The sequence below is a fragment of the Streptomyces sp. NBC_01257 genome (genome assembly GCF_035917255.1).
In the GTDB taxonomy this organism is placed as follows: domain Bacteria; phylum Actinomycetota; class Actinomycetes; order Streptomycetales; family Streptomycetaceae; genus Streptomyces.
Genome location: NZ_CP108472.1, coordinates 1080418 through 1311103 on the forward strand (window position 1 = coordinate 1080418; position 230686 = coordinate 1311103).

Here is a 230686-nt window from a genome sequence, read left to right on the forward strand (position 1 = left end):
TTGTTCCACAGACCCGCATCCTCGACGGGAAGGAGACGCACCGGCGTACTCGCCGCCGTCGCCGGTCTCGTCGTCTCGCTGCTGGCCTTCTCGCCGTCCACCCCGGCGAGCGCGGCACCCTCGCTGCTCTCGCAGGGCAAGACGGTGACCGCCTCCAGCCAGGAGAACTACGGCACCCCCGCCACGTCCGCCGTGGACGGCGACAACGGCACCCGCTGGTCCAGCGCGGCGGCCGACCCCCAGTGGATCAAGGTCGACCTGGGCTCCGCCGCCTCGGTCAGCCAGATCGCCCTGAAGTGGGAGACCGCCTACGCCAAGAGCTACAAGATCGAGTTCTCCACGGACAACAGCACCTGGAGCACCGCCTACTCGACCACCACGAGCCCGGGCGGCAACGAGACGCTGAACGTCTCCGGCACCGCCCGCTACGTCCGGCTCACCGGCACCACCCGGGCCACCCAGTACGGTTACTCGCTCTGGGAGTTCCAGGTGTTCGGCACCACCGGCGGCGGAGGCGGCCCGCAGATTCCCGGCGGCGGCGACCTCGGCCCGAACGTCCTGGTCTTCGACCCGTCGACGCCGGGCATCCAGGCCAAGGTCGACCAGATCTTCCAGCAGCAGGAGTCGGCGCAGTTCGGCACCGGCCGCTACGCGCTGATGTTCAAGCCGGGCACGTACAACAACATCAACGCCCAGATCGGCTTCTACACCCAGATCGCCGGCCTCGGGCTCAAGCCCGACGACACCACGTTCAACGGTGACGTGACCGTCGACGCGGGCTGGTTCAACGGAAACGCCACCCAGAACTTCTGGCGGTCCGCGGAGAACCTGGCGCTCAACCCCGTGAGCGGCACCGACCGCTGGGCCGTCTCGCAGGCCGCGCCCTTCCGCCGCATGCACGTCAAGGGCGGGCTCAACCTCGCCCCCAACGGCTACGGCTGGGCGAGCGGCGGGTACATCGCCGACAGCAAGATCGACGGCCAGGTCGGACCGTACTCGCAGCAGCAGTGGTACACCCGCGACAGCTCCATCGGCAGCTGGGGCAACGGCGTCTGGAACATGACGTTCTCCGGCGTCGAGGGCGCCCCCGCCCAGAGCTTCCCGAACCCCCCGTACACCACCCTCGACACCACGCCGGTCTCCCGCGAGAAGCCCTTCCTCTACCTGGACGGCAACGACTACAAGGTGTTCGTCCCCGCCAAGCGCACCAACGCGCGCGGTGTCTCGTGGAACGGCACTCCGCAGGGCGAGTCCATCCCGCTGAGCCGGTTCTACGTGGTCAAGCCGGGAGCCTCCGCCGCCACCATCAACGCGGCGGTGCAGCAGGGCCTGCACCTGCTGTTCACGCCCGGCATCTACCACGTCGACCAGACGATCAACATCGACCGCGCCAACACGGTCGTGCTCGGTCTGGGACTCGCGACGATCATCCCGGACAACGGGGTCACCGCCATCAAGGTCGGTGACGTGGACGGCGTGAAGCTCGCCGGACTGCTCGTCGACGCCGGTCCGCAGAACTCGCAGGTGCTGGTCCAGGTCGGCCCCGACGGGGCATCGGCCGACCACGCGGCGAACCCGACCACCGTCCAGGACGTGTTCGTCCGGGTCGGCGGCGCGGGAGCCGGCAAGGCCACCACCGGCATGGTCATCAACAACGACGACACGATCATCGACCACACCTGGCTGTGGCGCGCCGACCACGGCGACGGAGTGGGCTGGGAGACCAACCGCTCGGACTACGGTCTCCAGGTCAACGGTGACGACGTCCTGGCGACCGGCCTGTTCGTCGAGCACTTCAACAAGTACGACGTGCGGTGGTCCGGCGAGCGGGGCAAGACGATCTTCTTCCAGAACGAGAAGGCGTACGACGCCCCCAACCAGGCGGCCGTGCAGAACGGCAGCACCAAGGGGTTCGCGGCTTACAAGGTCGACGACTCCGTGAACACCCACGAGGGCTGGGGCCTGGGCAGCTACTGCTACTTCAACGTCGACCCGACGATCCGTCAGGACCACGGCTTCGAGGCACCGGTGAAGGCCGGCGTGAAGTTCCACGACCTGCTCGTCGTCTCCCTCGGCGGCCAGGGCCAGTACGAACACGTCATCAACAACACCGGATCTCCCACCTCCGGTACGTCCACCGTCCCCTCGAACGTGGTGTCGTTCCCCTGACCACACGTGTGAGGTGAACGAACCCTTGCGGGGCCCGGCAGTCACACTGCCGGGCCCCGTCCCGTCGGTGCGGCTGCTACCCGGGCGGCTCCGGTCCGTCGAGCGACTGCTCGGACCAGATGACCTTGCCGCGCTCGGTGTAGCGGGTGCCCCAGCGTTCGGCGAACTGGGCGACCAGGAACAGACCCCGCCCGCCCTCGTCCGTGGTCGCGGCGTAGCGCAGGTGCGGGGAGGTGCTGCTGCAGTCCGACACCTCGCAGATCAGGGCCCGGTCATACAGGAGCCGCACGCTGATCGGCTCGGAGCCGTACCGGATCGCGTTGGTGACGAGTTCGCTCAGGATCAGTTCGGTGACGAAGCCCTCCTCGTCGAGGCCCCGGTCGGTGAGCCAGCGGATGGCCTCCTTGCGGACTCCGGCGACGGCCGACGGGTCGGGGGCCACCTCCCACTGGACGCGACGGGCCGGATCGAGGGTGCGGGTGCGGGCGACCAGGAGCGCGACGTCGTCCCCCGGGCGGTTGGACAGCAGGGCCTCCAGCACGTCGTCGCAGGTCTCCTCCGGTGTGCGGTCGCGGCCGGCCAGGGCTCCGCGCAGCTGCTCCATGCCCTCGTCGATGTCCTGGTCGCGGCGCTCCACCAGACCGTCCGTGTACAGCACCAAGCGGCTCCCCTCGGGCACCTCCAGCTCGGTCGCCTCGAAAGGCATGCCGCCGATGCCGAGCGGCAGACCGGCCGGGATCTCGGGGAACTCGACGGTGCCGTCGGGCAGGACGAGGGCAGGCCCGGGGTGACCGGCCCTGGCCACGCACACGCGCCCGGAGACCGCGTCGTAGATCGCGTACAGACAGGTGGCCCCGGTGATCGACCCGCCTCCGGCACCTTCGTCCTGGTCCATTCTGACGACGAGCTCGTCGAGGTGGCCGAGGAGTTCGTCGGGCGGCAGGTCCAGCGTGGAGAAGTTGTGCACCGTGGTGCGCAGCCGGCCCATGGTGGCCGCAGCGTGCAGACCGTGCCCGACGACGTCGCCGACGACGAGTGCCACCCGTGCGCCGGACAGCGGGATCACGTCGAACCAGTCGCCGCCCACCCCGGCCTGGGCCGGCAGGTAGCGGTAGGCGACGTCCAGGGCGTTCTGCTCGGGCAGGGCGCTCGGCAGCAGGCTGCGCTGGAGGGTCACCGCCATCTCGTGCTCACGGGTGTAGCGCCGGGCGTTGTCGACGCTGACGGCCGCCCGGGCCACCAGTTCCTCGGCGAAGGACAGGTCCTCGGCGTCGAAGGGGGCCTCGTTCTGCGCGCGCCAGAAGTTGGCCATGCCGAGGATGACGCCGCGCGCGTGCAGGGGTACGGAGAGCAGCGAGTGGAATCCGTACTCCAGGATCCGCGCGGACTGGGCGGGGTCGGGCAGGCGCCACTGGTGGGACGCGGTGAGGTCCGGCACCATCCAGGTGTGGCCGCTGCTGCTGCCGATGCCCTCGGCGCTGGTGGGCACGAAGCCGATGACGCGGCCCAGCGGATAGAGCGGATGGTCCGGGCCGACGCCGCTCACGGCGGTGCGGCGCACGTCCATCACATTGCCGGATGGTGCCTCCGGTTCCTCGCCGCGCAGGACGGAGTCGGCGAGGTCGACCGTCGCGCAGTCGGCGAATCCGGGGGCGGCGACCTCCGCCAGTTCCCGTGCGGTCGTGGTGATGTCGAGGGTGGTGCCGATGCGGGCCCCCGCCCGGTAGAGGAGCAGCAGCCGTTCCCGCACGGTCTCCGCCCGGCCGGTGACGACCTGCAGTTCCGTGGTGTCCCGCAGGGTGGCGACCGTGCCGGGCGGTCCGCCCCGCTGGCCGGTGGGGCGGAGGTTGACGGCCAGCAGCCGGTTCCCGGCGGGCCGCACCTCGTCCGTGGCGACCTGCCCGGAGGCCAGCAGTTCCGCGGTACGGGGGTTCAGCCCCAGGTCCGCCACGGCCCGGCCCTCGGCATCGGCGGGCAGGTCCAGGAGCCGGCGGGCCTCGTCGTTGGCCAGGGCCAGCCGGCCGTCGGCGCCGATGATCAGGACGCCCTCGCGGACCGAGTGCAGCACCGCGTCGTGGTGTTCGTACATCCGGGTCATCTCGGCCGGGCCGAGTCCGCGCGTCTGGCGGCCCAGCCGGCGGCTCACCAGGGCCGCGCCGCCCGCCGTGAGGGCGAGCGCGACCACCGCGGCGCCTGCGGCGAGCGGGATGCTGGGGTAGGCGAGCTTGTTCACGGTCTCGACCTTGATGCCGACGGACACGAGACCGGCGACCGTGCCGTCGGGCCGCTGCACCGGCACCACCGAGTTGACCGCGAGACCCCGGCTGGCGTTGACGGTCCGGGTGAAGCCGTCACCCTCCAGCGCCTCCTTGTAAGGGCCGAGGATGTGCTTCCCGATCAGTGCGATGTCGGGGTGGGTGTAGCGGATTCCGTTGGTCCCGGCGACGACGACGTACTCCACGCCGGTGCTCCGCCGGATCTCCTCGGCGCGTGGCTGCAGGAGCGCGGTGGGGTCCCTGGAGTCCAGGGCGGCCGCGATGCCGGGCCCGTGCGCGAAGGTCTCCGCGACGCTCAGCGACTTGGCCCGGGCCACGTTCATGCTGTCGCGTCTGCCCTGCACCACCAGGGCGATCACGGCGGTAGCGACGAGCAGCGCCACGATGCCCAGCATGAGGAAGAAGACCTGGCCGGCGACGGTACGGACGCTGAAGAGTGCGCGCAGCCTGCGTCCCGGTGAGGAGCGCCCGGGATTCGGGCCGGAGGGTGCAGGCTCGTCACCGCCCGGGCGTCCGTCATCGTGCCGATGCGGCTGCCGGGCGGAGCGGTGAAGCCACGTCCGGAACCGACCTGTACCACCCACATCTTCAGGTTTAACACGATTCGTCGCAGCCGCCTGTTCGAGGCACCGTGCCCTTCCTGGCCGCCGGATGTGTGAACGCCGCACCGGAGGGCATATGACAGGGACCGACAGGAGGTGGTGCAGTGGGCCGCATCAGGATCGTCCGACGTCCCCAGCTTCCTTCCAGGCCGCCGCCGCTCGATCTGCGCACCCCGTCGGGGCGCCCGCTGCCTTACTGACTTCCGCGCCGCTCTCTTCTTCGCCATCGGGACCGCACTCCGTGCGGTCCCGACCCGCGTTCCGGCGCCGGGCGGGCGGGACTTCCGGAACACGTCGCAGCCGACTGCCCGTGTGTTCCGGGGTGTTGATCACCCTGCCGCGGAGCGGTCCGAACCGGCAGGATGTCGGTGTACAGGGTCGCCGTCCGCGGGCGGCGCCGGCCGCCCCAGGAAAGGGTTCCCATGCGGGAAGCGCACGCAGACCAGTCCGCACCGGACGAAGGCTCCGCCGAGGAGGCCCAGGTGATCGTGGTGGGGGCGGGGCCGGCCGGCTCGTCCGCCGCCTTCCATCTCGCCAGAGCGGGCGTCGACGTGCTGTTGCTGGAGAAGTCCGCGTTCCCGCGGGAGAAGGTGTGCGGGGACGGCCTCACCCCGCGTGCCGTGCACCAGCTGATCCGGATGGGCATCGACATCTCGGCACCCGGCTGGACGCGGTCGCGCGGGATGCGCTGGGTGACCGGGGACCGGCAGGTGCAGATCGACTGGCCGTCACTGGGCGGCTACCCGGATTTCGGCCTCACTCGCAGCCGGCACGACTTCGACGACATCCTGGCCCGGCACGCGGTGGCCGCCGGGGCGCGGCTGCGCACCGGGGTGAAGGTGACGGATCCGGTGACCGACCGGGCGGGCCGGATCACCGGTGTCACCGCCGTGTCGGGGGCCGGGGAACCGGTGGTGCACCGCGCTCCGGTCGTCATCGCCGCGGACGGCGCCTCCGCGCGGCTCGCCCTCGCGATGGGGCTGCAGCGGGACGCGAAGCGGCAGATCGCCACGGCGGCCCGCCGCTACTACCGGAGCCCCGAGCGTTCCCGGGAGGAGTTCCTGGAGCTCTGGGCCGACCTCCGCTACCCCCGGAGCGACCACTTCCTGCCGGGGTACGGCTGGATCTTCCCGATGGGTGACGGCCGGGTCAACGTGGGTCTCGGTGCGATCCCCCACCACCGGCACGGCAAGGCAGACCTGCGGGCCACCCTGGACCGGTGGCTGGCGCGGACCCCGCAGGAGTGGGGACTGCGCGAGGAGAACGCCGAGGGGCCGGTGCGCAGCGCCGCGCTGCCCCTGGGCTTCAACCGGCATCCGCTGTACACGAGGGGGCTCCTCCTGGTCGGCGACTCGGGAGGCATGATCAGCCCGTGGAACGGTGAGGGCATCGGCCAGGCGATGGAGGCCGGCGAGGTCGCGGCCGAGTCGGCGGCGCTCGCCCTGGCCCTGCCGGCGGGTCCGAGGCGGGAGCGGGCGCTCCACCACTACCCCGTCGAGATGAACCGCCGCTGGGGCAGCTACTACCGGCTCGGCAACAAGGCGGCCGATCTGGTCTTCAGCAGGTCGGGTTTCCAGCCGGTGCTCAACCGGTACGTGATGAACTCGCCGTTCCTGCTGAACACCCTGGCCCGGCTGCTCACCAACCTGACGGACAAGCCCTCGCACGACGTGGTCGACCACGTCCTGAACACGGCGGTACGCCTCGTCCCGGCTCCGGGCCCGCGCAGGCGCTGAGCCGCCCGGTCTCCGCCCGCCCCGGCCCGCTCCGGCGCGGGCGGAGACCCGTTCCGGTCCGTGCCGACCCGACTGTCAGGCCGCACCGGAGGGGGCCGGGCCGAAGGCGCGAAGGAAGGTGTCCACTCCCGCCTCCACGACCTTCGAGACGTCCGCCGGGTCGAGCGGACGGGTGCCCAGCGCGGTCATCGCCGGCACCTCCTCGTAGACGAGCGCGATGAACTGGTTGGCCGCCCGGACCGGGTCCTCGATCCGCAGGTGCCCGGCGTTCGCGAACCGGGCCAGCCGGCCCGCCAGGGCCTCGGTGAACTGGTTGGGTCCGCTGGCCCGTACCGCGTCGAAGAGGTCGGGGAAGCGCACGGCCTCCGCGTACAGCAGCCGGCGCACGGCCTCGGACTGCTCGTCGCAGTAGCAGTCGACGAGTTTGTGCGCCACGTCCTCGAGACCGGGCCGCAGCTGTGCCGGGTCGGTGGGGAAGGCCGTCAGCACGTCGAGCGTCTTGGCGTTGGCCCGGGCCGCGGTCTCCGTCATGACGTACCGGAACAGATTCTCCTTCGACCCCAGGTGGTTGTAGATCGTCGGCTTGGAGACCCCGGCCTCGGCCGCGATCACGTCCAGGCTGGCCTGCGCGTAGCCGACCTGCGCGAACACCCGGAGGGCGGCCTCCACGATCGCCCGGCGCTTGTCCAGCCGCCCTCGGTCCGCCTGGCCACCGGCCGTCGTCATGTTCTCGCCGACACTCATGCCGTCATGCTACCGTGCCAGCCACCGAATTTAACTACCCAGTAAAGTTCCTTGGATGACTCGGTTAAAAGGGGTTTCTGTGTCTGTAACGAAACGAGCGGGGAGCGGGGCGGCCGGGCTCGATGCCGCGCTGCTCACCCTGGTCGGCGTCATGGTGCTCGGCGGGATGATGTCCTACCTGGACGCGACGATCGTCAACGTCGGGATCAGCACGCTGGGCGGCGAGTTCCACGCGACCCTGGCCACCGTCGAGTGGGTCACCACGGGCTATCTCCTCGCGGTCGCCCTCGCGATCCCGGTGGCCGGGTGGGCCGTGGTCCGCTTCGGCGCCAAGCGGATGTGGCTGCTGGGACTCTCGGTCTTCCTGACCGGGTCGGCGCTCTGCGCCGTCGCCTGGAACGCGGAGAGCCTGATCGCCTTCCGCGTCGTCCAGGGTCTCGGCGGCGGGATGGTCGACCCGATCATGATGACGGTCGTCGCGGGCGCCGCGGGGCCCGCCCGCATCGGCCGGGTCATGGGTCTGGTCTCCGTACCGATCACCCTCGGTCCCGTGGTCGGCCCGGTCATCGGCGGGCTGCTGCTGGACAACTTCTCCTGGCAGTGGATGTTCCTGGTCAACATCCCGTTCGCCCTCGCCGCGATCGTGCTGGCCGTCCGCGTCCTGCCGGCCGACCCGCCGCGGGCCGCGGACCCCGTACCGCTCGACGCCCCCGGTGTCGCCCTGCTCTGCCCCGGCTTCGCCGCGCTCGTGTTCGCGCTGTCCCGGGCCGGCGGCCAGGGGTTCGGGGACGCCGGGGTGATCATCGCCCTGACCCTGGGCATCGCCCTGTTCACCGCGTACGCCGTGCACGCCCTGCGCACCACCCGCATACCCCTGCTCGATCTGCGCCTGTTCGCCAACAAGGGGTTCGGCGCGAGCGTCGCGACGATGTTCCTGCTCGGCGGCGGGCTGTTCTCCCTGCTGTTCCTGCTGCCGCTCTACTACCAGCAGGTGCACGGCCACGGCGTACTGCGGTCCGGACTCCTGCTCGCCCCGCTGGGCCTCGGCACGCTCATCGGGATGCCGGTGGCGGGCCGGCTCGCGGACCGTCTCGGTGCCCGCCGGCTGGTGCCCACCGGAGCCCTGCTGATCGGGGCCGGCGCCCTGGTCTTCACCGGTGCCGATGCCGGAACTCCCCAGATCTGGCTGACCGCGGCCCAGTTCGCCGCCGGTTTCGGGATGGGCCTGGTCGGTGCGCCGACGATGGGATCGGTCTACCGGACCGTGCCGGGCGACGCGGTGGCGGGCGCCACCGGCGCCGTGTTCATCCTCAACCAGATCGGGGCCTCGCTGGGCATCGCCGTCGTCGCCCTGATCCTGCAGGCCGGCGGTTCCGTGCCGGCCCCCACCGCCGCAACGTTCGCCCACGCCTTCTGGTGGCCGGTGGCGGCGGCGGCCGTGGTCTTCCTCGCGGGTCTGCTGCTCCCGGGCAGGCCGCGGCCCGAACCCTCGGGCACCGGCCGGGAAGCGGCCGTCACCGGGTGAGCTGCCCCGCCGGGCCGGCGGCATCGCCCGGGGGTGCTACGCGGTCCCCTCGGCCCACCGGGCCGCGAGCAGCAGGGCGATGTCGTCGGGCCGGTCCGCGGCCTGCCTGGCCCGGCCGATCACATGATCAGCCATCTCGGCCAGGGAGGCAGCGCCGCGCTCGGCGATGGTGCTGCGCAGCCGCTCGACGCCGACGTCTATGTCCGTTCCGGACTCCTCGACCATGCCGTCGGTGTACAGGGCGAGCATCGCGCCGGGGGCCAGCTCCAGTTCGGTGACGGGGTACGTCGCGTCGGCGTCGACACCGAGCACGATGCCGCCCGGCAGGTCCATGACCTCGACGGTGCCGTCGGGGCGGCGCAGCACGGGCTGCGGATGGCCGGCCCGCACCGCCTGGGTGCTGCCGGTGGCCGGGTCCATGACGATGTAGCAGCAGCTCGCGAACTGGCCGGGGTCGAGATCGATGAGCAGCCGGTTGGTCCCGCTCATCACTTCCAGCGGATCGTGCCCGCTGAGCGCGAAGGCCCGCACCGCGCTGCGCAGTTGGCCCATGGTCGCGGCGGCGGCCACGCCGTGGCCCTGTACGTCCCCGATGACCAGGGCGAGCCTCTGCCCGGTCTCGATGACGTCGTACCAGTCGCCGCCGACGTCCATGCCCTGGGTGCCGGCGAGGTAACGGCCCGCGGTGTCGACGCCGTCCACGACGGGCAGACCGTGCGGGAGCAGGACGTTCTGCAGGCCGCGGGCCAGGGCCGCCTCGGTGTCGTAGCGCTGGGCCCGCTGGAGCGCCTGGGCGATGAGTCCGGCCAGTGCGGTGAGGACCGTACGCTCCTCCGGGCTGAAGCCGCGCGGCTGGTCGAAGCCGAGGATGCACGAGCCGACGTGCCGTCCGGAGGCGATCAGGGGCAGGAAGGCGCGCGCGCCGACGTCGGTCTCCATCGGGATGCCGGGGTACGCGGCGGCCAGCCGCTGCATCGACTCGAAGAAGATGGGGCGTCCGGTGGTCAGGGTCTCGACGCCGGGGATGCGGGCGTCGAGGGCGACGCCGTCGAACCGGTCCAGGAACCCCTGGGGGAAGCCGGTCTCCCACTCCAGGTAGAGATGACGCTCCTTGAGCAGGTAGATCGCGAGCTGGCGGCCGCCGAAGGCGGGAAGCAGTTCCTCGGTCACCACGGCGGACACCTGGCGGGCGGTGACGGCCTCGGTGAGCGCGATGGCGAGGGCGACCGGCCGGTACAGCGCGGCGGAGCGGTCGGCCGGTGAGCCGAGCCCCAGCCCGGGCGATACGACGGAGCCCGGCGTGTAGGCCGGCTGGTCGGTCGGGGTGAGGACGGCCGTCAGACCGTCGTGCCCGGGGTACAGGGAGACGGAGAGCCAGGGCTGCGGCGTGTTGCGGCGGGCGAGGAAGTGGACGGGCGCGTCGGAGATCATCGCGGAGCGGTAGTGGTCCTCGTAGGCGGGGTTCGCGAACCACGGCAGGGCCTCCCAGAGGACCCGCCCGACCAGCTCGGACCGGGGACGGCCGAGGATCTCCTCCGCGAGGCGGTTGATGTAGGTGATCCGGGCGAAACGGTCGAGGGAGAAGATGCCGCGCGGCAGCCGGTCGGCCGCCTCCGCGACGACCGGGCCGATCCCGAGGTCGACCAGGAACCCGGTCAGATGGGTCGTCGCGCCGGGCTCCGCTCCGCTGTCCCGGCGGCCCGAGACCTCCAGCAGGTGCGAGCGCCCGTCGGGGCCGCGCAGCCGCATCCGGCGGACGACCGGTCCGCCCGAGCCCGCCGCCTGACGGGCCAGGGTCCACAGCCCGTGGACGTCCTCGGGGGCGAGCCGCGCCGCCAGTGCGTCGATGGTGCCGGGGAACAGCTCCGGCCCGGTGCCCAGGATGGCGCAGAGCTCGTCGTCCGCGCCGACGGCGCCGCTCTCCAGGTCCCAGTCGAAGCGGCCGATCCGGACCGGCGGCGAACTGCCCGCCGGAAGCTGGACGGGCAGCGGCTCCTCGTCCCACCGGGTCTTCGTCCCCGCGGACTCCAGTGCGGCCAGTGCGGCGCCGAGCGCGTCGGCGACGGTGCGCAGCCTGCGCCGGTCGGCGGTGCCCACCGGTTCCCCGGGGGTCGCCGGGCGCAGCACGACCAGGACGGCGAGCGGCTTGCCGCCGTGGATGACCGGCACGTAGAGGGAGCCGAAGGGGAAGGGCAGGCCCGCCATCAGCTGTGGGAAGCGGCGCATCGCCTCCTCCGCGTCGGCGAGGTGCACGGCGTGGCCCGACCGGAAGGCCTCGGCGACGGGGAACGGGCGGTTCACGTGCATCCGCCACCAGGGACGGAACAGCGGTCCCGGCAGCCCCGCAAGCACGGCCAGCCGCAGGAGTCCGGGGGTGCGGGAGGGCAGGTAGACGCCGCCGGCCTGTCCGCCGGCGGACTCGATCGCGGTCACGACAGCCTGGGCGAGCACCAGCGACAGTTCGTCCGGCGCCCGGCCGTCGTTCGGCCTTCCGGACAGGCTGCCGCCCTCATCGAGCGGAGCATGCCGGGCAGCGCCGTACCAGGTCACACAGTCAGCATGCTCCCCCGGCGCCGTACCGCGCACTTCAGGGCGTCCGGCACCGGCGACCGAAATGCACCCTTCGTACTTGTGTGCAACTCTGAAGTCGGCCCATCGTCCGACATCCGCGAGGAGGCACGATCATGGGCAAGAAGCAGAGCCGGCAGAACCGCGGTGCGCGCACCGGGGGCCACGACCACTCCACGGCCCCGGAGGCCAAGGAACAGACGAGCACGGCGCCCACGCCCGACGCGGTGAAGGCGATCTCCGAACAGGTCTCCCACAAGCGCGAGCGGAAGTTCGGCCACAACTGACCTTCCGGTCGGTCCCGCGGCCACACGAAGACGGCGGAGCGGCAGCCACCCGGGAGGGTGGCTGCCGCTCCGCCGCGTTCCGTCCTCGCCCCGCCATACGCAGGCGCCAGGCCCCCACCCTTGCGGGTGGAGGCCTGGTGGAGGGTGCGACGGATGGAGGGTGCGACGCCCTACCGTTCGTCGGTGGGCGGACGGCGTTCACCGGTCTGGTCATTGAGCTTCTGCTGGGCGGTGTCGACCTGACCGCTGTACTTGTTGCCCGTCTTCTTGTCGATGAAGTCGCCACCCTTCTCGACTCCCTGGCGGGCCTGGTCGGGGTGCCCCTTGATCAGGTCCTTGATCTTGTCGAGCATGCTCATGACTTTCCTCCTCATGGAACGCTGACCCTCCCAGCATCCACGCGATGCCCCGGCGCCGCACCCCGGGACGCGGCGGCCCACTGCCGGCCGCGGACGGCCGGGGCCCGGGAAATTACCGATAGGTATCTAGTGACTTCTTGAGCAAGCGCCAGTAGAACTCGTTCCCATTCGACCGAGAGTGAGGAACGTCACATGACGGATTCAACCTTACCCCACAAGGGATCGAGCGAGGTCTCGCGTCGGGGATTCATCGCTAGAACAGGTTTCATCCTGGGAGCCGCCGCGCTCTCGGGCCACGCCACCGCCGCCCAGGCACGGACCACCGGTGCGGCCGCCGTGATCGGCAACGGGGACCGTGTCCCCGTGCTGGTGATCGGCACCGGGTACGGAGGTTCCGTCGCCGCACTGCGGCTCGCCCGGGCAGGCGTCCACGTCCACATGGTCGAGATGGGCATGGCCTGGGACACCCCGGGTTCGGACGGCAAGGTCTTCGCCAACACGACCTCGCCCGACGGCCGTTCGTACTGGCTCCGGACGAAGACCAAGCAGCCCCTGAGCAACTTCCTCGGTTTCCCCATCGACCGGGCGATCCCGCGCTACACCGGCATCCTGGACGCCGAGGACTTCAGCGGCATCACGGTCTACCAGGGACGGGGCGTCGGCGGCGGATCACTCGTCAACGGCGGCATGGCGGTGACGCCCAGGCGCGAGAACTTCGGCGCCATCCTGCCGACGGTCGGCGCCGACGAGATGTACTCGACCTACTACCCGCGCGCCAACTCCGGGCTCGGGGTCTCCACGATCGACCCGGCCTGGTTCGACACCGTGGACTGCTACAAGTACGCCAGGGTCGGCCGCAAGCACGCCCAGCGCTCCGGCTTCCCGTTCGTGTTCGTGCCGGACGTGTACGACTGGGACTACATGGAGCAGGAGGCGGCCGGGACCGTACCCAAGTCGGCGCTGGCCGGCGAGATCCTGTACGGCAACAACTACGGCAAGAAGTCGCTGCAGAAGACCTACCTCGCCCAGGCCGCGGCGACGGGCAAGGTCACCGTCTCACCCCTGCACCAGGTGACCTCGGTCTCCCCGGCGTCGGGCGGCGGCTACACCGTCGTCATCGACGAACTCCGCACCGACGGAGGCATCGCGGCCACCAAGACGGTCACCGCGGACAAGGTGTTCTTCGCCGCGGGCAGCGTCGGCACCAGCAAGCTGCTGACCAAGCTCAAGGCCACCGGCGCCCTGTCCGGCCTGAACGACGAGATCGGCCGGGGCTGGGGCGACAACGGCAACGTCATGTGCGGCCGGGCCAACCACCTGTGGGACCCGACCGGCGCGGTCCAGTCGAGCATCCCCTGCGGCGGCATCGACAACTGGGACGCCGGAGGGGCGTTCGCCGAGGTGGCACCGCTGCCGACCGGGATCGAGACCTTCGCCTCGTTCTACCTGTCCATCACGAAGAACCCGAACCGTGCCCGCTTCACCTGGAACGCGGCGACGGGCCGGGTCGACCTGGACTGGCAGACGGCGTGGAAGCAGCCCTCCATCAACATGGCGAAGTCCATCTTCGACAAGATCAACTCCAAGGAGGGGACGATCTACCGGACCGACCTGTTCGGCGTCTACAAGATCTGGGGCGACCACCTCACGTACCACCCGCTGGGAGGCGCGGTCCTCGACAAGGCCACCGACAACTACGGCCGCCTGCACGGCTACACGGGGCTGTACGTGATCGACGGCGCGCTGATCCCCGGCAACACCAGCGTCAATCCGTTCGTCACCATCACGGCACTCGCCGAACGGAACATCGAGAAGATCATCGCCACCGACCTGTGACAGCGGGTCCGCGGGGGCGAACCTTCCAGTAGAAGGGTGGGCAGTCCTCCTACTGGACGCACGCCGTGACCGGGCTGTCCGCCGACAGCCCGTTCAGTGCCCCGGCCGGCCGCCGGTCCGTCAGTGCCCGGGCAGCACGCACACGGCGTCGAGGCCCAGCACATGGTTGAGCCGGCCGAAGGCCAGCCACGAACCGATGCTCATGCTCAGCTCGACGATCTCGTGCTGTGTGTAGTGCGCGGTCATCCGCGCCCAGAACGCGTCGTCCAGGCCGTGGTGGTCCAGGGCGTACCGCTCGGCGTACTCCGCCGCCAGCCGCGTCCGTTCGTCGAAGGTGTCGGTGGTGCGCCAGTCGCTCACCGCACCGGCGAACTCCTCCTCGACCTTCTGCCCGTCGCGCTCCGTGCGCCAGTCCAGGCAGAACAGGCAGCCGTTGATCTGCGCGATGCGCAGCCGCGCCGCCTCGAACTCGCGGAGCCCCAGCGTGGTGTGCTCGTACACCGACAGCGAGAAGTTCGCCGCGGCCATGCCGATGCCGGGGACCATGTCGCCCCATACGTATCCGATCGGCTCCTGGCCCTCGGGGATGTCGATGATCATGGCTGCTTCCTTCCGAGTCGGCCGGCTGCGGGGCGCAGGGGGACGTCGAGGGCGTCGTAGAGCCCGGGTTCCGCTTCCACCAGCCAGTCGATGGCGTTCACCAGCCGGCCGACGGCGGTGGCGTTGCCGCCCGCCGAGCGGTTCTCGCCCTCGTCGGTGGCCTCGACGGTGACCTCGATGCGCGGGCGGCCTTCGATGATCACGCGGTGGGCGCCGGCTCCGTCGGGAGGCGAGGGCCAGTCCGGGGCGCAGGACGGGTGGATGCGGGTGATGTGCTCGATGACGATGCGGGGTTCGCCCCCGACGATGCCCTGGACCTCGAAGCGGACCGCGCCCTGGGTGCCGGCCTCGAACACGCCCATCGTCCGGGTGGTGACGGTGGTTTCGAGCGGCCGCCGGGCCATGGTCTCGCGGATGTCGTCGAGTTCCACGTCCAGCGCTCTGGCCATCAGACGTATCTGCCCGCCCCACACCATGGTCGGTATGGAGGCCGCGAGCATCAGCGGCTCGTACTCCATGGGGTGTCCCATGCCGATCAGGTCGCGGACGGAGTCGGGCTGGTCGTAGGTCGAGTAGTCGAAGATCTCCTGGCAGCGGATCGCCTCGACCGTGGTGCCGAGTCCGCTGATCAGCAGGGGCAGTACGTCGTTGCCCCAGCCGGGGTCGACGCCGGAGACGAAGAGGGAGCCGCCACCGCCCGCGACCGCGGACAGGACCGGTTCGCGGAGTTCGGGCGGCGCGCCGCGCTGGTCGTAGAGGGCGTAGAGCGCGGGTGTGACGACGACGGCGCCGCCCGCGACCGCCCTGGTGATGTCGGCCAGGGCCTCGTCGGGGCGGATGTCGCCGGAGGCCGCGTACACGACGGCCCGGGGGGCGGTGGCCAGCACCGCGTCGATGTCATCGGTCGCCGCGACGCCCAGATCGCGGTCCAGGCCGGCGAGGCGGCCCGCGTCGCGGCCCACCTTGCCGGGGTCGTGGACGAGTACGTGCGCGAGTTTCAGGGCCGGATGGGCCTCGACGGCGCGGATGGCCGCGCGGCCGACATTGCCGGTTCCCCAGACCACCGTGGAAATCATGCGGCGGAGGGTAGCGCGCGGGATGAAAGGTTCATAGTGGCATCGCGCACCGGCTTGGCACCGGTCCTCGGGAGCGGTCCGGGGTGGGTCGGGGGGCGGTGTACGGAAGGGGCCCCGGGCCGGTCGGGGGGTGGTGTACGGAAGCGGTCCCGGGCCGGTCGGGGGGTGGTGTACGGAAGCGGTCCCGGGCCGGTCGGGGGGTGGTGTACGGAAGCGGTCCCGGGCCGGTCGGGGGGCGGTGTACGGAAGCGGTCCCGGGCCGGTCGGGGGGCGGTGTACGGAAGGGGCCCCGGGCCGGTCGGGGGGCGGTGTACGGAAGCGGTCCCGGGCCGGTCGGGCGGATCCGGCGGGCCGTGCACCGGAGGCACCCCGGGCAGGTCCGGCGGGACCTGGCCCGGGCCGCGCCGCGGCTGCCGCTACTCGTCGATCGCGGCTCCGTATCCGGCGCCGGTCTCCGGGCCGCCGAAGGTGCCGGCGTCGAACGTCCATGAGCCGGATGCCGTCACACCGCCCGGGCCCGCCGGGAACGCCCAGACGATGCCGTCGCCGGCGTTCTCCCCGGGCGCGGCGGACAGCAGGCCGGACCGCCCGTCCTTGTCCGGATCGGTCAGCCGCACCTGGCCGCCCCAGCGGTCGCCCCGCTCGGGAGTGCCCGGCACGTTCGCCGAGTCCTGGTCCCACGAGGCTGCGCCGGTGGCGGTGAGCCCGCCGGCCGTGCCGCGCAGCACCCACACGGCCCCCGCGTCGGCGACCGTGCCGATGTCCTCGCCGGGGGCGCCGACCGCCACGTCCGGGTACCCGTCGCCGTCGGTGTCCGCCACGGAGAGGTCGGCGCCCCAGCCGTCGCCGGCCTCCGACCCGCCGGGGATGCCGGGAGTGTCCTGCGTCCACCACACGGGCGGGGTGCCCGGGCCGTCGGCGCCGACGGGGCCGTCGCCCGCGCTGCCGTAGTACACGCCCACCACACCGCCGGTCGTCGTCGCGCCGCCGTCGTCGGGGCCGGCCGGCTCGCCGGTGACGAGGTCGTCGTAGCCGTCGGCGTCGATGTCGCCGGTGGCGACGGCCGGGCCGCCGCGCAGATCGTGGTCGTAGCGGAGCCCCTGGACCTCGCCGAGGAGGACGGCGGACCAGCCGTGGCCCGGTTCGTCGCCGACGGTGACTCCGGAGATGACGAGGTCGGCGAGGCCGTTGCCGTCGTAGTCGCCGGTGGTCAGGGCGCGGGGTGCGATCTCTCGCCCCGGGGTGCCGGGGATGTGGCTGCTGCTCGACGTGGCGTTCCGGCGGGTTCCCGGGGCGTACTGGAACAGGGTGAAGTCGGTGCGGTCGGTCACGGCCAGCTGGTCGCCGGGGATGTCGGGGCTGAAGTGCGCCGCGGCGAGCGCGCTGCCGAACCGGCCGCCGGCGACCGGCTCCGCCGTCTGCAGCCAGTCGCTGTCCGTGCCGGAGAGCCCCTGGGCGGAGCCCCACAGGACGACGGCGCCGCCCGCGTCCGTCAGCGGCTCGATGTCCTCGCCGGGCACGCCCACGACCGCGTCGTCGTACCCGTCCCCGTCGAGGTCGCCGGTGGCCAGGGCGCGGCCGAAGCCGTCGCCCGCCTCGGCGGCGCCCGGTACTCCCGCGGTGTTCTGGCTGAGGACGCTTCCCCGGGTGGTGTCGATGCCGCCCGGCCCGCCGTACTGCACGGTCGCGTAGCCGGCGCCCTGCTTGCCGCCGACGGTCCCGCCGGGCGCGCCGATGAGGACGTCGTCGTGTCCGTCACCGTTGAAGTCGGTGTTGCGGTCGTCGGCGTGCGTTCCGCCGGGGGTGCCCGCGTGGGCGGAGGGCGCCGCGACGGCGGCCCCCGCCATCAGGACGAATGAGGCCGCGACCACGGCGGCCGAACGGTAGGTGCGCACGAGCGGCTCCTCGGTTCAAGGATGACCGGGCGAGTCCGGGGGTACGCCGGGAAGAGCCCGTTTCCCTCCTGGCGCCCTGTTGGACCGCCCCTGGCGCACAAGGGTTGTACCGCACGGCAAAAGGGGTGGAAGGGAGCGGTTACGCTCCCTTCCACCCCTGCTCACGGCTCCGCCCGGGGGCGGATCCGCGGTGGATCAGTAGGCGCCGAAGACGTTGTCGATCGAGCCGTACGTGGCGGCGGCGTAGTTGCACGCGGCCGTGATGTTGGCGACCGGGTCCAGGATGTCGAGCGAGGTGCCCGCCACGTGGTACGCGTCGAACGTGGGCTGGATGACCTGGAGGAGGCCCTTGGACGGCGTACCGGCCGCGGCGTTCGAGTCCCAGTTGTTCACGATCTGCGGGTTGCCCGAGGACTCACGGATGACGTTGCGGTAGATGCCGTCGTAGCTGCCGGGGATGCCGTGCTCGGCCATGACGGCGAGGGACTCCTTGATCCAGCCGTCGAGGTCGTCGGTGTACGCCGTCGCGCTCTGCGCGGGGGTGGTCGCGGCGGTCTTCTCGGCGACGGGGGTCGCCGTCGTCCGCTCGGAGCGGTCGGCGCGGTCGGCGGTCGCGGCGCGGCCGGCCGAGGCGTCGGAGGCGCTGTCGGCCTTCTTCTCCGTCTTGAATTCGGTCTCGGTCGCGGCCTTGGGCGCGGTGGCCGCGGACTTGGCGCCGATGGTCAGCTTCAGGCCCGGAAGAATCAGGTCGGGATTGCCGCCGACCGCGCTCCGGTTGTCCTTGTACAGACGCTCCCAGCCGCCGCTGAGGGAATGCCCCTGGGCGATCTTGTAAAGCGAGTCGCCGGAGACCACGGAATAGGTGGTGGTCTCGGTCTTGCGGACCGCAATTTCCTTGGCAGCGACGGAAGTCGGGGCTGCGGCCTTTTCCACGGTGACCGACTGCGACGGTGCGGCGGAAGCCGATCCGGCGACGATCATGGGGAGCGCGAGGACGACTCCGCCCGTGCTCACGGCGATGAAACCGCGGGTCAGGGAGCTGGACTTGGAACGACGGTGCTTGGCCTTGATGGGCATGGCGCTTTTCCTCTCCGCCGCCTGCGAGGTGAGCTGTCGGGTTCGGACTGGAGATGTCCGGCCGCACATGGCGACTTCACCCCTAGCCGCTCCGGATACCGGACCGGCGGCAAACCTGGGTCCCCCGCTCCTGCCGTACGTGAGTGGGTCGGGTTCCCGGACGGCGGCAGGATTCGGCGTTCCATCCGGATTGATTGACGGTGACCGTAAGCGAGAAACGCCGGGCGTAACAAGTCCCGAATTGCTGATCACAATTGATTTGCAAGATCAATCAAAGGAAATGCTCATCTTCAGCCGCATCCGGAGAAGTCAACTTTCTTGGCGCGACAGGGAACCGAAGCTTCCGCTTCCACGTCCACGGCCGGAAACGTGATGCTGACCACTGCGCCCGAAAGGGGCGATTTGCTCGGGATTCAGAATCCATGACCCGTCGAAAAGTGGCTCGGAGTCGCATAGTTGACTATTAGCTCAAATAGCAGCAATTAGGACATCTGGCATCGCGTGGGCTCACCTCCGGCACCTCGGCAGGCACGCCGCGGCGCCTCACCCGAGCGCCCCGAAACGGGCCGGAGTCCGGCGGAGTGGAGTTCGATTCCGGGCCGTCCCCCTTGCCCGATCCACGTATGGTTAGCCTAACCTAAGTAAGCCCGGACGGGTTGGGGTGGCCTCGCGGCTGCCCCTGCCCTGAAACAGCGTCAACTCCCGTGCTCCGCAGCCATCCGGTGCGCGGAGCGCCCGCCCGGACCAGCCCATCAGCCGAACGTGAACGGAGATTCCAGGCCATGCCGCCGAATTCGACCTCCCCCTCCCCCGGTCCCGTCCGGTCCTCGGTGACGTCCTGTCCGGCCGGCGTCCGGAAGGCGACGGCCCGGTGAGCCCCGTACCGGAACTCACCGGCCGGCTCGCCCTCGTGACGGGGGCCGGCCGGGGGATCGGTGAAGCGGTGGTTCATGCCCTCGTCGGGGCCGGTGCCCGCGTCCTGGCCACGGATGCCGCCCCCGAGGGCGTCACCGCACTCGCCCGGACGTACGGCGACCGGGTCACGGCCGACACGCTCGACGTCACGGACGCGGCAGCGGTCGAGGCACTCGTCACCCGGACCGAGGACACACTCGGCCCCCTGGACATCGCGGTCAACGTCGCCGGAGTACTGCGGTGTTCACCGGTCTCCGAACTGACCGACGAGGACTGGGCGGCCACCTTCGCCGTCAACACGAACGGCGTGTTCCACGTCTCGCGGGCCGTCTCGCGCCGCATGGCCGGGCGGGGCCGCGGCAGCATCGTCACCGTCGCGTCCAACGCGGCGGGCATACCCCGCACGGACATGGCCGCCTACGCCGCGTCGAAGGCCGCGGCCGTCATGTTCACCAAGTGCCTCGGCCTCGAACTGGCGCCCCTCGGCATCCGCTGCAACACCGTGTCACCGGGCTCGACCCTCACCGAGATGCAGCGCGGCATGTGGCCGCCCGGCGACGAGCAGGCAGCCGCCCGACGGGTCATCGACGGCGACGGGGCGGCCTACCGCACGGGCATACCGCTGGGCCGGATCGCCGAGCCGGCCGACATCGCCGACGCCGTCGCCTTCCTCGTGTCCGACCGCGCCCGCCACATCACCCTGCACGACCTCTACGTCGACGGCGGCGCCACCCTGCGGGCGTGAACCGCCCGCCCGGCACCTCTTCACAGCGGCTCGCAGCCCTCCCCCACTGGAGACAAGAAGACATGTCTGCCTCACTGCGCGTTCCCACCGCCCCCGACCGGGCCGTCCCGCTCCCCGCACCGCACGTCTCCCCCGGCGCGGCCACCGCGCTGCTGGACGCCTACCGGCCCGGCAGCGACCGATTCCTCGCCTCGGCCCGTCACACCCTGCTCGGCACCGGCACCTCCGCCGAAGTCCCGGATGACTCACGGCCGTTGGGCGTACGTGTCCGGGAAGTGCTCGAAACGCGGCGGCGGGCCGGGGATCCCGCACCGATCGTCATGGGCGCACTGCCCTTCGCCCCGGACGCCCCGCCCTCGCTCGCGGTCCCGAGATCGGTGCGCCGGGCACCGGCCCTGTGCGACGACCCGCTGATCGCGATTCCCGGCCCGTCCGCCGAACCCGGCACCTGGCAGACCCGGGAGGTCCCCGAGCCCGGCGCGTACGCCGCGGCGGTCTCATCGGCGGTCCGGCGGATGCGCGCGGGCGAGTTCGACAAGGTGGTCCTCGCCCGCACCCTGGAACTGACGTCCTCGCGCGACCTCGACCTGGCCGCCATGCTGCGCCGGCTGGCGCAGCACGATCCGAAGGGCTACACCTTCGCCGTTCCCACCGGCCCGGACCGCACGCTGATCGGGGCCAGCCCCGAACTCCTCGTCGCCCGTCGAGCCGGCCGGCTCACGGCGAACCCCCTCGCGGGTTCCGCACCGCGCAGCAATGATCTGGCCGAGGACGTGCGGCGCGCGGCCGCACTGCTCGAGTCCCCCAAGGACCTGCACGAACACGCCGTCGTCGTCGACGCCGTGCGCGAGTCCCTCGCCCCCTTCTGCGTGAGCCTGGACGTCCCCGCACACCCCACACTCGTACGGACCGCGGCGATGTGGCACCTGTCGACGACCGTGACCGGCACGCTCGCGGACCCCGGCGTCTCCTCCCTCGACCTCGCCGCCTCGCTGCATCCGACGCCCGCGGTGTGCGGCACCCCGACCGATGTGGCCCGCGCCGTCATCGCGGAGTCGGAACCCTTCGACCGCGGCGCCTACACCGGCATGGTCGGCTGGCAGGACGCGGACGGCGACGGCGAGTGGGTCGTGACGATCCGCTGCGCGGAGGCGGAGGGGCGCTCGCTGCGGCTGTTCGCCGGCGCCGGTGTGGTGGCCGCTTCGTCGCCGGAGGCGGAGACCGCGGAGACCGGTGCGAAGTTCCGCACCTTCCTCAGCGCCGTGGGGGCCGCACTGTGAGCACCGGCCCGCGGACCGACGCCCCCACCTGGCCCGCCGCCTTCGCCGAGCGCTATCGCGCGGCGGGGCACTGGCGCGGCGAGACCTTCACCGGCGTGCTCCGGGAGCGCGCCGCCGCCCACGGTGACCGCGTCGCGGTCGTCGACCCCGCGAACGGGCGCCGCGCCTGGACGTACGCCGAACTCGACGAGCGCGCGGCCCGGCTGGCCGCCGGGTTCACGGCGCGCGGCATCTCCAGCGGCGACCGGGTCGTCGTCCAGCTGCCCAACGTCGCCGAGTTCGTCGAGGTCGTGTTCGCCCTGTTCCGGATCGGTGCGCTGCCGGTCTTCGCGCTGCCCGCCCACCGCGAGACGGAGATCGGCTACTTCTGCTCGTTCACCGAGGCCGTCGCCTATGTGATCCCGGACCGGCACGCCGGCTTCGACCACCGCGCGCTGGCAACCACCGTGCGGGCGCGGACCCCGAGCCTGAAGCACGTGTTCGTCGTCGGCGAGCCGGGCGAGCACACTGCCCTGTCCGATGTGCCGTGCTCCGGGGACCCGGACCGGGAGACGGACGGGCCGGCCCCGCACGATCTGGCGTTCCTCCAGTTGTCGGGCGGCACGACCGGGGTGCCCAAACTCATCCCGCGCACGCACGACGACTACATCTACTCGCTTCGTGGCTCCAACGAGATCTGCGGCGTCGACGAGGACACCCGGTTCCTCGTGGTGCTGCCGGCCGCGCACAACTTCCCGATGAGTTCGCCGGGCTGGCTCGGTGCCCTGTACGCGGGCGGCACGGTCGTCCTGTGTCCGCGCCCCGATCCGGGGAGCGCGTTCCCGCTCGTCGCGCAGGAGCGCGTCACCATGACCGGGATGGTTCCACCACTCGCCCTGCTGTGGACGGAGGCCGCCGCGGGCACGGCACACGATCTGTCGAGTCTGGAACTGGTCCTGGTCGGCGGCGCCAAGTACAGCGAGGCGGCGGCCCGCCGGCTGGAGCCCGCGCTGGGCTGCCGGCTCATGCAGGTCTTCGGGATGGCGGAGGGGCTCGTCAACTACACGCGGCTGGACGACGACCACGAGACCGTGGTCACCACGCAGGGGCGGCCGATCTCCGAAGACGACGAGATCCGCATCGTGGACGACGCCGGACAGGAGGTCGCCGAGGGGGACTTCGGGCACCTGCTGACCCGGGGCCCGTACACCATCCGCGGCTACTGGCGCGCCCCCGAGCACAACAGGACGGCGTTCACCGAGGACGGCTTCTACCGGACCGGCGACATCGTGCGCCGCACGGCGAACGGCAGCCTCGTGGTCGAGGGCCGGGCGAAGGACCAGATCAACCGGGGCGGCGAGAAGGTCGCGCCGGAGGAGATCGAGAACATCATCCTCGGTCATCCCTCCGTGCACGACGTGTCGGTGGTCGGGATCGCCGACACGTATCTGGGGGAACGCACACTCGCGTACGTGATCCTGCGCGCCGGCGCCGAACCGCTCGCCGCCGTCGCCGTGAAGCGCCTCGTGCGCGAGCGCGGAGTCGCCGCGTACAAGATCCCCGACGTGGTCGAGTTCGTCGACGCCTTCCCGCAGACGGGGATCGGGAAGGTCAGCAAGAAGGGACTCCGCTCCGGCGCCGCTCCCGACCCTGGCTCTGCTACTGGCCCCGCCCCTGCCCCTGTCGTTGCTCCTGCTCCGCACGAAGCCCGCTCCGACCGGCACTGAAAGGCACACCCCCATGGCACTCCCCGCCATCGCCCCCTATCCCCTGCCGGGCGCGGACGAACTCCCCGTGAACCGGGTCGCCTGGACCGCTGACCCGGCGCGCGCCGTCCTGCTCGTCCACGACCTCCAGAACCACTTCCTCGGCGCGTACCGCGCGGGCGAGCAGCCGCTGACCGGGATGCTGGAGAACACGGCACGGATCATCGAGGCGTGCCGCGGTGCCGGCGTGCCGGTGGTCTACTCGGCGCAGCGCGGCGGCCAGTCCGCCGAGGAGCGCGGCCTCCAGCTCGACTTCTGGGGCCTCGGCGCCGCCGACGACGCCGAGGCCCTGGCCATGCCGGAGTGCGTGGCCCCGGCGGCGGGCGACACGGTGCTGACCAAGTGGAAGTACAGCGCGTTCGTCCGTACCGAACTCGACTCCCTGATACGGGAGTCGGGCCGCGACCAGCTGGTGATCACCGGTGTGTACGCACACATCGGGGTGCTCATGAGTGCTGCCGACGCCTGGATGCGGGACATCCGCGCGTTCGTCGTGGCCGATGCCGTCGCCGACTTCTCGCGCGCGGACCATGACATGGCGCTGCGCTGGGCCGCGGGCCGCTGTGCGGTCGTGACCAGCACCGACGCACTCCTGAAGGAGATCTGAGCCGGATGCCCCCGCTTCGGAGAGCTCCGCTCGGTCCGCGGGCGACGGAAGGGGTACGGGAACTGGCCACCCGCCTGCGCGCGACCTCGCCCGAGGTGCTGATCGCCGCGCAGGCCCTCTACACCTCCCGCGCCACGGCCCGTTCCGAGGTGGTGCTCGGGGTGCCGGGGCCGGTCCCAGAGGTGCCGGAGGTGCCGGACCGGGTGGCACACGTCGTTCCGCTGCGGCTGACCGTCAGTCCCGGTGCGAGCTTCGCCGAGCTGGTGCGCCAGGTCGTGCTGGGCGTGCGCGGGATCCACCGCCACGAGGACGTCCGGCGCTCTCCGCGCATCGATCACGACGGCGGTCCGGCCCTGGCCGACGGGGCCGCGCCGACCGCGCACCGGGAGCGCTTCCTGCATCTCGTGGAACAGCTGACGGAGTCGGGCCCGCACACCCCGCTGGCCGCGCTCGGCATCGCCACACCCGACGAACACGCCCTCATGACGGACCAGTTCAACCGCACGGACCGCGCTCTGCCGCCGACGACCCTGATCGGCCCGGTCGAGGCACAGGTCGCCCGCACACCGGACGCCATCGCGCTCCTGTGCGGGGACGTCTCCCTCACCTACGCGGAGCTGAACACCCGCGCCAACCGGCTGGCCCGGCATCTGCGCACCCTGGGTGCCCGGCCGGGGGCCGTGGTGGGGGTGGCGGTGCCGCCCTCGGTGGAGCTGGTCGTCTCGCTGCTCGCCGTGCTGAAGGCGGGGGCCGCGTATCTTCCGCTCGGCCCGGAGCACCCGGCGGAGCGGATCGAGTACCTGTTGCGGGACGCGGCTCCCGTCTGTGTCGTCACCGACCGTGCGGACCGTCTCCCCGCAGGGCCGGGCCCCGAGCGCGTGGTCCTGGAGGGCCTCGACGTGTCCGGGTATCCGTGGTGCGATCCGGCGCGCCCGCTGACGCCCGCACACCCCGCGTACGTCAGCTACCCCTCGGGGCCCACGGGCCGGCCGGACGGCGTCGTCGTGTCACACGGCGCGGTCGACAACCGGCTCCGCTGGATGCAGGACGTCCACGGACTGACGGCGGACGACCGGGTGCTCCAACTGGCTCCCGCGTCGTCCGCCATGTCCGTCCGGGAGCTCTTCTGGCCGCTGCGGGCCGGCGCGACGCTGGTCGTCCCCGGGCCGGACGAAGGCCACGAGAACCCCGGCCGGCTGGCCCGGCTGGTCCATGAACGGTCCGTCACCGTCTGCCACTTGACGCCGTCCGCACTCCAGGACCTCCTGGCCGCGGACGACCTCGGTCTCTGCGCGGGTCTGCGCCACGTCCTGTGCAGCGGGGAGGTCCTGCCCCGGGAGACCGCGAACGCCTTCGGGCGCGGGCTGCCGCACATCGCGCTGCACCGCCTCCACGGACCGGCGGAGGCGGCCGTCGACGTCGGCTTCCACACCTGCGGGAGGGAGGGCCGCGGGCCGGTGCCGATCGGACAGCCGGTGTGGAACACCCGGCTGTACGTGCTCGACGCGGCGCTGCGGCCCTGCCCGCCCGGAGTGCCCGGCGATCTGTACGTGGCGGGACGACAGGTGGCCGACGGCTATCTGAACCGCCCGGGGCCGACCGCGTCCCGGTTCGTCGCCGACCCCTTCGGCCCCGCCGCGGCCCGGATGTACCGCACGGGGGACCAGGCGCGCTGGACGGAGCAGGGCGAGGTCGAGCACCTCGGACATACGGGCCGGCAGGCTGACCTGCGGACCAGCCCCTAGCCCGCCAGCAGCGCCTCCAGCGCCCGCGCGGTGTCCGGGTGACGGCCGACGAGTGCCACGCCCTCCTGGCCGCCGGGCCCGGAGTCTTCCCACGTGCCCTCGCAGCCCAGCAGCCCTGCCACCGCGTCGCAGGTCGCGGGGTGGGCGGCGAGCAGCGTGCAGCCACCGGCGCCGTCCCCGCCCCTCACCGCCGGCACGGTCTGCTGCCGCGCCTCCGCCCGCCACGGCGGCACCCAGGCGTCCAGCTCCGCGAGACGCCCGGGGAAGGTCCGGCCGGCCTCGCGGATGAGCAGCGGCGCCAGATCGGCGCCACCCGCGCGCAGCGTCGTGACGAGCGTCGGCAGCCAGGGCAGCAGCACCGGGTCGGGCAGCCGTCCGAACGCCTGCGACACCGCCTCCACCACGAAGTCCGCGAGGCCCGGGACGGGTTCCAGGGCATGCACGAAGCCGCTGAGGTAGCGCGGGTAGGCGGGCACCACCAGGGAGTTGCCCAGCAGTTCGTCGCACGTCGACCGCAGCTCGGTGCGGGAGAGGTGCCCGAGGTGGACCTGCGCCGCCCACAGCAGCGCCGTCCTCGACGGGTCACGCGGGTGCGACTGGGCCAGGGCCAGCCGGAGCTGGGCGCGGTCGCAGCCCAGGGACAGCGCCAGGCCCTCCATGCTGAACAGGAAGCCGAGCATCGCCGCCACCTGACGCACGGTGGCGTCGTCGTCGGTGAACGACGTCGGCAGCAGGGTGCAGTAGTGCGCGTACCCGGCCTTGACGAAGGACTCGATCCACGGCGGCAGGACCGGCTCGCTGGTGCGGTAGTACGCCAGCAGGCGGCGCACCCGGCGCAGTACCTCCGGTGCCCCGTCGACCGTGCGCTCGGCCGACAGCACCTCAAGCGCGCGGCTGCCGAGCTCGTCGGCGAGGCGGCGGCTGCGCAGATACAGCGTCGCGTCCTCGACGGTCTCCAGGACGGTCGCCGCGGTGGCCTGCGCGGCACCTGCCGCACGGCGCAACCGCTGCTCCAGGACCTGTTCGAGGCTGACGCCCTCGTAGCCGAGCTCGATGAGCGCGCGCTGGTGCGTGCCGAGGGCGAGGTCCCACGACTCCTGGAGGGACCGCTCCCCCAGGCTCCGCTCGCCCATGATCGGCCGGGCGGCTCCCGGTGGCATCAGCCGGCGCAGCATCCACAGGACGTCGGAGCACCGCTCCAGCTCGGGCCGGCCGGCGATGTCGAGGAGGGCCCGCTGCACACCGCGCTGCTCCAGCTTCAGCTCCAGGGCCGCGAGACGGTCGTGGACGTCGCGTGCCAGTGGGGGCAGGGCGTCGTAGCCGACCCGGCCGACCCGGTCGCCGCCCATCATGATCTCCACCAGGCGGCGCACATCGCGCCGGCCGGGCACGGTGTCCTTCTCGATGCAGGTGACGGCCGCGTCCTGGAAGTCGTACGGCGTCGGCCTGGCCCGGTCCCGCATGCCGGCCAGCAGGATCGACGTCTCGAAGACGGCGATGGCGTCGGCGGTGGACGCGAGATAGCCGTTGCGGCGGGCCGCGCGCACGATCTCCACGCACCAGCCGAGCAGTTCGGCCTCGTCGAGCCGGTCCAGGACGGGCGGCCTGCGCAGGAAACCGGACAGCTTGTCGGAGGGTTCGGCCGCCGGTCCGGGAACCCGCGCGGTCACGGACTTCTTCGGCTTCTTCGCTCCCGTCTGCCCGGCCAGCCGGTACGGCTCCACGCGGGTGCGCCGGAGGTTCTTCGCCCAGAGCGTCGCGGCGATCGACACCGATCCGCCGGCGAGGCCGAACTGTGCCTCGATCGCCGCGTGGCTGGACGGGATGAGTCCGTGCTGCCACTTCGTGGCCGTGCGGGGGCCGATCTCGAAGGTGTCGGTGCCGTGCACGCCGAACTCCGCGACCCGGCTGGCCGCGTGGAAGGCGCCGCAGACGTACAGGCAGTCGGCGGGGGCCGTCCCGGTCGCGGCCAGGTGTTCGCGCATCCGCGTCCACATGTGGCGTTCGCGGTCCTCGTCCACCCGGACCCGGTGCGGGTCGCCGGGTGCCAGGTGGCGGAAGAGGCTGCCGATGAGGAGCATGACCTGGCGGTAGGTGTCGTGGTCGCCCTCGCCCAGCGGCAGTTCCACGTACTGGTGCCACCACTCCGACCAGTGCCGCACCTTGCCGTGACGCAGCAGGTGCGCCTCCAGTTCGGCGAAGCGGGGCCGGAGGTCACCGATGCCGACGCCGACCGCGTCGCCGTGCAGGCCCGCCTCCTCCTCGGCCGCGGACGGTGTGCCGGAGCCCGCGGACGTGTCCGCGCTGTCGGTGTCGTCCCTCCCGTCCGGCTCCGTGCCGGGCGTCTCCGCTCGGGCGTCCCACTGGTAGACGTGGTCCGAGGAACGGTCGACGAGGACCAGTTCGACACCCGGTGTGTCCAGTGCGTAGGCGATCGCCTGGTACTCGGCCGAGGCCTCGGTGATGGGGGCGACCACGGACAGCGGTGCCCAGTCCGCCGGGAAGCCGTCGATCTCGCTGGCGAACGCCTGGACGGCCACGGGGAGTCTGCAGTTGCGCAGTTCGGTCAGCAGCGGCGCCATGTCCTCGCACAGCTCCAGGTAGATCACCTTCGGCTGCTTCTCCCGCAGGCGGCGCGCCATCGCGAGCGCCGAGGCGGGTGAGTGGTGACAGACGGGAAAGATCTCCAGGGGCTCACGCACGGCACGGTCGACGTCGTCGACGATGCCGAGGAGGATGCTCTCCAGTGCGTCGGGACCGTCGGCGAACGTCGCGGCGGCCTCCTGCAACTGGGTGCGCAGCTCCTGGAAGCCGCGCTCGTGCGGGCCGGTCACGACAGGGTGGCGATCGCGTCGCGGCCGCCCTCCAGGAACTCGGGCCAGGGCCCGCCCTCCTCCTTGCTGCGCGGTTCGACGACGCCGTGCAGGTACTTGTTGAGGATGGCCAGGTCCTCGGGGTCGCGCCGGGCCAGTGAACCGACGAGCGAGGACGCCAGGGTCCGGGCGGTCAGATCACGTTCCCCGAAGAAGTCGCCGTGCAGGACGGCGTCCTCCAGCACGCCGATCTGCTCGGCGGTGGACAGGGCCGACTCCAGCTTCTCGTCGTCGCTGCCGGCCGCGGCGGCGGAGGCCCGCAGGTCGGCGAAGCTCTGCAGGAGCACGTCCAGGAGCGTCGGCGGCACGTCGAGCTCGATGCTGTGGCGGCGCAGCAGTTCCTCGGTGCGGAAGCGGACGATCTCCGCCTCGCTCTTCTTGTTCGTCACCACCGGGATGCGGACGAAGTTGAAGCGGCGCTTGAGCGCCGAGGAGAGGTCGTTGACGCCCCGGTCGCGGCTGTTGGCCGTGGCGATGACGGAGAACCCGGGCTTGGCGAAGACGATGTTGTCGCTGTCCAGTTCGGGCACGGAGATGTACTTCTCGGACAGGATGGAGATCAGCGCGTCCTGGACGTCGCTGGTGGAGCGGGTCAGCTCCTCGAAACGGCCGATCGCGCCGGATTCCATCGCCGTCATGATCGGCGAGGGGATCATGGAGTCCCGTGACTGCCCCTTGGCGATGACCATGGAGACGTTCCAGGAGTACTTGATGTGGTCCTCGGTGGTGCCGGCGGTGCCCTGCACGACCAGGGTGGAGTTGCGGCAGATGGCGGCGGACAGCAGCTCGGCCAGCCAGCTCTTGCCCGTGCCGGGGTCGCCGATGAGCAGCAGTCCGCGGTCGGATGCCAGGGTGACGATGGAGCGCTCGACGAAACTGCGGTCGCCGTACCACTTCTGGGAGATCTCCCGGTCGAGGTTGTCGGAACGCTCGGAGCCCAGGATGAACAGGCGGACCATCTTCGGGGAGAGCCGCCAGGAGAAGGGCTTGGGGTTGTCGTCGACGGACTCGAGCCAGGCCAGTTCCTCGGCGTACTTGATCTCGGCGGGGGCGCGCAGCAGGTCGGACATGGGAGTCCCTTTCTAGGCGAGAAAAGTCTTGAGCTCGTGGACGAGCTTGCTGATGTGGCCGGAGAGGACCGGCGTGCCGAGGGCCTTGAACCGCTCACGGAACCAGGGGTTGACCTCCTGGCGGCCGGAGCTGGTGACCGACCCGACGGGGATGAACCTCACTCCGGACCGGTGGACGGCCTCGATGCCCTCGAAGAGCGGCTGGGAGCGGCCGAACTCGTAGAAGTCGGAGATCCACACCATCACCGTGTCCTGGGGATCGGTGATCTTCGGCCGGGCCATCGCCATCGCGACGGGTCCGTCGTTGCCCCCGCCGAGCTTGGTGCGCAGCAAGGTCTCGAAGGGGTCGTGCACCCAGGGCGTGAGGTCGAGCGCCTGGGTGTCGTACGCGATGAGGTGGACGTCCACCTTGGGCAGCCCGGCGAAGACCGAGGCGAGGATGGTGCAGTTCACCATCGAGTCGACCATCGAGCCCGACTGGTCCACGACGACGATCAGCCGCTGGGGTGTCGTCCTGCGTGCGGTGTGCCGGTAGTAGAGGCGGTCGACGTACAGCCGCTCCTCCTCCGGGCTCCAGTTGGTGAGGTTCTTCCAGATCGTGCGGTCGAGGTCGAGGTTGCGGAACACCCGCTTGGGCGGGACGGAGCGGTCGACGGCTCCCGCCGTGGACTTCTCCACCTGGGTCCGCAGCACCTCGGCTACCTCGTCGACGAAGCGGCGGATCAGGGCCTTGGCGTTGGCCAGGGCGATGCCCGAGAGGTTGCTCTTGTCCCGCAGCAGTTGCTCGATGAGCGACATGCTGGGGGTCAGCCGGGCCGCGAGCACGGGGTCGGCCAGCACCTCGCGCAGGCGCATCCGCTTGACGAGGTCGGCCTCCAGCGCGCCGAGCTCCGGCCCGATCACCGGGATCAGCCGGTCGAGGCCGGGGGTGCCGTGCCCGGAGCGTCCTCCTCCGCCGCGGCCGCCCCGCAGTTCGCCGGGTGCGCAGCCGAGCGCGCGCTCCAGCCATCCCGCGTCGGACTGCCAGCGCGCCAGCTGTCCGGCGGTGACCGTGCCGGAGCCGGAGGAGAAGACGTTGAGGAGAACCTTCGACACCAGTGCCGCTCGCCGTACCTCCGCGGCCCGGTCCCGTACACCCTCTCCGTCCGCGTCGGCACTGCTGTCGCTGTCTCTGTCGCCGTCGGGCTCCGGGGCCATCAGTCCGTCGAACTCGTCGGCCAGCTCGGGGTGGCGCTGCACGACCGAGTCGACGGAGGTCTGCGGGTCGAGCAGTGCGGACGGCAGCCCGAGGTCCTCCACGACGGCCAGGCTCGCCGACTCCAGTGCGGGCTGCTCCTCGGGGTCGAAGAGCCGGGCGAGGAGCCGCCAGTACAGCACCTGGCGACGGTTCTCGTGCGGGTCGGCCTCGGCGGTGCGCGGCGAGGCGGACGGGTCCGGCAGGCCGGTCGGTCGGTCCGTCATTTCCGCAGCAGCCTTCCCGCCCGCTCCCGGAGCACGGCGACGGCGTCGGTTGCGGCCTTCTCGGCCCTGGCTCCGGCCTTGTCGCTCGTGCCCCCGGCCCAGCCTCCGGCGTGGAGCGCGACGGCCTTCTTCCGTACGGTCGTCTCGACGGCCAGCGGCTGGAGCCGGTAGGCGCCGGCGTCCCAGCGCAGCAGCGCGATGCATGCGCCGGATGCCGCGACGGCTTCGGGCGTCAGCGGCCCGGCGGCCGGTATGCGATCGGTGTCGACCGCGAGCGGATGACCCGCGACGGTGAACGCCATTGCCCCGTCCGCCTGTTGCGCGCTGTATCCCTCAAGGAACACCGGCACGGCGATGCGTGCCGGGTGGCGGTCCAGGGGTGCGGTGACCGCGTCGGCCGCGACGGGCAGGGCGACCCTGGCCGTGACGAAGGGGTCGGCGGGTTCGCCCGTGCGGGCGTGGGCGTCGCTCCAGATCAGGTCGCCCTCGCCGGTGACCGGCATGGCGGTGAGTTCCATCGAGCGGCCCTCTCCGACGGCAGTCAGGAGCGACATGTGCGGTCGGAGCAGTTGCCAGAGCCCCGCGCCGACCACGGTGTCGGGTTTCGGCACCGCGATTCCGGCCCGCACCAGGCGCGGTGTGCTGCCGTCGGCGGGCTCGAACACCGCGTGGACCTGGGCCTGTACGGCGGTGGCGTGCTCGTGGAGGTCGACGCCGAGGGGAAGGAGGCGCCCGGTGGCGGTGCCCGTCGCCGTGGCCGCGGCAGCACCCGGCAGGGTCAGCAGCATCGCGCGCCCCCACAGATCGGCCCAGCGCCGGGCCGGTACGCGCTCCAGCGCCGCACCCGGGCAGGACGCGGCGAGTTCGGCGGCGAAACCGTCGAGCAGGGTCGCGAGGCGGCGCATCGACGGGTCCGGAAGCATGGCGGAGACGACGGGCGCCGCTCCCGCGACCAGGTCATGGTCCATGCCCTGCCATCCGGCACGGGCCAGGTCGGCCAGCCAGGAGCGGGCGGCGGTCAGCAGATTCACGGCCGGCCGGTCCTCGGTCGCCGGTGCGGCGTCCTCGCCGCTCGGCCTGCCCGTCGCTTCCTCGACGCGGTTCATCAGGGCGTCGTGGACGGATCCGAGCAGGGCGGTGCGGGCGGCCGCGAGGGCGACGAAGTCGTCCTCGCCCGCGGATCCGTCCGCGGTCCTGCCCGCGGCCTCGACGACCCGGGCCGCCAGCGGGGTGCCCGCGACGGCGCGGGCGAGGTCGGCCAGGCCGGCGGCCGTGTCCGGCCGGGGACGGAGCAGACCGGCGGCGAGCGCGGCGTCGAAGGCGTCGACGGCCGCCAGTGCCTCGTCGAGTCCGGGAACGGTTTCGAGCAGCGAAGCGGTGCGCATCACGCCACCGCCCGGGTGGGCGGGAACCAGTGCATCTCCGGCAACGGCTCCGCGCTGGGCGCGAGTTCCAGGTACGCCAGGTGGCGCAGGAAGCGGCTGAAGACGGGGGCGGCGTCCTTGGTCTCCGCCTGCACGGGACGGGTGGCGCTCATGCCGGCCTCGACGGACTGCGCGCTCGGCTCCCCGTCGGCGGTCTCCACCTTCAGGTAGCGGGCGACGCGCTCGGCACCGTACTGCAGCACGGCCTCGCCGACCAGCGCCCGGATGTGATTGCAGAACGAACCCCGTGCGCCCCCGCAGGGCCGGTTGTTGTTGGTGCTGCAGGCGAATGCGTAGCTGCCGGCCGCGACCGACGAGACGTAGACCCGTCCGATGTCCGAGCCGCTCGACACCACGCCCTGCAGACGTCCGCCGGCCAGCTCGACGAACGGGACCTTGGCCAGTTTGCGTGGCCGCGCGGGTGCGGTCACCCGTGCCGTACTCGACCTCTCCCAGTCCGACAACGCACCATCTCCTTTGCACCCAGGGGGTGTCCCCGTCACTCCGGCGGGGACACCACTGAACCTACGTGCGACCACTGACAACGGCGGTCGGAGACAGCTGCGGCAGGCCTCAGGAAACGGCGCCCACGGGGAGCAGCAGGGGGCGTTTCGCGGTGCGGCCGTCACCGGAGGAGCGGCCGCGCAGACGGCGTCCGAGCCAGGGGCCGAGGAATCCGGCCGCCCACCGCAGTTCGGCCGCTGCGGACTGCAGGCCGGAGGGAACGGCCGTCGGGGCCAGCGGGTCCGTCCACGTGCCGTCGCTCCCCGGCAGGTCGATGGCCTGGGCGGCGGCCGCGGCGATCCTCGCATGACCGAGGGGACTGGCGTGGAGCCGGTCCGTGCTCCACAGGCGCCGGTCGGTGGCGACGGCGTGCAGGGCGGTCTCGGCGACCGCGACCCCGTGGCGGGCGGCCGCGGCGCGGATGCGGGTGTTGAGCTCCTCCACCCGCGGCCTGACGGGCCGGGCCAGGGGCGCGATCTTCCCGACGTCGGGGAAGGTCAGGGTCACCACCCGCGCCCCGGTGGCCGTGAGCGCGGCGAACATCTCCTCCACCTGCCCGGCCACCTCCGCGGCATCGAATCTCGGCCGGAGCAGGTCGTTGACCCCGGCGACGACGGTGGCCAGGTCGGGCTCCAGGGCCAGCGCGGGCCCCAGCTGTTCTGCGCGGACCTGACCGGCGACACGTCCTCGCACGGCCAGGTTGGCGTACTGGAGACCGGGGTTGACGGCCGCGACGTGCTCGGCGAACCGGTCGGCCCAGCCACGGAGTCCGGTGGCGTCGTCACCGTCACCGAGCCCTTCGGTCTGACTGTCGCCGAGGGCGACATAACGCAGGTACTCACCGATCGGCATGAGCCGCCTTCTTTCCCCTCACCGGCCACGGAACCACGTACTCAATAATATGACTACTCAACTCCATGAGTATGCGGTTTCGCGCACCGGGACCCCCGAAGACCCGTCGACGGACGGGTCGGCGGGTCTTCGGGGGCGAACGGTGGCGGTGGTGGCGCCGGCTACGACGCCGCAGGCGTCGCTTCGTGACTCCCGTACGGCCGCGTGATGATCTCCATGCCATGACCTGCGGGATCCATGAAGTACAGGCCGCGCCCGCCGTGGTGGAGGTTGATCTCACCCGGCTGCTTGAGGTGCGGATCCGCGTAGTACGTGATCCCCGCCTGCTGGATGCGCCGCAGCGCGGCGTCGAACTCATCGTCCCCGATGAGGAAGGCGTAGTGCTGCGGGGCGATGGACTCGGCCGGAATGCTGGCGAAGTCCAGGGTGACGCCATTGCTGAGCGAGACCGGGATGAACGGGCCCCACTCGGTACCCACTTCGAGATCGAGCAGGTTCGCCAGGAACTCGGCGGATTCCCGGTTGGACCGGGCGTGGACAATCGTGTGGTTCAACTCGACAGACACAGTGGAATGCCTCCGAAGGCATCTCACGGACACCTCCATGCCTCACCCGGTCGGTGACCGGCACGCGATGTCGTGCCGCGATGATAGGAGCGGCATCGATTCCCTGTCGAGCGGCCCTTCCTACTCCTCGTCCGGATCGGCTTCCGGCTTCGCGTTCGCGTAGAGGACTTCGCGGGCCTGCTCGGCGGAGCGCGTTATGCCCTCGTTCACGAAGTCCAGGAAGCGCGCGATGTTCTCCAGGCGGACCGCGGCCGGGGAGTCGGCGCCGAGGACACCGACGCCCTGCCGTGCGGTCTCGACGAGTTGGGCGGTGGCCCGGGCACTGGCCATCATCGACTGGTACCAGACGTCGTCGTCGACGATGTAGCGCTCGCGACGGCGTTCGTCGCGCTCCCGGCGGACGAGGCCCTGGCTCTCGAGGAACGTGATCGCCTTGGAGATGGACGCCGGACTGACCTGGAGGCGCTGCACGAGTTCGGCCGCGGTGAGGCTGCCCGAGTCGGTGGTGTAGAGGCAGACCAGGACCCGGGACATCATCTTGTTGGACAGGCCCGACTGCATGAGGACGGCGGCGAACACCTCCTCGTACTCGCGCACGGCCTCGGCGTCGCGCCCGTGGGGCTGCGCAAGCGCCTGCCGCCCACGGGGTTCGGCGCTCTGCCTGCGCTGATGGGTGCGGCGTTCGGTGGCGCGGTGGGCGAGGTCGGCCCGGTAGGCGGTGGGGCCGCCGTTGCGCATCACCTCGCGGGTCACGGTCGAGGTCGGCCGGTCGAGGCGCCGGGCGATCTCCGCGTACGGAAGGCCGTCGGCGAGACCGAGCCCGATCTGCTGACGCTCCTGCTGAGTGAGCCTGCCTCCCGGCATCGCGATCCCCTTCATGGTCCCGTTCACGGTCCGGCGTGGCCCGTGCCGCCCGAGCATAGCGTTCACGTTCATTCCATTGCAACGAACGCTACTGCTCCTGTTGCGTTAGCCGTCAGAGCGTTGCAATGAAATTCGCCATCTGACCTGCGATTACCGGGATCTGACGCAACATCTGCGTTGTGCGAACCATGAACGCAACGTAGCGTTTCTCTCATCGGAAACAGTGATTCCAAGGAGCGCACCATGCAGAAGTTCGCCACCCCCACCCCCGTCTCCACCGTCCTGGACATCCCCGCCGGGCAGGTCCGGTTCATCGCCGCCGACCGGTCCGACACCACGGTCGAGGTTCTTCCCGCCGACTCCTCGAAGAGCCGTGACGCGAAGGCCGCGGAGCAGATCACCGTCGCGTACGCCGACGGCGTCCTGCGCATCGAGGCCGCACCGACGAACAACCGGATCATCGGCACCTCCGGATCCGTCGAGGTGACCGTTCAGCTGCCGGCCGGCTCCCGCGTCGAGGCGAAGGCGGCGGCCGCCGAGTTCCGGGGCGTCGGACGGCTCGGAGACGTCGTCTTCGAAGGCGCACAGGCCACGGTCAAGCTGGACGAGGCCGCGAGCGCCCGCCTCACCGTGCAGGCCGGTGACGTCACGGTCGGCCGACTGGGCGGCCCCGCGCGGATCAGCACCCAGAAGGGCGACATCCACATCACCGAGGCCCTCGGCGGAGCGGTCGAACTGAGCACCATGTCCGGCGGGATCTCCGTCGGCGCCGCCCGCGGAGTCTCCGCGTCACTGGACGCCGGCACCACCTACGGCCGGATCCACAACTCGCTCATGAACACCGCGGGCGCCCCGGACCTCACCATCCGCGCGATCACCGCGCACGGCGACATCACCGCCCGCAGCAACTGACCCCCAGCAAGCCTCCGAAGGAGCAACTCCCATGACCATCCCGGCCATCACCGTGAGCGGGCTGCGCAAGTCCTACGGCGACAAACTCGTACTGGACGGCATCGACCTGACCGTCCCCGAGGGAACTGTGTTCGCGTTGCTGGGTCCGAACGGGGCCGGCAAGACGACGGCGGTGAAGATCCTGTCGTCTCTGGTGTCGGCGGGCGCCGGGTCCGGGGAGATCCGGGTCGGGGGCCACGACCTGGCCACCGAGCCGCAGGCCGTGCGTGCCGCGATCGGGGTCACCGGCCAGTTCTCCGCCGTGGACGGTCTGATCACCGGCGAGGAGAACATGCTCCTGATGGCGGACCTGCACCACCTCACCAGGGCCGATGGCCGGCGCGTCACCGCCGAACTCCTGGAACGCTTCGACCTGGTGGACGCCGCGAAGAAGCCCGCCTCCACCTACTCCGGCGGCATGAAACGCCGCCTGGACATCGCGATGACCCTGGTCGGCAGCCCCCGCATCATCTTCCTCGACGAACCCACCACCGGCCTGGACCCACGCTCCCGCCACACCATGTGGGGCATCATCCGCAGCCTCGTCACCACCGGCGTCACCGTCCTGCTCACCACCCAGTACCTCGACGAAGCCGACGAACTCGCCGACCGCATCGCCGTACTCGACAACGGCAAAATCGCCGCCGAAGGCACCGCCGAACAACTCAAACGCATCGTCCCCGGCGGCCACGTCCGCCTCCGCTTCACCGACCCCACCACCTACCGCACCGCCGCCCACACCCTCACCCAGGCAACCCACGACGACGAAGCACTCACCCTCCACATCCCCAACGACGGCACCCAGCACGCCCTGCGCACCCTCCTGGACCACCTGGACACCCACCACATCCACGCCGACGAACTCACCGTCCACACCCCCGACCTCGACGACGTGTTCTTCGCCCTCACCACCCCCACCGGCGCGCTGCCGCACCAGACCCAGGAGACCACCCGATGAGCACCCTGCCCCTGGCCGTCCGCGACTCCCACACCATGCTGCGCCGCAACCTCCTGCACGCCCGCCGCTACCCCTCCCTCACCCTCAACCTCCTGCTCACCCCGATCATGCTGCTCCTGCTCTTCGTCTACATCTTCGGCGACGTCATGAGCGCCGGCATCGGCGGCGGCGGCGCCGACCGCGCCCAGTACATCGCCTACATCGTCCCCGGCCTGCTCCTCATGACGATCGGCTCCACCACCATCGGCACCGCCGTCTCCGTCTCCAACGACATGACCGAAGGGATCATCGCCCGCTTCCGCACCATGGCCATCCACCGCGGATCCGTCCTCATCGGCCACGTACTGGGCAGCGTCCTGCAATGCATCGCCAGCGTCGTCCTGGTCGGCGCCGTCGGCGTCGCCATCGGCTTCCGCTCCACCGACGCCACCGTCCTGGAATGGTTCGCCGCCTTCGGACTCCTGGTCCTCTTCGCCACCGCGTTCACCTGGATCGCCGTCGGCATGGGCCTCATCAGCCCCAACGCCGAAGCCGCCAGCAACAACGCCCTCCCCATGATCCTGCTCCCCCTCCTCTCCAGCGCCTTCATCCCCGTCGACACCATGCCCGGCTGGTTCCGCCCCATCGCCGAGTACCAGCCCTTCACCCCCGCCATCGAAACCCTCCGCGGCCTCCTCCTCGGCACCGAGATCGGCAACAACGGCTGGCTCACCCTCGCCTGGTGCCTCGCCCTCACCACCCTCGGCTACCGCTGGTCCACCGCACGCTTCAACGACGACCCCAAGTAACCCCCAACCACCCCCCGGGGCGGCGCATCCGACACCCACGTCGGACACGCCGCCCCACCGGCAGTTCCGCTCCCGTTCTCACGACCGGAACGGGCCGGCCGCCTCGGGGGCGGGGTTTGTTCCGGGTGCTGCTAGTCCCATTGGTTCTGGTTGATGAAGTGGCTGTAGGCGCGCCAGGAGTTGGGGCCCATGACGCCGTCGATGGGGCCGGTGTAGCCGTGGGTGGCGGCGAGGCGCTGGACGGCGGCCCAGGTGTTCGTTCCGGGTATTCCGTCGAGGGGTCCTGTGTAGCCCCAGTTCCGCATGTTCAGCTGGAGCGCGGCGTAGGTGTTGGGTCCCGGGACACCGTCGATCGGTCCGGTGTACCCGGACTGGATCCGCAGCCAGTTCTGCGTCCGCTGCCACATCACCGGACCCGGGACACCGTCCTGCTCCGTCGACGTCTTGGGCAGACCCCCGCCACCGGGCGGCGGATCGGTCGGTTCGGTCAGGTCGAAGGCCCATGCGCGGGCCAGGTTGAGGTCGACGGGGGAGGCGCCCCCGGCGGAGCCCACGGAGGTGTACTGGTGGGCCGCCCAGTCCGGATAGCGGCCGCCCAGGTCGGGCGCGCCCGGCCAGGTGCCGTTGTTCGGCCCCCAGGATGCCGCCCACAGGTGGGCGCCGGACGCGATCGTGCGGCTCCAGGTGCCGGCGCGCAGGGCGCCCGTGCTGATGTAGAACCAGGGCACGTAGCTGCCGACCCGCTCCCGGACCCGGTTGAACCAAGCGGACACGTCCGTGTCGTTCCACAGCCGGGTCGAGTCGTCCAGCACCTCGACATCCAGGGCGAGGACGTCACCGACGCGGTAGTCGTGCAGATGGTCCACGAAGTAGTCGGCGGCGGCAGCGGGGGCGAGGAAGTCTCCCGACAGCCAGTAGTGCCCCACCCGCAGGCCGGCGGCACGGGCGCCGTCGACATGTCCGGCGTACGAGGACGTGGTGTAGGGGCCCTCGGCGAGCTGGCAGCCACCGGCCTTGGCGACGGCGAACCGCCGGCCCTCGGCGGCGGCCCGGGCGTAGTCGATGCCGGCCTGGTAGTTCGAGACGTCGACGCCCTCCAGATCCGCCGCCGCGGCGAGCGCCGGGCGGCCGGTGGCCAGGACGATTCCGGCCGGGGCCAGAGCGGTCGCCACGACGCCGCGGATCACGGTTCTCCTGCGCATGTCTCCTCCGGTGGGGTCGGGGATCCAGCCGGCACGGCGTGTACGCCGTGCATGTGTCATGTTCTTATCAACATCTATGCGCGTAGGTTACCGTGGCCCCGCACCCTCTGTCAGCTCAAGTCACCCTCATATCAAGGGAGTTGCTGTGTGCGATCACCATGGGTCCGAAGCCGGCCGGGAGATCCGGCCGAGGGCCGGCATAAGCCGGCGCACCTTGCTGCGGGGATCGGTCACCACGTTCGGCCTGGCGGCCGGCGGTGTGCTGCTCTCGGGGAACACCGCCCAGGCGCTGGACATCTACAACCCGTTCAGCGGCTACCGGATCACCGGCACCTGGCAGGACCACCTCGACGACGGCTCCCTGGGCGGGATCGACTACGGGATGGGCGTCGGGACCGCCCTGCCCGCCGCGGGCGCGGGAGTCGTCACGAACATCCCGGACAACGGCACCGGCGGACACACGGTGACCATCACCCACAGCGACGGCTACCGGACGCAGTACATGCACCTGTCCCAGTTCCTGCTGGCCAACGGCACCTCGGTCGGCAAGGGAGGGATCGTGGGCTACTCCGGGGGCGCCGTCGGTGCCCCCGGCTCCGGGAGTTCCACCGGACCGCACGTGCACTGGCACCTGATCACCCCGGGCGGCACCCGGGTCAATCCGCTGAACTACCTGGGCGGTGGCGGGGGTCTGCCCAAGACGTCGACGGAGCAGGACGGTGTCCCGGGTCCGGTGATGTGGCAGCGGACGCAGAACTGGCTGCGGATCCAGTCCGGGTACACCGGACCGATCGACGGTGTCCCGGGACCCAACACCTACGCCGCGCTCCAGCTGAACATGCGGAACTGGGGCTACACAGGACCCCTCGACGGAATACCCGGAACGAACACCTGGGCCGCCGTCCAGCGCCTCGCCGCCACCCACGGCTACACCGGCCCCATCGACGGCGTCATGGGCCCCAACTCCTGGCGCGCCTACAGCCACTTCATTAACCAGAACCAATGGGACTAGCAGCACCCGGAACAAACCCCACGCCACCACCTGGACCACCCGTGGCACAAGAAATCCCCGGCCCGCAATTGCGGACCGGGGATTTTCCCGAGTATATTGAGTGTTTCTGTGCGCACACAGAAAAGGCCCCACACTGGGGGCCACTAAGAAACACCATATCCGCCAGGGAGCAATGTTGTCAACTCGGGAAAGCGCCGAATTGCAGAAGGAGCAGGAATTCATCGACCGGCTCTACGACCGTGTCGACGCGCTGCGCGGAGTCGCCGCCCAGCACGTCGAGGACGCGCTGACGCCGGTCGGGACCGGGCTGCAGGCCCGGCTCGAACGCGATGTGCTCGTCGCCGAACGCTCGGGGCTGCTCGCCGCCCTGAACGCCGTGGACGGCTCCCTGTGCTTCGGCCGCATCGATCTCTCCGACGGCGTCGCGCACCACATCGGCCGCATCGGAATCCGTGAGGACGACACCGCGCACACGCCGCTGCTGATCGACTGGCGTGCCCCGGTCGCCCGCCCCTTCTACCTCGCCACCGGTCACACGCCCATGGGTCTGCGCCGGCGCCGGCACATCACGACCGATGACCGCACCGTCACCGAGCTGCACGACGAGATCCTCGACGTCGGGGACCGGCAGCGCACCGGTTTCGAGGACCCGAGCGGCGACACCGTGCTGCTCGCCGCCGTGAACTCGGCCCGCACCGGCCGCATGGGCGACATCGTGCGGACCATCCAGGCGGAGCAGGACCGGATCATCCGCGCCCCGCACCGCGGTGTGCTCGTCGTCGAGGGCGGTCCCGGGACCGGAAAGACGGCCGTGGCGCTGCACCGGGCGGCCTTCCTGCTGTTCGAGCACCGTGAGCTGCTCGCCAAGCGTGCCGTGCTGATCGTGGGCCCCAACCCGGCCTTCCTCAGCTACATCGGCGAGGTGCTGCCCGCACTCGGCGAGACCGGTGTCCTGCTCGCGACCCAGGCCGAGCTCTTCCCCGGGGTGCACGCCGACGGAACGGACACGCCCCGCGCCGCCGCGGTCAAGGGCGGTGCGCCCATGGCGGAGGCGCTCGCCCTGGCCGTCCGCGACCGGCAGGTGCTCCCCGAGCCGGGTGCCCCGCTCGTCATCCGGCACGACGACGGTGATCTGATCCTCGACTGGGAGATCGCCTACGAGGCCAGGCAGGCGGCCCGCGACACCCTGCTGCCGCACAACCTCGCCCGCCCGCACTTCGCGTTCCGGATCATCGACGCCCTCACGGCTCAGCTCACGGAGCGCATCGGGGCCGACCCGTACGGCGGTCCCAACTTCCTCGGCCCCGACGACATCGCCCAGCTGGGCAAGGGGGTCGCGGTCAGCGGGGCGGTGCACGGGGCCGTCGACGAGCTGTGGCCGTTCCTCACTCCGCAGGACGTCCTCGCCGACTACCTGGACCACCCCGTCTACGTACCCGAGGAGGACGCCGAGGCGATCCGGCGCGCGCCCGGCGCGGGGCGCTGGACCCCCGCCGACGTACCGCTGCTCGACGAGGTGGCGGAGCTCCTCGGTGTCGACGACAGCGCCGAGCGCGCGGCTGCCGAGGCCGGGCGCCAGGAGCGGATCGCGTACGCGCAGGGCGTGCTGGAGCTGTCGAGGGGCTCGGAGTCGTTCGAGTTCGAGGACGAGGAGTCCGAGGTCCTGGCCGCCCACGACATCATCGACGCGGAACGGATGGCGGAGCGGCAGGAGGAGGCCGATCACCGCAGCGCGGCCGAGCGCGCGGCCGAGGACCGCACCTGGGCGTTCGGGCACATCATCGTCGACGAGGCGCAGGAGCTGTCCCCGATGGCGTGGCGGCTGCTGATGCGCAGGTCACCGACCCGTTCGATGACGCTGGTCGGTGACCCCGCTCAGACCTCCGAGGAGGCCGGGGTCGGCTCGTGGGAGAAGATCCTGGAGCCGTACGTCGGTGACCGCTTCGAGCATGTGGCGCTGAGGGTCAACTACCGTACGCCCGCCGAGATCATGGAGCTGGCGGCCCGGGTGCTGCGCGCCCACGACCCCTCGTTCGAGCCTCCCTCGTCGGTGCGGTCCACCGGTGAGGCGCCGTGGCTGCGGGACGCCGGGGACGACCTGGCGGGCGCGGTGGCGCGGGCGGTGGTGGAGCTGACGCCAGAGGAGGGCAGGCTCGCGGTCATCGCGCCGCGGGCGCTCCACGAGGAGATCGCGGTCCCGTCGACGGGGCTCACGGCCGGCGCCGAACCCGATCTGACGCAACGGGTGGTCCTGCTCGACCCGCGCCAGGCCAAGGGGCTCGAATTCGACCATGTGCTGGTCGTGGAGCCCGCTCTGTTCGGCACGAGTGATCTGTACGTGGCCCTGACCCGGGCCACGCAACGCCTGGGCATCGTCCACCGGGAGGAGCTGCCGCAGGCGCTGCGCTGAGTCCGCCGGCGACGGGGAACCGCCTCTACTCGCCTTCCCTGCGGCGGAGCTGCGCCGAGAGGTGGTGCTGGAGGGGCTGTCCGACGGCGGCGAGGTCGTGGACGAAGTCGAGTGTGCCGTCGTCCGTCAGGGTGTAGCGGCGGCGCGTGGCGTCGACCTGCTTGGCCGTGGGGGCGAGGGCGACCTGATGGGTGGAGAGGTCGGCCGTGCCGTCGGCCGCCACACCGGTCAGGATCTCAGCGATGCCGGTGGGCTGGGTGATCAGCGCCTCCACCCGGCCGTCCGGCTGCATCCGCCACCAGCCGCTCTCCCGGGCCGACGGCCGCAGCGGCCGGCCGTCCGCGTCGAGCAGCCAGGCGCGCGCCTCGTAGTGGAGGAAGGGCCTTCCGTCATGGCTGAAGGTGACCTCCTGCGCGTAGCCGAAGTCCTCGGAGAGCGTCGGGTACTCCCCCCGGCCGCGGCCGGTCCAGTTGCCCAGGAATCCGAGCAGGGGCTCCAGCAGCGGGTGCGGAGCGGGTGATGCGTCCGGCCGGTGGGCATCGGGGTACGGGTGCTTGCGGGCGGGGTCGGACATGAGGTGCGCTCCTGGGTGGGTCGGGCCGGTGCCGGCTGCCGAGGGAAGCCTAGGCTCCGGGCCCGGTGCCGGAGCACAGGCGCCGGGCCGGTCCCGTGCGGGACCGGCCCGGGCGTCGTGCTCAGACGAGGTCGAACCGGTCCAGGTTCATGACCTTGTCCCACGCCGCGACGAAGTCCTTCACGAACTTCTCCTTCGCGTCGTCGCTCGCGTAGACCTCGGCGACCGCGCGCAGTTCGGAGTTCGAGCCGAACACGAGGTCGGCGCGGCTGCCGGTCCACTTCACCTTGCCGGAGCCGTCGCGGCCCTCGAAGGTGGTGGCGTCCTCCGACGTCGACTTCCACGTCGTGCCCAGGTCGAGCAGGTTGACGAAGAAGTCGTTGGTCAGGGATCCGGGGTTCTCGGTGAGGACACCGACCGACGACTGCTGGTGGTTGGCACCCAGGACACGCAGACCGCCGACGAGGACCGTCAGCTCGGGGGCGCTGAGCGTCAGCAGGTTCGCCCGGTCGAGCAGCAGGTACTCGGCGGGGAGGCGGTTGCCCTTGCCGAGGTAGTTGCGGAACCCGTCGGCGGACGGCTCCAGCTCGACGAACGACTCCACGTCGGTCTGCTCCTGCGACGCGTCGACACGGCCCGGGGTGAAGGGGACCTCGATGTCGAAGCCGCCCTCCCCGGCCGCCTTCTCGACGCCCGCGGCACCCGCGATCACGATGAGGTCGGCGAGCGAGACCTGCTTGCCGCCGGACTGCGCGGAGTTGAAGGACTCCTGGATGCCCTGCAGGGTGCGCAGCACCGTCGCGAGCCGGTCCGGGTCGTTGACCTCCCAGGCGTTCTGCGGCTCGAGGCGGATGCGTGCGCCGTTGGCGCCGCCGCGCTTGTCGCTGCCGCGGAAGGAGGAGGCGGACGCCCAGGCGGTGGAGACCAGGTCGGACACCGACAGGCCGGAGTCGAGGACCTTGGCCTTGAGCGCCGCGGTGTCCCCGGCGTCGACGAGCTCGTGCGTCCGCGCGGGCAGCGGGTCCTGCCAGACCAGCGTCTCCGCCGGGACCTCCGGGCCGAGGTAGCGGACGACCGGGCCCATGTCACGGTGGGTCAGCTTGTACCAGGCGCGGGCGAAGGCGTCGGCGAACTGCTCGGGGTGCTCGTGGAAGCGCCGCGAGATCTCCTCGTAGGCCGGGTCGACCCGGAGCGAGAGGTCGGTCGTCAGCATCGTCGGCGCGTGGGTCCTGGCCGGGTCGAACGCGTCCGGGACGGTGCCGGCGCCCGCGCCCTCCTTCGGCCGCCACTGGTGGGCGCCCGCGGGGCTCTTGAACAGCTCCCACTCGTAGCCGAAGAGGATGTCGAAGAAGCTGTTGTCCCACGCGGTGGGGGTGTTCGTCCAGATCCCCTCCAGGCCGCTGGTGATCGCGTCGGCGCCCTTGCCGGTGCCGTACGTGCTCCGCCAGCCGAGGCCCTGCTGCTCCATGGGGGCGGCTTCCGGGTCGTCGCCGACGCTGTCCGCGGGGCCGGCGCCGTGGGTCTTGCCGAAGGTGTGGCCGCCGGCGATCAGCGCGACCGTCTCCTCGTCGTTCATCGCCATGCGGCGGAACGTCTCGCGGATGTCGCGGGCCGCGGCGAGCGGGTCCGGGGTGCCGTTGGGGCCCTCGGGGTTGACGTAGATGAGGCCCATCTGCACGGCGCCGAGGGGGTTTTCGAGCTCCCGGTCACCGGAGTAGCGCTCGTCGCCCAGCCAGGTGGTCTCGGGACCCCAGTAGACGTCCTCGTCGGGCTCCCACACGTCCGCGCGGCCGCCGCCGAAGCCGAAGGTCTTGAAGCCCATCGTCTCCAGGGCGACATTGCCGGTGAGGACGATGAGGTCGGCCCACGAGAGGTTCTGGCCGTACTTCTTCTTGACCGGCCACAGCAGTCGGCGGGCCTTGTCGAGGCTCGCGTTGTCCGGCCAGCTGTTGAGCGGGGCGAAGCGCTGCTGGCCGGCGCCGGCGCCGCCGCGGCCGTCGCTGATCCGGTAGGTGCCGGCGCTGTGCCAGGCCATCCGGATCATGAACGGGCCGTAGTTGCCGAAGTCCGCCGGCCACCAGTCCTGCGAGGTCGTCAGCACCTCGGCGATGTCCCGCTTCACCGCCGGGAGGTCGAGGGTCTTGAACGCCTCGGCGTAGTCGAACTCCTCGCCGAGCGGATTGGCGACGGCGGGGTTCTTGGCGAGGATCTTCAGGTTGAGCCGCTCCGGCCACCACTGGCGGTTTCCGCCGCCCTGGGTCGGGTGCGGCGCACGACCGTGGGCGACCGGGCAGCCGCCGCCCTCCTCCGCCTTCGGGTCGGTGACGATCGCGTCGTGGTTCTCAGTCATGGAAATCCTTCCGGACGGGGCGGATCACGGTGCTGAGGAACTACGGACGGGGGGAAAGGCCGGGTCCGGATGCCGGGGTCTTCCGTCCCCGTCTCCTGAAGTCACGTACTTTTCCGCTGCTGTCCTGTCCCTTGGCTGTTCGCCGGAACCGATCCTACGATGGACATAGTCCAAGTCAATACGACCGACAGGCGTGTGGGCATCCAATCGTCGATCGACGCACAGTGAGGTGGGTGGGTATGAGTGACCTGCTGCAACGGCTTCGCGCACGTGGCTGGCGGATGACCGCTCAGCGACGGGTGGTGGCCGAGGTACTCGCCGGTGAGCACGTCCACTTCACCGCGGACGAGGTGCTCGCACGTGCCACGTCCCGGCTGCCGGAGATTTCCCGCGCCACCGTGTACAACACGCTCGGCGAACTCGTCCAGCTCGGCGAGGTGATCGAGGTGGCCACCGACGGCCGCGCCAAGCGCTACGACCCGAACGCCCACCACCCCCATCAGCATCTGGTGTGCTCGCGGTGCGGGACCATCAGGGACGTCCACCCGGGCGGCGACCTGCTGGCGGAACTGCCCGCCTCCGAACGGTTCGGCTTCACCGTCTCCGAGGTCGAGGTGACCTACCGGGGCCTGTGCCCGGACTGCGGCCTCGCCTGACCCGGCCGCCCGGCCCGGCGTAGGCTGCGCTCAGCATGCACACGGCGGGGGGCGGAGCACATGACGGCTGATCCGGTACAGAGGTGGGGATCGACCCTCGATGCGGTGATGGTGTACGCGCAGGGCGCGGTCTGCCGGCGCCTGACCCGGGGCAGCGTGCCGCCGGACGGCCGGGTCCGGGTGACGGGCCTGCCCCGTTCGCTGGACACCGGCTCGCTGCGGGCCACGGTTCTGGGCGCTTCCGGCGCGCGGGTCACCGAGGCCCGGGTGGAGGTCGAGGCCGGACTCCCGCGACCGGACGCACCCGGCACGCTGCGCAGCGAGGTCGAGCGGCTGAGCGAGGCGTACGAGGTGGCGCGGCGGCGCCGGGACCGGCAGCTGGGTCTGATCGAGGAGGTCGGGGGGCTCCGCCCGGTGCCGCCGCCCCGCAAGCGCGATGACCCGCACCGCCGCACCCCGGCCGATGCCTGGCTGGAGCTCGCCGGCTTCGTCGAGGAGCGGCTGGCGGGCCTGCATCTGCGCCTCGCGGAGCTGGAGGAGGCGCTGCGCGGCGTCGAGCACGAGCTCACGGTCGCCACGGACAGTTTCGAGCGCGCGTCCACCGACGCACCGTCGGCGCACGTGGAGACGATGGTGTCCGCGGTCCTGACCCTGGAAGGCGCCGGGGACGCGGAAGTGGAACTGGAGCTGGAATACGGGGTGCCGGGCGCCGTCTGGGTGCCTGCCTACCGGCTCACTCACCGTCAGGGCGACGACAGCGGCCGTCTGGTGCTGCGCGCCTCGGTCGCCCAGCGGACCGGCGAGGACTGGACGGGTGTGCGCGTCGCCCTGGCCACCGCCGATCTCCGGCGCCGCACCGATCTGCCGAGACTCCGCTCGGTGCGGATCGGACGCAGCCAGCCCGCACCCGTGCCGCCCGCCTGGCGCGAGCCCCCGGCCGGGCTCGCCGGTCTGTTCTCCGGGTACGACGCGGCAGGCCCGGCCCCGGAACGGGCGGACCGGCCCGCGGCTGCCGGGGGCGCCGGTCAGGGGTTCTTCCCGGGCACCGTGGACGAGCCCTTGGCCGGCGGCCCCGTTCCGCCGCCCGCACCCCCGGGCTACGGCGGACCGCCCGCACCCCTGGGCTACGGCGGGCCGCCGGCGCCGGGCGGCGCTCCCCAGGAGGACATCGCCGGTGCGATGCCCGCCCCGGCTCAGCCGGGTGGGCTGCCGCAGGGCAGCAGGACGAGGTCGCGCGGCAGGTCCCTCGCGGGTGCCCCCGCGCCCATGGCTCCCGGCGGGGCGCCGCCCCCTCCGCCGCCGGTGAACGGCCCGCCGCAGCCGTCCGGCGCCGAGCTCGACTACGCGGCGCTGGTCCTGTCCGGACCCGGCGAACAGGCCGCCCACCGGGGCAGGCTGTTTCCGGGCTCCGCCTTCGACCCGGTGGCGGCCGAGTACCGCCGCCGCGCCGAGACGGTGGCCTCGCTGCCGTTGCCCGGACAGGCCGTGCGGCCCCGGGAGTCGGCGGGTTCCTTCGACCACCGTTTCGACGCCACCGCCCGCGCCGACATTCCGTCGGACGGCACCTGGCACACCGTCACCGTCGGTGAGATCCCGGTCGGTCTGCGGACCGAGTACCTCAGCGTGCCGTCCGTCGAGCAGACCGTGTACGCGACGCTGGTGCTCTCCAACGCCACCGACCAGGCCCTGCTCGCCGGCCCGGTGGAGATCACCGTCGACGACGACTTCCTGCTGACCGCCGCGCTGCCCACGCTCGCCCCCGGGGGTGTCCGCCGGGTGGGTCTCGGGCCGGCCGAAGGCATCCGGGTCACCCGCCGGACGAATCTGCTCGAGTCGACCGCGGGCCTGCGCAACAACACCACCGTCCTCGACCACCGCGTCCATGTGGAGCTGGCCAACCGGCTCGCGCGGCCCGTCACCGTGGAGGTCCACGAGCAGGTGCCGGTCACCTCCGACGGGGACGTCCGGATCGAGGAGCGGGCCGACTGGACCGTTCCCGAGGGGAGCGCGGGACCCGAACCGCACGCACCCGGCACCCGCGTCTGGCGGCTGGACCTCCCGGCAGGCGCCACCGCCGCCCTCGACGGCGGCTACGAAATCCGCATCCCGACCGGCAAGGCCCTGGTCGGCGGAAACCGCAGGAGCTGACACCCCTCATGTCCACGGCGCCCCATCCGATCGCCCTCCCCGTCACCGCCGTCACCTGCCTGGAGGACCGTGCCCACATCGAGCGCACCGCCGTGCTCGACCTGACGGCCGGGGTCCAGCGGCTGCGGCTCGGACCGGTCAGCGCGCTGGCCGTCGACCGGACGCTCCACGCCGAGCTCACGTCCGGTCACCCGGCGACCGTGCTCGACCTGCGGATCGTCCGGGCCTGGTCGCCGCGCGGGCCGGTGCCGCCCACCGACGAGGACTCCGCCCTGCGTCACCGTGTCCACGGCCTGGAGGAGGAACGGCCGGCGCTGGAGCAGCACCGCGACCGGCTGCGGGTCCGCCTCGACCTGCTCGGCCGGCTCGCCACCGATCTGCTGCGGGAGATCGGCGAGGGCGCCGGTTACGGCGAGACCGAACTGCCGCGCTGGGCAAGCGAGCTGGACCGGGTCGACAGGGAACGCGACACGTGCGCCGAGCAACTGCGCTCGGTGGAAGCGCAGCTGACCACCCTGCGCGCCGAACTGAGCGCTGCCCAGCAGGCCATGGACCTCGCCGAGGAGGAACCCGCCGAGCTGACCGGCCACATCGAGCTGACCGTCGAGGCCTCGGCCGCCGGCCCGGTCGGGCTGCGCCTGACCCACCTCACCCCGTGTGCGCTGTGGCGGCCCGCCTACCGGGCCGTGCTCGACGGGGACTCCCTGACGCTGGAGACCGACGCCATGGTGTGGCAGCGCACCGGCGAGGACTGGTCGGACGTGCGGCTGACGCTGTCGACGGCCCGCTCGTCCCTGGCCACCGATCCGCCCCGGCTGGGCGAGGACCGGCTGACGCTGAAGGACCGGTCCGCTGCCGAACGCCGCACGGTCGACGTCGAGTTGCGCGAGGAGGAGATCGGGGAGCTCGGCCCGGCGCCGGTCCTCGGTCTGCCGGGCGTGGACGACGGCGGTGAGACACAGGTGCTGAGGTCATCGGCACCTGTCTCGGTGCCCGGCGACGGTCTCGCGCACCGGGTGCCGCTGTCCGCCGGCACCGCGCCCGCTTCCAGTGAGTACGTCAGCGCGCCGGAGCTGTCCCCGCTGGTCACCCAGGTGGTGCGGTTCGACAACGTGACCGGGCACGCGCTGCTCGCCGGTCCGGTGGACCTGGTCCGCGGCAGCGGGTTCAGCGGCCGGGGCACGCTGGACTTCACCGCCCCCGGCGCACCCGTCGAGCTGGCCTTCGGCAGCTGCGACGACTACCGGGTGGTCCGGGAGACCGAGGAGACCCGCGAGACCGCGGGCCTCACCCAGCGGAGCGTGGTCACCCGGACGGTCCGGCTGCACGTGTCCCGGTTCTCCGCCCCCGGTGAGCTGGGTGAACGGTCGGTCGTCCTCCGGGAGCGGATTCCGGTCTCCGAGGTGTCGGCGGTCGAGATCCGTCTGCACAAGAGCGCGTGCTCCCCGGCGCCCGATGTGGTGGACGCCGAGGGCATCGCGCGCTGGGACGTCGCGCTCCCGCCCGGCGGGCGCCGTACGCTCACCCTCGTCTACGAGCTGTCGGCGAGCGCCAAGGTCACCGGCCTCTGAGCCCGGCGGGCCGCCGCACACCTGGTGCACGGCGGCCGCTCCCGGGCCCGCGTCTCAGGCCTCGTCGCGCAGCCGGGCCGCCAGCGAGGCCAGCGGACCGGCCTCGTCGGTGTGTCCGAGGGCGTTCAGCCGGGAGAGCGCGGCGTCCAGACGGATGAGTGCGGGAGCGGTGCGCTCCAGGTAGATGCCCTCCACCGCACTCGCGAGGCGCATGCACTCGGCCCACTCACCGGCACGGTCCTGATCGGTATCGGGTTCGCCGAGCAGGCCCAGAGTCTTCTCCAGGGCGGCCAGCGCGGTCTCGTACTCTCCGGCGTAGGCGTGGACCCGCCCGTGCTCGTAGGCCAGGGCCGTGTCGAGGGAACGGCCTCCCGCCTCGAAGGCGGCGGCCCGGGCCTCGTCGGCGATCCGGCCGGCCTCGGCGAGGTGGGCGAGGGCGGCGGCCAGGCCGTCGGCACCCTCCCGCTCTGCCTGGAGGCGGGCGAGTTCGCGCAGGGCGTTGCTGAGGTGCTCGTAGCGGGGGGCCAGGGCGTGGGCGGCGACCGCCTGGTCCATGACCTCGCGGGCCCGGCCGAATTCGCCGGACTCACCGAGGAGTACGGCCGTCTCCGAGGCGATCATGGCGTGGCTGCCCGGGTCGTCGTCCCAGCCGGCGGACTCGGCGGCCAGCGCGACGAACTCCGCCGTGGCGGCCTTCAGGTCCTCCCCCGCGTGCAGCGCACGGGCTCGGGTCAGGCGCAGCTGCGCCACGAGCCGGTCGTCCAGCTCTCCGGCGGCGACGCCGGGATCGGCCAGCAGGGAGTCGAGGAGGGCGATGCAGTCCTCGATGCGGCCCAGGTCGAGGCTGAGCTGTGCCGCGTTGCTGTAGGTGCAGAACGCGTCGGTCCGGCTGCCGCGGCGAAGATCCAGTTCCGCCGAGCGCGTCAGGTGCCGCAGGGCCTCGTCGGCGCGGCCCAGGTGCATGAGGGCCTGGGCCAGATCACCGTGCAGCCGGCCGTTGTCGGCGGCCAAGGTCGCCCATTCGCCGGCCAGTCGCAGCCCTTCGGACAGGTCCGCGTGCGCCGCCTGGGCGTCCTGGCGGCCGAGGTTGATGCGGCCGCGCAGTCCGAGCGTGCGGGGCAGATGCCAGGCGGGGCCGTGCTCCTTCAGCCGGAGGAGGAGGGCGTCCAGCTCGGTGACGGCCGTCGCCAGGTCGCCGGAGACGGCGTGTGTGCCGGCCCGCAGCAGCGCGGCGCCGGACACCTGCCCGCCGATGCCGTGCCGGTCGGCGAACGCGTGCAGCAGCTCCACCTCGGCGAACGCCGCCGTGACATGTTCCTCGCTCACCGAGGTCTGGAGGCGCAGGCCGAGCGCGGTCGCGCGCAGCCGCAGCAGCCGGGCCTCCAGGTACGGGGCGAGACCGGGTGTCTCCTCGTGCAGCCGGACCATGGCCGCGTGGGCGGCGGTCATGGCGGCGGCCTTGGCCTCGGTCCCGTCATCGCCGCCACCGTCGCCGTCCGCAGGGATTTCGGCGGAGGCGAGTGCGGCGGAGGCGCGGGAGAGCGCCGCCTCACCCGGTGCTCCGGCGTCTTCGTACAGGCCCGCGGCCTCCTCGTACAGGTCTGCGGCTTCGGCGAAGTCGTCCCTGTCGCCGGCCCGGCCCGCCTCGTCGGCCAGCAGCTCGGCGCGCAGCCGCACGAACGGGCCCACGGCCGGGTCGTCGGGGTGGGTGTAGCCGCGGGCGGCGACGAGCTTGCGCAGCCGGGCCCAGCAGAGCTGCGCGTCGGGGTGTGCCTGCTCGTCCAGTTCCCTGGCCCGCAGGATGAGTGCGGGCAGGTCACCGGGGAGGTCGGCGGTCCTGCGCGGGGCGGGCGCCGCGGCCGGGACCGCGGCCGGGTCCACCTCGTCGAGGGTGCGGGTGCGCAGGGTGAGTTCGAGGGCGTCCAGCAGCGGGGCACGGTCGATGCGGGCCCGGCGGCGGCCGGTGAGGGCCGTGGTTCCGTTGCGGGCGTCGAAGCGGGCGGCGAGGTCGTCGGCTCTTCCGCGCACCTCGGCACCCAGGCCGGCGACCGTCCAGCTGCGGCCCGCGTATCCGGCGGCGGGCAGCTCGCCGTGGCCGAGGGACTCGACGCGCCGCAGGAGGACGTCGACTCCGGTGAGGAAGTCGAACAGGTCCAGCGGCGAGTCCACCTCGTCGAACAGGTTCCGGTTCTCGGCCAGCAGTTCCAGGCCGCGTGCCTCGTTGCCGGTGAGCGCGCAGAACTCCAGGTGCCGGCCGACCTCCCCGGCCATGGAGGCGTTGCGGCGGCAGCCCCGGTAGCCGGAGAGGTGCAGTGCGCGGGCCCGGTCGGTGTCGCCGGTGCGCAGCAGGGGCAGCAGGGCGTACGAGAGGGAGCGGGCCGGCTCCTCCTGGCAGGACTCCTGGCCGGCCAGGACGGGTTCCCAGGCGCGCAGTGCGCGCTCGTCGTCGCCTGCCGCGAGGTGGTACAGGGCGCGCTCGCAGATCTCGCAGGCCTCGCAGTCGCTGAACGCGGTACGGGTGCGGCCCGCCCACAGCTCGTAGGCGACGGCGGTGTCCTCACCGAGGTGCGAGGCGAGCTGGTAGAACTGTCCGTAGTACGGCTGGAGGCCGAGACCGGCCTTCTCGTACCGGTCCCTCATCTCCTTGAGCCACTGGCGCAGGCTGGCCAGCGGTATCTCGGGCAGCGCGCGCAGGGCGTTGGCGACCCACTTGAACCGCCAGAACAGCAGGTGGCGCAGACGCTCGTCGAAGACGTCGGGCTGCTCGTCGAAGAGGGTGAGCAGGCGGGCGAAGACGACGGGCGACTTGCGGGGCTCGGAGCCGTAGGCGTACGCCTCCTGGAGTTCGAGGAGGGTGCGGACCAGCGCGAGAGGGTCCTCGAACCGCTCGGCGGCGTCGACGAGTTCCTCGGCGGTGACGGTGCGGGTACGGCCGTAGGGGCGCCGCTGGTTGTCCTGGAGTGCCTGGTACAGCTCGTCGGTGTTCTGGGGTGCGGTCGGCATCGTCAGCTGTCCTTGCGGAGGGCGTGGGCGAGGAGGTCGAGGAAGGAGCGGTTGATCAGGCTCGATTCGGCGGGCCTGAGCGGGCGCCGGGACAGCAGCGCGGCCTGCCCGTAGAGCGCTTCGGCGCTGGTGCGGGCCAGTTCGGGTTCATCGATGGCGAGGGCGGTGCGGACGAGCGGGTTCAGCTGGTTGAGGATCAGCTGGGCGCGCGGGGCCTCCTGGCGCAGCGCGCCGAGGATGTCGCCCCACAGGCCGCCGTCCTGCTCACGGGCGAGCTGCGAGCGGGTGCGTTCGTGACGGGCCTCGCGGCTGTCGATGAGGAGGGCGGGGGCGGAGGCGGGCTGGAAGGTGCGCAGCGCGACGTCGCAGTCGAAGACGGCGAGTGCGTCACGGGCCAGGGCGAGGTAGGCCGCGGCGGCCAGTTCCGTCTCGCGCTCGACGGGGTCGAGGTGTGCGGTGAGGGTCGCCGGGTCGAGGTCGGCGACGCTGACCTCGGGCCTGATCTCGGGGAGCCGGTGGACCAGTTCACGGTCGTACGTGTAGCCGCCGTTGACGACGCCGAGTCCGGCGGCCGAGGCGATCGCGGCGACCTGCCGGAACTCCTCCACGCTCGACGTGACGAGGACGGTGCGGTGGGCGCGCGCGAACTCGTCGAGGCTGGTGGACCCGTCCGTGGTCTCGAACGGCAGCCAGGGCAGCAGCATCCGCAGGATCTCGTCGTCGTGCACCGCCAGCGACTTCACGGCCAGGTGGTGGGCCTGGAGGAAGCGGGCGAGCAGGTCGGGGTCGCTGGCGGCCGCCCGGGCGATCCAGGCGCGGAGCCGGTCGGCCAGGGCGTCGCGGACGGCGGCGAGGGTGTCGTCCTCGTACAGGGCCTCGCGGGACGCGGTCGGGCGCAGGCTCTCGGCGTCGACGACGCAGCGGACGAAGAACGCCCACTCGGGCAGGATCTCCTCGGCCTGCTCCGACAGGAGCATGCCCTTGACGTGCACGCGGTGGCCGTGGCGGCGCCCGGTCGGCACCGTCTCGGGCAGCACGCACGCGATGCCCTTGAGCCCCACGGCCGGCAGGTCCAGATCGATGGTGTCCAGCGGCTTGAAGCCGAAGACCTCCTCGCCGTAGGCGGCCAGCGCGCGGGAACGGGCGCCCGGCGTGGGGTACGTGCCCTGCCAGGGCGCGGGCTCGGGATTGACCCGGGCACCCGCGCCGCCGGAGCCGTCGTCGAAGGTCACCGGGTGGCGCAGCAGGGAGCCGAAGTGCCGGGCGAGGGTGTGCACCTGCCCCGGACGGGTCCACTCGCCGGCGTCGGCGCGCGGTGTCAGTGTGACGGTGGTTCCGGGGCGCGGGCGGGCGGAGACCGGCAGGGTGCGGACGCTGTAACTGCCGTCGCCGCGCCCCCGCCACTCCACCACGGGTGCGTCGGGGGTGCGGGCGGAGCGGCTGACGACCAGGATCTCGTCGGCGACCAGGAAGCAGGAGAGCAGGCCGATCCCGAACTGGCCGATGAAGTCGCCGCGTTGCTCCGCGATGCGGTCGGCGCGCTTGCTGCTCCGGCCGATCGTGGCAAGGAAGGTGTGCACGTCGGCCTCGGCGAGACCGACGCCGTCGTCCTCGACGCGTACGACCGAACCGTCGGCGTACAGACGGATGCCGAGGGCAGCGGCGGGGACGTCCGGTTCCAGCCCGTGCCGGGCGGTCAGCGCGTCCACCGCGTTCTGCAGCAGTTCGCGGAGGTAGACGCGGGGGCTGGAGTAGAGGTGGTGGGAGAGGAGGTCGACGAGGCCGCGCAGGTCCACCTGAAAGGTGCGGTCGGCGTCGGCCGGGTTCGAGGCGGTGTCGGGCAGAGTCATCGGGCAGTCCGGTGTGGGAGAGGCGGCAGGTACGGGAGGGCGGAACGGGCCCGGGCCGGAGAACCGGGACCCGGACCTGGGCCGGCGCTCAGGCGCGGCGGTGCTGGCGGGCGAACTGCTTCTCGGGCTCCGCGAAGTAGGTCCAGGGCCACTCGGTGTAGGCACCGTCGAGGGCCTGGAAGACGCGCCCTGACGTGTGGCGTTCAGCGGCGAGCGACAGCGCCATCGCGAACACGTTGAAGTCGTGCTGCCATCCCGGACGCCGGACGTAGGCGGGGTGGAGGACGCTGTGGTCGGCGGCGTCGCGCAACTCGGCCTGGATCGCGGGAGTGCGCAGACAGGCCGCGTCGTCCGACTCGACCCAGTCCTCGATGTGCGCCATGGCGATCACGCAGCCGATCCGGTCGCCGTGCGGAGCGCGGGCGAACGCGTCGCGGGCGAACGCCATGGCCTCGCCCGCTTCACCGCCCCAGCGGGGCTGCAGCTGCGAAACCCATTCGATGTGGGTCTCCAGGTCCAGCGGGGCGCGGCGCAGAGCCGCTGCGAGCCGGGTCTCGTTGACGACGGTGCCCAGCGACATGCCGCGGCCGGAGGTGAGCAGCCGGCGCCACGGTGTGACCCAGTCCGGCCGCAGCTCGGCCGCCCGGAACAGCTGCTCCTCGGCGATGTCGAGGCGCTCGTGGAAGGTCCGCCACTGCTCCTGGGTGACGTTGACGGCCCGCGCGCTGGTGCGCGCTTCCCAGCCCCAGCTGATGTGCCGCGTCCCCGATATCAGCAGCGCCGTCGCCCGGTGCTCCTCGTCCTGCTCCACGGCCCGGCCGATCCAGTCCTGCACGCCGTCCAAGTCGGCCAGCTCGCCGAGCACTTGGTGGTCGTGGCCGAGATCGAAGGGCACCAGCGCCGCCTTGACCGCGTCCCAGTCCCCCGCACCGGCCGCCTCGACCAGCGCGAGCACCCGCGCGTCCCCGAGCGCGCGCAGCGTGTACATCCCGTTCTTCTGTCTGCGCGGCACGGGAAGGGCGTGCGGATCAACCGCCGGTCTCTCGCCACCCCTGCCGAAAAGCTTGCCGAACATGCCGCGCCCTCCCCTGGTCCCGCGTGATCGTCGGGTGCAGCATAAGGGGCCGCCCCGCCATCACATCCACAGGGTATTCACGGTTGCTCCATGAATCCGGTGCAGGTTGCGCCCGCCCGCGGACGTACGGCGTTCACCAGGGGACGGCGGGCCGAAGGGCCGGCAGCGAGGCCCGGCCCCGGTTCAGAGTCCGATGTCGCGGCCGTTGATGTCGGCGAGGGACTCGCGGCGTATCAACAGCCGGTCGCGGCCTTCGTGGACGGCGACCACGGGCGGGCGCCCGACCGCGTTGTAGCTCGACGCCATGGAGAGGTGGTAGGCGCCCGCCACCGGGATGGCCATCAGATCGCCGGGGTGGATGTCGGCCGGGACGACCGCGTCGGCGGCGAGTACGTCGCCCGCCTCGCAGTGCCGGCCGACGACGGTCGCCGTGCAGGGCTCGGCCGTCGAGCGGCGGCCGATGAGCCGGGGTGCGTAGCGGGCGCCGTACAGCGCGGGCCGCGGGTTGTCGCTCATTCCGCCGTCCACCGCCGCGAAGACGCGGTCGCCGGTCCGTTTGACGGCGAGCACCCGGTAGAGGGCCACGCCCGCGGGCCCCACCAGGGCGCGGCCCGGCTCGATGGTGAGCCGGGGCACGGGGATGCCGGCGGCGGCGCAGCTCGTGGCGAGTTCTCGGTGGATCCGGGCGCCGAGGGACGGGATGTCGAGCGGAGCCTCGCCCGGCCGGTAGGCGACGGCGTGCCCGCCGCCCATGTCCAGTTCCGGCAGCACCGCTCCGTGCTGCCGGTGGACCTGGGCCAGCAGCCCGGTCATGCGCCGGAGCGCGGTCAGGTAGGGCTTGACCGTGGTGATCTGTGAGCCGATGTGGCAGTGCAGGCCGACCAGTTCCAGATGCGGCTGGCCGAGGATCCGGGCGATGGCGTGCTGGGCGCTGCCGTCGGTGAGGGAGAGCCCGAACTTCTGGTCGTCCGTACCGGTGCGGATCGCGGCGTGGCCGCCGGCGCTGACCCCGGGGACCACCCGCACCAGCACCTTCTGGCGGGCGCCGTCGGGGACGAGGGCGGACAGCCGGGCGATCTCCCACGCGCTGTCGATGACGATCCGGCCGACGCCCAGGCGGAGCGCGGCGCTCAGGTCCTCGGGGCTCTTCGCGTTGCCGTGCAGCACGATGCGCTCGGGCGGGAAGCCGTTGGTGACGGCGAACTCCAGCTCGCCGGCCGAGCAGACGTCCAGCCCGAGTCCCTCCTCCCGCACCCAGTGCAGAAGGGCGCGGCAGAGGAACGCCTTCGCCGCGTAGACGACGTCGGTGTCCGGAAAGGCCTGGCGATACGTACGGCAGCGTGCGCGCACCTCGCCCTCGTCGAGGAGGTAGACCGGCGTCCCGTACCGCTCGGCGGTCTCGACGAGAGACACACCTCCCACGGCCACGTCGCCGTGCGAGGTGAGCCGCGCGGAGGCGGGCCAGACGGACAGAGCCGCGGTGTTGGCCGGCGCCACGGCGCCTGCGTACGGCATGGCCGGTACCGACGTCGGAGCGGCGGGCCCCGGCAGTGTGGATTTCATGGTGATCCCCCGGCCCGTCACGAAGTCGATGCGGTTGCGGTTGCGGCGGGCAGCGAGGGCGTGCCGCTCGCTCGCGGTTCCCTGGCCGGCCGGTATGTGCGCTGCGGACCGCGGCCCGCTCGGCCGCCGGGCCGCCCGGCAAGGGGTGCGGCGCCGGGCCCGGGAGCGGCCAGCACCGGGTCGATGGTGAGGCCGTCGATGCCCAGGGGCGCGACGAGTGCGCGTACCGCCGGCTCCGCGAGCCGGATCCAGGGCTGCTGCTTGCCGAGCGTCCGGGTCAGCTGTCGCTCGTCGGTGAAGGCGACTGCGGTACGGACCCCGAGGGGCGTACGGAAGAGGCGGGCGCTGCAGCCCACGGACCCCGGCCGGACCGGAACGAAGAGGGCCCCGGCCCGGTCGGCAGGAAGGGGGTCGGGGTCCTCGGCGGACTGGTTGTCGTTCATGGCACTCCTCGTTCGGGCGGGTCATCGCCCCGGCCTGCGAACACGCCGGGGCACATCAGTGACGCTATGCCCGCCCCCGACCCGAGGGGCGTGTCCGTTGTCGGGCCCTTGATCCCGGATGCCGGAGTCTTGACGCGCGGTTGACAGAAGCTAGGCATCGACTCGGTCAGCTCCGCCGACGGAAACCCTTCCTGCCGGGCCGGGGAGAAGCAGGGCCGGCGGTCGTCGCGGAGCGACGGCAGTGCGCAACGCTGTCAGGTGTCGATATCTGGGGCTGCCCAGTCCTGGGGTGTGCGATTCCGCGCTACAGATTGCGGACACCTTATGGGCACACGCTCTGCATGCTCCGGCTCTTCTCAGCAGCCGAATCTGATGCCTCAGGAGGTACCCGTGGCCGACGACAGCGACGTCCTGCTCACACTCATCAAGGAACAGCGTGATCAAGTGCGGCAGATCGAGGCGCAACGGGCTCTACTGAGCAACCTCGTCATAGTCGTCGTGGCCGCAGGCCTGGGATTCATCGCCCATAGAGGGATAAGCACCACCATCCTGACGATCACTGTGCCCATGGCTCTACTGGGGGCGTATGGAGTTCTCGCGTGTCTGAAGTATCACGAAAGATCAAGGCTGCACGGCTCTCAAGCCCATCAGCTGCGTCTGCAGCTCACGGAGCTTCACCCGCGCATCGACTTGGACGCCGGTTGGACTCAGGTATTCACCGAGCAGCGAGCACAGTTCCCGCTCCTCTATCGACTCCGCCTCTACTTGATCTGGGTATCCCTCCACGCAGGAATATGTATCGGAGGGTTGGCCATGACGATTGCGGCCCTCTCCCGTTAAGCAGGAGCCTGCGCACGTTGGTCTGCCTGAAGGGAGAGCTGTCAGGATCCCTGGGGACAGATGCATGGATCAGCAAAGGGCGGAACGAGCCCGCACCCGCCGCGTGCCGGGCCCGTCGGTCATCACCCCGGCCCGCGTTCACTCCGGAGCCGGCAGATCCATCAGCGCGAGCTTGGCCGGGTCGATCACGACGGTGATTCCGGCGATCCGGCCGCCGACGACGGTGAACGCCAGGATCGACAGCGGGGTCCCGTTCCCGTTCCAGGAGACGACGCCCGGGCAGCCGTCGACCAGGACCGCCCGGCCCTGTGCCGCGGCTGCGGCGGACAGTTGGGCACCGGCCGCGACCTTGGTGGCGCCGAGGGTGACGACCAGGCCGGAAGGGGTGTCGACGGTCAGCTTCACCTCGGGGTCCAGCACCCGCAGCAGCCCCTCGAAGTCGCCGTGGCGAGCCGCTGCGAGGAAGGCTCGCACCACCTCCCGCTGCTCCTGTCCGGTTCCGGTCGGGCGTTCGGTCGTCCGCACCTTCCGGCGGGCGCGGCTGGCGAGCATCTTGGTGGCGGCGGTGGACTTGCCGAGGATCCGGCCGATCTCGTCGAACGGCACCGCGAACAGGTCGTGCAGCACGAACGCCAGCCGTTCGCCCGGCCCGAGCGACCCCAGGACGACGAGGAGCGCGAGCCCGACCGAGTCGGCGAGCATCGCGTCGTCCTCGGGAGCCGGCCGGTCGTCGATCGTCACCACGAGGTCGGACAGACCGTCGTCGTAGGACGCCTCCGGGCGGGCCCGGCGGGAGCGCAGGACATCGAGGCTGATCCGGCCGACCACCGTGGTCAGCCAGCCGGCGACGTTGTTGATGGCCGTCGCGTCCTGGCGGGAGAAACGCAGCCAGGCCTCCTGGACCACGTCCTCGGCGTCCGCGTGCGACCCGAGCAGGCGGCGGGCGACCGCCCGCAGCCGGTCGCCGTGGGCCTCGAACGTCTCGGCCATCGGGTCGGTCGGGAGGGTGTCGGACATGTCGTTACCTTCCTCGGCGCTGCTCCGTCATGGGTGATGACGGGCCCGGAAGGGCGCAGGTAACCGGCCAGCCGGTGATCAAGGAGCAGAACTGATGGAAGCACGCATGACAAGCCCGGCCAATCCCGACGTGATCACGGCGATCCAGCACCTCTACAAGGCGATTCACGCCGGAGGGGTGGACGGACGCCTCCTCTCGCTGGTCCATCTGCGGGCCAGCCAGATCAACGGCTGCAGCCCCTGCATCTTCGCCTCCGTCCGGGCGGCGCAGAAGGCCGGTGAGACGGAGGACCGGCTGCACCACGTCGTCGCGTGGCGCGAAACGCCCTTCTACACCGATGAGGAGCGGGCGGCCCTCGCCCTCGCCGAGGCCGCCACCCGGATCCAGGACGGTGCCCCGGGTGTGACCGACGAGATCTGGAACACCGCCGCCGGCCACTTCACCGAGGAGCAACTGGGTGCGATCACCCTGGAGGTCGCGTTGACCAACTTCTTCAACCGGCTCAACCACACGGTCAAGGAGCAGGCCGGCAAGACCTGGTGAGCCGGAGCGGCCCGTCGCCGTCCCGATCCGCTGCTCTCGACCTGCCGGACTTCACACGCTTGGATGGTCATCGGTCGTACGACCGGTCCCGCACGATGTCCGAGTGGCACGGAGCCTGCGAAACGGAGCCGATGATGGAGTCTGGGATGGCGACGGCCGGGGTGTCGCTTGCCGACCGGTACCTGCTTCGGCGGCTGTTGGGGCGCGGTGGCATGGGCGAGGTCTGGCTGGGCCGGGACGCGGTGCTGGGGCGTGAGGTCGCCGTCAAGGTCATGCCCGTCGCGCCGGACACCGTCTCGGAGCGGCGCTTCCTGCGCGAGGCCGAGGTCCTCGCCGGACTGCGGCACCCGGGGATCACGGTGGTGCACGACGCCGGCCGCCACGACACGTACCGCTTCATCGTCATGGAGCTGCTGACGGGCCACGACCTCGCCCGGCTGCTGGCCGAACAGCAGGCGGGGCAGCTGTCGTTCGCCCGTGCGGTGGACCTGATGAGCCAGACCGTCGACGCCGTCGCTGCGGCCCACCAGCACGGGGTGGTCCACCGCGATCTGAAGCCGGCCAACCTGTTCGTGCAGGCGGGCGACCGGGTGAAGGTCTGCGACTTCGGTATCGCTCGCGTCTCCGACACCTCCGAGACGCTGACCTCGGCCGGTCCGGTCCTCGGCACTCCGGCGTACATGTCGCCCGAACAGCACCAGGGCCGGACGGCGGACGCGCGCACCGACCTGTACTCCCTGGGCGTCGTGCTGTTCGAGATGCTGACGGGTGTCCTCCCGTTCCCCGTCGACCAGCCCCTCTACGCCCTGATGCGCCAGCACGTGGAAGCGACCCCACCGCGGCCGAGCGCGCTCCGCCCGGGCATACCGCGCGAGTTGGAGAAGCTGGTCATGGGGCTGCTGGCCAAGGACCCGGCACGGCGGCCGGACACCCGGGAGGTGGCCGCGGCACTGGCGGAGCTGACCGCCCGGGACACCCTGCCGACCGCGGCACCGGGTTCCGGGCGGACGTCCCGGCACGACCGCGGCCGGCGGCCCCGGACGCCCACCCTCGCGGCGAACCCGGCACCGGACGCCGGAGCGGGTGTCGCGTTCGACCTGCTCCGCACATTGAGGAGCAACTCCGGCGGCTCCGTCGACGCCCTGGCGTTCAGCCCCGACGGGCAGGCCCTCGCCACCGGTCACAGCCGCTCGGGCGTCCGCCTGATCGACCCGCACACCGGCAAGGTGCTCCATCCCCTCACCGGAACCGATGACCGCGTCCACACACTCGCGTTCGCCCCCGACGGCCGCACACTCGCCACGGGAGGCGAAGGCCCGGTGGTACGTCTGTGGGACGGCCGTACGAACACGCTGCGGGCCCAGCTGACCGGGCACACCGGAACCGTCGTGAGCGTGGCGTTCGCACCGGACGGTCACACCCTCGCCGTCGGCAGCTACGCGGGGCTGCGCCTCTGGAGCGCCGACACCGCGAAGCGCCTGGCCGATCTGTCGGGCGGCACGGGCCCGGCGGCGTTCAGCCCCGACGGCCGCCTCCTCGTGTCGGGCGGCACCGACGGCTATGTGCGCCGCTGGAGCCCGCGTTCGGGCAAATCGCACCGCCCGCGGTCCGTCAGACCGAACGGCCAGGTCCGTCTTCTCGCGTTCGGCCCGGACGGGCAGAGCATCGCCGCCGTCTGCGCACCGCTCACCGCCCGGGACAAGGGGCTGGTCAACGTGGTGGACACACGCACCGGGCGGGGGCACCGCCGGCTCACCGGCCACACCGAGGACGTGGGTGCGCTGGCGTACAGCCCGGACGGGCGGCTGCTCGTGTCCGGCGACCACGGGGGCACCGTCATCGTCCGGGACGCCCGCTCCGGCGCGCAGCTCCTCATCCTGCCCGAGCGGTCCGAGAGGGTCCGCGCGCTGGCGTACAGCCCGGACGGCGCGACGCTCGCCGTGGGCTGCTTCGACGGAAGCATCCGCCTCTGGGGCCTCCGTAGCTGACCGGAGGTCCGGACCGACGGGGCTTCGGGTGCGCAATGCGTGGCGGACACGCCAAAGGGCCGAGGGCAACACCTTTGCGTGTGCCTCTTGTTCTCGATACTGACACGCGGCGGCCGGCATCCGGCGCGGCCGCGCGTCAGCCCGACTTCGGCGGCTTCCGCGCGTCGAAGGCGAAGAGCGTGTTCTTGGCCGCGGCGACGAACAGCGCCCGCCCCGCGACGGTCACCCGCGGGCTTGCGCCCTGCTCGCCCGTCAGGCCGTCGGCCTGCGGATCCGTTGTCCACAGCACTCTGCCGTCGGACGGCGAAAGGGCCACCACCCGGCCGGTGGCCGAGCTGAAGTACAGCGCGCCGGGACCCGCCGCTGGACCCGCCGCACCCTCCACCCCTGTCTGCCGCGACCACTTCTTCCGGCCGGTCGCGGGGTCGAGCGCCGTGACGAGACCGGTCTGTCCGCTCACGTAGACGGTGCCGTCCGCCATGCCGGGCGTGCCCGCGTACGTCTTGGCCAGTGGTGCGTAGGTGACCTTCCGCGTGGCCGGATCGACCCGCGCCACCCCGTCGTAGCCGGCCATCGCCGGTCCCTCCATGTGCTGGTGCAGGAGTACGACGCTGCCGTCGTCGACGCCCACCGGCTCGGCGGGACCGTTGACCGCGACGGGCCCGCCCAGCTTCCCCGTGGCCCGGTCGACCACGTGGAGGGTGGGGTGACGCACCTCCAGGGCCTCCACCTCCGCGTTCGTCGCGCACATCGCGAAGAAGCGGGGGCCCGCCGGGACGGGAGCGCACTGGGTGCCCGCGGGGAACGGGGTCGTCCAGGTGACGTCACCGCTGTGCGCGTCCCGCGCCTCGAAGCGGGAGTTGGAGGCGTCGACCGTCACCACGGTGGAGCCGACCACCACGGCGTCCAGCGTCCGGCCCGTGACGGCCGTCGACTGGGCGCCGGACGGCACGGACCACAGCTCGCCGCCGTCGTTCGCGTCGAGGGCCACCACCTCGCTGCGAGGGTCCTGCGGGGCGTCCTGGGCGGCGAAGCGGTACCCGAGCACCGTGTCGTCGGTGGCTCCCACCAGGTGCATGCCCTGGACGGGGACGCCCGGACTCTTCGCGGTCCAGACCCGTGAACCGTCCGAGGCCCTGACCCGGGTCGCGACGACGCCGCCGCCCCCGCAGAACAGCGCGTCGCCGTGCGCGACACAGCGCAGCTCGTCGGGGATGTCCTCGATACCGCCGGGGACGGTCTTGTGCCACGGTGCGAAGCCGGCCGGGAGCGTGGCGCCGGGAGCGGCGACGCTGTTGCCCTTGTCGCCGTCGCTCCTGCCTCCGAAGCCGTCGCCGGTCACCGCGGCGACCCCGCCGCCGATCGCCCCCACGGCGACCGCGGCCGCGAGCACGGGCCGCCAGCGGCCGCGCAGACGGCGGCCGATGGCCGTGCCGGTGCTTCCCGTGCCGGGACCGGGCGGGGTGGCCGGCGACGGGGTGGCCCGCGTCAGGAGGTGGTGCTGGGTGTGCATGTCGCGGGTACGGCCCGTGCCGGAACCGTTCGGGACGGCCCCGCCGAGGTCGGCCGGCAGGTCCCGCAGCAGCACGAGGAGTTCGTCCGCCGACGGGCGGCCCTCGGGCTCCTTGGCCAGGCACGACTCGACGACCGCGCGCAGGGCCGCCGGCACGGCGTCCAGCGACGGCTCCTCGTGGACGACCTGGTACGCCGTCATGTAGGGGCTGTCGGCGTCGAAGGGACCGTGGCCCGTCGCCGCGTACACGAGCAGCGTCGCCAGCGAGAAGACATCGGAGCGGGGCCCCACGCCCCGCGGCGCCTGCAACTGCTCCGGCGACATGAAGGGCGGCGTGCCGATGACCCGGCCCGTCATCGTCAGCGTCTGCTGGTCCACGGCGCGCGAGATGCCGAAGTCGATGACGCGCGGGCCCTCGGGCGAGAGCACGACGTTCGAGGGCTTCAGGTCACGGTGGACGACCCCCACGCGGTGGATGTCGCGCAGCGCCTCCGCCAGCCCGATGGCGAGCCTGCGCAGCTCCGCCCCGTCGAGCGGGCCGTTCGCCGTGATGCGCTGGGCGAGCGTCTGCCCCTCGATGTAGGTCGTCGCCATCCACGGCTGCTCGGCATCGGGGGCGGCGTCGACCACGGCGGCGGTGAACGCGCCGCTCACCCGCCGCGCCGCCGCCACCTCCTGCCGGAAGCGGATGCGGAACTCCTCGTCCCCCGCGAACTGCTGGTGGATCAGCTTGATCGCGACGGGCCGCCCCGAGCTCGTACGGGCCAGGAAGACCGTGCCCATGCCACCCGAGCCGAGCCGGGCCTCGAGCGGATAGCCGCCGATCTCGGCTGGATCGCCTCCGCGCAGCGACACTCTTGCCGTCCTCCTGTCCCCCGTGCACCTCTGCCGGCACGGGCCTGCGTACCTGTCCTGCCTGCACACAAACTAGTCGCAGGGCGGTGCGGCAGAACAAAGCGGGTGCGCACAGGAAGCCCGGATCCGCTCCCGTACGCGCTCACACGCCGGCGTCAGAGCCAGCCGTTGCGACGGAAGCCCCGGTGGATGACGAAGCAGGCGGCGGCGATGACACAGAGGACGAGGGGATAGCCGTAGGTCCAGCGGAGTTCGGGCATGTGGTCGAAGTTCATGCCGTAGACGCCGCACACCATGGTCGGCACGGCGACTATCGCGGCCCAGGCCGTGATCCTGCGCATGTCCTCGTTCTGGGCGACGGCGACCTGGGCCAGGTGGGCCTGGAGGATGGAGTCGAGGAGCGCGTCGTAGGAGGCGATCTGCTCGGCGGCCCTGGCCAGGTGGTCGGCCACGTCACGGAAGTACGCCTGGATCTCCGCGTCGACGACGGGGGCGGACCGTGTGGCGAGCTGCTGCAGCGGCCGGTCCAGCGGCGCCACGGCGCGCTTCAGCTCCAGCAGTTCCCGCTTGATCTGGTAGATGCGGCCCGCGTCGCCCCGGCCGCTGTTCTCACTGAAGACGGCGTTCTCCACGACCTCTATGTCGCTCTCCACGGCGTCGGCCACGGCCGCGTACTCGTCGACCACATGGTCGGCTATGGCGTGCAGCACCGCGGCCGGGCCCTTGGCCAGCTGCCCGGGTGTCTGCTCGAGATCGTTCCGCAGCGGGCCCAGGGAGCCGTGCCCGCCGTGCCGGACCGTGATGACGAAGTCGGTGCCGACGAAGGCCATGAGCTCGCCCGTGTCCACCACCTCGCTGGTCTCGGTGAGCTCCGTGTGCTCGACATAGCAGACGGTCTTGAAGACCGCGAACAGCATGTCGCCGTACCGGTTCACCTTGGGCCGGTGATGACCCTGGACCGCGTCCTCGATGGCCAGCCGGTGCAGGTCGAAGAGTTCGGCGAGGCCGGTAAACTCCTCGCGTTCCGGCTCGTGCAGACCGATCCAGACGAACCCGTCGCCCGTCTTGCGCACGCGCCGCAGACAGTCCTCGACGTCTCCGTGGCCGTGCTGCCGTACGCCGTCGCGGTAGACCACGCAGTTCACCACCGAGCTGCCCAGCGGTGATCGCGCCGGATGGCTCAGGTCCACGGCACGGCCCTGGGTGCGGCGGACCGCGCGGCGGATGTTGCTGAGCATCGACACTGCGGCTCCTTCGGCTGACGGGCGGCCAGTGTGCCACCCGGCGTCGCCGGTCCTCCGCGCAGGATCCGTGAAGGGTGGCAGCCGGCGTGCCGACGGCCGCCGGCGACGGCTGTACGTCCCGGTGCTGCCGGTGGCGCTGGTGCTGTCGCCGCTGCTGCTGCTCGCCGTGCCGGCCGGACTGGTCGCGTGCCGCAGGTTCCGGGTGAGCCCGGCGGGCGCCCTCCGCGGGAGCCGGCGGCTGCTGTGGGCGCTGCCCGGCACCCGGTTCGAGATCGAAGAGGGCCGAACGGCCTTACAGGTACGCATCAGATGAGCCGGAAGAGCAAGGAGTTCCCCATGAACGAGCAGCGCCGTCAGGTCCTGCGGATGCCGGCCGATGGCAAGTCACCGCGGACGAGGCCGAGCGTCTGATCGGCGCTCTCGAACGCGAGCAGCCCGCGTCGCCGCCCGGAGCCGTGTCCCGCCCGGCATCGCGGCCCAAGTACCTGCGCGTGGTCGTGGATTCGGCGGACGGCTCCGGCGGTGACGGGCGCAGCCGGGTCAACATCCGGGTCCCGTTGCAGCTGCTGCGCGCCGGGGTCCGGATCGCCAGCCTCATCCCTCCGCAGGCACTCACCAGGGTCAACGCGGAGCTGGCCAGGTCAGGGGTGCCCATCGACCTCGCCGAACTCAAGCCGCAGCACCTGGAGGAGCTGGTCGACCACCTCGACGACGTCATCGTCGACGTGGAGGACCCCGACGCCACCGTGCGGGTCTTCTGCGAGTGAGACGGCCGGGGCACCGGCGTCCGGGCCGCAGTGAGAGAGCGGGCGGTGTCCGGAGCGCCTCAGCACTGAGGCGCTCCGGAGCCTCTCCCCTACGGGGCGTCCTGCTTGAGGGCCCTCGCGCGGTCGCCCTCCGGCATCGCGGCCCGCACCAGCTCGGCGGAGCGGATGGTGCGGGTGGCCGGCGATACCCTCAGCCGCACCTGGGCGCCGGTCGCGATGCCCTGCGAGGCGGCGGGCAGCGCCCAGGCGGTGGTGAGGTCGGTGTCCCCCTCGTCCAGGACCAGGAACCGGGCCGCCTCCCTGCCCTTGCGCGGCTCCATCCGCAGCACCTCGCCGGTGATCGTGCCGGCTTCCCGCCGCTCCAGGCAGGCGAGTACCAGGAAGTACGCCGCCAGTGCCCCGAAGACGGCGATCGCGGCGAACTCGACGGGCAGGGGGCCCTCGTGGGCCGCCGCGTCGACGAACCAGCCGTGGCTGCCGCTCGCGAAGTTGCCGGGCATCATCGCGAGGAACGCCACGAGCAGGGTCCAGCGGTTGAACGTGCCCGCCACCACGAGCCCGAGCAGTGCGCTGCCCACCCAGCCGATGCTCAGCACCAGACCCGGCCGGCGCAGTGAGTCGCCGTGCTGCGCGTCGACCACGACCGACCAGTCGGGCTGCCGCAGCACCGCGTACACGGCGACGCACGCCGCGAACACGCCCAGCCCCGCCGCCAGATACAGCAGCCGCTTCGTCGAGGCGCCGAAGCCGGGACGCAGTCGCGGGTAGCGGATCCGCACCGGGCGCCAGGTCCCTCCGTACGAGGACCAGACGCGCCGCCGGTCTCCGGAGTCGAATCCGAGGAGCCGGCTGCTCAGGCTGGTGACGCCGAGCGCGGTGCCGTACGCGAGATAGCGGTCCCAGACGGTCACGGACGCGGGCGGCAGCCGGGCGAAGTCCTCGTGCGCCGTCAGCCAGGCGCGCAGTCCGGCCCAGTGCCCGGCGCGTTCGAGGCCCTCGGGTGTCGCCCGCTCGCGCAGTGACTTGCCGAGCAGGAAGGCCAGCGCGGCCCCCGGAGCCACGCCGACGGCGAACGCGGCGCGCAGGTTGTGCCCTCCCATGACCGCGGCCACGGTGAACAGCGCACCGGGTACGAAGGCGCTGAACATCAGCGCGGAGCCGAGCAACCGCGAGTAGCGGAACCGGGACAGGCCGCGCTGCCGGGCCTCGGCGATGATCTCCTGGCGCAACGAGGAGTTCCAGGCGGCGGCGCGCTTGGCGTCACGGAAGGCGATCGCCCCGATGGGCGCGCCGCCGTCCGCCGCGCGGGCGTTGACCCGGTCCAGCACCCGCTGCTCGTACGGCGGCAGGCCCGCCGCCGCCCGGCCGGCCTCGGTGGCGTGCACGGTGCTGCGTGCCGGGTCGTCGCCCGGCTGCCGGAGCTCGACGAGCCCGCGGGCCGCGAGGTCCAGCAGGGTGGCCGCGGCGGCGTGTTCCACACCCCGCCAGCCGTTGCCGAGCAGGCTGACCACGGCCGGCGGTTCGGGGTCGTCCCCGAACTCCTGGGTCGCGGGCCCCGGCGTGACCTCGCCGTTGCGGGTGGCGACGAGCGCGAACCCGAAGGCGACGAGCCAGAGCACGATCAGGGCGGCGCCGCCCCAGTAGAGCTGTTCGGTGAGTGTCACGCGAATCTCACCTGGACAGCCTCCTGCGCCGCGCCGGCGGCCTCGAAGTACTCGCGCCGCTCGTGCGCGCCGCCCAGGCCCGACACGACGTTCCCCGGGAAGCTCTCGAGGGCGGTGTGGTAGCTCTGCACCGCACTGTTGTAGAACTGCCGCGCGTAGGCGATCTTGTCCTCCGCCGTCCTCAGCTCGGCCTGCACCGTGCTGAAGTGCTGGTCCGCCTTGAGGTCGGGATAGCTCTCGCCGAGCGCGAACAGTTTGCCCAGCGTCGCGGTGAGCGCGTCCTCGGCTGCCGCCCGTTCGGTCACACCGAGCGTGCCGCTGACGGCGGCCCCGCGCGCGGCCGTGACCGCTTCGAAGGTGCCGCGCTCATGAGCGGCGTAGCCGCGCGCACTCTCCACCAGATTCGGTATCAGTTCGTGCCGCCGCTTCAGCTGCACATCGATCTGCGCCCACGAGGCCTGCGTCTGATTCCGCAGCCGGACGAGGCGGTTGTAGGTCCGGACGACCCACCACACGACCAGAACGACCAATACCGCAATAATTGCACCAACGATGACACCCACGGTGTCGCCCCCAGAGGCCCTAGAAGATCCGACCCCCCTGGCCGATCGACGTGATCATATTCCGGCCGTCAAGCCCCGTACGGACCGGGGATCGTTCGCCCGCGGGGTCCTGCTCACCCACGTCCGCGGACGGGAGCGCGGCGACCCTCCTGGCCGTGCCGGTGCAGGCCAGGAGGGTGCGGCGGCCCCGCGGCCGGCGTGGTTGCGCCCGCCTTCCGAGACGCGCTGTTTCGTTGCCCGGGTCAGCCGGGCCGGGTCAGCCGAAGGCCCGCTTGTCGCCCCAGCCGGATCCGATGACCGTCTTCACGGGCGCGTTGGTGTTGGTGGTGGACGGGTTGTAGATGGCCATGTGGCCGTCCGCCGCGAACCGGGCCCAGATGTCCGGGATGCCGTCCTTGTTGATGTCCGGGATGCCAATCGCGGTGTCGACGTTCGCCTCGGTCCAGCTGCTGCCGAACGGGACGTCTCCGTTGAGCGAGTTGGCCGCCAGCATCAGGGAGTTGAGGTCGACACTGCCGGCGGTGGAGCCGGGCTTCCCGTGACGCACGTACATGTTGCCGTTGTCGAGGTTGCGCCAGAGCAGGTCGGGCGTGCCGTCCTTGTTCATGTCGGCGAGGTTGACGACGTCGCGGCGCCCCCAGGCGTCGGAGTTCATCTGGGTCGCGGTCCGGATGGTGGCACCGCTGTAGCCGGAGAGCACCCACAGGGCCGCGTCGGTGCGCAGCACCAGGTCGGGCAGCTTGTCGCCGGTGATGTCACCGACGGCCTTGAGCTGGATCCAGGTGGACGGCGCGGGCGCGTTCGACGGGAGGCGGATCTTCATCCGGTCGCCGACGTCGAACGAGCCGTAGCCGTCGCCCGGGTAGAGCCAGAACCCGCCTGACGGGTCTACGGCGAAGAGGTCCGTCGTCCCGTCGCCCGGGTAGGCGTCCTGGTAGTGCGCGATCAGCGCGGCCTTGCCGGTCGTCGCGTTGTACCAGTGACCGGCCGGAGCCGGCGTCGACTTGCCGTCGGCGCCTGTCGTGTACGAGGAGGTGAGCTGGCCGTACAGCTCGCCGCCCGGCTGGCCCGGATACGTGCGCAGCACGCCGGTGCTGTCGATGAGGAGCAGGTCGGGGGTGCCGTCGCCGCCGGTGTCACCCGGGCCGTCGGCGTTGTCCCTCGGCGGGACGTAGGTCGTGTGGTCCGTCCGTGCGCTCATGTTGCCGAGGCTGTCGTAGGCGTAGACCTGGAGCGTGTTGGGGCCGGCGTTCGGCGGCCGCAGGTCGGGGACGGTGGCGAGGCCGGCGGCGTCGGCGTTGACCGTGACGGGGCTGACTCCGCCCCACGCGTAGGTGAACTTCACGGCCCCGGGCGACTCGAAGGTGATCGGTCCGGTCAGGCCGAAGGCCACGGTCGCCCATGTGGCGCCGTCATCGGTGGCCTTGAGGAACACGTCGCTGGTGACGGTGGGCTGGGACGGGCCGCTCGGGTCCACCGTGATGCGGCAGGGCTCGGTGCCCGGCGGGTAGATGGAGGACGTCGCGCCGGCGGAGTCCTTGCCCATCGCGTCCCAGGAGAACGTGGTGTTGGTGGTGAGGTCCTTCAGCAGGGGATCACTGGACGGGATCGTGTACTTGGCGGTGCCTCCGGAGGCACCGATCGCTATCTCGACACCGGCCGGGACCGTGCCGCCGGTCTTCCAGAAGCGGAAGCGGACCTTGCTCATGTTGTTGTCGGGGTCCTTGGCGGTCACCGACAGGGTGATGTTGGTCTTGCCGACCGTCACGCCCGCGCCGGGGCCGGGCTTGCAGGAACCGCCGGGCGTCGAGGAGCCGCTGGTGGGCTCGGACGGGTTGCGGTTGTAGACGGCCTCGATGGTCGCCGAGGTCGCCTTGAACTTGCGCCAGGTCTGGGTGTCCGACTCGGTCGTGGCCCGCATGCCCAGGGTCACGGACGCATCGCCCCTGTCGGTGGCGTACTGGGCGGCGTCCTTGACGTTGAAGTCCTCGTACTCGTCCTTGCAGGAGCTCGACGACCAGCCGTGCGCGAAGGACTTGCGCTCGATCTCGTCGGACCAGCTCGGCTGCGCGTTCCATGTCGTGCCGGACGAGATCGCACCGGTACGCCACAGCTGGAACTCGCGTTTCGTACAGGACCAGGAGTGGTTGTTGAGCACCTTGAAGGTCGCGCTGGTGATCTTCGCGCCCTTGATGCTCTTCGACCAGTCCATCCGCCAGAAGGAGCGGGCGGTGCCGCCGGTGTCGGACTCGTGGCCGACGCGGGCGTCGGAGGTACCGGAGGAGAAGTTGGTGCCGTTGAAGAAGCTGGTGCTCGGGTACGGCTTGTAGGCCACTGTCCACGCGTCCCAGCCGGGGTTCAGCGGCGGGTCGACGAACAGCGGGTACGTGATGTCCTCGCGCGCCGCAAGACCGGTGGCGGCGAAGCCGAGGCCGAGCCGGGCGGTGTGGGTGTTCTCGCCGTCCAGGGTGATCGGCAGCGGCGCCGCCTGCGCGCCGGGCTCGACGCCGGTCAGTCCGGAAAGCTTCAGGACGTCGTCCGGGGTGGCGGCGGAGGTGCGGTTCGGGGCGCCCTCGGGCAGCTCGGGGTCACGGCCGCTGGAGTCCCAGGCGAACGGCGTCGGAATCGATCCGACCTCCTGGCCGGCCTTGTCCAGGACCTGGACCCGGCTGGCCTTGCGGTCCTGACGGAACACGGCCGTGGCGGAGTCGAGGCCGTACGAGACGGTCTTGAGCGCGTCCTGCCGCGCGGCCTCGGGGGTCTTGACGATCAGGACCTGTGCCATGCCGCCCTCCTCCCGGGCGACGAGCAGCAGGTCGACGCCCGGCAGGACCTCGGAGTACAGGGCGCGCGGCCCGTCGAGGACCGGCTCGGGCAGGGCGCCCGGCCAGGTGTACGCGACGGTGTGGCCGTCGAGTTCGACCTCGGCGAGCACCGTCCCGCCCGGTGTCCCGGTGCGGGCGAACGAGCGTCCGGCGCGCGCCTTGTGGGCGCTGCCGCTCGCGAAGCGGACGGGAACGGCCGGGTTCGCGGGCGCGATACCGAGTCCCCTGGGGGCCTCGGCCGTCCGCTTGAGCTTGTTGTCGATCGGGGCCCACTCACCCTTGGCGTTCTTCGCCCGGGTGGGTGCGGCCGTGATCCGGGTCTTGAAGCTGCCGTTGGGCAGCGCCCAGGTCAGCGAGGTGGCGTCGGTGGCCGTGTCGACGAGTACCTGCGCTTGGGTGCGCAGGGCCTGGGCCATCGCGGTGGCCTCGTCGCGCGGGCCGGTGGACACGGGGGCGGCGCCGGTGGCGCCGTTGGCACCGCCGGCGGTGGCCGGCGAAGAGCCGCCGGACTGCCACCACGGCAGCAGGGCAGCGGTGAGGGCGGCCAGTACGAGGCCGAGGGTCAGGGACAGCCGCGTGCGCGTGCGCACAAAGGGGCTGAGAAAACGAGGCGGCGCGGTCACGGCGGTCTACTCCGGTGGGAACCAGGCGGATTGAGGACAGCACAGACAGCCCCAGTGGGCAGGCCGCGGGGGCAGAAGGCGGGCACACGATCACACATGTGAAGCATTTGCGTCCACAGGTGAAGCTTTTATGAACTCGTTACCTCTATGTGGAGCCGACGTGAAACCGGCCGACGGGCTGTCAACCAAGCCCGATTCAAGGCTTTTCTGGGCCCGTATTGACGGTTAACGCTGAAGTGTCCAGCGCCTTACTGATTGATCATCAGCAGAACGGTCTGATCCGTTTCGCCCCGTGTCACAGATCACTTTCGCGACCCCGGGGCACCCCTTATCGATCTTGAATATGTGGCGGACATGCCAGAGAGTGCGCACGCACGCGTCTGAGGCAGAGGTGTGCCATCCGGTGTATCCGCACCTCGTCCATTGTTTGAACTGCCAGGTGGGAGTCGACGCGTATGCGTGCTTCAGGTCCACTGTCATGGGTGGGGCGGGGACGCCTAGCCATGACGGATTCACAACGACGGCGCCGGCGGCGAAGCCGCACGGCGATCGTCCTTCTGCTGTCCTCGACACTGACCGTGACGACCCTGGGCAGCCAGGCGTTCGCCGTTCCCGGTCCCGGCATGAGCCGCGAGGAGTCGATCGCCAAGATCGGACTCCCGGACCTGCCGGAGGCCACCGACGTCGAGGGCGACGCAGCCGCCGACAAGACCCTGACCCTGGCTCCGGAGAATCCGGTCGCCCCCTACACCCCCACCGCCACCGCGGCGTGGACCTCCGGCACCGGCCAGGCCACGCTCGACGCGAGCAGCGCGCCCGGGACCACGGAGCCGGTCAGCAACAACCTGCCGGTCGCCATCGGTGTCCCGGAGGGCGGTGACGCCGCCGCACTCGCCGGCGACTGGACCGTGGGCGTGGCCCCGCAGACGACCTCGCAGGACGCGGGCGTCTCCGGCATCGTCATGAAGCTCACCCCGCCGGCCACCGTCGACCCGGCCGCCGAGGTCGCGATCAGCATCGACACCACGGGCTTCGCCGACCTCTACGGACCGCAGGCCGCCGACCGCTTCGGTCTGATGCTGCTGCCCGAGTGCGTCTACTCCTCCCCCACCGAGGGTGACTGCGCCGACGGCGGCGACGGCGGCACGAGCACGATGTCCCTCTCCGACGGGGACAAGGACGTCAAGAACGGCAAGAAGGACTTCCAGCGCCTGCGCAGCACGGTGAAGACCGTGGCCGCCAAGGACGCGCCGACGAAGACGAAGACGGCCGGGAAGTCCGCCACCCGCAAGGTCCTCAGCGGCAGCATCCCGGTCTCCAGCCTCGTCGGTGAGGGCTTCGTTCCCTCCGGCGCGACCAAGGCCTCCTACCGGGACGGCGTCCAGCCCGCGGTCTCCGCGAACGGCGGCGCCGCCGTCGGCGGCCTCGACACCGGCTCCTCGGTGTCCGGTGACTTCACGGCCTCGCCGCTGCTGTCCTCCGGCTCCTGGTCGTCGGGCTCCTCCTCGGGCGCCTTCACCTACTCGTACGACGTCCAGGTCCCGGAGACCGCCGGCGGCCTGATGCCGAAGGTCAGCCTGGCGTACTCCTCGCAGTCCGTCGACGGCCGTACGTCCTCGACGAACAACCAGGCCTCCTGGATCGGCGACGGCTGGGACTACAACGCGGGCTCCATCACCCGTACGTACGCCAACTGCCGCCAGGACTCGAAGAAGGCCGGCTCCAACAACTCCACCCACCGCACCGCGGACCTGTGCTGGGGTTCGGAGAACGCCACCCTCTCGCTCGGCGGCATGACCACCGAACTGGTCTGGGACGCCACCAAGAGCAAGTGGTTCACGGCCAACGGCGACGGCTCCACCATCCAGATAGTCAAGGGCGAGGCCACCGGCAACGGCGCCAAGGACGGTGAGTACTGGATCGTCACCACCAAGGACGGCACGAAGTACCACTTCGGCAAGAACAAGCTCCCGGGCTGGTCGAACCACGGCGCCGACCCCGACGACCCGACCACCGACTCGGTGCTCACGGTCCCGGTCTACGGCAACCACCCGAACGAGGACTGCTACAAGGGCCCCACGACCACCGACTGGACGAACTCCTGGTGCACGCAGGGCTGGCGCTGGGGCCTCGACTACATCGAGGACATCCACGGCAACGCCATGTCGATGTGGTGGAAGAAGGACGCCCCGAACTACTACGCCCGCAACTTCAACTTCAAGGCCCCGGTCGCCTACGACCGTGACGGCTGGCTGGACCACATCGACTACGGCCAGCGCAAGAACACCATCTTCACCGAGACCGCGCCCGCCCGGGTCGGCTTCTCGGTGAAGGAGCGCTGCTACGACGTCGACGACGTCACCTGCTCCGACGCCAACTTCGCCTCGAAGGACCCGCGCAACTACCGGCCCTGGTTCGACACCCCGGCCGACATGCGCTGCGAGTCCGCCAAGAAGTGCTGGAACGCCGGTCCGTCCTTCTGGTCCCGCAAGCGTCTCGACAAGATCACGACCTCGGCCCAGCGGCGCACCGACACCGCGGCCCGGCAGGTCGTCGACGAGTACCAGCTGAAGCAGAGCTTCGCCAAGCTGCTGACCGGCCCGAACACGGCCCTGTGGCTGGAGTCGATCCAGCGCACCGGCTACGCCCGCAAGGGCTCCACCGACGCGAGCCTCCAGCTCAACACGGTGCGGTTCGAGCCCAACGCCGAGGACATGCCGAACCGCGTCAAGGCGGTCCACACCTCGCGCCCCGGTTTCTCCCGGCTGCGCATCGGCCGCGTCGTCAACGAGTACGGCGGCGAGACCATCGTCACGTACAAGCCGATCGAGGGTGACTGTCTCTCCGGCAACCTTCCCCTGCTCGACCAGCAGCCCGGCGAGGACCGTGCCACGGCCATGGCCCGGCTGCAGGCCAAGCTCAAGGTGAACGACCGGCTCTGCTATCCGTCGTTCTGGAACCCCGACCCCGAGGTCGAGGACATCGACTGGTTCCACAAGTACGCCGTGGACACCGTCGAGGAACTGCCCAACATCGACGGCAACTTCACCACCAGGACGGAGTACCGGTACAAGAGCCCGGCCTGGAAGCTCGCCGAGGCCGAGTTCACCAAGAAGTCCCAGCGCACGTACGCGCAGTTCGCGGGCTTCGAGCAGACCACGGTCCTGACGGGCCCGGTCGTCGAGGGCGAGGCGGACACCGCCGGTCAGCGCTCCAAGTCCGTCACCCGCTTCTTCCGGGGCCTCGGCGACACCGTGCCCGTCAAGGACATCACCGGCGCCGAGATAGCCAAGGACCGGGAGCCGTTCGCCGGCCGGATCGCCGAGGAGCTCACGTACACGGACTCCACCAAGGCCGACTCCGACTGGCTGTCCCGCTCGGTCACCAAGCCCGAGGCGACCGAACTCGCCAAACGGGACCGCGACGACGGCCTGAGCCCACTGCGGGCCTGGCGGGTCACGGAGCCGGAGGAGGTCGCGTACACCAAGTCGTCCGGCACCAACACCGACGACCCGCGCCCCCAGCGCACGGTCAGAACGACCTCGAAGTACGACGCGACCTACGGTCTGCCGACCGAGGTCGAGTCGCTGGGCGACGCCGACCCCGCCAAGACCGGTGACGAGTCCTGCACCAAGCTGGAGTACCTGCACCGGCCCGACAAGAACCTCATCGGTCTGTCCAAGCAGGTCCTGGTCTCGCCGACGACCTGTGCGAACGCCGACTGGGCGGATCTCGGCTCGCTGAGCAACGCGACCCGTACGGCCTACGACGGCACGGCATACGGAACCGCCCTCGGCTCCGCCTCCCGCGGTCTGGCCACCGAGTCGTGGACGCTCAACGGTGCCGGCACCGGCTTCCGGACCACCGGCACCAAGGAGTTCGACGCCGTCGGCCGCGTGGTCAAGGAGACCCCCGCGGACCAGCTGAACCAGGTGGTGCCGAAGTCCTCCACGATCACCTACGGCTCCATCGGGCCGGCCACGGGCCAGGTCTTCAAGGTCACGACGACCAACCTGCTCGGGCAGAGCCAGACCCAGGAACTGGAGCCCGGCCGCTCGGTCACCGTCAAGACGACCGACGTCAACAACCTCGTCAGTGAGGCGGTGTACGACCCGCTCGGGCGGCTCGCCGAAGCCTGGGCAGCGGGCCGTACCCCCGGCACCGGCACCGCCGACTTCCGCGCGGTCTACACGGTCCCGAAGGAGGAGACCGACCCCGACGACGCGAATATCAAGATCCGCAAGCCCCCGTACGTCACCACGTACGCGCGTGGCTACGAGGACAGGATCGAGACCTCCGTCACGCTCTACGACGGCCTCGGCCGTGAGCGGCAGACGCAGGAGGAGGCCGACGGCGGCGCCGGCTGGCTGATCACCGACACGCTGTACAACGGCTCCGGTGAGGTCTACCAGACCAACAACGCCTACCTGACCGACGAGGCGAAGCCGGGCGAGCTGTTCAGCCCGCTCGCCGACACGGCCATTCCCAACATCACGCGCTACACGTACGACGGTCTCGGCCGCGTGCTGAAGGAGACGCCGTACCTCAAGTGGGTCGACCCGGACACCAAGGAGTCCTTCTCCAAGGCGAACGAGGAACGGGCCGTCCGCTACGAATACGGTGAGGACTGGTCGAAGGTCATCCAGCCGGAGGGCGACTCGTCCTACCGCGTCTGGACCGACGCGACCGGCCGCACCGTGCGCACGGACACCTTCAACCCGGCTGCCCCCGGCGGCTTCACGTCGACGCGCTACCAGTTCGATCCGCACGGCCAGCTCCGCACGGCGACCGCCTCGGCGGACGCGACGCACCCGTGGTCGTGGACGTACGACCACAACGGCCAGGTGGAGACGGCGACCGACCCCGACGCGGGCACGTCCCGCACGGCCTACGACGCCTTCGGCCGGGTCGAGACGACCACGAACTCCCGCGGCGTCAAAGTCTGGAACGGCTACGACGAGCTGTCGCGCCCCAAGGAGGCGCGCGCGGACAGTTCCACCGGCAAGCTGCTGTCCTCGTTCACGTACGACACGGCTCCGGGCGGCAAGGGCATGCCCGCCACCGCCACCCGCTACACCGATCTTCAGGCGTACACCCAGAAGGTCAACGGCTACACCAAGGAGTACCAGCCGACCTCGACCACGCTGTCCCTGCCGCAGTCCGTCGTCGACACGTGGGGTCTGAAGAAGGACTACACGTACGACTACACGTACAACGACCGCGGCATGCTGGACGAGACCACCCTTCCGGCGGTGGGCGCGTTCGACGCCGAGAAGCTGGTCGTCCGTTACAACAAGGACGGCAAGCCGCTCTCCATCTCCGGCAAGGACTGGTACGGCTCCGAGACCACCTACGACGCCTACGGCCAGGTGCTCCGCTCCACGCTCGGTGCCCAGCCGTACCGCGTGTGGACACAGAACGCCTTCGACGAGGGCAGCGGCGAGCTCACCGAGCAGTCGGTCTACCGCGAGAAGAGTGACGCCACCGCGGACAAGAGTGTCGTCGGCGGCAACCTCGTCTCGAACCGGGGGTACACCTACGACCCGGCCGGCAACGTCACCTCGATCGAGGAGAAGTCCACCGGGATCGCGGAGCGCCAGTGCTTCGTCTACGACCCGCTGGGCCAGCTGAAGTCGGCCTGGACCTCCAAGGACCGCACGAGCTGCGTCAACCCGAGGAACCCGGACGGCTCACTCAACAAGAACACGGACGGCACGCTCCGCGTCGCCGCGGGCGCGGACAGCTCCGGCTACTGGCAGGAGTACGAGTACGACCTGCTCGGCAACCGCACGAAGCTCACCGAGAACGACCTCTCCGGCGACACCACCAAGAACGCGGTCTCCACGTACGCGTACGGCAAGAACGCCGCCAAGGACCAGCCGCACACGCTGACCAAGGTGTCGAAGACCTACACCACCCCCGCCGGGGCGCAGATCACGGCGGAAGCCACTCGGCTGTATGAACTCACCGGCGAGACCAAAACGGTCGCCTCGGTCGAGAACGGTGACAAGCAGGACCTGAGCTGGACCTATGACGGCCAGGTCGACCGGATCACCGGTGCGGGCACAGGCGGCAAGACCCCGTATGTGGGGCTCGCCCAGAAGTGCCTGGACCTCAAGTCGAGCGCGGCCACGGCCGGCCAGCCGATCCAGCTCTACTCCTGCAACGGATCGCCGGCGCAGAACTACAAGTTCACGCCCACTCCGGGCACGAAGGCGGCCCCGCAGACGGACCCCGACAAGGGCACGCTCTCCGTGTACGGCACCTGGTGCCTCCAGCCCGCCGCCAACACGGCAGGCTCGGCGGTCCAGATCCAGAAGTGTGACGGTTCGGCCGCGCAGGAACTGAAGCGCAACGCCTCCGGCCAGCTGATCCACCCGGCCTCCGGCGGTCTGTGCCTCGCGGTGCAGGGCGCGGCGGACACGAACGCGACACCGATCGTGCTCGCCGCCTGTGCCACGGCCCAGGCGGCCCAGCAGTGGCTGCCGCAGAACGACACCCGTCACATCTACGGCCCCGACGGCGCCCGCCTGCTCACCATCAAGGGCAAGCAGGCGACGCTCCACCTGGGTGAGGCCGAGGTGACCGTCCAGCAGGGCGGCGCTCTGGTCAACACCCAGCGCACCTACGGGGCTCCGGGTGGCGCGGTCATGCGCTACGCCTACGGCAACGGCGCGGAGACCCTGGTCGCCCAGACCACGGACCAGCAGGGCAGCGCGTACACGGAGGTCGCCCTCTACGGCGGCATGTCGGTGCGTATCCGCAAGCAGGACCCCTTCGGCAACGAGCGCGGTACCACGGGTACCAGCCTCCAGAACCACAAGGGATTCCTCGGCAAGACCCGGGACGACTCCTCCGGCTTCCAGCCACTGGGAGCCCGTCTGTACGACCCCGTGGTCGGACGCTTCCTGTCGGTCGACCCGGTGCTCGACCTGAACGACCCGCTGCAGTCCAACGGGTACGCGTACGCGCAGAACAACCCGGTCACGTACTCCGACCCGACCGGCGAGTCGATCATCCTGAGCGCTTCGGAGAAGGCGGCGGCCCTCGCCGGCGCGGGTCTGTCCGCGGCACAGGTCGCTCAGGCCCAGTCGATGCAGGGCAAGTCACTCACCTCCGTCATCCTGGCGGTTGCGTGGGAGACGCTGAAGGACTTCATCGGCATCAACGACGCCATGGCCTGCTTCGGCGGGGACATGTGGTCCTGCGTCAGCATCGCGGTCGACGCCATCCCGTGGTCCAAGCTCGGGAAGATCCCGGCCGTGATCAAGGCGGTCAACCGCACCATCGAAGCCATCAAGGCCTTCAAGGTGGCCAAGCGGGCCGCCGAGGCGGTCCTCAAGGCCGCCAAGGCGGCCGAGGCGGCCGCGCTACGGGCCAAGAAGCTGGCCATCGAGAAGGCGAAGAAGGAGGCTGCGCAGAGAGCCAAGAAGAAGGCCGCCGAAGCCGCCAAACGAAAAGCCGACGAAGCGGCTGCCGCGAAGCGGAAGACGGGCAACCCCGTCCACAAGCAGGCCCAGGCCAAGGCCGCGCCCAAGGCCACTTCCCACCCGAGTTCGGCCAAGAGCGGGGGTGGCAAGAGCTCCGGCGGCAGCAGCAAGGGCTCCGGCGGCGGAGGCGGCAAGTCCGGCGGATCTTCCCGCAGCAACGGCGGCACCAGCGGTGGCGGCAGCTCCGGCAGAGCCGACGGCGGCGGTTCCTGCCCGGTCAACAGCTTCGTGCCGGGCACGAAGGTGCTGATGGCTGATGGTTCCACCAAGCCGATCGAGAAGGTGAAGACCGGCGACAAGGTCGTCGCGACCGACCCCGAGTCCGGCGAGAGCATCGTCGAGACGGTCACCGCCGAGATCAAGGGCCAGGGCCTCAAGCACCTGGTCAAGGTCACGATCGACCTCGACGGTGACAGCGGCTCGAAGACGGCCCGGATCACCGCGACCGCCGGACACCCCTTCTGGGTCCCCGAACTCGGCAAGTGGATCGACGCCGCCGACCTCAGGTCGGGCGAGTGGCTTCGGACCAGCGCCGGCACCTATGTGCAGATCGCCGCGATCCGGCGGTGGACCGCTCAGGACACCACGGTCCACAACCTGACCGTCTCCGACCTGCACACGTATTACGTGCTGGCGGGTGCTACCCCGGTCCTGGTCCACAACGCCAACCTTCCCCAGGTCTGCGGTCCGGTCACGGAGAACACGCACTACGCCGATGTCGAGGTCTTCGACGCCGACGGAACCCAGATCGACGCGTACTCCCTCCGGAGCGGTGCCACCACGGCAGAAGAAGCCAGCATCGGAGTGGGACGCGCGCGTCAGGCGGTCCACACGGAGAACCGGGCAGCACGCGCGGCCGGCGGTGCGCCCATGATCAAGGACACGGTCATCCCGGACGACCCGTTCTTCATGGCCAGTCCTGTTCCTGATGGCGGGCGGGTCCGGATTACCGGAACCAAGCCACCCTGTGGGCCCTGCCAGTCGCAAATGCGGCTTTCCGCGGAAGATACGGCTTCGACGTTTGATTACCTGTGGCCGGACGGAAATGGCGGAATGAACATCTTCTCCACGGACGGGTAGGTTTCCCCGAATCCAGCGGCGTATTTCCGTAAAGCAACTGGACTCGACCCGTTCCCCATGACCACGAGCCATGGGTCATGGGCAAGGCCCCTGCCTGGTGCAGGCCTCTCACAGGCCTGCACCAGGCAGGGGCTTTGTCGTGGGGAGGTACCATTCCCTCCATGGAAACTCCGCGAGAAGACGCGCGCTGTGGGGTCTGCGGTCAGTCGACGACCACCCATGACGCCCATCAGCACGATGACGGCCGGCCTGCCCGAAAAGGAAAGCGTGTCGCTTATGTCGTCGTAGAGTTGCGCGGAGCCACCGCCCACTTTCAGGCAGCCGATGACGCCGGCCGGACGTTCAAGACCGGTGCTTCCGATCTGGCAGGTCAATTGGGCATCAGCCCGGCCGACCTGCTCGGCCGCCAGTACACGTGCTGGGTGGAGCCCACCGAATACGGCGTCATTCGAAGCGACTTCACGCTCGCCTGACACGATTCCCGAACGCCCGGCCGAGCTTTCCCGGCCGGGCTTTCCTCATATCCGGCGCCTGTCCGCCGGCGGTCACCACGGCTCGACGAAGGGCGTATGCGGGTCAGGGTTGACCTCAAGCCCGGTTGAGCTTCTAGGTTCGGGCATGCCGATGTCGACGTACCCGAGAGGAACGGCCATGAGAACACTGGTGCTGGGCAGGACGCCCGCCAGGGTGACGGACGTACTCGCCACACTGCGCGCGGACGGCTTCGACGCGGAGGGAGTGAGCACCGATGAGGAGGCCCGGAAGCGGTTGGCGGCCGGGGAGTTCGGAGTGCTGATCATCGGCGGGGGTGTGGAGCCGGACTCCCGCGCCGCGCTCAAGGAGTTCGCAGCGGAGCACCGGGTGAGGCGGGTGATCGACGGCGCGCTGTCCGCGCCCTTCGATGCCTACGTGCGGCGGGAGTTCGAGCCGCTGATCCGGGAGGAGCTCTCCAGGGAGTGACGGCCGCCGTACCACTGCCGTAGCCGGTGGACGCCGCATCCGTAAGCCGGTTGGGCGTGTCGCCGATGACAAGCGGGCGGGGCCGGTTGGAGCCTGAAGGCATGACCGACCCGACTCAGGACCCCCGCTTCCTCCAGGACCCCTACCCCATCTACGCGGCCATGCGGTCCAGTTGTCCGGTGCAGCCCGTGCCCGCCGGGTCCGGTGGGCGCATCAGCTATCTGGTCACCGGCTACGCGGAGGCGCGGGAAGCGCTCGGCGACGCCCGGCTCTCGAAGGACACGGCGGCCTTCTTCGCGGGCAAGGCGACGGGGCGTCGTCTGCACCCCGCGGTGGCGCACACCATGCTGGCCACCGACCCTCCCCAGCACACCCGTCTCCGCAAGCTGGTGACCAAGGCGTTCACGACCGGGGCGGTCGCCGAGCTGCGTCCGTTCATCGCCGAGGTCACCGGCAGTCTGCTGGATCAGTGGCCCGCGGGCGGGCGGTTCGACTTCGTGGCGGGCCTGGCGGTGCCGTTGCCGGTCATCGTGATCTGTGAGCTGCTCGGCGTCCCGGAGGCGGACCGGCCCGACGTCCAGCGCTGGTCCGGTGAGCTGTTCGCGGCGGGCCGGCCCGAGGTCATCGACGCGGCCTCGCACTCCATGGCCGGCTACATGACGGACCTCATCGCGGCCAAGCGCGTGCACCCCGGTGGCTCTGTCCTTGACCGGCTCATCTCGGCGCGTGACGGAGACGACCTGCTGAGCGAGGACGAGCTGGTCTCCCTGGCGGTGCTGCTGCTCGTGGCCGGGCACGAGACCACCGGCAACTTCCTCGGCAACGCCGCGCTGGCGCTTCTCCGGCACCCTGCCGAGCTGCACCGGCTGCGGGAGGACCCGGACGAGGTCCCCGCCGCGCTGGACGAGCTGCTCCGGTTCGACTCCCCCGTCAGTACGGCCACCTTCCGGTTCACCACGGAGGACGTCACACTCGGCGGTACCGACATCCCGGCCGGTTCTCCGGTGCTGGTCGCTCTGGGGGCCGCGAACCGCGATCCTGCGCGGTTCGCGTCGCCGGACCTGCTCGATCCGGACCGGGACGCAGGCGCTCATCTCGGCTTCGGCCACGGCATCCATCGCTGCGTCGGGGCTCCTCTGGCCAAGGCCGAGGCGGAGATCGCACTCCGCGCGGTGCTGACGCGGTTTCCGGGCATCCGGCTCGCCGTGCCGCCGGACCGGCTGGAGTGGCGGCGCACCCGTCTCGTCCGGGGTCTGGCCTCGCTTCCCCTCCTGGCCTGAAGTGTGTCCTGCTGTCCTGCCCCTCCGGCACGGGCTGATGGCGGAACGGAAACCGGTCAGTCAGAGCGTCCGGTGGACACTGACGGCGTAACCGCCGCCGTCGTAGGGGTCGGCGTCCCAGGTGGCGAACCGGTCGACGAGGGTGAGACCGGCCGAGGTGCAGCAGTCGTCGTAGTCGGACAGCGTGAGACCGGGCGGCACCGGCAGATGGGCTTCGTCCAGGCCGAAGCCGGCGACCAGCAGGCCGCCCGGACGCAGGGCCTCGGACAGGTGCCCGACCACCGTGGCCTCGGTGCCGGGGGCGAGCAACGGGAAGATGTTGCCCGCTGCGACGACGAGGTCGAAGCCCCCTGCGACACCGAGACGGGCCGGCTCGAACTCGGCCAGGTCGGCCCGGAACCAGGGCAGCTCGGGCGCCTGCTTCCGCGCCACCGCCAGCATCGACTCGTCGAGATCCACCCCGACGCAGTCGTACCCGAGTTCCGCGAGCCGGATCATGACGCGTCCGGTACCGCACCCGGCGTCCAGCACCCGCGCTCCGACCGGCACGAGGGCCGCACAGAACCGCGCCTCACCATGCACGTTCTGGCCACTGCGGGCGAGGGTCGCGAACCGTGCGGCGTATTCCTCTCCGGACGCTTTCCCGGCCATATCCGTCCAACGACTCATAAGGCGACTATAGAGCGCCCGTGCCGACTGCCGGAGGCTACGGTCTCACGGGCTCCAGCCGCAGCCGCCGGGCCGGCCAGGGCACCGGCTCGGCCGGTCCGAACCAGACCCGGACCTCCTCCCCGGTGCGTACCGGCAGGAGCGGATAGTCGTTCTCGGCATGCTCGGTGCGGTGCAGTGCGTGGTCCGGGCCCAGGTGCCGGGCGGCGTACGCCTCGAAGCCTGCCGCGTCGGCCGGGTGGCAGATGGTCGCGAGCACCTCGCGTGCGGCGGGCGGAGGTGTGTAACCCGGGCCGCGCAGCAGCAGGACGTCGTCGCTGTCGACCATGGTGGCGTTGGCCGCGTCGCGAAACTCCCGCCAGACGGGACCGGTGTAGAACGCCTCCAGCGCGCGCCGGCGGTGTGCCATGTCGGGGAACGCGCGCAGCCAGACGAATCTGTCCGGATCGTCCAGGTCCCGGAAACGGCCGCCGACGGTGATACCGGCCGACTGCTGGCCGGTGACGAACTCGCGCTCGAAGAGCTCGGTCAGCGTTTCCCTGCCTCCGGGGTGCAGCGTGTACTGACGGAGTTCGACCACGCTCATGCGCCGGCCTGCCCGGTACGGGTGAGGTCCATGGTCCAGTTGAGCTCCCAGGTACGCCCCTCGTCGGCGGAGAACCGCTGCTCCCAGCGAGCGGTGTCCGGGCCGAGGCGGTGCCAGGTGAAGTGCACGCGGATCGGACGGCCCTCGTAGGTGTCCTCGCCGTGGAAGTCGCCGCGGTCGCCGGTGAAGCCGCCGGTCACCGGTGGATCCAGCCGGCCCGTCCGGCTGTCGGACCAGTGGATCGACCAGCGTTCCGCCTCCCGTTCGTAAAGCCGCAGGGTCACGCCCTGACGGCCGAGGGTCGGAAAGGTGATCTCGTCGATGTTGCCGGCGCCCCCGAACAGCGGCCGCACCACCGCGTGCCCGGGGAACTCCGTCCAGGCGCCGGGGCCCGGGCCGAGCGGTGCGGTGAGACGGCGATTGGCCACGTCCCAGGAGCCGTGCAGGAAGTCGAAGTCGTTCATGCGCCGCAGATTAGGGGCACTCCACTGACATCTCCTGTCAGTGGATACGGATACTGGCTCCATGCGTGCGAGCCGACTGGTCACCCTGCTTCTGCTGCTCCAGAACCGGGGCCGGATGACGGCCCGCCAACTGGCCGAGGAGCTGGAGGTCTCCGTCCGGACGGTCTACCGGGACGTCGAGGCGCTCGCCGCCGCAGGCATCCCGCTGTACGGCGATGCGGGCCACGCGGGCGGTTACCGGCTGCTCGACGGCTACCGGACCCGGCTCACCGGACTGACCGCGGACGAGGCACAGGCCGCTTTCCTTGCCGCGCTCCCCGGGGCCGCGGCCGAACTCGGCCTCGGCACGGCACTCGCCGCCGCCCGGCTCAAGCTGCGGGCCGCCCTGCCCGCGGAGCTGCGCGAACACGCCGAACGGATTCAGGAACGGTTCCTGCTCGACGCCCCCGGCTGGTACGGCGACGCCGACCGCACGCCGCACCTGCCCGCCGTCGCCGCCGCGTTGTGGGCGCGGCGGACGGTGGTACTGCGGTACCGGCGCTGGCGGGCGCCGGAGGAGATCGAGCGGCGGGTGGAGCCGTACGGACTCGTCCTCAAGGCCGGCCGCTGGTATCTGGTCGCGGGCGGGCCCTCCGGCATCCGTACGTACCGGGTCGACCAGGTCCTGGAGATACGGCAGCTGGACGAGGAGTGCACCGTCCCGGACGGGTTCGGCCTGGCCGCGTACTGGACCGGCTATCTGGCCGCCTTCCGGGAGCGACTGCACACCGGGGAGGCGCTGGTACGGCTCACCCGGCAGGGCTCCCGTAGCCTCGGCGTGACACCGACGGGTGGCGAGTGGACCGAGGTCCGCGTACCCATCGAGTCGGTCGACCACGCCCACGGGGAATTCCTGCGGCTGGGCACCGACATCGAGGTCCTGGCACCGGCCGAGCTCCGGGACCGCATCGCCACGACCGTACGCACCCTGACCGCGCGCTACGAGGGGTGATTCCCGCACCGGTGTCAGGGGGTGGCGGGGGCCGAGCATGCATGGGCCTTCGCCGAGCGCTCGGCGAACGCCGTGAGGGCGGCACGCTCGTAGGCGAGGTCCGCGTCATCCCGCGGGTACGTGCGGTCATCCGCCTTCTCGTAGGAGGGCCGCAAGGTGAACAAGGCCCGGCCGTCATGGCACTTGGCCGTCGTCCAGCTGATCCGTCCGTCACCGTCGCGGTAGTGCGCGGGTGTCCCGGTGTCCGGTGTGTCCTCATCCCGCTCGTGCCCGAGCAGCCGCTCCTGGGCATAGGGGCCGTAGTCCGCCTCGAGTACGTAGCGTGTGCTGAGGCCGGCGTCGGCGAGCCGGCACGTTTCGTGCGGGGCTCCCCCGCGGGCGGTCTCGGTGGCGATCGCCATGCCGTGCGCGGCGGGGACGCCGGAGCAGGTTCCGTCGGCTGTGCCGAGCGGCTTGTACTCGTCCTCGTTCACCGGCAGGCCGAGGCTGCTGACCGGCTTTCCGAGCTTTGCCCCGCAGTGTCGCTTCCTGGATGCCTGGGCCGCGGTGGAGGTGGCGATCCTGGCGAACGCCGGCCGTACGGCAGGATCGTCCGGTGACGTGTCGAGCGTTGTCTCCACGGTGACGGACAGGCCGTCGGTGCCGCTGTCTCCGGTGCACTTGAGGACCAGGCTCGTGGTCACCTTCTCGTCCTCGTCGGCCCCGAAGACGTCCGATGACCCGAAGGATTTCGGTGCGGCCCCGAAGAGACCCGTCCATCCGTGGCCGACCGGCACGGCGAGTGCGCGCGGCGACCCCGTGTAGAGGGTGTCGTCCAGGCGCTGTCCGACCTGCGCGGTGTCGAGAACCCGGATCGTGGCGGTGCCGCCGTCACTGACGTGCACCTCGCAGGCCACCAGGCCCGCGCCGCGCTGTTCGTGCTCGACCTCCACGTCACCCGGCCCGAGGACGCCGCGCACCGTGTTCCGGTCGAGCAGCCCGTCGCAGGCTCCGTCGAGCGCCGACTCGTCGCTCCAGCGCTGGAAGTCGCCGTGCACCAGGAGATATCCGGCGACGACAGCGGCCACTGCCACCAGGGCGGCGACCGCTCGCAGGACCGTCCGCCTCACCGCCATCCCTCCACCTCTCCAAGGATCCTGGTGTCATGACACCGCTGCTGCGCGGGCCAGTTGTCGGGGGAGGCGAGGTAACTGTCCATCAACTTCCGGACGTCCTTGGAGAACGTGGTCCGCTCCGCCTCGGTGAGCGTGTAGGCGCTGAGGTCGGACGTCTCCCGGTCGACGGTGACACGGTGGTAGGCCGGTCCCGCGGCACACTCGGACCGCGCCCACAGGGCGAGTTCGTGGGGCTCCGATTCGGGGATGGCCCTGGTCCGCTCCCCTTCGCGGAAGGTGTAGCTGTCACCGGTCCGGTTGTACTGGCCGTCGGCGGACCGGCCGAGCGGCCCGGCCCAGCTCGCCGCCGAGACACTGACGACCGCGTTGTCGGACGGTGCCGGATCGGTGCTCGTCGGGTCCTCGCGGTCCAGGACGGTGGCCTCGCAGACGCTCAGCAGCCGTGAGTCCTGGAGATCGCCGGCGGCGGTCCACTTGCCGGGGAAGCCCGCACGCCTGCCGAGTCCTTTGCACTTCTCCACGCCCAGACCCGGCTCGTCGATCCCCACGACCTTCATGTTGCCCCCGTCCGCGTCCGAGGTGACATGGGCCTCATACGTGTCGACGACCCGCGTGGGAACCTTCAGCGGGGAGCCGCCGCACTTCTGAGCCGCCGTGATCCCGTTGGCCACCTGGACGGCGGTGCGGAAGTCCGCGAGATACTCCGCCGGCTTGCCCTTGCCGGAGACGGGCAGATCGACCGCGGCCGTGACATACATGCCGGACACCTCGCGGACCCGCCCCTCGATCCCGCCGGGGCACTCGGCGACGACCCATGACCGCCCGTCCTCGCCGACCCTGCCGGTGACCCCGGGCGCCTCGTACCCGTCGTCGTCACCGCCGGGCAGGATGTCCTCGGCCCGCACGGTCATCGGCAGCCGGGAGATGAGCGCGACGGCCCGCACCCGCACCGACCCGTGCCCCGGCCAGGTGACGGAGCAGTTCAGCAGGGAGCGGCTGTCCTCTTCGGGCTCCAGCATGGTGCCGTACTCACTCACCACGCCCGCGGTGTCGCCGGGCACGGCGCCCCGCAGCTCCTCGTACGGCAGAAGTCCCGCGCAGGCGCGCTTCAACTGCGCCCGGTTCGCCGCCGCATGATCACCGCCGTCCGCGCGGTCGACACCGAGGAAGAACACCACCCCGGTGACCGACAGCACGAACGGCAACCCTATGAACAGCGGCTTGCGCAACCATGGCGGCACCCGGCCCACGGAGCGGTCCCCCTCCCGGTACTACCGGCGGGACATCGTCATCACCGGCGGATCAAGGTCTGGAACCTACCAGAGCCGCGGCGGACCCGGGCAGCGCGTCACCGCGGGGCGGCCGTCCCGTAGTGGGCCCTGGTGCGGGCATGTGCCGCCGGGTCCGCCCCCACGGCGTCGAGCCCCAGCAGTGCCGATCCCAGCACGGGCCGTTCGGTGACCACCCGCACCTCGGCCAGCGGAGCCCGCTGCGCCAGCAGGGCGCGGATGCGGTCGTCCAACTGGGCGTGGCGGGCCGCCAGGACGCTGCCGCCCAGGAGCACGGGCACCTTCTCCTTGAGCAGGCCGAGTCGGGCAAGGGCGACGGTGGACATCGCCACGACCTCGTCCGCCATCCGGTCCACCACGGCACGCGCGACCCGGTCCCCGTCCGCGGCCGTCGCGAAGAGCACCGGCGTCAGCTCGTGCCTGCGGTGCGGAGCGAGGTGTGCGAGGTGCAGGGCTTCGATCAGGGCGTACATGGACGGGAGCCCGAAGTGGGCGGGCAGCGTCCGCATCAACGCGGTGGGCTCGCCGCGGCCGTCCTCGGCGCGTGCGGCGAACCACAGCGCCTCCTCGGCCAGGCCGCCGCCGCCACCCCAGTCCCCGGAGAGACGGCCGATGGCGGGGAAGCGCGCGGTCCTGCCGTCGGGCAGCATGCCCGCGCAGTTGATCCCTGCGCCGCACACCACGGCCACGCCCCGCGGCTCGGCATCCTCCGTCAGGCCGGCCCGCAGCACCGCGAAGGTGTCGTTGCGGACGTCGACGCTCCGGGCCCAGCCCCGGCGTCGGATCGCCTCCTCCAACTGCTTCTCCTCGACCGGGAGATCGGCGTTGGCGAGGCACGCCGACACATAGCCGACGTCGGTGACGCCCGCTGCCGCCAGCGCCTTCCCGGCCGCGTCGGCGAGGACGTCCACCGCGGGCTCGACGCCCACCCGGGGCGGCTGGAAGCCGCCGCCCCGGGCCGCGCCGAGGACTGTGCCGTCAACGGCGACGACGGCGACGTCCGTCTTGCTGTTCCCCGCGTCGACTGCGAGGAGTGCGGCGGTCAGGCCCACGCGAGGTGCTCCCGGTTGTGCGCGATCAGCTTGTCGGTGAGCGCCTCGGCGTACTCGAACTGGCCGATCAGGGGGTGTGCGAGCAGCGCCTTGAACACCCGGTCGCGGCCGCCGCGCAGCGCGGCCTCCAGCGCCAGGTCCTCGTACGCCGTCACGTTCGCGATCAGACCGGCGTACAGCGGGTCCAGCTCCGGCACGGCCAGCGGCGTGGCCCCCTTCGCGTCGATGGCGGCCTGCACCTCGATGACCGCGTCGTCGGGGAGGAACGGCAGGGTGCCGTTGTTCGCCGTGTTGACGACCTGGAGGGGCGAACCGCCCGAGCCGAGCAGGCCCGATGCGAGGTCGACGGCCGCCTCGGAGTAGAAGGCGCCGCCGCGCTTGGCGAGCAGTGCGGGTTTCTCGTCCAGTGCCGGGTCGCCGTACATCGCGAGGAGTTCCTTCTCCATCGCGGCGACCTCGGCGGCCCGGGAGGGCTTGGTCCCGAGCTCCCGCACGACCTCGTCGTGCGCGTAGAAGTAGCGCAGGTAGTACGAAGGGACGACCCCGAGCCGGTCCACGATCGCCCGCGGCATGCGCAGATCGGCGGCGAGGGCGTCGCCGTGTTCGGCGATCAGGCGGGGCAGGACGTTCTCGCCCTCGGGGCCGCCCAGACGCACCCCGAGCTCCCATGTCAGGTGGTTGAGGCCGACGTGGTCGAGGTGGATCTCACCCGGTGTGACGTCCAGCAGCCGGGCGAACTTGCGCTGGAAACCGATCGCCACGTTGCACAGGCCGACGGCCTTGTGACCGGCCTGGAGCAGGGCGCGGGTGACGATGCCGACCGGGTTGGTGAAGTCGATGATCCACGCGTCCGGGTTGGCGCGGCGGACGCGTTCGGCGATGTCCAGGACGACGGGGACGGTGCGCAGGGCCTTGGCGAGGCCGCCGGCGCCGGTGGTCTCCTGGCCGATGCAGCCGCACTCCAGCGGCCACGTCTCGTCCTGGTTGCGGGCGGCCTGGCCGCCCACGCGCAGCTGGAGCAGGACCGCGTCGGCGTCCGCGACGCCCGCGTCGACGTCCGAGGTGGTGACGATCCGGCCGGGATGGCCCTGCTTGGCGAAGATCCGCCGCGCGAGCCCTCCGACCAGGTCCAGCCGGTCGGCCGCCGGATCGACGAGCACCAGCTCCTCGATCGGCAGGGTGTCCCGCAGCCGCGCGAATCCGTCGATCAGTTCAGGTGTGTAGGTGGACCCGCCACCCACTACTGCGAGCTTCATCAATCAGCCCTTTACTCCGGTGAGTGTGACGCCTTCGACGAAGGCCTTCTGTGCGAAGAAGAAAACGATGACGACCGGCACCATGACGAGCAGCGTCGCGGCCATGGTCAGGTTCCAGTTGACGCTGTGGGCGCTCTTGAAGGACTCCAGTCCGTAACTGAGCGTCCAGGCACCCGGGTTCTGGGCCGCGTAGATCTGCGGCCCGAAGTAGTCGTTCCAGCAGTAGAAGAACTGGAACAGTGCGATGGCGGCGATCCCCGGCTTGGCCATCGGGACGATGATCTTCAGCAGCGTGCGGAGTTCCCCGCAGCCGTCGACGCGGGCCGACTCGATGTACTCCTTGGGGATGGTCAGCAGGAACTGCCGCAGCAGGAAGATCGAGTACGCGTCGCCGAACGCCATCGGGATGATCAGCGGCCACAGCGTGCCCGAGAGGTGGAACTGCTGGGCCCACACCAGGTACATGGGGATCACGATGACCTGGGGCGGGAGCATCATCGTGGAGATGACGAGGATCATCAGGCCCCGCCGGCCGCGGAAGCGGAACTTGGCGAGCGCGTAGGCGACCGGGACGGCCGAGCAGACGGTGAAGAGCGTGCCGAGCCCGGCGTACATCAGGGAGTTCTTCCACCAGGTGAGGAAGCCCTCCGTACGGAAGACGGCCGTGTAGTTCTCCCAGTGCCAGGAGCTGGGCCAGAGGTCCCCGCTCATGGCCTGCGCGTCGCTCATCACGGACGTCAGGAACACGAAGACGAACGGCAGGACGAACAGCAGCGCGACGGCCAGGGCCACGCTGTGCACGGCGATCCAGTTCAGCACGCGCTTGCGGCGGGCGCGGGCGGCTTCGGGGCCCTGCGCGCGCGAGGTGGACGGGGGCCTGGTGGCCGCCGGGGCTTCGATGGTCGTAGTGGTCACCGGAATCAGTCCTCCGCCGAGAGCAGGCCCGAGCGCTTACGCATGAGCAGCATGGTCACGGCCATCGCGATGGCGAACAGCACGAGCGACAGAACGCACGCCGCGCCGGTGTTGAAGTTCTGGAAGCCCATCGAGTAGACGAGCTGGGGAACAGTGAGAGTCGAGTGGTCCGGGTAGCCGGGCTGGATGACCGAGCCCGGGCCGATCGAGACCCCGGAGGCGAGCTTCCCGGCCACCAGGGCCTGTGTGTAGTACTGCATCGTCTGGACGACGCCCGTGACGACCGCGAACATCACGATCGGGGTGATGGCCGGCCAGGTGACGTAGCGGAACCTCGCCCATGAGCCCGCGCCGTCCAGCTCCGCGGCCTCGTACTGCTCCTTCGGCACGTCCAGCAGGGCGGCCATGAAGATCACCATCAGGTCGCCGATCCCCCACAGGGAGAGCATGACCAGGGACGGCTTGGCCCAGCTGGGGTCGTTGAACCAGTTGGGGCCGTCGATCCCGACGGCGGAGAGTATGCCGTTGACCGGGCCGGTCGCCGGGTTGAGGAGGAAGACGAAGGCGACGGTCGCGGCGACCGGGGGCGCCAGGTACGGGAGGTAGAAGGCGGTGCGGAAGAGGCCGGGGCCGGTCTTGATCTTCGTGATCAGCAGGCCGAGCGTCAGTCCGAAGACCACCCGCAGCGCCACCATGATCACGACCAGCCAGAGGGTGTTCCACAGGGCGGGTCCGAACAGGGGCATCTGCTCGAAGACGTAGGTCCAGTTCCGGAGGCCGACGAAGGTCGGCGCCTGGATCTGGTTGTAGTGCATGAAGGAGAAGTAGACGGTGGCGATCAGCGGATAGGCGAAGAAGACGCTGAACCCGATCAGCCACGGGGAGAGGAAGCCGAGCGTGCGCAGTCTGCGCCGCGCCGGCGTGGAAAGGGTGAGGGCCATGGTGTGGTGCTCCCGGCGTCGGTCAGCTCTTCGACTGGAGGGTGTCTGCGTCGATCTGTTCGTCGAGCTCGCGCAGCCCCTTGTGCAGGTCGGGGATCCGCCCCGCCTCGGCGGAGTAGGAGAAGTCCTGCAGCGACGTGATGTACATGCCGCCGTTGGTGGACTGCGGCATGGCTTGGCTGTACTTGTTCTGCGCGATGTCGATGAACGTCTTGAACGTCGGATCGGCGTCCAGGTCGGGCGACTTCAGCGCCGCGTACGTCGAGGGCACGTTGTGGATCGCGTTGGCGAAGTCGACCACCTGGCGGGTGTCCGTCGTCAGGAAACTGACCAGCTCCCAGGCCGCGTTCTGGTGCTTGCTGCTGTGGCCGATGCCGGTGACCGTGCCGGTCAGGTAACCGCGCCCGTAGGTGTCCGCCTGGTCGTCGGGCACCGGGAGCGGGGCGACGCCCCAGTCGAAGCCGGCCTTGGCCTCGTTCAGCATCAGGCCGCGCCACTCGCCGTCGAGGTGCATGGCGAGTTTCCCGGTGAGGAAGGCGTTCTGAGCGGACATCTCGTCACCGAACGAGGTACGGAACTTCTCCAGCGCCCCGTACCCGCCCTGTGCGTCGGCGAGTTGGTGTGTCACGCGGTAGAAGTCCGTGGTGGCCTTCTGGTCCGCGAGGACCGAGTTGCCCTGCTTGTCGAAGTACGTGGGGCCCCACTGGCCGAACAGCCGGTCCGGACTGTTCTGGTAGAGGCGGAAGTTGGGCATGAAGCCGACCTGCTTGTACGACCCCTTGCCGGAGCGCACGGTCAGCTTCTTCGCGTCGCGCACGAACTCCGACATCGTCCGCGGCGGACGCGCGATGCCCGCCTCCTTGAACTCGTCCTTGTTGTAGTACATGCCGAAGGCGTCCGCGAGCAGCGGCAGAGCGCACTGCTTGCCCTCGAAACTCGTGTACTGCAGAAGGCTCTTGGGGAAGACCTTCGTCTTGTCGACGCCGGTCTTGCGCAGGAACGGGTCGAGGTCCGCCCACATCCCGGAGTCGCAGTACTGGCCGACGTTGTTGGTGGTGAACGAGGTGATCACGTCGGGCGAGCTGTCGCCACCGGCGCGCAGGGCCTGGTTGATCGTGGCGTCGGTGACGTTGCCGGTCGCCTGGACGTGGATGTTCGGGTGGAGCTTCTCGAAGCGGGCGATCGAGTCGTTGATCGCCTTCACTTCACCGGGCGCCGACCAGCCGTGCCAGAACTTCAGGGTGACGGGGGCGGTCGCGTCGTCCTCGGCGCTGCCGACGCCGGGGTTGGCGCAGCCGGACAGGAGCAGTCCGGCCGTGGCGATCGCCGCGGACGCGCACGTGCGTATGCGCCATCGCTGCATGGCGGCTTCCTTTGCGGTGGTCTCCCCCGCTGGGGAGTACGGAAGGGGGGACGGTGGGGATCAGGCGGAGGTGTCGAAGACGGTGTGGCGGGCCCGGGTGAGGGCGCGGCGCAGGGCTCCGATGAGGATGGGGTCGCCGTCCAGGTCGCTGATGCGGAGCTCGGGCCGGGGAAGTGCGAGGCCGGTCATCTCCTGCTCCACGAGGGCACGGAGTGGTTCGCCGCCGGCCTGGGCGACTCTGCCCGACAGCACGACGAGGTCGGGGTCGACCACGGCGACGACCGAAGCCAGGCCGGAGGCCAGCCGGCGGGCCAGCTCCTCGCGTACGGAGTCGTCGGCGAGCGCGTCCTCCAGCGAGGCGGCGCCGCCGGCGAGCCGTCGTACGGCGGCCGCGGCGACGAGGCTCTGGAAGCCGCCCCCGGCGTCCCGGCCGGTCTGTACCGCCTGCTCACGCGCGAGGGGTGCGCCGGGCAGGGGCATGTAGCCGATCTCGCCCGCTCCCCCGGTCGCGCCGCGCAGCAGTGTTCCTCCGAGCACGATGGCGGCGCCGACGCCCTCGTCGATCCAGGCCAGCACGTAGTTGTCCCGGCCCTGTGCGGCCCCGTCGTACTGCTCGGCGAGCGCGGCGAGGTTGACGTCGTTCTCGATGTCCACCGGGGTGCCCAGCACCTCGGCGAGTTCGCCGCGCAGGGTGCGGGAGTGCCAGCCGGGCAGGTGGGGGGCGTAGCGGAGCTGTCCGGTGCGGGGGTCGATGGCACCCGGCGTGCCGATGACGGCGGCGGAGATGTCGTCGTGCCCGAGCCCGGCCCGGCCGAGCGCCCCGTCGACGGCCTCGCTGACGAGCTGGGCGGTGCGGTGGCGCACGTCCTCGGCGACGGCACTGGCCGCGATGTGACAGCGGCCGGCCTCACGTCCGGCGATGTCGGCGACGATCGCGGTGATGCCGGTGGGGCCCGCGGACAGGGCCGCGACATGCCCGGCGGAGGGGTCGACCTCGTAGAGCAGTGCGTTCGGACCGGGGCCACCGGTCTTCGCCCCGACCGCCCTGGCGAGCCCGGCGCTCTGCAGGCGCTCCAGCATCTGCGAGATCGTCGCCTTGGAGAGCCCGGTGAGCTCACCGATGCGCGCCCGGGTCAGGGTCCCGTGCGCCGCGAGGAGGTCCAGGGTCGCGCGGTCGTTCATCGCACGCATGGTGCGCGGGGTACCCGGGGTTCCCCTCACCGGAGCGGCCATGGAGTGACTCCTCGTTGAATAGTTAGGACACTTTCCGATCTATTCGAGGAATGTAGGTCCGGTCCGGAGGGGCGTCAAGGGGTGTTCTCCCAACAGATTCGCGAAGAACTTCCGGGATCACTCAGGACAAGTCGTCGTATGTCGACGACGTCGAAACGAGCCGTCCGCACCCCGGGCGCGGGCCCCGGCGCAACCGGGGCGGGCGGGGCGGAGCCGTCATCGGCCTCCCCGGCCCGGCGCCCGCTCATCGCCGGCTCAGCGCGTCCTCCTGACCAAACCCGCGCCGTCGAAGGCCGCGCCGCTCCCCGACCCGAGGTCCAGCCACAGGTCGGTGAACCGGTCGAGCAGCCCGGCAGCCACCGTCACATCGTCCGTCAACGGCCGGTCGGCCAGCTCCGCATCGAGCACCGAGTCCGCCAGCCCGAAGGCGCGGCCGACCGGCAGTTCCGGGTCGAGCCGCATGTCGCGCTGACGCAACGTCCGTACGGCCGCGACGAGTTCACAGCCGATGACGAGCCGGAACGCCTCGCACGCCCGCAGCGTCTGGCGCGCCGCCAGCGAGGCGAAGCTGGCCTGCTCCTCGACGCCTCGCGAGAGCACCGCGTGGCCGAGCGACGCGGGCGCACAGAAGGCCCGCAGGTCCCCGAGCGCCGCCCCCGCCGCGTACTCGAGGATCATCACGCCCGAGGAAGCCGGTTCGCCGTCCGCGAGGAACGGCCGCAGACGGGTGAAGCCCGGTTCGTTCAGCGACGAGAGCCGCGAGGTCGACAGGCGTGCCACCTGCGTCACCGCCAGCCTGAAGTGGTCCAGGGCAAGGGCGAGTTGAGCGATGTAGAAGCCGCCGTGGTGGTAGGCCGACATGTCGTCCGGCGAGATCAGCGGGTTCTCGGCCGCCGCGTTGATCTCGACCGCGAGGACGTCCTCCAGCGCGTCCGCCGCGTCGTGCGCGGGGCCATGGATCTGCGGCACGCAGCGGAGCCCGTACGGGTCCTGGATCCGGCCGAGCGGTGGCCTGGGGCGGTCGGGTGCGCCGAGCAGCTGCCGCATCCGTTCCGCGACCGCGTACGAACCGGCGTGCCGCCGCCCCTCGTGCACGGGCAGCGCGTACGCCTCGTACGAACCGTCGATCGCCATCAGGGACAGTGCCGCGACCACCTGCGTGGCCGCGATGAGCCCACGCAGCTCGTGCACGGCCAGGGCGGACTGGCCGAGGGTGAGGGCATTGCTGCTGATCAGGGCGAGGGCGTCGTTGTTGTCGAGGGGCTGCGGATCTGGCGCCGCCCCCGCTCCCCGCCAGGGGTGTTCGCCCGCCAGCGCGAGCCCCATCTGCGCGAGCGCGGCGATGTCGCCGGTGCCGACCGAGCCGAATTCGTTGACCTGCGGGCAGGCGCCGGTCTCCAGCGCCTCGCAGAGCGCCGTGACGACGGTGGGGCGCAGGCCGGCGCCGCCCGCGAGCAGCTGGTTGGCGCGGACCGCGAGCATGGCGCGGACCTGCCGTGCGGGCAGTTCCCGGCCGATCGCTCCGGCATGGCTGCGCAGCAGTCGCAGGCCGTGGTCGGCGGCCGCCTCCGTCGGCACGGACTCGTTCCGGTTGGCACCCACGCCGGTGGAGCGGCCGTAGACGCGACCCCACGAGGCGATCTGCCGAGCGGCGTTCCACGAGGTCTCCACACGCTTCATGCCATCGGCTGCCGGGACGGGCCTTGCGGCGGATTCGGCCAGACGTACGACATCTGCGACCATCAGTCCGCGGCCGTCCAGGACGACGATCGCGCCGCTGTCGCCGGCGACCCCGTCCACGATATGAGACGACATCAGTGGTGATTCCTCCTCAATCAGGCGCTCAGTCTTGCCCTGCGGCCACTTGTTACCGGGGATTTACGTCCGGGCGGCGACGACCTATTGACAATCTATTCAGTCACCGAGAACTCTGCATGATGATATGCAGTCGGGCAAGGGACTCCTCATGATCCAATTCGACCAGGTCCACAAGCGCTTCCCGAACGGCACAACGGCGGTGCACGACCTCACCCTTGAGATGCCGGAGGGTGGCGTGACCGTCCTCGTCGGATCTTCCGGTTGCGGAAAGACGACGACGCTCCGGATGATCAACCGGATGGTCGATCCGAGCTCCGGGACGATCAGGGTCAACGGCAAGGACGTCCTGGAGCAGGACGCCGCCGAGCTGCGCCGCTCCATCGGCTACGTCATCCAGCAGTCCGGGCTCTTCCCGCACCGCACGGTCCTGGACAACATCGCGACCGTGCCGCTCCTGCTCGGCTGGGGACGCAAGAAGGCGCGGGCACGCGCGTCGGAGCTCCTGGAGACGGTCGGCCTCTCCGCCGACGCCGGGAAGCGCTACCCGCATCAGCTCTCCGGCGGCCAGCAGCAGCGCGTCGGCGTGGCCCGCGCGCTCGCCGCGGACCCGCCGGTACTTCTGATGGACGAGCCGTTCGGTGCCGTCGACCCCGTGGTCCGCACCCAGCTCCAGGACGAACTTCGGCGCCTCCAGCGGGAGTTGAACAAGACCATCGTCTTCGTCACGCACGACATAGACGAGGCCGTACGGCTCGGCGACCGCATAGCCGTCTTCCGTACCGGCGGCCACCTCGTCCAGTGCGCCACCCCCGCGGAACTCCTGGCCCGCCCCTCGGACGCCTTCGTCGCGGACTTCCTGGGCGCTGAACGCGGACTGAAGCTGCTGTCCCTGACGACGCTCGCGGAGGTCCCCCAGGGGCCCGCACCCGAGGGCACCCGCTGGCAGCTGGCCCTCGACACCGCCCGCAAGCCACTGGCCTGGCGCGACACCGAGACGGACACGGAGTCCCCGGTCCGCCCGCTGCGGGACACGGACTCGCTCCTCTCGGCCCTCAACGAGTCGGTCTCCGTGCCGAGCGGCCTGGTCGCACGGGTCGACGCGGACGGCGTCCTCACCGGCGTGACGTCCCGCGAGGACATCCACGAACACGCGGGGCACGTGCACAGCGAGGCGAGCAGGGTGGCCGCATGACCGTCGACTGGTCGTGGATATCCGACCACTCCGGCGATCTCACCACCCTGACGCTCTCCCACCTCCAGGCCGCCCTCACCGCCGTACTCCTCGGCCTGGTCATCTCGCTCCCCCTGGCCGTGATCGCACACCGCGTACCCGGACTGCGCGGGCTCTTGCTCGGCCTGTCGAACGTGCTGTTCACCATCCCGTCCATCGCCGTCTTCGTGCTCCTCCTGCCGGTCAGCGGGCTCACCCGCACCACCACCGTCATCGGCCTGACGATCTACACGCTCGTCGTGCTCCTGCGGAACACCGTCGAGGGTCTGGACTCCGTCCCCGCCAAGACCAGGGAAGCGGCGAAGGCCATGGGCACCAGGCCGCTGCGCACCCTGCTCACCGTCGAGCTGCCCCTCGCCCTTCCGGTGATCATGGCGGGCGTGCGGATCGCGACGGTGATGGCCATCTCGCTCGTCTCCGTGGCGACGTACATCGGCGACGGCGGCCTGGGACAGCTCTTCACGGACGGGTTCCAGCGCAACTTCCCCACCCCCGTCATCGTCGGCGTCGTCCTGACCCTGCTTCTCGCGCTCGTCGCGGACGCGCTGCTCGTCGCCCTCCAGTACGTCCTCACTCCCTGGACCCGCCGGCAGAAGCAGAGGGCCTGATCCGATGTACGAACTCCTCAAGGGCCTCGGCGCCTGGCTGGTCAGCAGTGAACAGTGGACGGGCCCCGACGGCATCGGGCACCGCCTCGCCGAACACCTCCAGTACTCCCTGCTCGCCACCCTCGTCGCCGCCGCCATCGCACTGCCCGTCGGGCTGCTCATCGGACACACCGGGCGCGGCGCCTTCCTCGCCATCAACCTGTCCAGTTTCGGACGCGCGCTGCCCACGGTCGGGCTCGTCGTGCTGGTCTTCCTCGCCAGCGGCCTCTCCATGTGGCCGGTCTACATCGCCCTCGTGGCGCTCGCCGTGCCGTCCATCGTCACCAACACGTACGCCGGGATGACCGCGGTCGACCCCGACGTACGGGACGCGGCGCGCGGCCAGGGCATGCGAAGGCACCAGGTCCTCTTCCAGGTCGAGCTCCCCCTCGCGCTCCCCCTGATCATGACCGGGCTCAGGCTCGCGCTCATCCAGGTCGTCGCGACGGCCACCATCGCCGCGTACGTCTCCTTCGGCGGGCTCGGCCGGTACGTCTTCGACGGGCTCGCCCAGCGCGACCTCGTGCAGGTGCTCGGCGGCGCCGTGCTCGTGGCGGTCGTCGCCGTCGTACTCGATCTCGCGCTCTCCGTACTCCAGCGCACCCTCTTCCGCCACCGCCCCGCCAAGTCGGCCTAGGAGCAAGCACCATGAACCGCAGGACTCTGCTCGGCGGGCTCTTCGCCGCCGCCTCCGTCCCCGCACTCGCCTCCTGCAGCGGTGGCATCACCTCCCTCGACGGACAGGGCTCCGGCGGCGGAGGCGGAGGCTCCAGCAAGGACGGCGTCACCATCGGCACCGCCAACTTCACCGAGAACCAGGTCCTCGGGTACCTCTACGCCGCCGCCCTCGAAGCAGCCGGCGTGAAGACCACCGTCCGCCCCAACCTCGGCACCCGCGAGATCCTCATCCCCGCCCTCAAGGGCGGCGACATCGACCTGCTGCCCGAATACCAGGGCGCCCTGCTCCACTACCTCGACACCAAGGCCACGGCCACCGAGGAGGGCGAGATGCAGAACGCCCTCGCCATGGCCCTTCCGCGCGGCCTGCAGATCCTGCCCTACGGCACGGCCGAGGACTCCGACGCCTTCGTCGTCACCCGCGAGACCGCCCGGAAGTACCGCCTCACGTCCCTGGCCGACCTCGCCGAACACAACGGCAAGCTCGTCATCGGCGCGGCGCCCGAGGTCAAGAAGCGCGCGGTGGGCGCGGTGGGCCTCAAGGACGTGTACGGCGTGGAGTTCAAGGAGTTCAAGTCCCTGGACTCCTCGGGGCCGCTCGTCAAGGGCGCCCTGAAGAAGGGCGACGTCGACGTCGCGAACCTCTTCACCACCGACACCGACATCGTCGCGGAGCACTGGGTCGTCCTCACCGACCCCAGGAACCTGATCCCCGGCCAGCACATCGTCCCCCTCGTCGCCGACCGCAAGGCCGACTCGACGGTCCGCAAGGCACTCGCCCGCCTCGGCAACGCACTGACGACCAAGGACCTCACCGAGCTCAACCGCCTGGTGGACAAGGACAAGAAGGACCCGGAGGACGTGGCGAACGACTGGGCGGCACAGCACGGAATCAAGAAGTAGCCGCCCCGGGCGCGAGCGGCACGGCACGCAGGTCAAGGCATCGGTGACGTTGTTCGCCGGACGTCGCGGCTTTGGACGGCCGGTCTCACGGCATTGCCGGGGCCTGATGCGCGGGCCGGCGGCCGGGCAGGCTACTTTGCTCGGATGAGTCTTCTTGATGATGTGGCCGAGCGCGACGGCTGGCGATGCTGGGTCTGCGACGAAGCGGTCGACCCCGACGAGTCGGTGAACGACCCGCGGGGCCCCAGCGTCGACAGCCGGACCGCCGACCGGAAGGCCAAGGTCGCCGAACGGCTCGCACACCGCGGATGCAACACCCGCAAGGGCGCGGTCAAGGTGGTCATCGCCTGGCCGGACAGCCTGTACGTGGTCGAACCCGCGCCGCTGGTCACCGTTGCCCAGAGGCTGGAGCGCAAGGGGGGCCGCGAGATGGTGGGCCGGTGCCCGACCCGCCGCGACGCCCAGGAAGCGGCGGACTGGCTGGTGGACCGGTTCTCCCGGCTGGTACCGGGGCTGCCCGTGACCGCCGACATCGAGCCGGGCGGCGGTCAGTTCCTCGTCATCCTGGCCACCGGCCGCCGGTGACCGGGGCGCACTCGCGTCGAGCTGGTCCGAGTGCGACGGCCGGCTGACTCGATCTGTGCGGCGTCCGGGGTGTCACGCTGAACTACGCCTCGACCGCGTCCCGCAGGCCTGGCCCGCGCGTACGAACTGGTTGTCGGCGAACTCACTTCCTCCGGCAGCGGACGTCTCCTCAGTCACGTTTCTCCCCCTGCACGGTTACGCAGGTGCACTCACTGAGCCGAGTCCGGGATCGACGGACCGTAGGAGACAGGTGACGGACATGCGAACTGAGGCCACCGAGAGGGTCGAGTTGATCTTCTCCCTCTTCGACGCCAACGGCAACGGGGTCCTCGACGCCGACGACTTCGACCTCATGACGGGACGTGTCCTGGAGGTGGCGGTCGCGTCGGACGACGGCGCCAGGGAGGCCATCCGAGCCGCGTTCCGGCGTTACTGGACCACGCTGGAAACGGAGTTGGACGCCAACGGCGATGGCGTGATCTCCCTCGACGAGTTCCGTCCGTTCGTGCTCGACCCCGAGCGGTTCGGTCCCACGATCACCGAGTTCGCCGAGGCGCTCGCCGCACTCGGCGACCCCGACGGGGACGGTCTGATCGAGCGCCCGCTCTTCGTGTCGCTGATGACGGCGATCGGCTTCGCGGAGGCGAACATCCACGCCCTTTTCGACGCCTTCGGCCCGGACGCCGGGGACCGCGTCACCGTGACCACATGGGCCAGGGGCATCGAGGACTACTACGCGCCGGACCTGGGCGGGATCCCGGCCGACCAACTGGTGGCTGTCCGGGCCGTCTGACACGGCCAGGACCTGAGCGTCCCGGGGCGCTGCCCCTCGGTACCGCCCCGGCGCGCCCCACCCGTGCCGACGTCAGGGTCTGCTCTTGTGCGCGAAGACCCACCGGTTCCCCTCCAGCGCGTCGTTCGGTTCGGGGAGGGGACCACGTCCCCGCAGGCGGGTGAACTCGAAGGGCGTGTGCACCGAGGTGGACCAGCCCTTGGCCGCCAGGTCACCCGCGGAGTCGGGGCGCGGCCCGCTGTCGAAGAGGTCGAGCAGATCGATGCCGATCTGTTCCCGCGTCGCCGTGTAGATCGGGCTGTCGCGGTACGCGAGCAGGTCCTTCTCCAGCTTGGCCTCGAAGACCAGGGCGCTGCCCGTGGTGGTGAGCCGGTCCACCGTGTCGATGAGGTACGTCTCGGCGGGGCCCGGCAGGTAGAAGAGCAGCCCTTCGGCCAGCCAGACGCTCGGGGCGGCCGGGTCGAAACCGACGGAGGTCAGCGCGGTGACCCAGTCGCCGCGCAGATCGACCGGCACCGGGACCCGCTTCGCCTTCGGGGCGGCCGACAGATCCGTGAGCACCTGTTGTTTGAAGGCCAGCACGCCCGCCCTGTCGATCTCGAAGACGACGCAGTCGGACGGCAGGTCCAGCCGGAAGGCACGGGTGTCCAGTCCCGCCCCCAGCAGGACCACTTGGCGGACGCCCGTACCGACCGACCGGTGAAGGAAGTCGTCGAGGACTCCGGTCCGCAGACCGAAGTAGCGGGCGAACCTCCCCCACAACGGGTTGCCGTCCCCGTCCGGGACCTGTTCGATACGCACCGGCCAGTCCGCGCAGGCGGGGGCCGCGCGTACGAAGTGTTCCGCGTAGACGTCCCGGGCCAGGCTGTCGTGGCGGTGGGTCTCGATCGCCCGTGCGGCGGCGACCAGGAGGGAAGTCGATCCCACACCTGCGTCCACGCCTCCCTCGCCGGTCCGCCGCGTCGGCGTGGTGGTCGTGGCCCCTTCGGTGGGAGCGAGGAGCACGGAAGTGTCACTGGTGGGGTGGAGGGAGTCCCCGGGGATGGACGTTTCACTCATCGGTCTCTTCTTTCCGGCAGCAGGACGGGCTTGATCACGCGTCCGGCGTCGCAGTCGCGTTCGGCCTCGTTGATGTCGGCCAAGGGATAGGTGCGGATCAGTTGGTCGAAGGGGAAGCGGCCGGCCTGCCACAGGCCGATCAGCCGCGGAATCATCAGTTCGGGTACGGCGTCCCCCTCGCAGATGTGCCGGATGCTGCGGCCCCCGTCCAACGTGCCCGGTTCGAGCGGCAGCGCGGTGTGAAGGCGCGCCACGAGACCGAGGGTGCCGGTGGGGCGCAGCGCGCGGAGCGCGTCATTGATGAGCGGGGCGGAGGCCGTGGTGTCCAGGGCGTACTGCGCGCCGCCGTCGGTGTGCCGACGGATGCGCTCGGCCAGTCCGGACGTCCCCGCGGGCAGCGGGATCGCGCCGAACCGCTCGGCGAGCTCCAGGCGCCCCGGATGCCGGTCGACGGCCACGCTCCGTACGCCGGCGGCGGTGGCCGCCATGACCGCGGTCAGGCCCACCGCTCCCGCGCCGAGTACGACGAGGGTGTCGCCGGGGCCGGCACGGAACGTGTTCAGCACGGCTCCGGCACCGGTGAGGGCTCCGCAGCCGAGCGGACCGAGCAGTTCGAGCGGCAGGGCCGTGTCGACCCGGACGGCGTTGCGCGCCGGGACGAGGGCGTATTCGGCGAAGGACGACTGGCCGAACCAGCGGGAGGCCACCGCTCCCCCGGCGGCGTCGGTGAGCCGTGGTGTGTCCTCCTCGCGTCCCCCGAAGAGGTTGAGTGAGGCGAACGAGTCGCAGTAGGCGGGGGCCGCGCCGCGGCAGCTCAGGCAGTCCCCGCAGGAATCGAAGCTCAGCACGACGTGGTCACCGACGCCGACCGCGGTGTCCGGGCCGCCGCCCGCCGCCACCACTACCCCGGTCCCCTCGTGGCCGAGGACAGCCGGCAGCGGGGTGCGTCCGGCTGACCGCCGGACCGCGAGATCGGTCCGGCACATTCCGCTTCCCACGATCTCCACGAGGATTTCGCCGGGGGCGGGCGCGGTGTTCAGAACGACGTCCTCGACCGCGAACGGGCTCTCGCAGGAGCGCAGCACGGCGGCTCGGAACCTCATCGCTCTTCCTCCGGCGGCCGGTGCACGACGAATGGACGGAGGTTGCCGTAGAGGCCCCACGGTCCTCCCGCGACACCCAAGCCGCTCTCCTTGACGCCTGCGAAGGGCTGGGCGAGGGAGAGTTCGGCGTGGTGGTTGATCCAGACCGTGCCGCATTCGAGCCGGTCGGCTGTCGCCGCCGCGCGGTCGGGATCGGTGCCCCAGACGGAGCCGCCCAGCCCGAAGCCGGTGCCGTTGGCCGCTTCGACGGCTTCGTCGAGGTTTCGGTACGGCAGCACCGGCAGAACCGGTCCGAACTGTTCCTCGGTCACCACCGGGTCCTCGGGCGGGACGTCCGTGAGGATCGTGGGAGCGAAGAAGTAGCCCGGTCCGTCGAGCCGGTGACCGCCGGCCGCTGCCCTGGCACCGGCCGCCAGGGCCCGTTGGACGAACCGCTCGATCCGGGCCAGCTGGGGGGCGTTGTTGACCGGCCCGAGCCGGGTGCCCGGCTCAAGACCGGGTCCGACGACGACGGTCTTCGCGCGGTGGGCGAGGGCTTCGACCACCGCGGCGTGGAGCCGGGCCGGTGCGTAGACGCGTTTGACCGCCATGCAGACCTGCCCGCAGTTACGGAAGGCGGCCCAGAACAGCCGGTCCGCGACCCGCTCCACGTCGACGTCGTCCAGGAGCACCGCCGCGTCGTTGCCACCCAGTTCCAGGGTGACACGGGCGAGGGAGCCCGCCGCGGCCGCGGCGACGGCCCGTCCCGTCGGCACCGAGCCGGTGAAGGTGACATGGCGGATACCCGGGTGGGAGGCGAGGCGGGCACCGAGGGGTTCCCGGCCGGTGATGACGGTCAGGACGTCCTCGGGCAGGGCTTTGGCGAGGACGGCGCCGAGCAGCCGGGTGGCAAGGGGGGTGTACGGGGACGGTTTGAGGACCACGGTGTTGCCGGCCGCGAGCGCGGGCGCGAACTTCGCCGAAGCGAGCTGGAGGGGGAAGTTCCACGGCACGATCGCGGCAACGGGCCCGAGAGACTGCCAGCGGATCTCGCTGTGCACGGGACGGCCGTCGTCGATCCGGCGGGTGCGGGGAGCCAGGGCGGCGAAGTACCGAAGCCGGGCTGCCGTACGGGCGACCTCGGCGTACGACTCGGCGAGGGGCTTGCCCTGTTCCCGGGTGAGCAGCGGAGCGAGGTCGTCTCCGGCGGCCTCCACGGCGTCGGCGGCGGCGTTCAGCCCGGCGGTGCGGGCGGCCGGGTCGGCGCGCCAACCGGTCCAGGCGTGCCTGGCCCGGTCGATCACGTCGTCCAGTTCGTCCGGCTGCTGGTCGGGGGTCTCGTCGAAGATCTCCCCGGAGGCCGGGTCGATGACAGCGAGGCAGGGGGCACGGCGTCCGGAGACGCGGCCGGCATGCGGTGTCGGCATCCCGGTGGTCAGTTCAGGGCCGGGACGTCGGCGGCGAACTCCCGGGCCTGCCGGTCCATCTCCGCCCGGAAGGCCGCGACCAGGTGCGGCTGAATCGTTCCGGCGTTGCGGTCACCGCCCGAGCAGACCGCACCCCGCACCCCGACGATGTCCGTGCCGATGCGGGTCAGCTGACCGAGATCTGCCTGCTTGACGCTGCCCGCGAGTGCGGCGAACTGACCGGCCGCGTGGGCGCGGCGGACGAACTCGGCGCAGAGGTCCGGCGGAACATGGTCGAACAGCCCGGTCCCGTCCTTGATCGCGGTGTCCAGCATGGCGGCGTCGGCACCGGCGCGGGCCGCGATGTCGGGCAGGGCGAGCGGGTTGACGCAGCCGACACGATGGGCGTCGGCGTAGCCCGAGGCGACGACGAGCGCGTCCGGACGGTAGTCCTTCACCGCGCGGACAACCGCCCGCATGACCTCGACACCCTGCTCGGGAGTCGTGCATCCGTACAGGCCCACCTTGATGTACGTGGCGCCGGAGACGGCCGCGCCGAGCGCGGCCTGCGCCACGGTGCCGGGCTTGTACGGCACGTCTCCCACGGTGGCGGACACCGGTTTGTCCGCCGGCACCGCGTCGCGGATCTCCCGGATGACCCAGGGGAAGTTGGCGCCGAGAGAGCCCTCGTCGGGCTTCTTGACGTCGACGATGTCGAGGTGCTCCGCCGCCTTCGCGCAGGCGAGCGCTTCCTCGATGCCGTCCGGGGAGATGAGAAGCAACACCGTGAACTCCTTCCGCCGCGAGTCCGCCCGGCCGGGGCAGGGGGAACTGCGGATCGATGGTTCATGTGCGGTGCGCTCATCATTTCCGTTGCCCGCGCGCACCGGTAGGGCGTGCGGAGTTCCCCGGGCGGCGCGTGTGTGCACACGTATGTCTCCGCGTACACCGGCGCGGACCAGAACCTGTTGAACCGTGCCGAAGCCTGCCGCACTCGTGGGCGCGCCCCTGCGCGCTGACGAGTTCCGGCGACCGGACTGGAGGATCCCCACCGGGTACGACCGCATGGCCGACCGCCGGCCCGGCCGCGGCCCGCCTCCGGAGCGGTCCGGCGCGTACACCGTCCCGCTTGCCTCCGTTTGGTACCTTTCAATGGACACGTAAATCGATCGGATGTTCGTTTCTGGATCTCCGACACGTCCGTTGTCGGCAGCAGACGCCCACGTTCTCCGACGTGCGGCGGGCCACTCAATCGGACCGGGTGAAGCTCATGGCAGGAACCGACCACGAGAAGGCGCTGGACACCGCGCTCGCGCAGATCGAGCGGAAGTTCGGCAAGGGTGCGGTCATGCGCCTGGGCGAGCGGCCGAACGAGCCCATCGAAGTGATCCCCACCGGGTCCACGGCGCTCGACGTAGCGCTCGGCGTCGGCGGACTGCCGCGCGGCCGTGTGGTGGAGGTGTACGGACCGGAGTCCTCCGGCAAGACGACGCTGACGCTGCACGCGGTGGCGAACGCGCAGAAAGCCGGCGGCACGGTGGCCTTCGTCGACGCCGAACACGCCCTGGACCCGGAGTACGCCAAGAAGCTCGGCGTCGACACCGACAACCTCATCCTGTCCCAGCCGGACAACGGCGAACAGGCGCTGGAGATCGTCGACATCCTGATCCGCTCCGGCGCGATCGACCTGATCGTGATCGACTCCGTCGCGGCCCTGGTGCCGCGTGCCGAGATCGAGGGCGCCATGGGTGACTCCCACATGGGCCTGCAGGCCCGTCTGATGAGCCAGGCGCTCCGGAAGATCACCAGCGCGCTCAGCCAGACGAGGACGACGGCGATCTTCATCAATCAGCTCCGCGAGAAGATCGGCGTGATGTTCGGCTCGCCGGAGACCACGACCGGCGGCCGCGCGCTGAAGTTCTACGCCTCGGTGCGCCTGGACATCCGGCGTATCGAGACACTGAAGGACGGGACCGACGCGATCGGCAACCGCACCCGTGTCAAGGTCGTCAAGAACAAGGTCGCGCCGCCCTTCAAGCAGGCCGAGTTCGACATCCTCTACGGCCAGGGCATCAGCCGCGAGGGCGGTCTGATCGACATGGGCGTGGACAACGGCTTCATCCGCAAGGCCGGCGCCTGGTACACGTACGAGGGCGACCAGCTCGGCCAGGGCAAGGAGAAGGCCCGCGCCTTCCTCAAGGACAACCCCGGCCTCACCGACGAGATCGAGAGGAAGATCCTCGAGAAGCTCGGAATCGCAACATCGGCGAAGGCCGCGGCCGCCGACGACACGGACACCGTCCCCGCCCCTGCTGTCGCCGTGATCCCGACGGGCAACGCCACCTGACGAGCGTGGGTGCTGACCGGCCGGAGGTCAGGCCTCCGGCCGGTCAGCACCGCGGCGTGCTCCGGGCCGAGGCGCCCACCGACCTCGCGCACCATGTGCGGTGTCGCGGTGGCGGTAACGGCCGCGAGGCACCGGCGTTCGAGGTAACCTCCCGCCGGCCCTTCCGGCAGTTCGTCGGCCATGAACGGCGGCCGGTCCGTCAGCTCTGATGCGACTACGCTGACGCGCGTATCACACCTGCTGGAAGGACACACGTGGCCCGCCCTTACGCCCCTGGCCCAAAACAGTTCGTCTTCGCCGTCGGTGACGGCAACGACCAGCAGGTCTCCGTGGGCGACCCCCAGGAAGCGTACGTGGCATTCTCCGCGTTCTTCCGGGATCGAGACTCTGCTACTTACACCATCGAGGATGAACCGGCGGAACAGAGCTTGGTGCTCATGCCCGGACAAGGCGTGATCGCCCGGATCGAGGCGGCGGACACACCCCGGTCGGAATACCTCCGGGTGGACAGGGGGAATCGCTACCTTCCGAGCGCGATGCTCTTCTTCGAGAACGGATACACCGGCCTCGACCACTTCGGCCAGTGGTTCCCGGACCTCGCGGACCTCGACGCGTCACCGGAGACTCGTGGCGTTGCTCGCGCCGCCACGATCACGACCGAGGCCGCGGCAATCAAGGAAGTCGCCCGGATCTGGGCAGATTCGGGCATCGTAGACCCGAGCAACCAGTACTACGTCTTCTTCGACTCACATGACGTCGGCGATGACCGGGCCGAACGGGCCGAACTGCTCAAGTTGATCGAATTCCTCGGCATCGAACGAGTCGACGCCCCGGCCGAGGCCGCCGATGGCGAAGTCTGGGTACGCACCGACCCGCGCCTCGACGCCGAATTCGAACGGTGGTCATGAACAGATAGGCCGGATCGAGTTGCCCAGGCCGGCTCACCTGCTGCCGTGCAGCGCGGTCCGTCCTCTGTCTCTGTGTGAAGCCGCCGGAACACGGGGCCCGCTCAACATGACCGCCCGCGAGCGACCCTGGTCAGCCCAGGAAGCTCAGCCGCACCTGACGGTTGGCGTTGTCCTTGTTGGTGTCCGCGAAACTCCGTTAAGACAACTGTCAGCGTACCTGTCGATCCACCCCTCATAGGTGCGCTCGCTGCCCGATGCAGGGATGGGCGACGCCTAACCGGGTGGCCATGGCAGGTCGACGTGGCGTGCCCGGAGCACGTCACGAATCGGCTGGAGTGCCCGGAGTACCAACGCTCCGGGCGTTGCACGCACATCACGTTCTACTTGAGCGAGCTGTCGCTCGAAGTACCTGAGTATGTTGCTGCCGACCTCAAACCCGAGCACCTTGGCCGTGCACTGGATGGCACGTCGAACGTGCTCCACGCGCAAGAGCAGGTTCGACATCGCCACAGAGTCGGAAACCTTCAGACGTTCTGTGAGCAGGTCCGCTTCGCCTAGCACCTGCGCTGCTCCAACCTCGATAACACTGTAGGCAGCCAAAGCTGGTGCAATTTCGGCATTTAGGAGCACATTCATCATCAGAGGCACAGCGTCATCCGGCAAGAGCATCTTCCCCGCTTCGCCGACCTGCCCAAGGACCGCTTCGACCCAGGCACGATCGACCAACAGCGGTAGCGTTCCGCCTTCCTCTCTAATTTCCCAACGGGCCACTTCCGGCGCATGAGGTGCGGCAGCCGCCACTGCGCCGAGAAGGTCGAGGATGTTTCGAGATGTGATGTTGCGGACCGTCAAAGTCAGCTTGCCGGGGGCTCTCCGCAACTTCAGCAGGTGCACTCCCGTGGAGCCGACGGCGTCACAAATGAGCAGGTTGCGGGTGCTCTCTGGAACGGCGCCCCGGGTGAACGGATCGTTGAGCGTAGCGACCGCAAGGGCTACTTCGACCCCATGGTCAAAAGCCCTGCACACAGCCTGCGACCACTCCGCAGCCGCCAGGAGATCTTCCCCATCTACCGGCTCGCCTGCAAGCAACGCCGTACCCCGTTCCGCATCCCACGAGACCTCGCAATGGCCTATCGGGTTCCGCCACGCGGTCTTGATCGACGAAGCGAGGGCGACGCATATCGGCTGCTGTGGATGTCTGCGCAGCAGATCGAGCAACGGCCCGAGAGTCAGGTATCGGTCAGGAGCCACTGCAGCGGGCCGTGACGCGACCGCCGTGGGCGGCAGGAGGTTCATCAATGCCAGCGTTACTCGCGCGGTGCGGCGTACATCGCCTTCCATCGCGTAACGGTACGCATTAGTGACGGAGTCCAATCGGTACTCGTCGTTCTGCGAAGCAGAAATTTCTTCATAAGCTTTCGATACCCCCGTGAATGCCATCCACAATTCGGGTTCTGCATCCCAATAGGACTGCAGGACCTGAAGGCAGCCGGCCTCGTCGGACTTGAGTGCTTCGACGACCAGGTCGCGAGTTTCGATGGCAACTCGATGGGCTTCCAGCGGGAATGCATTCGTGCCCAAGTGGACCAGATGTCGGCGTAGGGACGGGGTCAGTGTCGTCGAGCTATTGATGAGATGCGCCGACTGCCTGCGTAGACGCTGGTCGAGTTCCTCTTGGGCACTGCTCCAGGCTGCAGTGAGCCTGGCAGTGAATGTGAGGCCGTCCCCCTCCGCCAGCTCGGCTGTCGACAGCTCCACCCAACGTTCGTAGACGAGTCCTGTGCTGGTCACCGAGGAGCACGAAGCATTCAGCAACGCCGCGCTCGTCTCGTCCGCCACAATTCTGTGCAGACGAGCCGTCTCCCAAAGTCCTGCGTCCCACTGGTTGATCGCACAGCCCAGCACTGCCGCTCCAAAGCGCCTTGCACTGTCGACCAGTTGCTCAGCAAGGGCAAGCTCCCCGACCTGATCATCCGGAGGCAGGAATCTGCTCATCTCGCCGAGCGTCGCATGCATGCTTGCCCAGAGTTCACACATCTCGTCGGCCCACCCGGGCAGCCTTCTCCCGACAGACTTCGACGTGCGGTCACGGCACGAAACCACCCGCTGCGTTGCATCACGCAGCCAAGTCCATTGTTGCGGAAGCCCTGCTTCGAGAAGTACCGACCTCCACTGCTCCACTGTGAGCGGAACCCAACCACTGTCGCCCTGGCCGCCGCGGTTCGACTGACGCTCAGCCTCAAACCGAGCCAGCCGCGATGGCAGAACACCTTGCAGCACCCTGCCCAACTCAGATTTTGTAATGGTGAGTTGATCGGGGAAGCCTTCGGCCTGTTCCATTCACGGATGGTTACACACTGCTCCCGAGGTCGTCACTGGAATTCGCCTGAGACGGCCTCGTACGATCGGCGCTGGGCTTCGGGGAAGAGCACGGCCGTGCTCATGCAGCACGCGCTTCGGGGACGCGGCCCCGAAGCCAGCTCCCTGCCGGTCTCCTACAGGTTCCAGTATGACCGCCCGCCCACGACGCCAATGCGGAGATCGTGTATGTGGTCAGCCAGGGCTGTCCTCGGGATCAGATCGCGGTCAGCGACGCCTTTCAGCTGAGGTCCCCCGTCTCCACCAGTTCAGCCACCGCGTCCTCCGCACGGCGCAGCACGATTCGGCCGTCCCCCGCGCTGTACGCGACGATCTTACTCCCCGGCCCGAGGCCAGCCTCCGCGAGAACGCCCAGCGGCAGCTCGACCTCGCCTAGCTCGCCGATCTCCATTTCCGTCGGTTCACGCAGCATGGCAGGAAGTCTCGCACGTCTCAGGAGCACCTGGTCAGGGGTTTGCCTGCAGTACGGCCGGGCCGCCCGCCCCTGGAGGGGCGGTCGGCATGGCGAGAGGATGTGCTCACGCGTATTCTTTGTGCCCTATGACCAGCAGCACGCCGAAGCCTGCCGAGGGGCCCGCCGGCTGGACCCCTCCTGAAGGGTCCTGGGCGTCCTCGGCCGGCAACCGCCGCAGCATGCTCGCGAACCGGGGCCGCGACACCGGCCCCGAGCTGGCGCTCCGATCGCTCGTACACGCTGCAGGACTTCGCTACCGGGTCGCGGCGAAGCCGCTGCCTGATATGCGCCGTACCGCCGACCTGCTTTTCCGCCCCACCCGGGTCGCGGTCTTCGTCGACGGCTGCTTCTGGCACGGTTGCCCAGAACACTTCACTCCACCGAAGACCAACCCTGGCTACTGGCGAGAGAAAATCGACCGCAACATCCAGCGCGATCGTGAGACTGACGCACGCCTGGCGGATTCCGGCTGGCTCGTGCTTCGCTTCTGGGAGCACCAGTCGGCGGAGGAGGGGGCGGCTGTCGTGTACGAAACCGTGGTCTCTCGGCGGAAACATTGCAGGCCTCCGACCGCGTAGTGGGCGGCATAAGGCGGTGCGCTGCGGCCGCGCCTTCTCGCAGGTCCCGCGTGGTGCGCTTCTCGACGGTGGACTCCACTCAGGAGGGCGAGGGCATCATCGCAGTCGCCGACTCCTTGCGTCGTGGGCTGACCAGGCATTTCCACGGAGGAGGAGGGGAACAGCGCCCCGACCACTCATGATCGACTCCTCTCGACTGTCGACTCTCAAAGCCACCGATGTACGACGACCATGAATGGTGACCATGGAAGAACCCCTGGCCGGACGGCTCGGCTGCCTGGCGGTGTGCGCTGGCGCCGGCGGCCTCGTGCTCGGCCTCGAACAGGCCGGGTTCGACCCGGTTCTCCTGTTGGACAACCGTCCCGTGGCCTGCGAGACCTTGCGCCTGAACCGGCCGCGGTGGAAGGTCCTCGAAGCCGACTTGCTGGACTTCGACCCCGTCGACCACCAGGAGGTTTACGACGTCGACCTCCTCGCCGCCGGTCTCCCCCGGGTCAAGGCGGCCGCGGCGGTCGGGCGGCAGGACAGCGACGTGGAGATCCGTCTACTCGAAGCGACAATCATGCTCATGCACGGTGTGCAGCCTCGGGCCCTGCTCATCGAGAACGTTCCCGCCCTCGTGTCGGCTCCCGCGTACGAACCGATCCGCTCGTACGTCGCAAGCGAGCTCCAGCACCTCGGTTACCGGCATCGCTGGCTCGTCGTCAACGCGATGGACTACGGCGTCCCGCAAGATCGCAAGCAGGGGATACTGGTGGCGTTCAAAGGGGGCGGTCTGGACGGTTTCACCGCTCCGGCCCCCTCCGTGCCTCCGCCCACGGTGGGCGAGTCGCTCGCCGCCTCCATGGCCGCGCGGGGCTGGACCGGAGCGGCCGCATGGGCGGCAGGGGCGGACCGCGTCGCTCCGACTCTGGTGGGCGGATCATGGAACCGCGGCGGAGCCGACCTGGGCCCGACCGGGTCGAAGCGCTCCTGGGCGCGGATGGGCGTGAACGGTGGAACCGTCGCCGATGAGGCGCCCGGACCGGCCTTCCGTCTGGACGCCAGCGTCTCCAATAACAAGGGGCTGGTACCGCTGACTGTCGAGCAGGCGGCACTGCTGCAGGGCTTCCCCGACGAGTGGGCTTTCGCGGGACGCAAGACAGCCCGTTACCGACAGGTTGGACATGCCTCGCCGCCGCCGGTGGGCCGAGCCCTCGGCCTCGCGATACGGGTAGCCCTCGGCAACTGAGTCGCTCGCATCCAGTACTCGGATCCGGCAGGTGAATCAGCCCCAACGCGCTGGCCGAGCGGGTAACCTGTGGGACCGATGGTGGACAAAACCGCTGGTGACGAGCGTCTTGCGATCCCTCCGCATAAGGCTGCCCCACGCATCGAACGAATCGCGCACCGACAGGAGATCAAGTGAGCCGCTACGAGATCGTGGATCTCTTCGCCGGCCCCGGCGGGCTCGACGTGGCGGCGCACCGTCTCGGTATCCCGGTGACCGGAATCGAGTGGGACGCGGACGCGTGCGCCACGCGTCGCGCGTACGAGGCGAGCCTCAAGAAAGAGGATCCGCACGTGCTCACCCTGCAGGGCGACGTCCGGCTCTTCGGGCCTGAGAAGTTCCCGACGGCCAACGTGCTCACCGGTGGCCCGCCGTGCCAGACCTTCACCGTGGCCGGCGGCGGCGCGGGGCGCCGCGCGCTCGACCAGGTGCTCGCGTTCATCGAGCGCATGGGGGACGGTGAGGACGTCCGCGACGACGTCGCACTGCTCGATGACGAGCGCACCGGGCTCGTCTTGGAGCCTCTGCGCTGGGCACTCACGGCGATCGGGCGGGGGGAACCTTACGAGGCCGTGATCCTCGAGCAGGTCCCGGCGGTTCTCCCGGTCTGGCAGGCGATGGCGACGGTCCTCCGCGCGAAGGGCTATTCGGTCGCCGAACCGGAGATCCTGCACACCGAGGAGTACGGCGTGCCGCAGACACGCCGCCGAGCTGTCCTCGTCGCTCGGCTACAGATCCCCGGCAACCCCGTCGAAGCCCGCCTCCCTCAACCCACCCACCAGCGCTATCGCAAGGACGTCTCCGCGATCCCCCAGCCCCCGGCCGCCTTCGCGCCCTGGGTATCCATGGGAGAGGCGCTAGGCCAGCACGACTTCACCGTGGTCTCCAACTACGGCACAGGCGGCGACCCCAAGGCGCGCGGCCGCCGCACGGATAAAGAACCGGCGTTCACCGTCACCGGCAAGATCTCCCGTAACCGGGTGCTCAGGGTACGGGACGGAGTCGAGCAGGACAGCCGCTTCGGCAACGAGGAGGCGGGCCTTCTCCAGACCTTCCCCCGCTTCTACCCCTGGAGTGGCAGGGCCATCGCCCAACAGATCGGCAACGCGATCCCGCCTCTCCTCGGTGCCCACATCCTGACGGCGGCCCTCGACCTGCCGTTGCGCGCCGACGGCAAGATCTCGCTGGGCTACGACGGCTTCTGAATCAGTGGCCTGAGGCCGCTACCCGGAGACAGACCGAGCTCTAAGGATTGCCCCGCGAAGCCTCGGCGGCGCTACTCAGCCGCCGGGCTCGAGAGGACTCCGCCCTGCGACCCAGGTTCCGATGGGCTCTCCTTGCCGCGTACCGGGGCCTCAGCGAAGAGTTCACGGAACTGGTCGACGAGGGTCTTCACGGATTCCTCCGGCGCACGGTCCTCGTCCGGGCCACCAGGGATGACGCGCCGGCTGGCGGGCCTCGCATACTCTGCACCGTCGACCCAGGCGCGAGCATTCGCGGGATCACGCTCCACGTCGGGTGCCAGTGCGTCGAGGAAGAGTGTCGAGGCGGCCGCGTTGACGGCGGCGAGGAGGGCGTTGGTTTCGCGACCGGTGCTGACCGTACCGTCGGACAGGAGGCGTACGACGGCCTGGGCGGTCGGGCAGTGGTCCATGACCTCCAAGCGGAGGGCCGTGTTCATCATCTCCTGGTTGCCGCAGGCCGTGACGACCGGCCCGTAGTCGGGACCGTCACGGAAGAGTTCGGCAGCCCACCACAGACGGGCGAACGCCTGCTTGTAGTGCGGTCCCTTGAAGCGATCGACAGGGATGGGCGCCGGCTCCGCGCGCCGCGCGCCGGAGCGGGTGTGTCGCCAGTGCACGTAGTCGGGGGCGGCGCCGAGTGCCACGTAGTTCCACAGTCCGGGGTCGGCGGCCTCGACGCGGGTGAGGCGCAGGGTGGCGTGCAGGCGCGGGGCGAGCCAGGCGTCGGCGCCGGTCCTGTTCACGCCGAAGCTGTACATGGCGTCCTCGACGAGGTCACGAATCCGCGCCAACGAGTAGCGCCGTTGCTCAGGGAGGGGTTCGGCGACCTGGTTGAGCTGTATCGACCTGACGTCCTCCTGGCCCGCGAGGAACCCCTCCGTGAGGAAGAGGCCAGCGCTGCGGTCAGGCAGGAGCTTCAGGTACTCGGGCTGATGGGTCGGCTTGCCGGTCACGCGTCCTCGTCCTCTCGGCGCAGTCGTTCGAGACCGCGTACGGCCTGGACGACGGTGGAGCCCGCGCCCCCCTTGCGGGCGGCGGCGTAATGGATGCGGGGCTGGATGTCCGTCCATCCGCTGGCTCCGACGCGCCGTTCATGCAGCGTGCGCAGCGCGGTCTCGAGCGGCTGGTCGGGGAGGATGTCGGGGAGCATCTCGCGCAGTACGGAGCCGCGCCAGCCGCCCGGAAAGATCGGGCGTTCCCGTTCGTCGAGTTCGAGGTCGCCGATGGCGGCGTGGAAGACCGCGAGCCAGATGTCCGAAGCCATCTGTGCTGCCAGGAGTTCACCTACGGCGCCTTCGATGCCTCGTCCGTTCGCGTCCAGCAGCGTCTCCATGCCCTCCACGTCGGTGTTGACGTGGACGGTGGGAAGTTTGCCGGACGGGTCGATGACCCATGGCGCGTCCTTCATCTGCCGCAGCCAGGAGGGGCCTTCGGCGAAGCTGTGCCGCTTGGTCTCGAACGGCCGGTCGCGGACGGGTGCGTCGGCGGTGACGTCAACGAACCAATCGTCCTCCGACTCACCGACGATCCTGCCGGGTACTCCGTCGACGGTGGCGACGACCTGGGCGGAGAGCCGGCCTCGGTCGGCAATTTCCGCGCGGGCGATCCGCAGTTCGCCGGTCCAGCGGCAGGGGTCGTCGGCGGTAGGCGCTAGGCGGGCGGTCAGCCGTGTGTTGGTGGCGCTCTCAGTGAGCAGTGCGTAGACCTCGAGGTCCGCCCAGGGGGCGTCGGCGCGGACGGCGCTTTCCGGGATGGTCGCGGCGACCTTGACAGCGGCGGTGTCCCAACCCTCGGTCTCGGCCGTCCCGAGAGTCAGCACGCGGTCGATGATGGAACGCGCCGAGGAGGCGAGCGGTTCACGTGGGGTGTCGGGGGCGAGGACGCTGGCCGCGTCGATGGTGACGGTCGCAGCGGCGCGCAGTCGCGGATAGGGGTAGATCTTCATCGCGCTTCCCCTTCCACGAGGTCGAGTTCGACGACGAGGCTGGAACGGTGGCCACGTACGGGTTGGCTGGCAGGGTCGGTGATCGCCCGGAAGACGGCGCTGCGGGTACCGGGAGTGAAGTGCAGGGCGCCATCGACGACCTCGCAGTCCCGTACGGATTCCAGCTCGGCCCAGGCCACCTGCGGGTTGGTGCCGGAACGGACGGCGAGCGCCGCGGTCGGTCGGGCGCGCCAGCCGTCGCCGCCTCGCGGGACAGTGATCTCTCCGGTGATCTCCCAGGCGCCGTCGGCACGGATGACCGGCTTCAGATCGGTCAGCGTCGGCCGGGATCCGGGTTTCGCGTGCTGCTTCCCCTTGCGCTCGGCCTTGGGCGTGATGAGCTTGGCGAGGTTGCCGCCGTCGCGCTGCGCCTTGCTCTGCCGCTTGGGCTGAGCGAGGAGCCCTTTCACCTGGGCGTGGGCGGAGTGGAGCATCGTCGTGATGCGGCGGTGGGCGCTGGGCGCGTAGTCGTTGGTCAGATCCTCGGTTTGGGCCCATTTGTTGTGCTCGGGGGGCTCGGCGGCACGCAGGAACGTCTCTGCTTCCACCGCGTATGGAGCCTTCTCGCCCGCCGCCGTACCGGTGAGCAGGACCGCCTGGAAGGGGTTGGCGCCGAGCGGGATGCCGGGGACGGCCCTGGACCGTACGGTCATCCGATTGCCTCGCATCGCGGCCATGACGTTCACGGTCTCCTCGCCGTCGACCGCGTCGGTGACGAGGAGTACGGCCTCGTGTTGGCCGGTGGTGGAGCGCCCATCGCGACCTGGGATCCTGAGCGGAATAGAGGCCTGAGCTACCTGACCTGCCTCGGTGAGGCGGTCCACGGTGGTTCCGTCGAGGAATGCCTTGAGGGCACGGGAGCGGGAGGGCTCGGTCACGGCAGGGTCGATCCGCTCTTCCGGAATCAGCTCCTTGCCGTCGCGCAAGGAGCGGACGGACGCCTCCAGATGCGGGCGGACTCCGTCGGCTGCTGTCATGGCGGCCCAGAAGTTGCGGCCGAGGGCGGCTTTCAGCCGTTGGTGCATGCGGCGGAGCTCATCGCCGCCACCAGACGCGGAGTCATCGGGGTCTTCGTCATCGCCCAGCGGCACGCCCTCGGCGAGCGAGGCGATGTCGTGCGCGCCGACGACGAGGAAGGACGTACCGGGTTCGTCGCCCTCACGGGACAGGTGGAGCCGGCGAACCATCTCCTCGTCAGCCCACCACGAGCGGGCGATCCGAGCGCCTTCGGTGTCCGGGTCGGCGCGGCCGAACCACGCAGGTCCGGCCAGGGCCTCGTCGCCGATACGGCGCCAGGGCAGCTCCAGACGGCCGACGACACGTCGTTCGGTGCGGCCCTCGTAGGGCTCGGAGAGGGTGGAGTTGATCAGGACCATGCCGAGGCGGCTGGTTCCCCAGAGCGTGGCCTTGCCGAGGCCGTACGAACCCCCGGCGGTGGCACCGGACTTGTGACTGTCCAGGGTGCGGCGGACGACGGCGGCGTATCGGCTGTCGTCGTACTCGTCGCCGGTGAGCCCGGAGGCGTTGTAGTCGTCGACGCGGAGGAGGATCAGTCGGTCTCGGTCATGCAGGTCGCGCAGGCCGGCGCGGACGGAGCGGGTGACCTTCTGGTCGCGGCCTTGGGTGACGGCCTCGTAGTGCTTGTACAGATCGTCCCACTGGATGGCGGCGAGGAAGTCGGCGAGATTCTCGCCGGTGAGCTCATGGAGGGTGAAGCGCAGACGCACGGGGCGGCCGTTGTCGGGGAGGCGTTCATCGAGGCTGTTCTGGCCGGTCTCGCGCGCGAGGACCTCGACGTCGGCGTCGAAGGCGAAGGTCGCCGCGTTGCCCATCTCGCGGCCTCGGTCAGCGTGTTCAGGACGGTGGTACCAGCCGATCGGGAGGCCGGCCGTGGTGTCCGTGTTCCTGGTGCTCATGGTGGCCATGTCCGTGCCGAGGGCCTCAGCAATGCGCGCGGCCACCTCGGTACGCGGCGTGGCGCGCTTGGTCACCCAGGCCGAGACCGCCGCACGGGTGACGCCGATCTCGTCGGCCAACTCCGTCTGGCTCTTGCCCGTGAGTTTCAACTGCCGGGCCAGCCAGGGGCCGAACTCGGTTCCCGTCTCCATGCTTCACACCCGCTCGGGTAGACGTCGACGCTGGTTGCGCGGGTCAGCGTACCCCAGGCGCTTGACGAGAGCCGTGGATGTCAAAGAACCTTTGACAGGCCGCCTGGCGTCTCCCTCTATTGGGGTCGTGCCGTACAAGGAGCGACATGACCGACCCCCTTACTCGAGAAACCGGGGGTTATGATTCCGCTTCAAGGGCCCCGCCAGCCCCCGGACTTGGCAATTCCACATCTCGTACCGGATACACCTTGCGGCACACGGAGGCGGCACCCTACGATAATCGCCATCCGGTTGGAGAGGGCTGGCCGAATAACTTTCCCAAGGGACAGCTCTGCCTTTATCGCACACCTTTCCGCTCCCTTTCGCTTTCAAACATGCCGCGTCAACTTCCCCCTCCTCGACTTTCCCCCACTCCGTTTCGTTTTCTTTCACTTGTTTCGATCGGAGTAACATGAACAGCGTCCCCCCGACGGTCGTCGGCACCATCGTTGACCAGTCGGAACGCGTGCTGCGGACATACGCCGTCGACCCGGGTCTCATCCCCGAACACGCGAACTCTGAGCGTCGCATCACGCAAGGCGGATACGGGGACCGACAGCTCTTCGAACTGGTGCAGAACGGCGCCGACGAAGTGGCTGCCGAACCGGGCGGGAAGGTACACGCGGTCCTTACCGAAACGCACCTCTACTGTGCGAACCAGGGAACTCCGGTCACCGCCGAAGGCGCCGAGACCATTCTCCGCATGAGCGTCTCGAAAAAGCGCGGGGGGCAGATCGGAAGATTTGGCGTCGGCGTGAAGTCCGTCCTCGTGGTCACGGACGCCCCGCAGTTCTTCTCGACCACCGGATCCTTCGGTTTCGACCGCGCCTGGGCGCTGGACCGCATCCGTGCGATCCCCGAGGTGGCGACTGCCCTCGGCGACGAGTTCGAGGCGCCGGTCCTCCGCATGGCCCGCTCTCTGGACGAGACCGACGAACGGGCCTCGGACCAGATCCTCGACGAACTCCTCAACGAGTACACGACCGTCGTACGCCTGCCCCTCCTGGAAGGCATGGCCGACCGGTTGAGTGAGGACATGCTCGGCCACACCGGGAAGGGACGCCCGCTGGGGCGCGAGCAGTTCCCTGCCGGGTTCCAGCTGTTCTCCCCGCATGTGGCCACGGTGACGTTGGAGGACCGCAGGCAGCGACCGATCCAGCGCCGGGTCCTCACCGTCACGCACGACGGCGCCCGTCACCGCGTGCACGAGGTCCGCAGTCTCAAGGCAACGCCGGAGGAGTCCGGTTGGCTGGTCTTCCGCACCAGCCACGAGCCGTCCGTCGCCGCCCGCAACGACGCCGGCGAACTGCACGACCGCTTCAGCCTGGAGCTGTCCTGGGCGGTCCCCGAGTTCACCGTCGACAAGCAGAAGGGCCTTCACCAGGCGCAGTCCGGCCGTGGGCGCTTGTGGTCGTTCTTCCCGACCAAGTACCAGATGACGCTGACCGGCATCCTCAACGGCGCGTGGAAGACCAACGAGGACCGGCAGAACCTCCTCGACGCCAGCCCCTTCAACAACGAGATGCTCCGTGTCGCCGCCGAACTCGTGGTCGACTCCCTGCCGCAGCTCGCGCCCGCTGAGGACCCGGCCGCTTACCTGCCGCTGCTGCCCGGCCGCGACAAGCAGGTCGAGACGATCACCTGGGCCGACCAGCACCTGATGCGGAACATCTGGACAGCTGCCGCCCGTCGCCCGTCCTTGCCCGACCAGACCGGCACGCTACGGGTCCCGACGGACCTGAACATCCACCCCGCCCTCGGCAAGGACGAGTCCCTCCCCCGCTGGTTGCGGACGTGGCACGAGTACCCCGGCCGGCCGACTGACTGGCTGCACCCCTCCGTCGAGGCGACGACTGTGCGCTCCGGCAAGGTCGAGCACATCCTGTCCGCCGCGGGCAAGCAGCGTGCGACTCTGCGGGACTGGCTGGAGGCGCTGGTCGCCGACGGCACGCCGAAGGCGTCCGCGGCGGCGCTCACCATCGTGGCCGACATCGTGGAGACGAAGCCGGAGTTCGCCGCCGAGGCACGAACGGCGAAGGTCCTGCTCACGGAGGACATGGGCATGGTGCCGCCCGCCGCCGGTCAGATCTATCTGCGCAGCGACGACAGCTCCCTGCGCGAGACCCTGACCTACGTCCACCCCGAGCTGGCCGCCGACCCGGAGGCCGCTCGCGCCCTGCGGACGCTGGGGGTGCGGGAGGCGGACGCCGAGGGCCGCTTCCTCTCCGTGCTCGAGGCAGGCTTCGCCGGTTACGGGCCTCGCCAGTGGGAGCAGTTCTGGGACCGCCTGCACCGGGCCGGCAGCGACCGGCTCGGCCACCGGATCCTGCAGAAGGTCGGCGACGCGGCTTCGGCGCTGCACGTCCGTACGGCCGCCGGTCGGTTCGTTCCGGTGCGGGACGTGATGCTGCCTGGCGCGGTGGTCACCGCGAAGTCCGACCCGACGATCGCGGTCGATCTGACCTTCCACTCCGACGACCGCTCGTTCTTCCGCGACCTGCGGCTCAGCGATCGGCCCACGCCTGGCCACGACGTGTCCAACGCCTACTGGTTCGACGGTTACCGGGAGGCGCTGCGCCAGATCCTTGCCCGGAAGCCGGAGTACGCCAACCGGAAGCCGAGCCTCACCACCATCAAGGCCGAGGGGTCCCCCGTCGGCGGCCCCTTGCACCTGCTGGAGCGGATGTCGGAGGAGGCCCGTGCCCGGTTCCTCGCGGAACTGCCCGACGAGGCGCTGATCGACTTCTGGACCGTGCAGATCGGCGGCCGCTCCAGCACCCGGCAGCAGGTTCTCTCTCCCCTCCGCTGGATGCTGCGCGAGCACGGCCGCGTGCGGACGTCCCAGGGGGTCAAGCCACTCGCGCAGGCTGTCGGGCCGCAGCTGGCCGAGTTCGGCGCCTTCCTGCCGGTGGCCGACCTCCCGGCGGAGAAGGCCCGCAAACTGCACCTGGCCACCTCTCTGGAGGAGCTTCCGAAGGGTCGCTGGGAGGAGCTCTTCTCCGAACTGGCGAGCAGTGAGGACGACGCGTTCGTCGGCTCGATGTACGTCCTGCTCACCCGTCGGGAGCTGGACTTCCCCGATGGGCTCACCCGCTGCCGTGTCGGCGACGCCTGGGAAGCCCGTGAGGACGCCGAGATCGCCGTCGCTTCCGACGCCGCCCAGTACCGGTCCCTGCGGGTGGAGAAGCAACCCGCGCTCCTCGTCGGCTCCGCCGAGGACGCGGAGCTCATGATCGAACGTTGGAACATGATCCCGTTCAGTGACGTGATCAGCGTCGAGACCCGGCATGTGGCGGGCGACGAGCCCGTACAGCTCGGAGAGGTGTTCCCGTCACTGCGGAAGGTCGCCGCGAGCAGAATCTCCCAGTACTCGCTCGTGCGCTGTACCGAGCTGGAGGAGGTGACACGCACGCCCAACGGCGTCACGCCCAAGCAATTGGTGAGCGCATTGCTCGGGTCGCGAGTGCTCGTCGCCGACATGGTGAAGGACCGCCTCGGCATACTGATGGCCGTCGACAAGGAACTGCGCCTCGGGTTCGGTGCCAACGGCTGCAAGACGCTCCTCGCCGACGAGCGCAGGGACGCCGCGGACAAGGCGCTCCGTGAGGCCCGAAGGCGCGTGCGCGACGCCGAGGGCATCGTCGACAAGCTGCTCCTGCTGCTCGGCGCGGATGTCCTCCGCGAGCGGCTCCCGACGACCTTGCTCTCCGCGGAGCGAGCCGCCCCCGGCGGCAAGCAGTCCGCGCGTCGCATCGCTGAACTCGCCTTCTACGTACACGAGGACGGCATCTTCCAGGTCCACGCCCGCGATCTGCAGCAGCGCTATCCGGACGCCCCCAGTGCCTACCACGGTTCCGCGGCCGCTGTCCGCTTCGTCACCGAACTCGGCTTCCCCGGCTCGTTCGCCGGCTTCCGCGTCCCGACCCTGGAACCGCGGATCGACGTCGACGGTCCGCGCGACTTCCCGCGCCTGCACGCCTACCAGGAGAGACTGGCCGACAACATCTTCGCGATGCTCGACCGGCTCCAGCCGCAACGGGCGATGCTGTCGCTGCCGACCGGCGCGGGCAAGACCCGTGTAGCCTCCGAGGCCGTGATCCGCTGGATCAAACAGGCTGGCGAGCTCTCCGGTCCGATCCTGTGGATCGGCCAGACCGAGGAGCTGTGCGAACAGGCCGTGCAGAGCTGGAAGTTCGTCTGGGAGAAGGCCGGCGGCGCCGGGCCGCTGGCGATCAGCCGGCTGTGGCATACGCGCGAGGCAGGGCCGGTCGACGACCGGCCGCACCTGGTCGTCGCAACGGACGCGAAACTGGACATGGACACCTGCTTGGCCGATCCGTCGTACGCCTGGCTGCGGCAAGCCGCGCTGGTGATCGTGGACGAGGCGCACACCGCCACGTCGCCGCGTTACACCCGCATCCTCGCGCAGCTCGGGCTCACCTCCCGGCAGACTGACCGGCACCTGCTCGGCCTGACCGCGACCCCGTTCCGCGGGCGTAGTGAGGAGGCGACCCGCCATCTGGTGGAGCGTTTCGGCGCCAACCGCCTCGACGACGGCGTGTTCACCGGTGACGACCCGTACGCCGAACTGCGTGGGCTGGGCGTCCTGGCCAGCGCCGAGCACCGAGTGATGGAAGGCGGTTCCATCACGCTGAGCCCCGAGGAGATTCAGCACGCGGACCAGATGAAGGTGCTGTCCCGTACCGCCGAGCTCCGGCTCGCCCAGGACCATGACCGCAGCGCCCGCATCGTCGAAAAGATCGCGGAGATGCCTGAGGACTGGCCGGTCCTGGTCTTCGCGACCTCCGTGGACCACGCCAAGACGCTCGCCGCCCAGCTCAAGGAGCTGGGCATCAGTGCCGCCTCCGTCGATGCGGGCACCTCGAAGAACGACCGGCAGACGCGGGTGGAGAACTTCCGCGCACGTCGTACGAGGGTGCTGACCAACTTCGGCGTCCTCACGCAGGGCTTCGACGCCCCGGCGACGCGCGCCGTCGTCGTCGCCCGCCCCGTGTACAGCCCGAACGTCTACCAGCAGATGATCGGGCGCGGCCTGCGCGGACCGCTGAACGGCGGCAAGGAGACCTGCCTGATCCTCGACGTCCGCGACAACATCGTGAACTACGACCACAACCTCGCCTTCACCGAGTTCGAGCACCTCTGGAGCGGTCAGTGATCCACCCTCGTCCGGCCGCGCCGCCGCTCACCGACGAGCAGCGCGCCGTGGTCGAACAGCCCTGGGACGCCCGTCTGCTGGTCATGGCGGGCGCCGGGGCCGGCAAGACGCACACGGTGGTACGCCGTCTGGACTACCTCGTCGGCGGCGGCGATCCGGACGACGCCCTCGAGGCGGGCGAGATCCTCGTCCTCAGCTTCTCCCGCGCTGCGGTACGCGATCTGACCGACCAGATCGCCCGTCACGGAGAGCGGGCGAACCGGGTGCGGGCGCGCACCTTCGACGCCTGGGCCCTCGACCTGCTGCTCCGTACCTATCCGGACACGGACTGGCATGCCGAGTCCTTCGACGACCGGGTCAGGGCGGCGGCGAGGGCCATCGCCGCCGGGGCCCTGGAAGCGACTGAGGAGGGCCCGCCGGCGCATGTCGTGATCGACGAGGCGCAGGACCTGGTCGGGGACCGCCGCAATCTGGTGGAGACCCTTCTCGACAAGCACCAGGAAGAACTGGGGTTCACGATCGTCGGCGACAGCGCCCAAGGCATCTACGGATTCCAGGTGCCTCCGGAGAACCGGGCCGCGGAGAACGGCTGGTTCTTCGACTGGCTCCGCGATTCCTACCTGGACGACCTGGTGGAGCTCGCACTGACCGCCAACTTCCGTGCCCGTACGACCGACTCGCGCACCGCCCTGCCGCTCACCCGCCGTATACAGCGGCTCGGCCCCGACGCCGCCGAGGCCGAACGGCTGTATCGGGACCTGTCCGAGCGGACCGCCGACCTGCTCGGCTTCGACTCCCTCGACGACGAACTGCTCCTCCTCGCCCTCCGGGAGAACCCGACGCCGACGGCGATCCTCACCCGCGACAACCGCCAGGCACTCGTGGTCTCCGAGCGCCTGCGCGGCCACGGTGTCCCCCACATCCTCAAGCACAAGCTGGAGGACAGATTCGCGCCCGGCTGGATTGCCGGCCTACTGGCTCGGACGGACGCGGGCGTGCTAGCGAAGGGCCGTTTCGACACGCTGTTCGGCGAGCTTCACCCGCCTGCCGGTGTCGACCTTGACGAAGCGTGGCGGGTCCTGCTGCGGTACGCCCGCGCGGGCTCCGGCCGGGCCGAGCAGATCGACCTCTCCCGAGTCCGCGACCTGATCGCAGCCGGCAGGTTCCCCGAGGAGCTGGCCCCCGCCGACTCACCCCCGCTGACCGTCTCGACCGTCCACCGGGCCAAGGGCCTGGAGTACGACCGCGTCGTACTCCTCGACCCGCCGGACTGGTCGGCGCTGCCGAACATGGTCAAGGACCCCGCCGAGTTCGATCCGGTGGCCGAGGTGCGAGGCCTATACGTGGCGATGACACGGGCCCGTGACGAGCTGCTGCACGTGCCGGGGCCGGAAGTGCGGCAACTTCGCACCGAGCGCTCGTGCGGCCGCTCCTACCTGGGCGGGTTCAAGTCCTGGCAACGCAAAGGGCTGCGGCTGCGCGGCCGGGATGTCCGGCGGGACGCCCCGCCGGGCCATGGCGCCGACGCGGACGCGGACCCGGCGGGGCTCCAGGACTACCTGCGCCGCGCGGTCCGTCCCGGCGACCCGGTGACCCTCATGGCGCCGCTGGTGTTGCCGGAGGGGGACGGCCAGAGCCCGCGCTACCTGATCCGCCACGGGTCGGATGACCGGATCGTGGGCGAGGTGTCGGAGGCCTTCCGGCGTGAGCTGTACAAGGTGCTGAAGGTGAGCGGAACGTGGGACGTCCGCTGGCCCCCGAGTATCACGGGCGGTCACGTGGACTGCCTGGAGGCGATCGCCGGCGCCGCGTCCGTCGCCGCGGACGCGGGCGTGGCGGGCAACGGGGTGTGGACGGCGGTGCGGCTGGCCGGTCTCGGCACGTTCGTGTGGCCCGAGGGTGACGACAACAAGGACGAGGAGCAGGCGTGAGCACGCAGAACGGGCGGTACGCCGCCCACTACCGGGTACGCGACGGTCTGGTGGACCGGTTGCGCCGTGAGCTTCTCGGACCCGACGGGCCGGACCATCCGGACCGCGAGGAGGTACTCACAGACGACGCCCCCGTCGCCAGGTACCCCATGGGCGTCCTCTTCCCGCGTCGGGCAGAGGCCAAGGTCGGCCCTCCCATCACTCCGGGAGACGACCCGAGCGCCGACGACCACGCCGCCGAGCTGCGTGGCAAGGCGGCCGATGACGACCGGGCAGACGCCGCACCCTCCGCGGCCGGGCAGCGCAGGCCCTCCACGCTGGGGGTCACCTTCGCCGTCCACCCGGATCTGGCCCCTCGCATCGTGATCACCGTGCGCGGTGCCCGCTACGAGCCCGTCGACGCGGATGGCCGTCCGGTCGCCGCCCGTCGGGCGCAGGCGCGGACGACCGACGCGCAGACGGAACACTGGCGGCGTCGGGAACTCGACCTCACCCCGGTCCCGGTGGATGTCACAGTCACGGACCCGGGCACGCTCCGGGACATCGAGGGCGGACTGAAACTGTCGGTGCGGGTACGCCCCGTAAGCCCGGAGTCCGGCACCGTCACCGTCACCGTCACGCTCGTCAACACCGACGTCGTCTCCGAGCGGGATCTGGCCGACGCCTTCGCCGTCTTCCAGACCGGGCTGACCGCACGAGGTGAGAACGGCACCGGCTGCTTCGTCGAGCGGCGCGCCGTAGGAGGCGCAGACGACCCCGACGTCCGCACGAGTCGTCTCCTGTACCGGCACGTCCCGACCTTCGCCGTAGGCCACGGCTGTGCGGCCGAGTGGGACTGGCGACCCGCTCCCGTCGGCGTGGCCGAGATAGAGGATGCGGCGGTGGACGAGATCCGCACGGAGTTCGTACCCAGTCACGAGGTACTCCTTACCGAGTCCAACCCGGCCATCGACGTCTCGGCGCTCGGCATGACCGGCCTGGCCCGCGGTACAAAGTCGGCGGTGGTAGGCGCGCTGACGCGCCTCGCAGACGGTTACGAGCAGTGGATCGCGGCCCGCGAGGCGGACGCGAAGGCCCTGTACGGCACCGCCCACGAGCCCGCCGCCCGCGAACGGATCACGGACTGCTTCGACGCGCTGGAACGAATGCGCGCCGGCATCCGTCTGCTCGCCGACAAGCCGGACGTGCTGCGCGCCTTCCAGCTCGCCAACGAGGTCATGGCGGCCCAGCGCGCCCGCAGTGCCTGGATCAAGGACGGGAGGAAGGGTGAACCCGATCTGGAGAAGGCCGCCTGGCGCCCCTTCCAGGTCGCTTTCATGCTGCTCTGCCTGGCCGGGATCGACGATCCGGACCACCCCGACCGATCGGCCTCCGACCTCCTCTGGTTCCCCACCGGCGGTGGCAAGACCGAGGCGTATCTCGGCATGATCGCGTTCACCGCGTTCCTGCGCAGGAAGCGCCTGGGCCCGCGAGGCGGCGGTGTCACCGTCCTCATGCGTTACACCCTGCGCCTTCTCACCCTTCAGCAGTTCGAGCGCGCCTCGATCCTGATCTGTGCCATGGAGGAACTGCGCCGCCGCAACGAGGACGAACTGGGCATGGAGGAGATCTCGATCGGCATGTGGGTGGGCAAGTCGGCCACGCCCAACACCCTGGAGTCCGCCGCGGAGCGGCTGACCAGGGTGGCTGGCGGCCAGACACTGCAGACCGAGAACCCCGTCCAACTGCACGCCTGCCCCTGGTGCGGCGCGGGCCTTGACGCTGGCGCCTACGAGGTAGACGAGCTCGCAGCACGTATGCACGTTCGCTGCCCGAACGCTTCCTGCGCCTTCCATCGCGACGGCGGCCTGCCGGTACACGTCGTCGACGAGGCCGTGTACGCGGCGCGCCCGACTCTCGTGATCGCCACGGTCGACAAGTTCGCCTCTATGCCCTGGCGCCCGCAGACCGCAGCGTTGTTCAACCTGGACCGGGGCCGAGGTGACCTCCAGGAGGGCACCCCGCCCCCAGAGCTGATCGTGCAGGACGAACTGCACCTGATCTCCGGGCCGCTCGGCACGCTCACCGGCCTGTACGAGACGGCGGTGGACGTGCTCGCCGGCCGTCCCAAGGTGATCGCCTCCACTGCGACCATTCGCCGCGCGGCCGCCCAGGGCCTTAGCCTCTTCGACCGCTCCGTCAAGCAGTTCCCACCGGCCGGCTTGGACGGCCGCGACTCCTGGTTCGCCGTCGAGACCCCGCGCGAGAACAAGGCGGCCCGCCGCTACGTGGGCCTCTTCGCCCCTGGCACCAGCCAAGCGACCCTCCTCATCCGCACCTACGCCGCCCTCCTCCACGAGGCGGCACGCGCCGACTGCCCGGACGACGTACGTGACGCGTACTGGACCCTGGTCGGCTACTTCAACAGCCTCCGGCTGCTCTCGGCCGCCGAACTCCAGGTCAACGACGACGTCGTCGACCAGCTCAAAGTCCTCGCACGCGCTGACAGTTGCGCACCACGCGACAGCAGCGGCTACGCAGAACTCACCAGCCGCGTCGACGCGAGCGTCATCCCCACGCGCCTCAAGCAGATCGAGAAGCCGCTACCCCATCCGGACACCGTGGACGTCCTCCTCGCCACCAACATGATCGCGGTCGGGGTCGACATCGACCGGCTCGGCCTGATGGCCGTAATGGGCCAGCCGCAGACCACCGCCGAGTACATCCAGGCCACCAGCCGTGTCGGACGCCGGTGGCCCGGACTGGTCGCCGTCATGCTCAACGCGACTCGCTCCCGGGACCGTTCGCACTACGAGAACTTCACCCACTTCCACTCCGCGCTCTACCGTGAGGTCGAGTCGACGTCGGTCACCCCCTTCTCAGCGCGCGCCCGCGACCGCGGACTGCACGCCGTGGTGGTCGCCCTGACCCGCCTGACCATCCCCCAGGCTGCCGACGACGAGGCGGCCGGTCGCATCGCCCGCTTCGCCGACCACGTACGCGCCGACATCAAACCGCTGATCACAGCACGTGTCCGGAAGATCGACCCGCAGGAGGAGCAGGCCACCGAACTGGCCGTCGAGGAGTTCATCGGCTACTGGCTGGCACTGGCCGAGGACCACCCCAACCTGGTGTACGAGCCCAAGCGCGGCCGATCCGGCAAGTCGTTGCTGGCCCCGTTCGACGACCGGGCGGAGGGCTCGGAGGCGTGGGAGACGCTGTGGAGCCTGCGCGACGTCGACGCCGAATCCAAGCTCTTCCTGGAGCCGAACAGTATCGCGCCCAAGGGCAAGTTTTCCGACTCTGCCGCCCCCTCGACCGACTCGACCACCCCGGAGGCCTCCGCATGACCCAGCCACGTCGCCGCCGGCGCACCGGCTCAGACCTGGGCAGCGCTGCGCCGCGCCGCACCTACCCGGTCAAGGGCGCGGTTCGCCGAGCTCAGATGATCACCACGTACGGGGTGGGCGGACTGATCGCCGTCGACAACGAGTCCTTCATCATCTCTGGCCTCGACAACGCCGACCGGTCGTGGTCCCGTCACGAAGCGCAGACGATCACCGAACCGCGCCTGGCCAGCCTCCTCGGCGTCTCCCACTTCCGGCTCCCACCCGCATCCGGCGACGAGAGCGAGGACGGCGTCCGGGTCAAGCGGTTCCCCTGGTGGCAGTCCTGCTCCAAGTGCGAACTCCTAGCCCCGTACAAGGACTTCGGCAGCCCGTCAGGCAAATCCGTCTGCCCGACTTGCTCCGACAACCCGCTCGTCCCCTCCCGCTTCGTGATGGCCTGCGAGCACGGGCACATCGAGGACTTCCCGTACTGGAAGTGGCTGCACCGGAAAGAGCGCGGGGAGGGCGCGAGCGGCGGGAAATGCGGCGGCGTCATGCGGCTCCGGTCGACCGGCACCACCACCTCACTGCGCTCCGTCATCCTGTCGTGCAGTTGCGGCGCATCGGACATGTCCATGGAGGGCTCCTTCCGGCAGCGCGCCCTCAGCGACCTGGGTATCACCTGCTCCGGCCGCCGGCCGTGGCTGGACGCCGCCCCCGCCGAGCACTGCACGCAGCCCCCCCGCACGCTCCAGCGCGGTTCCTCCGCCGTCTGGCAGCCGGTGCTGCGCTCGGCGCTGTCCATCCCGCCGTACAGCAAGGACGACGAGCTGACGCGGACCGTCCTCAACAACCGCGAGGACCTCGCGGGGTTCACGGACCCCGAAGACCTGCGCCGGGCCGTGCGGATGCTGTTGAAGCGAACGGACTTCGACCTGAACGTCGTCACGCGACTGCTCGAGGACGACGCCCCCGGTCAGGACTCGACCTTGGAGGAGCGCTACCGCCTGATCCTTCGCGGTGAGTACGACAGCCTCGCCGCGGGCAACGCCACCGAGGTGGAACAGCAGGACCACGACGAGGACTTCGTCTGCGTCCCGCCGAAGGCGGACCTCGGTCTGCTCGCCCCGTTCGGCCTGACCGATCCGATGCTCGTCAAGCGGTTGCGCGAGGTCCGCGCACTGACGTCCTTCACACGGATCGTCGACGCGCAGTCGGCGGGGCCCACCCACCAGGCTCCGCTCTCGCTCCAGCGCAAGAGCTGGCTACCTGCCCTTGAAGTACGCGGCGAGGGCGTCTTCCTGCGCCTGGCCGAGGACCGACTGCGCGCCTGGGAGCGCGACACACAGGCCGCCGCCCGTATCAGCGAACTGCACGCCAACCACACGGAGATGTTGCGCGAATACCACGCGGGCGAAGGCGAACCCCACCCCTCCCCCGCCTCTCCCCGCTACACTCTGTTGCACACCCTCGCGCACGTCCTGATCACCGAGTGGAGCCTGGACGCCGGCTATCCCTCCTCTGCCCTTCGGGAACGTCTGTACTGCGACCACGACATGGCGGGACTGCTCGTCTATACCGCCACCAGCGACTCCGCTGGCAGCCTCGGCGGACTCGTCGCCCAGGGCGAGCCGAAGAACTTGACCGACATCCTGGAATCCGCCCTCCGCCGCGCGTCCTGGTGCTCGGCAGACCCCCTGTGCATCGAGTCCCGCGCCACCGGCGTCGGCGGCGCCAACCACGCCGCGTGCCACGCCTGCGTGATGCTCGCCGAGACCAGTTGCGAGGCCAACAACCTCCTCCTCGACCGGGCCCTCCTGGTCGGCACACCCGACGACCCGAACCTGGGGTACTTCACCCGGACCATGGATCCGGCCATGTGACAGCCCCCCGTCCCTCAACACGTGTTCTTCGGCGGCTTGGAGGGCTCGGGCTGTGAGCCCGAGCCCTCCAAGCCGAGCTTCAGGCCCGAACGTGACGAGCAGCTTCCCCTCGCGCGCACCTTGCAGCCGGTATTCAGGGAGTCGAGAAGTTGCGGCCGAGGCGGTCCACCGCAGCGGCGACGAGACCGTCGTAGGGCCTTTCTCGTCGCCAAGCCACGGCCCGAGCTTCGGGCGGTTCATTGGGCGGGCGCCCGACACCTCCCAGTCGTCGGCCCAGCAGATGACGCGATCACCGACGGCCCCAGCCGCGACCAGGATGTCCCCCTGGCGTTCGCGCGACGAGGTCGCCAGCTTGCAGGACAGGCGGGCGCGCGCCAGCGGGCACTTGCCGCATCCGTCGTAGGGGTGTTCGATCATGTTCAGGTCCGTACTGCGCAAGGCTTCTCCGTCGTGACGCGCATGCTACGAAAGATTGGCGGCATGGCCTGCGGAGCTGTGCGATCAGCCCAGGAAGCTCAACCGAACTTGACGGTTGGGATTAGAGATATTCGTGTCCACCAGACACACCGACTGCCACGTCCCCAGCTCCAGCCGTCCCGCGATCACGGGCAGCGTCGCGTGCGGCGGGACGAGGGCCGGGAGGACGTGGTCGCGGCCGTGGCCCGGGCTGCCGTGGCGGTGCTGCCAGCGGTCGTCGGCCGGGAGCAGGGCGTGCAGGGCGGCCAGGAGGTCGTCGTCGCTGCCCGCGCCGGTCTCCAGTACGGCGATGCCCGCCGTCGCGTGCGGGACGAAGATGTTGAGCAGGCCGTCGCGGCCCGCGGCCGTGCGGCTGAGGAACTGCTCGCAGTCGGACGTCAGGTCGGTGACGGTCTCCGTCGTGCCGGTGGTGACGTGAAGGACGCTGGTGGTGAAGGCGGAGGACATGCGTCCATTCTCCTGCCCACTCCGCAGGATTGCTCGTCCAGGTGCCGAGACACCGTTGACCGTCCTCCTGTCGGCGGCTACGTTCGGCGCCATGTTCCGGTCAGTCATGCTCACTTCGCGCGGTCACATCGACCTGCTGCGGGTGGCCTCTGCCGCGTGTTGTCGCCGCGGCTGCTGACGTTCCTCCACGCATGACCCGTGAGTGACCGGGCGGAGTGATCCGTCGGCCCCTCCGCCTGATGGTGTGCACGCCCCGCCCCGTCCCGTCTCCGTCCTCGGCCTTATGCGTCCGGGGATCTCCTGGTCCGGTTCCTACCGGGCCGGCTCCGGGGCGGGGTATCGGGAATGCCTCCCGGAGTCCCCTCCCGATCCCGTCGTCCGTATCCCGGAAAGGCTGCCGTCATGGCGACCGACCTGCACGGAGTCATGAGCGCCCCCTCCCCCTCACCGGCCCTTCCTCCGCAGGACGTCGTACGCGTCGTCGGGCTGACCCGTTCCTTCGGCGGACGGGCCGTCATCGACGGGCTCGATCTCACCCTGCGCGCGGGGGAGTTCACCGCCGTGCTCGGGCGCGGCGGCAGTGGCAAGTCGACGCTCCTGCGGGTGCTCGCCGGGCTCGACCGGGAGATCCGCGGGACCGTTCTGGTGCCGAAGGGGCGTGTGCTCCTTCGGCCGGCACCGCGGCCTGCGCCCTGGAAACGGGTCTGGCGCAAGCTGCTCGTGCCGCCTTCGGGAGATCATCCCGGACCAGGCTTCGTGGAAGTGGTGGGGGAAGGCTGCGCGCCCCTCCGTCGGTCCCGGGCCTGGCCGAGGGCGCTCTCCGGCGACGGGGCCCGGCGCGTCCCGGTCGCACGGGTGCCGGCCCGCCGGCCCGATCTGCTGCTTCTCGACGACCCGTTCGGCGACATCGCCGCCTCGTGGCCGGTGGCCGAGCTCCGGCGGCGGCACCGTGGGTGCACGGTTCTGCTCGTCACCGGGGATGTGGACCAGGCGCTGCTGTTCGCCGACCGTGCGCTCGTGCTGCGGGACGGCGTGATCACGTACGGGACGCCGGTCGCGGCGGACCGTCCACGCCTGCCCGGTACACCCGAGTTCGCCGCGCTGCGTGCGCGGCTGCTCGCCGAGCTCGGTCCGGAGGCCGACGTCTGATCCGACTCCGCACGCTCCGACGCCGAACGGGTCCGGCCCCGGGTCCGGTTCGGGTCCGGGGCCGAACCGGTTCGCCTCGTCTCCTGAACCCCCTGCCGTGCCCCTCTGTGAACCCGCCCTCCCCCGCTCGTACGGAAAGGCCTCCCCATGAACGTCCATCTGCACTGGTTCCTCCCCACCGGCGGTGACGGGCGCACGCTCGTCGACCGGCACGCGTACACCGACGGCGGGATCAAGCGGGACCGGATCACCCCGACCAGCGGGGTGCGCGCCCCCGACATCGAGTACCTGGCGCAGATCGCGAAGGCAGCCGAGCAGCTGGGCTTCGAGGCGGTGCTGACGCCGACCGGTACCTGGTGCGAGGACGCCTGGCTGACGACCGTGGCGCTGGCTCAGCACACCGAGCGGCTGAAGTTCCTGGTGGCGTTCCGGCCGGGGGTGATCTCGCCCGTGCTCGCCGCGCAGATGGCCGCGACGTATCAGCGGATCACCCGGGGGCGGCTGCTGCTGAACGTGGTGACCGGCGGCGACTCGACGGAGCAGCGCCGGTTCGGGGACCATCTGGACCATGACCGGCGGTACGCCAGGACCGCGGAGTTCCTGTCGGTGGTGCGGGGTGCCTGGAGCGGGCAGCCGTTCGACTTCGACGGTGAGCACTATCAGGTGGAGGGCGGGCTGACGGCGCTGCCGCCGGACCCGCTGCCCGACATCTTCTTCGGCGGGTCCTCGGCCGCGGCGGGGCCCGTCGCCGCCGCGCACGCGGACGTCTATCTGACGTGGGGCGAGCGGCCCGCCGATGTGAAGAAGAAGATCGACTGGATTCGCGGGCTGGCCGAGGAGCAGGGACGCACGGTCCGGTTCGGGATCCGGCTGCACACCATCTCGCGCGACTCCTCGAAGGAGGCGTGGGCGACGGCCGACCGGCTGCTCGGCGACCTCGACGCCGACACGATCGCGGCCGCTCAGCAGGCGCTGGGGCGCAGTGAGTCGGTGGGGCAGCAGCGGATGCTGGCGCTGCACGGCGGTTCGCGCGATCAGCTGGAGATCGCGCCGAACCTGTGGGCCGGGGTCGGTCTGGTGCGGGGTGGCGCCGGGACCGCGCTGGTCGGCAGTCACGCCGAGGTCGCGGACCGGATCGAGGAGTACCACTCCCTGGGGGTGGAGCACTTCGTGCTGTCCGGGTACCCGCACCTGGAGGAGGCGTACTGGTTCGGCGAGGGTGTCACGCCCGAGCTGGCGCGCCGGGGGCTGCTGTCGACCGTCCCGGCATCCCCGTTGCTGGGAGTGCCCGCGGTGAACGGCCGGCCGGCCTCCGCACCGGGCGGGGCGCCGTTGCTGTTCGCCGGGGGGCGGTGAGACCGGCGGATGCGCCGGGGCGCGAGGCCGGGCACGGCCCGATCGCCTCTGCGGGAAGATCCGCACACCCGCCACGGTTAGTAGAAACGTGAACAACGTCGGGGTGCACTCAGTCGATGTCGTGGTGATCGGTGCCGGACAGGCAGGTCTGTCCGGCGCCTACCATCTGCGCCGCAGCGGTCTGGAGCCGGACCGCGATTTCGTGGTCCTCGACCATGCCCCGCACCCCGGCGGCGCCTGGCAGTTCCGCTGGCCCTCGCTGACGTACGGCAAGGTGCACGGCATGCACGCCCTGCCCGGTATGGAGCTGACCGGGGCCGACGACAGCTGGCCCTCGTCCGAGGTGATCGGGGAGTACTTCGACGCGTACGAGCGCGCCTTCGGCCTGCAGGTGCACCGGCCGGTCGAGGTCAGTGCGGTGCGTGAGGGCGAGGGCGGCCGGCTGCTCGTCGAGACGTCCGAGGGGACGTACGCGACCCGCGCCCTGATCAACGCCACGGGGACCTGGGACCGGCCGTTCTGGCCGCGGTACCCGGGACAGGACACCTTCCGCGGGCGGCAGTTGCACACCGCGAACTATCCGGGGCCCGCCGAGTTCGCCGGGCAGCGGGTGGTCGTCGTGGGGGGCGGGGCATCCGGCACCCAGCACCTGATGGAGATCGCCGAGGTGGCGGCGGACACCCACTGGGTGACCCGGCGGCCGCCGGTCTTCCGGGAGGGGCCGTTCGGCGCGGACCAGGGCCGGGCGGCCGTCGCCATGGTGGAGGAACGGGTGCGGCGCGGGCTGCCGCCCGAGAGTGTCGTGAGCGTGACCGGGCTGCCGGTGACCGACGCCGTCCGGCGGGCCCGCGAGTCGGGGGTGCTCGACCGGCTCCCCATGTTCGACCGGATCACGCCGACCGGTGTGGCCTGGGACGACGGTCGGAGCGTCGAGGCCGACGTCATCCTCTGGGCGACCGGTTTCCGGGCCGCCGTCGACCATCTCGCCCCGATGAGGCTCCGTGAGCCGGGCGGCGGAATCAAGGTCGAGGGGACACAGGCCGTGCGGGACGAGCGCATCCATCTCGTCGGGTACGGGCCGTCCGCCAGCACCATCGGCGCCAACCGGGCCGGGCGCGCCGCCGTCCGCTCCATCAGCCGGCTGCTGGCGCGGACCGCGCCCGGGACCGCCGAGGAGGACGCCGTGTCCGTGTCCGTGTGAGTGCTTCGGTACGCGCCGCTCAGCCGGTGCCCGCGCCGCGGCGGTTGCGGTTGAACTCGGCCACGTTGCGCTGCTGTTCGGCGTAGTCGTCGGTGAAACGGGTGTCGCCCGGTGCGACCGTGACGAAGTAGAGCCAGGGGCCGGGCGTGGGGCTGATCGCCGCCACCATCGCCTGCTCGCCCGGATTGCCGATGGGTGTGGGCGGCAGGCCCTTGCGTTCGTAGCTGTTGTACGGGCTGTCGATCTTCGTGTCGCCGGTGGTGGTGTCCAGAGTGCTGCGGTTCAGCGCGTAGTTGAGCGTCGAGTCCATCTGGAGGGGCATGCCGCGGTCGAGCCGGTTGTGGATGACCCGGGCCACCTTCCCCATGTCGGACTCGGTGTCCGCCTCGGCCTGGACGATGCTGGCGATCGTCACCGTCTGGTACACGGTGACGTTGTTGCGCTGCGCTCCGGCCGTGATGTGGTCCTTGCCGAAGCGGCTCTGTGCCGTGTCGGCCATGTAGCGCAGCAGGCTCTTCGGGGTCGTGGCGGAGGTGACGGGGTACGTCGCCGGGAAGAGGTAGCCCTCCGGGTTGCCCTTCGCCTCGGCCGGCAGCGGCAGATCCGCTGTCGCCACGGCCTTCTCCGTGGTGCCGGCGGGTTCACCGAGGACCTTGTCGGCGGCCGCGTACACCTGCACTGCCCGCCGGCCCTCCGGAATCACCAGGGAGCGGGTCTGCTCGGCGGTCTTCGGCTCCCTGGTCAGCAGCGGTACGAGAACGGCGGCGGCGACCCCGAGCACGAGCACGGCTCCGACGAGGAGCAGCAGACGGCCGCGCCGGGTCGGGCGGAGCCTGCGGCGGGAACTGCGGCGGGTCCTGCGTCCTGGAGGGGTGTCCGGGGACTCGTTCACCATGCGGGCACGCTATCCCGCGCCGATCCCGCCGTCCGGTACCCCGTCCGTGGCGACACGCGCCCCGCATCGCGCGAAGTGAACACACGAACAGGGGATCGGATGTTCGCTGGAACGCGTGATCGTATCGGCATTCGTTGCTCAACCACGCTGCGGCGGTTGATGATTACAGGGCGCAAGCGACGGGCTGCAGACCGCGACTGTGCTGTCCCTGAGTTACATCATGCACAAGGAGAAACACCCGATGAACCTGATCACCAACCTGCTGGCCGGCGTCGTCCACTTCGTGGGTTGGCTCATCTGACCATAGCTCCGCCCGGCGCCGTCGTTCCCCGTCCCACGGGAGCGGCGGCGCCGTCGTGTGCGCCCCGTCCGCGTCGTGTCCGTGTCGCGTATGTGCCGCGCCTGTGTGGCGTCGGCCGCGCGCCGCGGGACCGGCGAAGGAGCGGCTCCGGGCCGCGAAGTCGGGGCAGCGGGCGCAATGCCGCTGCAAGGGCCGGGCGGCAGGTCAGCCCGCTGCCACGGGGGCGAGGTGGGTGTCCCTGCGGACCAGGGCGGCGTAGCGCCCGTCCTGCTGGAGCAGTTCCTCGTGGCTGCCGCGCTCCGCGGTGCGGCCACCGTCCAGGACGACGATCTGGTCGGCGTCGCGCACCGTGGAGAGCCGGTGGGCGATGGTGATCGTGGTGCGTCCTGCCGAGAGTGCGTCGATCGCTTCCTGCACCGCGAATTCCGTACGGGTGTCGAGGGCGCTCGTCGCCTCGTCGAGGATCAGCACCGGCGGGTCGCGCAGGATCGTGCGCGCGATGGCCAGGCGCTGCTTCTCGCCCCCGGAGAAGCGGTATCCGCGCTCACCGACGAGGGTGTCGTAACCGTCGGGCAGGGAGGCGATGTGGTCGTGGATCTGCGCCGCGCGGGCGGCTTCCTCGATCTCCTCGTCGGTTGCGTCCGGCTTGGCGAAGCGGAGGTTGTCGGCGACCGAGGCGTGGAAGAGGTAGGTCTCCTGGGAGACGACGCCGACCGCCCTGGCGAGGGTGTCGAAGTCCAGATCGCGCACGTCGACCCCGTCGAGGGTGACCCGGCCGCCGGTGACGTCGTACAGCCTCGGCACCAGATAGCTGAGGGTGGACTTGCCGGAACCGGTGGGACCGACGACGGCCAGGCTGGCGCCGGCGGGCACGGTCACATCGACACCGCTGAGCGTCGGGCCGCTCTTCTCGTCGTAGCTGAAGTCGACGTCCTCGAAGCGGACCTCGCCACGGATCTTCTCCAGGCGTACCGGCTGCTCCGGTTCGGTGATGTCCACCGTGAGGTCGAGGTATTCGAAGATCCGCTGGAAGAGCGCGAGGGACGTCTGCATCTGCACGCCGGTGGAGAGCAGGCTCACGGCGGGCCGGAAGAGGCCCTGCTGGAGCGAGACGAAGGCGACGAGCGTACCGATCGAGACGTCGGGTCCGCCGGACTGCAGGGCGAGACCCGCGGCCCAGTAGATGACAGCCGGCATGGCGGCCATGACGATGCCGATCGTCGACATCCGCCAGCGTCCGGCCATGCTGGAGCGCACTTCGAGGTCGACGAGGCGCTCGGACTCCTCGGCGAAGCCCTTGGTGAGCGAGTCGGAGCGGCCCATGGTGCGGCCGAGCAGGATGCCGCTGACGGAGAGCGATTCGGTGACCGTGGCCGCCATCGCGGCCATCTGCTTCTGGCGCTGGGTGGTGATCTTCTTGCGCTCACGGCCCACCCGGCGGCTGATCCAGACGAAGACCGGCAGCAGGAGCAGGGAGACGACGGTGAGCCGCCAGTCGAGCGCGAGCATGGCGACGACCGTCGCGATGACCGCGGTGAGGTTGGAGACCAGCGAGGTCGCCGTCGAGGTGACGGTGGCCTGCATGCCGCCGATGTCGTTGGCGATGCGGGACTGGACCTCGCCCGTGCGGGTCCGGGTGAAGAAGGCCAGCGGCATCCGCTGGAGCTGGGTGTACACGGCGGTGCGCAGGTCGTGCATGACCCGCTGGCCGACCGTGGTGGAGATGAGGGTCTGCAGCACGCCGAAGACGCTGTTCATCACGGCGGTGAGGATCATGCCGAGGGCGAGCAGCGAGAGCAGCCCGGTCCGGCCCTGCGGGATGGCGGTGTCGAGGATCTCGCGCAGGAGGAACGGGGAGGCGACCGACACCAGCGACGAGGCGCCGACGAGCAGTCCGACCACCGCGAGGCGGCCGCGATAGGGGTGGAAGAGGCGGAGGATGCGGCGCAGCTCGGCGGGCGGCTGGGCGGCGTCCCGGGGCGGGGGTGTCCACGTGGGTTCGTCGGGTTTCATGGGCTCCTTCGTCAGGCGTGCGACAACAGGTAACGGCGGGCGCCCGCGCCTGCGGGCGCGTCCGCGGTGGGGCGGGACGGCCGACGGCCGCCCTGCGGGCTCCGGGCCCGGAAATCGCAGCCCTCGGCAGTGGAACAGATGAGAGCATAGCTCATTGTTACCTATACTCACAATGAACAGGGTCCTGATATTGTTCCCGGTATGGATTCCCCCGACCGCGACGGCGTGCTCGCCGAACAGCTGCTGAGGCTGACCCGCAGGCTCCAGCGCATTCAGAGCCGCCAGCTGGAGCCGATCGGCATCACGCCCGCGCAGTTCCGGCTGCTGCGCACCGTCGCGCACTACGACGGCCCGCCACGGATGGCGGATCTCGCGCAGCGGCTCGACGTCGTCCCCCGTGCCGTGACCACGCTGGTGGACGGGCTGGAGGCCAGCGGCCGGGTGCGCCGTACCCCGGATCCGGACAGCCGCCGGGTGGTCCGGATCGAGATCACGGACGAGGGCACCGCCACGCTGCGCTCGCTGCGCAACGCGCGCCGGGCGGCCGCAGAGGAGATCCTGGCTCCATTGACCGCCGATCAGCGCGAGGTGCTCGGCGGGCTGCTGACCGCTCTGGTCGACGGAATGCCGGAGCGCCGCTGCTGACCGGGTGCGAAGCGCCGAGCCGAGCCGCCGAGGGGATCCCGAATGCCACTGCTGAAGCCGAATCCGCAATCCCTGCGCCCCGGCACGGCGCGTGACCCCGCGCACGACCGGGTGCCCGACGCGCAGGCGGCGGGCACCCCCGAGCCCCTGCGCGGTGAGCTGACCGCACTGCTGGGACCGCAGAAGGTGCTCTGGAAGATCTCGGACCTGGTGCGGTACGCCTCCGACGCGAGTCCGTACCGGTTCGTACCTCAGGTCGTCGTCGTGCCCGAGGACCTCGACGACATCTCCGCGATCCTGTCGTACGCCCACGGCAAGGGGCGCGACGTGGTCTTCCGGGCCGCCGGCACCAGTCTGAACGGGCAGGCGCAGGGTGAGGACATCCTCGTCGACGTGCGGCACCACTGGGCGGGCATCGAGGTCCTGGACGGGGGCGCGCGGGCCCGGATCCGTCCGGGGACGACGGTCATGCGGGCCAACGCCACCCTCGCGCGGCACGGCCGGCTGCTGGGGCCCGACCCGGCGAGCGCCATCGCCTGCACGATCGGCGGGGTGGTCGCGAACAACGCCTCCGGGATGACCGCCGGCACCACCCGCAATTCGTACCGGACCGTCTCCTCCCTCACCTTCGTGCTGCCCAGCGGCACGGTGGTGGACACCGGCGACCCCACGGCCGACGCGGACCTGGCGCACGCGGAGCCGGCGCTCTGCGAGGGGCTGCTCGCCCTGAAGGCGGAGATCGAGGCCGATGCCGCGCTGACCGCCCGGATCCGGGCCAAGTACGAGATCAAGAACACCAACGGCTACCGGCTCGACGCCTTCCTGGACGGTTCGACGCCGGTGGAGATCCTGCGCGGTCTCATGGTCGGCTCCGAGGGGACCTTCGGATTCATCTCCGAGGTCGTCTTCGACACCCTGCCGCTGGACCGCCGGGTCTCCACCGCGCTGCTCTTCTTCCCCTCCCTGACGGCCGCGGCGGCCGCCGTCCCGCTGTTCAACGGGGCGGGCGCCATCGCCGTGGAGGTGATGGACGGCAACACGCTGCGCGCCTCGGTCAGCGTCCAGGGTGTGCCCGCCGACTGGGCCGGACTGCCGAAGGAGACGGCGGCCCTGCTGGTGGAGTTCCGCGCGCCGGACGAGCCGGGCCAGGAGGCGTACGAGCGGGCGGCGGCCGAGGTCGTGCGGCAGCTGGAGCTGGTCCGGCCCGTCACCTCGGTGACCAACGAGTTCACCCGCGACGCCCGGACCATCTCCGGCTACTGGAAGGCCCGCAAGGCCTTCGTCACCGCGGTCGGCGGATCCCGGCCGTCCGGTACGACGCTGATCACGGAGGACTTCGCGGTCCCGCCCTCCCGGCTGGCCGACGCCTGCGAGGCGCTGCTGGCGCTGCAGGCCGAGCACGGCTTCGACGCGGCCGTCGCGGGTCACGCGGCCCACGGCAACCTGCACTTCCTGCTGGCCTTCGACGCGGCGAAGCAGTCCGACGTCGACCGGTACGCCGCGTTCATGGCGGACTTCTGCCGGCTCACCGTGGAGCGCTTCGACGGCTCCCTCAAGGCGGAGCACGCCACCGGCCGCAACATCGCCCCCTTCCTGGAGCTGGAGTGGGGTCCGTACGCGACCGAACTGATGTGGCGCACGAAGCAGGTCATCGACCCGGCCGGGGTGCTCGCGCCCCGGATCGTCCTGGACCGCGACCCGAAGGCCCATCTGCGCGGGCTGAAGACCATCCCCGAGGTCGAGGCGGTCGCCGACCCCTGCATCGAGTGCGGTTTCTGCGAACCGACCTGCCCCAGCCATGATCTGACGACCTCACCGCGCCAGCGCATCGTGCTGCGCCGGGAGATGATGCGGCAGCCGGACGGTTCCCCGGTGGAGACGGGGCTCCTGGACGCCTACGGCTACGACGCCGTCGACACCTGCGCGGGCGACTCCACCTGCAAGCTCGCCTGTCCGGTCGGCATCGACACGGGCGCCATGATGAAGGACTTCCGCCACCGGCGGCACTCCCCCCGCGAGGAGCGGGTCGCCGCGCTCACCGCGAAGAACTTCCGTGCCGTGGAGGCGGCGGCCCGGCTGGCGGTCGCCGCTGCGGCCCGGATCGACGACCGGCTGCTCGAAGGTGTCACCGGTCTGGCCCGCAAGGCCGTGCGCCCCGATCTGGTGCCCGAGTGGCTGCCCGAGATCCCCGGCGCGGCCGCCCGGAAGCTGCCCCGCACCTCGCGGACGGCAGCGAGCGCCGTCTACTACCCGGCCTGTGTGAACCGCATCTTCGGCGGACCGGAGGGCAGTCGCGGTCCTTCGCTGCCGCAGGCCGTGGTCCTGATCTCGGCCCGCGCCGGAAAACCGGTCTGGATCCCGGAGGATGTCGCGGGCACCTGCTGCGCCACGATCTGGCACTCCAAGGGGTACGACGCGGGCAACGCCGTGATGGCCAACCGGATCGTCGAGGCCGCCTGGGGCTGGACCGGCGGCGGAAAGCTTCCTCTGGTCGTCGACGCCTCCTCGTGCACCCTGGGCATCGCCCACGAGGTGGTGCCGTATCTGACCGACGACAACCGGGAGTTGCACCGCGAGCTGACGGTGGTCGACTCGCTTGTCTGGGCCGCCGACGAGCTCCTGCCGGAGCTGACGGTGCTGAGGAAGGCCGGTTCGGCGGTGCTGCACCCGACCTGCTCGATGGAGCATCTCGACGACGTCGGCCAGTTGCGCGCGGTCGCCGAGGCGTGTGCCGAGGAGGTCGTGATGCCGGACGACGCGGCGTGCTGCGGCTTCGCGGGCGACCGGGGCATGCTGCACCCGGAGCTGACCGCGTCGGCGACGGCGAAGGAGGCCGCCGAGGTGAACACCCGGGAGTACGACGCCTATCTGTCCGCGAACCGCATGTGCGAGATTGGGATGGACCGGGCGACGGGACGTACGTACCACTCGGCCCTGATGGAGCTGGAGCGGGCGACCCGCCCCGGCCCCTGAGGGCGGCCCGTCAGGCCCGGAGACTCGCCCGGTCACCCATCACCACGACCGGGTTCTGCTTCGGGTCCAGGGTGCGCAGCAGCTTCACCATGGCCGCCTTCGGCAGGCTCACACAGGCCGAGGTGCCGCTGCCGTGGTCCATGTGGAGCCAGATGCTGCCGCCCTTCGACTGGCCCTGGGGGCGCGTCGGGTCGTTGGGGGCGGTGCCCTTGACCCGGTTGTAGTCGATGGCGATGACGTAGTCGAAGTCGTGCCAGTAGGGCTTCGCCCAGTAGCGCGGGGCCTGGATGGCGGCCGACTCGCTGTACGGGAGGTGGGCGCCCGGGTCGGGCAGGGCGCCGCCCGCGTCGGTGAGGGTGAAGACGCCGACCGGGGAGCGCTTGTCGTCCTCGTGGTGGTCGGCGGTCCAGCCCTTGCGGCCGTTGTGGGCCTTCCAGTCCGCCGCCTTGTCCCAGGTGGATCCGGTCCGGGTGTAGAGCACGACCGTGGAGTCCGCGGAGTTCTTGCCCGCGCCGTACACGGCGACGACCTGGCGGGAGTCGTCCGGGATCTGCGCCTCCAGGCGGTCACCCACGTCCGGGATGCGCTTGAGGTCGGTCGTCTGCTCCTTGTCGGCGTCCTTCCGGGCGCCGGCCGACGGCGTGCCGCTCTTCTGCGTGTCCTGTCCGTCGCCGCACGACGTCAGGGTCGTGAGCAGGACACCACAGGCGGCCGCCGAGACCACCACTCGTACCGCACCGGCTATATGCATCCGTCCATGCTCGCACCCCGCGGGGTGCGAGGCCGCCCGGGCCCGCGTGGTCCGGTGAATGCGTGCCCAATCTTTACCCCGCCGGCGCCGTAGGGGCAGCGCTCCCGCCCGGCCCCCGGCTTCGGCCGGTAAAAGGGTTTGCCTCGGCCACGGCGGGGGGCGAGGCTTGGACGGTTTGGTCCCCCCACACGCCTCCCCCACGTGTTTTCTGGAGATCCGCCCGCGGATCTCGGCTCCTTCCGATCTTTGGGACATCATGCACATTCGCGATCTTCCGTACTCGGATCCCGGCGATCCCGATGTCCGGTCGGGTCCTCGCTTCCTGATCTGGCTCGGCCGCAGCCAGATCCGCGGACAGCTCAAGTCCATGTCCTGGGGTCTGCTCCAGCAGTGCTCCATCGCGTCGCTGCCGCTGGCCGTCGGCTTCGCCGTCCAGTCGGTCGTCGACCGGTCCGGGGGGCGTCTCGCGCTGGCCGGCGGCATGCTCGCGGTCCTCGGCGTGCTGATCGCGGTGGGCGACACCATGCTCCACCGGACGGCCGTCACCAACTGGATCACCGCCGCCGCCCGGGTCCAGCAACTGCTGGCCCGCAAGACCGCCGAGCTGGGCTCGGCGCTGACCCGCCGGGTCGCCGCGGGGGAGGTTGTGGCGGTGTCCACCGGGGACGTCGAGAAGATCGGCTGGTTCGTCGAGGCGCTCTCGCGCTTCGCCGCCGCCGCCGCGGCCCTCGTCATCATCTGTGTCGGGCTCGTCCTCTACCTGCCCTCGCTGGGCGTGCTCGTGGCGCTCTCCATGCCGCTGCTCGCCCTGGCCGTACTGCCGTTGCTCCCCCGCGCCACCCGCCGCGCCGACCTCCAGCGCGAGAAGGCCGGCAAGGCCACCGAGCTGGCGTCGGACACCGTGGCCGGGCTGCGTGTGCTGCGCGGTATCGGCGGCGAGGAGCTGTTCCTCGGCCGCTACCGGCGGGCCTCGCAGGAGGTCCGCGAGGCCGCCGTGCGCAGCGCGCGGATGTGGTCGCTGATCTCGGCGATCCAGGTGCTGCTGCCGGGCGTGCTGCTGATCTCGCTGGTCACCTACGGGGCCGTGCTGGCCCGGGACGGGCGGATCGGCGTCGGTCAGCTCGTGACGGTGTACAGCGCGGCGACGCTGATGCTGCTGCCGTTGCGGCACTTCGAGGAGATCGCCATGGCGTACTCCTTCTCCCGGCCGTCCGCCCAGCGCGCGGTCCGGGTGCTCGCGCTGAACCGGGTCGCCCGGCCGTCCACGGTCGACGCCGTGGCGGCCGGTGATCTCTACGACCCGGCCACCGGTCTGATGGCCCCGGAGGGGCTGTTCACCGCGGTGGTGTGCGGCGATCCGGACGAGGCGGGCCGGCTCGCCGACCGGCTCGGCGGTCACGCCCAGCCGGCCGTGGCACGGGGCGACGAGAGCGAGGGCGCCGAGGACACCGAGACCCCCGCGCTGCCGTCGGTCCTGCTCGGGGGAGTACCCCTGGACGAACTGGAACTCGACGCGGCGCGGACCGCCGTGCTGGTCCAGGACAAGGATCCGGTGCTGCTGTCCGGCACGCTGCGCGAGCTCCTCGACGTGCCGTCGTCCGGCCGGGTGGCCGCCGTGGACGCACTGGCGGCCGCACAGTGCGGTGATGTCCTGGACGCGCTGGCGCAGGCGTCCGTCGGCTCCGACGGCGACCCGATGAGCACCCGGATCACCGAACGCGGCCGGTCGCTCTCGGGCGGCCAGCGTCAGCGGCTCGCCCTGGCCCGGTCGCTGGTGACCGACCCGGAGGCCCTGGTGCTGGACGAACCGACGTCCGCGGTCGACTCGCACACGGAGGCGCGTGTCGCCGAGGGCATCAAGGCGCTGCGCAAGGACCGCACGACGGTGGCCTTCGCCTCGTCGCCGTTGCTGCTCGACCTGGCGGACCGGGTGGCGCTGGTCCACGACGGCACCGTGGTGGCGGTCGGCACGCACCGCGAGCTGCTGCGCGACGAGCCGCGCTACCGGGCGGTCGTCACCCGTGAGACCGACGACGAGATCGCGGCCGCCTCCGCGCCGGACGCAGTGCCGGACCTCGCGGAAACCGAAGGCCCACCAGGCACATCAGACACGTCGGACACGGCGGGCACCGCCATGATCGGCACGATCGAGGGAATCGAGGAGAGGGCATGATCGGCGTCGCACCACCGGCGTACGACCCGGCCGCCCCGGAGTCGGCGACGACCCTGCCGGTCGGCACCCCCGCGACCGTCCGCACCTATGTCCGGGAGCTGATGCGGCGCCACCGGCGGCCGTTCGTCGTGGTCACGCTGCTCAACACCGTCGCGGTGATCGCGTCGATCGTCGGCCCGTATCTGCTGGGCGGGCTGGTCGAGGACCTGTCCGACGACGTCACCGATCTCCATCTGGAGCGCACCGCCGTGGTGTTCGCGGTGGCGCTGGCCATCCAGACGGTGGTCACCCGGATGATGCGGCTGCGCAGCGCGATGCTGGGCGAGGAGATGCTGGCGGATCTGCGCGAGGACTTCCTCGTGCGGTCGGTCCGGCTGCCCCCGGGTGTGCTGGAGCGCGCCGGGACGGGTGATCTGCTGTCCCGGATCACCACGGACATCGACCGGCTCGCCAACGCCATGCGCGAGGCGGTGCCGCAGCTGGCCATCGGTGTGGTGTGGGCGGGTCTGCTGCTCGCCGCGCTGGCGGTCACCGCTCCCCCGCTGGCGCTCTCGGCGCTCGTCGCGCTGCCGGTGCTGATCATCGGCTGCCGCTGGTACTTCCGCCGGGCGCCGTCGGCGTACCGCTCGGAGGCGGCCGGTTACGCGGCGGTCGCGGCGATGCTCGCGGAGACCGTGGACGCCGGACGGACCGTGGAGGCGCACCGGCTGGGTGCCCGCCGGGTCGCCCTGTCGGACCGGCGGATCAAGGAGTGGACGGCCTGGGAGCGGTACACGCTGTTCCTGCGGTCGGTGCTCTTCCCCGTCATCAACGTCACGTACGTGACGATTCTGGGCGCGGTGCTGATGCTCGGCGGCTGGTTCGTCATCGAGGGCTGGCTGACCGTCGGCCAGCTGACGACGGGTGCGCTGCTGGCGCAGATGATGGTGGATCCGATCAACCTGATCCTGCGCTGGTACGACGAGCTGCAGGTGGCCCAGGTGTCGCTGGCCCGCCTCGTGGGGGTCCGTGAGATCGAGCCGGACGCGGGTGACTCGGGGGTGACCCCGGACGGCCGTGATGTGCGCGCGGACGAGGTGCACTTCGGCTACCGCGCCGGTCTCGACGTGCTGCACAGGGTGTCGCTGGATGTCGCGCCCGGTACGCGTCTGGCGCTGGTCGGTCCGTCCGGCGCGGGCAAGTCCACGCTGGGCCGGCTGCTGGCCGGGATCTACGCGCCGCGGACCGGTGAAGTGACGTTGGGCGGGGCTCAGTTGTCGCAGATGACGGCGGAGCGGGTCCGTACGCATGTGGCCCTGGTCAACCAGGAGCACCATGTGTTCGTCGGGTCGCTTCGGGACAATCTGCTGCTGGCCCGGACCGGCGCCGAGGACGCGGAGTTGTGGGCCTCGCTGGCCGCGGTCGACGCGGGCGGCTGGGCGGGCGCTCTCGACGAGGGGCTCGACTCCGAGGTCGGTTCGGGCGGTCTGGCGCTCACTCCGGCACAGGCCCAGCAGATCGCGCTGGCCCGGCTGGTGCTGGCCGATCCGCACACGCTGGTGCTGGACGAGGCGACTTCGCTGCTCGACCCGCGCGCGGCCCGTCATCTGGAGCGTTCGCTGGCCCGGGTGCTGGACGGCCGTACGGTCGTCGCGATCGCCCACCGGCTGCACACGGCGCACGACGCGGATGTGATCGCGGTCGTCGAGCAGGGCCGGATCAGCGAACTGGGCAGCCATGACGAGCTGGTGGCGGCGGACGGCGCGTACGCGGCGCTGTGGCGGTCCTGGCACGGCTGACCGCGGCGAGCGGGTCCGGGGCTCCCCGCGTCCTCGCCGAAAGGCGGTCACTAGGATGCTGTACATGACATCCATCGGCGTGGATCCAGGGGCCCCGGACTGTCGCGGCCCCGCACGGTACATCTGGTGGCTGATCAGCTGCCAGCGTCGCCGGATCGCCGCCGGTGCCCTGCTCGGCAGCGCCTGGATGGTCTGTCTGACGCTGCCGCCCTACCTGTTGTCGCGCGCCATCGACGACGGGCTGGAGCAGGGGCGGGAGTCCGCCCTGGCCGGCTGGGTCGCGGCGCTGCTGGGTGTGGGTGTGCTGAACGCGTGGCTGTCCATCATGCGGCACCGCACGATGACGAGGGTGCGGCTGGACGCCGCCTTCCGTTCGGTGCAGGTGGTGGTCAGGCACGCGACGGGGCTGGGCGCGGCGCTCCCGCGCCGGGTCACGGCCGGCGAAGTGGTCACGATCGGCTTCCGCGACGTCGCCATGATCGCCAATACGCTGACCGTCACCGGGCCCGGGGTCGGCGCGGTCCTCGCCTGCGCCGTCGTGGCCGCTCTGCTGCTGAACGTCTCAGTGGTGCTCGCGGCGGTGGTCCTGGCCGGCGTGCCGCTGCTCGCCGTGCTGGTCGGCCCGTTGCTGGGGCGGCTCCAGGGGGTCGAGGCGGAGTACCGGGAGCGGCAGGGCCGGCTCGCCTCCCGGTTCGAGGACATCGCCAGTGGTCTGCGGGTGCTCAACGGCATCGGCGGCAAGGAGGCGTACGCACAGCGCTACCGGGAGGGCTCGCGGGAGCTGCGGGCGGAGGGGTACCGCGTCGGCGCGGTGACCAGCTGGATCCAGGCGCTCGGCGTCGGCCTCCCCACCCTGTTCCTGGGGGCCGTCACCTGGCTTGCGGCCCGGATGGCCGCTCAGGGGACGCTCACGGTCGGCGAACTCGTCGCGGTCTACGGCTACGCCGCGGTCCTCGTCGTGCCCGTCTCGTCCTTCATCGAGGGCGGTTACGACATCGGCCGCGGGCTGGTCGCGGCCCGCAGGGTCGTACGTTTCCTGGCCCTGGAGCCCGATTCCACCGGCGGCGAGCCGGCTTCGGACGGGCCCGGACCCGCGTCCGCGCTCCACGATCCGGCGTCCGGTGTCGAGGTGGCGCCCGGTGTGCTGACCGCGCTGGTCAGTGGGCGGCCGTCGGAGTCCGCGGCGGTGCTCGACCGGCTCGGGCGGTTCACCCCGTCGGCCGCGACCTGGGGCGCCGTCCGCCTCGACCGGATCGACCTGACCCAGGTGCGACGGCGCATACTCGTGGCGGACAACGAGGCCGATCTGTTCGCCGGCCCGCTGCGGGAGGTGGTCCGCGGCGCCGGGAACCCGGACGAGGCGGCCATCGGCCGTGGCCTCCACGCGGCCATGGCGCTCGACATCGTCCGCGGACTGCCGGACGGCCTCGACTCGCCCGTCGACGCGCAGGGCCGCAACCTCTCCGGAGGGCAGCGCCAGCGCGTCCGCATGGCCCGGGCCCTGCTGGCCGATCCCGAGGTGCTCCTGGCGGCGGAGCCGACATCGGCGGTCGACGCGCACACCGAGGCGGCCATGGCGGCCCGGCTGCGTGCCGCACGGTCCGGCCGCACCACGGTCGTCACCAGCACCTCGCCGCTCCTGCTCGATCGGGCGGACACCGTGTACTACCTGGTCGACGGCTCGGTCGCGGACGCCGGAAGCCATCGTGAGCTGCTGGACCGGAACAGTGGCTACCGCCTGCTGGTGTCCCGCGGCCTGGACGACGAGGACCGGGACCGCACGGGCGGAGATACCGTCCCGCCGTGCCGGGAGCCCGTCCGATGACCGCCGCATCCCCGCCCCGGTCGCGTGCTCTGCCCGTCGCCGAACCGGCCATGGTGCGCCGGGCGGCCTTCCGCCTGATCCGGCTGGACGGGCGCGCCTTCGCCGCCGTGATCGCCCTCAACGCCCTGGCCGCGGCCGCCGGGCTCGTCGGCCCGTGGCTCCTGGGCCGCATCATCGACGAGGTCAGGGCGGGCAGCGGCGTGGCCGCGGTGGACCGCCTCGCGCTCGCCGTCCTCGTCTTCGCGCTGGCACAGCTCCTCCTGGTCCGCTGGGCCGCCTGTCTGGGGCACCGTTTCGGCGAGCGGACCCTGGCCAGGATCCGCGAGCAGTTCACCGACCGGGCGCTCGCGCTGCCCGCCGCGGCCGTCGAACGGGCGGGCACGGGTGACCTGATGACCCGCGGCACGACGGATGTCGCCACGGTCGGTGCCACGCTCCGGGACGCGGGTCCCGAGGTCCTCATCGCCGCCGTGCAGGCGCTGTTCATCCTGGGGGCGGTCTTCGCGCTCGACCCGCTGCTCGGTGTGTGCGGCGTACTGGGACTGTCCGGCATCTGGTTCGCCTCCCGCTGGTACCTGCGCCGGGCGCTCACCGCGTACCTCGCGGAGGGTGCGGCCAATTCGGCGCTCGCGGAGCAGCTGGCGGCCACCGCCGCCGGCGCCCGGACCGTCGAGGCCCTCGGGCTGCGGCAGCGGCGCATCGAGGCCTGCCAGGACGAGATCGACAGGTGCTGGTCCACCCGCACCCGGACGCTGTTCCTGCGCAGTGTCCTCTTCCCGGCCGTGGACGTCTCCTATGTCATCCCGGTGGCCGGCGTCCTGCTGCTCGGTGGCGTCCTGCACGACCAGGGCGCGATGAGCCTGGGCGCCGTGGTCGCGTCGGCCCTGTACCTGCGGCAGCTCTCGCAGCCGCTGGACAGCATCCTGCAGCGTCTGGAACAGGTGCAGAGCAGCAGCGCCTCGTTCGCCAGGGTCGAGGGTCTGGCACCGGCCGCACAGGCAGCACCGGTCTCCTCCCCCGCTCCGGACGGCGACCGGATCGAGGTGGCCGGTGTGTCCTACGCGTACGAGGACGGGGACGATGTCCTGCACGAGGTCGACCTGACGGTCCGGCCGGGCGAGCGGCTGGTGATCGTCGGCCCCTCCGGCGCGGGCAAGACCACCCTGGGCCGGCTGCTGGCGGGCATCGACGCCCCGCGCACCGGCTCGGTGACGGTGGGGCGGGTGCCTGTCGCCGCCCTGGACGCGGACCGGCTGCGCCGGCATGTCGTCCTCGTCACCCAGGAACACCACGTCTTCCAGGGCACGGTCCGGGACAACCTGCGGATGGCCTCGGAGTCCGCGACCGACACCGAACTGCGCGCCGCGCTCGCCGCGGTCGGCGCCGAGTGGGCGGACGAACTGCCCGACGGCCTGGACACCGACCTGGGGCACGCGGGGCACCGGCCGGACGGCGCCCGGGCCCAGCAGCTCGCCCTGGCCCGCGTGGTGCTGGCCGACCCGCACACGCTGATCCTCGACGAGGCCACGGCGCTGCTGGACCCGAGGACGGCCCGGCACACGGAACGGGCACTGGCCGCCGTCCTCGCGGGCCGGACCGTCATCGCCATCGCGCACCGGCTGCAGACGGCGCACGACGCGGACCGGGTGGCCGTGATGGAGGACGGCCGGATCACCGAGCTCGGCACGCACGACGACCTCGTGGCGGCCGACGGGGCCTACGCCGCGCTCTGGCGCTCCTGGCACGGCGACCGGTCGCCCTCCCCCTGAACCGGTGCGCGCCGGCTCTCAGCCGTGTCCCCGGACCGGAACCGGTTCGCCGCCGTGGCCCGGGGCGGCCTGGGCGGCCTGGCCGGGGTCCGGGTGCGAGGCGGCCGCGGGGACCTTCACCGAGGCGGTGGGCGTCCCGCCCGGCCGGCGCAGCAGAACCGCGGCGACGAGGGCGGCGAGCAGCGTGAGTGCCGCGGCGACGATCAGGCACAGGCGCATGCCGTCCAGGAAGGCGTCGCCCACGGCGCCCAGGGCCGGGCCGGTGGCAGCGCCCAGGTCCATCCCGGCGACGGCGCCGAGCCCGCCCTCGCGGGCGGCGTCCACCATGCCCTGCCGGGCCGCTCCCGTGACTCCGGCGTCGGCGAGGTGGCCGGGGAAGGTGTCGAGGGCCCGGGCGGTGAGGAGCGCGCCGAGGACGGCGGGGCCGAGCGCGCCGCCGATCTGCCGGAACGCGTTGTTGCCGGCCGCCGCCATGCCCGCCAGGTGGTGGGGCACGGAGGCGACCGCTGTGGCGGTCATGGGCGTCAGGACGCCGCCCATCCCGAGGCCCAGCAGGGCCAGCCGCCAGGCGACGGAGGCGAACGACGTGTCCGCGTCGAGGGTGGTCAGGGTGAGCAGCGCGGCGGTGACGACGAGCAGTCCTGTGGTGATCAGGACGCGGGCGGGGACCCGGTGCATGAGACGTCCGACGGGCCCTCCGGCGAGGATCGCGGCCGCGGTGACCATGAGGAGACGCCAGGCCGCCTGCAGGGTGTCGAGCTGCTGCACCAGGCCGAAGTAGAGGCTCAGCAGGAAGAAGAAGCCGATGAGCGCCAGGAAGGTGATCATCGCGACGAGGGTGGTGGCCGTGAAGGCCGGGCTGCGGAACAGCGTCAGGTCCAGCATCGGGCTGTCGCTGCGCCGCTCGGCGACCACGAACGCGACCGTGCCGGCCGCGGCGACGGCCAGCGCCACCAGGACCGGGACATCGGTGAAGGAACCGGCACCGCCCTCGATCACGCCGTACACCAGCGCGGTGATGGCCACCGCCGCGGTGATCTGGCCCGGCTGGTCGAGCCGTCGTCCGTGCGGGGCGCGGGAGTCCGTCAGCAGCCGCGCGGCGACGGCCGTCGCGAGCAGCGAGACGGGTATGACCAGGAGGTAGATCCACCGCCAGGCCACGTACTCCAGTACGGCCCCGGCGATCAGCGGGCCGACGGCCAGCGCGGCCAGGAGCGAGGTCGCCCACAGGCCGATGAACTTGCCGCGCTCGCGGGGGTCGGGCACCACATGGCTGATCAGGGCCAGCGTCGTCGGCAGCAGGGCGGCCGCGCCCAGTCCGGCGAGCGCCTGGCCGGTCCACAGGACCTGGACCGACGGGGCGGCGAGCGCGACGGCGGCGCCGGCGGCGGAGAACAGCAGGCCCGCCTGGAAGACCTTCTTGCGCCCGTGGACGTCGCCGAACACTCCGGCGGTGAGGATGAACGCGGCCATGGGCAGGACGAACGCGTCCTGCACCCAGGACAGTTGGGCCGTCGAGGCGCCCAGTGCCGCCTGGATCGCGGGCAGGCTCACGGCGACGGTGGTCACCGGCAAGTAGGCGACGAACACGCCCAGGCAGGCCATGACGAGCGTGGCCGCCCGCCGGTCGGGCCGGCCGCTCGCCGAGGATGTGACGTTCAAGGAAAACGCTCCTTTGCGGCGCAGCGCGCCGCGGTTGATGTCCAGCGGGGTCTCCGTCCGCCCCCGAGGAACCGCACGACTGCCGTACGAGGGGGCGCGCACCGGCGATGCCGCCCGACTCCCGCTCCTCTCGGACGGACCCGCGCCTCAGCATCGGCGACACCCCGCGAAATCAACGAGCCGAGGGCCACTACCGGGGCAGAACCGCCACCGGGGTCACTCCTCGTGACAGACTTCCGCCGTGATCGACGACGTGGACATGAGAATCCTCCGCATCCTTCAGCGCTCGCCACGTGCCCCGTTCCGGCTCATCGGCGAGGTGATCGGAGTGTCGGAGCAGACGGCGGCCCGGCGCTGTCAGGCGCTGCGCCGCAGCGGCGCGATGCGGGTCGTGGGCCTGGTCGATCCCGCCGTCCACGGCGAGGCGCAGTGGGTCGCGCGCATCCGCTGCCGCCCCGACCGCGCCGTCCCGCTCGCCGACGCGCTGGCGCGGCGCCCGGACATCGCGTACGCCAGTATCGCCTCGGGCGGCTCGGAGATCATCTGTGTCGTCCGCTCACCGCTCCACGCCCCGCGCGAGGACATGCTGCTCCAGCAGTTGCCCAGGTCCGCCGCCGTGCTCGATCTGAGCATCGATCTGCTGATCCACCCCTTCGGCAGCCCCGGCACCGCGGGCTGGACCGGCTTCGGCGGTCATCTCACCCCCGAACAGGAGGAGCGGCTGACCACCGGCCCCGCCCCCGCCCCGGCCGGTCCGCTCCTTCCCCTCACCACGCAGGACGGCCCGCTGCTCGACGCGCTGGCCGAGGACGGCCGTACCTCGCACACCCGGCTCGCCGAGGTCACCGGCTGGTCCAAGGGCCGCGTCGCGCGACGGCTGGAGTCACTGGAGGCGTCCGGCACGCTCTCGTACGACATCGACCTGCTGCCGGAGCATCTGGGCTTCCATCTCAACGCCACCCTCTGGATGCGCGTCGCTCCCGCCGCTCTGGCGCGCACCGGTCAGGAGATCGCCGGGCACGAGGAGGTCGCGTTCGCCGCCGCCACCAGCGGCGACCACAATCTGCTGGCCATCGTGATCTGCCGCGACGCCGAGGACTTCTACCGCTACCTGACCACCCGGCTGGCAGCCACCCCCGGCGTCGACGCCTACGGGGTCAGCATCCGGGTCCGCCGGCTCAAGCAGGCGGCCTCCCTGATCTCGCACGGCCGGCTGGTCCCTCCGTCGCCGGGGTAGCGGTGGGGCGGTTGTCGCCCCGCACATGCCGGACGGCGCCCCGGGCGGGATGGAATCCGCCCGGGGCGCCGTCGTGTGCCCGGGAACCGCCGGGGAGGCGCTGCGTCAGATGACGTTCATCGCGGCTGCCGCGCCCACTCCGCCCGCCAGCATGAACACCGGCATCAGCACCTTCAGCTCCACCCAGCTGCCGGCCCTGAACCGCATGGGCTTCGGCGGGCCGATCGGGTACCAGCGCTTGCGGCCGACCGGGATCGGCCACAGGATCGGGCAGCCGGAGACGGTCAGTGCGTCACCGATGTCATGGACGAGGGCGCCCAGCACGATCGGCAGCCCGAGCCACATGTACTCCTGGCCCGGCGCGTCGAACAGCCAGTCGGAGCCGTTGCCCGCCTTGTCCAGGACGCCCGCGAGGATCCACGCGCTGGTCGCCCCGAGCAGCCAGACAAGGACGTCGCTGGACACCCGGGCGGCCCGCCACAGCAGCCCCTCGACGGCGAGCACCAGGTGGACGAAGAGGATCGCCAGCACCGCCCACCGGCCGCCGGTGACCGCCGCGGCGGAGGCGCCCGCGCCGATCAGGACCGCCCACAGCCAGGTGTGGGTCAGGGTCCGGTGGCCGCCGTTGCGGTTCGAGTCGCCCCGCAGCTTCGTGGCCTTGTAGACGGCGTGCGAGAGCTTGTCGACGATCTCGCAGAGGCCGCGGGAGATCGGCCCGAAGGCGCGCGAGATGGTCGCCGACTTGTGGTCGAGGTCCGGGGCGAGCGCCGCACCCGCGGTGATCAGCGCGCCGACGACCAGGACGGGCCACGGCATGGTGTGGCCCGTGGCGGCCGCGGCCGCGCCCACCCCCAGCCAGGCCGCTGCTCCTGACAGAGAGTGTGCCGGTCCCATCATGGCTGTTTCCGCCCCCGTAGGTGTAGAGAGGTGCGCCGGGTCCCGCCCGTGCACGAGTTCCGGCCATCGTCGTTGCGGTGCGGCCGAGTTGAGTGGGCAGCGTATCGTCCGTGATCTTCGCGCGATCGTCCGGTTCCCTCATCCGGGCGGAAGACAGGCAAGATGGGGGCGTGACCCTTATCGATCAGCTGCCCCCGACCGACGACCCCGACGCCCTTTTCGAGGCTTTCTCGTCATGGACCGAGACGCAGGGGATCACTCTCTATCCTGCTCAGGAGGAGGCGCTGATCGAGGTGGTCTCCGGGGCCAACGTGATCCTCTCCACCCCGACCGGATCGGGAAAGAGCCTGGTCGCGGCGGGTGCGCACTTCACCGCCCTGGCCCAGGACAAGGTCACCTTCTACACCGCCCCGATCAAGGCCCTGGTCTCGGAGAAGTTCTTCGACCTGTGCAAGCTGTTCGGTACGGAGAACGTCGGCATGCTCACCGGCGACGCCTCGGTCAACGCCGACGCCCCGGTGATCTGCTGCACGGCCGAGGTGCTGGCCTCCATCGCGCTGCGTGACGGGAAGTACGCGGACATCGGCCAGGTCGTGATGGACGAGTTCCACTTCTACGCGGAGCAGGACCGCGGCTGGGCGTGGCAGATTCCGATCCTGGAGCTGCCGCAGGCCCAGTTCGTCCTGATGTCGGCCACGCTCGGTGACGTCCGGATGTTCGAGGAGGACCTGACCCGCCGTACCGGCCGCCCCACCTCCGTGGTCCGCTCGGCGACCCGGCCGGTCCCGCTCAGCTACGAGTACCGGCTGACGCCGATCACCGAGACGATCACCGAGCTGCTGGACACCCGGCAGTCGCCGGTCTACATCGTGCACTTCACGCAGGCCGCGGCGGTCGAGCGGGCGCAGTCGCTGATGAGCATCAACATGTGCACCAAGGAGGAGAAGGAGAAGATCGCCGATCTCATCGGCAACTTCCGCTTCACCACCAAGTTCGGCCAGAACCTCTCCCGTTACGTACGCCACGGCATCGGTGTGCACCACGCCGGGATGCTCCCGAAGTACCGGCGGCTGGTCGAGAAGCTCGCGCAGGCCGGTCTGTTGAAGGTCATCTGCGGTACGGACACGCTCGGCGTCGGCGTCAACGTCCCCATCCGGACGGTGCTGTTCACCGCGCTGACCAAGTACGACGGCACCCGGGTGCGGACGCTGCGGGCACGCGAGTTCCACCAGATCGCGGGCCGGGCCGGCCGGGCGGGCTTCGACACGGCGGGCTTCGTCGTCGCCCAGGCCCCCGAGCACGTCGTCGAGAACGAGAAGGCGGTCAAGAAGGCGGGTGACGACCCGAAGAAGAAGCGCAAGGTCGTCCGCAAGAAGGCGCCCGAGGGCTTCGTCGCCTGGTCCGAGACCACGTTCGACAAGCTGATCCAGTCCGACCCGGAGCCGCTGACGTCCCGTTTCCGGGTCACGCACACCATGCTGCTCTCCGTCATCGCGCGCCCCGGCAACGCCTTCGACGCGATGCGGCATCTGCTGGAGGACAACCACGAGCCGCACAAGGCGCAGCTGCGGCACATCCGCCGGGCGATCGCGATCTACCGTTCGCTGCTGGACGGCGGCGTCGTGGAGCGGCTGGAGAAGCCCGACGCGGAGGGCCGTATCGTGCGGCTCACCGTCGACCTTCAGCAGGACTTCGCGCTGAACCAGCCGCTGTCCACGTTCGCGCTCGCCGCGTTCGAGCTGCTGGACGCCGACTCGCCGTCGTACGCGCTGGACATGGTCTCGGTGGTGGAGTCGACGCTCGACGACCCGCGTCAGATCCTCGCCGCGCAGCAGAACAAGGCGCGCGGTGAGGCGGTCGGGCAGATGAAGGCCGACGGCATCGAGTACGAGGAGCGGATGGAGCTCCTCCAGGAGGTCACGTACCCGAAGCCGCTCAGCGAGCTGCTGTGGCACGCGTACGACGTCTACCGCCAGAGCCACCCGTGGGTCAGCGACCACCCGGTGTCGCCGAAGTCGGTGATCCGCGACATGTACGAGCGCGCGATGACGTTCACCGAGTTCACGTCGAACTACGAGCTGGCGCGTACCGAGGGCATCGTGCTGCGGTATCTCGCGAGCGCGTACAAGGCGCTGGAGCACACCATCCCGGACGACATCAAGTCCGAGGACCTGCAGGACCTCATCGCCTGGCTCGGGGAGATGGTCCGTCAGGTCGACTCCAGTCTCCTAGACGAGTGGGAGCAGCTCGCCAATCCCGAGGTGGAGACGGCCGAGCAGGCGCAGGAGCGGGCCGACGAGGTCAAGCCGGTCACGGCCAACGCGCGCGCCTTCCGGGTGCTGGTGCGCAACGCGATGTTCCGCCGGGTCGAGCTGGCCGCGCTGGACCGGGTCCGCGACCTGGGCGAGCTGGACGGGGACGCGGGCTGGGACGAGGACGCGTGGGGCGAGGCGATGGACGCGTACTGGGACGAGTACGAGGAGCTGGGCACCGGCCCGGACGCCCGCGGGCCGAAGCTGCTGAAGATCGACGAGGACGCGGAGCACGGTCTCTGGCGGGTCCGGCAGACGTTCGCCGACCCGAACGGCGACCATGACTGGGGCATCAGTGCCGAGGTCGATCTGGCCGCGTCCGACGAGGAGGGCCGGGCCGTTCTCCGTGTCACCTCCGTGGGCCAGCTGTGAGCGCGTCCCCGCCGGTGGCGCCGCTGCGAGAGTGGAGAAGAACCGCATGACGAACCCCGCCGAGCGTCTGGTCGACCTGCTCGACCTGGAGCGGATCGAGGTCAACATCTTCCGCGGCCGCAGTCCCGAGGAGTCCCTGCAACGGGTCTTCGGCGGGCAGGTGGCCGGTCAGGCGCTGGTGGCGGCGGGCCGCACCACGGACGGGGACCGTCCGGTGCATTCGCTGCACGCCTACTTCCTGCGTCCGGGCCGTCCCGGGGTGCCGATCGTCTACGAGGTCGAGCGGGTCAGGGACGGCCGGTCCTTCACCACCCGCCGGGTGACGGCCGTCCAGCAGGGCCGGACGATCTTCAACCTGACGGCGTCGTTCCACCGCCCGGAGGAGGCGGGGTTCGAGCACCAGTTGCCGCCGGCCAGGATCGTGCCCGATCCGGAGGAACTGCCCACGGTCGCCGAGGAGGTCGGCGAGCACCTGGGCGTGCTGCCGGAGGCGCTGGAGCGGATGGCGCGGCGCCAGCCGTTCGACATCCGCTATGTCGACCGGCTGCGCTGGACGCGGGAGGAGATCAAGGACGCGGACCCGCGCAGCGCGGTGTGGATGCGTGCGGTCGGCCCGCTGGGCGACGACCCGCTGGTGCACACGTGTGCGCTGACGTACGCGAGCGACATGACGCTCCTCGACGCGGTGCGCATTCCGGTGGAGCCGCTGTGGGGGCCGCGCGGCTTCGACATGGCGTCGCTGGACCACGCGATGTGGTTCCACCGTCCGTTCCGGGCCGACGAGTGGTTCCTGTACGACCAGGAGTCGCCGGTGGCGACCGGTGGCCGGGGTCTGGCGCGGGGCCGGATCTACGACCGCGAGGGGAATCTGCTGGTGTCCGTGGTGCAGGAGGGCCTGTTCCGCCGGCTGGACACCCCGGTGTCCTGAGGGGTCAGGTGCCCGGCAGCGGATCCTGGTCGACCTCGTGACGGCGGGTACGGATGTCGGGCGGCGCCGGGTGCAGTTTGGCGTCGCACGACGGGCCGAGTCCCGTCCTGCGTGAGGCCGTGCCGGTGAGCGGGCGACCGCACAGGCGGCAGCGCACGACGCGGTGCCCGGTGGCCGCGGTGGTGCCGGGCAGTTGCCCGGTGTCGGTGCCGGGGACGGGTTCTGGGGACTCCACGCGTCGATCATCCCAGGTGGCGTCGTGGCACGCCCGTGGGGCCGGTCCGCGGCCGGTGGCGGCCCTCACGACGGAGGAGCCGGCCGGTCGGGCGCCACGTGCCTCGCTCCTCCCTCGCCCCTCGGTCCGTTAGCCCATTGGACGGACAGCGCGGCCCGTCGGCCCCGGCGGGCGCGCGCCTGACCGCCGCCGCCGTGCGCCGCCGCGGAAGGTGGTCGCGCGCGGTGCTCCGCGGGCGGCGAGACCGCGGCCCCGGCACCGGAGGGACGTCGGCGAAGGAGGCACGGTCATGACGGCCGATCAGGTGCTCACGGGGCTGGGGCTGATCGTGGTGCTCGCGGTCGGCTCACAACTGCTGGCGAGCCGGCTGCGCGTCCCGGCGCTGCTCGTGCTGCTGCCGGTGGGGTTCACCGCCGGGGCGATCACCGACACCGTCAACCCCGAACGGCTGCTGGGCGCCGCCTTCTCCCCACTGGTGTCCCTGGCGGTGGCGGTGATCCTCTACGACGCCGGTCTGGGCCTGGAGCTCAGACGGCTCACGGGGCACACGCGCCGTGTAGTGGTCCGGCTGCTCTGGCTGGGGGCCCTCCTCACCCTGGTGTCCGCCGCCCTGTTCGCCGTACCGGTGCTGGACATGTCGATGCCGGCGGCGGTGATGCTCGCCGCCATCCTCGTCGTCTCCGGGCCGACCGTGGTCGGGCCGCTGCTCAACTTCGTCCGGCCCACCGAGCGGCTGCAGCGCGTCCTCGTCTGGGAGGGCTCACTGATCGATCCGGTGGGCGGCATCCTGGGGGCGCTCGTCTTCCATGGCGTCGTCGCCGGCGGCCGACACGGGTTCGGCAGCCAGCTGGCGGGCTTCATGATCAGTGCGGCCGTCGGGCTGGCCGGGGGCGTCGCCGGGGCGGTGCTGCTGTGGCTGGTGCTGAGCCGGATGCGGCTGAGCGAGGAACTGGCGACCTCGGTGCAGATCGCCGCCGTGATCGGGGCGGCGGCGGCCTGTGACGCGCTCCGCGACGACACGGGACTGATCTCGGCGGTCGTCATGGGGATGGCCATGGCCAATCTGCCGGGCCTGGACATCCCGGCCCGGCGGCCGTTCCTCGAGACGCTGGTCTCCCTGACGATCGGTCTGCTGTTCATCTCCATCTCGGCCACGGTCACCCCGGCGTCGCTGCGGCACGTGGTGCTGCCGTCGCTCGCCCTGGTCGCGCTGCTCGTCCTGGTGACCAGACCGCTGGTCGCCCACCTCGCTGCCCTTCGCACCGATGTGCCGCGCGGGGAACGGTGGTTCATCGGCTGGATGGCCCCGCGCGGCATCGTGGCCGCCGCCACGGCCTCCACGTTCTCGGCCGAGCTGGTCGCGCAGGGGATCGCGGGCGCCGAACGCATCCTGCCCGCCACCTTCGTCGTGATCGTCGCCACGGTCACGCTGTACGGCCTGACGGCGTACCCGGTGGCCAAGCGGCTCGGGGTGCTGCGCCCCGCGCGGTCCCGGCCGCTGCTCGTGGGCGGCGCCCCGTGGGCGGTCGACCTGGCGTGCGCGCTGCGTTCGGCGGGGCTTGACGTCCTGATGTGGGCCGGCGCGGACCGGGAGCGGGCACGGATCGAGGCGGCCGGGCTGAAGCTGGCCCCCGGTGAGCTGCTCGCCTCGGCGACCGGCGCCGGCGCGGAACTGGAGGGCATCACCGGGGTGCTGCTGCTCACGGACGAGGACGATTTCAACGCCCTCGCGTCGATGACGCTCCGCGAGAGCGTCGAGGGCCCGGTCCACCGGCTCCCGGCGCCCACGGCAGGCCACGGGGTGGTGGCGCCCTACACGGGCGGGGAGTCGCTGTTCGGCGGCGGGCTCAACGGTCCTGAGCTGTCCCGGAGGTTCGGGGCGGGTGCCCGTGTGGTGGCCCGGCCGGCCGGGCCGGATCTCCCGGCGGGCGAAGCGCTGCTGTTCGTGGTGGGGCCGGACGGCCGGCTGACACCGGTCACGGACACCGGGACGCCCACTCCCGCGAAGGGGGACACCGTCATCGTGCTGAGCCCGGCCCCGGCCGCGGGAGCGGCCGTCGGCTGACCCGCGGTGTGCGTCCCGGGCCGGCGTCGCGCCGCTTCAGCCGCGCCGGGTGTCCAGCGCCTCGTCGAGGGTGCGCGCCGCGGTGATGAGCGAGAGATGGGTGAACGCCTGCGGGAAGTTGCCCAGTTGCTCGCCGCTGGGGCCGATCTCCTCGGCGAAGAGACCGACGTGGTTGGCGTAGGTGAGCATCTTCTCGAAGGTGTAGCGGGCCAGCCGCAGCCGTCCGGCGCGGGCCAGGGCGTCCACGTACAGGAAGGTGCAGAGGCTGAACGTGCCCTCCGCACCGCGCAGTCCGTCCGGTGAGGCGGCCGGGTCGTAGCGGTGGACGAGGCTGTCGGAGACGAGCGTGCGGTCCATGGCGTCCAGGGTGGAGAGCCAGCTGGGGTCCCTCGGGGCCAGGAAACCGACCCGGGGCATCAGGAGGAGCGAGGCGTCGAGGACCGCGCTCCCGTACTGCTGGACGTAGGACGCTTCCCCGCACGGCGCGCACGGCCCGCACCAGGGTGTGCCGGTCGGTCGGTGCCCCGGTGAGCGAGGGGACCATCCGGTCGAGGACCTCGCCGACCCCGTCCGGTGACATGAACCGGGTGACCAGCACGGCGGTGTCCGGGTAGTAGAGCTGCCGGCAGGAGTGGCCGGGGCCGTCGGGCGACAGCCGGAAGAAGCCGCCCCGGTCGTGGTCGAGCAGGGCGGCGAAGACGCTGGGTGAATCGAACCTCGGCGCGGCCGGCCAGTCGACGACACCCTGGGCGGAGATCAGCGCGACGGTCTGCAGGTCTCCCACGAGACCGTGGTCGGCTATGGGCGGGTACCGGTCCATGCGTGTCCAATCCCAGGCAGGTCCTGCACCACCCACTATCCGCCGGAGTCGGTCCCGGCGCCCGGCCGCCCGTCTGCTGGTGCCGGAACGCTGCCGACCGGCGATGATCGGGAGGAGCCGGGCAGCGTCGTCCTTTCGTGCCCGCACGGTGGTCAGGAGGGTCCCGATGCCGCAGGACATCAGCCCGGTACGGTACGGCGGCGAGTTCCCCACGCCCGACGAGCGGGCGGCGCGCGGCAAGGCGGCCCGCCGTGCGGTGCCGCGCTCCAGCCACGCCGTGTTCGAGCCGCCGGCGGGCCGGCCCGACCCGCTGGACGTCCTGGAGGCACAGTCGGCGGAAAGGGTGCCCGAACTCGTCCCGATCCGTTACGGGCGCATGGCCGAGTCGCCGTTCCGCTTCTACCGGGGCGCGGCCGCGATCATGGCCGCCGATCTGGCGGCCACCCCGGTCTCCGGGATCAGGGCCCAGCTGTGCGGGGACGCCCACCTGCTGAACTTCCGGCTGCTGGCATCGCCGGAGCGGCAGTTGCTCTTCGACATCAACGACTTCGACGAGACGCTGCCGGGGCCCTGGGAGTGGGACGTCAAGCGGCTGGCCGCCAGCCTCGTCATCGCGGGCCGGGCCAACGGCTTCAGCGACCGGGAGCGCGCCGCCGTCGTGCTGGCCACGGTCAGGTCGTACCGCGAGTGGATGATCAGGTTCGCCGGCATGCGCCATCTCGACGTCTGGTACGCGCGTACGGACGCCGAGCGGCTGCGGACCGTCGCGACGGAGCAGTTGCGCAAGCGCGGGCGCAAGCAGGTGGCCCGTGCCATGGCCAAGGCCCGGACCCGGGACAGCCTGCAGGCCTTCGGCAGACTCACCGAGGTGGTCGACGGACGGCGGCGGATCGCCGCGGACCCGCCCCTGCTCGTCCCGGTCGCCGATCTGATGCCCGAGGTGGAGCGCCGGGCCTTCGAGGAGCAGTTCCGGCGGCTGATCGACGGCTACGCCCGCAGTCTGGCCTCCGACCGGCGCACGCTGCTGTCGGGATTCCGCCTCGTCGACGTGGCGCGCAAGGTGGTCGGTGTGGGCAGCGTCGGAACCCGGTGCTGGATCATCCTGCTGCTCGGCCGGGACAGCGGGGACCCGCTCTTCCTGCAGGCCAAGGAGGCCGGTCCCTCGGTGCTCGCCCCGTATGCCGGTGCGGGCCCCTACCGCAACCAGGGCAGCCGGGTGGTCGCGGGCCAGCGGCTGATGCAGGCGGCGAGCGACATCTTCCTGGGCTGGGAGCGGGTGGACGGCTTCGACGGCCGGCCCCGGGACTTCTACGTCCGGCAGTTGCGCGACTGGAAGGGCATCGCCCAGCCGGAGCTGATGGTTCCGCGGGGGCTCGGTGTCTTCGGCGAGGTCTGCGGTGCCACTCTGGCACGGGCCCACGCCCGCTCCGGCGACCGGATCGCGATCGCGTCGTATCTGGGCCGCGGCGAGGTGTTCGACCGTGCGCTCCAGCAGTTCGCGGAGGCGTACGCCGACCGGAACGAGCGCGACCATCAGGCCCTGGTCGACGCGGTGCGGTCCGGCCGGCTGCCCTCGGCCGAGCCGGCCGGCGACGGATCCTGATCCGCGCCGCACGCCGGCCGACGGCGTCACGCCCGCCCGGTGCGGACATACCCGCCCACGTCGCCACATCGTGGTATCACCGTGGAGACGCTCCCGGCCCGGGGCGTTCACGGGGATCCGCGATGCCTAGGAGACAACGAGCATGCCGGACAAGTCCTCCGGAGCGCCCGCCGCCGGGCCGCCCGATCCCGTCGCCCTGATCCGCACCCGCGGCTACACGGTCCTGCTGGTGATGGTGGCGATCATCGGCGTGCCGGTCTCGGCGGCGGCGTTCGGCTTCCTCGCGCTCGTCTCCGAACTGCAGTCGCTGACGTACCACGATCTGCCCGAGGCCCTGGGCTTCGACGGCACCCCCTCGTGGTGGCCCGTGCCGCTGCTCGCGGTGGCCGGTCTCCTGACCGGGCCGGCCGTGCGCTTCCTGCCGGGAACCGGCGGGCACAAGCCCGCCGAGGGGCTGGTGAGCACCGGCGCCCCGACGGCCGCGCAGCTGCCCGGCATCGCGCTGGCGGCGCTCGCTTCCCTCGGCCTCGGCGCCGTGCTCGGCCCCGAGGCTCCGCTCATCGCGCTGGGCGGGGGCCTGGCGGTGTACGCGGCGCGGCTGGTCAAGCCGGACCTGGATCCGGGAGCCGGCGCCGTGGTGGGGGCGGCGGGCAGTTTCGCCGCGGTCAGCGCCCTGCTGGGCTCGCCGCTGCTCGGTGCGTTCCTGCTCATGGAGGCCTCGGGGCTGGCCGGGATGATGCTCGGGGTGGCGCTCGTGCCAGGGCTTCTCGCGGCGGGGATCGGCGCGCTGATCTTCACCGGGCTCGGCTCCTGGACGGGCCTGGGGACGTACTCGCTGGCGCTGCACGAGGTGCCGCACGCCGACGGCCCCACCGTCGCCGAGTTCGGCTGGGCCGTCGCCCTCGGGCTGGGTGCCGCCCTCGCGGGCGCGGCGATCCACCGGCTCTCGCTGCTCCTCCAGCCGCGGGTGGAGCGGCGGACGGTGGTGGCCACCGCCGTGATGGGGGTGGTGGTCGGGGTGGCGGCGCTCGTGTACGCGGAGGGCACCGGCAAGTCGGGCTCGGAGGTGCTGTACTCGGGCGAGCACGCCCTCGGCCCGCTCCTCTCCGACAGCGCGCAGTACTCGGTGGGAGCCCTGCTGGTGCTCATCGCGTGCAAGTCGCTGGCCTACTGCGCCTCGTTGAGCGCCTTCCGGGGCGGGCCGGTCTTCCCTGCGATGTTCGTGGGCGCGGCCGGCGGACTGGCGCTCGCCCACCTGCCCGGGCTGAACCCGACCTCCGGTTTCGCCATGGGCATCGGGGCGATGTGCGTGGCCATGCTGAAGCTGCCGATGACGTCGGTGCTGCTGGCCACGTTGCTGCTGGGGTCCGAGGGGCTCACGGTGATGCCGCTCGTGATCGTGTCGGTGGTCGTCTCCTACGTCGTCACGCTGCGGATCACTCCCCCGCCCGCGGCGTTCGCGGCGGAGCCGGCCGGGCGGTGAACCGCCCCGCCCCACTCGGGCGGGGCGGCCTCACGTCAGACCCGTTCCCTCTGTTCGGGTGCCGCGCAGAGCGCCCAGATGATGAAGACGTCCAGGGCGATGAGCACGATGGACCACAGCGGATAGTGGGGCAGCCACAGGAAGTTGGCGAGCGCCCCGAGTCCGGCGAGGACGATGCCCACGGCGCGCGCCCAGGCGGCCCCGGTGAACAGGGCGCAGCCGGCCAGCACGATGACGATGCCGAGAACGAGGTGGATCCAGCCCCAGCCCGTCAGGTTGAACTGGAACACGTAGTCGCGGGTGGTGACGAAGACGTCGTCCTTGGCGATGGCGGCGATCCCCTGGAAGACCGCCATGGCCCCGCCGAAGATCATCAGGATCGCCGCGAAGGCGGTCCAGCCCGTCCGGAACGGGCTGGAGGGCGCCGCGGTGTCGCGGGGCGCTCTCGGTTCTCCACTGGTACTGGCCATGCCGGCCTCCTCGGGTAGCGGAACCACCCGGCGGTACGCGAAGTGCCCCGTCCGGGCCTCCCCCGTCCAAGCGTGGCACGGCGGGGCGCGACCGGCAGCACAGGAGCGGCGGCCTCCGGCCCCTGCACCGATTCCTCTCCGAATGGGGATAGAATCTCTGATGTGAGAGAAGCAGACGGGAGCGGGATCTCGTCCGTCGAGGCCGGGCTCGCGGCACGCCTCGGTGAACTGCGCGTCGAGCGCGGCTGGTCGCTGGACGAGCTGGCCCGGCGCAGCGGGCTGAGCCGCTCCACGCTCTCCCGGCTGGAGCGCGGCGAGCTGAGCCCGACCGCCGCCCAGCTCGGGCGGCTGTGCACCGTCCACGAGCGGACCATGTCCCGGCTGCTGCTGGAGGTGGAGGAGCAGCCGCCGCAGCTCGTCCCCGCCGGGCGTCAGACGGTGTGGCGGGACGAGGCGTCGGGTTTCGTGCGCCGGTCCGTCTCGCCTCCGCATCCCGGCCTGCGCGCGGAGATCGTCGAGGGCGTCCTCGACGCGGGCGCCGTGATCGCGTACGGGAATCCGCCGGTCCCCGGCCTCGAGCAGCACATCTGGGTGCTGGAGGGGACGCTGCACCTCACCGTCGACGCCACCGTGCACACGGCCGGCCCGGGCGACTGCCTGCGGTTCCGGCTGCGCGGTCCGTCCCGCTTCCACTGTCCGGGCCCGGATCGGGTCCGTTACGCACTGATGATCGTCGCACCGTGAAAGGATCCGCCGCATGACCGAGATCGTCCCGGTGACCGGACCCGAACTGGTCACCTACGCCGATGAACTGGCCGCCCTCCTGGTGGAGACGGTCGAGGGCGGGGCGTCCGTGGGCTTCCTGGCGCCGCTCGACCGGGCCGCCGCCGCGTGCTGGTGGCGGGAGCGCGCCGCGTCCGTGGAGGCGGGGCACCACCGGGTGTGGATCGCCCGGGACGGCGAGCGGATCGCGGGGACCATCGGCCTCGTGCCGGCCCCGCTGCCCAACGCCCGCCACCGGGCCGAGGTCGCCAAGCTGATCGTCCGCCCGTCGGCTCAGGGCCGGGGGCTCGGCCGGGCGCTGCTCGACGCGGTGGAGCGTTCGGCGGCCGGGGACGGGCTCACGCTGCTGATCCTGGACACCGAGAGCGGCAGCCAGGCCGAGCGGCTGTACCGCTCGGCCGGCTGGACGGAGTGCGGGTCCGTGCCGGACTACGCCGGTGACCCGGCCGGTGTCCTGAAGCCGACCACCTTCTACTACAAGGCGGTCGGCCGGGACACCGCCGCGTCCGCTCAGGCGGCGAGCCCTTCGACGTCCTTGTAGGCGACGCCGTCCTTCATGACCAGCAGGATGTTCGCGGGGTCGCCGAGGGCCCCGATGTCTTCGAGCGGGTTGCCGCGGGCGATCACGACGTCCGCGCGCTTGCCGGGCTCCAGGGTGCCGATCTCGGCGGCGAGTCCCAGGAGTTCGGCGGCCTCGGCGGTACCGGCGCGCAGGGCGCCCATCGGGGTCATGCCGCACTCCACGAGGTATCCGAGCTCGCGCAGGTTGGTGCCGTGCTCGGCGATGCCGCAGTCGGTGCCCATCGCGATCCGCACCCCGCGCTCGACGGCGCGCGGGATGTGCCGGCGGGCGACGTCCTGCCAGTGCTTCTTCTTCGCGTACGCCCAGGGGGCGGCCTTCGCGGGGTCCGGGTCGGTGTTGGCCGTGGTGAGCGTCGGCACGAGGAAGGTGCCCCGCTCCAGCATCAGGCCGATGGCCTCGTCGTCGATCTCGTAGCCGTGCTCGACGCTGGCGACACCGCCCCGCACCGCGTTGAGGATTCCGCCCCTGCCCTGGGCGTGGGCGGCGACCTTCTTGCCCCGGTGTCCGGCGGCGATCTCCGTGATCGTACGGATCTCGTCCTCCAGGAACCCGTCGTCGTCGGGCTGGTCGGTCGGGCTCCACACCCCGCCGGTCGCCGCGATCTTGACGCAGTCGGCGCCCCGGCGCAGCACGTCGCGGACCGCCCTGCGGCATTCGGCGGGGCCGTCGGCCAGCCGCCCCATGGCGTTGTTGTTGGGGCGGTCGTCGTTGCCGGACCGGAAGTCGCCGTGCCCGCCGGTCGGGCTGAGCATGGCGACCGCGACCTGGAGACGGGGGCCGACGAGCAGACCGGACTCGACGGCGCGCCGGTGTCCGGCGTCGGCGCCGCCGAGGTCGCGTGCGGTGGTGACACCGGCTTCGAGGGTCTGCTTCATCCGGGGCCCGGCGAGGAAGGTGAGCAGGCTGTGCGGGAGGGTGGCGATCTCGGCGTGGCTCATGGCCGTTCCCGGGGCGGCCATGTGGACGTGGCAGTCGATGAAGCCGGGGAGTATCGCGTCGCCGTGGACGTCGATGCGCCTCGTCGCGGCCGTGGTGGCGGGGCGGTCCCCGGCCGGGCCCGCCCACACGACGCGGCCGTCCTCGATGAGGACCGCGCCGTCGCGGACCGGTTCGCGCCCGGTGCCGTCGATGAGCAGGCCGTTGTGCAGGAGTACGGAGGTGGTGGGGGCGGGCATGGCGCTGTTCCTTCCCTGGAGAGGGCGCAAGGGGGCTGGGCGGACGTTCAGTTGGCGGCTTTCGCGGGGCGGGCCACGATCGCCGCGGCGACGGCGACGAGGACCGAGACCGCGGCGCAGCACCACCACACGGTGGTGTAGGCGTCGATCGTCGGGATCTCGGTGCCCTTGAAGGTGAGGGCGGTGAGGATGGCCGCGAAGACGGCTCCCGCGACGGAACCGCCCACGGTCTTGGCGGTGTTGTAGATGCCGGTGGCGATGGCGGTGCGCTCGTGGGGGCTGGAGTCGACGATCAGGACGGGCATCGCGCTGAGGGCGAGACCGACGCCCGCGCCGACGACGACGTTGACGACGACGAACTGCCAGGGGTGGTCGTGGGCGGCGATCAGGAACACGTAGCCGATCGCCATGAGGACCCCGCTGAGCGCCAGGGCGCCGCGTCCGCCGATGAGCTTGAAGAGCCGGGAGGCGAACAGCGAGGCGACGAAGGCCATGACGCCGGACGGCAGCATCAGCCAGGCGATCCCGAGGGCGTCGTAGCCGAATCCGTAGCCGACCTTGTCGGCGGGCGAGGAGACGAAGAGCACCAGTGCGGTCTGGGCGCCGAACAGGGCGGTGCCCAGCAGGAAGCTCGCCGCGTAGACGGGGAGCAGGGTGCGCTGCACGGTCAGGCGGATGTCGACGATCGGCTCGGCGACGCGGAGTTCGACCAGGACCCAGACGACGAGGGTGACCGCGGCGACGGCGAACAGGCCGAGGGTGGCCGCGTCGGTCCAGCCCCACTTGGGTCCCTGGGAGATGCCGAGCAGCAGGGTGGCGAGTCCGACGCTGAGGAGTCCGGCGCCGGCCCAGTCGACCCTGCCCTCGGCCCGGGTCTTGGACTCGGGCACCAGGAAGAAGACGACTCCGGCGCACAGGACGGTGGCGGCGGCGGGGATCCAGAGGACTCCGTGCACGGAGGAGATGACCTCGCGGAGCAGTCCGGAGATGACCATGCCGGCGCTGGCGCCGAAGGTCAGCGCCCCGACGAGCATGGCGATGGCGCTGCGGGCGCCCGCGGCGTCCAGCCGGTCGCGGACCAGTCCGATCTCCAGGGGCAGGAGCGCGGCGAGCGGTCCCTGGAGCACCCGGCCGACCAGCAGCACCTCGAAGGAGGGCGCCCAGGCGACGAGCACGGAACCGACGGCGAGACAGAGGACGGCGATGCGCAGCAGCCGCCGGTGGCCGTACATGTCCCCGAGCCTGCCGAACAGCGGTACGGAGACGGCGGCGGCGAGGAGCTGTGCGGCGTTGACCCAGTTGAGGTCGCCCGCGCCGACGTTCAGTACGGTGCCGAGCTCGGGGAGCAGGGTCGGCATCATCCCCTGGATGATGCCGCTGGTCAGCTCGACGAAGACCAGGAATCCGACGACCGCGGCGACGCGGGTGGCGCCGAGGCCGGGCGCGCCGGTGCCCGCGGTGGGCTGGATACGCGACATGGGTTCTCCACTTGGGCACGGCCGCGCGGGGGTGCGCGGCGGGTGGTGGGGCAGGGGACTTCGCAGGTGGGTGACGCGGAGGCGGGCCTGATCAGGGGGTGGGCTGCCGGCCGGCGTCGAGGAGTGAACGGGCCACGGCCCGTACGACGACCAGGTCGGCGGGTCCCGGGGTGATGCCGAGGGCGGCCAGCGCCGCCCCGGTGTCCGGGAATCCGTCGTCCGGGGCGGTTACGGGCGCGGGTGCCGGTCCGGTGCGGTCCGGGTCGTGGAGCGGTGCGGGACGTCGCCCGGGGTCGGGGGCGGCCCGGCGCAGATGCCAGGTGGTGGCGGCCTGGTAGGCCTCGCCCGCGGCGATCAGGGTGTGCTCGCTGCGGGGGCGGCCCGCCAGTTGGAGGGAGAGCGGCAGTCCGGCGGGGTCGGCGCCCATGGGGAGCGCGAGGGCCGGGAAGCCGGTGGGGTTCCAGACGGCGGTGAGGTTGAGTTCCTCGCCGGGTGCGGCCTCCTGCGCGTACGGCCGCGCCGCCGCGGGCCAGGTCGGGGTGGCGACCATGTCGACGCCGTCGGGTCCGTCCATCCGCTCCAGCAGTTGCGCGGTGAGACGTGCGCGGGTGTGCTGGGCGCGGAGGTAGAGGTGGGCCGGGAGGAGTCCGCCCGCGGCGGCCAGCCGGCGAAAGCTCCGGCCGTGCCCGTCCCAGTCGGCTGCGAGCCGTTCACCGTGGGCGGAGAAGGCCTCCGAGAGCATGGTGACGGCGTTGACCGCGAGCAGGCCGCCGAACTCCGGGAGTGCGAACTCCCTTATTTCGGCGCCGAGTTCGGCGAGGGTGCGCAGTGCCTCCGCGAAGGCGTCGCGACAGGGCCCGGTGATGCCGGGTGCGTCCAGCAGTCCGTACGGTACGCCGATGCGCAGCCCTCGCACGCCTTCGGCGGCGGGCCGGGGCCGGCCGGTCATCGCGTCGAGCAGGAGTCCGCAGTCACGGGCGGTGACGGCCATCGGGCCGAGGACGTCCTGCGAGGGGCTGAGCGGGACGCAGCCGTCGACGGGCAGCAGTCCGAAGGTGGTCTTGAGACCGGTGGTCCCGCAGAGCGCGGCGGGCAGCCGGACGCTGCCTGAGGTGTCGCTGCCGAGCGCGCCGAGGAACAGTCCGGCGGCGATGCCCGCGCCGTTGCCGGTGCTCGATCCGCCGGTCCAGCGCTCGGGGTCCCACGGGTTGCGGGGCACCGGGAAGGTGTGGGCGGGGTCCGGGCGGCCCATGGCGTACTCGGCCATGGTGGTCTTGCCGAGGACGACGGCGCCGGCGCCGCGCAACCGGGCGACGGCCGGTGCGTCGAGCCCGCGCCACCAGTGCGGGTCGTGGACGGGGCTCTGGGCGGTGGCCGGGCCCTCGGCGGTGGCGAGGTTGTCCTTCACCGCGAGCGGCAGCCCGTGCAGCGGGCCGCGGTCACCGGCGGGGAGCGAGTCGGCCGCACGGGCGGCGGCAAGCGCCTGCTCCGGGAAGCGGGTCACGTACACGCCGAGGAGCGGGTCGAGCACCTCCGCGTCGGCGAGCGCGGCAGTCACGAGTTCCGCACTGCCGACGGCGCCCGAGCGAAGCGCCGAGGCAGCGTCGGCGAGGGTGGCGAAAGGCTGCTGCACGCTGCACCTCTGAAGGGGGATGTGGCCGGTTCTGATGAAGTAGGGCGATGCTAATCTCCGATCAAGAAACGGCTGGGAATTGCTCTTCCCTGTCGTGAATCATGATCGAATGCAGCTTTTTCCCACACGGTCTCCCGGTACGGATTCTCGATGACTGAAAATCTCCCCTCGCTGAGCGAGCTGGACCTGGCCCTGGTCAACGCCTTGCAGATCAATCCGCGGGCCCCCTGGACCGAGCTGGCGAAGGCCCTGGACATCGACGCGGCGACCGCGGCCCGGCGCTGGGAGCGGCTGCGGTCGGCGGGCCATGCCTGGGTGACGGCGTATCCGTACGGCGCCTCGGGAGCCGGTGCGCTGATCGAGATCGACTGTGCGCCGGGGCAGGCGGGGGCGGTCGCGGAGCTGCTGTCGGCGGACCCGCACGCGGTGACCGTGGAGCATGCGGCGGGCGGCCGCGATCTGCTGGTCACGGCGATGGCCATCGGCTTCGGCGCGCTCTCGCGCTACATCGTGGACCGGCTCGGGACCATCCCCGGCATCATGGCGACCCGGGCGCATCTGATCACCCGCAGTTACACCGAGGGCAGTGTGTGGCGGCTGACGAGCCTCAGCCGTTCCCAGCAGGAGGCACTGGCCGGGTCCCGGCGGTCGGCGCTGGGAGACGCCCCGCATCTGCCCGAGTACGCCGAACTCGTCACCGCGATCGGCGAGAACGGGCGGATGTCCCTCAGCGAGCTCGCCGACCAGCTCGGCATCTCGGTGAACACCGCGAGCCGCCGGCTGAACCGGCTGCTGGAGGCGGGCCGGCTGGTGATCCGCTGCGACCTGGCCCGCTCACTGTCGGGGTCACCGGTCGCCGTGACCTTCTTCGGCACCGTGGCGGCCGAGCATCTGGACTCCACCGCACGGGAGTTGGCCAAGCTTCCGGAGATCAGGCAGTGCCTGGGACTGGCCGGTCCGCAGAATCTCATCGCGACCGTCTGGGTCTCGTCCCTGGTGGACGCCCAGGCCCTGGAGGTACGGCTCGCCGCGACCCTCCCGCACCTGCGGATCGCCGACCGCGCGGTCGCGCTGCGGGCGGTGAAGCTGATGGGCCGGCTGCTGGATCCGGACGGCCGGGCGGTCGGCTTCGTGCCGATGAACCTGTGGGCGTAAGAATGGCGTGGAAGACACCGAAGAGGAGAGACACCCATGACGCTGCACGACATCCCGCTCCACACCCTGACCGGCGAGCCGACCACGCTGGGCGCGTACCGCGGCCGGGCGGTCCTGCTGGTGAACGTCGCCTCCAAGTGCGGACTGACCCCGCAGTACGCCGGTCTTGAGCGGCTCCAGAAGGAGTACGGGGACCGGGGCCTCACCGTGCTCGGCGTGCCGTGCAACCAGTTCGGCGGCCAGGAGCCCGGCAGCTCGGAGGAGATCCAGACGTTCTGCTCGACGACGTACGGCGTGAGCTTCCCGCTGCTGGCGAAGACCGAGGTCAACGGCGCGGGCCGGCACCCGCTCTACGCGGAGCTCACCCAGCTCGCGGACGCGGACGGGGAGGCCGGTGACATCCAGTGGAACTTCGAGAAGTTCCTGATCTCGCCCGCGGGCGAGCCGGTCGCCCGGATCCGTCCCCGCACGGAGCCGGACGCCCCGGAGGTCGTCGCGGCCATCGAGGCCCAGCTCCCCGCCTGAGCATCGGAACGGCTCCGGCCCCCTCCCCTGTCGGTGTGACAGGGGAGGGGGCCGGAGCCGTTCGGGAAGCGGGTTCAGCGGATCGGCATCCCGGACAGGGTGCGGGCGATCACCAGGCGCTGAATCTCGCTCGTGCCCTCGAAGATCGTGTAGATCGCGGCGTCCCGGTGCATCCGCTCCACCGGGTACTCACGGGTGAAGCCGTTGCCGCCGAGGATCTGGACCGCCTGCGCGGTGACCTTCTTGGCGGTCTCGCTCGCGTACAGCTTGGACATGGAGCCCTCGGCGGCCTCGAAGGGCTTGCCGGCGCTCGCCATCCACGAGGCGCGCCAGACGAGCAGCCGGGCCGCGTCGATCCGGGTGCGCATGTCGGCGAGCTGGAAGGCGATGCCCTGGTTGTCGATGATCGGGCGGCCGAACTGGGTCCGGGTCTTCGCGTAGTCCAGCGCGACCTCGTACGCGGCCCGGGCGGTGCCGACCGCCATGGCACCGACGGCCGGGCGGGACGCCTCGAAGGTGGCCATCGCCGCGTTCTTCACGCGCTCGCCGCCACCGGAGGCGGCGCGCTCACGGGCCCGGGCGAGGCGCTGGTCGAGCTTCTCCTTGCCGCCGAGCAGGCAGTGGCCCGGGATGCGCACGTCCTCCAGGACGACCTCGGCGGTGTGCGAGGCGCGGATGCCGTGCTTCTTGAACTTCTGCCCCTGGGAGAGGCCGGGGGTCCCGGGCGGCACGATGAAGGAGGCGTGCCCCTTGGAGCCGAGCTCCGCGTCGACGACCGCGACCACGACGTGGACGTTGGCGATGCCGCCGTTGGTCGCCCAGGTCTTGGTGCCGTTGAGCACCCACTCGTCCTTGGCCTGGTCGTACACAGCGCGGGTGCGCATCGATGCGACGTCGGAGCCGGCGTCCGGCTCGGAGGAGCAGAAGGCGGCGACCTTCACGTCGTTCGCGTCGCCGTACATCTGGGGAATCCAGGTGCCGATCTGCTCCTCGGTGCCGTTCGCGAGGACGCCGACGGCTGCCAGGCCCGTACCGACGATCGACAGCGCGATGCCCGCGTCGCCCCAGAACAGCTCCTCCATCGCCATCGGGATGCCGAGGCCCGTAGGGTCGAAGAACTGCTGCGCGTAGAAGTCGAGGGAGTAGATTCCGACCTTGGCCGCCTCCTGGATGACGGGCCAGGGCGTTTCCTCACGCTCGTCCCACTCCGAAGCGGCCGGACGGATCACATCGGCGGCGAAGCCGTGAAGCCAGTCACGGACCTGCTTCTGGTCGTCGTTGAGATCGAGCGTGAACTCGGCCATGTTCCCCTCCACGTACTGCCGTCAAAAACCCATCGTTACTTGCGGTAACAACAGTCTGTTACCGGCAAGTAGCCTCTGTCAACCGCCCGGGCCTCGATCCGCACCCCGCCGGACAGGGTGTTACGTTGCGCAGGCAGGACGGACAGGCACGGTCAGGGGTGGGAGAAACGACATGGAGACCACACGACAGGCCGAGCGACAGCGGACCGCGGCCGAGCGCCGCCGCCGCGAGTTGCTCGAGGCCGCCGACCGCGTGGTGCTCAGGGACGGCCCCGGGGCCTCGATGAACGCCATCGCGGCCGAGGCGGGCATCACCAAGCCCATTCTCTACCGGCACTTCGGCGACAAGGGCGGCCTCTACCGCGCCCTCGCCAAGCGGCACACCGACGCCCTGCTGAGCGCGCTGCGGGCCGCACTCGACGCCCCCGCGGACCGCCGCGCCCGGGTCGAGGCGACGCTCGACACCTATCTCGCGGCGATCGAGGCCCGGCCGCAGGTCTACCGCTTCCTGATGCACCCCTCCGAGGACGCGGTGCCCTCCCCCGAGCAGGGCTTCGACGTGGGCCGTCATTCGGCCCCGCTGCTGCGCCGCCTCGGCGAGGAACTCGCCATGGTCATCGCGGAACGGGTCGATCTCGGCCCGGACAGCCAGGAGATGGCGCGGATCTGGGGCCACGGCATCGTCGGCATGATGCACGCGGCCGGCGACTGGTGGCTGGGCGAACGCCCTTGCTCGCGCGAGCAGTTGGTCCGCAGCCTGGCCGACCTGCTCTGGGGCAGGCTGGCCGCGGCGGGCGACCGCCCCGGCGGTCCCGGGTTCTGAACGCGGCCGGTCAGCCGGTGCGCCCCCAGGGCGCCCGGCGGGCCGCACGCAGCGCCCGCACCCGGCGCAGCCCGGTCAGCCGGTCGGTGTAGACGGCGCCGTCGAGATGGTCGCACTCGTGCTGGAGGCAGCGGGCGAAGAAGCCGGTCCCCTCGATCCGCACCGGCTCCCCCGCGATGTCCAGCCCCTCCACCACGGCACGGTCGGAACGCGGCGTGCCCGCCTCGATGCCCGGCAGCGAGAGACAGCCCTCGGGGCCGCGCACGACGACATCGTCCGCCTCCACGAGCCTGGGGTTGACCACGTGCCCGAGGTGCCGGACGTCCTCGTCGTCGGGACAGTCGAAGACGAACACCCGCAGCGGAACCCCGACCTGGTTCGCGGCGAGCCCGACGCCCTGCGCCGCGTACATCGTGGCGAACATGTCCTCGACGAGCCGGGCGAGCGAGGGGCCGAAGTCCGTGACGGGCTCGCACGCGGCGTGGAGCACCGGGTCACCGAACAGACTCATGGTCCGTACGAGGCCGGAACTGCCGGGGATGGGGCGGTTTCGCATGCCGGCCATCGTACGTTCCACGCACGGCCCGGCCGCCGTCACCCTTCCCGGGGACGGTGCGGACGGGCGGTTACGGTGTCCTGCGTCAGCGCCGTCCGGCGCCTCCCCCGCGATCCCCGTCGGAGCCTCCGCATGCACCTCTCCACGCCTTCCGGCACCCCGTCCGCCGCCCGCCCCGGCGCCACCCCCGCCGAGGCCGGGGCCATCTGGTCCCTGGTCACGGGGATGTACGACGCGTACGTCGCGGGGGACCGCGCCCGGATCGACGCGTGCCTCGATCCGGCGGCGACCATCTGGGACTCCGCCGGAGGGCCGCTGGTCCAGGGACAGGACGAGCTGGACCGGCTGCGCGCCGAGCGGCCCGCCGCGGGCGACGGGCCCGAGGAGACCGGGCTGTACGCGTACGACCCGGTCGTCGACGTCTTCGGCGACACCGCGCTGCTGCGGCACTGGCTGCGCGTCACCTTCGCCCCGGCGCCGGGCGGCGTCCCGCTGCTTCCCGAGCTGAGCCGCAACACCGCCGTGCTGCGCCGGAGCGCAGGCGGACGCTGGCTGATCGTGCACCTGCACGAGGACGTCCAGCAGGCGGGCGGCGAGCCCGGGACCGTCTGACCATGCGCCGCGCACGGTGCCGCATCCTCATCCGTGCAGTGCGCACACGCCCGCGTCGACGGCCGCCGATAGCGTCCGCTCATCCTTGAGACAAGCCGGGAGGCGGCATGACGTACCGGGTGGCCATGGACATCGGTGGCACGTTCACCGATGTCGTCGCGTACGACGAGACGCGCGGCACCTATCTCGCAGCAAAGGCCCCGACCACGCCGGGCGATCTGGCGGAGGGCGTCTTCGCCTCGCTGGGCAGAGCCGTCGACGATCCGGGCGACATCTCGTTCTTCGTGCACGGCACCACGCAGGGGCTGAACGCCCTGCTGGAGCGCAAGGGCGCCCGCGTCCTGCTGCTCACCTCCGCCGGGATGCGGGACGTCTACCGCATCGCCCGCGGCAACCGTGACCGCATGTTCGACCTGCACTACCGCAAGCCGGCCCCCCTGGTCGGCACGGCGGACACCGCCGAGGCCGGCGGGCGGCTCGACTGGCGCGGCACCGAGCTGGTGCCCCTCGACGAGGAGGCGGTCCGCGCGGCCGCGCGGCGGGCCCGCGCGGGGGGCTTCGCGGCGGTCGCCGTGTCGTTCCTGTTCAGCTATGTCGACCCGGCGCACGAGCTGCGCGCCGGGGAGATCCTCGCCGAGGAGCTGGGCGATGACGTCATGGTCGTCCTCTCGCACCAGGTGGCGCGCGAGTGGCGGGAGTACGAGCGCACGTCGTCGGCCGTGCTGGACGCGTACACCGGCCCGGTCGTACGCCGCTACCTCGGCCGGATCGAGGAACGGTTCGCCGAGCGCGGACTGGCGGTGCCGGTCCAGGTGATGCAGTCGTCGGGCGGCATCGTCAACGCCGCGTACGCCCGCCGCCACCCGCTGCAGACACTGCTGTCGGGGCCGGTCGGCGGCACGATGGGCGGCACCGCGGCGGCCGCGCTGCTGGGGCGGCCCAACGCGATCTGCGTCGACATGGGCGGCACGTCCTTCGACGTGTCACTGGTCCTGGACGGGCGCCCGGACGTCTCCAACGAGGGCTCCGCGGACGGCTTCCCGGTGCTGATGCCCCTGGTGAACCTGCACACCATCGGCGCGGGCGGCGGTTCGCTCGCCTACGCCGAGGCGGGCGGTCTGCGGGTCGGCCCGGAGTCCGCGGGCGCGGTGCCCGGTCCCGCCTGTTACGGCCGCGGTGGCACCCGCGCCACGGTCACCGACGCGAACGCGGTGCTCGGCCGGGTGGACCCGGAGTGGTTCGCGGGCGGCCACATGACGCTCGACGTGGCGGCGGCGCGGAGTGCCGTCGGCGAGCTGGCCGGTGAGCTGGGCCTCGGGCCCATGGAGCTGGCGAGCGGCATCTGCTCGGTGGCCAATGCCAAGATGGCGCAGGCCATCCGTACCCTGACGGTCGAACACGGCCGGGAGCCGCGGGAGTTCGTACTCCTCGCGTTCGGCGGGGCGGGCCCGATGCACGCCGTCGAGATCGCGCGCGAGCTGGGTGTGGAAGAGGTCGTGGTCCCCCGTTTCCCCGGTGCGTTCTCCGCGTGGGGCATGCTCGGCACCGAGGTGCGGCGCGATCTGACCCGCCAGTTCTTCACGCCGGGCGACACGCTCGACGGCGACGCGATGGCCGGTGCGCTCGCGGGCCTGGAGGCCGACGGTCTGACCGCGCTCGGCGAGCAGCAGATCCCGGCGGAGCGGCGCCGCGTCGAGCACGCGGTGGACATGCGCTACGAGGGCCAGGACTACACCCTGACCGTGCCCCTGACCGACGCCGCCGAACCGGCAGCGGAGGGCTTCCTCGAATCGGTCGCCGACCGCTTCGCCGCGCTGCACGAGCGCCGCTACGGGCATGCCACGCCCGGTGCCCCGGTCGAGTTCGTGACGCTGCGCACCACGGCACTGGGCGCGCTGCCGCCGCTGGAGCCCGCCGTGTTCGCACCGGAGACGGGCGGGGCGCCGACGCCTCGCAACAAGTCCGTCCACTTCGACGGCACGGTCCACGACACCCCCGTGCTGCGGCGCGAGCAGCTGTCCGCCGGCACTCATCTGGCAGGTCCCGCGATCATCGTCGAGGCCACCTCCACCACCGTCGTCCCGCCGGACGCGACCGTCACCGTCGACGCGCACGGCTTCCTCGTCATCAAGCTCGGAGGCGCATCCTGATGACCCACGCGACGCATTCGGACGGGTCCGGGATCGACCCGGTCACCACCGAGATCATCCGCTGCGCGCTGCTGCAGGCCGCGGAGGACATGAACACCACCCTGATCCGCTCCTCGTACACGCCCACGATCTACGAGGCCAAGGACTGCGCGGTCGCCCTCATGGACCGCGACCACAACGTCCTGGGCCAGTCGTCCGGGCTGCCGATCTTCCTCGGCAACCTGGAGGAGTGCACCCGGGCCACGGAGCGGATGTACGGGCCCGGCGTCTGGCAGCCCGGTGACGTCTGGGTCCTCAACGACTCCTACATCGGCGGCACCCACCTCAACGACGTCACGGTGTACGCGCCCATCCACGTCGAAGGCGAACTCGTCGGCTTCGCGGCCTCCCGCGCCCACTGGATCGACATGGGCTCCAAGGACCCGGGCGGTTCCATGGACTCGACGACGATCTACCAGGAGGGCCTGCGCATGGGCCCGCTGAAGATCTACGAGGCCGGCGAACCGTGCACGCTCACCCATGACCTGATTGCCCGTCAGGTGCGCTTCCCGCAGCCGACCCTCGGCGACATGCGGGCCCAGGTCGCCTGCGCCCGCACCGGTGCCCGGCGGCTGGCGGAGATCGTGCGGCGCTGGGGCATGGACACCCTGCTCGCCGCCCGCGACGCCATCTTCGAGCAGACGGAGCGGCTGGAGCGCGCCCAGATCGCGGCGATCCCGGACGGGGTGTACGAGGCGACGGGGCACCTCGACAACGACGGGATCGACCTCGGCACCCCGCTGCACGTCACCGTGAAGGTCACCATCGACGGCGACCGCATGACGATGGACGTCACGGACTGCGCCGAGCAGGCGACCGGTCCGGTCAACTGCGGGGCGGCCCAGACGGTCGCCGCCTGCCGGGTCGGCTACAAGCTGCTCGTCAGCGGCGAAGTCCCGCTCAACGGCGGCTCGTTCAAGCCCCTCGACGTGCTGACGCGTCCCGGCACGATGCTCGCGGCGGTCGAACCGGCCGCCTGCCAGTACTACTACTCGCACCTGGGTCTGCTGATCGACCTGGTCGTCAAGGCGCTGGCCCCGGCCGTTCCCGACCGCGCGGCGGCTGCCTCGTACGGCGACTCGATGATCGTGCAGTTCACCGGCCTCGACCCGCGCACCGGCAAGCTGTTCGTCTCCCAGGAGGCGACGGTCGGCGGCTGGGGTGCCTGGGAGAGCGGCGACGGCGAGTCCTGCCTGATCAACAACGTCAACGGTTCGCTCCGCGACATGCCGGTGGAGGTCCTGGAGACGCTGTTCCCGGTCCGGGTCGAGGAGTACGCCGTCCGGTCCGGCTCCGGCGGGCAGGGCCGCACGCGGGGCGGTGACGGGGTGGTCCGTCAGTACCGGTTCACCGCCGACCAGGACCTGTCGCTGTGGTGGGAGCGGTCCGTCACCCCGGCCTGGGGTCTGTTCGGCGGCGAGGAGGGTGCTCCGCCCCGGGTCACGCTCAACCCCGGCCGCGACGACGAGCGTTCCCTGCTCAAGGCCAACGCGCTGCCGGTCCGGGAGGGCGATGTGCTGCGCTGCGAGAGCGGCGGCGGGGGCGGGTTCGGCCCCGTGGGGCACGACACTCCCTAAGGTGTGTCCGCCCCTGATCCGTCTGACAGACCCTGAGGGCTGTCCCGCGATTCCTGGCGGGACAGCCCTTGGTCGCCGCCGAGCAGCACCCGGCAGGCCAGATGGAGGGCGAGCCGCTGCGCCGGGTCGTCCGGGTCGAACCCCAGGGACCTGATGCGGTCCAGGCGCGCGGCCACGGTGTTGCGGTGGACGCCGAGGGCCGTCGCGGCGGGGCTCAGCGCGGCTCCCGTGTCGAGGACGGCGGCGAGGGTGCGCAGCAGGGTGCCGTCGCGGTCCGCTTCGAGGAGCGGGGCGAGGACCGCGGTCGCCGGGCCGCGCAACGCGGCCGCGGGCAGGGCCGCCAGGAGCTGCGCGGTGCCGAGCCGGTCGGCGCGCACCACGCCGCCGGGCGCGCCGGCCGCCGCCACCCCGGCGGCGGCCCGGGCGTCGGCGAGCGCGGCGCCGAGCCCGGGCAGTCCGGCTGCCGCGCCCGCGACGCCTCCGGCCACGGGCACGTACCCGCCGATGTCCGCCAGGGCGGCGCGCAGCCGGCTCTCGGCCCCGGCGACCGGGTCACCGCCGTCCGGGGCCGGGACGGACTGCCAGGCGACCCAGCAGTCGTCGTGCGCGACGAGGGGTCCGCCGGGTCCACGGCCCGCCCACAGCGCGGTGAGCGCGGGCCCCGGGTCCTGTCCCCCGGTCCACGACGCCACCGGCTTCAGCGCGTACGCGACGAACGGGCCCCGCATCGGCCAGCCGAGGCCCGCCGCGAGCGCCCGGGTGTCGGCGGCCGGTTCCGCCGCGAGGAACCGGGTGAGCAGGAGCGTGGCGGTGCGGCCCGAACGTTCTGCGGAGAGGCGGCGGTTGGCCGCCCACGCCGTCAGGGGGGTGACGGCGAGTTCCAGGACGGACGTGACGGTCTTCTCCCAGCCCGCGGCCCGGGACCGGGAACGGGCGTGGAGCGTGACCAGCGCCGTCCCGTCCGGACGGTCGGGGTCGGGAACGGGGAGCGCCACCCGTACGGCCGCGTGCGCCTGTGCCTTGCTTTCCTTCCCATCCTTTCCGTCCTTCCCGTCCTTCCCGTCCTTGCCGGGTGCGGCCGGTTCGCCGAGTGCGGCCGAACGGCCGCCGATGACCGTGCCCGTGGCATCCGTCAGCGCCACGTCGGTGGCCGGCAGGACGGCGTGCAGGGCCGCGAGTACGGGCCCGGCGTGCGGTCCCGCCGCGGCCAGCCGGCGTGCCGCGTGGGCGACGAGCGCGGTGCGGCCGGCCTCGGGCTGGGCGACGGCCGACGCGATGCGCACGGCGGCGTCGAGTGCCGGTTCACGGACGACCAGCAGGGGTACGCCGAGACGCGCCGCGAGTTCCCCCACGGACGCGGCGTGCACGGGTGAGCCCGAGATCACCACACAGGCGGCGGCCTGTTCCCACGCCTTGCGCAGCGCCGTCTCGACGGTCCATCCCGCCTCGGCGATCCGGCCGGTGAGGACGATCGCCGCGTGCGGCTCCAGGCGTTCCAGCGCGTCGAGTTCGTCGACGATGCGGACGTTGCGGATCTCGGAGCGGCGTCCGGCGGTCCCGTGCACGGTGACGTCCGGAAGGGCGCCGTGCTGGACGAGTTCCGCGACGGTCAGGGCCCCGTCGTCGTTCACCACAGGTCCTCCCGGACGCGGTCGAGGGTGTCGGTCGGTCCGCCGGAACGGGCGAGGGCCCGCCCCTGCGGACTCTGCCAGGCCGGGGCGGCGCGCAGGACGACCACGTCGACCCGGGCGCCGGGCGCGGCACGGTCCACGTCGAGGACCCGGCCGTCGCCGGTGAGCATCAGGATCTGGTCGGGCGCGGCCGCGGCGACCGCGCCGTCGGCGAGGGCCAGCAGCACTTCGTTGTGGGCTTCCAGGCGGAAGCGCCGGCGCAGCCCCTCGTCCTCGGTGACGACGACGCTGGTGGGCCGGGACGGCAGCACGCCGGGTGCGGCGGTGCGCGGGACGGGGCCGGCGTGTTCGAGGGCGGTGATGGTGCCCCGGCACAGCGTCCGGGGCTGCCAGGGCGCGTGCCGTCCGGGTCCGGTCAGGGCTCCCGCGGCGGTGGCACGGCTGACGGTCCCGGGGACCATGTGGCGGGCCAGGGTGGCGCCGTCCATGGGGTATCCGGCGACCACGGCCCAGCCGCCGGCGGCCAGGATCATGGGGCGCAGCAGTTCCTCGACGCGCTGCCGGGGCGATTCGACCGCGACGACGTCCCCCGCCGCGGTGCCGACGGCGAGCGGCGCCGCGCTCACTCCGCCGAGGGTGAAGACGGTCTGTTCCAGGAGCGGCAGGACCCGGCCGCAGCCGTCCCCGTCGACCAGCGGCAGTCCGCACACGGCGGCGGTCACGACGGACAACAGGGCGTTCTCGGCTGCCGTGTTGAGCCCCACGACCGCCTCGGCGCGCCGCCCGAGCAGCCGTTCCAGTGCCCGGACCGCGGCCAGGGGCTCTTCGCCGGTGGGGAGTTGCTCGGCCAGGGCCACCGAGGACCCCATGAACGTGACCGTCACACACAGGCCGACCCCGTCGAGTGCGTCCGGCGCGAGCAGGGTGACGGGTCCGCGCGCGGCGATCTCGGCCCTGGCCCAGTCGAGCGCCACGTGGAACGCGGACTCCTCGATGCCGGACGCGAGGATCCTTGACCCGTCGGCGAGCGACTCCAGCGCCTGGAGCCCGAGGGCGGTCACGGCGTCTGCCCGCTCGACGGGAGGCCGGTGGCCCGGATCCGGACGCGGTGCACTCCGGCGGGCAGATAGGAGACCGGGGCGTGTGTCATGCGGTCCACCCGGACGCTGCCCGGTGCCGCGCCGGCCGCCACTGCCCGGGACAGGGCGTGGCCGCACGCCGTGTCGAGGAGCGCCTCCAGTTCGGCGCGGCCGGTGGCGACGACGATCTGCTCGACCTCGACACCGCAGTCGGCGCGGGCGGCGAACAGCGCGGCGTCGTCGCCGGACTCCGCACCGGACGCGGGCGCCGCTCCCCCGGTCCACACCACTTCGGCGTCCGGCAGCCTCTCGCGTTCCCGGTCCGCCAGGGCTGCGGCGGCCGCCGGGTCGAACCCTCCGGAGCCGTACGGGAGGACCGTCGTCCGGGGGCCGCCGAGGTCCATGCGCAGGCCGAAGGGTCCGGGGCCCGGCTCCGCACGCTCCGGTTCGCCGTCGATCACCGGCACGCAGCGCACGGCGTCGGCCGCCGCGTCGAGGACGAGGGCGCGCCGGATTCCGGTCCGCAGGACGGCGCCGCGTGCCGCGGTGCCGGCGGCGGGGGCCGTGGCGATGACGGGGTGGCCGCGGAAGTACTCGGCGCAGACGACACCGCCGTCGTCCCGGGCGAAGTAGAGCGGAGCGGTGATGCCGTGGGCGGCGAGGGCGCGCGTGGTGTCGGCGACGAGGCCGTCGGCCCAGGCCCCGAGCGCGGCGTTGGCCACCGTCGCGTTCTCCCGCTCCCTCAGTCCGGGCGAGCCGATCTCGTGCGAGAGGCACAGCATGGCGCGCGGCAGGAGCTGTGCGACGGCCGCGGCCGCGGCCCGTTCGGGCGCGGGGCGGGCCGGGGCTCCGGCCGCGCAGATCGCGAAGGCCGACACACCCTCGTCGGCGGCGCGGCGGGCGAAGGCGAGGACCGCTTCGCCGTCGAGCGCCGCGAGCGGGGTCCCGGTGACGGACGCGCCGCCCGCCACGCGGCCGGTCAGCCGGACCGGGCCGCGGGCGGGTGCGAGCGCGGGGTGGCTCGGCGGGGCGATGCGCAGCACGGCGACCGGGTTCGCGTCGAAGGGGCGGCGCCCGAGGTCGGTCACGACGGCGACGGAACGCGGCGGCTCGGGCAGCGGCCCCAGGGCGGTGAGCACGGAACGGAGGCAGCCGGCGAGACCGGGCACGCTGTCGACGGCCGCACGGGCCACCGGTGCGCCGTCGGCCCGTGCGGCGACCGCCACGGTCCTCGCGCGCCCCACGTCGATACCGAGTCTCACGTGGCGATCCTCCCATCGCACAGCGGCCGCCGCCCGGTCCGCGCCGGGCGCCCTACTCCAGATCGCGTCCCTCGGTCTCGGGCAGCGGCACCGCGAAGACCAGGGCGACGGCGAGGAAGCCCATGATGAAGAGGATCGTCGAGGAGTACCCGGTGGCACGGGCCAGCATGTAGCCGACCACGGACGGGGCCAGCGAGGTGGCGCCGAGCTGTGCCGCGGTCGCCCAGGAGTAGCCGGTGGCGCGCAGCGCCGTCGGATAGAACTCGCCGTTCCAGGTGTTCCAGACCCCCCAGGCGCCGAGGCTGAAGAACGAGAGGGCGAAGTTCGCGACGTACATCTCGGTGAGGGTGTCGGAGTACGCGAAGGCGATGCCGGCGACCGCGGCGAGCGCCACGTACGGCAGGAAGATCCGCTTGCGGCCGAACCGGCCGGTCAGGTACGAGGCGGAGACGTACCCCGGGATCATGAACACGGCGCTCAGCGCGACGAATCCGAGGCTCGCGGACATGCTGAGGCCCTTGTCCTGGAGCAGGGTGGGCAGCCAGGTCTGCAGGCCCCAGTAGCCCCAGTTGAAGGCGAAGTTCACGACGAGCATGAGCACGGTCGTCTTCAGCAGCCGGCCGCGGAAGAGCTCGACGGGCCGGCCGGCGAGCTCGGGTTCGACCACCTCGAAGACGGTGCCCTGCGGGACGTCGGCGCCGAGCCGCCTCAGCACGGCCGCTGCGTCGTCGTGGCGTCCCTGCTGGGCCAGCCAGTACGGCGACTCCGGGACCCAGGCCCGGATGGCGAAGACCCAGAGGCCGGCGAGCGCGCTGGCGACGGCGACCACGTGCCAGCCCATGTCACCGAGGAGCTGGGTGGCGCCGACGGCGAGGAGGACGCCGATCGGCCACCCGATGGAGAGGTAGACGGCGGCCCGGCCCCGGCTCTTCGTCGGCAGCAGTTCCAGGAAGTAGGGGAAGGTCACGGTGTAGATGCCGGCCAGGGCGAGGCCGGACAGGAAACGCGCGGCCATGAGGAGCGTGAAGTTCGGCGCCAGGGCGCTGGCCAGCGCGATCACGCCGTACGCCGCCAGGCTCCACAGGCAGACCGCGCGCCGCCCGATCCGGTCGGACACGGGGCCCCACACCAGGCTGCCGGGAATCATGCCGAGGGCCACCGCCGAGAGCACCCAGCCGATACGCCCCTCGTCGATGGCGAAGGCGTCCCCGAGGTCGCCGGACACGTAGACGAGGGCGAGCTGCTCCCAGGACTCGATGACGAACGCCATGAAGAGGGCGAGGGCCGCGAGCAGATGGGAGCGGTTCAGGGACATGTTCTCGAACCAGAAGCCGACGGGCCGTGCGGCGCTCGTGGCCTGCGGTCCGGGGCCCTCCGAGGCCCCGACCTGTGCTGACATCGCGCTCACTGTATGTCCTCCCACACCTGTGTGCCCATCCGTGATCCCGTGGCCGGGCGGAGTGGGCGCACACTAGACGCGGCTCGGGAGCGGCACATGTGCGTGGCGCACTGCGGGAGAACCGGGCCGTGTGCAATCGGCCCTGCAGGGCGTGGTGCGACACCGCGCGCCCTCCGCCGTGCGGGTTCCGCGGGCTCCCCGGGGGGTACGGAGTGCCGCTTTCGTGCTGCCGCCGGGCGTCTTCGTACGGGAACTCCACACCCCGGACGGTGCCGCCGTGCCTTTGCCGCACCGGACATCGATAGGCTGGGCGCGGACCGATGCAAGGAGGATCTAGGACGATGGCAGGCAACACGGAGCCGTTGTCGCCGCGGGCCAAGCTGGCCGTGACGGCGGGCAAGGCCGCTGCGGCGGTGTCACGGGCGGCCGGGCGGGGCAGCGGATCGGTGATCGGCGGCCGGGTGGCGCTCAAGCTCGACCCCGACCTGCTCGGGCGGCTGGCGCAGCACCTGGACGTGATCCTCGTGTCGGCGACCAACGGCAAGACGACCACGACCCGGCTGATCGCGGAGGCGCTGCGGGCGGCGGGCCCGGTCGTGTCGAACGCGCTGGGCGCCAACATGCCCGCGGGTATCACCTCGGCCCTGGCCGGCGGCTCGGACGCGCAGTACGGCGTGATCGAGGTCGACGAGAAGTACCTCGCCGGGGTCGCCCGCGACACCACGCCCAAGGTGATCGCGCTGCTCAACCTCTCGCGCGACCAGCTGGACCGGGCGGCGGAGACCCGGATGCTGGCCGAGAAGTGGCGGGAGGGACTGTCCGGCTCGAAGGCCGTGATCGTCGCCAACGCCGACGACCCGCTGATCGTCTGGGCGGCCTCCTCCTCCCCCAACGTGGTGTGGGTCGCGGCCGGCCAGGCGTGGAAGGACGACGCCTGGTCCTGCCCGTCCTGCGGCGGTGTGATGCAGCGCCCCGGTGACGACTGGTTCTGCGGCGAGTGCGGTTTCCGCCGTCCGCCGCCCAGCTGGGTCCTGCACGGTGACTACGTGCTGGACCCGCACGGTTCGGCATGGCCCATCCACCTCCAGCTGCCCGGCCGCGCCAACAAGGCCAACGCCACCAGCTCGGCCGCCGTGGCCGCCGTCTTCGGGGTGCCGCCGCAGGTCGCCCTGGAGCGGATGTACCAGGTGCAGGCCGTCGCGGGCCGCTACGACGTGGTCACCTTCCTCGGCCGTGAGCTGCGGCTCCTGCTGGCGAAGAACCCGGCGGGCTGGCTGGAGACGTTCTCCCTGATCGACCCGCCGCCCACCCCGGTGATCCTCTCCGTCAACGCCCGCGGTGCGGACGGCACGGACACCTCGTGGCTGTGGGACGTGGACTACACCCAGCTCGCGGGCCACCCGATCTTCGTGCTCGGTGACCGCAAGCTGGACCTCGCGGTCCGGCTCGAAGTGGCCGGTCTCGACTTCCGGGTCTGCGAGAACCTCGACGAGGCCGTGCAGCAGGCACCGCCCGGCCGCATCGAGGTCATCGCCAACTACACCGCCTTCCAGGATCTGCGCCGTCGTGTCGGCAACTGACCCCGGCCCCGGCCCCCTCCGGAGAGGACGAAGCATGAGCAACAACAGCCTGCGGCTGGTGTGGGTCTACCCGGACCTGCTGAGCACCTACGGCGATCAGGGCAACGCCCTCGTGGTGGAGCGCCGGGCCCGTCAGCGCGGTCTCGACGTCTCTCGCGTCGACGTGCGCAGCGACCAGCCGATCCCCACGTCCGGCGACATCTATCTGATCGGCGGCGGTGAGGACCGGCCGCAGCGGCTCGCGGCGGAGCGGCTGCGCCGCGACGGCGGTCTGAGCCGGGCCGCGTCCAACGGCGCGATCATCTTCTCGGTCTGCGCCGGGTACCAGATCCTCGGCCACGAGTTCATCAACGACCTCGGTGAGCGGGAGCAGGGTCTCGGTCTCCTCGATGTGGTCTCGACCCGCGGCGAGGGTGCGCGGTGCGTCGGTGACGTGCTCGCGGACATCGACCCGCACCTCGGGCTTCCGCCGCTGACGGGGTTCGAGAACCACCAGGGCGTCACCCATCTCGGGCCGACGGCGCGCCCGTTCGCGCGGGTGCAGTTCGGCCGGGGCAACGGCACGGGCGACGGCACCGAGGGCGCGTACAACGACACCGTTTTCGGTACGTACATGCACGGTCCGGTGATGGCGCGCAACCCGCTGATCGCAGATCTGCTGCTGAAGCTGGCCCTCGATGTGAACGCGCTGCCGCCGACGGACGACCGCTGGTACGAGGCGCTGCGCGCCGAGCGGATCGCCGCCGCGACCCAGCCCGCCTGATGAGGCGTATTTCGCTCAGCTGAGCGGAGTCCAGCAGGCGGACGCCCGGTTCGGTCCCGCCACCCTGCGCCGGTAGGGTGGCGGGGATCCAACCGGACGACGTGGTCCGGTCGTCGGCCCACGTTGCAAAGGTTTCCCGGGCAATGCGAATTGGTGTGCTCACCTCCGGCGGCGACTGCCCCGGCCTCAATGCCGTCATCCGTTCCGTCGTCCACCGCGCTGTGGTCGACCACGGCGACGAGGTCATCGGCTTCCACGACGGGTGGCGGGGCCTCCTCGAGTGCGACTACCGCAAGCTCGACCTGGACGCGGTCGGCGGCATCCTCGCCCGCGGCGGTACGATCCTCGGCTCCTCCCGGGTCCAGCCCGCGCACCTGCGCGGCGGCGTCGAGACGGCCAGGGGCCATGTCGCGGACCTCGGCCTCGACGCGATCATCCCGATCGGCGGCGAGGGCACGCTGAAGGCCGCCAATCTGCTGTCCGAGGCGGGACTGCCCATCGTCGGCGTTCCGAAGACGATCGACAACGACATCGCGTCCACCGACGTGACCTTCGGCTTCGACACCGCGGTGGGCGTGGCCACCGAGGCCCTCGACCGGCTGAAGACCACCGCCGAGTCCCACCAGCGCGTCATGATCGTCGAGGTCATGGGGCGCCACACCGGCTGGATCGCCCTGCACTCGGGCATGGCTGCCGGTGCGCACGCCATCGTCGTCCCCGAGCGTCCCTTCGACATCGACGAGCTGACCGAGCTGGTCGGCCGGCGCTTCTCGGCCGGCAAGAAGTTCGCGATCGTCGTGGTCGCCGAGGGCGCGAAGCCGCGCGAGGGCTCCATGGAGTTCCAGTCGGGCGTCAAGGACATCTACGGGCACGAGCGCTTCGCCGGTGTGGCGACGCAGCTCTCCATCGAGCTGGAGCAGCGCCTGGGCAAGGAGGCGCGTCCGGTGATCCTCGGCCATGTGCAGCGCGGCGGCACGCCGACCGCGTACGACCGCGTCCTCGCGACCCGCTTCGGCTGGCACGCGGTGGAGGCGGCGCACCGCGGTGAGTTCGGGATGATGACGGCCCTGCGCGGCACGGACATCACGATGGTGCCCCTCGCGGACGCGGTGGAGACCCTGAAGACGGTCCCCGCCGAGCGCTACTCCGAGGCCGAGTGCGTGCTCTGAGACACACCACCGTCTGAGAACCGCCCCCGGCCGCAGTTGCGGCCGGGGGCGGTTCTACTCTGGTCGGGACAACCGGCACGAAACGGGGACGTCCCGACGTCCCCATCGGGAGTGAACAGATGGATCACAGCGGGCACGGCATGAACATGGATCTGCCGCCGTTCACGCTGGGACGCGGACTCCAGTTCTCCGCGGACCCGTTCTTCCTGACCGGCTGCGTCCTCGCGGTGGTCCTGTACGGATACGCGGTGCTGCGGCTGCGCGGGCGCGGGGACGCGTGGCCGGTCAACCGGACCGTCTTCTTCGTCGTCGGCGTGCTGTCCATCGCCCTGGTGATGTGCACCGGTCTGAACGACTACGGCATGGTCATGTTCAGCGTGCACATGGTGCAGCACATGGTGATCAGCATGCTCTCGCCGATCCTGCTGCTGCTGGGCGCGCCCGTGACACTCGCACTGCGTGCCCTGCCGGTCGCCGGGCGTGGCACCAAGGGGCCCCGCGAACTCCTGCTGATGCTGCTGCACAGCCGGTACATGAAGATCATCACGCATCCGGTCTTCACCATCCCGCTGTTCATCGCCAGCCTGTACGCGCTGTACTTCACGCCGCTCTTCGACTTCCTGATGGGTTCGACGGCCGGGCACCTCGCGATGATGGTGCACTTCCTGGCGGTGGGCCTCGTCTTCTTCTGGCCGATCATGGGCATCGACCCGGGGCCGCACCGCCCGGGCTATCTGATGCGGATGCTGGAGCTGTTCGCCGGGATGCCGTTCCACGCCTTCTTCGGCATCGCGCTGATGATGGCGAGCGAGCCGATGGTGAAGGTGTACGAGAACCCGCCCGCCTCGCTCGGTATCGACGCCCTGTCCGACCAGAACGCCGCGGGAGGCATCGCGTGGGCGTTCAGCGAGATCCCGTCGGTGCTGGTCCTGGTGGCCCTGGTGTTCCAGTGGTACCGCTCGGAACAGCGGACGGCGAAGCGCACGGACCGCGCCGCGGACCGGGACGGCGACCAGGAGCTCCAGGCTTACAACGCCTATCTCGCGTCGTTGCAGGCGCGCGGACAGTAGCGGTGGAGGGGCCTTCGGGGTGACGATGGCAGTCACGGCCGTGCGGAGAGCGTGCGTGCCGGGCGTCGGGGCGCAGACAGGGAACCCCGGACAGGACCTCTAGGAAGGTGCGCGCATGTCCGGATCCACGAAGACCATGGGAGTGCTCACCGTAGGTGCCCTGGTGGCAGTCACCGCGTACACGGTGGCGCTGGGGAGCAATGGCTGGCTCTGGTTCGGCTGGGTGGTGCTGGGGCTGATCACGATCGGGATGGTGGCCACCCGGGAGACCTGAGCCGGGGCGCAGCAGGGCGGCACCGTCGCATACACCCGGGCGGTGCCGAGCGCGTGCCCGGCGCCGCGCGCGTTCGCCCCTGCTCTTCGGACGCCGTGCCGCCGGCCGCGTCCGAGGAGTCCGTGACGGGCGTCGCTCAGGAACGCTCGCGGCCCGCGTCGGACTCTTCGGACGCCGTGCCGCCGGCCGCGTCCGAGGAGTCCGTGACGGGCGTCGCTCAGGAACGCTCGCGGCCCGCGTCGGGCTCCGCAGTCCGGTCCCGGCCCCTGCATCCCGCCAGGGGGCATCTCGCCGTCGTCCCGGCGGCAGTCCGAGCCGCTGCACTCGCCGACCGCTCCGGCGGCGGTGGTGGCTCCTCCCCCGGCCCCGACCGGGCAGGCCCGTATCCGTACATCTGGACCATCCGCCCGGCGACGTCCGGCTCGCTCACGGTCCGCCGAGACCGGCTCGGCCCGCTCGGATCGCAGCGGCCGCCCGTCACTCTCCGTTAATGGGAGAACACAGGCGTCCCTCGGCTCCGCGACGACGACAGCCGCACCGATGAGCTGCCCGTCCGGCTCACCCGGGACCGCTGTGCAGTGGGTTTACCACCCGGAGCCGGGGCGGCACCCCGATGGCGTCGATCCGCGGCACATCATTGCGTGGGCGGCACAGGCTCCCGAGGTGTCACCGAGCGTACCCGCGCGGATCGACGCCGCCCGCGCCCCGACGGCACTCCGCGCAGCCGTTCGCCCACCCCGTCGCGCGCGCCGGCCGCGCCGCGCCGGCCGTCCGTTCGGAGTGTGGCCGAGTTAACGCGCTCGTAAGGGAGTTGTGATTTAAGTCTTGACAGGTGCCTATCACCACGCCACCTTGGGAGCGCTCCCACAATCAAGACTTGCACACTCCACTCCCCTCCCTTCTCCCCCAACACCGGGCGGCGACAAGGGCGTTGCGGGGCGCAGCCGCGCTCCTCGTGATGCTCCACGCTGCCCGGCCGAGGAAGGCGTTTGTCATGAGCTTGGTGAAGCGCTGCAGACACAGGCGCACCGGAGGGCTCCCGGCCCTCGTGGTCGGTGCCCTGGCCCTCGCCACCACCCTGACGGGTGGACCGGCGACCGCGGCCGAACAGGGCACGTTGCATGAACTCGCCGCCGCCCAGGGCAGGTACTTCGGCTCCGCCACCGACAACCCCGAACTGCCCGACGCCGTCTACGCGGCCACCCTGGGCTCCGAGTTCGGGCAGATCACCCCCGGCAACTCCATGAAGTGGGACACCACCGAGCCGGTGCGGGGCCAGTTCAGTTTCGCCAAGGGCGACGCGATCACCGACTTCGCGCAGCAGCACGGCCAGACCGTGCGCGGCCACACCCTCGTCTGGCACAGCCAGCTGCCCGGCTGGGTCGGTTCGCTGCCGTCGGCGCAGGTGGAGGCGGCCATGACGAACCACATCACCGAGGAAGCGACGCACTACCGCGGCGCGGTCTCCGCGTGGGACGTGGTGAACGAGCCGTTCAACGAGGACGGGACCTTCCGCACGAGCCCCTTCTACACCGCCATGGGCAGCGACTACGTCGCCACCGCCCTGCGCGCCGCCCATGCCGCGGACCCGGACGCGAAGCTGTATCTCAACGACTACAACATCGAGGGGCTCGGCGCGAAGAGCGACGCGATGTACGCCCTGGTGAGCGAGCTGCTGGCCGAAGGTGTGCCGCTCGACGGGGTCGGGATGCAGGCGCATCTGGCCGTCCAGTACGGCTTCCCGTACCAGATGCAGGCGAACATGCAGCGGTTCGCCGACCTCGGTCTCGACGTGGCCGTCACGGAGCTCGACGTACGGATGCAGTTGCCCTCCGACGCCGCCAAGACCGCCACCCAGACCTCGTACTACCGGCAGGTGACCGAGGCCTGCCTGGCGGTCGCGCGCTGCGTCGGCATCACGGTCTGGGACTACACGGACAAGTACTCCTGGGTCCCGAGCACGTTCCCGGGTGAGGGCGCGGCCAATCTGTACGACGAGGACCTGGCACCGAAGGGCGCCTACTCCGCCGTGCGCGCCGCACTGGGCGGCGACGACGACGGCGGGGAGGGCGGCGGACCCGGCGCGCTCAAGGCGCAGTACCGCAGCGCCGACTCCTCGGTGGCCGACAACCAGATCAAGCCCGGTCTCCAACTCGTGAACACCGGTGACACGGCGGTCGACCTCGCGGACGTGACGGTCCGCTACTGGTTCACCTCCGGCAACGGGGCCTCCACGTACAGCACTTGGTGCGACTGGTCCCCGATCGGCTGCTCCACCGTGACCCACCGGGTCGCCGCCGTGAGCACCCCGGCGGCCGGCGCCGACCACTACCTCGAAGTGGGCTTCAGGAGCGGCAGCCTCGCGCCGGGCGCCACCACGGGTGAGATCCAGCTGCGCCTCAACAAGACGGACTGGTCGAACTTCGACGAGTCGGACGACTACAGCCACGGCACCGGTACCACGTACGCGGACGCCTCGAAGATCGCCGTGTACGCCGACGGCGAGCTGGTCTGGGGCATCGAGCCCTGACCGCAGGCCTCACCGGCCCGCTCCCCCTCAGCTCTTCCGCTCCCCGCGCTTTCCGTACTTTCCGCTCGTCCCCGTCCCCTTCCGCACCCCTCCTTCCCCCGACGACACCCGCCAATGGAGGATTTGTGTCGATATCACGTAGAACATTCAGCAGCGCCCTGGGCGGCAGCCTGCTGGCCATGGGCCTGGCGCAGGGCACCGCCGTCGCGAAGCCCGCGACCCCGGCGGCCGGCTCCGGTGCCCGTGCGGCCGCGGCCGACGACCCTTACACCCAGGCCTTCCTCACCCAGTACGGCAAGATCAAGGCGTCCGCCAACGGCTACTTCAGCCCGGACGGTCTGCCGTACCACTCGGTCGAGACCCTGATGGTGGAGGCGCCCGACCACGGCCACCAGACGACGTCGGAGGCCGTCAGCTTCTGGATGTGGCTGGAGGCGGCGTACGGCAGGGTGACCGGTGACTGGGCGCCCTTCAACGCGGCCTGGGCGGTGGCCGAGAAGACCATCATTCCCCAGCACGCGGACCAGTCGACCGCCGACTCCTACAACCCGTCGGCCCCCGCCACCTATGCTCCCGAGCACCCGCTGCCGAGCGGCTACCCCTCCGCCCTGGACGGCACGGTCAAGGTCGGCACCGACCCGCTGGCCACCGAACTCGCCTCGTCCTACGGCACGATGGACGTCTACGGCATGCACTGGCTGATGGACCTGGACAACGTCTACGGCTACGGCAACAAGCCGGGCACCGGCGGCGAGTCCGGTCCGGGCGCCGGCGCCTCGTACATCAACACCTACCAGCGCGGAGCGCAGGAATCGGTGTGGGAGACGGTCCCGCAGCCGACGACCGACCTGTTCAAGTACGGCGGCCCCAACGGATATCTCGACCTGTTCGTCGGTGACGCGAGCTATGCCAAGCAGTGGAAGTACACCAACGCGCCGGACGCCGACGCCCGCGCGGTGCAGGCTGCCTACTGGGCGTTCCGCTGGGCCTCGGACCAGGGCAAGGAGAGCCAGGTCGCGGCCTCGGTCGCGAAGGCCGCCAAGATGGGCGACTACCTCCGCTACGCCATGTTCGACAAGTACTTCAAGCGGATCGGCGACTGCACCGACCCCGCCTCCTGCCCGGCCGCGACGGGCCGGGACTCGCAGCACTACCTGCTGTCCTGGTACTACGCCTGGGGCGGCGCCGCGGCGGGCAGTGGCGGCGGCTGGGCCTGGCGCATAGGTGACGGCGCCTCCCACCAGGGCTACCAGAACCCGCTGTCGGCCTGGGCGCTGTCCAACGTACCGGCGCTGACGCCCAAGTCGGCGACGGCCAGGGGCGACTGGTCCAAGAGCCTGACCCGGCAGCTGGAGTTCCTGACCTGGCTGCAGTCCAGCGAGGGCGCCTTCGCGGGCGGCTGCACCAACAGCTGGGAGGGGAGCTACAGCGAGCCGCCGGCCGGCACGCCCACCTTCTACGGCATGGCGTACGACTGGCAGCCGGTCTACCACGACCCGCCGAGCAACAACTGGTTCGGGTTCCAGGCCTGGGGCATGGAGCGCCTCGCCGCGTACTACCACGAGACGGGCAACGCGTCCGCCGAGGCGGTGCTGTCCAAGTGGGTCGCCTGGGCCTCGTCGGAGACGACGGTGGGCGCCGACGGCAGCTTCCGCTTCCCGTCGACGCTCAACTGGACGGGGCAGCCGGACACCTGGAACGCGGCGAACCCGGGGAGCAACTCCGGTCTGCACGTCACGGTCGTGGACTACGCCAACGACGTCGGCGTGGGCGCCGCGTACGTCAAGACGCTCACCTACTACGCCGCCAAGTCGGGTGACGAGGACGCCGCGGCGCTGGCCAAGGCGCTGCTGGACGCGATGGCGCTGAACGCCACCGACAAGGGCATCTCGGTGCCGGAGACCAGGAAGGACTACAACCGGTTCAACGACGAGGTGTACATCCCGGCCGGGTGGTCGGGCACCATGCCGAACGGCGACACCATCGAGCCGGGGTCGACCTTCATCGACATCCGCAGCTGGTACAAGGACGACCCGGACTGGCCGAAGGTGCAGGCCTATCTGGACGGCGGCGCGGCCCCCACCTTCACGTACCACCGGTTCTGGGCGCAGGCGGCGCTGGCGCTGGCCTTCGCGATCTACGCGGAGCTGCTGGTGGAGGGCGGCGGCGAGCCGGGCGGGGACACCGAGGCCCCGACGGCGCCGGCCGGCCTGGCCGTGACCGCGACGACCAGCAGCAGTGTCTCGCTCTCCTGGTCGGCCGCCACCGACAACGTCGCGGTGACCGGCTACGACGTCTACCGCAACGGGGTGCTGGCGGGGAACGCGACGACCCGGGCGTTCACCGACACCGGCCTCGCGGCGGCGACCGAGTACAGCTACGCGGTCGCGGCGCGGGACGCCGGCGGCAACACCTCGGCCCTGTCCGCGGCGGTCACCGCCACCACCAAGTCGGGCGGCTCGACCGGCACCGGTGCGGTGAAGGTCCAGTACAAGAACACGGACTCCTCGGCGACCGACAACCAGATCAGGCTGGGGCTGCAGGTTCTCAACACGGGCAGCGCCCCGATCGACCTGTCGACGGTGAAGGTGCGCTACTGGTTCACCTCCGACGGCGGCCCGAGCACCTTCGGCACGTACTGCGACTACGCGGCGCTCGGCTCGTCCACCATCACCCACGCGGTGTCGGCGGTCTCCAGCCCGAAGACGGGGGCCGACCGCTATCTGGAGATCGGGTTCACCGGGGGCGCGGGCACCCTGGCCGCCGGAGCGTCCACCGGTGAGATCCAGCTGCGGCTCAACAAGAGCGACTGGTCCAACTTCAACGAGGCCGACGACTACAGCCGGGCCACCAACACCGCGTACGCGGACACGTCCAAGGTCGGGGCCTATGTGGCCGGCGCCCTCGCCTGGGGTGTCGAGCCGTGACCGGCAGACGGTTCCCGGCCCCGGCCCGGACGGCGTACGTCAACGGCGCCCTGTCCTCGTGCACCACCCCGTGACCCGCCGCTGACCGGCCGGCCACCCACCGCACTCCCGATGGCGGGTCAACCACTCACCCCCGCTGTGCCCGCCATCGGGGAACCACCACCGTCCTCACCGACGCACCACACCCGGGTCGCCGTCTCCGCTGACGGCTTCCCGGAGCACCACCCCCACCGACCCGTCTGCGGGGAGTTTCCGCAGGCGTACGAGAGGAGCACGGAGCCGCAATGAGTACCAGAGGCACGATCATGCACGGGCTGCGCCGGAGGCTGGCCGCAGTCTCCGCCCTGGCCATGGGCGCGGCACTGGCGGTGGCCCTACCCACCACCGCCTCGGCAGCTGCGCGGGTCGACAACCCCTATGTGGGCGCCACGGCATACGTGAACCCCGACTGGTCCGCCAAGGCGGCGGCCGAACCGGGCGGCGCCGCCATCGCCGACACGCCGGCCTTCGTCTGGATGGACCGCATCGCGGCCATCGAGGGCTCGGCCACCGCGAAGAGCCTGCGCGAGCACCTGGACACCGCGCTGGACCAGGGTGCGAACCTGTTCCAGGTCGTCATCTACGACCTGCCGGGACGCGACTGCGCCGCGCTGGCGTCGAACGGTGAGCTCGGTCCCACCGAGCTGGACCGGTACAAGAACGAGTACATCGACCCGATCTCCGACATCCTCGCCGACCCGGCCTACGCGAGCCTGCGGATCGTCACCATCATCGAGCCCGACTCGCTGCCCAACATCGTCACCAACGCGGGCGGCACCGCCGGTTCCACCGATGCCTGCGCGACGATGAAGGCGAACGGCAATTACGAGAAGGGTGTCGGCTACGCCCTGCACACCCTCGGCGCCATCCCGAACGTCTACAACTACATCGACGCCGCCCACCACGGCTGGCTGGGCTGGGACAGCAACATGGGCCCGGCCGCCACGGAGTTCAAGAAGGCCGCCACGTCCGAAGGCGCCACGGTCGACGACGTGGCCGGCTTCATCGTGAACACGGCCAACTACTCGGCTCTCAAGGAGCCGAACTTCAAGATCACCGACTCGGTGAACGGCACCACGGTTCGCCAGTCCAAGTGGGTCGACTGGAACTACTACACCGATGAGCTGACGTTCGCCCAGGCGCTGCGCACGCTGCTGGTGAGCCAGGGCTTCAACTCCAACATCGGCATGCTGATCGACACCGCCCGCAACGGCTGGGGCGGCTCCGCGCGCCCGACCTCCGCGGGCCCGACGACCAGTGTGGACGCCTACGTCAACGGCGGCCGGGTCGACCGGCGCATCCACGCCGGCAACTGGTGCAACCAGAGCGGCGCCGGCATCGGCGAACGTCCCACCGCGGCCCCCGAGACCGGCATCGACGCGTACGTCTGGGCCAAGCCCCCGGGCGAGTCGGACGGCAACAGCGCCCCCATCGACAACGACGAGGGCAAGGGCTTCGACCGGATGTGCGACCCCACGTACACCGGTAACGGCCGCAACGGCAACAGCATGTCGGGTGCCCTGCCCAACTCCCCGCTCGCGGGCCACTGGTTCTCCGCTCAGTTCCAGGAGCTCGTGAAGAACGCCTACCCGCCGATCGACGGCGGTGGCAACCCGGGTGGCGGCGACGACACCCAGGCGCCGACCGCGCCGACCGGTGTGACCGTGACGGCGAAGACCAGCGGCAGCGTCTCGCTGTCCTGGACGGCGTCCACCGACAACACCGGGGTGACCGGCTACGACGTGTTCCGTGACGGCGTGAAGGTGGGCTCCTCCACCACGACCTCGTACACCGACTCGTCGCTGACCGCGTCGACCGCGTACAGCTACACGGTCAAGGCGAAGGACGCGGCCGGCAACGTCTCGTCGGCCTCGGCCGCACTGTCCGCCACCACGTCCGCGGGCGGCGGCACCGGAACGGGCTCGCTCAAGGTGCAGTACAAGAACACCGACTCCTCCGCGACCGACAACCAGATCCGGATGGCGCTGCAGCTGGTCAACACCGGCAGCACCGCGGTGGACCTGTCCACCGTGAAGCTGCGCTACTGGTTCACCCCCGAGTCCGGGGCCTCCACCTTCGGTACCTCGTGCGACTACGCGGTCATCGGCTGCGGGACCCTGACGCACGGTGTGAAGACCGCCGGTTCGGCGGCCGGTGCCAGCCACTACCTGGAGGTCGGCTTCGGCAGCGGCTCCCTGGCGGCGGGCGCGTCCACGGGCGAGATGCAGCTCCGGCTGAACAAGAGCGACTGGTCCAACTTCAACGAGGCCGACGACTACAGCCGTTCGGCGTCGACGACCTTCGCCGACGCCGCGAAGATCGGTGTGTACGTCACCGGCGCGCTGTCCTGGGGTACCGCCCCCTGATCCCGCGTCCCGGCCCCCGTCCTGACACGGTGACGGGGGCCGGGCCCGGGAACCGCAGCAGACCCGCCCCCCGCCGGAGAACCGGCAGGGGGCGGTGTCATGTGCGCGGGAGGTTCGGAACACGGCGGGGTGGGAAGGCGGACCGGACAGGCTCCGTCCCCCTGGTCCTGGTCACGTGGCACAACCTGGACCGGGCTCCCCGGTACTGCCCCTGACGGCGGCCCGCCGGGTGGCTCCTGGCGTGGACGGTTACGAGGGAGGAGGGCTGGACATAGGCTGTCCCCTCTGGCTTGTCCGCTGACCTGGCAGAACGCAGTCCTGGAGCCGATCCGGCAGAGCTTGGAGCCGCCCCGTGTTCTATTACCTGCTCAAGTACGTCGTCCTCGGACCGCTGCTGCGGTTGTTCTTCCGTCCCGTGATCGAGGGCGCTGAGCACATTCCGCAGGACGGTGCGGCGATCGTCGCCGGCAACCACCTGTCGTTCTCCGACCACTTCCTGATGCCCGCCATCATCAGACGGCGGATCACCTTCCTGGCCAAGGCGGAGTACTTCACCGGCCCGGGTGTGAAGGGCCGGCTGACCGCCGCGTTCTTCCGCAGTGCCGGGCAGATCCCGGTGGACCGGTCGGGCAAGGACGCGGGGCAGGCGGCGATCCGTGAGGGACTCGGAGTGCTGAGCAGGGGCGAGCTGCTGGGGATCTACCCGGAGGGAACCCGTTCGCACGACGGCCGTCTCTACAAGGGCAAGGTCGGTGTGGCCGTGATGGCGATCCGGGCCCAGGCGCCGGTGGTGCCGTGCGCGATGGTCGGCACCTTCGAGATCCAGCCTCCCGGCAAGGTCGTCCCGCGCATCAAGAAGGTCACCATCCGCTTCGGCGAACCCCTGGACTTCTCACGCTACGCGGGCCTGGAGAACGAGAAGGCGGCGATCCGGGCGGTCACGGACGAGATCATGTACGCGATCCTCGGCCTGTCCGGTCAGGAGTACGTCGACGAGTACGCGGGCAAGGTGAAGGCGGCCGCGCAGCCGGACGGTGCGGGGAAGTTCCCCGAACGCCGACGCTGACGGCGGATTCGCGATCGGTGAACTTCGCTGGTCAGAGCGTCGGGGGCCGCCTAGCGTTCGATGCATGAGCAAGGGACACGCATGGGTGCTGGGAGCGACGGGCCAGATCGGGCGGGCCGCGGTGCGCTCGCTCGTCGAGGACGGCTGGGAGGTGACCGCGGCCTCGCGGGGCGGCGGTCGTGACGAGCGGTGGGACGAGGGGGTCAGGGCCCTCGCGCTGGACCGCGACGAGGAGGGCGCTCTCGCGGCGGCGCTCGGTGACGGCTGCGATGTGCTGGTGGACATGGTGGCGTACGGGGAGGCGCAGGCCAGCCAGCTGACGGCGCTCGCGGACCGGATCGGCTCGGCGGTGGTCGTCTCCAGCGGGGCGGTGTACGCGGACGAACAGGGCCGCAGTTTCGACACGCTGGGCGAGCCGGACGGGGTGCCGCGCTACCCGGTTCCGATTCCCGAGTCGCAGGCCACGGTCGAGCCCGGCGATGCTACGTACGTGACGCGGAAGATCCGGCTGGAGCGGGAGCTGCTGGCGGCCGGCGACGCTCTTCCGGTGACGCTGTTGCGGGCGGGCGCGGTCCACGGTCCGTACTGCCGCTCCCCGCGTGAGCTCTACTTCGTGAAGCGGGCCCTGGACGGCCGCACGCGCCGGGTGCTGGCGTACGGCGGGAAGTCCCGTTTCCACCCGGTCCACTCGGCCAACGCGGCGGAGCTGATCCGGCTGGCCGCGCTGAAGCCCGGTTCTCGGGTGCTCAACGCCGCGGACCCGCAGGCGCCGACGGTCGCGGAGATCGGCGAGGCGGTGGACGCGGTGCTGGGCCGGCGGTCGACGACCGTGCTGATGCCGGGCGCCGGCACCCCGGACGGCGTGGGTGAGACGCCGTGGAGCAGCGAGTATCCGATCGTCTACGACATGACGGCCGCGGAGCGGGAGCTCGAGTACCGGCCGGTGACGGGCTATGCCGAGTCGCTGCCGGAGACGGTGGAGTGGATCACCGCGCAGCTCGCCGGACGGGACTGGACGGATGCCTATCCGGCGATGCTGCGGTCGTACGGCACCCAGCTCTTCGACTACGCGGCGGAGGACGCCTGGCTGGAGGCGCACGACCGCGAGGTCTGAGCCGGGCGACGGAGGACGGGCGGCCGGTGACGTACCCGGCCGCCCGTCCCCCTTACCCGCGTGTCACGGCTTCGGCGTGGCGTGCGGGGCGCACGTCACATCGCGCCGGTCCGTCTTCCCGGTGAGCAGGTAGCTGTCCACCCGCTCGTTGATGCAGGGGTTGACCAGACCGGTGACGCCGTGCGATCCGGCGCCCTCCTCGGTGATGAGGCGCGAACCCCGGAAGCGCTTGTGCAGTTCGACGGCGCCCTCGTAGGGAGTGGCGGCGTCTCGCGTGGACTGCACGATCAGTACCGGGGGCAGACCCTTGCCGGTGCGGACGTCCAGCGGGGTCTGCTGCTTGGCCGGCCAGGTGGCGCAGGGCAGGTTCATCCAGGCGTTGGCCCAGGTCATGAACGGGTACTGCGCGTGCAGCCGGGTGTTGTCGCGGTCCCACTTCCGCCAGCTGGTGGGCCACTTGGCGTCCGCGCACTCGACCGCCGTGTAGACGGCGTTGCTGTTCTCGGAGCGGATGTTGCCCGCGGTGTCGGACAGGTCGGGGGCGGCGGCGTCCAGCAGGGCCTGGGTGTCACCGGCCCGGTAGGCGCTCCAGGTCTGGGCGGTGGGTGCCCAGGCTGAGTCGTAGTACGGGGCGCCCTGGAAGAAGCCGATGAGCTCGGCCGGGCCGAGGACCCCGCCGATCGGGCTCTTCTTGGCCGCCGCGCGCAGCTTCAGCCACTCCTGCTCGACCTTCTGGGTCGTGTTGCCGATGTGGAAGGTGGCGTCGTTGGCGGCGACCCATGACTTCCAGTCGTTCCAGCGCTTCTGGAAGGCGATGTCCTGGTTCAGGTTGGCCTGGTACCAGATGTTGTCCTTCGCCGGGTTGACGACGCTGTCGACGACCATGCGGCGGACGTGGGAGGGGAAGAGCGTGCCGTAGACCGCTCCCAGGTAGGTGCCGTAGGAGACGCCCAGGTAGTTGAGCTTCCTCTCGCCGAGCGCGGCGCGGATGACGTCGAGGTCGCGCGCGGTGTTGGGGGTGGTCATGTGCGGCAGCATGTCGCCGCTGCGTTCGGCGCAGCCGTCCGCGTACTCGGCGGCGAGCTTGCGCTGTGCGCGCTTGTCGGCCTCGGAGTCCGGGACCGGGTCGGCCTTGGGCGCCTTGACGAACTCCTGCGGGTCGATGCAGGAGATCGGCGCCGAGTGGCCGACGCCGCGCGGGTCGAAGCCGACGAAGTCGTAGGCCTTGGCCGTGTTCACCCAGAGCGGGCTCTTGGTCGCGATCCGCTTGGGGAACGCCATGCCCGAGCCGCCGGGGCCGCCCGGGTTGTAGATCAGGGCGCCTTGGCGCTCGCGGCTGGTTCCGGTGCTGACGTGCCGGTCGACGGCGATCCTGATCTTCTTGCCGTCGGGCCTCGCGTAGTCCAGCGGGACGGTGACCCAGCCGCACTGGATCGGTGCCGCGATGGCCCAGTCGGCCGGGCAGTCCGCCCAGTCGATGCCGGCCCGGGCCGCGCGTGCCGCGGCCAGTTGGACGCCGTGTGCCTCGGAGCCGTTGTGGTGGCGGCCGTCGGCAGTGGCAGCGGGCGCGGCCATCGCGCCCGCTATGAGCGTGCCCGCGATCAGGGCGCCGGCCGGGGCGAGCGCTGCTGTGCGTCTCAAGTGGAACCTCCCCCATGGTGAAGCGCCTTTGGGTGCGGCGCAGTTCAGTAGGAACCTCCCGCGGATCCTGTCGTCTGTGAGCCGCCTGAGAACAGGTCGCGCACCCACTTCTTTACCGAATCGATAACCGGACACCGGTGTCCTGCCAGCGGTACTCAGCCGTCCGCGCGGACCTTGAGCGCGTCGGCCGCGGCGTCGAGCACGGCCCGCAGTGCCCTGGCGTCCGCGGCGACCGCGGTCACCAGGACGGCAGGGCCCGCGAGCCGGGTGAGGGCGGCGGTGGGCCCCAGCAGCCGGCTGTCCGGGCACACGTCGTCGAACGCCGGGTCCACGACGAGCAGTTGTCCGACGGCGCGGTGGCCGCCGAGCACCGCGGGGCCGTCCCAGCCGCCGGGTGCGCCCGGCCCGTACGCGACCTGCTGGTCGAGCAGCGGGCGTCCGGCCCGCCGGACGGTGAGTCTGCTGTGGAGCGTGCCCGTGGTCTCGCCGTGCCGGCCCAGGATCTGTTCCTCGCGCAGCACCAGCCGTGCGGAGAAGGCGAGTTCGACCCGGGTGGTCATCCGGAGTTCGCTGCCGTGCGCCGAGATGAGCTGCTCGGGCAGCCAGTCGAGCCCGGCCCCCTCCTCCACGGTCAGCGCCAGGCCGTAGTGGGCGGGTCGCGGTGCGGGACCGGGGCCGGGCAGGGCGACGGTGGCCGCCGCCGAGTCGACGGTGAGCCGGGTGCCCTGCTCCGCCCGCACCTCGATGGCCAGCCGGTCCCCGCCGAGCGGGGCGCTCATGGCGCCGACGACGGTGACGCGCGCGGATCCGGGGAGAGTCGCCCTGGTCCGGCGCACGGCGAGCGGTCCGGCGCTCTCCAGGACGGGGAGCGAGGTGCCGCCGTGTCCGTCGCGCACGGCGGTGACGCGGGCGGTGGCCCGGACGCTCATGCGGTCCAGGAGGCGAGCTGCCCCCGCACCCAGTCCGCGACGGGTCCGACGCCCTCGCCGGAGGTGAGCGAGGTGAGGACGACGGGCAGTTCGCCGCGCTGCTGTGCGGCGTCCCGGGCCATCCGGCCGAGATCGGATCCGACGTACGGCGCCAGGTCCGTCTTGTTGATCACGAGCAGGTCGGCCGTGGTGACACCGGGGCCGCCCTTGCGCGGGATGTCGTCGCCGCCCGCCACGTCGATGATGAAGATCTGGGCGTCCACCAGCCCCTTGGAGAAGGTCGCCGTGAGGTTGTCACCGCCGGATTCGACGAGGATGAGGTCGAGCGGCCCCACGGCGTCCTCCAGGTCCTCGACCGCTTCGAGGTTGGCGGATATGTCGTCGCGGATGGCGGTGTGCGGGCAGGCGCCTGTCTCGACGGCCTGGATCCGCTCGGGCGGCAGCACCGCGTTGCGCAGCAGGAACGCGGCGTCCTCGCGGGTGTAGATGTCGTTGGTGACGACGGCCAGGGACAGCTGGTCGCGCAGCGTGCGGCAGAGCGCGGCCACCGTCGCGGTCTTCCCGGAGCCGACCGGTCCGCCGAGGCCGATGCGCAGGGCCCGCCGGGTGCCGTCGGGGCGTGCGGCGTCGGCGCCGACGGCGGCCGGGCCGGGGTGGGAGTGGTCGAGGTGCATGGTGCGGCTCCTGTGCTGTTGTTCGGTGCGGCGGGCGGTGCGGTGCGCCGGAGTCATGAGGCGAAGAGCCGGACCGGCCAGCCGGCGTGGGCCTCGGCGGTGATGTCGAGCAAGGGGGCCGAGGCGGCGGGCAGTTCGTCGATGGGTCCGCGCGCGGCGTCGGCGGCCTGCCGGGCGACTCGGTCGAGTTCGGGGGCGAGCCGGGCGAGGACGGCGGTGGCCTCGAACGGGTTGAGGGAGAGCAGCCGGACCACCGCGGTGGCCGGACCGCCGACCGTCTCGTACGCGGCGCAGTGCGCGGCGTCCTCGGGCCCGAGCCCGGCCGCTCGCGCGGTGAGTCCGAGGACGACGGGCTGGTGGGCGCCGCGCGGCCGGGCCAGGGCGAGCGCGTCGAGCTCCTCGCTCGGCCAGGTGGCACGGGCGGCCCGCATCAGCTGCCGGCCGAGCTTGCGGGCGACCGCCCGCAGGGCGGGTGAGGGTGTCCGGGCGTCGGCGGCCTCGTCCAGGGCCAGTGGATCGTGCCCGTGGGCGGCCGCCGCGGCGAGCGCGGCGGCCGTGAGCCCGGTGGTGTGCAGACGGCCCAGGCAGAAGTCTGCGAGGTCGTCGGCGTTGCGGATGCGTCCCTGGGCGACGGCTGGTTCGGCGCCGCCGGAGTGGGCGTGGCCACCGGCGGGGAACCGGCCGTCGGCCAGGACGAGCAGGGCTGCACGGCTCATCTGGTGTCCGGTCTCAGAAGAGGAAATAGCGCTGGGCCATGGGGAGTTCGGCGGCGGGGTCCGGTTCGACCGGGTCGCCGTCGATCGTCACGGCGAAGCTGTCGGGGTCGACGTCGACCCGGGGCAGCGCGTCGTTCTCCCGCATGTCGGCCTTGGTCACCCCCCGGGTGCTGGTGATCGGCACGAACCTCTTGCCGAGCCCGAGCCGTTCCGGCAGTCCGTCCTCGATGGCCGCGGCCGACACGAAGTTGAAGGAGTTGCCGGCCGGGGCACGGCCGACCGCACCGAACATCGGCCGGGGAAGGACGGGCTGCGGGGTCGGGATGGAGGCGTTGGCGTCGCCCATCTGCGCGTACGCGATCTGCCCGCCCTTGATGACCGTCTGCGGCTTGACCCCGAAGAACGCCGGTTCCCACAGGACCAGGTCGGCGAGCTTCCCGGTCTCGACCGAACCGATCTCCCGGTCGAGGCCCTGGGCCACGGCCGGGTTGATCGTGTATTTGGCGACATAGCGACGGACCCGGTGGTTGTCGGCCCGCCCGTCGCCGGGCAGGGCGCCGCGCCGCTTCTTCATCACATGGGCGGTCTGCCAGGTGCGCATGACGACCTCGCCGATCCGGCCCATGGCCTGGGAGTCGGAGGAGATGATCGAGATGGCGCCGAGGTCGTGCAGGATGTCCTCGGCCGCGATGGTCGAGGGCCGGATCCGCGACTCGGCGAACGCCAGGTCCTCCGGCACCGCCGGGTTGAGGTGGTGGCAGACCATCAGCATGTCGAGGTGTTCCTCGATGGTGTTGACGGTGTGCGGCCGGGTCGGGTTGGTCGAGCTGGGCAGGACGTACGGCTCCGAGACGACGCTGATGATGTCGGGGGCGTGGCCGCCTCCCGCGCCTTCGGTGTGGTAGGCGTGGATGGTGCGCCCGGCGATGGCCGCCAGGGTGTCGGCGACGAAACCGGCCTCGTTGAGCGTGTCGGTGTGGATGGCGAGCTGGGCGCCGGTCTCCTCGCAGACGCTCAGACAGGTGTCGATGACGGCGGGCGTCGCGCCCCAGTCCTCGTGGATCTTGAACCCGAGCGCTCCGGCCCGCAGTTGGGAGTGCATCGCGTCGCGCGACATCGTGTTGCCCTTGCCGAGCAGTCCGATGTTGACGGGGTACGCCTCCAGCGCCTCGAACATCCGGGCCAGATGCCAGGGGCCGGGGGTGATCGTGGTGGCCTTGGTGCCCTCGGCCGGTCCGGTGCCACCGCCGACGAGGGTGGTGATGCCGCTGGAGAGCGCCTCGTCGACCAGGGTCGGCGAGATGAAGTGCACATGCGCGTCGATCGCGCCGGCGGTGAGGAACTTCCCGTTGCCCGCGATGATCTCGGTCTCCGGACCGATCACCAGATCCGGATGGACGCCGTCCATCGTGTCCGGGTTGCCCGCCTTGCCGATGCCGGTGATCCGGCCGTCGCGGATGCCGATGTCCGCCTTGACGATGCCCCAGTGGTCGATGACGACGGCGCCGGTGATGACGGTGTCCGGGGCACCCTCGGCGCGGGTGGTGCGCGCCTGGCCCATGGACTCGCGGATCACCTTGCCGCCGCCGAACACCGCCTCGTCACCGGCGAGCCCGGGTCCGCCGCAGCGGTCCTCCTCGATCTCCACGAGCAGAGCGGTGTCGGCGAGACGGATCCGGTCGCCGGTGGTGGGGCCGAACAGGTCGGCGTACACGGCACGGTGGAGCTCAGGCATCGAGAGGGCCTCCGGTCTCGCCGCGCAGGCCGGGGACGATGCGCCGTCCGGCCAGCGGGACGAGTTCGATGTCGACGGGGACGCCGGGCTCGAAGCGGACGGCGGTTCCGGCGGCGATGTTCAGCCGGAGCCCGCGGGCGGCCGCCCGGTCGAACGCGAGGCCGGGATTGGCCTCGGCGAAGTGGTAGTGCGAGCCGACCTGGACCGGTCGGTCGGCCGCGTTGAGGACGGTGAGGCGGACGACGGGCCGTCCCGCGTTGAGCGGCACCGGCTCGTCCGCGTACAGGATCTCTCCGGGGATCACGAGCGCCGCCCCGTCAGACGATCGGATCGTGGACGGTGACGAGCTTGGTGCCGTCGGGGAAGGTCGCCTCGACCTGCACGTCGTGGATCATCTCGGCGATGCCGTCCATGACGTCGTCGCGGGTGAGCACCTTGCGGCCGGATGCCATGAGTTCGGCGACCGTACGTCCGTCGCGCGCACCCTCCATCAGATGCGAGGTGATGAGGGCGACCGCCTCCGGGTGGTTGAGCCGCAGTCCGCGCGCACGGCGCTTGCCGGCCACGTCCGCGGCTACGTGTATGAGCAGGCGTTCCTGCTCGTGCGGGGTCAGTTGCACGTGTCCACCTCACAGTCGTTCGCCCAGTACCGGCCCTGGGCGCAGCGAGACCCTAGCCGCCCTCAACAGTCTGTTGAATGACGAACCGGTGCCTCACGGCGAGGTATTGCACGTTAGAGCCGAAGTTTTTCCGGCGCGTTAACTGGCCTTTTGCAGATTCATGGACATCAGGCCCCGCAGGCCGCTCTCCAGGAACTCGGGTCCGGCGTCGCCGAACAGGGCGACCTGGGTGATGAATCCCTGGGCGATCGCGATCAGCGTGCGGGCCACGTGCTCGTCCGGCACGTCGGTCACCAGCACACCGGACTCGCGGTACAGCCCCACCAGCCCGGACCACGACTGCCGCAGACCGGTGTAGGCCTCGTCGAGGGTGGCGGCCAGCCTCTCGCTGCGCAGCGCCTCGGACCACACCTGGACGATCAGTCCGGCGAAGGCCCGCCGGTCCAGACCGCGCGCCGCGTTCGCCTCGTCGTGGAACAGGGTCCGCACCACGCGGCCGATCAGGACGTCGGGGGTGGGCGGCGGACTGACCCGCGCGGCACGGTCGAACGCCTCACGGACAGCACCGACGGCCTCTCCGGCGATGGCCGCGATGAGGTCGTCCTTACCGCTGAAGTAGCGGTAGACGGCCCCCGCCGACAGCCCGACCTCCCTCAGGACGTCCTGCATGGAGGTGGCGTGGAACCCGTCCCGGGCGAAGCAGCGCGCGGCGCCGTCGAGGATCTGCCGACGGCGGGCATCGAGGTGTTCCTGGGATACACGGGCCATGCCCTCAACCTAAAACGAACATTCCTTCTTGACAAGAGCGACGCCCGGCGAGACAGTGGCGATGACATAAAACGAACGCTCATTCTCTATGAAGTGTCCGTGGAGCGCCCGCTGAAGCGCCCCGTCACAGCACCCGCACCCGCACCCGCACCCGCATGGAATCGCTCTCCCTGAATCGAGGTCCCGTCATGCCCGCTGCCCCGAACCACCGTTTGGTGGCGGTCGTTCTGCTGGTCCCCGTCGTGGTGGCCCTCGCCCTCTGGGCGTTCGCCTGGCCCGCCGCCCGGATGGCCCCACGGGATCTTCCCGTCGGCATCGCAGGCTCCGCCCCCGCCGCCGATCAGCTCCAGCGGCAGCTCGGACAGCGCGACGGCGCCTTCGAGATCCACCGGTACGACTCCGCGGCCGCCGCCCGCACCGCGATCGAGCACCGGGCCGTATACGGCGCGGTGGTCGTCACCCCCCGGGGCCCCGAGCTACTGACCGCGTCCGCGGCCGGCCCCGTGGTCGCCCAGTTGCTGCACGACGCGGTGGCCGGTTCGGCCCCGGCCGGCACCGCCGTGCCGGTCACGGACGTGGTGGCGGCACCGGCCGCGGATCCACGCGGCAGCGTGCTCGGCGCGAGCATCCTGCCCCTGGCCATCGCAGGCGTGGTCGCCGGTTCGGCCGTGACCCTGCTGCGACTGCGCGGCGGGCGGGCAGCCCTGGCGCTGCTGGGCGCGGCCGCACTCGTCGGAATCATCGCCACCGCGCTCACCGACAGCTGGCTCGGGGTCCTCACCGGCGACTGGTGGAGCGAGGCGGGGGCCCTCGGCCTCACCGTGCTGGCCATCGGCGCGACGGTGGCGGGGCTCGCGGCACTGATCGGCCCGGCGGGCATCGGCCTCGGCGCCCTGCTCATGGTCCTCGTGGGCAACCCGTTCTCCGGAGTCACCAGCGCACCCGAACTGCTCCCCCGGCCGGCCGGGATGATCGGCCAGTGGCTCCCCCCGGGCGCGGGCGGCTCACTGGTGCGGTCGGTCGCGTTCTTCGACGGGCGCGCGGCGGGCGGCGCGGCCCTCACCCTCGCCCTGTGGGCCGCACTCGGGCTGATCGCGGTGATCGCCGGAGGGCGCCGCCGGCCACCGGCGCCGGAAGCGCCCGGCGCCGCACCCGCGCGCGAAGCCGCACGGGTGGGATGAAGAGCCGGAGCACCGTCTCCGGAGGGGGCGGGCAGGGCGGGTCAGTTGCCCGGGCCCTGCTGCCCCCGGTGCTCCGCGGCGATCCCGAAGCGGTGCCGTTCGCCCGCAGCGGACGACGAGGAGCCGATCGAGGAGACCGAACTGATCACCTGCTCCTGCTCCGCCGCCTCGTCGTTCTCAAGTCGCTCCAGGTCAGCGGCCGATACGAACGCCACGAGCGGCTTGCCGTGCCGCGTCACGACCACTCGCTCGCCGCCGTAGACGACTCGGTTGATCAGTTCGGCGAGCTCAGCGCGGGCTTGCGTCACCGGAATCTCGTAGGCCATGCTCCCCATCATAACCTTCTGTACGTCCTGTACATTTTTTACAGAAGCGTGCGCGGGTGCCTTCCCGGCCCCCGTGCGCCCGGAGGAGAGGCCACACCATGTACCGCCCCGCCGCCCGTCACGTCCTGCCCGAGTTCACCGAGCGCACGGCCCAGGGCACCCGCACCCTCGATCCGTACTCCAAGCTGCTGGCCGAGCGGGTCGTCTTCCTCGGGACGCCGGTCGACGACGTCGCGGCCAACGACCTGGTCGCGCAGTTCATGTACCTGGAGCACGACGCCCCGGACCGGCCCATCTCGCTCTACATCAACTCTCCCGGCGGCTCGTTCGGCGCCATGACCGCCGTCTACGACACGATGGCGTACCTCACCTGCGAGGTGGAGACCTTCTGCCTCGGCCAGGCGGGGGCAGGCGCCGCCGTCCTGCTCGCCGCGGGCGCCCCGGGGCGGCGGCACGCCCTGCCCGGCGCCCGTGTCGTGGTGCAGCAGCCCGAACTCGCCGAGCCGGTACAGGGACAGCCCTCCGACCTGGAGATCGAGGCCCGGGAACTGGCCCGGATGCGCGAGACCCTGACCGGCATGCTGGCCCGTCACACGGGCCGCCCCGCCGAGGAGATCGACGCCGACACCGAGCGCGATCTCATCCTCGACGCCGAGGGCGCCAAGGCCTACGGACTGGTCGACCACATCGTGCAGAACCGCGACCTTTCGCTGCCGCCCCACCCCGCGCGGTGAAGTGCCGATGCAGCCACCGGAGTTCCCGCCGCTGCCCGCCCTGACCCGTGCCGAGGGCGAGTTCATCGACCGCTACCTGCAAGTCCTCGACCAGGTGGGCCGGATCAATCCGTCCCACGGCGGCGACACGTACGGCGCCCTGCGCGCCGCCCAGGCGCTCGCCTCGTACGCGGCCGCGCTGCGGGACGCCCTCGCGTTGATGCACGAGCGGGGCGAAGCCCAGATCCACGCAGCCACGTTGACCCGGGCGTTGCGCCTGCTGGACGGCGAGCGGCGCGCCGGACGCGTCACCGTGCCGCCCGACCCGCCGAGTTGATCAACTCCCCGGCGTCGACACGCCCGGCTGGCGGATCAGATTTTCTCGCTCGTTCGGCGTAGGCGTTACTTCGCACGAGGGACAACTCGATTTGCGTTTTCAAGGTGGACAGTGGGTGAAATCTCCCGTTCCGTCGCTGGTACGGCACCGGCCGACGGACTCGGGCGATCCACCTGAACTTCACCTGTCCACCCGAACGGGCCAGTCGTGATGAGCCTCACATATCGCCGTTTCACCTCGGAAATCCGGCACCCGGTGAGTCAAGATCCCTGGGACGACAAGCCCCCGCCACCGCGGCGGGGCGGTCCGGGCGGACGCCGAGTCCTGCCGCCGCCCGGATGCCTGGTCGACAGGAGTGGATCGGCAGGAGTGGAGGACCCGAGCACAACGGGCCGACCGGACTTCCGGTCGTCCCTCGGGGTGAAGCCGCATCCGCGGCCGGGCGACTTCGCCAGCCCGAACCCGACAGGTCATCCTTCACAGGCGGCTGACGAAGGGTTGCGCATGACTGCGCAGGTTCATGTCCCGTCTCTGCTCGCCCGGGCCACCACGGCTTCGGTGATGACACTCGCCGCCGTCGGCGGCACGCTGTTCGTTCCCGGCGTCGTGACCGACGCCCAGGCCGCGACCCATTCGATGAAGGCGCTCAACATCGCCGCGTCGAAGAAGGGGGCGCCCTACCGGTGGGGGGCCACCGGCCCCAGCCGCTTCGACTGTTCCGGCCTGACGCTCTATTCGTTCAAGAAGGTGGGCAAGAAGCTCCCTCGCACGGCCCAGCAGCAGTACAACAAGACCCGCCACATCTCGTCCGCCAAGCGGCAACGCGGCGATCTGGTCTTCTTCCACTCCGGCCGCAGCATCTACCACGTCGGCATCTACGCGGGCAGCGGCAAGATCTGGCACTCGCCCAAGACCGGGGCCGTGGTCCGCCTGGAGAAGATCTGGACGAAGAGCGTCTACTACGGGCGGGTCCGCTGAGGCCCCTGCTCCGTCCCGGCCCCCGGTCCCGCCCGCGCGTCAGCGCAGCAGCGGACCGGTCACCAGGACCAGCCCCAGTGCGGTGAGTGCCGCGCCGCTGCCGCCCTCGATCGCCCGGGCGGTACGCGGCCGGCGCAGCCACCGCCCCAGGCGGTCCACCAGGAGCGCCACGGCCGGGAACCAGATCAGCGCCAGCACCACGACGATCGCGGCCAGCAGCAGCGTCCTGGGCAGGGGCGCGGCCCCGTCCGGCACGAACTGCGGCAGCAGGCTCAGGAAGAGCACGGGCGCCTTGGGGTTCAGTGCGTTGGTGAGGAAGCCCTGGCGCAGTGCCTGCCCGGTTCCCTTCGTGGCCCGCGCACCGGTCTCCTCGTCCGGCCCGCTGCCCGGTTCCGGCCGGCGCCGGGCCGCGAGCAGGGCCCCGATGCCCAGGTAGAGCACGTACGCGCCGCCGAGGAGCTGGACCGTCCGGAACAGCACGGGTACCGCCACCAGCACGGCGGCCAGCCCGGCGACGGCGAGCGCGGTGTGGACGAGGAGGCCGCCGGCGACCCCGAGAGCCGTCGCCACTCCCGCCGACCGCGAGGCGAGGGCGTTGCGTACGACGACGGTGAAGTCCGCGCCGGGCAGCGCGACCATGCCGGCGGCGACGCCGACGAAGGCGGTCAGTTGTGCGTCCATGGCTCCACACTGGACCCCGGAAGCCTTTAGCGTGTACTTGCAATCTTCTGGGTCTGCCAAAAGGAACGCTTAATGTACGACCCGACACGGCTCGCGGCGCTGGTGGCGGTCGCGGAGGCCGGTTCGATCACGCGGGCCGCCGCCCGCCTGGGATACACCGCTCCCGCCCTGTCCCAGCAGCTCGCCAAACTGGAGCGGGAGGCGGGGGCAGCGCTGCTGGTGCGCCATCACCGCGGCGCCCGCCTCACGGCGGCGGGCGAGCTGCTGGCCGGGCGGGCCCGGCGGGTCCTCGACGAGATGGAGCAGGCCCGTCACGAGCTGGCGCGTCTCGCCGGACTCTCCGGCGGGCGTCTGCGGGTCGGCACGTTCACCACGGCGGGCATCCATCTGCTGCCCCCGGTCCTGAGCGCGTTCCGCCGCGCGCACCCGGACGTGGAGCTGATCGTCACCGACTACGAGCCGCCGGACGGGGTGACCGCGGTGGCGGCGGGCGAGGTGGATCTGGCGCTGACCCATGCGTACGAACCGGCCGCGGCGACGACGCTGCCCTCGGGCGTCCTGGCCGAACCGCTCCTGATCGAGGAACTGGTGCTGATCACGGCCGTCGGGCAGGTCCTGGCCGACGGCAGCGGCCGGCTCCCGGTGACGGACCTCGCGGGCCGGCCCCTGATCAGCAGCGCGCCCACCCATCCGCCGCGGCGCGGGGTGGAGAGCGCACTCGCCGAGGCGGGGGCGCTGCCGGCGGTGGTCTGCGAGTCGCCCGGCTACGCGCTGGTGTGCGCCCTGGTCAGCGCGGGCATCGGGATGGCGGTGGTGCCCGAGATGGTCGCGGCGATGTCGCCGACACCCCTGTCGGTACGCCGGCTGGAGCCGGCCGCGTTCCGCCGGACGATCTCCGTGGTCCACCGCGGCGACCGGTCGAGCGCCGCGGCGGCCACGCTGCGGGCGCTCCTGCGGAGCGGTTTCGGGAGGGCGGGGTCCGTACCGCAGTGACCGGGACGGGCCACTGCGGGGCAGCGACAGAGACGGCGAAGGAGACGGCGCCAGGACCGTCGCCGGGCCGGTCCACGCGGCGGGTTCATTGCTGGATGGGGACGTGCCAAGGCAGCGCGATCCAGACGGTCTTGCCGCCGTCGGCAGTGGGGGTGACGGTCAGCCGCCCGCCGTACTCCTTGGCCAGCGCACGAATGATCACCATCCCGCGGCCGTTGTCCTGCTGGACGGCCGCGGGGAGCCGCTGCGGCCAGCGGGGGTGACTGTCCGTCACCCCGAGCCGCAGCTGCTCCTCCCGCTCCAGGCGGATGTCCACGGTGAAGGTGGGCGACTGTCCGAAGGTGTGCTGGACGGCGTTGGTCGCGAGCTCCGAGACGATGAGCCGGACGGTCTCGGCCGTCTCCGTGCCGTCGGGCAGTCCCCATTCGGCCAGCACCCGGGCCACGTACCGCCGGGCCGCGGACACCGATACCGGCTCGCTCGGCAGAGTGACGCTTGCTTCTTGGTGGTCTGCCATGGCGAGCCGTCCCTTTCCCACCCGGTAGCGACCCCGCGATCGACGGTCCGGGTTGTGCTTCGCGCCAGATTGCCACTGATGCCGCCCTCGGTGACGGCGATCCACCAAGATATGCATATATCTGTCGCTCAAAGCGGTGAACTCTGCCCCGGACACCCCGCGCGGGCGCCAAACTGTCCGCTCGGCGGGGAGTGGGAGGGAGGCATCACATGCAGCACGGCCCTGCGGTGCGACGCCGCAAGCTCGGGGAGGAGCTGCGGAGTCTGCGCCATGCGTCGGGACTCACCAGCCGGGACGCGGCGCGGCTGCTCGGCTGGCACCAGTCGAAGGTCAGCCGGATCGAGACCGGTATCAGCGGAGTGCGGCCCGGCGATGTGACGCGGCTGCTGGACGCGTACGGCATGCACGACCCGAAGCTTCGCGAGCTGCTGGAGGCGCTGGCCGGTTCGGCGGGCGGCGGAGGCGCGGGCTGGTGGCACGCCTACCGGGGCCTGATCCCGCCCCAGTACCGCGACTTCATCAGCCTGGAATCGCAGGCGCGCACGGCGCGCACGCTGGAGACATCGGTGGTGCCCGGCCTGTTGCAGACCGCCGACTACGCCCGCGCGGTGACCCGGGCCTCCCTCGACGGGCTGCCGGCCGGCCAGTTGGACTCGCTCGTGGAGGTGCGGCTGGCCCGCCAGGGGGTGCTGCGGAGCGATCCGCCGCTGCGGCTGAGCGCGGTGCTCGACGAGGCGGTGCTGCGGCGGGAGGTCGGTGGCCGACGGGTGATGCGGGAACAGCTCCGCCACCTCAGCCGCATCGCCCAACTCCCGCACGTACAGCTTCAGTTGCTGCCGTTCTCGGTCGGCGGCTATGTGGGACTCACGGGACCTTTCGTTATCTTCTCATTTCCGAACACTTCTGATCTGGATGTGGTCGTTCTCGACCATTTGACGAGTAGCCTCTACCTGGAGCGGAAAGAAGACCTCGAGGCGTACAGCTCGGCCTTCCGCACGCTGCAGGCACACGCGCTGTCGCCGGAGCACTCGTTGGACCTGATCGCCGCAATCGACCGCGCCGGTCAGTGACCCCGGACTGCCCGAGGGGGGCGTCATGTCGGATTGCCTCGCACAGCACGCGTTACGGTGGCGGCGCAGCAGCCGCAGCACGGGAATGAACAACTGCGTGGAAGCCGCACCGTTCGCCGGCCGGCGGCTGGCCGTACGCGACTCGAAGGACGTGTCCATGCGGCCGCTGCAGTTCTCCGCAGCGGCCTGGACGTCGTTCGTCTCCGCCCTGAACGGCGGTGCCGTCGGCTGAGCCCGTCCCGGCCCCGACCGGCCGCCGGGCCGGTCAGCCGGCCGGTGCCGTCCGCCGGATCGTCGCCACCGCACGGGCGATCTGCTCATCCGTGAGATCGGCGCGCGCGGTCAGCCTCAGCCGGGAGATGCCGTCCGGCACGGACGGCGGCCGGAAGCAGCCGACCGCCATGCCGGCCGCCCGGCAGTCCGCCGCCCAGCGCACGGCGGCATCGGCGGAGGGCGCGCGCACGGAGACCACGGCCGCGTCGGGGCGGACAGCGGTCAGACCGGCTCCGGTCAGCTGCTCGTACAGCGCGGTGGCGACCGTACGGGCCCGGTCCGCACGTCCCGGTTCCCGGCGCAGCAGTCGCAGGCTGCCCAGGGCGGCGCCGACGGCGGCCGGTGCAAGCCCGGTGTCGAAGATGAACGTCCGGGCGGTGTTGACCAGGTGGTCGATGACACGGGCCGGTCCCAGCACCGCCCCGCCCTGGCTGCCCAGGGACTTGGAGAGGGTGAGCGTGGTGACGATGCCGTCGCCGCCGGCCAGACCGGCCGCGGCGAGCGCGCCACGGCCGCCGTCCCCGAGTACGCCCAGGCCGTGCGCGTCGTCGACGAGCAGAGCCGCGTCCTCGGCACGACAGGCCGCGGCCAGTTCGGCCAGCGGTGCGGCGTCCCCGTCGACCGAGAAGACCGAGTCGGTGACCGCCAGCGCCCTGCCCCGGTGCGTGTGCAGGGTCTTGCGCACCGCCTCGGGGTCGGCGTGCGGCACGACGGCGGTCTCGGCACGCGAGAGCCGGCAGCCGTCGACGATCGAGGCGTGGTTGCCCGCGTCCGAGACGATCAGGGAGCCCCGGGCGGTCAGGGCGGTGAGCGCCGCGAGGTTGGCGGCGTAGCCCGAGGACAGCACCAGTGCGGCCTCGAAACCGCAGAATTCGGCCAGTTTGTGTTCCAGCTCGGCGTGCAGCGCGGTGGAACCGGTGACCAGCCGGGAGCCGGTGGCGCCACCACCCCAGCGGCGCGCCGCGTCGGCGGCCGCCTCGGTCACCTCCGGATGCCGGGTCAGGCCGAGGTAGTCGTTGCTCGCGAGGTCCAGCAGTTCCGGTTCGGCGGACCGCGGCCGGAGCGTACGGACGAGTCCGGCGTCCGCGCGGCGGCGCGCCTCCTCGTCGATCCAGTCGAACGGGGCGAAGGACATGGGCGGGTCCCTTTTGTAGGCAGCTCACAGACCCTAACCGGGGGCGCAGCCGGGCATGGTGTGGCAATGCACACACCCTCTACGGGCTCTGTTGTCCGGTTCCTCCTTGGCTCGGGGCGGTGCCGTGCGTCAGGATCATCGCCATGGACCTCCTGAACACGCTGGTGGACAAGGGGCTGCGGCGCGAGCTGCCGACCCGTGAAGAAGCGCTCGCCGTACTGGCGACCCCGGACGACGAACTGCTCGACGTGGTGGCCGCGGCCGGAAAGGTGCGCCGTCAGTGGTTCGGGCGGCGGGTGAAACTCAACTATCTGGTCAATCTGAAGTCCGGGCTCTGCCCCGAGGACTGCTCGTACTGCTCCCAGCGGCTGGGCTCCAAGGCCGAGATCCTCAAGTACACCTGGCTGAAGCCGGACGAGGCGTCGAAGGCTGCGGCGGCCGGTGTGGCCGGCGGCGCCAAGCGCGTCTGCCTGGTCGCCAGCGGCCGGGGCCCGACCGACCGCGACGTCGACCGGGTGTCGCAGACCATCGAGGCGATCAAGGAACAGAACGAGGGCGTCGAGGTGTGCGCCTGTCTCGGTCTGCTCTCCGAGGGCCAGGCGGGCCGGCTGCGGTCGGCGGGCGCGGACGCCTACAACCACAACCTCAACACGTCCGAGGGGACGTACGGGGAGATCACCACCACCCACACCTACGCGGACCGCGTCGAGACGGTGCACCAGGCGCAGGCCGCCGGGCTCTCCGCCTGCTCCGGGCTCATCGCGGGCATGGGCGAGAGCGACACCGACCTGGTCGACGTGGTGTTCGCCCTGCGCGACCTCGACCCGGACTCGGTGCCCGTCAACTTCCTCATCCCGTTCGAGGGAACCCCGCTCGCCAAGGAGTGGAACCTGACGCCGCAGCGCTGCCTGCGGATCCTGGCGATGGTGCGGTTCGTCTGCCCGGACGTGGAGGTACGGCTCGCGGGCGGCCGCGAGGTGCATCTGCGCTCGATGCAGCCGCTGGCCCTGCACCTGGTCAACTCGATCTTCCTGGGCGACTACCTGACCAGTGAGGGCCAGGCGGGACAGGCCGACCTCGACATGATCGCGGACGCGGGCTTCGAGGTGGAGGGCGCCGGCACGACGACGCTCCCCCGCCACCGTGCGGACGCCGGAGCCGGCTGCGGATCGCACGCCGCCGGAGGTTCGGAGACGGGCGGCGGCTGCGGATCGCACGCCGACGCGGGCGCGGGGGCGCAGAGCGGGTGCGGTTCGCACTCCGGCGGATGCGCGCCCTGCGGCGATGCCCCCGAGGCGGTCGCCGCGCAGGAGGCGGAGGTTCCGGGAGCACGCACCGACCTGGTGGCGGTCCGCCGCCGCGGCGCGGGGACGGATCTCGCACCCAATGCCTGAGCCGCTCTCTCCGGCGGGCCTGCGCGCCCTGGACCGGGCCCATGTCTGGCATCCGTACGGCCCCATGCCGGGCCGGCAGGAACCGCTGGTCGTGGAGTCCGCGTCCGGGGTGCGCCTCCGGCTCGCCGAACCCGCCCACGGGCAGCACGAGTTGGTCGACGGCATGTCGTCGTGGTGGTCGGCCGTGCACGGGTACAACCACCCGGTGCTGAACGAGGCGGCACGCGGCCAGCTGGACCGGATGAGCCATGTGATGTTCGGCGGGCTCACGCACGAGCCCGCCGTACGGCTGGCCGCCCGGCTGGTCGAGATCACTCCGGAGCCGTTGCAGCACGTCTTCCTCGCCGACTCCGGCTCCGTGTCCGTCGAGGTCGCCGTGAAGATGTGCCTCCAGTACTGGCGCTCGGCCGGCAGACCGGCCAAGCAACGGCTGCTGACCTGGCGCGGCGGGTACCACGGGGACACCTGGCAGCCGATGTCGGTGTGCGACCCCGAAGGCGGCATGCACGAACTCTGGTCGGGTGCGCTGCCGCGCCAGGTCTTCGCCGACGAGCCGCCGGCCGGCTTCGACGCGGAGCCGGACGCCGCCTACGCGACGCACCTGCGGGAGCTCATCGCCCGGCACGCCGACGAGCTGGCCGCGGTGATCGTGGAACCCGTGGTGCAGGGGGCGGGCGGGATGCGCTTCCACTCGCCCGGCTATCTGCGCGTCCTGCGCGAGGCCTGCGACGCGCACGGCGTCCTGCTGGTGTTCGACGAGATCGCGACGGGTTTCGGACGCACGGGCAAGCTGTTCGCCGCCGAGCACGCCGGCGTCGCACCCGACGTGATGTGCGTGGGCAAGGCTCTGACCGGCGGTTATCTGACGATGGCGGCGACCCTGTGCACGACCGCGGTGGCCGACGGCATCTCGCGCGGCGAGGTGCCGGTGCTCGCCCACGGGCCGACGTTCATGGGCAATCCGCTCGCATCGGCGGTGGCCTGCGCCTCCATCGACCTGCTGCTCGGCCAGGACTGGGAGCGGGAGGTCAAGCGGATCGGGGCGGGTCTGCGCGACGGTCTGGCCCCGGCGGAGGAACTGCCCGGGGTCCGCGATGTGCGGGTGCTGGGCGCCATCGGTGTCGTCCAGCTCGATCACGAGGTGGACATGGAGGCCGCGACGCGGGCGGCGGTGCGCGAGGGCGTGTGGCTGCGGCCGTTCCGCGATCTCGTCTACACCATGCCGCCGTATGTCACCGGTGACGACGATGTGGCGCGGATCTGCCGCGCCGTGTGCGCTGCGGCGCGGGAGGGCTGAGATGAACATTCTCGTGGTGACGGGGACGGGCACCGAGATCGGCAAGACGATCGTGACCGCGGCGGTGGCGGCCGCGTCCGCCGGCCGCCGGGTGGCGGTGCTCAAGCCCGCCCAGACGGGTCTGGAGCCTGGCGAACCCGGCGACGCCGCAGAAGTCGCGCGGCTCGCGGGCCCACACGTGACGGCGGTCGAACTGGCCCGTTTCCCGGAGCCGTTGGCCCCTGCCACGGCCGCCCGTCGGGCCGCCATGCCACCGGTCCGTCCGTTCGAGGTCGCCGAGGCCGCCGAGAAGCTGTCGACCGACCACGATCTGGTGCTCGTCGAGGGTGCGGGCGGCCTGCTCGTACGGTTCGACGACGAGGGTGCGACCCTGGCGGACGCCGCCCGGCTGCTGGCGGCTCCGGTGCTGGTGGTGGCACCGGCCGGGCTCGGCACGCTCAACTCCACGGCGCTGACCTCGGAGGCGCTGCGCGCCCGGGGGCTCGGCTGCCTCGGTGTGGTGGTCGGCAGCATGCCCGCCGAACCGGACCTGGCGGAACGCTGCAATCTGGCGGACCTCCCGGTGGCCGCGGACGCGCCGCTGCTGGGCGTCGTCCCGGCGGGTGCGGGAGCGCTGGATCCCGCGGACTTCCGTGCCAGGGCCGGAAGTTGGCTGGACGGGCGGCTGGGCGGGACCCGGATGCCCGACTGAGCGGTGTGCGGCGCAGGACGGGGCCGCGCCGACGGGGCAGAATCGAGGTAGCCGAACCTTTCCGGCCGAGCGGTCCCGCACGCGGCGTACACCGTCGCGCCGGCCCGCTCGGACCGGCCCGTCGAGGAGGTCCGTCATGCGGTTGCGGAGCACGAAGATCCCGCAGGATGCGGTGCACCACCCCGTCTTCGCCCGGTGCTACGCCCGGCTGAGCGTGGCCGCGGAGTCCGCCGGAGGCCTGGCCGCCGTAAGGGCGGAGCTGCTGTCCGGACTGTCGGGGCGGGTCATCGAGATCGGCGCGGGCAACGGTCTGAACTTCGCCCACTACCCGCCGGCGGTGTCCGAGGTGGTGGCGATCGAACCCGAGCGCATGCTGCGGCAGTTGGCGGTGCGGTCCGCCCTGCGGGCCGGAATCCCGGTGGATGTGGTGCCGGGTACGGCGGAGGCGCTTCCGGTGAAGAGCGAGGCGTTCGACGGGGTCGTGGCCTCGCTCGTGCTGTGCACCGTACGCGATGTGCAGCAGTCGCTCGCCGAGATCCGGCGTGTCGTGCGGCCGGGGGGTGAGCTGCGCTTCTTCGAGCACGTGCGGGCCGACGGCCGGTTCATGGCCGCCACCCAGCGGGCGCTGGACCGGACCGTGTGGCCGCGGGTGGCCGGGGGCTGTCACACCTCGCGCGACGCGCTGGCCGCCATCGAGGCGGCCGGGTTCGTCGTCGAGACGTACCGCAGGGTCAATCTGCCGGAGCGCGGAATCCGGCTCCCCACGTCCTCGTGCGTGCTGGGCGTGGCACGGCGGTCGGCCGTGGTGGACCGGGGACGGCAGGACCTCCGCTGACGGCTTTGCGGGGCGCTCATGTATGACGGCCGCAGTCCGGCACGCGGGGACTTGCACACGGCTTTCGCGGCCGGGCGGCCGGGACCCGCCCCGGCGCGCTCCGCTGCCGCCGGAAGGCGCCCGGGTCGCTCGGGTCACCCAGGTATCACCCGGGTCTCCCGGGTCACAGGCTCCACTGACGGAGCTCGTCGGCGATGGCCCGGACGTCCGCCTTGCCCTCCTTGACCAGCAACGCCAGGTCACGCACCTGTTCGGGCGAGGTGATGACCTTCAGCCCCGACGCGACGAGGTATCCGTAGGCGACGGCGGACGCGAACATCGCGTTGGACCGCTCCAGCGCGGGGACGTGCAGCAGCAACTGCAGCAGTGCGGCCGCCCTGGAGTGCGGATCGCTGTAGACGGGACTGCCGAAGATCTCCGCCTCGTGCCGTGCGACCGCGGCGACCAGCGCGCCCCAGTCGGTGACCTGGGGATCACCGGGCGTCTTGTGCTCCGCGACCATGAGCAGCCAGGAGAGGTGAATCCGGAGGTTCAACGGGTCCCTTTGCGCTCCGGGCCGAACTCCTCGGCGAACACCGATTCGTACTGCTTCATGAAATCGGCGGCGGCCTCGACGAATGTATGGCCGACCTCGCCCGCGTCCTGTTTGACGAGCTCCTCTATGTAGCGGTTCACGCTCATCCCCCTTTGGAGCGCGCGCTGCCGCGCGGCCTCGGCGGTGGCCTCGTCCACTCGAACGTTCAGCTGAGTCTTGGGCACTTCATCACGCTAGCGCGGGATTGCTAGCACCGGCAAGAGGAGCGGACCGGCGGGAGAAACCCGTGGCCGGAATCGGCCCGGCCGAGCGCCCCACGGGGCCGCAGCACCCCGGCCACCTGGCATATCGAGGCACCCGTCCGCCCCAGGCGTCGAGGCGCTCGCGCCCGTACCGTCGAAGCATGAGCGACGGATACCGCACCCGACCGCCCCCTCCATAGAACAGGTGGTCATAATTCCTGGTCAGGAAGCCGAAGTCAGCGCAGTCGGCCACGTCCTGGCGGCGCACACCCGCCAACCGACCAGATCTCGCGACGACTCATGGAGTGCACATTGAGTACGACGTTCCGTTCCCGAATCACCGCCCGGCTCGGGCGCACCTACCTGGCCAGGATCCAGCGGCACGGAATCGGCTCCTCCACGATCAGGCTGCTCCCCGAGGAGTTGCTGATGCTCCTGCGCCGCGACGGCCTGGATCCCGTGAAGCGTCTGGCCGCGACCCGGGCGGAGGCCCCGGTCTCCAAGGTCACCCTGCCGTTCGGCATGGACGCCTGGGTGGTCACCGGCTATGAGGAGTCGAAGGCCGTGCTCGGCTCCGCCGACGGGTTCAGCACCGACTTCGCCAACCTCGCGGGCAATGCCGGAATCGCCGCCGAGCAGAGCCCCGGCGGGCTCGGATTCAGCGATCCGCCGGTCCACACACGGTTGCGCCGCATTCTGACCCCGGAGTTCACCATGCGCCGCCTGCGGCGACTGACGCCGCGGATCGAAGCGATCGTCGAGGAGCGACTGGACGCGATGGAGGCCGCGGGCGGACCGGTCGACCTGGTGCACGAGTTCGCCCTGCCCGTCCCCTCCCTCACCATCTGCGAACTGCTCGGCGTCCCGTACGGCGACCGGCACGACTTCCAGCAGCTGGCCATGGACCGCTTCGACCTCTTCGGCGGGACCACCGCTCCCTTCGGTGCCATGTCCGCGTCCCTGGAGTACTTCAGGGAGGTCGTCAGGGCGCAGCGGCAGAAGCCGGGGGACGGTCTGCTCGGCATGATCGTGCGGGAGCACGGGGACAGCGTCGACGACGAGGAACTCGCGGGCCTCGCCGACGGCGTGCTCACCGGCGGCTTCGAGACGACGGCCAGCACGATCGCTCTCGGCTCCCTCGTACTGCTGCAGAACAGGGACGTCCTGGAGCGTCTGCGAACGGACGACACAATGACCCCGCCGTTCGTCGAAGAGGTGCTGCGCTATCTCTCCGCGGTCCAGATGGCCTTCCCCCGGTTCGCCCGTCGGGACATCGAGATAGCCGGGGTGGTCATTCCGCGCGGCGACATGGTCCTCTGCTCCCTGAGCGGCGCGAATCGCGATCTGTCGTACGTCATGGACGACGGGGGCTTCGACCCGCACCGAGCCACCCCGGCCGGCCATCTGGCCTTCGGCCACGGCATCCACCGCTGCATCGGCGCCGAACTGGCCCGCATGGAACTGCGTGTCGCCTTCCCGGCACTGGCCCGGCGCTTTCCCGGCATGCGGCTCGCCGTGCCGCCGCAGGAGCTCAGCTTCCGGAAGCTGTCCATCGTCTACGGCATCGAGTCGCTCCCGGTGCATCTCCGCTGAGCCGGCGGATCCCACGCAGTCCCGCGCCCGCACGGAATACATTCGCCCATCGGAGTGACACTCTGCTTGGCTCGCCCCATGAGTGATCTCCATATGCGCTGCGCCACCCTCGCCGACATCGACAGCGTGCTGCGGTTCTGGCGCGAGGCGGCAGAGGGAACCAGCATCAGCGACGACCACGACGGCGTGTCCCGCCTCATCACGCGGGACCCCGAAGCCCTGCTCCTGGCGGAACGTGACGGTCTGCTCGTGGGAACCGTCATCGCCGGCTTCGACGGCTGGCGGTGTTCCGTCTACCGGCTGGCCGTACATCCCCGGTTCCGCCGGCAGGGCATCTCCACGGCACTGCTGGCCGCGGTGGAGGAGCGGTTCAGTGCCCTCGGTGGACGCCGAGCGGACGCCATGGTCCTGGAAGCCAATGAGCGAGCCCAGTACGCATGGGCCGCGGCCGGCTACCACCGCGAGGACCACTGGCGGCGCTGGATCAAACCGTTCCAGGACTAGGAAGCCGTACCGGGGGCAGACAGGGGCCAGGCCGCCGGAACCGGTGGACCAGGTGATGTACCCGAGGGTCGGGATGACGCCCGAGCAGCTGGAGCGGCCCTCTCGACCACACTTCTTTGCCGATCCTTTACTATGGGGTCTCTCCTGACGACCCTGACGAAAGGTGTGAGCGTCCGCCCATGGGCGAGCCTCCCAGTAGCCGATATCGCCGACATCGCGCGATCCTTCAGTCCCTGCCCGATCATGGGACGGAGGTGAACCGATGACCGAAGTGCTTCTGCTGCTCGTGGCAGTACTGCTCTCCCTTGCCTGCGGCGCCTTCGTCGCGGCGGAGTTCTCCCTCACCACGGTCGAACGCGGCCAGCTCGAACGGGCTGTGGAGCAGGGGGAACGGGGCGCCTCCAGCGCCATGAAGGCGGTACGCAGCCTCACCTTCCAGCTCTCCGGGGCCCAGCTGGGCATCACCGTCACCAATCTGGTGGTCGGCATGCTCTCCGAATCGTCCATCGCGAAACTGATCCGTGGCCCGGTCGAAGCCATCGGGCTGTCGCCCAGCGTGTCGTCGTCCGTGGCTCTCGTCATCGGAACCGCCCTGTCCACCGTGTTCCTCATGGTGGTCGGTGAGCTCGTCCCGAAGAACTGGGCCATCTCGTCGCCACTCGCCGTGGCGAAGACGGTGGCCACCCCGCAGCGGGCGTTCACCGCTCTCTTCCGGCCCTTCATCAGCCACCTCAACAACACCGCCAACCACATCGTGCGCCGCTTCGGCCTCGAACCGGCGGAGGAGCTGGCCACCGCCCGCAGCCCGCAGGAGCTGGTGGCGCTCGCCCGCCACTCCGCCAAGGCGGGCGCCCTGGAGGCCGACACCGCGGAGCTCTTCGTCCGGACCCTCAACCTGGCGGAGCTGACCGCGGAGAACGTCATGACTCCGCGGGTGCAGGTCACCGCGCTGGAGGTGCGCGCGACGGCGGAGGACGTCGCCAACGCCACACGGGCGACCGGGCTGTCCCGCTTCCCCGTGTACCGGGGCAGCCTCGACACCGTCGTCGGTGTGGCCCACATCAAGGACGTGCTCGCGATCCCCGCGGAGCAGAGGCCCCGTAAACGGGTCTCGGAGATGCTGCGTGAGCCGCTGCTCGTGCCGGAGACCCTGACCGTGGACCGGCTGCTGGACAGGCTGTCCGGCAAGCTCGCCATGGCGGTCGTCATCGACGAGTACGGAGGCACAGCGGGTGTCGTGACGCTCGAGGACATCGTCGAGGAGGTCGTCGGCGAGGTGCGGGACGAGCACGACCCGCATGAGACTCCCGACCTCGCACCGGCCGGCGAGGACGCCGACGGACGCACCCTGTGGTCGGCGGACGGCGCCGCCCGCACCGACCAACTGCAGAGGATCGGCCTGAGAGTGCCGGACGGACCGTACGAGACCCTCGCCGGGCTGATCGCCACAGAGGTGGGCCGCATCCCGGCCGTCGGTGACTCGATCGACCTGGCCGGCTGGCGCCTCGACGTGGTGGACGCCTCCGGGCGCCGCGCCGCACGGGCCCTGCTGCACGCGCCGCTCCCCGGTTCCGACGAGCCGTCGGAGGACGAGCGATGACCGCCGTACAGCTTTTCATCGGCCTGATGACCCTCGTCGTGAACGCGTTCTTCGTCGGTGCGGAGTTCGCTCTCATCTCCGTGCGGCGGAGTCAGATCGAACCGCAGGCCGAAGAGGGGAACCGGAGGGCACGAAGCGTCATCTGGGGGCTCGAGCACGTGTCGGCGCTGCTCGCGGCGGCACAGCTCGGCATCACGCTGTGCACCCTGGTTCTCGGCATCGTGGCCGAGCCCGCCATCGCGCATCTGCTGGAACCTCTCTTCGACGCCGTGGGCGTGCCGCACGGCCTGGTCCATCCGATCTCGTTCGTGATCGCGCTGTCGGTGGCCACGTACCTCCACATGCTGCTGGGCGAGATGGTGCCGAAGAACATCGCACTGGCCGAGCCCGTGCGCACCGCTCTGCTGCTCGGGCCTCCGCTGGTGACGCTGGCCCGGGCGCTGCGACCGGTGATCTTCGCGATCAACGCCTTCGCCAACTTGCTGCTGAAGCTGTTGCGGGTGGAGACAAAGGACGAGGTGTCGGCCACCTTCTCGGACGACGAGCTGGCCAGACTCGTCAAGGACGCCGGCGACGCGGGACTGGTCGACGACAGGGCGGCCGAGCGCCTGCACCATGCGCTGGAACTGGGGCGCAGGCCGGTGCGGGACGTGGTGCTGCCGGTGGACCGGGTGATGTACACGAGGGTCGGGACGACGCCCGAGGAACTGGAGCGGCTCTCGTCCGAGACCGGGTTCTCTCGATTCCCGGTCATGGACAGCGAACAGCGGATCCTGGGCTACCTCCATGTGAAGGACGCCCTCGACGTCACCCCCCGTGACATGCCGTTCCCGGTGACCGCGATGCGGCCCATCGCCCGGGTACGGGCGGCGACACCGCTCGACGACGTACTGACCGCTCTCCGCCGCAGCCGTACGCATCTGGCGGCCGTTCTCGACGAGGACGACCGGCTGGCCGGCATGGTCACGATGGAGGACGTGCTCCGGGAACTCGTGGGCCGGGCACAGCCGCGCTGACCCCGGCCCCGGCACCCACCCCGGCGCCGGTGTCCGGTCCCGCCTCCCCCCGAGGGCGCGGGACCGGGCGCAGGAGCGGTGCGGCCACTGGCTCCCGGCAAGCGGTGGAGCGCACCGCGATACGATCACAGCGCCATGGAAATGAATGCCGAATACACCAGTCTCGTCGCGGTCGGCGACTCGTTCACCGAGGGCATGTCGGACCTCCTGCCCGACGGCTCGTACGGGGGCTGGGCCGACATCCTTGCCACCCGGCTTGCCACCCGCACCCCCGGATTCCGCTACGCCAATCTCGCCGTGCGCGGGAAGCTCATCGGCCAGATCGTGGACGAGCAGGTGGACGTGGCAGCGGCCATGCAGGCGGACGTGGTGACGCTGGTCGGCGGCCTGAACGACACCCTGCGGCCCAAGTGCGACATGGGCATGGTCCGCGGCCGGATGGAAGAGGCCGTGGAGCGCCTCGCTCCCTCCTGCAAGAAGCTCGTGCTGATGCGCAGCCCCGGACGCAACGGACCGGTGATGGAGCGCTTCCGGCCACGGATGGAAGAGCTCTTCACCCTGGTCGACGATCTGGCCGCCCGGCACGATGCAGTCGTCGTCGATCTTTACGGGTCCGCCGTGCTGGGCGACCCCAGGATGTGGGACGTCGACCGTCTCCACCTGACCGCCGAGGGGCACCGGAGGGTGTCCGAGGCGGTCTGGCAGAAGCTGGGGCTGCCGCCGGAGGACGACTGGCAGACGGTACTGCCCTCCGCGGTCCCGCCGCGCTGGGCCACCCGGCGGGTCGACGACCTGCGGTTCGCCCGCCAGCACCTGTTCCCCTGGATCGGGCGGCGCCTGACCGGACGCTCGTCGGGTGACGGCAGGACGGGAGCGCAGTTCAGCGCCGAGCTGGGACGGGCCTTCTGGGTCACCCCGGAGGACGCTGCCGCTCCGGGCCCCGTGGCCACCTGGCGCCGCCTGGACGCGGACGAGTAGCAGACCCACCGAGAAGGGCAGCGGGGCACAGCCCCGGCTGCCGGCTCCCACATTCGCGGCTGTGTCTCTGTCTGCGTGCGTGCCCGCGTCCGCGTCCGCGTCTGCGTCTGTGCGCGCGTCCGCGTCCACGCCTGAGTCCACGGCTGTGTCTGGCCCTGTGTCTCCGTCCGCACGCTCGTAGCAACCCACAAACCGGGGTGCGGCGCCGACCTGCATAAACCGCCAGTAGAATCTGCACACGTGACTGCTGTGTCTGCGAAGCCTCGCATCCCCAATGTCCTGGCCGGCCGCTACGCCTCTACGGAGCTGGCTGTCCTCTGGTCCCCCGAGCAGAAGGTGAAGCTGGAACGTCAGCTGTGGCTGGCGGTGCTGCGCGCCCAGAAGGACCTCGGGATCGAGGTACCCGACGCGGCCCTCGCCGATTACGAGCGCGTCCTCGACCATGTCGATCTGGCCTCGATCGCCGAGCGCGAGAAGGTGACCCGGCACGACGTCAAGGCCCGCATCGAGGAGTTCAATGCCCTCGCCGGCCACGAGCAGGTCCACAAGGGCATGACGTCCCGCGACCTGACCGAGAACGTCGAGCAGCTTCAGATCCGGCTGTCCCTGGAGCTGATGCGCGACCGTACGGTCGCCGTCCTGGCCCGGCTCGGAAAGCTCGCCGGTGAGTACCGCGAGCTGGTCATCGCCGGCCGGTCCCACAACGTCGCCGCGCAGGCGACGACGCTCGGCAAGCGCTTCGCGACCGCGGCGGACGAACTCCTCGTTGCGTACGGCCGGCTCGAGGACCTGCTGGGCCGCTACCCGCTGCGTGGGATCAAGGGCCCCGTCGGCACGGCTCAGGACATGCTCGACCTGCTGGGCGGCGATGCGGAAAAGCTCGCCGACCTGGAGCAGCGCATCGCCGGACACCTCGGCTTCGCCCAGGCCTTCACCTCGGTGGGCCAGGTCTACCCGCGCTCGCTCGACTACGACGTGGTGACGGCCCTGGTGCAGCTGGCCGCGGCTCCTTCGTCGGTCGCGAAGACCATCCGCCTGATGGCAGGCCACGAGCTGGTGACCGAGGGCTTCAAGCCGGGCCAGGTCGGCTCCTCCGCCATGCCGCACAAGATGAACACCCGCTCCTGCGAGCGCGTCAACGGCCTGATGGTGATCCTTCGCGGTTACGCGTCGATGACCGGTGAACTGGCCGGTGACCAGTGGAACGAGGGCGACGTGTCCTGCTCCGTGGTCCGCAGGGTGGCCCTTCCCGACGCGTTCTTCGCGTTCGACGGTCTCCTCGAGACCTTCCTGACGGTGCTCGACGAGTTCGGCGCCTTCCCGGCCGTCGTCGCCCGCGAGCTGGACCGCTACCTTCCCTTCCTCGCCACGACCAAGGTCCTGATGGGCGCGGTCCGTGCAGGTGTCGGCCGCGAGGTCGCCCACGAGGCCATCAAGGAGAACGCGGTCGCGTCCGCCCTGGCCATGCGCGAGCAGGGCACGGAGCGCAACGAGCTGCTGGACAAGCTGGCAGCGGACGAGCGCATCCCGCTCGACCGTGGGCAGCTGGACGAGCTCATGGCCGACAAGCTCTCCTTCACGGGCGCGGCGGGCGACCAGGTCACCGCACTCGTCTCCCGGATCGAGGAGCTGACCAAGCAGCACCCGGAGGCCGCCGGTTACACACCCGGCTCCATCCTCTGATGAGCGCCCGGACGATCGCGCGATGAAGCCCGAAGAGCTCCAGGCCGCCCGTGACCGCGTGGTTCCCGATGTGGTCGCGGGCGGCCTGCGCGTGCTGTTCTGCGGAATCAACCCGAGCTTGATGACAGGTGCCACAGGTCATCACTTCGCCTTCCCTGGTAATCGTTTCTGGCCGGTGCTCCATCTGTCCGGATTCACTCCCAGGCAGTTGAAGCCCAGCGAGCAGTCAGAACTCCTCGGCTATGGGCTGGGCATCACCAATGTGGTCGCCAGGGCAACGGCCCGGGCCGACGAGCTGTCCGCCGAGGAATTCCGTGCCGGGGGACAGATCCTCACCGCGAAGGTCGAGAGGCTTCAGCCGCGGTGGCTGGCGGTCGTCGGTATCACGGCCTACCGGACCGCATTCGGCGAGCGGAAGGCACAGGTCGGGCCCCAGGACCGGAAGATCGGTGGCGCCCGCGTCTGGGCACTGCCCAACCCCAGCGGCTTGAACGCCCACTGGACCGTGCAGTCAATGGCGGATGAGTACGGACGTCTACGAACGGCCGTCGACTCGAACCCGGCAAGCCGTCCCTCTGGCGACGTCTGACAACCGGCAGATCTCTCGACTGGCGACTGGCTGCCGGATTCGTCTGCCTGCCGGATTCGTCTGCCTACTGGATTCGTCTGCCTACTGGATTCACCCGGCCCCACCACTGGCCCGACACGACCGAGAATCCGAGTGAGCGAGAGAGCGAACCCAGCCGGCATCTCCCCATGGAGGGGAATCACCCGCGGACGTTGCCGGTCCCTCCGGACGTTGCCGGTCTCTCCGTGCGTTCTCGTCGCACCCTCACAGCTGACGCCCCCACGCCCCACTCCAAGCCCCGGCCGGGCCGCTCACATCCCGAAAGGGATCGTGAACGGGATCGCGAGGGGGATCATGGGGGATCGATCTCGGTCACCACCACGCCGAGCTCGCACCCTGGGCCACCCTCCTCCAGGTAGAGCGCCAGGCCTATCCAGAGCTCGTCTATGTGCCAGAGGCGCAGTTCCTCACACCCGGCCACCATCTCGGCCCACGGGTCGGGTATCTCCTCGCCGGACATCATTCGCTCCTGCGCACTCCACAGACTGATCGGCTGTGGTTCACCCCATCGCACCCCGAGCAACGTGAACAACGCCTCGTGCTCCGCGAGACACTGCACACGGTGCTCCAGCCGCCCTGCTTCGTCGTCGTCCCAGTGGTCGTCATCGGCGTGCAGTGATGCCGTGTGGTAGCCGGGCCCGCTGACTCCCGAACCCGATCGGATGCGCTCCGCGGGAAACTCTCGGGTGCGCATCCCGTCGATGAGGCGGAGGTGATGTGCGGTGGTCATGCCGTCAGTAAACCGCCCTGCACTGACAACGGAAGCCCTGCCCTTTCCTTTAGGGCGATTTAGGCCATCTCGTTCCGGTCTTCCGGCATTCCCGCCTTCCCGCCGATCCGACCGCTCCTCCTCATGGTCTAGGCGTCCCTGCTCCGCAGTGCCCACCATCCGGCGAGGAGCGCCGCCGCAGCCCAGGCCGCAGTGACGGCCAATCCTGTCCAAGGGCCGAGGCTACTCTCCACATGCTGGTGCAGAACCAACTGTCCGGCCCGGTCGGGCAGATAGTCGGCCGCACCGCCGGCGATATCCCCGACGACGAACGAAGCGATCAGGATGAAGGGGATGAGCAGGCTGAGCACGGCAACGGCGCTGCGGAACAGAACCGTCAGCCCGGCGGCGAAGAGCGCCATCAGGGCGAGATATATCCCGCCGCCGAAAGCGGCCCGAAGGGCGCCCGGTTCGCCCAGACCGACGGCGTACTCCCCCATAAACAACTGTCCCGTCAGGAATGAACTGAAGCTGGTGACGAGCCCGACGGCAAGAACAGCGCCTCCGACAAGCGACATCTTGACCGTGTAGAAGAGGGTGCGCCGTGGAACCGCTGCCAGCGAGATGCGCAGCGCTCCGTTGACGTACTCGGACGAGATCGCTGTCGCCCCGAAGCTTATGGCGGCGATCTGACCGAAGTTCAAAGCGTAGAAGGCTCCGAAGACGAGGTCCGCGTCCGCCTTGTCCGCCTCGGCCTGGCCGACCGTGGCGAAGGTGAGCACCGTGACAGCCATGGTGGCGAGGAAGACCGCCGTCAGAGATCCGGCGACCGAGCGCACAGATCTGATCTTGATCCACTCGGAGTGCAGAACTGCGGTGGTGGACATGGTCAGGCCTCCTGTCGGGTGGTGGCTCCGTCAGCGGCGGACTCGAACTCCGTCGCACCGGCGGTGAGATCCAGGTAGGCCTGTTCCAGCGTGGCCTGTTCGTCGGTGAGCTGAAGAACCGGAAGGCCTTCCGCGGCGGCGAGGACCCCGATTTCCTGCGCTCTCGCCGCGTGCACGGTCCAGTAGCCGTCTTCGTTCTGCTCGGCCCGGTATCCCTTGTGAGCCAGGACCTCCCCGAACCGGGCCGGTTCGGTCGTGCGTACCCGGACGCTGGGCCGGCTCCGGGAGTCGAGGAACTCCCGCATCGGGAGGTCGACCAGCAACCGGCCCCGCCCCAGGACGATCAGATGGTCGGCGAAGGACGACGTCTCGTTCATCAGGTGGCTGGAGACCAGCACCGTGCGCCCCTCCCGGGCGAGCCGCTTCATCAGTTCCCGGATCCAGACGATGCCTTCGGGGTCGAGACCGTTCGACGGCTCGTCGAGCATGACCACCTCCGGGTCTCCGAGCAGCGCGGCCGCTATGCCCAGGCGTTGGCGCATGCCGAGGGAGAACGTTCTGATCCGCCGGCCCCCGACTTGTCCGAGTCCGGCCTCCTTCAGGACTTCCTCGACTCTTGTCCCGCTCAGGCCGTTGCTCGTGGCCAGGGCGAGGAGGTGGTTGCGCGCCGTCCGCGAGCCGTGCGCGGACTGCGCGTCGAGCAGTACCCCGACGTGGCGCAGCGGATCGCCCAGAGCCGCGTAGGGCCGGCCGCCGATCGTCGCGGTGCCGGCGGTGGGCCGGTCCAGGCCGAGGACAAGCCGCATCGTGGTGGATTTGCCCGCCCCGTTCGGTCCGAGGAAACCGGTGACCCGGCCGGGCCGCACGCTGAACGTGAGTCGATCCACGGCACGGGTCGCGCCGTAGTCCTTGGTGAGCTCGTTGACGTCGATGCTGGTCATGTCCTCAGCGTCGCCGCCACACCCGCCGGCGGTCCTCCCCCGCCGGAGTGGATCATCTCCCTCGCTCGGGGGAGCCACCGCGTCGAGCGCGCTGGCACGATGGTGGCATGTCCAGCTTCCTCCGCCCGCTGACCGCGCCGGTCACCTACACCCGGTGGCTGCATCTGCTCCTGCCGGGTGCCGCCGTGAGTGTGTGGCTCTTCATCTCGACGGACACCCCGTGGGTGCCCGTCGTCCTCGCAGCCCTGGTGGGGCTGATACCCGGCATGCGCCTCGCCGAGGGGATCCAGGCGCAGTTGCTGCTCACGCCCGCGGAGCGCGGAAACCTCGAAGCAACCATTTCGGTGGCTCCCTCCGCCTCATGGTCCGAGCGCTGGCGGACAGCGCTCTGGCTGGAGGTGCGGCTGGGCTGTGCGGCGCTGGCCGGACTGGCGACGGTCTGGCTGCTGGCCACGACGGTCGATCTCGTGCGCT

Annotated in this window: 181 protein-coding genes, 2 pseudogenes and 2 riboswitches (2 of these 185 running past the window's edge); of the genes and pseudogenes, 96 read left to right on the forward strand and 87 right to left on the reverse strand. The window is 71.2% G+C overall.

Annotated elements, in window-relative coordinates; translation table 11 throughout:
* Positions 1-2169 carry the 3' portion of a discoidin domain-containing protein gene (locus OG408_RS04775; protein WP_326668396.1) on the forward strand. Its footprint begins 15 nt before the window's first position, so only the last 2169 of its 2184 coding nucleotides appear in the window; the start codon falls outside the window, past its left edge; it ends in the stop codon at positions 2167-2169.
* Between the two features lie 76 nt (positions 2170-2245).
* On the opposite strand, the gene OG408_RS04780 is transcribed toward OG408_RS04775, so the two are convergent.
* Positions 2246-4840: a SpoIIE family protein phosphatase gene (locus OG408_RS04780; protein WP_323177972.1), complete on the reverse strand. Its 2595-nt coding sequence runs from the start codon at positions 4838-4840 to the stop codon at positions 2246-2248.
* 629 nt (positions 4841-5469) lie between these two features.
* Here OG408_RS04780 and OG408_RS04785 point away from each other — a divergent pair.
* Positions 5470-6783, forward strand: coding sequence for a geranylgeranyl reductase family protein (locus OG408_RS04785; RefSeq protein WP_326668400.1), 1314 nt, complete (start codon positions 5470-5472; stop codon positions 6781-6783).
* Between the two features lie 75 nt (positions 6784-6858).
* Here the strand turns inward: OG408_RS04785 and OG408_RS04790 are convergent, their stop codons facing one another.
* Positions 6859-7527, reverse strand: coding sequence for a TetR/AcrR family transcriptional regulator (locus OG408_RS04790; RefSeq protein ID WP_266775761.1), 669 nt, complete (start codon positions 7525-7527; stop codon positions 6859-6861).
* Positions 7528-7606: 79 nt separating this feature from the next.
* On the opposite strand from OG408_RS04790, the gene OG408_RS04795 reads away from it, so the two are divergent.
* Positions 7607-9052, forward strand: coding sequence for a DHA2 family efflux MFS transporter permease subunit (locus OG408_RS04795; protein WP_266775763.1), 1446 nt, complete (start codon positions 7607-7609; stop codon positions 9050-9052).
* A 36-nt stretch (positions 9053-9088) separates the two neighbouring features.
* Here OG408_RS04795 and OG408_RS04800 read toward each other — a convergent pair whose 3' ends face one another.
* Complete coding sequence (locus tag OG408_RS04800) at positions 9089-11602, reverse strand: SpoIIE family protein phosphatase (RefSeq protein WP_405401921.1); 2514 nt, start codon at positions 11600-11602, stop codon at positions 9089-9091.
* Between the two features lie 134 nt (positions 11603-11736).
* Between OG408_RS04800 and OG408_RS04805 the strand changes: the two genes are divergently transcribed.
* Complete coding sequence (locus tag OG408_RS04805; RefSeq protein WP_266775765.1) at positions 11737-11907, forward strand: hypothetical protein; 171 nt, start codon at positions 11737-11739, stop codon at positions 11905-11907.
* Positions 11908-12077: 170 nt separating this feature from the next.
* On the opposite strand, the gene OG408_RS04810 is transcribed toward OG408_RS04805, so the two are convergent.
* On the reverse strand, positions 12078-12266 hold the full coding sequence (locus OG408_RS04810) for an antitoxin (RefSeq protein ID WP_266775767.1): 189 nt from the start codon (positions 12264-12266) through the stop codon (positions 12078-12080).
* 192 nt (positions 12267-12458) lie between these two features.
* On the opposite strand from OG408_RS04810, the gene OG408_RS04815 reads away from it, so the two are divergent.
* Complete coding sequence (locus OG408_RS04815) at positions 12459-14102, forward strand: GMC oxidoreductase (RefSeq protein WP_266775769.1); 1644 nt, start codon at positions 12459-12461, stop codon at positions 14100-14102.
* Between the two features lie 120 nt (positions 14103-14222).
* Here OG408_RS04815 and OG408_RS04820 read toward each other — a convergent pair whose 3' ends face one another.
* The 4 genes from OG408_RS04820 to OG408_RS04835 all read right to left on the reverse strand — a co-directional run bounded on the left by OG408_RS04820 (position 14223) and on the right by OG408_RS04835 (position 18750).
* On the reverse strand, positions 14223-14702 hold the full coding sequence (locus OG408_RS04820; protein ID WP_326668405.1) for a carboxymuconolactone decarboxylase family protein: 480 nt from the start codon (positions 14700-14702) through the stop codon (positions 14223-14225).
* Positions 14699-15778 (reverse strand): NAD(P)H-dependent amine dehydrogenase family protein, encoded by a 1080-nt coding sequence (locus OG408_RS04825; protein ID WP_266775773.1) that lies wholly within the window; start codon positions 15776-15778, stop codon positions 14699-14701. Before OG408_RS04825 ends, OG408_RS04820 begins: the two co-directional genes overlap by 4 nt.
* 416 nt (positions 15779-16194) lie before the next feature.
* A complete protein-coding gene (locus OG408_RS04830; RefSeq protein ID WP_266775775.1) occupies positions 16195-17673 on the reverse strand; it encodes an FG-GAP repeat protein in 1479 nt (492 codons plus the stop codon).
* Positions 17674-17868: 195 nt separating this feature from the next.
* On the reverse strand, positions 17869-18750 hold the full coding sequence (locus OG408_RS04835; protein ID WP_326668408.1) for a transglycosylase SLT domain-containing protein: 882 nt from the start codon (positions 18748-18750) through the stop codon (positions 17869-17871).
* Positions 18751-18753: 3 nt separating this feature from the next.
* Positions 18754-18939: riboswitch (cyclic di-AMP (ydaO/yuaA leader) on the reverse strand.
* A gap of 682 nt (positions 18940-19621) precedes the next feature.
* Here OG408_RS04835 and OG408_RS04840 point away from each other — a divergent pair.
* The 5 genes from OG408_RS04840 (at position 19622) to OG408_RS04860 (ending at position 25787) form a co-directional block, all read left to right on the forward strand.
* The gene (locus OG408_RS04840; RefSeq protein ID WP_285569064.1) at positions 19622-20410 is read left to right on the forward strand and encodes a 2,3-dihydro-2,3-dihydroxybenzoate dehydrogenase; all 789 of its coding nucleotides are present in this window, start codon (positions 19622-19624) and stop codon (positions 20408-20410) included.
* Between the two features lie 62 nt (positions 20411-20472).
* Positions 20473-21690: an isochorismate synthase gene (locus OG408_RS04845; RefSeq protein WP_266775781.1), complete on the forward strand. Its 1218-nt coding sequence runs from the start codon at positions 20473-20475 to the stop codon at positions 21688-21690.
* Positions 21687-23396, forward strand: a complete 1710-nt coding sequence (locus OG408_RS04850; RefSeq protein ID WP_326668412.1) for a (2,3-dihydroxybenzoyl)adenylate synthase — start codon at positions 21687-21689, stop codon at positions 23394-23396. The genes OG408_RS04845 and OG408_RS04850 overlap by 4 nt, the downstream gene beginning before the upstream one ends.
* Positions 23397-23409: 13 nt before the next feature.
* Positions 23410-24042 carry an isochorismatase family protein gene (locus OG408_RS04855; protein ID WP_326668414.1) on the forward strand — a complete coding sequence of 211 codons (633 nt, stop codon included), beginning with the start codon at positions 23410-23412 and terminating at the stop codon, positions 24040-24042.
* Between the two features lie 5 nt (positions 24043-24047).
* Positions 24048-25787: an amino acid adenylation domain-containing protein gene (locus OG408_RS04860; RefSeq protein WP_326668416.1), complete on the forward strand. Its 1740-nt coding sequence runs from the start codon at positions 24048-24050 to the stop codon at positions 25785-25787.
* Here OG408_RS04860 and OG408_RS04865 read toward each other — a convergent pair.
* From OG408_RS04865 to OG408_RS04900, 8 genes are all read right to left on the reverse strand, one after another.
* Positions 25784-28621 carry a hypothetical protein gene (locus OG408_RS04865; RefSeq protein ID WP_326668418.1) on the reverse strand — a complete coding sequence of 946 codons (2838 nt, stop codon included), beginning with the start codon at positions 28619-28621 and terminating at the stop codon, positions 25784-25786. The genes OG408_RS04860 and OG408_RS04865 overlap by 4 nt on opposite strands.
* Positions 28618-29730 carry an ATP-binding protein gene (locus OG408_RS04870; RefSeq protein ID WP_266775789.1) on the reverse strand — a complete coding sequence of 371 codons (1113 nt, stop codon included), beginning with the start codon at positions 29728-29730 and terminating at the stop codon, positions 28618-28620. Before OG408_RS04870 ends, OG408_RS04865 begins: the two co-directional genes overlap by 4 nt.
* 12 nt (positions 29731-29742) lie before the next feature.
* Positions 29743-31191, reverse strand: a complete 1449-nt coding sequence (locus OG408_RS04875) for a VWA domain-containing protein (RefSeq protein ID WP_326668420.1) — start codon at positions 31189-31191, stop codon at positions 29743-29745.
* Positions 31188-32606: a hypothetical protein gene (locus tag OG408_RS04880; RefSeq protein ID WP_326674473.1), complete on the reverse strand. Its 1419-nt coding sequence runs from the start codon at positions 32604-32606 to the stop codon at positions 31188-31190. Before OG408_RS04880 ends, OG408_RS04875 begins: the two co-directional genes overlap by 4 nt.
* A complete protein-coding gene (locus OG408_RS04885; RefSeq protein WP_266785967.1) occupies positions 32576-33079 on the reverse strand; it encodes a hypothetical protein in 504 nt (167 codons plus the stop codon). The genes OG408_RS04880 and OG408_RS04885 overlap by 31 nt, the downstream gene beginning before the upstream one ends.
* Positions 33080-33188: 109 nt before the next feature.
* The gene (locus OG408_RS04890; RefSeq protein WP_326668421.1) at positions 33189-33971 is read right to left on the reverse strand and encodes an SGNH/GDSL hydrolase family protein; all 783 of its coding nucleotides are present in this window, start codon (positions 33969-33971) and stop codon (positions 33189-33191) included.
* A gap of 161 nt (positions 33972-34132) precedes the next feature.
* Positions 34133-34537: a VOC family protein gene (locus OG408_RS04895; protein WP_266775795.1), complete on the reverse strand. Its 405-nt coding sequence runs from the start codon at positions 34535-34537 to the stop codon at positions 34133-34135.
* A 120-nt stretch (positions 34538-34657) separates the two neighbouring features.
* On the reverse strand, positions 34658-35401 hold the full coding sequence (locus OG408_RS04900) for a helix-turn-helix domain-containing protein (RefSeq protein WP_285569103.1): 744 nt from the start codon (positions 35399-35401) through the stop codon (positions 34658-34660).
* Between the two features lie 243 nt (positions 35402-35644).
* Here OG408_RS04900 and OG408_RS04905 point away from each other — a divergent pair, with 243 nt between their 5' ends.
* The 3 genes from OG408_RS04905 to OG408_RS04915 are packed head-to-tail and all read left to right on the forward strand — an operon-like array spanning position 35645 to position 38098.
* Positions 35645-36313 carry a DUF4097 family beta strand repeat-containing protein gene (locus OG408_RS04905; protein ID WP_326668423.1) on the forward strand — a complete coding sequence of 223 codons (669 nt, stop codon included), beginning with the start codon at positions 35645-35647 and terminating at the stop codon, positions 36311-36313.
* Positions 36314-36344: 31 nt separating this feature from the next.
* Positions 36345-37310 (forward strand): ATP-binding cassette domain-containing protein, encoded by a 966-nt coding sequence (locus OG408_RS04910; protein ID WP_326668425.1) that lies wholly within the window; start codon positions 36345-36347, stop codon positions 37308-37310.
* Positions 37307-38098: an ABC transporter permease gene (locus OG408_RS04915; protein WP_326668427.1), complete on the forward strand. Its 792-nt coding sequence runs from the start codon at positions 37307-37309 to the stop codon at positions 38096-38098. Before OG408_RS04910 ends, OG408_RS04915 begins: the two co-directional genes overlap by 4 nt.
* A 131-nt stretch (positions 38099-38229) precedes the next feature.
* Here the strand turns inward: OG408_RS04915 and OG408_RS04920 are convergent, their stop codons facing one another.
* Positions 38230-39300, reverse strand: a complete 1071-nt coding sequence (locus tag OG408_RS04920) for a GH25 family lysozyme (RefSeq protein ID WP_266775805.1) — start codon at positions 39298-39300, stop codon at positions 38230-38232.
* Positions 39301-39514: 214 nt separating this feature from the next.
* Here OG408_RS04920 and OG408_RS04925 point away from each other — a divergent pair, with 214 nt between their 5' ends.
* A complete protein-coding gene (locus OG408_RS04925) occupies positions 39515-40312 on the forward strand; it encodes a peptidoglycan DD-metalloendopeptidase family protein (protein WP_266775803.1) in 798 nt (265 codons plus the stop codon).
* A 199-nt stretch (positions 40313-40511) separates the two neighbouring features.
* Positions 40512-42722: a HelD family protein gene (locus OG408_RS04930; protein WP_285566766.1), complete on the forward strand. Its 2211-nt coding sequence runs from the start codon at positions 40512-40514 to the stop codon at positions 42720-42722.
* 25 nt (positions 42723-42747) lie between these two features.
* Here the strand turns inward: OG408_RS04930 and OG408_RS04935 are convergent, their stop codons facing one another.
* A complete protein-coding gene (locus OG408_RS04935; RefSeq protein ID WP_285566768.1) occupies positions 42748-43296 on the reverse strand; it encodes an FABP family protein in 549 nt (182 codons plus the stop codon).
* Positions 43297-43417: 121 nt separating this feature from the next.
* Entirely contained in the window at positions 43418-45646 is a 2229-nt protein-coding gene (katG, locus tag OG408_RS04940) for a catalase/peroxidase HPI (protein ID WP_266775811.1), read from the reverse strand.
* A 239-nt stretch (positions 45647-45885) separates the two neighbouring features.
* Here katG and OG408_RS04945 point away from each other — a divergent pair, with 239 nt between their 5' ends.
* From OG408_RS04945 to OG408_RS04955, 3 genes are read left to right on the forward strand one after another with little or no spacing between them, the layout of a single operon-like run.
* The gene (locus OG408_RS04945; protein ID WP_266775813.1) at positions 45886-46302 is read left to right on the forward strand and encodes a Fur family transcriptional regulator; all 417 of its coding nucleotides are present in this window, start codon (positions 45886-45888) and stop codon (positions 46300-46302) included.
* Positions 46303-46362: 60 nt separating this feature from the next.
* Positions 46363-48450, forward strand: coding sequence for a DUF4139 domain-containing protein (locus tag OG408_RS04950; RefSeq protein ID WP_326668433.1), 2088 nt, complete (start codon positions 46363-46365; stop codon positions 48448-48450).
* Between the two features lie 8 nt (positions 48451-48458).
* Positions 48459-50021, forward strand: a complete 1563-nt coding sequence (locus OG408_RS04955) for a mucoidy inhibitor MuiA family protein (protein WP_326668435.1) — start codon at positions 48459-48461, stop codon at positions 50019-50021.
* Positions 50022-50075: 54 nt separating this feature from the next.
* Here the strand turns inward: OG408_RS04955 and OG408_RS04960 are convergent, their stop codons facing one another.
* From OG408_RS04960 to OG408_RS04980, 5 genes are all read right to left on the reverse strand, one after another.
* On the reverse strand, positions 50076-53024 hold the full coding sequence (locus OG408_RS04960; protein WP_326668438.1) for a hypothetical protein: 2949 nt from the start codon (positions 53022-53024) through the stop codon (positions 50076-50078).
* 2 nt (positions 53025-53026) lie between these two features.
* Positions 53027-54874, reverse strand: coding sequence for an HSP90 family protein (locus OG408_RS04965; RefSeq protein WP_326668440.1), 1848 nt, complete (start codon positions 54872-54874; stop codon positions 53027-53029).
* An 88-nt stretch (positions 54875-54962) separates the two neighbouring features.
* Positions 54963-55949 (reverse strand): hypothetical protein, encoded by a 987-nt coding sequence (locus tag OG408_RS04970; protein ID WP_326668441.1) that lies wholly within the window; start codon positions 55947-55949, stop codon positions 54963-54965.
* 183 nt (positions 55950-56132) lie between these two features.
* On the reverse strand, positions 56133-57464 hold the full coding sequence (gene lysA, locus OG408_RS04975) for a diaminopimelate decarboxylase (RefSeq protein ID WP_326674474.1): 1332 nt from the start codon (positions 57462-57464) through the stop codon (positions 56133-56135).
* Between the two features lie 65 nt (positions 57465-57529).
* Positions 57530-57955, reverse strand: a complete 426-nt coding sequence (locus tag OG408_RS04980) for an SAV_915 family protein (RefSeq protein ID WP_326668443.1) — start codon at positions 57953-57955, stop codon at positions 57530-57532.
* 390 nt (positions 57956-58345) lie between these two features.
* Here OG408_RS04980 and OG408_RS04985 point away from each other — a divergent pair, with 390 nt between their 5' ends.
* Positions 58346-58795, forward strand: coding sequence for a hypothetical protein (locus OG408_RS04985; RefSeq protein WP_326668445.1), 450 nt, complete (start codon positions 58346-58348; stop codon positions 58793-58795).
* 138 nt (positions 58796-58933) lie between these two features.
* Here the strand turns inward: OG408_RS04985 and OG408_RS04990 are convergent, their stop codons facing one another.
* Positions 58934-59812, reverse strand: a complete 879-nt coding sequence (locus tag OG408_RS04990; protein ID WP_326668447.1) for a sigma-70 family RNA polymerase sigma factor — start codon at positions 59810-59812, stop codon at positions 58934-58936.
* 94 nt (positions 59813-59906) lie between these two features.
* On the opposite strand from OG408_RS04990, the gene OG408_RS04995 reads away from it, so the two are divergent.
* Both OG408_RS04995 and OG408_RS05000 read left to right on the forward strand, forming a co-directional pair.
* On the forward strand, positions 59907-60356 hold the full coding sequence (locus tag OG408_RS04995) for a carboxymuconolactone decarboxylase family protein (protein ID WP_285566787.1): 450 nt from the start codon (positions 59907-59909) through the stop codon (positions 60354-60356).
* Positions 60357-60502: 146 nt separating this feature from the next.
* Entirely contained in the window at positions 60503-62344 is a 1842-nt protein-coding gene (locus tag OG408_RS05000) for a WD40 repeat domain-containing serine/threonine protein kinase (RefSeq protein WP_326668449.1), read from the forward strand.
* A 136-nt stretch (positions 62345-62480) separates the two neighbouring features.
* On the opposite strand, the gene OG408_RS05005 is transcribed toward OG408_RS05000, so the two are convergent.
* Entirely contained in the window at positions 62481-64712 is a 2232-nt protein-coding gene (locus tag OG408_RS05005; protein WP_326668450.1) for a protein kinase domain-containing protein, read from the reverse strand.
* A gap of 155 nt (positions 64713-64867) precedes the next feature.
* Positions 64868-65950, reverse strand: a complete 1083-nt coding sequence (locus tag OG408_RS05010) for a magnesium and cobalt transport protein CorA (protein ID WP_326668451.1) — start codon at positions 65948-65950, stop codon at positions 64868-64870.
* 73 nt (positions 65951-66023) lie between these two features.
* On the opposite strand from OG408_RS05010, the gene OG408_RS05015 reads away from it, so the two are divergent.
* Both OG408_RS05015 and OG408_RS05020 read left to right on the forward strand, forming a co-directional pair.
* Positions 66024-66269 (forward strand): hypothetical protein, encoded by a 246-nt coding sequence (locus OG408_RS05015; RefSeq protein WP_326668452.1) that lies wholly within the window; start codon positions 66024-66026, stop codon positions 66267-66269.
* Positions 66270-66411: 142 nt separating this feature from the next.
* On the forward strand, positions 66412-66723 hold the full coding sequence (locus tag OG408_RS05020; RefSeq protein WP_326668453.1) for a hypothetical protein: 312 nt from the start codon (positions 66412-66414) through the stop codon (positions 66721-66723).
* A gap of 89 nt (positions 66724-66812) precedes the next feature.
* On the opposite strand, the gene OG408_RS05025 is transcribed toward OG408_RS05020, so the two are convergent.
* From OG408_RS05025 to OG408_RS05035, 3 genes are all read right to left on the reverse strand, one after another.
* The gene (locus tag OG408_RS05025) at positions 66813-68387 is read right to left on the reverse strand and encodes a DUF2207 family protein (protein ID WP_326668454.1); all 1575 of its coding nucleotides are present in this window, start codon (positions 68385-68387) and stop codon (positions 66813-66815) included.
* Positions 68384-68917 (reverse strand): LemA family protein, encoded by a 534-nt coding sequence (locus tag OG408_RS05030; protein WP_285566799.1) that lies wholly within the window; start codon positions 68915-68917, stop codon positions 68384-68386. Before OG408_RS05030 ends, OG408_RS05025 begins: the two co-directional genes overlap by 4 nt.
* Positions 68918-69206: 289 nt before the next feature.
* Complete coding sequence (locus tag OG408_RS05035) at positions 69207-72398, reverse strand: DNRLRE domain-containing protein (protein WP_326668455.1); 3192 nt, start codon at positions 72396-72398, stop codon at positions 69207-69209.
* Positions 72399-72901: 503 nt separating this feature from the next.
* On the opposite strand from OG408_RS05035, the gene OG408_RS05040 reads away from it, so the two are divergent.
* The 4 genes from OG408_RS05040 (at position 72902) to OG408_RS05055 (ending at position 83208) form a co-directional block, all read left to right on the forward strand.
* The gene (locus tag OG408_RS05040; RefSeq protein WP_326668456.1) at positions 72902-80968 is read left to right on the forward strand and encodes a ricin-type beta-trefoil lectin domain protein; all 8067 of its coding nucleotides are present in this window, start codon (positions 72902-72904) and stop codon (positions 80966-80968) included.
* A gap of 161 nt (positions 80969-81129) precedes the next feature.
* Positions 81130-81441, forward strand: coding sequence for a hypothetical protein (locus OG408_RS05045; protein WP_266775847.1), 312 nt, complete (start codon positions 81130-81132; stop codon positions 81439-81441).
* Positions 81442-81619: 178 nt separating this feature from the next.
* Positions 81620-81928: a hypothetical protein gene (locus OG408_RS05050; protein ID WP_326668457.1), complete on the forward strand. Its 309-nt coding sequence runs from the start codon at positions 81620-81622 to the stop codon at positions 81926-81928.
* A 101-nt stretch (positions 81929-82029) separates the two neighbouring features.
* A complete protein-coding gene (locus tag OG408_RS05055; RefSeq protein WP_326668458.1) occupies positions 82030-83208 on the forward strand; it encodes a cytochrome P450 family protein in 1179 nt (392 codons plus the stop codon).
* A gap of 60 nt (positions 83209-83268) precedes the next feature.
* On the opposite strand, the gene OG408_RS05060 is transcribed toward OG408_RS05055, so the two are convergent.
* Genes OG408_RS05060 through OG408_RS05070 form a run of 3 tightly spaced genes read right to left on the reverse strand, consistent with a single transcriptional unit; the run spans position 83269 to position 84927 of the window.
* A complete protein-coding gene (locus OG408_RS05060; RefSeq protein ID WP_326668459.1) occupies positions 83269-83877 on the reverse strand; it encodes a class I SAM-dependent methyltransferase in 609 nt (202 codons plus the stop codon).
* 37 nt (positions 83878-83914) lie between these two features.
* Positions 83915-84463: an NIPSNAP family protein gene (locus OG408_RS05065; RefSeq protein WP_326668460.1), complete on the reverse strand. Its 549-nt coding sequence runs from the start codon at positions 84461-84463 to the stop codon at positions 83915-83917.
* A complete protein-coding gene (locus OG408_RS05070; RefSeq protein WP_323177974.1) occupies positions 84460-84927 on the reverse strand; it encodes a hypothetical protein in 468 nt (155 codons plus the stop codon). Before OG408_RS05070 ends, OG408_RS05065 begins: the two co-directional genes overlap by 4 nt.
* A gap of 61 nt (positions 84928-84988) precedes the next feature.
* On the opposite strand from OG408_RS05070, the gene OG408_RS05075 reads away from it, so the two are divergent.
* Positions 84989-85918 carry a helix-turn-helix transcriptional regulator gene (locus tag OG408_RS05075; protein WP_266775856.1) on the forward strand — a complete coding sequence of 310 codons (930 nt, stop codon included), beginning with the start codon at positions 84989-84991 and terminating at the stop codon, positions 85916-85918.
* A gap of 14 nt (positions 85919-85932) precedes the next feature.
* Here the strand turns inward: OG408_RS05075 and OG408_RS05080 are convergent, their stop codons facing one another.
* From OG408_RS05080 to OG408_RS05120, 9 genes are all read right to left on the reverse strand, one after another.
* On the reverse strand, positions 85933-87033 hold the full coding sequence (locus OG408_RS05080) for a hypothetical protein (protein ID WP_266775858.1): 1101 nt from the start codon (positions 87031-87033) through the stop codon (positions 85933-85935).
* Entirely contained in the window at positions 87024-88262 is a 1239-nt protein-coding gene (locus tag OG408_RS05085) for a hypothetical protein (protein WP_326668461.1), read from the reverse strand. Before OG408_RS05085 ends, OG408_RS05080 begins: the two co-directional genes overlap by 10 nt.
* A 119-nt stretch (positions 88263-88381) precedes the next feature.
* Complete coding sequence (locus OG408_RS05090) at positions 88382-89374, reverse strand: N-acetylglucosamine kinase (RefSeq protein WP_326668462.1); 993 nt, start codon at positions 89372-89374, stop codon at positions 88382-88384.
* On the reverse strand, positions 89365-90630 hold the full coding sequence (locus OG408_RS05095) for a 6-phospho-beta-glucosidase (RefSeq protein WP_326668463.1): 1266 nt from the start codon (positions 90628-90630) through the stop codon (positions 89365-89367). The genes OG408_RS05090 and OG408_RS05095 overlap by 10 nt, the downstream gene beginning before the upstream one ends.
* A gap of 3 nt (positions 90631-90633) precedes the next feature.
* Entirely contained in the window at positions 90634-91545 is a 912-nt protein-coding gene (locus OG408_RS05100) for a carbohydrate ABC transporter permease (protein WP_266775866.1), read from the reverse strand.
* A gap of 5 nt (positions 91546-91550) precedes the next feature.
* A complete protein-coding gene (locus tag OG408_RS05105; protein ID WP_266775868.1) occupies positions 91551-92486 on the reverse strand; it encodes a carbohydrate ABC transporter permease in 936 nt (311 codons plus the stop codon).
* 22 nt (positions 92487-92508) lie between these two features.
* Positions 92509-93849, reverse strand: coding sequence for an extracellular solute-binding protein (locus tag OG408_RS05110; protein ID WP_326668464.1), 1341 nt, complete (start codon positions 93847-93849; stop codon positions 92509-92511).
* A gap of 60 nt (positions 93850-93909) precedes the next feature.
* The gene (locus tag OG408_RS05115) at positions 93910-95040 is read right to left on the reverse strand and encodes an ROK family transcriptional regulator (RefSeq protein WP_326668465.1); all 1131 of its coding nucleotides are present in this window, start codon (positions 95038-95040) and stop codon (positions 93910-93912) included.
* Positions 95041-95337: 297 nt separating this feature from the next.
* On the reverse strand, positions 95338-96897 hold the full coding sequence (locus OG408_RS05120; protein ID WP_326668467.1) for an aromatic amino acid ammonia-lyase: 1560 nt from the start codon (positions 96895-96897) through the stop codon (positions 95338-95340).
* A 151-nt stretch (positions 96898-97048) separates the two neighbouring features.
* Here OG408_RS05120 and OG408_RS05125 point away from each other — a divergent pair, with 151 nt between their 5' ends.
* From OG408_RS05125 to OG408_RS05150, 6 genes are all read left to right on the forward strand, one after another.
* Positions 97049-98092: an ABC transporter ATP-binding protein gene (locus OG408_RS05125; RefSeq protein WP_266775875.1), complete on the forward strand. Its 1044-nt coding sequence runs from the start codon at positions 97049-97051 to the stop codon at positions 98090-98092.
* On the forward strand, positions 98089-98739 hold the full coding sequence (locus OG408_RS05130; protein ID WP_266775877.1) for an ABC transporter permease: 651 nt from the start codon (positions 98089-98091) through the stop codon (positions 98737-98739). The genes OG408_RS05125 and OG408_RS05130 overlap by 4 nt, the downstream gene beginning before the upstream one ends.
* Positions 98740-98743: 4 nt before the next feature.
* On the forward strand, positions 98744-99415 hold the full coding sequence (locus OG408_RS05135) for an ABC transporter permease (RefSeq protein WP_266775879.1): 672 nt from the start codon (positions 98744-98746) through the stop codon (positions 99413-99415).
* Between the two features lie 11 nt (positions 99416-99426).
* Positions 99427-100359 carry an ABC transporter substrate-binding protein gene (locus OG408_RS05140; protein WP_266775881.1) on the forward strand — a complete coding sequence of 311 codons (933 nt, stop codon included), beginning with the start codon at positions 99427-99429 and terminating at the stop codon, positions 100357-100359.
* A 144-nt stretch (positions 100360-100503) separates the two neighbouring features.
* Complete coding sequence (locus OG408_RS05145; RefSeq protein ID WP_266775883.1) at positions 100504-100944, forward strand: hypothetical protein; 441 nt, start codon at positions 100504-100506, stop codon at positions 100942-100944.
* A 259-nt stretch (positions 100945-101203) separates the two neighbouring features.
* Positions 101204-101737, forward strand: a complete 534-nt coding sequence (locus tag OG408_RS05150; protein WP_326668475.1) for an EF-hand domain-containing protein — start codon at positions 101204-101206, stop codon at positions 101735-101737.
* 72 nt (positions 101738-101809) lie between these two features.
* Here the strand turns inward: OG408_RS05150 and OG408_RS05155 are convergent, their stop codons facing one another.
* The 4 genes from OG408_RS05155 to OG408_RS05170 are packed head-to-tail and all read right to left on the reverse strand — an operon-like array spanning position 101810 to position 106069.
* Positions 101810-102796, reverse strand: coding sequence for a class I SAM-dependent methyltransferase (locus OG408_RS05155; RefSeq protein WP_326668477.1), 987 nt, complete (start codon positions 102794-102796; stop codon positions 101810-101812).
* Positions 102793-103899 carry an NAD(P)-dependent alcohol dehydrogenase gene (locus tag OG408_RS05160; protein WP_326668479.1) on the reverse strand — a complete coding sequence of 369 codons (1107 nt, stop codon included), beginning with the start codon at positions 103897-103899 and terminating at the stop codon, positions 102793-102795. The genes OG408_RS05155 and OG408_RS05160 overlap by 4 nt, the downstream gene beginning before the upstream one ends.
* Positions 103896-105305, reverse strand: a complete 1410-nt coding sequence (locus tag OG408_RS05165) for an aldehyde dehydrogenase family protein (protein ID WP_326668480.1) — start codon at positions 105303-105305, stop codon at positions 103896-103898. Before OG408_RS05165 ends, OG408_RS05160 begins: the two co-directional genes overlap by 4 nt.
* Positions 105306-105313: 8 nt before the next feature.
* Positions 105314-106069 carry a (5-formylfuran-3-yl)methyl phosphate synthase gene (locus OG408_RS05170; protein ID WP_266775894.1) on the reverse strand — a complete coding sequence of 252 codons (756 nt, stop codon included), beginning with the start codon at positions 106067-106069 and terminating at the stop codon, positions 105314-105316.
* A gap of 485 nt (positions 106070-106554) precedes the next feature.
* Here OG408_RS05170 and recA point away from each other — a divergent pair, with 485 nt between their 5' ends.
* Positions 106555-107631: a recombinase RecA gene (recA, locus tag OG408_RS05175; RefSeq protein ID WP_326668481.1), complete on the forward strand. Its 1077-nt coding sequence runs from the start codon at positions 106555-106557 to the stop codon at positions 107629-107631.
* A gap of 254 nt (positions 107632-107885) precedes the next feature.
* The gene (locus OG408_RS05180) at positions 107886-108539 is read left to right on the forward strand and encodes a hypothetical protein (protein ID WP_326668483.1); all 654 of its coding nucleotides are present in this window, start codon (positions 107886-107888) and stop codon (positions 108537-108539) included.
* Positions 108540-108812: 273 nt separating this feature from the next.
* On the opposite strand, the gene OG408_RS05185 is transcribed toward OG408_RS05180, so the two are convergent.
* Both OG408_RS05185 and OG408_RS05190 read right to left on the reverse strand, forming a co-directional pair.
* The gene (locus tag OG408_RS05185; RefSeq protein ID WP_326668484.1) at positions 108813-110879 is read right to left on the reverse strand and encodes a hypothetical protein; all 2067 of its coding nucleotides are present in this window, start codon (positions 110877-110879) and stop codon (positions 108813-108815) included.
* Positions 110880-111138: 259 nt separating this feature from the next.
* Positions 111139-111330, reverse strand: a complete 192-nt coding sequence (locus tag OG408_RS05190) for a hypothetical protein (RefSeq protein WP_326668486.1) — start codon at positions 111328-111330, stop codon at positions 111139-111141.
* A 128-nt stretch (positions 111331-111458) separates the two neighbouring features.
* Here OG408_RS05190 and OG408_RS05195 point away from each other — a divergent pair, with 128 nt between their 5' ends.
* From OG408_RS05195 to OG408_RS05205, 3 genes are all read left to right on the forward strand, one after another.
* Complete coding sequence (locus tag OG408_RS05195; RefSeq protein WP_326668488.1) at positions 111459-111950, forward strand: very short patch repair endonuclease; 492 nt, start codon at positions 111459-111461, stop codon at positions 111948-111950.
* A gap of 235 nt (positions 111951-112185) precedes the next feature.
* Positions 112186-113181, forward strand: coding sequence for a DNA cytosine methyltransferase (locus OG408_RS05200; RefSeq protein WP_326668489.1), 996 nt, complete (start codon positions 112186-112188; stop codon positions 113179-113181).
* Positions 113182-113354: 173 nt separating this feature from the next.
* A complete protein-coding gene (locus OG408_RS05205; RefSeq protein WP_326668491.1) occupies positions 113355-114425 on the forward strand; it encodes a DNA cytosine methyltransferase in 1071 nt (356 codons plus the stop codon).
* A gap of 71 nt (positions 114426-114496) precedes the next feature.
* Here the strand turns inward: OG408_RS05205 and OG408_RS05210 are convergent, their stop codons facing one another.
* From OG408_RS05210 to OG408_RS05220, 3 genes are read right to left on the reverse strand one after another with little or no spacing between them, the layout of a single operon-like run.
* Positions 114497-115417 carry a DUF6339 family protein gene (locus OG408_RS05210; RefSeq protein ID WP_326668493.1) on the reverse strand — a complete coding sequence of 307 codons (921 nt, stop codon included), beginning with the start codon at positions 115415-115417 and terminating at the stop codon, positions 114497-114499.
* Positions 115414-116409 (reverse strand): hypothetical protein, encoded by a 996-nt coding sequence (locus OG408_RS05215; protein WP_326668495.1) that lies wholly within the window; start codon positions 116407-116409, stop codon positions 115414-115416. The genes OG408_RS05210 and OG408_RS05215 overlap by 4 nt, the downstream gene beginning before the upstream one ends.
* On the reverse strand, positions 116406-118556 hold the full coding sequence (locus OG408_RS05220; RefSeq protein ID WP_326668497.1) for a helix-turn-helix domain-containing protein: 2151 nt from the start codon (positions 118554-118556) through the stop codon (positions 116406-116408). Before OG408_RS05220 ends, OG408_RS05215 begins: the two co-directional genes overlap by 4 nt.
* A 451-nt stretch (positions 118557-119007) precedes the next feature.
* On the opposite strand from OG408_RS05220, the gene OG408_RS05225 reads away from it, so the two are divergent.
* From OG408_RS05225 to OG408_RS05240, 4 genes are read left to right on the forward strand one after another with little or no spacing between them, the layout of a single operon-like run.
* Positions 119008-123771 (forward strand): DEAD/DEAH box helicase, encoded by a 4764-nt coding sequence (locus OG408_RS05225; protein ID WP_326668499.1) that lies wholly within the window; start codon positions 119008-119010, stop codon positions 123769-123771.
* Entirely contained in the window at positions 123768-125702 is a 1935-nt protein-coding gene (locus OG408_RS05230) for a UvrD-helicase domain-containing protein (protein WP_326668501.1), read from the forward strand. The genes OG408_RS05225 and OG408_RS05230 overlap by 4 nt, the downstream gene beginning before the upstream one ends.
* The gene (locus OG408_RS05235; protein WP_326668503.1) at positions 125699-129031 is read left to right on the forward strand and encodes a helicase-related protein; all 3333 of its coding nucleotides are present in this window, start codon (positions 125699-125701) and stop codon (positions 129029-129031) included. Before OG408_RS05230 ends, OG408_RS05235 begins: the two co-directional genes overlap by 4 nt.
* On the forward strand, positions 129028-130893 hold the full coding sequence (locus tag OG408_RS05240; protein WP_326668505.1) for a DUF1998 domain-containing protein: 1866 nt from the start codon (positions 129028-129030) through the stop codon (positions 130891-130893). Before OG408_RS05235 ends, OG408_RS05240 begins: the two co-directional genes overlap by 4 nt.
* 501 nt (positions 130894-131394) lie before the next feature.
* Here the strand turns inward: OG408_RS05240 and OG408_RS05245 are convergent.
* Positions 131395-131817, reverse strand: a complete 423-nt coding sequence (locus OG408_RS05245) for a secondary thiamine-phosphate synthase enzyme YjbQ (protein WP_326668508.1) — start codon at positions 131815-131817, stop codon at positions 131395-131397.
* A 91-nt stretch (positions 131818-131908) separates the two neighbouring features.
* Between OG408_RS05245 and OG408_RS40130 the strand changes: the two genes are divergently transcribed.
* The 4 genes from OG408_RS40130 to OG408_RS05260 all read left to right on the forward strand — a co-directional run bounded on the left by OG408_RS40130 (position 131909) and on the right by OG408_RS05260 (position 135523).
* On the forward strand, positions 131909-131995 hold the full coding sequence (locus OG408_RS40130; protein ID WP_353051446.1) for a putative leader peptide: 87 nt from the start codon (positions 131909-131911) through the stop codon (positions 131993-131995).
* A gap of 224 nt (positions 131996-132219) precedes the next feature.
* Positions 132220-132966 carry an ATP-binding cassette domain-containing protein gene (locus tag OG408_RS05250; RefSeq protein ID WP_326668509.1) on the forward strand — a complete coding sequence of 249 codons (747 nt, stop codon included), beginning with the start codon at positions 132220-132222 and terminating at the stop codon, positions 132964-132966.
* A gap of 147 nt (positions 132967-133113) precedes the next feature.
* Positions 133114-134322 (forward strand): LLM class flavin-dependent oxidoreductase, encoded by a 1209-nt coding sequence (locus tag OG408_RS05255; RefSeq protein ID WP_326668510.1) that lies wholly within the window; start codon positions 133114-133116, stop codon positions 134320-134322.
* A 103-nt stretch (positions 134323-134425) separates the two neighbouring features.
* The gene (locus tag OG408_RS05260; protein WP_326668512.1) at positions 134426-135523 is read left to right on the forward strand and encodes an NAD(P)-binding domain-containing protein; all 1098 of its coding nucleotides are present in this window, start codon (positions 134426-134428) and stop codon (positions 135521-135523) included.
* Positions 135524-135542: 19 nt separating this feature from the next.
* Here the strand turns inward: OG408_RS05260 and mltG are convergent, their stop codons facing one another.
* Positions 135543-136418, reverse strand: coding sequence for an endolytic transglycosylase MltG (gene mltG / locus OG408_RS05265; RefSeq protein ID WP_266775931.1), 876 nt, complete (start codon positions 136416-136418; stop codon positions 135543-135545).
* A 505-nt stretch (positions 136419-136923) separates the two neighbouring features.
* Positions 136924-138732, reverse strand: coding sequence for an ABC transporter ATP-binding protein (locus OG408_RS05270; protein ID WP_266775933.1), 1809 nt, complete (start codon positions 138730-138732; stop codon positions 136924-136926).
* A 201-nt stretch (positions 138733-138933) separates the two neighbouring features.
* Here OG408_RS05270 and OG408_RS05275 point away from each other — a divergent pair, with 201 nt between their 5' ends.
* A complete protein-coding gene (locus OG408_RS05275) occupies positions 138934-139377 on the forward strand; it encodes a MarR family winged helix-turn-helix transcriptional regulator (RefSeq protein WP_266775935.1) in 444 nt (147 codons plus the stop codon).
* 42 nt (positions 139378-139419) lie between these two features.
* On the forward strand, positions 139420-142350 hold the full coding sequence (locus OG408_RS05280; RefSeq protein WP_326668517.1) for an FAD-binding and (Fe-S)-binding domain-containing protein: 2931 nt from the start codon (positions 139420-139422) through the stop codon (positions 142348-142350).
* A 10-nt stretch (positions 142351-142360) separates the two neighbouring features.
* Here the strand turns inward: OG408_RS05280 and OG408_RS05285 are convergent, their stop codons facing one another.
* A complete protein-coding gene (locus OG408_RS05285; protein ID WP_442806123.1) occupies positions 142361-143077 on the reverse strand; it encodes a hypothetical protein in 717 nt (238 codons plus the stop codon).
* A 280-nt stretch (positions 143078-143357) separates the two neighbouring features.
* Here OG408_RS05285 and OG408_RS05290 point away from each other — a divergent pair, with 280 nt between their 5' ends.
* The 4 genes from OG408_RS05290 to OG408_RS05305 all read left to right on the forward strand — a co-directional run bounded on the left by OG408_RS05290 (position 143358) and on the right by OG408_RS05305 (position 150646).
* A complete protein-coding gene (locus tag OG408_RS05290; protein ID WP_285566868.1) occupies positions 143358-145274 on the forward strand; it encodes an ABC transporter transmembrane domain-containing protein in 1917 nt (638 codons plus the stop codon).
* Entirely contained in the window at positions 145271-147052 is a 1782-nt protein-coding gene (locus tag OG408_RS05295; protein WP_285566870.1) for an ABC transporter ATP-binding protein, read from the forward strand. Before OG408_RS05290 ends, OG408_RS05295 begins: the two co-directional genes overlap by 4 nt.
* Positions 147053-147116: 64 nt before the next feature.
* Positions 147117-148877 (forward strand): ABC transporter ATP-binding protein, encoded by a 1761-nt coding sequence (locus OG408_RS05300; RefSeq protein WP_326668521.1) that lies wholly within the window; start codon positions 147117-147119, stop codon positions 148875-148877.
* Entirely contained in the window at positions 148874-150646 is a 1773-nt protein-coding gene (locus tag OG408_RS05305; RefSeq protein WP_326668523.1) for an ABC transporter ATP-binding protein, read from the forward strand. Before OG408_RS05300 ends, OG408_RS05305 begins: the two co-directional genes overlap by 4 nt.
* Positions 150647-150664: 18 nt before the next feature.
* Here OG408_RS05305 and OG408_RS05310 read toward each other — a convergent pair whose 3' ends face one another.
* Positions 150665-152251, reverse strand: coding sequence for an MFS transporter (locus tag OG408_RS05310; protein WP_326674475.1), 1587 nt, complete (start codon positions 152249-152251; stop codon positions 150665-150667).
* A gap of 298 nt (positions 152252-152549) precedes the next feature.
* Between OG408_RS05310 and OG408_RS05315 the strand changes: the two genes are divergently transcribed.
* Entirely contained in the window at positions 152550-153545 is a 996-nt protein-coding gene (locus OG408_RS05315; RefSeq protein ID WP_326668525.1) for an Lrp/AsnC family transcriptional regulator, read from the forward strand.
* Positions 153546-153650: 105 nt separating this feature from the next.
* Here the strand turns inward: OG408_RS05315 and OG408_RS05320 are convergent, their stop codons facing one another.
* The gene (locus OG408_RS05320) at positions 153651-154442 is read right to left on the reverse strand and encodes a metal-dependent hydrolase (protein WP_266775951.1); all 792 of its coding nucleotides are present in this window, start codon (positions 154440-154442) and stop codon (positions 153651-153653) included.
* Between the two features lie 170 nt (positions 154443-154612).
* On the opposite strand from OG408_RS05320, the gene OG408_RS05325 reads away from it, so the two are divergent.
* Both OG408_RS05325 and OG408_RS05330 read left to right on the forward strand, forming a co-directional pair.
* Entirely contained in the window at positions 154613-157126 is a 2514-nt protein-coding gene (locus OG408_RS05325; RefSeq protein ID WP_326668529.1) for a DEAD/DEAH box helicase, read from the forward strand.
* A 46-nt stretch (positions 157127-157172) separates the two neighbouring features.
* Positions 157173-158054 carry an acyl-CoA thioesterase gene (locus OG408_RS05330; RefSeq protein ID WP_266775955.1) on the forward strand — a complete coding sequence of 294 codons (882 nt, stop codon included), beginning with the start codon at positions 157173-157175 and terminating at the stop codon, positions 158052-158054.
* A 4-nt stretch (positions 158055-158058) separates the two neighbouring features.
* Here OG408_RS05330 and OG408_RS05335 read toward each other — a convergent pair whose 3' ends face one another.
* Positions 158059-158289: a DUF6011 domain-containing protein gene (locus OG408_RS05335; RefSeq protein WP_405402011.1), complete on the reverse strand. Its 231-nt coding sequence runs from the start codon at positions 158287-158289 to the stop codon at positions 158059-158061.
* Positions 158290-158578: 289 nt separating this feature from the next.
* On the opposite strand from OG408_RS05335, the gene OG408_RS05340 reads away from it, so the two are divergent.
* Positions 158579-160354 carry a cation:proton antiporter gene (locus OG408_RS05340; RefSeq protein WP_285566881.1) on the forward strand — a complete coding sequence of 592 codons (1776 nt, stop codon included), beginning with the start codon at positions 158579-158581 and terminating at the stop codon, positions 160352-160354.
* Between the two features lie 36 nt (positions 160355-160390).
* On the opposite strand, the pseudogene OG408_RS40135 reads toward OG408_RS05340, so the two are convergent.
* Both OG408_RS40135 and OG408_RS40140 read right to left on the reverse strand, forming a co-directional pair.
* Positions 160391-160822: pseudogene (locus OG408_RS40135) on the reverse strand (glycoside hydrolase family 15 protein); the annotation flags it as partial.
* A gap of 112 nt (positions 160823-160934) precedes the next feature.
* Positions 160935-161354: pseudogene (locus OG408_RS40140) on the reverse strand (trehalase-like domain-containing protein); the annotation flags it as partial.
* On the opposite strand from OG408_RS40140, the gene OG408_RS05350 reads away from it, so the two are divergent.
* Positions 161341-162777 (forward strand): DUF2252 domain-containing protein, encoded by a 1437-nt coding sequence (locus tag OG408_RS05350; RefSeq protein WP_266775960.1) that lies wholly within the window; start codon positions 161341-161343, stop codon positions 162775-162777. The pseudogene OG408_RS40140 and the gene OG408_RS05350 sit on opposite strands and share 14 nt — an antisense overlap.
* Positions 162778-162919: 142 nt before the next feature.
* The gene (locus OG408_RS05355) at positions 162920-164260 is read left to right on the forward strand and encodes a chloride channel protein (protein ID WP_285566884.1); all 1341 of its coding nucleotides are present in this window, start codon (positions 162920-162922) and stop codon (positions 164258-164260) included.
* Positions 164261-164295: 35 nt separating this feature from the next.
* On the opposite strand, the gene OG408_RS05360 is transcribed toward OG408_RS05355, so the two are convergent.
* Positions 164296-164730 (reverse strand): DUF7144 family membrane protein, encoded by a 435-nt coding sequence (locus tag OG408_RS05360; protein WP_266775964.1) that lies wholly within the window; start codon positions 164728-164730, stop codon positions 164296-164298.
* A 162-nt stretch (positions 164731-164892) separates the two neighbouring features.
* On the opposite strand from OG408_RS05360, the gene OG408_RS05365 reads away from it, so the two are divergent.
* On the forward strand, positions 164893-165474 hold the full coding sequence (locus OG408_RS05365) for a helix-turn-helix domain-containing protein (RefSeq protein ID WP_285566886.1): 582 nt from the start codon (positions 164893-164895) through the stop codon (positions 165472-165474).
* Positions 165475-165487: 13 nt separating this feature from the next.
* Positions 165488-166054 (forward strand): GNAT family N-acetyltransferase, encoded by a 567-nt coding sequence (locus OG408_RS05370; protein WP_266775968.1) that lies wholly within the window; start codon positions 165488-165490, stop codon positions 166052-166054.
* Here OG408_RS05370 and OG408_RS05375 read toward each other — a convergent pair.
* From OG408_RS05375 to OG408_RS05385, 3 genes are all read right to left on the reverse strand, one after another.
* Positions 166024-167271 (reverse strand): metal-dependent hydrolase family protein, encoded by a 1248-nt coding sequence (locus tag OG408_RS05375; protein WP_266775970.1) that lies wholly within the window; start codon positions 167269-167271, stop codon positions 166024-166026. The two genes, OG408_RS05370 and OG408_RS05375, sit on opposite strands and share 31 nt — an antisense overlap.
* Before the next feature lie 47 nt (positions 167272-167318).
* Positions 167319-168749 (reverse strand): MFS transporter, encoded by a 1431-nt coding sequence (locus OG408_RS05380; RefSeq protein WP_285566891.1) that lies wholly within the window; start codon positions 168747-168749, stop codon positions 167319-167321.
* A 91-nt stretch (positions 168750-168840) separates the two neighbouring features.
* Complete coding sequence (locus OG408_RS05385) at positions 168841-170382, reverse strand: amidase (RefSeq protein ID WP_285566893.1); 1542 nt, start codon at positions 170380-170382, stop codon at positions 168841-168843.
* 150 nt (positions 170383-170532) lie between these two features.
* Between OG408_RS05385 and OG408_RS05390 the strand changes: the two genes are divergently transcribed.
* On the forward strand, positions 170533-171537 hold the full coding sequence (locus OG408_RS05390; protein ID WP_266775976.1) for an Lrp/AsnC family transcriptional regulator: 1005 nt from the start codon (positions 170533-170535) through the stop codon (positions 171535-171537).
* Positions 171538-171573: 36 nt separating this feature from the next.
* Complete coding sequence (locus OG408_RS05395) at positions 171574-172062, forward strand: glutathione peroxidase (RefSeq protein WP_266775978.1); 489 nt, start codon at positions 171574-171576, stop codon at positions 172060-172062.
* Between the two features lie 74 nt (positions 172063-172136).
* Here the strand turns inward: OG408_RS05395 and OG408_RS05400 are convergent, their stop codons facing one another.
* The gene (locus OG408_RS05400; protein ID WP_266775980.1) at positions 172137-173366 is read right to left on the reverse strand and encodes an acyl-CoA dehydrogenase family protein; all 1230 of its coding nucleotides are present in this window, start codon (positions 173364-173366) and stop codon (positions 172137-172139) included.
* 172 nt (positions 173367-173538) lie between these two features.
* Here OG408_RS05400 and OG408_RS05405 point away from each other — a divergent pair, with 172 nt between their 5' ends.
* A complete protein-coding gene (locus OG408_RS05405) occupies positions 173539-174189 on the forward strand; it encodes a TetR family transcriptional regulator (RefSeq protein WP_266775982.1) in 651 nt (216 codons plus the stop codon).
* Positions 174190-174199: 10 nt separating this feature from the next.
* Here the strand turns inward: OG408_RS05405 and def are convergent, their stop codons facing one another.
* Positions 174200-174754 carry a peptide deformylase gene (gene def / locus OG408_RS05410; protein WP_266775984.1) on the reverse strand — a complete coding sequence of 185 codons (555 nt, stop codon included), beginning with the start codon at positions 174752-174754 and terminating at the stop codon, positions 174200-174202.
* 123 nt (positions 174755-174877) lie between these two features.
* Between def and OG408_RS05415 the strand changes: the two genes are divergently transcribed.
* From OG408_RS05415 to OG408_RS05425, 3 genes are all read left to right on the forward strand, one after another.
* Positions 174878-175357 (forward strand): YybH family protein, encoded by a 480-nt coding sequence (locus OG408_RS05415; RefSeq protein ID WP_326668541.1) that lies wholly within the window; start codon positions 174878-174880, stop codon positions 175355-175357.
* Between the two features lie 107 nt (positions 175358-175464).
* Positions 175465-177507: a hydantoinase/oxoprolinase family protein gene (locus OG408_RS05420; RefSeq protein WP_326668543.1), complete on the forward strand. Its 2043-nt coding sequence runs from the start codon at positions 175465-175467 to the stop codon at positions 177505-177507.
* Positions 177507-179123 (forward strand): hydantoinase B/oxoprolinase family protein, encoded by a 1617-nt coding sequence (locus tag OG408_RS05425; RefSeq protein ID WP_326668545.1) that lies wholly within the window; start codon positions 177507-177509, stop codon positions 179121-179123. The genes OG408_RS05420 and OG408_RS05425 overlap by 1 nt, the downstream gene beginning before the upstream one ends.
* Here the strand turns inward: OG408_RS05425 and OG408_RS05430 are convergent.
* From OG408_RS05430 to OG408_RS05445, 4 genes are read right to left on the reverse strand one after another with little or no spacing between them, the layout of a single operon-like run.
* Positions 179120-180754 carry a helix-turn-helix domain-containing protein gene (locus tag OG408_RS05430; RefSeq protein WP_326668547.1) on the reverse strand — a complete coding sequence of 545 codons (1635 nt, stop codon included), beginning with the start codon at positions 180752-180754 and terminating at the stop codon, positions 179120-179122. The two genes, OG408_RS05425 and OG408_RS05430, sit on opposite strands and share 4 nt — an antisense overlap.
* A complete protein-coding gene (locus tag OG408_RS05435) occupies positions 180751-181815 on the reverse strand; it encodes a DUF917 domain-containing protein (protein ID WP_285566907.1) in 1065 nt (354 codons plus the stop codon). Before OG408_RS05435 ends, OG408_RS05430 begins: the two co-directional genes overlap by 4 nt.
* Entirely contained in the window at positions 181812-183095 is a 1284-nt protein-coding gene (locus OG408_RS05440; RefSeq protein ID WP_285566908.1) for a hydantoinase/oxoprolinase family protein, read from the reverse strand. The genes OG408_RS05435 and OG408_RS05440 overlap by 4 nt, the downstream gene beginning before the upstream one ends.
* Positions 183096-183147: 52 nt before the next feature.
* Positions 183148-184494 carry an MFS transporter gene (locus OG408_RS05445; RefSeq protein WP_266775998.1) on the reverse strand — a complete coding sequence of 449 codons (1347 nt, stop codon included), beginning with the start codon at positions 184492-184494 and terminating at the stop codon, positions 183148-183150.
* 341 nt (positions 184495-184835) lie between these two features.
* On the opposite strand from OG408_RS05445, the gene OG408_RS05450 reads away from it, so the two are divergent.
* From OG408_RS05450 to OG408_RS05495, 10 genes are all read left to right on the forward strand, one after another.
* A complete protein-coding gene (locus tag OG408_RS05450; RefSeq protein WP_148015277.1) occupies positions 184836-186074 on the forward strand; it encodes a Mur ligase family protein in 1239 nt (412 codons plus the stop codon).
* A gap of 34 nt (positions 186075-186108) precedes the next feature.
* On the forward strand, positions 186109-186837 hold the full coding sequence (locus tag OG408_RS05455) for a type 1 glutamine amidotransferase (protein WP_266776001.1): 729 nt from the start codon (positions 186109-186111) through the stop codon (positions 186835-186837).
* A 143-nt stretch (positions 186838-186980) separates the two neighbouring features.
* A complete protein-coding gene (locus OG408_RS05460; RefSeq protein WP_266776003.1) occupies positions 186981-188006 on the forward strand; it encodes a 6-phosphofructokinase in 1026 nt (341 codons plus the stop codon).
* 119 nt (positions 188007-188125) lie between these two features.
* Positions 188126-189076 (forward strand): cytochrome c oxidase assembly protein, encoded by a 951-nt coding sequence (locus OG408_RS05465; protein WP_266776005.1) that lies wholly within the window; start codon positions 188126-188128, stop codon positions 189074-189076.
* A gap of 115 nt (positions 189077-189191) precedes the next feature.
* The gene (locus OG408_RS05470) at positions 189192-189350 is read left to right on the forward strand and encodes a hypothetical protein (protein WP_266776007.1); all 159 of its coding nucleotides are present in this window, start codon (positions 189192-189194) and stop codon (positions 189348-189350) included.
* 994 nt (positions 189351-190344) lie between these two features.
* On the forward strand, positions 190345-191880 hold the full coding sequence (locus OG408_RS05475; protein ID WP_326668551.1) for an endo-1,4-beta-xylanase: 1536 nt from the start codon (positions 190345-190347) through the stop codon (positions 191878-191880).
* A gap of 170 nt (positions 191881-192050) precedes the next feature.
* Positions 192051-194807, forward strand: coding sequence for a glycoside hydrolase family 48 protein (locus OG408_RS05480; protein WP_326674477.1), 2757 nt, complete (start codon positions 192051-192053; stop codon positions 194805-194807).
* 284 nt (positions 194808-195091) lie between these two features.
* On the forward strand, positions 195092-197212 hold the full coding sequence (locus tag OG408_RS05485) for a glycoside hydrolase family 6 protein (RefSeq protein WP_285566916.1): 2121 nt from the start codon (positions 195092-195094) through the stop codon (positions 197210-197212).
* A 352-nt stretch (positions 197213-197564) separates the two neighbouring features.
* Positions 197565-198278 carry a lysophospholipid acyltransferase family protein gene (locus OG408_RS05490; protein ID WP_266776011.1) on the forward strand — a complete coding sequence of 238 codons (714 nt, stop codon included), beginning with the start codon at positions 197565-197567 and terminating at the stop codon, positions 198276-198278.
* A gap of 64 nt (positions 198279-198342) precedes the next feature.
* Complete coding sequence (locus tag OG408_RS05495) at positions 198343-199392, forward strand: NAD-dependent epimerase/dehydratase family protein (RefSeq protein ID WP_326668555.1); 1050 nt, start codon at positions 198343-198345, stop codon at positions 199390-199392.
* 63 nt (positions 199393-199455) lie between these two features.
* Here OG408_RS05495 and OG408_RS05500 read toward each other — a convergent pair whose 3' ends face one another.
* From OG408_RS05500 to OG408_RS05535, 8 genes are all read right to left on the reverse strand, one after another.
* Complete coding sequence (locus OG408_RS05500) at positions 199456-200967, reverse strand: alpha/beta hydrolase (RefSeq protein WP_442806124.1); 1512 nt, start codon at positions 200965-200967, stop codon at positions 199456-199458.
* Positions 200968-201188: 221 nt separating this feature from the next.
* Positions 201189-201962, reverse strand: coding sequence for an urease accessory protein UreD (locus OG408_RS05505; protein WP_285566921.1), 774 nt, complete (start codon positions 201960-201962; stop codon positions 201189-201191).
* On the reverse strand, positions 201959-202636 hold the full coding sequence (gene ureG / locus OG408_RS05510; RefSeq protein ID WP_266776019.1) for an urease accessory protein UreG: 678 nt from the start codon (positions 202634-202636) through the stop codon (positions 201959-201961). Before ureG ends, OG408_RS05505 begins: the two co-directional genes overlap by 4 nt.
* A 53-nt stretch (positions 202637-202689) precedes the next feature.
* On the reverse strand, positions 202690-203352 hold the full coding sequence (locus tag OG408_RS05515) for an urease accessory protein UreF (RefSeq protein WP_266776021.1): 663 nt from the start codon (positions 203350-203352) through the stop codon (positions 202690-202692).
* Positions 203353-203365: 13 nt separating this feature from the next.
* Complete coding sequence (locus OG408_RS05520; RefSeq protein ID WP_326668561.1) at positions 203366-205087, reverse strand: urease subunit alpha; 1722 nt, start codon at positions 205085-205087, stop codon at positions 203366-203368.
* Entirely contained in the window at positions 205080-205391 is a 312-nt protein-coding gene (locus tag OG408_RS05525) for an urease subunit beta (RefSeq protein ID WP_266776025.1), read from the reverse strand. Before OG408_RS05525 ends, OG408_RS05520 begins: the two co-directional genes overlap by 8 nt.
* 13 nt (positions 205392-205404) lie before the next feature.
* Complete coding sequence (locus OG408_RS05530; RefSeq protein WP_266776027.1) at positions 205405-205707, reverse strand: urease subunit gamma; 303 nt, start codon at positions 205705-205707, stop codon at positions 205405-205407.
* Positions 205708-205845: 138 nt separating this feature from the next.
* Positions 205846-206475: a TetR/AcrR family transcriptional regulator gene (locus tag OG408_RS05535; RefSeq protein ID WP_326668565.1), complete on the reverse strand. Its 630-nt coding sequence runs from the start codon at positions 206473-206475 to the stop codon at positions 205846-205848.
* A 188-nt stretch (positions 206476-206663) separates the two neighbouring features.
* Between OG408_RS05535 and OG408_RS05540 the strand changes: the two genes are divergently transcribed.
* Positions 206664-207656, forward strand: coding sequence for an ABC transporter permease (locus OG408_RS05540; protein ID WP_285566933.1), 993 nt, complete (start codon positions 206664-206666; stop codon positions 207654-207656).
* A 41-nt stretch (positions 207657-207697) separates the two neighbouring features.
* Here the strand turns inward: OG408_RS05540 and OG408_RS05545 are convergent, their stop codons facing one another.
* Positions 207698-207982, reverse strand: coding sequence for a type II toxin-antitoxin system Phd/YefM family antitoxin (locus tag OG408_RS05545; protein ID WP_266776033.1), 285 nt, complete (start codon positions 207980-207982; stop codon positions 207698-207700).
* Positions 207983-208080: 98 nt separating this feature from the next.
* Here OG408_RS05545 and OG408_RS05550 point away from each other — a divergent pair, with 98 nt between their 5' ends.
* The 3 genes from OG408_RS05550 to OG408_RS05560 all read left to right on the forward strand — a co-directional run bounded on the left by OG408_RS05550 (position 208081) and on the right by OG408_RS05560 (position 210010).
* Positions 208081-208716, forward strand: coding sequence for an ATP-dependent Clp protease proteolytic subunit (locus OG408_RS05550; RefSeq protein WP_285566937.1), 636 nt, complete (start codon positions 208081-208083; stop codon positions 208714-208716).
* Between the two features lie 7 nt (positions 208717-208723).
* Positions 208724-209032: a hypothetical protein gene (locus OG408_RS05555; protein WP_266776037.1), complete on the forward strand. Its 309-nt coding sequence runs from the start codon at positions 208724-208726 to the stop codon at positions 209030-209032.
* A gap of 329 nt (positions 209033-209361) precedes the next feature.
* Positions 209362-209533, forward strand: a riboswitch (cyclic di-AMP (ydaO/yuaA leader).
* A 3-nt stretch (positions 209534-209536) separates the two neighbouring features.
* Positions 209537-210010 carry a C40 family peptidase gene (locus OG408_RS05560; RefSeq protein WP_266776039.1) on the forward strand — a complete coding sequence of 158 codons (474 nt, stop codon included), beginning with the start codon at positions 209537-209539 and terminating at the stop codon, positions 210008-210010.
* Positions 210011-210049: 39 nt separating this feature from the next.
* On the opposite strand, the gene OG408_RS05565 is transcribed toward OG408_RS05560, so the two are convergent.
* Positions 210050-210691, reverse strand: coding sequence for a LysE family translocator (locus OG408_RS05565; protein ID WP_326668571.1), 642 nt, complete (start codon positions 210689-210691; stop codon positions 210050-210052).
* Between the two features lie 72 nt (positions 210692-210763).
* On the opposite strand from OG408_RS05565, the gene OG408_RS05570 reads away from it, so the two are divergent.
* On the forward strand, positions 210764-211684 hold the full coding sequence (locus OG408_RS05570) for a LysR family transcriptional regulator (protein ID WP_266776043.1): 921 nt from the start codon (positions 210764-210766) through the stop codon (positions 211682-211684).
* A gap of 85 nt (positions 211685-211769) precedes the next feature.
* Here OG408_RS05570 and OG408_RS05575 read toward each other — a convergent pair whose 3' ends face one another.
* Positions 211770-212201: an ATP-binding protein gene (locus OG408_RS05575; RefSeq protein WP_266776045.1), complete on the reverse strand. Its 432-nt coding sequence runs from the start codon at positions 212199-212201 to the stop codon at positions 211770-211772.
* A gap of 209 nt (positions 212202-212410) precedes the next feature.
* On the opposite strand from OG408_RS05575, the gene OG408_RS05580 reads away from it, so the two are divergent.
* Both OG408_RS05580 and OG408_RS05585 read left to right on the forward strand, forming a co-directional pair.
* Complete coding sequence (locus tag OG408_RS05580; protein WP_266776047.1) at positions 212411-213271, forward strand: helix-turn-helix domain-containing protein; 861 nt, start codon at positions 212411-212413, stop codon at positions 213269-213271.
* A 25-nt stretch (positions 213272-213296) separates the two neighbouring features.
* A complete protein-coding gene (locus tag OG408_RS05585) occupies positions 213297-213503 on the forward strand; it encodes a DUF397 domain-containing protein (RefSeq protein WP_266776049.1) in 207 nt (68 codons plus the stop codon).
* Positions 213504-213536: 33 nt separating this feature from the next.
* Here the strand turns inward: OG408_RS05585 and OG408_RS05590 are convergent, their stop codons facing one another.
* The gene (locus tag OG408_RS05590; RefSeq protein WP_326668575.1) at positions 213537-214679 is read right to left on the reverse strand and encodes an 8-amino-7-oxononanoate synthase; all 1143 of its coding nucleotides are present in this window, start codon (positions 214677-214679) and stop codon (positions 213537-213539) included.
* A 143-nt stretch (positions 214680-214822) separates the two neighbouring features.
* On the opposite strand from OG408_RS05590, the gene bioB reads away from it, so the two are divergent.
* The 4 genes from bioB (at position 214823) to OG408_RS05610 (ending at position 218896) form a co-directional block, all read left to right on the forward strand.
* On the forward strand, positions 214823-216073 hold the full coding sequence (gene bioB / locus OG408_RS05595; protein ID WP_266776053.1) for a biotin synthase BioB: 1251 nt from the start codon (positions 214823-214825) through the stop codon (positions 216071-216073).
* On the forward strand, positions 216066-217370 hold the full coding sequence (locus tag OG408_RS05600) for an adenosylmethionine--8-amino-7-oxononanoate transaminase (protein ID WP_266776055.1): 1305 nt from the start codon (positions 216066-216068) through the stop codon (positions 217368-217370). The genes bioB and OG408_RS05600 overlap by 8 nt, the downstream gene beginning before the upstream one ends.
* A gap of 1 nt (position 217371) precedes the next feature.
* The gene (gene bioD, locus OG408_RS05605; RefSeq protein ID WP_326668580.1) at positions 217372-218061 is read left to right on the forward strand and encodes a dethiobiotin synthase; all 690 of its coding nucleotides are present in this window, start codon (positions 217372-217374) and stop codon (positions 218059-218061) included.
* Between the two features lie 136 nt (positions 218062-218197).
* A complete protein-coding gene (locus OG408_RS05610) occupies positions 218198-218896 on the forward strand; it encodes a class I SAM-dependent methyltransferase (protein WP_326668582.1) in 699 nt (232 codons plus the stop codon).
* Between the two features lie 163 nt (positions 218897-219059).
* Here OG408_RS05610 and OG408_RS05615 read toward each other — a convergent pair whose 3' ends face one another.
* The gene (locus tag OG408_RS05615; RefSeq protein WP_145767569.1) at positions 219060-219431 is read right to left on the reverse strand and encodes a fic family toxin-antitoxin system, toxin component; all 372 of its coding nucleotides are present in this window, start codon (positions 219429-219431) and stop codon (positions 219060-219062) included.
* Positions 219428-219655: a hypothetical protein gene (locus tag OG408_RS05620; protein ID WP_030921856.1), complete on the reverse strand. Its 228-nt coding sequence runs from the start codon at positions 219653-219655 to the stop codon at positions 219428-219430. Before OG408_RS05620 ends, OG408_RS05615 begins: the two co-directional genes overlap by 4 nt.
* Before the next feature lie 330 nt (positions 219656-219985).
* On the opposite strand from OG408_RS05620, the gene OG408_RS05625 reads away from it, so the two are divergent.
* The 7 genes from OG408_RS05625 to mug all read left to right on the forward strand — a co-directional run bounded on the left by OG408_RS05625 (position 219986) and on the right by mug (position 227636).
* Complete coding sequence (locus OG408_RS05625) at positions 219986-221266, forward strand: cytochrome P450 (RefSeq protein ID WP_266776064.1); 1281 nt, start codon at positions 219986-219988, stop codon at positions 221264-221266.
* Between the two features lie 78 nt (positions 221267-221344).
* On the forward strand, positions 221345-221770 hold the full coding sequence (locus tag OG408_RS05630) for a GNAT family N-acetyltransferase (RefSeq protein ID WP_285566970.1): 426 nt from the start codon (positions 221345-221347) through the stop codon (positions 221768-221770).
* Positions 221771-222032: 262 nt separating this feature from the next.
* Complete coding sequence (locus OG408_RS05635; RefSeq protein ID WP_266776068.1) at positions 222033-223370, forward strand: hemolysin family protein; 1338 nt, start codon at positions 222033-222035, stop codon at positions 223368-223370.
* A complete protein-coding gene (locus tag OG408_RS05640) occupies positions 223367-224386 on the forward strand; it encodes a hemolysin family protein (protein ID WP_266776070.1) in 1020 nt (339 codons plus the stop codon). The genes OG408_RS05635 and OG408_RS05640 overlap by 4 nt, the downstream gene beginning before the upstream one ends.
* Positions 224387-224521: 135 nt before the next feature.
* A complete protein-coding gene (locus OG408_RS05645) occupies positions 224522-225364 on the forward strand; it encodes an SGNH/GDSL hydrolase family protein (protein ID WP_285566973.1) in 843 nt (280 codons plus the stop codon).
* A 240-nt stretch (positions 225365-225604) separates the two neighbouring features.
* A complete protein-coding gene (purB, locus tag OG408_RS05650) occupies positions 225605-227047 on the forward strand; it encodes an adenylosuccinate lyase (RefSeq protein ID WP_326668585.1) in 1443 nt (480 codons plus the stop codon).
* Between the two features lie 22 nt (positions 227048-227069).
* The gene (mug, locus tag OG408_RS05655; protein ID WP_266776076.1) at positions 227070-227636 is read left to right on the forward strand and encodes a G/U mismatch-specific DNA glycosylase; all 567 of its coding nucleotides are present in this window, start codon (positions 227070-227072) and stop codon (positions 227634-227636) included.
* 331 nt (positions 227637-227967) lie between these two features.
* Here mug and OG408_RS05660 read toward each other — a convergent pair whose 3' ends face one another.
* From OG408_RS05660 to OG408_RS05670, 3 genes are all read right to left on the reverse strand, one after another.
* Complete coding sequence (locus OG408_RS05660) at positions 227968-228405, reverse strand: hypothetical protein (protein WP_266776078.1); 438 nt, start codon at positions 228403-228405, stop codon at positions 227968-227970.
* A 128-nt stretch (positions 228406-228533) separates the two neighbouring features.
* Positions 228534-229271 (reverse strand): ABC transporter permease, encoded by a 738-nt coding sequence (locus tag OG408_RS05665; RefSeq protein WP_326668587.1) that lies wholly within the window; start codon positions 229269-229271, stop codon positions 228534-228536.
* 2 nt (positions 229272-229273) lie between these two features.
* Positions 229274-230212, reverse strand: coding sequence for an ABC transporter ATP-binding protein (locus OG408_RS05670; protein WP_266776082.1), 939 nt, complete (start codon positions 230210-230212; stop codon positions 229274-229276).
* Between the two features lie 107 nt (positions 230213-230319).
* Here OG408_RS05670 and OG408_RS05675 point away from each other — a divergent pair, with 107 nt between their 5' ends.
* Positions 230320-230686 carry the 5' portion of a sensor histidine kinase gene (locus OG408_RS05675; RefSeq protein ID WP_326668590.1) on the forward strand. Its footprint extends 818 nt past the window's final position, so 367 of the gene's 1185 nt are visible here — the first part of the coding sequence; the start codon lies at positions 230320-230322; its stop codon lies beyond the right edge, outside the window.

What these genes read in the sequence shown, in the direction of transcription:
- OG408_RS05165 (WP_326668480.1), bottom strand. Translation starts at nt 105,305, where the DNA reads ATGCCGACACCGCATGCCGGCCGCGTCTCCGGACGCCGTGCCCCCTGC.
- OG408_RS05375 (WP_266775970.1), bottom strand. Translation starts at nt 167,271, where the DNA reads ATGCCCGCCCCCACCACCTCCGTACTCCTGCACAACGGCCTGCTCATC.
- OG408_RS05050 (WP_326668457.1), top strand. Translation starts at nt 81,620, where the DNA reads ATGAGAACACTGGTGCTGGGCAGGACGCCCGCCAGGGTGACGGACGTA.
- OG408_RS05515 (WP_266776021.1), bottom strand. Translation starts at nt 203,352, where the DNA reads ATGAGCCGTGCAGCCCTGCTCGTCCTGGCCGACGGCCGGTTCCCCGCC.
- OG408_RS05380 (WP_285566891.1), bottom strand. Translation starts at nt 168,749, where the DNA reads ATGTCGCGTATCCAGCCCACCGCGGGCACCGGCGCGCCCGGCCTCGGC.
- OG408_RS04890 (WP_326668421.1), bottom strand. Translation starts at nt 33,971, where the DNA reads ATGCCGATCGGTGAGTACCTGCGTTATGTCGCCCTCGGCGACAGTCAG.
- OG408_RS05590 (WP_326668575.1), bottom strand. Translation starts at nt 214,679, where the DNA reads ATGTCCTTCGCCCCGTTCGACTGGATCGACGAGGAGGCGCGCCGCCGC.
- OG408_RS05115 (WP_326668465.1), bottom strand. Translation starts at nt 95,040, where the DNA reads ATGCGTGCGATGAACGACCGCGCGACCCTGGACCTCCTCGCGGCGCAC.
- OG408_RS05425 (WP_326668545.1), top strand. Translation starts at nt 177,507, where the DNA reads ATGACCCACGCGACGCATTCGGACGGGTCCGGGATCGACCCGGTCACC.
- OG408_RS05010 (WP_326668451.1), bottom strand. Translation starts at nt 65,950, where the DNA reads ATGCTCAGCAACATCCGCCGCGCGGTCCGCCGCACCCAGGGCCGTGCC.
- def (WP_266775984.1), bottom strand. Translation starts at nt 174,754, where the DNA reads ATGGCCGGCATGCGAAACCGCCCCATCCCCGGCAGTTCCGGCCTCGTA.
- OG408_RS04970 (WP_326668441.1), bottom strand. Translation starts at nt 55,949, where the DNA reads ATGTTCGGCAAGCTTTTCGGCAGGGGTGGCGAGAGACCGGCGGTTGAT.
- OG408_RS05565 (WP_326668571.1), bottom strand. Translation starts at nt 210,691, where the DNA reads ATGGACGCACAACTGACCGCCTTCGTCGGCGTCGCCGCCGGCATGGTC.
- OG408_RS05575 (WP_266776045.1), bottom strand. Translation starts at nt 212,201, where the DNA reads ATGGCAGACCACCAAGAAGCAAGCGTCACTCTGCCGAGCGAGCCGGTA.
- OG408_RS05545 (WP_266776033.1), bottom strand. Translation starts at nt 207,982, where the DNA reads ATGGCCTACGAGATTCCGGTGACGCAAGCCCGCGCTGAGCTCGCCGAA.
- OG408_RS04875 (WP_326668420.1), bottom strand. Translation starts at nt 31,191, where the DNA reads ATGACGGACCGACCGACCGGCCTGCCGGACCCGTCCGCCTCGCCGCGC.
- OG408_RS05535 (WP_326668565.1), bottom strand. Translation starts at nt 206,475, where the DNA reads ATGGCCCGTGTATCCCAGGAACACCTCGATGCCCGCCGTCGGCAGATC.
- OG408_RS05330 (WP_266775955.1), top strand. Translation starts at nt 157,173, where the DNA reads ATGACGAACCCCGCCGAGCGTCTGGTCGACCTGCTCGACCTGGAGCGG.
- OG408_RS05055 (WP_326668458.1), top strand. Translation starts at nt 82,030, where the DNA reads ATGACCGACCCGACTCAGGACCCCCGCTTCCTCCAGGACCCCTACCCC.
- OG408_RS05300 (WP_326668521.1), top strand. Translation starts at nt 147,117, where the DNA reads ATGACATCCATCGGCGTGGATCCAGGGGCCCCGGACTGTCGCGGCCCC.
- OG408_RS05635 (WP_266776068.1), top strand. Translation starts at nt 222,033, where the DNA reads ATGACCGAAGTGCTTCTGCTGCTCGTGGCAGTACTGCTCTCCCTTGCC.
- OG408_RS05150 (WP_326668475.1), top strand. Translation starts at nt 101,204, where the DNA reads ATGCGAACTGAGGCCACCGAGAGGGTCGAGTTGATCTTCTCCCTCTTC.
- ureG (WP_266776019.1), bottom strand. Translation starts at nt 202,636, where the DNA reads ATGCACCTCGACCACTCCCACCCCGGCCCGGCCGCCGTCGGCGCCGAC.
- OG408_RS05135 (WP_266775879.1), top strand. Translation starts at nt 98,744, where the DNA reads ATGTACGAACTCCTCAAGGGCCTCGGCGCCTGGCTGGTCAGCAGTGAA.
- OG408_RS04910 (WP_326668425.1), top strand. Translation starts at nt 36,345, where the DNA reads ATGACCATCCCGGCCATCACCGTGAGCGGGCTGCGCAAGTCCTACGGC.
- OG408_RS05270 (WP_266775933.1), bottom strand. Translation starts at nt 138,732, where the DNA reads ATGAAACCCGACGAACCCACGTGGACACCCCCGCCCCGGGACGCCGCC.
- lysA (WP_326674474.1), bottom strand. Translation starts at nt 57,464, where the DNA reads ATGCCGTACGCAGGCGCCGTGGCGCCGGCCAACACCGCGGCTCTGTCC.
- OG408_RS05000 (WP_326668449.1), top strand. Translation starts at nt 60,503, where the DNA reads ATGGCGACGGCCGGGGTGTCGCTTGCCGACCGGTACCTGCTTCGGCGG.
- OG408_RS04805 (WP_266775765.1), top strand. Translation starts at nt 11,737, where the DNA reads ATGGGCAAGAAGCAGAGCCGGCAGAACCGCGGTGCGCGCACCGGGGGC.
- OG408_RS05320 (WP_266775951.1), bottom strand. Translation starts at nt 154,442, where the DNA reads ATGATGGGACCGGCACACTCTCTGTCAGGAGCAGCGGCCTGGCTGGGG.
- OG408_RS04860 (WP_326668416.1), top strand. Translation starts at nt 24,048, where the DNA reads ATGCCCCCGCTTCGGAGAGCTCCGCTCGGTCCGCGGGCGACGGAAGGG.
- OG408_RS05485 (WP_285566916.1), top strand. Translation starts at nt 195,092, where the DNA reads ATGAGTACCAGAGGCACGATCATGCACGGGCTGCGCCGGAGGCTGGCC.
- OG408_RS04845 (WP_266775781.1), top strand. Translation starts at nt 20,473, where the DNA reads ATGTCTGCCTCACTGCGCGTTCCCACCGCCCCCGACCGGGCCGTCCCG.
- OG408_RS04955 (WP_326668435.1), top strand. Translation starts at nt 48,459, where the DNA reads ATGTCCACGGCGCCCCATCCGATCGCCCTCCCCGTCACCGCCGTCACC.
- OG408_RS04870 (WP_266775789.1), bottom strand. Translation starts at nt 29,730, where the DNA reads ATGTCCGACCTGCTGCGCGCCCCCGCCGAGATCAAGTACGCCGAGGAA.
- OG408_RS05040 (WP_326668456.1), top strand. Translation starts at nt 72,902, where the DNA reads ATGACGGATTCACAACGACGGCGCCGGCGGCGAAGCCGCACGGCGATC.
- OG408_RS05470 (WP_266776007.1), top strand. Translation starts at nt 189,192, where the DNA reads ATGTCCGGATCCACGAAGACCATGGGAGTGCTCACCGTAGGTGCCCTG.
- OG408_RS05240 (WP_326668505.1), top strand. Translation starts at nt 129,028, where the DNA reads ATGACCCAGCCACGTCGCCGCCGGCGCACCGGCTCAGACCTGGGCAGC.
- OG408_RS05355 (WP_285566884.1), top strand. Translation starts at nt 162,920, where the DNA reads ATGCCGGACAAGTCCTCCGGAGCGCCCGCCGCCGGGCCGCCCGATCCC.
- OG408_RS05305 (WP_326668523.1), top strand. Translation starts at nt 148,874, where the DNA reads ATGACCGCCGCATCCCCGCCCCGGTCGCGTGCTCTGCCCGTCGCCGAA.
- OG408_RS05585 (WP_266776049.1), top strand. Translation starts at nt 213,297, where the DNA reads ATGTCGGATTGCCTCGCACAGCACGCGTTACGGTGGCGGCGCAGCAGC.
- OG408_RS04835 (WP_326668408.1), bottom strand. Translation starts at nt 18,750, where the DNA reads ATGCCCATCAAGGCCAAGCACCGTCGTTCCAAGTCCAGCTCCCTGACC.
- OG408_RS05310 (WP_326674475.1), bottom strand. Translation starts at nt 152,251, where the DNA reads ATGGCCTGCCTGGGCGTGTTCGTCGCCTACTTGCCGGTGACCACCGTC.
- OG408_RS05255 (WP_326668510.1), top strand. Translation starts at nt 133,114, where the DNA reads ATGAACGTCCATCTGCACTGGTTCCTCCCCACCGGCGGTGACGGGCGC.
- OG408_RS05550 (WP_285566937.1), top strand. Translation starts at nt 208,081, where the DNA reads ATGTACCGCCCCGCCGCCCGTCACGTCCTGCCCGAGTTCACCGAGCGC.
- OG408_RS40130 (WP_353051446.1), top strand. Translation starts at nt 131,909, where the DNA reads ATGTTCCGGTCAGTCATGCTCACTTCGCGCGGTCACATCGACCTGCTG.
- mltG (WP_266775931.1), bottom strand. Translation starts at nt 136,418, where the DNA reads ATGGTGAACGAGTCCCCGGACACCCCTCCAGGACGCAGGACCCGCCGC.
- OG408_RS05160 (WP_326668479.1), bottom strand. Translation starts at nt 103,899, where the DNA reads ATGAGGTTCCGAGCCGCCGTGCTGCGCTCCTGCGAGAGCCCGTTCGCG.
- OG408_RS05125 (WP_266775875.1), top strand. Translation starts at nt 97,049, where the DNA reads ATGATCCAATTCGACCAGGTCCACAAGCGCTTCCCGAACGGCACAACG.
- OG408_RS05610 (WP_326668582.1), top strand. Translation starts at nt 218,198, where the DNA reads ATGCGGTTGCGGAGCACGAAGATCCCGCAGGATGCGGTGCACCACCCC.
- OG408_RS04855 (WP_326668414.1), top strand. Translation starts at nt 23,410, where the DNA reads ATGGCACTCCCCGCCATCGCCCCCTATCCCCTGCCGGGCGCGGACGAA.
- OG408_RS05130 (WP_266775877.1), top strand. Translation starts at nt 98,089, where the DNA reads ATGACCGTCGACTGGTCGTGGATATCCGACCACTCCGGCGATCTCACC.
- OG408_RS05505 (WP_285566921.1), bottom strand. Translation starts at nt 201,962, where the DNA reads ATGAGCGTCCGGGCCACCGCCCGCGTCACCGCCGTGCGCGACGGACAC.
- OG408_RS04950 (WP_326668433.1), top strand. Translation starts at nt 46,363, where the DNA reads ATGACGGCTGATCCGGTACAGAGGTGGGGATCGACCCTCGATGCGGTG.
- OG408_RS05280 (WP_326668517.1), top strand. Translation starts at nt 139,420, where the DNA reads ATGCCACTGCTGAAGCCGAATCCGCAATCCCTGCGCCCCGGCACGGCG.
- OG408_RS05145 (WP_266775883.1), top strand. Translation starts at nt 100,504, where the DNA reads ATGAGTCTTCTTGATGATGTGGCCGAGCGCGACGGCTGGCGATGCTGG.
- OG408_RS05475 (WP_326668551.1), top strand. Translation starts at nt 190,345, where the DNA reads ATGAGCTTGGTGAAGCGCTGCAGACACAGGCGCACCGGAGGGCTCCCG.
- OG408_RS04900 (WP_285569103.1), bottom strand. Translation starts at nt 35,401, where the DNA reads ATGCCGGGAGGCAGGCTCACTCAGCAGGAGCGTCAGCAGATCGGGCTC.
- bioD (WP_326668580.1), top strand. Translation starts at nt 217,372, where the DNA reads ATGAACATTCTCGTGGTGACGGGGACGGGCACCGAGATCGGCAAGACG.
- OG408_RS04815 (WP_266775769.1), top strand. Translation starts at nt 12,459, where the DNA reads ATGACGGATTCAACCTTACCCCACAAGGGATCGAGCGAGGTCTCGCGT.
- OG408_RS05295 (WP_285566870.1), top strand. Translation starts at nt 145,271, where the DNA reads ATGATCGGCGTCGCACCACCGGCGTACGACCCGGCCGCCCCGGAGTCG.
- OG408_RS04790 (WP_266775761.1), bottom strand. Translation starts at nt 7,527, where the DNA reads ATGAGTGTCGGCGAGAACATGACGACGGCCGGTGGCCAGGCGGACCGA.
- OG408_RS05060 (WP_326668459.1), bottom strand. Translation starts at nt 83,877, where the DNA reads ATGAGTCGTTGGACGGATATGGCCGGGAAAGCGTCCGGAGAGGAATAC.
- OG408_RS05445 (WP_266775998.1), bottom strand. Translation starts at nt 184,494, where the DNA reads ATGTCAGCACAGGTCGGGGCCTCGGAGGGCCCCGGACCGCAGGCCACG.
- OG408_RS05670 (WP_266776082.1), bottom strand. Translation starts at nt 230,212, where the DNA reads ATGACCAGCATCGACGTCAACGAGCTCACCAAGGACTACGGCGCGACC.
- OG408_RS05560 (WP_266776039.1), top strand. Translation starts at nt 209,537, where the DNA reads ATGACTGCGCAGGTTCATGTCCCGTCTCTGCTCGCCCGGGCCACCACG.
- OG408_RS05110 (WP_326668464.1), bottom strand. Translation starts at nt 93,849, where the DNA reads ATGCAGCGATGGCGCATACGCACGTGCGCGTCCGCGGCGATCGCCACG.
- OG408_RS05225 (WP_326668499.1), top strand. Translation starts at nt 119,008, where the DNA reads ATGAACAGCGTCCCCCCGACGGTCGTCGGCACCATCGTTGACCAGTCG.
- OG408_RS04780 (WP_323177972.1), bottom strand. Translation starts at nt 4,840, where the DNA reads ATGCTGGGCATCGTGGCGCTGCTCGTCGCTACCGCCGTGATCGCCCTG.
- OG408_RS04915 (WP_326668427.1), top strand. Translation starts at nt 37,307, where the DNA reads ATGAGCACCCTGCCCCTGGCCGTCCGCGACTCCCACACCATGCTGCGC.
- OG408_RS05290 (WP_285566868.1), top strand. Translation starts at nt 143,358, where the DNA reads ATGCACATTCGCGATCTTCCGTACTCGGATCCCGGCGATCCCGATGTC.
- OG408_RS05495 (WP_326668555.1), top strand. Translation starts at nt 198,343, where the DNA reads ATGAGCAAGGGACACGCATGGGTGCTGGGAGCGACGGGCCAGATCGGG.
- OG408_RS05640 (WP_266776070.1), top strand. Translation starts at nt 223,367, where the DNA reads ATGACCGCCGTACAGCTTTTCATCGGCCTGATGACCCTCGTCGTGAAC.
- OG408_RS05570 (WP_266776043.1), top strand. Translation starts at nt 210,764, where the DNA reads ATGTACGACCCGACACGGCTCGCGGCGCTGGTGGCGGTCGCGGAGGCC.
- OG408_RS05340 (WP_285566881.1), top strand. Translation starts at nt 158,579, where the DNA reads ATGACGGCCGATCAGGTGCTCACGGGGCTGGGGCTGATCGTGGTGCTC.
- OG408_RS05645 (WP_285566973.1), top strand. Translation starts at nt 224,522, where the DNA reads ATGGAAATGAATGCCGAATACACCAGTCTCGTCGCGGTCGGCGACTCG.
- OG408_RS05195 (WP_326668488.1), top strand. Translation starts at nt 111,459, where the DNA reads ATGACCAGCAGCACGCCGAAGCCTGCCGAGGGGCCCGCCGGCTGGACC.
- OG408_RS05600 (WP_266776055.1), top strand. Translation starts at nt 216,066, where the DNA reads ATGCCTGAGCCGCTCTCTCCGGCGGGCCTGCGCGCCCTGGACCGGGCC.
- bioB (WP_266776053.1), top strand. Translation starts at nt 214,823, where the DNA reads ATGGACCTCCTGAACACGCTGGTGGACAAGGGGCTGCGGCGCGAGCTG.
- OG408_RS04825 (WP_266775773.1), bottom strand. Translation starts at nt 15,778, where the DNA reads ATGATTTCCACGGTGGTCTGGGGAACCGGCAATGTCGGCCGCGCGGCC.
- OG408_RS05350 (WP_266775960.1), top strand. Translation starts at nt 161,341, where the DNA reads ATGCCGCAGGACATCAGCCCGGTACGGTACGGCGGCGAGTTCCCCACG.
- OG408_RS05360 (WP_266775964.1), bottom strand. Translation starts at nt 164,730, where the DNA reads ATGGCCAGTACCAGTGGAGAACCGAGAGCGCCCCGCGACACCGCGGCG.
- OG408_RS05630 (WP_285566970.1), top strand. Translation starts at nt 221,345, where the DNA reads ATGAGTGATCTCCATATGCGCTGCGCCACCCTCGCCGACATCGACAGC.
- OG408_RS05215 (WP_326668495.1), bottom strand. Translation starts at nt 116,409, where the DNA reads ATGAAGATCTACCCCTATCCGCGACTGCGCGCCGCTGCGACCGTCACC.
- OG408_RS05580 (WP_266776047.1), top strand. Translation starts at nt 212,411, where the DNA reads ATGCAGCACGGCCCTGCGGTGCGACGCCGCAAGCTCGGGGAGGAGCTG.
- OG408_RS05460 (WP_266776003.1), top strand. Translation starts at nt 186,981, where the DNA reads ATGCGAATTGGTGTGCTCACCTCCGGCGGCGACTGCCCCGGCCTCAAT.
- OG408_RS05520 (WP_326668561.1), bottom strand. Translation starts at nt 205,087, where the DNA reads ATGCCTGAGCTCCACCGTGCCGTGTACGCCGACCTGTTCGGCCCCACC.
- OG408_RS05415 (WP_326668541.1), top strand. Translation starts at nt 174,878, where the DNA reads ATGCACCTCTCCACGCCTTCCGGCACCCCGTCCGCCGCCCGCCCCGGC.
- OG408_RS05555 (WP_266776037.1), top strand. Translation starts at nt 208,724, where the DNA reads ATGCAGCCACCGGAGTTCCCGCCGCTGCCCGCCCTGACCCGTGCCGAG.
- OG408_RS05070 (WP_323177974.1), bottom strand. Translation starts at nt 84,927, where the DNA reads ATGAACGACTTCGACTTCCTGCACGGCTCCTGGGACGTGGCCAATCGC.
- OG408_RS05200 (WP_326668489.1), top strand. Translation starts at nt 112,186, where the DNA reads ATGGTGACCATGGAAGAACCCCTGGCCGGACGGCTCGGCTGCCTGGCG.
- OG408_RS04980 (WP_326668443.1), bottom strand. Translation starts at nt 57,955, where the DNA reads ATGAACGACAACCAGTCCGCCGAGGACCCCGACCCCCTTCCTGCCGAC.
- OG408_RS05250 (WP_326668509.1), top strand. Translation starts at nt 132,220, where the DNA reads ATGGCGACCGACCTGCACGGAGTCATGAGCGCCCCCTCCCCCTCACCG.
- OG408_RS04995 (WP_285566787.1), top strand. Translation starts at nt 59,907, where the DNA reads ATGGAAGCACGCATGACAAGCCCGGCCAATCCCGACGTGATCACGGCG.
- OG408_RS05065 (WP_326668460.1), bottom strand. Translation starts at nt 84,463, where the DNA reads ATGAGCGTGGTCGAACTCCGTCAGTACACGCTGCACCCCGGAGGCAGG.
- OG408_RS05455 (WP_266776001.1), top strand. Translation starts at nt 186,109, where the DNA reads ATGAGCAACAACAGCCTGCGGCTGGTGTGGGTCTACCCGGACCTGCTG.
- OG408_RS05465 (WP_266776005.1), top strand. Translation starts at nt 188,126, where the DNA reads ATGGATCACAGCGGGCACGGCATGAACATGGATCTGCCGCCGTTCACG.
- OG408_RS05245 (WP_326668508.1), bottom strand. Translation starts at nt 131,817, where the DNA reads ATGTCCTCCGCCTTCACCACCAGCGTCCTTCACGTCACCACCGGCACG.
- OG408_RS05075 (WP_266775856.1), top strand. Translation starts at nt 84,989, where the DNA reads ATGCGTGCGAGCCGACTGGTCACCCTGCTTCTGCTGCTCCAGAACCGG.
- mug (WP_266776076.1), top strand. Translation starts at nt 227,070, where the DNA reads ATGAAGCCCGAAGAGCTCCAGGCCGCCCGTGACCGCGTGGTTCCCGAT.
- OG408_RS05390 (WP_266775976.1), top strand. Translation starts at nt 170,533, where the DNA reads ATGACTGAAAATCTCCCCTCGCTGAGCGAGCTGGACCTGGCCCTGGTC.
- OG408_RS04945 (WP_266775813.1), top strand. Translation starts at nt 45,886, where the DNA reads ATGAGTGACCTGCTGCAACGGCTTCGCGCACGTGGCTGGCGGATGACC.
- OG408_RS05045 (WP_266775847.1), top strand. Translation starts at nt 81,130, where the DNA reads ATGGAAACTCCGCGAGAAGACGCGCGCTGTGGGGTCTGCGGTCAGTCG.
- recA (WP_326668481.1), top strand. Translation starts at nt 106,555, where the DNA reads ATGGCAGGAACCGACCACGAGAAGGCGCTGGACACCGCGCTCGCGCAG.
- OG408_RS05420 (WP_326668543.1), top strand. Translation starts at nt 175,465, where the DNA reads ATGACGTACCGGGTGGCCATGGACATCGGTGGCACGTTCACCGATGTC.
- OG408_RS05395 (WP_266775978.1), top strand. Translation starts at nt 171,574, where the DNA reads ATGACGCTGCACGACATCCCGCTCCACACCCTGACCGGCGAGCCGACC.
- OG408_RS04935 (WP_285566768.1), bottom strand. Translation starts at nt 43,296, where the DNA reads ATGTCCGACCCCGCCCGCAAGCACCCGTACCCCGATGCCCACCGGCCG.
- OG408_RS05660 (WP_266776078.1), bottom strand. Translation starts at nt 228,405, where the DNA reads ATGACCACCGCACATCACCTCCGCCTCATCGACGGGATGCGCACCCGA.
- OG408_RS05095 (WP_326668463.1), bottom strand. Translation starts at nt 90,630, where the DNA reads ATGAAGCTCGCAGTAGTGGGTGGCGGGTCCACCTACACACCTGAACTG.
- OG408_RS05105 (WP_266775868.1), bottom strand. Translation starts at nt 92,486, where the DNA reads ATGGCCCTCACCCTTTCCACGCCGGCGCGGCGCAGACTGCGCACGCTC.
- OG408_RS05370 (WP_266775968.1), top strand. Translation starts at nt 165,488, where the DNA reads ATGACCGAGATCGTCCCGGTGACCGGACCCGAACTGGTCACCTACGCC.
- OG408_RS05400 (WP_266775980.1), bottom strand. Translation starts at nt 173,366, where the DNA reads ATGGCCGAGTTCACGCTCGATCTCAACGACGACCAGAAGCAGGTCCGT.
- OG408_RS05450 (WP_148015277.1), top strand. Translation starts at nt 184,836, where the DNA reads ATGGCAGGCAACACGGAGCCGTTGTCGCCGCGGGCCAAGCTGGCCGTG.
- OG408_RS04960 (WP_326668438.1), bottom strand. Translation starts at nt 53,024, where the DNA reads ATGCCGACCGCACCCCAGAACACCGACGAGCTGTACCAGGCACTCCAG.
- OG408_RS05140 (WP_266775881.1), top strand. Translation starts at nt 99,427, where the DNA reads ATGAACCGCAGGACTCTGCTCGGCGGGCTCTTCGCCGCCGCCTCCGTC.
- OG408_RS05500 (WP_442806124.1), bottom strand. Translation starts at nt 200,967, where the DNA reads ATGGCCGCGCCCGCTGCCACTGCCGACGGCCGCCACCACAACGGCTCC.
- OG408_RS04820 (WP_326668405.1), bottom strand. Translation starts at nt 14,702, where the DNA reads ATGATCATCGACATCCCCGAGGGCCAGGAGCCGATCGGATACGTATGG.
- OG408_RS04920 (WP_266775805.1), bottom strand. Translation starts at nt 39,300, where the DNA reads ATGCGCAGGAGAACCGTGATCCGCGGCGTCGTGGCGACCGCTCTGGCC.
- OG408_RS05275 (WP_266775935.1), top strand. Translation starts at nt 138,934, where the DNA reads ATGGATTCCCCCGACCGCGACGGCGTGCTCGCCGAACAGCTGCTGAGG.
- OG408_RS05155 (WP_326668477.1), bottom strand. Translation starts at nt 102,796, where the DNA reads ATGAGTGAAACGTCCATCCCCGGGGACTCCCTCCACCCCACCAGTGAC.
- OG408_RS04810 (WP_266775767.1), bottom strand. Translation starts at nt 12,266, where the DNA reads ATGAGCATGCTCGACAAGATCAAGGACCTGATCAAGGGGCACCCCGAC.
- OG408_RS04965 (WP_326668440.1), bottom strand. Translation starts at nt 54,874, where the DNA reads ATGACTCTGCCCGACACCGCCTCGAACCCGGCCGACGCCGACCGCACC.
- OG408_RS05665 (WP_326668587.1), bottom strand. Translation starts at nt 229,271, where the DNA reads ATGTCCACCACCGCAGTTCTGCACTCCGAGTGGATCAAGATCAGATCT.
- OG408_RS05120 (WP_326668467.1), bottom strand. Translation starts at nt 96,897, where the DNA reads ATGTCGTCTCATATCGTGGACGGGGTCGCCGGCGACAGCGGCGCGATC.
- katG (WP_266775811.1), bottom strand. Translation starts at nt 45,646, where the DNA reads ATGACTGAGAACCACGACGCGATCGTCACCGACCCGAAGGCGGAGGAG.
- OG408_RS05190 (WP_326668486.1), bottom strand. Translation starts at nt 111,330, where the DNA reads ATGCTGCGTGAACCGACGGAAATGGAGATCGGCGAGCTAGGCGAGGTC.
- OG408_RS05220 (WP_326668497.1), bottom strand. Translation starts at nt 118,556, where the DNA reads ATGGAGACGGGAACCGAGTTCGGCCCCTGGCTGGCCCGGCAGTTGAAA.
- OG408_RS04905 (WP_326668423.1), top strand. Translation starts at nt 35,645, where the DNA reads ATGCAGAAGTTCGCCACCCCCACCCCCGTCTCCACCGTCCTGGACATC.
- OG408_RS05405 (WP_266775982.1), top strand. Translation starts at nt 173,539, where the DNA reads ATGGAGACCACACGACAGGCCGAGCGACAGCGGACCGCGGCCGAGCGC.
- OG408_RS05540 (WP_285566933.1), top strand. Translation starts at nt 206,664, where the DNA reads ATGCCCGCTGCCCCGAACCACCGTTTGGTGGCGGTCGTTCTGCTGGTC.
- OG408_RS04785 (WP_326668400.1), top strand. Translation starts at nt 5,470, where the DNA reads ATGCGGGAAGCGCACGCAGACCAGTCCGCACCGGACGAAGGCTCCGCC.
- OG408_RS05185 (WP_326668484.1), bottom strand. Translation starts at nt 110,879, where the DNA reads ATGGAACAGGCCGAAGGCTTCCCCGATCAACTCACCATTACAAAATCT.
- OG408_RS04990 (WP_326668447.1), bottom strand. Translation starts at nt 59,812, where the DNA reads ATGTCCGACACCCTCCCGACCGACCCGATGGCCGAGACGTTCGAGGCC.
- OG408_RS05080 (WP_266775858.1), bottom strand. Translation starts at nt 87,033, where the DNA reads ATGGCGGTGAGGCGGACGGTCCTGCGAGCGGTCGCCGCCCTGGTGGCA.